The organism is Castellaniella sp. GW247-6E4 (assembly GCF_040276065.1).
Lineage (GTDB): Bacteria > Pseudomonadota > Gammaproteobacteria > Burkholderiales > Burkholderiaceae_B > Castellaniella.
This window is the reverse complement of the sequence record NZ_JBELOI010000002.1, coordinates 230,265-426,392: the sequence shown is the minus strand read 5'-3', so window position 1 is coordinate 426,392 and position 196,128 is coordinate 230,265. Positions and strand designations below refer to the sequence as shown.

The following is a 196,128-nucleotide window of genomic DNA, read 5'->3' as shown; positions in this document are numbered from 1 at the left end:
GCCGCCGAGAAAGCCGCTGCTGAAAAGGCAGCCGCTGACAAGGCTGCGGCCGAGAAGGCCGCCAAGGAAGCCGCCGCCGAGAAGGCCGCCGCCGAGAAGGCCGCCGCCGAGAAGGCCGCCGAGAAGGCCGCCGCCGAGAAGGCCGCCGCCGAGAAAGCCGCCGCCGAGAAAGCCGCTGCCGAGAAGGCCGCCGCCGAGAAAGCCGCCGCCGAGAAAGCCGCTGCTGAAAAGGCAGCCGCTGACAAGGCTGCGGCCGAGAAGGCCGCCAAGGAAGCCGCCGCGAAGAAGGCGGCTGCTGAAAAGGCGGCCGCTGACAAGGTCGCGAAGGAAAAGGCCGCCAAGGAGGCAGCCGCCAAACGCGAGGCCCTGCGCGAGGCGATGCGCGGTTCGGCGCTGGAGGCGGCCGGCATCCCCAGCGGCACCTCAGACCATAATCAGCGAGGCGGCGGCGGAGGCAGCGACGGCTATGCCGCCGCGGTGCGCCGCTGCATCCAGCCAGGGGTCATCTACAACGTGCCTCCGCGCGAAGGCTCAACCAACCCGACAGTGCTGTACCGCACCTATCTGGACGGCAAAGGTGCGGTCCTCAAGGTGGACCTCAAGCGCTCGTCAGGCAACCCGCGTTTTGACACCGCCGTACGCCAGGGCATCCTCGCATGCGCCTTTCCAAAACCTCCGAGCGGTAAGTATCCGTCGTATATTGACGTTGATTACCGCATGTACGACTAGGAGATCGCACACATGACCTCATCCCTCGCCTCGAGCCTCGTGGCGCGCCTCTGGCGGCGCACCGCGGTTGCGGGCCTGTCCTTCCTGTTCGTCGCGGCCTTGAACACGCCGGCGGCTCATGCGCAACTGCGCGTCGACATCTCGGGTGTCGGCGCCACACAGTATCCGATCGCAATCGCCGATTTCGCGGGACCGAGCGGCACACAGGTGCCCGAGATCATCAGGGCCGACCTGACGCGATCGGGCCAGTTTCGCCTGATCAGCGCCGCCGGCGCGACGCTCGACTTCCAAAGCACGGTGGCCTACGCCGACTGGCAGTCCCGAGGAGCCGATTACATCGCCTTCGGCTCGATCGCCCAGAACGGCGGCCAATATACAGTCAGCTATCGCCTGGTGGACAACGCCCGCAAAACGGAGCTCGACCAGGTGGCCTTCAGCGGCACCGAGGCGGAGTTGCGCCGGATTTCGCATCGGATCGCCGACCGGATCTACGAAAAAATCACCGGAGTGCGCGGCGTGTTTTCCACGCGCATCGCGTACGTGTTGCAAACCGGCAACGGCTATGAGTTACAAATTGCTGACGCCGACGGCCAGAATCCCCAGGTCATGCTGCGCTCCCGGCAGTCGATCATCTCGCCCGCCTGGTCGCCCGACGGCAGCCGCCTGGCCTACGTCAGCTTCGAATCCGGCAAGCCGGTCATCTACATCCAGACCTTGAGCACGGGCCAGCGCACACCGGCGGCCAACTACAAGGGCAACAACAGCGCACCCGCCTGGTCGCCTGACGGCAGCCGCCTGGCCATTGTCCTGTCGCGGGACGGCATTTCGCAGATCTACACCATCAATGCCGACGGCTCGGACCTGCGTCGCGTCATGCGTTCGCCACTGATCGACACCGAGCCGCGCTTTACCCCCGATGGCGGCTCGCTGGTGTTCACCAGCGATAGGGGTGGCAACCCCCAGATATATAAAGTCCCCGCCGCCGGCGGCGACGCCCAGCGCCTGACATTTTCGGGCAGTTACAATATCTCACCCCGCGTCTCTCCGGACGGCAGCCAACTAGTGTACGTTACACGAAGAAACGGTGCCTTCAGGATCGCGACCATGGCCTTGAATTCCGGAGCCGAACAGCTCCTCACCGCCGGCCCGGATGACCAGTCTCCCAGCTACGCCCCCAACGGCATGCAGGTACTGTACAGCTCGATCCAGAACGGCCAGAGCGTATTGGCCGTGACCTCGGTCGACGGACGCGTCAAGCAGAGGCTGTCCTCCCTGAATGGCAAGGTTCGTGAGCCGACATGGGGCCCGTTTACTGATTAGCCGATTTTCGTGTGACTCTTTTTGAAAGGAAATTAAATGAGCTCGCGCATCACCAGGACCCTGACAATAGCCGCTTTCGCCGCCTCTCTGGCGGCTTGCAGCTCCGTACCGCTGGACCAGTCCGGCGCCGGAGGCGCAGGCTCGGATTCTGCGTCCACGGGACAAATCATGGATCCGTTCAATCCGCAAAGTCCCCTAGCGCAACAACGCTCGGTCTACTTTGAGTTCGACAGCTATGCCATCCCCGAGCAGTACCGCAGCGTGGTCGAGATGCACTCCAACTACCTGACCAGCCACCAGAGCCAAAAGGTGCGCGTCGAAGGCAATGCTGACGCCCGCGGCGGCACCGAATACAATCTGGCTCTCGGCCAACGCCGTTCGGACGCCGTGGCACGCATGATGACCCTGCTGGGCGTCAACGCCAACCAGATCGAAGCCATCAGCTTCGGCAAAGAGCGCCCCAAGGCGCTGGGCAACACCGAAGCCGACTACGCCGAGAACCGCCGCGCTGACATCACCTACCAGCGCTGATTCCGGCCTTGCCGCAGCAACGCCGTGGCGGTTCCCGCCGCGGCGTTTCATTTGCCGCCGGGCCGCCCCAAGGTAAAATGAGGCCCCCTTGAGGGGCAACACGCCGAAGGCACAGCGCGTGGGCTTGATTCGCCGCCAGGGGGCAGCAAGGCAAAAGCGCGGCATGGAGGTCTTTTTGGATGGAACTCGATATGCAAGCATTCATATTCCGCATGGGCACCACCCTCACCGCCGGCCTGATCGCCGTGCTGGCACTGGCCGCGGCGCCCGCGCATGCATTTTCCGACGACGAGGCCCGGCGCGCCATCCTCGACCTTCGGACACAGATCAAGCAGATCAACGAACAAAACCAGCAGGCCAGGCTGCAGTTGGCGGACCAGATCGACATGCTGCGCCACGAGGTGGCGTCCATGCGTGGCCAGATCGAGCAATTGACGCGCCGTCCGCCCTCTGGGGACCAACCCGAGAATGCGCCACAGGACCGCCAGGCCGCCGACCCTCAAGAACAGGCCGCCTACCAGGCGGCGGCCGACCAGTATCGTAGCGGCAAATACAAAGAGGCCGCGGGCGCCTTTGCGTCCTTCACACAAGCCTACCCCGACAGCGATCTGGCGGGCGACGCACGCTTCTACCTCGGCAGCAGCCAGTACGCGACGCGCGACTTCAAGGGATCGGTCAAGACCATGCAGGATCTGGTCAAGGACAAGCCGCAGGATCCACGGTCGCCGGACGCGCTCCTGGTCGCGGCCGCCAGCCAGATCGAGCTCAACGACATGGCCGGCGCCAAGGCCAGCCTGCAGCGCATCATCAAGGACTATCCCCAGGCCTCAGCGGCCGAAACCGCGAAAAGCCGCCTGAAGCTGCTGTAATGGCTGGCGCCCCCGAGCTCCCGCAGGCCACGCTCGAGCGGTCCCACCCGATTGCCTACACCGAGGCGGGCGCGGGAGACATCGTCCTGCTGATCCACGGATCGCTGTGCGACTACCGCTACTGGCGCTGGCAGATTCCGCAACTGAGCGCATCGTATCGCGTGGTGGCGGCGAGCCTGCGCGGATGCTGGCCGCGGGCCGGAACGCATCCCGACCCCGGCTATCGAATCGCCACGCATGTCGAGGACATGATCGCCCTGACGGACGCACTGGGGGACGGCCGACCGGTGCACGTGCTGGGCCATTCTCGCGGGGCGCAGATCGCCCTGGAATTCGCGCTGCGGGCGCCGGAACGCTGCAAAACCCTGACGCTTGCCGACCCGGGCTTCCGGTTCACTCACGAGGCACCCGTGGAGCCCTTTTACCTGCCTGCGGTCGACCTGCTGGCGCAGGGGGAGACCGATGCGGCGGCGGAGCAATTCATCGACACGGTCAACGGCGCCGGGACCTGGCGCAAGATGGTGGGTTGGTTCAAGCAGATGGTGCGCGACAACGCGGCGACCCTGCGCTCTCAGGTCCTCGAGGCGAACCGACCGGAGCACCTCGAGGATATCGGCCGCATCGAGTGCCCCGTCCTGCTGCTGGGCGGCGCCGACAGCCCGGCCCGCTATGCCGCGCGGCAGGACCAGTTACAGGCCGTCCTGCCGCGCGCGCGGCGGGAGGTGATCCGCCTGGCCGCGCACGGCATGAATCTCGCCAATCCACGCGCCTTCAATCGCGCATGCCTGGCGTTCCTCGGGGACGGTGCCTGAACGCCGTCAGTGGCTCATGGCCTTGGCGGGTTTGACCTCGCAGGTCGCGCTGAAGCCCTCGCCGTTGCCGAGGGCAAAATCCACGCGCACGTGGTCACCGACCTTGAGGCCCTCTCTGGGCTGCTCGAGCATGATGTGATAACTGCCGGGCTCGAGGGCGAGGTTCTGGCCCGCCGGGATCGAGACCTCATGGACCATGGACATCTTGCTCAGGCCGTTTTCCTCAGTGGTCTGGTGCAACATGACCATGCCGTAGTCCGGCGAGGACACGCCCTTGAGGACCGTCGGCTGATCGCCGCCGTTGTGCACGAGCAGGAATCCGCCCGACGGGGCGGGTGGGGGCAGCTGCCGGATCCAGCAATCCCGCGCGCTGACCGTCGACGAGGCCGGCAGGCCCGCCGCGGAACTCATCGCGGCATGCCCACCGCCGTGGCCATGGGCCCAGGCCGCCGGCCCGGCCCAAAAAAGCGCCGATGCGGCCGCGGCGCCGAGGATACGTGAAAATAAGGGTTTCATCCGATACTCACCAAAAACATGTTTTTCCATGCTTGGCCAGGCATGGTAACTGGCCCCTGCGAAGGCGCGCGACGGCCTTCGCCCCACCGGGGGCGGCATCGCCCCCGGTCGCCAGTGTACTATCCCCGCGGCGCCCCTTGTTTCACGCGACGCGTACCGGCAAGGGCTCAGCTCTTGCCGAGCTTGCCGACCACGCCCTCGACGTAATAGTCCATGGCGTTCAGACCCTTGTCGTCCAAGGCGCCTTCGGCCAGGCGCACCTTGCCCTCGTTGTCCTTGATCGGCGCGGCGAACGGATTCAGCGTGCCGGCGGCGATGGCGTCCTGCTGCTGCTTCAGGAATGCCTTGACCTCGTCGCTGACGTCCGGGCCAAAGCCCTCGAGAGCCACCATGCCTTCCTTGAAGCCACCCCAGACTTGATTGGACTTCCAGGTGCCGTCCAGCACCGACTGGACCTCTTGGGTGAAGTACGGCCCCCAATGGTGGGTGACGGCGCCCAATTGCGCCTTGGGTCCGAACTTGGACATGTCGGAGTGATAGGCGATCGCGTGCTTGCCGCGCTCTTCGGCAGCCTGCACCGTCGCGGTGGAGTCGGTGTGATGGGTCACGATGTCGGCCCCCTGGTCGAGCAGCGCCAGCGCCGCATCGCGCTCCTTGCCCGGATCGAACCAGCTGTTGACCATGATGACGCGCACCTGGGCATCGGGCTGGACGCTGCGCAAGCCGCGCGTGAAGGCGTTGATGCCTTGCAACACCTCGGGGATGGGATAGGCGCCGACATAGCCCACGACCTTGGTCTGGGTGACTTTGCCGGCCAGCATGCCGGCCACGTAGCGCGCCTCATAGAAACGGGCATTGGTGGTGGCGACGTTCGACGCGGTCTTATAGCCGGTCGAGTGCACGAACTTGACGTCGGGGAACTGCTTGGCGACTTTGATCGTCGGGTTCATGTACCCGAAGGACGTCGTGAAAATGAGCTGATTGCCCTGCTGGGCAAGGTCGCGGATGACCCGTTCGGCGTCCGCCCCCTCGGGGACGTCCTCGACGTATTGTGTCTTGACCTTGTCGCCTAGCGCGGCCTGCATCTCGCGTCGGCCGATGTCCTGCTGCCAGGTCCAGCCAGCCTCGCCGATGGGGCTGACATAGACGAAGCCGACCTTCAGCGGTTCGGCGGTGGCGGGGGCGGCCAGTGCGACGGCCGAGGCCGCCGTGAGAGCGTAGAGCGTCTTGCGGAGCATGGTTCCCTTCATGATCGTTCCTTCAGGAATTGGGGTTGAAATTCTTGCCCAGGGAGGCGGGCATGTTGATGCGGATCCAGTTGATATTCCTTGAGATGAGCACCAGTACCAGGATGGTCGCGAGATACGGCAGCATGGACAGCAGTTGCGAGGCGATCGGCACGCCCAGCGCCTGCATGTGAAAGGTCAGAATGGTGATGCCGCCAAACAGATAGGCGCCCACCAGGACGCGGGCCGGGCGCCAGGTCGCGAACGGCGTGAGCGCCAGCGCGATCCAGCCGCGGCCCGCCACCATGCCCTCGACCCACATGGGCGTATAGACCAGCGACATGAATGCACCCGCCAGGCCGCAGCACGCGCCGCCGAACAGCAGCGCCGCCAGGCGGATGCGGCGCACTTTGTAGCCCAGGGCATGGGCCGACTCGGGCGACTCACCCACCGCCCGGAGCACCAGCCCCGCACGCGTGCGATAGAGGAAGTAGCCCAGCGCGGCGCACAGGACGAGTGCGCCATACACCATCGGGTGGTGCTGGAACACGGCCGGGCCAAGGAACGGAATGTGCTCGAGGCCGGGGATGCCCCAGTTCGAGGCCTGGATCGTCGCGCCGACATACGGCATGCCGATGTAGGCCGAGGCGCCCACGCCGAACAGCGACAGGGCCAGGCCGCAGGCCACCTGATTGGCGCCCAGCCACACCGTCAGCCAGGCGAACACGCCGGCCAGCAGGGCACCGGCCACGGCACCGGCCAGAAAGCCCGTCGCCGGGCTGCCGGAATGCACCGTCACCGCGAACCCCAGCGCCGCCGCAACCAGCATCATGCCTTCGGAACCGAGGTTGATCACCCCGGCCTTTTCATTGACCAGCAGGCCCAGGGCCGCCAACATCAGAGGGGTCCCCGCGTTCATCGACGCGGCGATCAGGGGGGCTAGCGCATCCATGGTTCTAGTGGGTCCTCCCGACAGGCCTCAACCTCCAGCGGAATTGTTTGTAGATCAGGACATCGCACGCCAGCAGCGCAAACAGCAAAATGCCTTGAAAGATGCCCGTGATGGCGCTGGGCATGCCCAGGCGGGTCTGCGACAGCTCGCCGCCGATGTAGAACAGCGCCATCACAAAGCTGGAAAACACCACGCCCAGCGGATGCAGGCGTCCGACAAAGGCGACGATGATGGCGGCAAAACCATAGCCCGGCGACACCGAGGGGGTGAGCTGGCCGATGGGCCCCATGATCTCGCAAGCACCCGCCACCCCGGCGAGCGCGCCCGAACACAGCAGGCAGGCCCACAAGGCGCGGCGCGAAGAAAAACCCGCATAGCGCGCCGCCAGCGGCGCCAGCCCGCCGACGGTCAGGCGGAACCCGGCGAACATGCGCGACAACAGGAGCCAGGCCAGCAACGCCGCCGCCAACGCCAGCAGCACGCCCAGATGCAGCCGCGTGCCCGGCCAGGCCGGCAGCAGGAAGCCATCGTCGAACAGCCGCGACTGCGGAAAGCCGAACCCGTCCGGATCGCGCAGGACACCATGCACCAGATAGCTGAGCAGCAGCTCCGCCACGTACACCAGCATCAGGGACACCAGGATCTCGTTGGCGTTGTAGCGATCGCGCAGCCAGGCCACGATGGCCGCCCAGAACGCACCGCCCACGGCCCCCGCCAGCAAGGCGAGCGCGATCATGAACGCACCGCCGCCCTCGCCCGAGCCATCGTCGAAATACAGGATGACGGCACCCGCGACGATCGACCCCAGCACCAACTGGCCCTCGGCGCCGATATTGAAGATATTTGCGCGAAAACACAGCGCCAGTCCCACCGACACCAGCAAGAGCGGCGCGACCTTGACCCCGATCTCGGACCAGCCCCGCAGGCTGCTGATCGGTTCGATGAAAAACACCGCCAGGCCCTCGATGGGGGATTTGCCGACGGCGGCGAACATAAGCACCCCACAGGCCGCGGTCAGGATCACGGCCAGGATGGGAGACAGCCAGGACATCAGGCGCGAGGGTTGCGCGCGCGGGACCAGTTCAAGCATGGGCCGCCTCCGTCGCCTGCGCCTCGGCCTCGGCGCCGGGCCACAACCCGCTCATCCATTGGCCGATCCGCTCGCGCTGGGCCTCGCCAATCGGCACCGAGGGCGACACGCGCCCCTTGGCGATGACGATCAGGCGGTCGGAAATCTCGAAGAGTTCGTCGAGCTCCTCGGAAATCAGCAGGATCGCACAGCCTGCATCGCGTAGGGCGAGGAGCTCGCCGCGGATTTGCGCGGCCGCGCCCACATCCACCCCCCAGGTGGGCTGCGCGACCAACAACAGGCGCGGCTGCCGCACCACCTCGCGCCCGACGATGTACTTTTGCAGATTGCCGCCCGAGAGGCTGCCGGCCAACGCCTGGGGGCCCGGCGCCTTGACGCGGAATCGTTCGATAATGCCGACGGCCAGCGCGCGCACGGCGCCCTCGCGCACGAAGCCGCGCCGCACCGTGGCCTCGCCCTGGTGCGACAAGAGGATATTGCGCGCCAGCGACAGCTCGGGGACGGCGCCGCGTCCAAGGCGTTCCTCGGGCACGAAAGCCAGCCCGCGTCCACGGCGCCAGGCCGCCGAGCGGTGGCCAACCGGCTCGTCATCGATGCGGATGCTGTCGGCCCTGCCGCGCGTGTCTTCCCCCGAGAGCGCCGCCATGAGTTCTTGCTGGCCGTTGCCCGATACGCCCGCGACCCCGAGGATCTCGCCGCTGCACAGATCGAACGAGATGTCCCGCAGGGGCGTGGCGAAGGGATGGGCGCGCGGCAGATCCAGGCGCTGTACCCGCAGCACCGGCGCGCCGGCCTCACGCGGCGTGCGCGCGATCGCGGGCAGTTCCGTTCCGATCATCAGGCGCGACAGGCCGGCCTCGGTCTCGAGGCGCGGATCGCATTCGCCGGTCACGCGCCCGGCCCGCATGACCGTACAGGTGTGGCAGAGGCTGCGAATCTCGTCGAGCTTGTGGCTGATGTACAGGATGCTGCAACCCTCCTTGGCCAGTTGCCGCAGAATATCGAACAGCCGATGCACAGCCTGCGGGGTCAGCACCGACGTCGGCTCGTCGAGAATCAGCAGGCGGGGCTCGCCCAACAGCGCACGCACGATCTCGACGCGCTGGCGCTCGCCCACCGACAGGGTATGCACGTGGCGCGTGGGCTCGAGCTCGATCCCGTATTGCTCGACCGTATCCGCGATGCGCTGCTCGAGCGCGTGGATGTCGGTATCGCCCGGCAGCCCCAGCGCGATGTTCTCGGCCACGGTCAGGGTGTCGAACAAGGAGAAATGCTGGAACACCATGCCCAGGCCAAGGGCCCGCGCCTGCGCGGGGCTGTCGATCTGCACCGGCTGCCCATCCCAGAGGACGGTGCCCGAATCCGGGCGCACCACGCCGTAGATGATCTTCATCAGCGTGGACTTGCCGGCCCCATTTTCGCCCAGCACAGCGTGTATCTCGCCCGGCTGCACGGCCAAGCTGACCTGGTCGTTGGCCCGCACGGTGGGATAGGACTTGCTGATATTGTTTAAGGCGAGGCGGGGCGGCATGGCGTCATCCTGGTCGAATCATCCGTAAAGCACCTAAGATGCAAAAAATTCTACCCAGTAAGCGCAGCGACACCTAAAGGGATAAACCCTAAAGGCTTCGAATAAGGGAAATCCGCGCAAGGCCCGCCGGAACCTCGGCCAACGCGCGCGCGTGCCCGGTTTTCCGCGGCCAGGCATCATGGCGTGGGAATGCGCAATATTACCGTAGCGTGATGTGCCGTGCCCGCCACGACGGACTCAGGCCTCGAAAGCCAGGCGGCCGGCGAACCAGAGAAACACGCCGCCGGTCGCCGCGCTCCCCAGCCGCGCCACACCTGGCCGGCGCCGGAAGGCGGCCGCCAGGCGTGCGCCGCCGAAGATCAGCAGCGACAGGTACAGGACACTCAGGCATTGCAGAATCGCCGCCAGGATCAGGAAGGACAGCGCCGGATGCGCGTAAGAGGGGTCGACGAACTGCATGAAGAACGACAGCAGGAACAGGATCGCCTTGGGATTGAGCAGGCTCAGCAGCAAGGCCTTGCGAAACCGGCTGCCCGGCCCGACGGTGACCGGCCGCGCCTGATCGGGCGCGGCCGGCTTCCAGGCCGAAGCCACCAGCCGCAAGCCCAGATAGCACAGGTACAGCGCACCCATGATCTTGAGCGCCACGAACAACATCGGCAGTACACGCAGCACCGAGGCCGCGCCGGCCGCCGCCAGCGCCATCAGGATCGAATCGCCGACAAAGATGCCGAGGGCCGCCTGGTAGCCGACGCGCACGCCCTGGCTCGCGCCCGTCGCCAGCACGAACAGCGAATTGGGGCCCGGCAGGACGATGATGAACACCGTGCCCGCCACGTAAGTCCACAGATCCAGGACGCCATACTCGGACAGCACGGCCGTCGCCTCCAGGTCAGAGCAGATCCTGCCGCAACTGCGCCGGGTCGCGAGGCGACAACAGGCCGGGTGCCACATCGAAGGCCGTCCGGGCGCCGCTGGCGCCCTGCTGGCGCATCCTGTGCGCGGCGCGTGCGTAGGCGACCAGCACGCTGGAGGTGAAGGCCGGGTTACTGTCGAGCCGCAGTGAAAACTCGATGAGCTGGCGAGTACCGTCGCCGGTCTCGGCGCTGCGGATCACGAACCCGCCGTGCGGCATGGCGGCATGGTCCCGCGCCAGCGCCTCGGCGGTGATGAAATGCACGGTCGTGTCATAGTCGGCGAAATAGTCGGGCATGGTGACGATCGCCTGGCGCACGGCCTGCGCATCGGCGCCTTCAGCCAGGACGACGTGGCATTCACGCGTATGCTTTTCGCGTGTGGCGAGCGTCGGCCGCTCGCCCGCGCGCACCCGCCGCATCGCCTCGGGCGACGGGATGGTGTATTGAACCGCGGCGCGCACACCCGGGACCCGGCGCAAGGCATCCGAATGCCCTTGGCTCAGGCCCTTGCCCCAGAAGGTGTAGGTCGACCCCTGCGGCAGGACGGACTCGCCGATGAGGCGATTGATGGAAAACAGGCCCGGATCCCAGCCAATGGAAATCATGGCGACCGTGCCGGCCGCGCGCGCGGCCTGGTCCATGGCCGCGAAATACTCCGGAATGTGCGCATGCGTGTCGAAACTGTCGACCGTGGTGAACATCGAGGCCAGCTGCGGGCCTTGCTCGGGCAGGTCCTGACGCGAACCACCGCACAGCAGCATCACGTCGATGCGATCGCGCCAATGCCCGGCCTGGTCCAGGGCCACCACCGGCACGCCGACATCCCCGCAGACCACGCTCGCGGGATCGCGGCGCGTGAACACCGCCTCGAGGCGCATGTCCTGCGTGAGCGCGAGCGCCTGCTCGGCGCCGCGCCCCAGATTGCCGTAGCCGACGATCCCCACCCTGATCTTGCCGCTCATCGCATCCCCTGATCGATTCGAACGATTTCCAGGCCGATATTGTAGCGGCTCGATCGCCGGGTCGCGGCAGGCTGGGGCACCCGCGCCCCTGCCTGCGCTCAGGCCACGGCCTTGACGTCCTGCCCCTCGTCGGCGACCGAACTGCGGATCAGGTGATCGAAGGCGCCCAGCGCCGCCTTGGCCCCGTCGCCGGCGGCAATGATGATCTGCTTGTACGGCACCGTGGTGGCATCGCCGGCGGCGAATACGCCGCGCACCGAGGTCTGGCCGCGTGCATCGATGACGATCTCGCCGTGCGGGGTCAGGTCCACCGTGCCCTTGAGCCATTCGGTATTGGGCACCAGGCCGATCTGCACGAAGACCCCGTCGAGCTCGACGCGATGCTCGGCGCCGGTGCCGCGGTCCTTGTACGTCAGGCCGACCACGCGCTTGCCGTCACCGTGAATCTCGGTGGTCTGCGCCGACAGCAGGACGGTGACGTTGGGCAGGCTGCGCAGCTTGCGCTGCAACACCTCGTCGGCCCGCAACGCATCGCCAAACTCGATCAGGGTCACATGGGCCACCAGCCCCGCCAGATCGATCGCCGCCTCGACGCCGGAATTCCCGCCGCCGATGACCGCCACGTGCTTGCCCTTGAACAGCGGGCCGTCGCAATGCGGGCAATAGGCCACGCCGCGATTGCGGTATTCGCGCTCGCCGGGGACGTTGATCTCGCGCCAGCGCGCGCCGGTCGACAACACGACAGTCTTGGCCTTGAGGGTCGCGCCGCTGGCCAGTTCGACCTGGACCGACTTGCCGGGCACCAGCCGGGTGGCACGCTGCAGGTTCATGATGTCGACCTCGTAGGCCTTGACGTGCTGTTCGAGCGCCACGCTGAACTTGGGGCCTTCGGTCTCGAGCACCGAGAGGTAGTTCTCGATCGCCATCGTATCGAGGACCTGTCCTCCGAAGCGCTCGGCCACCACGCCGGTGCGGATGCCCTTGCGGGCCGCGTACACGGCCGCGGCGGCACCCGCCGGGCCACCGCCGACCACCAGCACGTCGAACTCTTCGCGTGCATTCAGGGCTTCGACCCTGGCCGCGTCGTCGCCGACATCCAGCTTGGCCAATAGCTCCTCGACTCCGGCGCGCCCCTGGTGAAACAGCTCGCCGTTCAGAAAGACGGCCGGCACGGACAGGATTTCGCGAGACTGGACCTCGTCCTGGAAAAAGGCGCCATCGATCGCCACGTGACGAATGTTCGGGTTGATCACCGACATCGCATTCAGCGCCTGGACGACGTCCGGGCAATTCTGGCAGGACAGGGAAAAATACGTTTCGAAAGTATGGACGCCCTGCAGGGCGCGAATTTGGTCGACGACCGCGTCGTCGAGCTTGGGCGGATGGCCGCCGACTTGCAGCAGCGCCAGCACCAGCGATGTAAATTCATGGCCCAGGGGGATCCCGGCGAAGGACACCGCAACATCAGTCCCCGTGCGGGCAATCGCGAACGCCGGCGTGCGGCCCGCGCCCGCATCACTCTCGACCAGCGTGATTTTGTCGGACAGGCTGGCAATGTCTTCGAGAAAGGCACGCAATTCCTGCGACTTGGCGCCCTCATCCAGCGAGGCGCGCAGCTCGATGGGGTGCGTCACCCGCTCGAGATAGGTCCCTAATTGGCCTTTGAGGCTTGCATCCAGCATTGTCATCACCTTTTACTTGGACAAACATCCCCCGGACCGTGCCGCCCGGCACCGCCTGGTTCTTTGAATCGGGGGTGGGGTGCCCGCCGCTTGCGCGCGGCGGGCCGTCGGGCCGGGCGGCCCTTGGATCAGATCTTGCCGACCAAGTCCAGCGAGGGGGTCAGGGTCTTGGCGCCTTCCTCCCACTTGGCCGGGCAGACTTCACCGGGGTGCGAGGCGATGTACTGGGCGGCCTTGACCTTGCGCAGCAGCTCGGAAGCATCCCGGCCGATGCCGTTGTCGTGGATCTCCAGGACCTTGATGTCGCCTTCGGGATTGATCACGAAGGTGCCGCGCAGCGCCACGCCCTCTTCCTCGATCAGCACGTCGAAGTTGCGGGACAGCACATGAGTCGGATCGCCGATCATCGGGTAGCTGACCTTTTTGATGGCTTCGGAGGTGTCATGCCAGGCCTTGTGGGCGAAATGGGTGTCGGTCGACACGCTGTAGACCTCGACACCCATTTTTTGGAATTCGGCGTAATGATCAGCCAGATCCTCGAGCTCGGTGGGGCAGACGAAGGTGAAGTCGGCGGGATAGAACACGAACACGGACCACTTGCCCGCGACGGTCGCATCACTGACCTCGACGAACTTGCCATTGTGATAGGCAGTGGCCTTGAAGGGCTTGATTTTGGTATTGATCAGAGACATCGCTACTCCTTGTTCAGTGATTGGCCGATTTGGCAACAGGGCTAGTGTAGGCGTCCCTGATCAATAAGTAAAATTGATTGTTTTTATTGATGCAATTGTCTATAACTATCGAATACCCGGGACTGGCGACCCCTCAGCGGCCGGAATCGGTCATGTAGCGCAAGATCATATCCTCGACATGCGCGCGCCGCGCACGCAGTTCCTCGAGGCTGCCCCAGTCGCGGCCAAACAGAATCGTGAACGTATGGCGATTCGACACATTATGAAAGCTCAGCGAGCTGATCGACATGTGGATGTTCAGCAGGTCCAGGCCCCGTCGGAACACACCCGCCTCGACGCCGCGTTCGTAGATGCCGCGGATGGTTTCGATCGCCGGAGAGCTGAGGCTGCCGATGCGCTTCGAGCCCGCCAGGTGCCGCCCATTGAGAATGTTTTCGTTCATGACCAGCCGGATATAGTCCGGATGATCGTTATGGTAGTCGAAGCGAAACCGGACCAACGTCCGCATGGCGGCCTCCGGCGTCAGCCCGTCCAGGCGCAGGCGCGCCTCCTCGATCCGGGCCTGGCCATAGGCCGATTCCAGGACCGCCAGATACAGGCCTTCCTTGTTGCCGAAATGGTAATAGATCATCCGCTTGCTGGTCTGGGTCAGCGCCGCGATATTGTCCACATGCGCCCCGGCAAATCCCTTCCCCGCGAACTCATGCGTTGCCGCCGACAGGATGTCCGCCCTGGTCTGTTCGGCGCCGCGAGCCAGCGATGCCGGCGGCCTGCCCTTGGCCGGTTTTCTGCTTGCCACACGCCCCTCCTCGATCCGCACCGCGACAGGATACACGCTTCGGCCTTGAAATGTACTTGCGAGTACATTATTATTGTCTCACAATCGAACGAGCGCATTCCATGCCCGAGGAAACGCCGCCATGCCCCTGTACCCTGTGATCCACGCCAATGACCTGCTCGGCGAAACGCCTCTCTGGTGCGATCGGACGCAGTCACTGTGGTGGCTCGACATCCTGAGGCCCGCGCTGCATCGGCTGGACCCGCGCTCGGGGAACCACACCCGCACGCCTTTCGATGCCAAGCACTTGGGCTCCCTGGCCCTGTGCGAATCCGGCAAGGTCTTGCTGGCGATGGATCTGGGCCTGCACCTGTACGATCCCGAGACCGCCGCCCTCGAGGAAATCGCCCGGGTACCCGCGCAAAACCGCGGGACGCGGCTGAACGATGGGCGCTGCGACGCGCATGGCAGGTTCTGGGTCGGCACCATGGATCTCGAGTACACGCAGCCCGTCGGATCCCTGTACCGCCTCGATCCCGACAGGACGGTCACGCACATGGCATCCGGCATCCGGCTGATCAACTCGATCGCCGTCTCCAAGGACCAGCGCACACTGTACTGTTCGGATACCCGGAGCCACGTCCTCTGGGCTTTCGAGCTCGACGCGCCAACCGGCACGCTCGGCACGCGGCGGACAGTCGCCGAATACTCCGGCCGCGAAGGGCGGCCGGACGGCGCATGCATCGATGCCGAGGGGTGCTTGTGGGTCGCCATGTACGCGGGCGGCCGCATCCTGCGATACGACCCGGACGGCCGCCTGGAGCGCACCCTCCACCTGCCCGTCACCCATCCGACCTGCATCTGTTTCGGCGGCCACGACCTGCGCACGCTCTACATCACGTCCGCCCGCCACCCATTGAGCCCGACACAGCTGCGGCAAGAACCCTTGGCTGGCAGCCTGCTGGCCATCGACTTGGACATCCAGGGCTTGCCAGAGGCCCGCTACGCCGCCTGACACATCACACAAGGAGAGCACATCATGACATTCACCGCCAAGGCCGGCCGCAGGCTCGCCGGCTTCCTCGCAACGGCCGCACTCCTGGGCGGCGCCCCCGCCCAGGCCGAGCCGGTCAAAATCTATACCATCGTCGAGCTCACGGGCCCGGGCGCCGCCTCCGGCGAGCCTTTCAAGGACGGGGTCAAGCTGGCGGTCGACGAGATCAACGCCTCGGGCGGAATCCTGGGCGACCAGATTGAGGCGCCGGTCCTGGATTCGCAATCCAACCCCTTGATCGCCAAGGCGATGGCCACCAAGGCGGTCGACGACGGCGCGTACGCGATCATGGGGCCGATCTTCTCCGGCTCGGTGCTGGTGAGCATGGAGGTCGCGCGCGAGGCGCACGTTCCGAATTTCGTCGGGGGCGAGGCCTCCAGCATCACCGAGCGCGGCAATCCCTACGTTTTCCGCACCTCGTTTTCCCAGGCCAAGGCCATGCCCAAGGCCGCCCACTACATGGCGAGCATCGCGCCGGGTAAATCGGTGGGGATCGTCTATGTCAACAACGATTTCGGCAAGGGCGGCCTGGATGTCATCGCCCCGACACTCAAAAAACTGGGCATGCCGATCGCGGTGGAAGTTCCGACGAGCCAGGGCCAGCTCGATTTCTCCAGCCCCGTCCTGCAGCTCACGCGCAGCAAGGCCGATCTGCTGTTCGCCTACCTGAATGTCGAGGAATCCGCGCGCCTGCTGGGCGAGCTGAAAAAGCAAGGCTGGGATAAGCCCATCATCGGCGAGACCACCATCATGCAGCAAAGCGTGATCGACCTGGCGGGCGGGGCCGCCGAGGGCGCGCGCGGCCACGTCGGACTGACCATCGATGCCCCCAATCCCCTGGTGCGGGATTTTGCGCAACGCTTCGAAAAAACCTACGGCTACAAAAGCAGCCATGACGGCCTGAAGGGCTACACCGGCATGTACATCCTGAAGGCGGCCACCGAGCGCGTGGGCCGGATCGACCCGGAGGCACTGGCGGCGATGATGAAGGGCTTGAGCCTTTCGGCCAAGGATCATCCCGGCATCCTGATGGACGTGCACTACGACGACAAGGGTGACCTGGCGCGCGAAAGCTATGTGGTCGAGGTCCAGGACGGCCGGCAAGTCGTCATCGAAACCCTGCCTGCGGTGTTCAAGTAAGCCGCGCCAGGCCGCGCCCCCGCAGGATCGGCCCCATGGCACCGCCCCGCCCTTTCCGCGAGCGCCTCGCGCGCTGCCTGCTCGCAGCCCTGCTCATCGCCGGCGGCCCGCCGGCCGCGTGGGCCGCGCACATTCTGGTGGATGCGGGCCACGCGCCGGCGCAGCCGGGTGCGCGCGCGGCCAGCGGCCGGACCGAATACCTGTACAACCGGGAGCTGACCGCCGCGCTCGCCCGCGCGCTGGCGGCGCTGGGAGAACGCGTGACGCGGATGGAGGGCGGCGCGGCCGGCATTCCCCTGGCGCGGCGAGCGGCGGACGCGCCAGACACCGACCTCTTCGTATCCATCCACCATGATTCGATACAGGCGCGGTATATCGACGCGGGGCGGCAACACGAGTTCGCCGGCTATTCGATCTTCGTCTCCCCGCGCAACCCGCGGTACGCGGACAGCCTGCGCTGCGCCCGCTCGATCGGCGACGCGCTGCTGGCCGCCGGGGAACGCCCCTCCAACTACCACGCCGAGCCGGTGGCCGGCGAGAACCGCCCCTTTGTCGATCACCGCCGGGGCATCCACCGCTACGACGACCTGGTGGTGCTACGGACCGCGGCCATGCCGGCCGTGCTGATCGAGGCGGGCGTGATCGCCAATCCGGATGAGGCGGCACGCCTCGCCAGGCCCGATACCATCAGAGCGCTGGCGCAGGCGATCGCGGGCGGCGCCCATGCCTGCCTGCGCTCGTCCGCGAGTCCACGGTGAAACCCCGGCCCAGACAAGGGCCAGCGCTGGGATCGCTGGGTCCATCAACACCAGCGCGGCTGTCGCGAACGGCAGTCAGCGCCGCCGGCGATCATTTGTAACAACCCCTGTCCCCCTCTTGAATATCCCGTGATCGTCCTTATAATTAGCACTCGATGGAGATGAGTGCTAACAAGCGCCTTGCACCGCACGGCATCTCCCGCGTTTCCTTAATTCTTTCTAGGAGTTCCTCCATGGCACTGCGTCCTTTGCACGATCGCGTGATCGTCAAGCGTCTGGACAACGAGCGCACCACCGCCTCGGGTATCGTCATCCCTGATAGCGCGGCTGAAAAGCCCGATCAGGGCGAAGTCCTGGCCGTCGGCCCCGGCAAGCGCACCGAGGACGGCAAGGTCCTGCCCGTTGACCTGAAGGTCGGCGACAAGGTGCTGTTCGGCAAGTATGCCGGCCAGTCCGTCAAGGTCGATGGCGAGGAAGTCCTCGTCATCCGCGAGGACGAGATCTTCGCCGTCATCCAGTAAGCCTCGCGCACTGTACATCATTCAAGGAATTCAACATGGCTGCAAAGCAAGTTTTCTTCGGTGACGACGCCCGTTCGCGCATCGTCCGTGGCGTCAACATCCTCGCCAACGCCGTCAAGACCACCATGGGCCCCAAGGGCCGCAACGTCGTGCTGGACCGTTCGTTCGGCGCCCCCACCGTGACCAAGGACGGTGTGTCCGTCGCCAAGGAAATCGAACTGAAGGACAAGTTCGAGAACATCGGCGCACAACTGGTCAAGGAAGTCGCCTCCAAGACCTCCGACAATGCCGGTGACGGCACCACCACTGCCACCGTGCTGGCCCAATCCATCGTCGAGGAAGGCCTCAAGTACGTGGCCGCCGGCATCAGCCCGATGGACCTCAAGCGCGGCATCGACAAGGCCGTCGCGGTCGCCGTCGACGAACTGCACAAGCTCTCCAAGCCCTGCACCACCAGCAAGGCCATCGCCCAGGTCGGCTCGATCTCGGCCAACAGCGACGCCTCGGTGGGCGAGATCATCGCCAACGCGATGGACAAGGTCGGCAAGGAAGGCGTGATCACCGTCGAGGATGGCAAATCCCTGGAAAACGAGCTGGACGTCGTCGAAGGCATGCAATTCGACCGCGGCTACCTGTCGCCCTACTTCATCAACAACCCCGACAAGCAAGTCTCCGTCCTGGATGATCCGTACATCCTGATTTTCGACAAGAAGATCAGCAACATCCGCGACCTGCTGCCGGTGCTCGAGCAAGTCGCCAAGTCCAGCCGTCCGCTGCTGATCGTGGCCGAGGACGTCGAGGGCGAGGCCCTGGCCACCCTAGTCGTCAACAACATCCGCGGCATCCTCAAGACCACCGCCGTCAAGGCGCCGGGCTTCGGCGACCGCCGCAAGGCCATGCTCGAGGACATCGCCATCCTGACCGGTGGCACGGTGATCTCCGAGGAAACCGGCCTGTCGCTGGAAAAGGCCACCCTCGAATTGCTGGGCCAGGCCAAGCGCATCGAGGTTGCCAAGGAAAACACCACGATCATCGACGGCGCAGGCGATGGCAAGAACATCGAGGCTCGCGTCAAGCAGATCCGCACGCAAATCGAGGAAGCCACCTCGGACTACGACCGTGAAAAGCTGCAAGAGCGCGTCGCCAAGCTGGCCGGCGGTGTGGCGGTGATCCGTGTGGGCGCCGCGACCGAAATCGAAATGAAGGAAAAGAAGGCCCGCGTCGAGGACGCCCTGCACGCCACGCGCGCCGCGGTCGAGGAAGGCATCGTTCCGGGCGGCGGTGTGGCCCTGATCCGCGCCAAGGCCGCGGTGGCCAAGCTCAAGGGCGATAATGCCGACCAGGACGCCGGCATCAAGCTGGTCCTGCGCGCCATCGAATCGCCGCTGCGCACCATCGTCACCAACGCCGGTGATGAGGCCAGCGTGATCGTCAACGCGGTCGAGCAAGGCGAGGGCAACTACGGCTACAACGCCGCCACCGGCGAGTACGGCGACCTGGTCGAGCAAGGCGTGATCGACCCGACCAAGGTCACCCGCACGGCGCTGCAAAACGCTGCGTCCGTCGCCAGCCTGCTGCTGACGACCGAGGCCGCCGTGGCCGAACTGCCCGAGGACAAGCCGGCTCCGGCCATGCCCGACATGGGCGGCATGGGTGGCATGGGCGGCATGGGCGGCTTCTAAGCCCTCCCGCCGCGGCCGATGCCTTCGGACATCGGCCATCCCGGCAATGCCAAGAAAACCCCCCGTTGCGATTACCCGCAACGGGGGGTTTTTCGTTGCCAGCCGGAATGCATTGCCTAAGCGGCGCGAGCCCATGGCCCGCCCATTGTGGCTCAAGCGTTACGAGTGCTACGATTTCTGTATTTTTATTTCAAACCTCAATGGGAAAACTTCATGGCCACCGACGGTAGCCCGTATGCTCATGACCTCGACGCCCCGACCTCGCCCCAACGGCGCAGCGTGCTGCAGGCCGCGTTGGCGGGCTCGATGCTGGGGCCGCTCGCGGCCTGCGGAGATTCCGGCTCGGATTCCGGGCCAATCGATTATTCGGCCACCATCCGGGACGGCCGGGCCGCAATCATCCAGGCAATGGCCGACACGGACACCTCGTCGGTGTCGGTGGCTCTCGCCGACGGCTCGCGCCTCGTCTGGCAACAGGCCTTCGGCACGATCGACGACGCCAACGGACAGCCCGCCGGCATCAATACGCTGTACAACATCGGCTCTGTCAGCAAGGTGTTCGCCGCCTTGGCAGTGATGATCCTGGTGGACCGGCGCCTGGTGGACCTGGACGCGCCGGCGAGCACTTACGTCCATGATTTCCAGATGCTGTCTCCGGAATTCGCAAACGTGACGGTTCGCATGCTGCTGAGCCATACGTCCGGATTCCCCGGTGCAAATTACAACAACATATTCTCATTCCAGCCTTTGCCGGGCTACGCCCGCAAGACGCAAACCGTGCTGGCGGGCGAACACCTGAAGCACACACCGGGCGAGCTGGCGGTGTATTGCAACGATGGATTCACCATGGCCGAGCGCGTTGTCGAAGAGGTCAGCGGAAAGTCCTACGCGGTCTTTGTAACCCAGGAAATTCTGGGGCCGTTGGGCATGAGCCTCAGCCGCTACCCGCTGGCTCCTTATCCAGCCGGCAGTTTCGCCCACGCGCGATTCAAGGGTGCGGACCAAAGCCAGGAGTTCGTCAACGCGTACGGCACGGGCGGCCTGAGCAGCACGCCGACCGAAATGATGAACCTGGCCATGATGTTCCTACAGGGGGGCGAGTTCAATGGCCGGCGGATCCTCTCGCGCGAGGCGGTTGCGGAAATGGGCCGCGACCAGACGACCGGCACCATGCTGAATCCGACACCGCAGTGGAAATGGGGCCTGGGCTGGGATCAGACCGATCATCCGGGTCTGCGCGCAGTCGGCTTTACTTGCTGGGAGAAAAACGGCGGCACGACCTTTTTCGGCAGCGATCTTTTTGTGATGCCCGACACCGGGCTGGCCGTGATGATCACCGGTACGACCAGCGCGTACGGTGCGGGCAGGCTGGCCGAACGCATCCTGCTGCACGCCCTGGTCGACAAGCGGCTGTTGCCGCAACTTCCGCCGCCCCTGCCGGCCGCGCCGCCACCGGCCGTGACCGCCGACGATGCGGTGCTCGATGCCATCACTGGGTATTACGGCAGCTTCGAAGGCGTCAGCCGGGTGGACAAGAACGGCGACCGATCCATGACTCTCTTTCGCCACGAAGCCGGTGCGTGGACGACCGTAGCCGCCGGGCTGCGCCTGCGCGACGACGGCTGGTTTTCCACCGAGGGCTCGCCACGGTCCTTTCGCCTGGTCGACAGCGGCCCCTACCGCTATCTGATCATGCGTTTCACGAACATCGACGGACATTATCGGAACTCCATGCCGTACGGCCAGCAGATTACGGCCGCCCCCGCCCTCTCGGCGAGCTGGCAGGGCCGGTTGGGAAAAAGCTGGGTGCTGATCAACGAACATGAATCATCGACGATGCTCAATGTCGACTCGCCCCGCGTGACGCTGACCGAAATCGCCGAGTTGCCCGGATATGTGCAGATCGACGGCCGCCAGCCGCTGCTGCCAGACACCAATCTACGCACTCACCAGTTCCTGAAGATTCCGGTGAATTTTGGACGCGACTTGTATGAGCTGGTCGTGCGGATGCAAGGGGCCGAGGAATGGCTGGCTCTCGGGGGATATTTTTATCGACCGCTGGATTCCATCCCCCAACAGGCGGGGCCAGGCGGACTGGACGTCCCCATCGGCGCGGATGGCTACTCCGAATGCGTGAAACTGAGCGGCGCGAACACATTGGCGGTGACGGGCGCGCGCGCCTGGCGGCTATACGACGATGGGTGGAATGTGCTCGAGTTCAAAGAGGGGGACGGCAGCGCAAGCCTGCCGACCGGCACCGATGCCTTCGTCATGATCCACGGCGAGCCCGCGAGCCTGGCCCGGGCCACGCTGGCCTGAGCGCGATAGGGTGCGCCCGAGCCTATGGACGATCGGCCGGCATGGGCGCGCGGCTATTCGCCCCCTTCCATTACAATGCCGACGTCACCCCCTCCGGCGCAGCCATGAACCGATCCTCACCCTACAAGAGCACCGGCGGCTTGGTCCGCATCGTGCGCGCCTTCGGCTATTCGCTGCAGGGCCTGGGCGCGGCATGGCGGCACGAGGCGGCCTTCCGGCAAGAGGTCGCGCTGGCGGTGATCCTGATTCCGCTGGGTCTGTGGCTGGGCACATCCGCCCTCGAACGCCTGCTGCTGGCGGGCGTACTGGTCCTGGTGCTGGTGGTCGAGCTGCTCAATTCCGCGGTCGAGGCCCTGGCCGATGCGATCAGCACGGGCCACGATCCACTGCTGGGCCGCGCCAAGGATATCGGCAGCGCCGCGGTGCTGCTGACGCTGCTGCTGGCCGCCGCCACCTGGGCCGCCGTACTGCTGCCGCGCGTCTTGCCGGACTAGCGCCCGCGGGCGGCGGCCCGCGCGGCGGTATTCCATTGCATAATGCGCATGTCCGTGCGCCGCAGCCGCCATCGCGCGCTCACCGCCAGGCCGAGGCATTCGCCACGCACGCCGCCAACCATTCGATGCCAACTGCCCGATATGAACTTCATCGAAAAATTGAACCGCGCCTGGAAAACCCAGGATTCTCTGCTGATGGTGGGTCTGGATCCCGACTCCCAACGGCTCCCGGCCGGACTGGCCGAGCGACCAGACGGGGTATTCGAGTTCTGCCGAGCGATCGTCGACGCCACCGCGCCCTACGCCTGCGGCTTCAAGCCGCAAATCGCCTATTTCGCGGCGCTGGCGGCCGAGGATCAATTGCAGGCCATTTGCCGCTACATCCGCGAGCATCATCCGGCGCTGCCGATCGTGCTGGATGCCAAGCGCGGCGACATCGGCAGCACGGCGGCCCAGTACGCCCGCGAGGCCTACGAGCGCTATGGCGCCGACGCGGTAACGGTCAACCCGTACATGGGACGGGATTCCATACAACCCTACCTGGACTACGGCGACCGCGGCGTGATCATTCTATGCCGGACCTCGAATGTCGGCGGGGCCGACCTGCAGGACATGCGGCTGGCCAACGGCACGCCGCTGTACCTGCACTTGGCCGACCAGGTGGCCCGGGTCTGGAACACCACGGGCCAGTGCGCATTGGTGGTGGGGGCCACCTACCCGGAGGAAATCGGCCTGGTGCGCCAGCGGGTGGGGGACATGCCGCTGCTGATCCCGGGCATCGGCGCCCAGGGCGGCGACATCCGCACCACCGTCCGGGCCGGTCGCACGCCGGCGGGCCTGGGCATGATGGTCAATTCGTCACGCGCGATCCTGTATGCCAGCGATGGCGAGGACTGGGCCGAGGCGGCGGCCAAGGCCGCCCGCGCCACGCGCAGCGCCATCCGGCTGGCCTTGATGAAGGACCACTGACCAGCGCCGAGGCTCAGCGCCGCCGCGTTTCCTCGAGCACGGCGCGCAGAGCGAAGCCCACCGCAGCCCGGCGGACGGCCTCGCGATCGCCCTCGAACACGTGGGTGGCGGCGCGCGTCACGATGCCCTGCCCCGCCCGACGCGCGATGCCGAAGCACACCATCCCCACAGGCTTGCCTGGCGTGGCGCCGTCCGGCCCGGCGATCCCGGTGGTGGACAGCGCCAGGTGCGCGGCACGCGCGCAGGCCAACACCCCAGCCGCCATCTCCATGGCGGTTTCCTCACTGACCGCGCCGAAGCGCTCGAGCGTATCGGTGCCCACACGCAACTGCTCGACCTTGGCGGCATTGCTGTAGGTGACGAAGCCGCGATCGAACCAGGCGCTGGAGCCCGGCCGCGCGGTGAGCGCCGCGGCCAAAAGGCCGCCGGTGCAGGATTCCGCGCAGGCGCAGACCCAACCCGCGGCCCGCAACGCGGCGCCGACTTCGCCGGCGAGAATCTCGAGGTCCCGCTTGACCATCATCCGCCTCCCATGCGTACGATCACCGCCATCACCAGCAGGGTATAGACCGCCGCCAGCACATCATCCAGCATCACGCCGAAGCCGTTCTTGAGCCGCCGGTCGAAAGTCCGGATCGGCGGCGGCTTGAAGATGTCGAAAATCCGAAACAGAACGAAGCTGAGCGCCTGCATCCAGAGGCCGCCGGGCGTCAGCCACAGCACCAGCCAGAAGGCGACGATCTCGTCCCACACCATGCCACCGTGGTCGGGCTCCCCGAGGGCGAGGCCGCACCGCTGACAGGCCCAGCACCCCAGCACAAAAGACGCCACGAGAATCACGGCGACCCAGGGATCCGGCACGCGGGACAGCAACGCGGCCCACAATGCCCAGCCCACGAGCGTGCCCCAGGTCCCCGGCGCCGGGTGCAGCAGGCCCGAGCCCAGGCCGAAGGCAATGACGCGACTGGGGCGCGAAAACACCCAGGCCGCGGTCGGATGCTGCGGATTTTTCTTAGCCATGATCGTCAGGCGCCGTTCGCGCCCTCACCCACGAAATGGTCGTAGCCGCCCCGTCCGACGGACAGGACGGCGCCGTCGGCGTCCAGCACGCGCAAGGCGTCCCCGCGCGTCACCACGCCGATCCGCGACACCGGCACATCCAGCATGCGCGCGGTGGCCTGGATCTGTTCGCGCCGCTTGGGCGTAGCGGTGAAGCAGAGCTCGTAACAGTCACCACCCCCCAATATGATGTCGCGGCGTACGTTTTCGTCCAGGCCGTCGAGCATCGGAGCCGCCGGAATCCGGTCGAACATGAGGTCCGCGCCACAATGGCTGGCTCGCAGAATATGACCGAGGTCTTGCAAGAGCCCGTCGGAAATATCCAGGGCCGCGCGCCCCATCCCGGCCAGCCGCTGGCCGAATCGCAGGCGCGGCCAAGGCCGCTCGAGCGCCGGACGGGCGGCGGCAAGCCGCGCCGCGTCTGCGGGCAGACGCCCCTGCATCAAACGCAAGGCCAGCTCCGCGGCACCCAGCTCGCCCGTCACCCAGATATCGTCGCCGACCTTGGCCGCGTCCCTGCGTAAGGCGTGGTTGCGGCGGACCTCGCCCATCACCGTGACGCTGATCACCACGCCGGCCGGATTGCGGGTGGTGTCGCCCCCGATCAGAGGGCATTGCGCCTGGCGCGAAAGCGTCTGGAATCCCCCCGAAAATCCCCGCAGCCAATGATGATCGATGCGCGGGATCGAGAGAGCCAGCGTGCACGCCAGGGGACGCGCGCCCATGGCCGCCAGGTCGGACAGGTTGACAGCCAGGGCCTTGTATCCCAGGTCCGCCGGGTCGACGTCGGCAAAGAAATGCTGGCCCTCGACCAGCATATCGCTGCTGACGGCCATCTGGAAACCGTGCGAGACCGATAACAGGGCGCAGTCGTCGCCCACGCCCAGCATGCCGGCGGGTGCCGGCCAGGCGAAATACCGTGTAATCAGATCGAATTCGCTATCGGGTCGCACAGGACCACCCTGGCTGCGTCAGCGTCGCGCACCAGCCTGGACCTCGGCCGGGCGTGCCTCGGCGGCGAGCTTGTCGAGCACGCCGTTGACGAAGCGGAAACCATCGGTGCCGCCAAACGACTTGGCCAATTCGACCGCCTCGTTGATGGCCACGCGGTAGGGAACCTCGACGTGCTGGACCAGCTCGAAGCTGCCAATCAGCAGGATCGCGTGCTCGATCGGCGAGAGCTCGGCGATCGGGCGGTCGATGTAGGGCTTGAAGCGCTCGCGCAGCGACTCGGCCTGCGATACCGTCCCCTGAAGCAGGATCTGGTACCACTGGATGTCGGCCTCGGCGAAATCCTCGCCGTCGCGCACATGCGCGTCGATTTCGCCGAGCTCGTCCAGGCCATCGCCGCCTCGCAGCAGCCAGGCGTAGATGCCCTGCAGGGCGAACTCGCGCGCCATGCGGCGCGCGCTGCGCGCGTTGCTGCGCCCCGCGCGCGCGCCCTTGGGCTCAGTCATCGGCGTCCTCGTCGTCGCCATCCTCATCATCGTCGTCATCGTAGTCGTCGTCCTCATCGGACTCGGGCTCGAGGGCCGCGACGAGGTTGGCCATCTCGACGGCCGCACGCGCGCAGTCCCGGCCCTTGTCGGCGGCGCGCACCTGCGCCTGCTCGTCCGTATCGGTGGTCAGCACGCCGTTGGCCACCGGGATGCCGGTCTCGAGGGCCACCCGGCTGATCGCCGCGGCACTCTCGTTGCTGACGAGTTCGAAGTGATAGGTTTCGCCGCGAATCACCGCACCCAGGGCGATCAGCGCATCGAACTCGAAAGTCTCGGCCATTTGGGCCAGTGCCACGCCCATCTCGAGCGCGCCGGGCACCGTCACCACCATGACGTCGCGCTCGTCCACGCCCAACGCGGAGAGCTCGTTGAGGCAGGTTGCGAGCTCGGCCTCGCCGATTTCGGCGTTGAAGCGGGAGCGCACGATGCCGATGTGCAGGCCTTCCCCATTCATGTCAGGAGTCATCACGTAAGGATTCATAGTCCGCATCCATCATCAAGTATCGGCACGGGAGTCGCCGGGTTCACTATGGTAACCCGTAATGGTCAGCGCAAAACCCGCCATGCTGGGCATTTTGCGCGGCCTCGCCAGCAGGCGCGCGCGACCCACGCCCAGGTCGCGCAGGATTTGCGCGCCGATGCCGAAAGTGCGCAGGCCGCTGCGCCCGCCATCGGCCTGGCGGGCCGGGGATTGCTCGTCCAGACCCCGGTTCCAGGCGCCGAGCTGGCTGAACACCAGGCCCTCGATCCCCTCGCAGTTCATCAGCACCAGCACACCGCTGGGCGCGGCCTGGATCGCGCGCAACGCGGCCGGGATCGTCCAGCTATGACGCGTGGGCCCCTCGCACAGGAGGTCGAGCACGCTGGTGGGCTCATGGACGCGCACCAGGGCTTCTGTGTCCGAGTTCACCTGGCCGTGGACCAGGGCAAGGTGTGGCGCGTTGGAGGCCAGGTCCTTGTAGGCGACGATGCGGAACTGGCCCCAGGGCGTCTGCGCCTCGCGCTCGCTCAAGCGCTCGATCATGGACTCGTGCTCGCCGCGGTACTGGATCAGATCGGCGATCGTGCCGATCTTGAGCCCATGGCGGCGCGCGAAAACCTTGAGATCCGGCAGCCGCGCCATGGTGCCGTCGGGCTTGAGGATCTCGCAGATCACGGCGGCTGGGGTCAGGCCCGCCATGGCCGTCAGGTCGCAACCCGCCTCGGTGTGACCAGCGCGCACCAGAACCCCACCCTGCACCGCGCGCACGGGAAAGATATGACCTGGCTGCACCAGATCGGCCGGACGGGCATCGCGCGCAACCGCCGCCTGGATGGTCCGGGCCCGGTCGGCGGCGGAAATCCCGGTCTGCACCCCTTCGGCGGCCTCGATGGAGACCGTGAAATTGGTGCCGTATCGCGTCCCGTTCTGGTTCGCCATCAGCGGGAGCTGCAGCTGCCGGCAGCGGTCCTGGGTCAGGGTGAGGCACACCAGGCCGCGCGCGTGCGTGACCATGAAATTGACCGCGTCCGGCGTGACGAAATCCGCCGCCATGACGAGGTCGCCCTCGTTCTCGCGATCCTCCTCGTCGACCAGGATCACCATGCGTCCGGCGCGCAGCTCGGCGACGATCTCGGGGACCGGAGAAATTTCGAAGGATTGCGCCGCCTCGAAGTCGGCGTCGGTACTTACGCTCATAGTTGGCCTACAAAGTGAATCGAATCGTTTGGCATCCGCCCGGTGTCCGGCCCCTCAAGCCCGCCCGCCGAGCAGGGCATCCGCGAACTCGGCGGCGACGAAAGGCTGGAGATCGTGCATGCCCTCGCCCACGCCGATCCAGTAGACGGGGACCGGGCGCACGCCCTGACTGCCGGCCGCAACCGCCGCCAGGGTGCCGCCCTTGGCCGTGCCGTCGAGCTTGGTCACCACCAGCCCGGTGAGCTGCAAGGCGGCGTCGAAGGCGCGTATCTGGGATATGGCATTTTGGCCCGTGTTGCCGTCGACCACCAGCAAAACCTCATGCGGCGCGGCGGCATCGGCCTTGCCGATCACACGCTTGATCTTCTTGAGCTCCTCCATCAGGTGGAGCTGGGTGGGCAAACGCCCGGCGGTATCGATCAGGACCACGTCCGCCCCCCGGGCCCGGCCGGCGTTGACCGCATCGAAGGCGACCGCGGCCGGATCACCGCCTTCTTGGGCGATCACCGTCACATGGTTGCGCGCGCCCCAGGCCAGGAGCTGCTCGCGCGCCGCCGCCCGGAACGTATCGCCCGCCGCCAGCAGCACGCTGGCCCGGCGCGCCTGCAGGGCATGCGCGAGCTTGCCGATGGAGGTGGTCTTGCCGGCGCCGTTGACGCCGGCGATCATCACCACCATGGGTGCGGCTTCCCCCACCACAAAGGGTTTTTCCAGGACCTTCAAGTGCTCGGCCAGGATATCGCGCAGGGCGGCCTTGACCGCCGCGGGATCCTCGAGGCGCTCTTTGCGCACCCGCGCGCGCAGGGCGGTGAGGAGTTTTTCCGTGGCCTCGACCCCGGCATCGGCCATGATGAGCGCGGTCTCGAGTTCGTCGAACAGGGCCTCATCGACCTTGACGTTCACGAACAGGCCACCGAGGCTCTGGCCGGTGCGCGACAGGCCGCGCCGCAGGCGCGACAGCCATGAACCCCCGTCCGCCCCAGGCTCGTCCACCTCGAGCGGCGGCGCATCGGGCCGGTCCGACCAGGCATCCGGCGGCTGGACCGCCTCGACGGGCTCCACGTGGGGCTCGGCGGCCTTGGCGGCCTCAGCGGGGACGGCGGCGGGTGGCATCGCCTCCTGCTCCGCCTGCGCCGCGGCCAGGGCCTGCGCGAGGCGCGCCTCGTCGGGCGGTGCCTCGGGGGCGGCGATCACCTCTTCGAGCGCGTCCTCCGCGGGTTTTCTGCGTTTAAAAAAGCTGAACATACGATTTACACTAGCCGATCCAGCAATTGACCGAAGCACGGACCCGGCCTCCGGGCGCCGCATGAAAAAACACCAAGTTCGTATTGTAGGCGGTGAATACCGCCGCACGCCGATTCCGGTGATCGAGGCCGAACATCTGCGGCCCACGCCCGATCGCGTGCGCGAGACGCTCTTTAACTGGCTGTCCCATTTCTGGGACGGCGCCTTCGCCGACAAGCGCGTGCTGGACTTGTTCGCCGGCACGGGGGCGCTGGGCTTCGAAGCGGCCTCACGCGGCGTCGCGCACGCGCGGCTGGTCGAATGCTCGCCGGCGGCGCTGGCGGCCCTGCGCAAGCTCCAGATCCGCCTCGGGGCCACCGCTCGCGTGAGCATCCACGCGGGCGACGCACTGGCCTTCCTGAGGGCGCAATCCGGGCCGGAATACGATCTGCTGCTGCTCGATCCGCCGTTTCACCAGGGCTGGATCGAGCGCCTTTGGCCGCTGCTGGGCCGCGCGCTGCGGCCCGGCGGCCTGGCATACATCGAGACCGAGGGAACCCTGCGGGACTTCCCACCCGCGTTCAGTCTCCTGCGCGAGGCGCGTGCCGGCCAGGTGCACGTCCTCCTCCTCCAATTTGCTGCATTGCAAAAAACGATGAATAATCCCGAAACATGGCCTTCGCCCACCCCGGGCGGACCACCACCCAACGACAACGATACGGAGACCGCATGATCACCGCCGTCTATCCTGGAACCTTCGATCCCCTGACCCGAGGCCATGAGGATCTCGTACGGCGTGCGGCAAGCCTGTTCGACCGTGTGGTGGTCGGGGTGGCCCACAGCCAGAACAAGCGTCCGTTCTTCACCGTCGACGAGCGCGTCGAGATCGCCCGCGAGGTGCTGGGCCATTATCCGAACGTCGACGTGCGCAGCTTCGCCGGCCTGCTCAAGGATTTCGTCCGCGAGCAGGATGGCCGCGTGATCGTACGGGGATTGCGCGCCGTCTCGGACTTTGAGTATGAGTTCCAGATGGCGGGCATGAACCGCCACCTGCTGCCCGAGGTCGAGACCCTGTTCATGACGCCCTCGGACCAGTATCAGTTCATCTCGGGCACGATCGTGCGTGAAATCGCCATCCTCGGGGGCGACGTGAGCAAATTCGTCTTTCCGTCGGTCGAGCGCTGGCTGCACAGCAAGGCCAAAGCCGTGCGCGAAGGCCGCAACACGGCCGAAGAATAAGCGCGGCCCGCCTCGGCGGGCCACCGCCGGGGCCTCAAGGCCAGACGACCGGCTCCGCCTCAGGATGGACCTTGACCAGGCGCGCGGGCCTGCCCAGCAGTTCCGCGAGCCAAGCGGCCGCCAGGTCGCCCTCGTCGACCACGCGCACGGCCTGCGACCCTACGCGAGCCTCCCCCACGACGCTGTCATCGTCCTCGATGACATCCATCGGGATGTCCAGGCGCAGCATGCCCGGCGCGCGCAAGACCAGATAGCCGAAGCGGATGCCGAGCTCGATCCGGGCCAGGCCCTCGGCACGCGAGGCGTCCAGCCATTCGCGGTCTTCATCCACCACCAGCCAACGCCGGTCATAGGCGGGGGCACCGGGATGGTCCAGAGCCTGGCAGGCCGCGATGGGGGTGCTTAAGGGGTTTGTCGTCATGGGTGAACGGTCTCTTTTTCAAGTTCAGGAATCGTGGGCCGGGCCCCGGCTATTGGCCGAGCAGGCCCTTGAGGGCCTCGCCGATGCGTTTGACCGGATCGGGGCTCTTGGCCGGCGCAGGCGGGGCCGCCGGCCCCGCCTGCGCCCCCGAGGGCGTGGCCGAGGGAATAAGCCCACCCGGGAGCAGCTCCATCAAGCCCGATTTGACGGCATCCTTGATGGCCTGGTTGCGCACACCGGACCACTGCACTTCGTAGGCCGGGTGATCGAAAGGCCCCGAAATCCGCAGCGGCAAGGTGGCGCCCAGCAGGGGCCCGATGACCCCGGCCAGGGGTTTGGGCGCCCGGCTGGTGATCTGGACGTTGAGCACCAGATCCAGCCGTCGAGCCGGCAGATCGATGCCCGCCGGCCGCCCCTCGGAGACCCGGACCAGATCCGAGACCAGGGAAAGCTTCGAAAGCTTGCCCTGTCCCCGCAGGAAATCGACCCGACCGTCGAAGGCACTGAAGGTCGTACGGCGGTTCTCCTCGAACGGATTGGACATGGCCCCGGGCTGGCCCTTCAGGACATTGCCCAGGACCGCCGCGGCGTCCTCAAGGGATTGCGAGGCGCTGATGCCGTGCACGGCACCGTCCCGCACCTGCCAAGTGACCCGCCCCTCGAGCGCGCGCAGCACGGCGTCGACCGTATCCCCCTGGGCGCGCACATCGACGCGCACGCCAGCGGTGCCCGACAAGCGTCCCTGGCCGGTCAGCGCCCGCATGAAGGGCTCGACCGCCACCTTGTCGAGCGCAAGCTGTGCGGCCAGCGCCTGCGCGGAGGTAGCGCTGAAGCTGCCGCTCAGCGTGCCTTCGTAGAGGCTGGCCACCAGTTTGGAGACCTGGAGCGCATTCTTCTGGATGCCCACATCCGCCGACAGACCGCGCAGTTGGAGGTCGCGCACGCGCAGATCGTCGATCTTGATGGTCCCGGCGATGTCCTGGCCCTCGAGGAACGACAGATCGATCCGGGTCTCGGCCGCTGGGGTCGCCGCCGCCTGCGGTGCGGCCTCGGCGGCCTTGTCGTCCACGGCGGCGGCCCCACCACCGTCCTTGTCCTTGGGGGCCTTGGCCGCCGGACTCGGCGGCGGCTCGAGCCAGCGGTTCAGGTCGAGTTTGTCGGCGGTCAGCGAAAACCGCGTCTGCGGATCGGCCAGGCGCTGGGTCTGGGACTTGAATGCAAACTGCCCGCCCTCGATCACCGCATTGATGTCGGCGTCCAGGGTGTCCTTGATCTGATCCAGATGCACGCTGCCGATCATCGGAAACTCGAACTCCGGCCTCGGCGAGGCCGGATCCCGGATGCTCAGATCGCCTTTGATCGCCGACAGAGAGCCCTTGCGCAAGGACCGGTCCCAGGTCACAGGCGACGCGAGCTGGAGCCGCGTCAGACGATCGCCATGCGCGATCCCGCCATCCAGTGTCATCGCCCGCAGGCGCAGCTCGTTGGCGTTGCCCGCCAGGCCCTCGAGGCCGAACGCGAGCGCGAGTTTGTCCTCGCCCGAGACCTTGACCGTGCCCGTCACCGGTTCGCCCTGCGCGGACTCGGGGGAAATCGCCAGCGAGGGCGCATCGAACGCCACCTCCATGTCGCCATGTTCGCCCTTGCCGGAAGCGCGCAGCGCGAGCTTGTCGATCTGCAGCTCGTTATTGCGCTGATCGAGGCGGATCTGGGGCGCCGACAGGGTGGCCTTCAGGCCAGCGACCGGGTGGGCGCCCAACACGTCGCCCGATACCGTGAGCTCGAGATTGCCGGCCGAGAAAGTGCGCTCGGTCCCGTTGTAGGCGAGGTTGCCCTTGAGCGCCGCCACGGCCTTGTCCAGATTGCCGGCGCGCCCCGTGAATTGGACGTTGATCTTTTGCGCGCCGTAGCCCCGCTGCGCCGGATTCAGCCTGAGCAGCGCCTGCGCCTCGAAATGCGCATCGAGCTTGGGGTCCTGGCCGACGAGCGCGCCCTTGACCGAGACATCGAAGGGCTGGTCGTAGGTCACCCGACCGGTGGCCGCCTCAATGCCCGAGACTGTCGCAGACAGACCCTCGCGCTGATCCAGGTAATGGATCTGGCCGTCCTTGAGCTCGAGGCCGGCGATATCGATGTCGAGCTCGGTCCGCTGCACCTCGGAGGCCGCCAGGGCCACGGGCGCCGTGGCCGCCACGGCGGCCCCGGTGGTGCCGGCGGCCGGAGGCGCCCCGGCGGTCCCCGGCCCGGAGGCGACCAGATCGTCGAAATTGAACCGTCCGTCGGCATCGCGGGTCACCCAGGCCTTCAAGCCACTGACCGCCACATGATCGACCACAAGCCGGTTGGACAACAGCGGCCAGATCGCCACGGCGAAGCGCGCGCCGTCGATCGACACGAAGACATCCTCACCCTCGCGGTTGGACAACGACACGTCGCGCACCGACAGCCCGATGCGCGGAAACAGCGAAAGGCCGATATCCCCCTTGATCGTCAAAGTGCGATGGTAGTGCTCATAGACAAGATTCTGGATCTTGTCCTTGTACGCGTTCGGATTGAACGTCAACAGGAAAATGGCCAGGCCCACGGTCGCCGCGATGACCACGACGACCAGGCTGAATACGGTCCGTTTCAACCAGACGTTCATATGAATCCTGCATCACCCGTAAGCTGCGGCCCACCGTCCGGCGGGCAATACCCAGCATGCTAACCCATGGCGCCGCCGCATACGATGCCGACGGCTCCCCCATACACCCTGTTTCATTCCTGACCGTTATCAACAGGGACATCGGGGCCGTTGTATATAACCATAAGAAATAAAGACATTCGAGAAATTTCTCCCGGGAGCCAGACTTACCCGTTACGATTGAATGTTCGCCCCGACTGGCGGCGCCCTCAGGAAACACGACAGGACACCCGATGAGCCATAAATTCGACACCCTCGCGATTCACGCCGGCTACTCCCCGGACCCCACGACCAAGGCCGTGGCGGTGCCCATCTACCAGACCACCTCATACGCCTTCGACGATACGCAGCACGGCGCCGATCTGTTCGACCTCAAAGTCGCGGGCAATATCTACACCCGTATCATGAACCCGACGACCGACGTCCTCGAAAAGCGCGTGGCCGCGCTCGAGGGCGGCGTGGCCGCGTTGGCCGTCGCCTCGGGCATGACCGCCATCACCTACGCGATCCAGACCCTCGCCCAGGCCGGCGACAACATCGTCTCGACCAGCAAGCTCTATGGCGGCACCTATAACCTGTTCGCCCACACATTCCCGCGCCAAGGCCTCGAGGTCCGTTTTGCGCCGCACGACGATGTGGCCGCGATCGAGGCGCTGATCGACGACAAGACCAAGGCCGTATTCTGCGAATCCGTGGGCAATCCGGCCGGCAACATCGTCGATATCGAGGCCATCGCCCAGGCTGCCCACCGCCATGGCGTCCCCCTGATCGTGGACAACACCGTGGCCTCGCCCGCGCTGTGCCGCCCCATCGAATGGGGCGCCGACATCGTCGTGCACGCGCTCACCAAATACATGGGCGGGCACGGCAACAGCATCGCCGGCGCCATCGTCGATGGCGGCACCTTCCCCTGGGCCGAGCACAAAGACCGCTTCCCCATGCTCAACGAGCCCGATCCGTCCTACCACGGCGTGGTCTATACCGAGGCTTTCGGGCCGGCGGCCTTCATCGGACGCTGCCGCGTGGTCCCCTTGCGCAACACCGGGGGCGCACTGTCGCCCTTCAACGCATTCCTGATCCTGCAGGGCATCGAGACCCTGGGCCTGCGCATGGAGCGCCACAACAGCAACGCCCTGGCGGTCGCCCGTTTTCTCGCGTCGCACCCCGCCGTCGCCTGGGTGAATTACGCCGGCCTCGAAAACCACCCCGAGCATGCGCTGGCGAGCAAGTACATGGGCGGCCTGCCGGCCAGCATTCTGTCCTTCGGCATCGAAGGCGGCATCGAGGCGGGCGCCCGCTTCATCGACGCGCTGCAGCTCATCCTGCGACTGGTCAACATCGGCGACGCCAAGTCCCTGGCCTGCCACCCGGCCTCGACCACGCACCGCCAACTCAGCCCTGAGGAGCTCGCCCGGGCCGGCGTGGGCGAGGATATGATTCGTCTATCCATCGGCATCGAGCACATCGACGACATCCTGGCCGATCTGGGCCAGGCACTGGCGGCCAGCCGGCGCTGAACGCACGCGACCGACCATCTAAGGAGGAACCATCCAATGAACAGAGCAGCAGCGGGGCGGCCATGCAGATAGGGGTCCCACGCGAGACGAGCCCCGGTGAAACCCGAGTCGCCGCAACACCCGAGACGGTCAAGAAGCTCGTCAAATCCGGCCATGCGTTCTATATCGAGCGCGGCGCCGGCGAGGCCGCGCACTATCCGGACGCGGACTACGAGCAGGCCGGCGCGCAACTCGTCGACGCCGCCACGGCGCTCGGCAGCGAACTGGTCTTCAAGGTGCGCGCGCCCGACGCGGCCGAGCGCGCGCGCATGCAGCGCGGCGCCTTGCTCGTGGGCATGCTTGATCCCTTCGATCGCGACAACCTGGACGCCATGGCCGAGGCAGGCCTGACCGCCTTCGCCCTCGAGGCTGCGCCGCGCATCACCCGCGCCCAGAGTCTGGACGTGCTGTCTTCGCAGGCCAACCTGGCCGGCTACAAGGCGGTGCTGCTGGCCACGCAACACTACGGCCGGATCTTCCCCATGATGATGACGGCCGCCGGCACGCTCAAGGCTGCCCGCGTGGTGATCCTGGGCGCCGGCGTCGCGGGCCTGCAGGCCATCGCCACCGCTCGGCGCCTGGGCGCCGTGGTCGAGGCCTCCGACGTACGGCCGGCCGCGCGCGAGCAGATCGAATCCCTGGGTGGGAAATTCATAGACGTGCCCTACGAGACCGACGAGGAGCGTGAGATCGCCGAGGGCGTGGGCGGCTATGCGCGCCCCATGCCCGCGGCCTGGATGGCGCGCCAGGCCGCGCTAGTGGCGGAACGCTGCAAACAGGCCGACATCGTGATCGCCACCGCGCTGATCCCGGGGCGCCCCGCGCCCACGCTGATCCAGCCCGAGACTGTCGAGGCCATGAGGCCCGGCTCGGTCATCGTCGATCTGGCCGTCGAGCGCGGCGGCAACTGCCCGCTCTCGGTGCGCGACCAGGTCGTGCGCCACGGCGGTGTCACGCTGGTCGGCATCGCCAATTTGCCGGCCCTGCTGCCCACCGACGCCTCGGCGCTGTACGCCCGCAATATTCTCGACTTCATGAAGCTGGTTGCCGACGCCGAGGGGCGTCTCGCCCTGGCCGAGGACGACGAGATCATCAAAGCCTGCATGGTCTGCAAGGACGGCCAGGTTCTCAGGAGCGCCTAATGGAAGCCGTCAATCCGACACTCGTCAACATCATCATCTTCGTGCTGGCCGTCTACGTGGGCTTTCACGTCGTGTGGAACGTCACCCCCGCCCTGCACACCCCGCTGATGGCGGTCACCAATGCCATCTCGGCCATCGTCATCGTGGGCGCCATGCTCGCCACCGGCCTGACCGAGGGATCGCTCGCCCAGTCCATGGGCGTGTTCGCCGTCGCCCTGGCCGCCGTCAACGTGTTCGGCGGATTCCTGGTCACTCAACGCATGCTGGAAATGTTCAAGAAAAAGGAACGCAAGGGAGGCCAGCGATGATCTCGATGGACCTCGTCACCCTCCTCTACCTGATCGCCTCGGTCTGCTTCATCCAGGCGCTCAAGGGCCTGTCACATCCGACGACCTCGCGGCGCGGCAATCTGTTCGGCATGGTGGGCATGGCGATTGCCATCCTCACCACGGCGGCGCTGATCATCAGCCTGGCGCGCGACGGCACCGGCGCCCTGGGCCTGGGGCGTGTCGTCCTGGGCCTGCTGATCGGCGGCACCATCGGCACGGTGCTCGCGCGCAAGGTCGAAATGACCAAGATGCCCGAGCTCATCGCCTTCATGCATAGCATGATCGGCCTGGCGGCGGTCGCCATCGCCACCGCCGTGGTCGCCGAGCCGCACGCCTTCGGCATCGCGGCGGCGGGCGCCCCCATCCCCACGGGCAACCGGCTCGAGCTGTTCATCGGCACCTTCGTGGGCGCGATCACGTTCTCGGGCTCGGTCATCGCCTTCGGGAAACTGTCGGGCAAGTACAAGTTCCGACTGTTCCAGGGCGCGCCAGTGGTCTTCGCGGGCCAGCACATGCTCAACCTCGCGCTGGCCATCATCATGCTGGCCTGCGGCTTCTGGTTCATGGCCGACCAGTCCTGGCTGCCCTTCGTGCTGATGGCCGTCATTGCCTTCGTGCTGGGCGTGCTGATCATCATCCCGATCGGCGGCGCGGACATGCCGGTCGTGATCTCGATGCTCAACAGCTACTCGGGCTGGGCGGCGGCGGGCATCGGCTTTTCGCTCAACAACCCCATGCTGATCATCGCCGGCTCGCTGGTGGGCTCTTCGGGCGCCATTCTGTCCTACATCATGTGCAAGGCGATGAACCGCTCGTTCTTCAACGTGATCCTGGGCGGCTTCGGTGCCGAACCCTCCTCGGCGAGCGCCGCCGGCGACGGCGCCCAGCGCAGCGTCAAGTCCGGCAGTCCCGACGACGCGGCGTTCCTCATGAGCAACGCCGAGTCGGTCACCATCGTCCCGGGTTACGGCCTGGCGGTGGCGCGCGCCCAGCACGCGCTCAAGGAACTCGCGGCCAAGCTCTCGGACCAGGGTGTCACGGTCAAGTACGCCATCCATCCGGTCGCCGGCCGCATGCCCGGCCACATGAACGTGCTGTTGGCCGAAGCCGAGGTGCCCTACGACCAGGTCTTCGAGATGGAGGACATCAACAGCGAGTTCAGCCAGACCGATGTGGTGCTGGTGCTGGGCGCCAACGACGTGGTCAACCCGGCGGCCAAGAACGACCCGAACTCGCCGATTGCCGGCATGCCCATCCTCGAGGCCTACAAGGCGCGCACCATCATCGTCAACAAGCGTTCGATGGCGGCGGGCTACGCGGGCCTGGACAACGAGCTGTTTTACATGGACAAGACCATGATGGTCTTCGGCGACGCCAAGAAGGTCCTCGAGGACATGGTTAAAACCCTCGAATAGAACCCGCGCCCCGATTGACGCCCGATGCCACCCATGCATAGCCGTGACGACCCGTGTCTGATCTCGCAGCCGCTCGAGATTCAGTCGATACTCAACGCCCTGCGGCGCCAGCGCGCGCTCGTGCGCCTCGAGGCGCACGACCACGCGACCTCGGTGATCTCGACCATACTCGCGATCGACCCCGCATCGGGCGATCTGTACCTGGACAACGCCGCGGCGGCCGACGTCAACACCCGGCTGCTGGCGGCACCGTCCGTATCCTTTCAGGCCACCCTCGACCGCATCCTGATCACGTTTCAAGGCGCGCTGTCGCCAACGCAATGGGAAAACGACCCGGCCTTCCGGATGGCACGCCCAACGGGCCTGCGGCGCCTGCAGCGCCGTGAGTTCTTCCGCGTGGAGGTTCCGGCGAGGAACCCGGCCACCTTCACGGTCACCGAGCCGCCGATGGAGGGCGCGAACGCCGTCTTTCCCCTCTACGACATCAGCGGCGGCGGGCTGCGCCTGATCGACAAGGACCGCCTGCTGGGCGAGACCATCGGCAAGATCTACACGGGCCGTCTCGACATGCCGGACGCGCAGGCCATCGAGCTCGGCCTGCGCATCATGCGCAGCGCCGAGCTTACCCTGGAAAATGGCAAGGGCACGCACACCGTGGCTTGCAAATACTTCAACCTGGGCACTCACAAGCAGATCGCCATCCAGCAATACATCAGCCTGCTGGAGCGGGCCGTCATGGCACGCCGCTGGGCCCTGGAATGAAACCGCGGCCGCGGCGCCCGGACGCACCGGCGCAGCGCGGCAACACTGGCTTTTACAGGAGATTTTTCATGCCCAGCATGCACATCGAGCTCTTTGAGGGGCGCAGCCCCGAAAAAAAACGCGAACTGGTCCAGGCGCTGACTGAACAAACCTGCAAGGTCCTCGGTTGCCGGCCCGATGCGGTCCACATCATTTTGACCGAAGTGCGCAAGGACCACTGGGCCACGGGTGGCGTGCTCTGGTCCGATAAATCCTGAGCTACAAACCCAACCCGTCCCAGGACAGCTTGAGTCCGGTCAGAAACAGGAAGGCATACAACAAGCGAAAAAAGACCTTGGGGTCCATGCGGTCATGCAGCCAGGCGCCCAGCTTGACGCCCACCACGGCAAGCGGCGCCAACACCAGCGAGGTGCTCAGATTCTGCAGATCGAGCTCGCCCAGCAGGGCATAGGGCAGCAACTTGGCGTAGTTCACGACCGCGAAATAGATCGTCGCCGTGCCCACCAGCACGGCGCGGTCGAGCTGGCGGGGCAGCAGATAAATCATGATGGGCGGGCCACCCGCATGCGCCATGAAACTCGTGAACCCGGACAATCCGGACCACCAGGTCGCACTGGCCGTTGGCGGCAGGCGCACGAGCGGACGCACCCGTCCCTTGAGCCAGTGATTCAAGGTGAATGCCAGCGCCAGCACACCCACCATCAGCTTGAGCATGGCGTCGCTGACGAAATGAAAACTGAGCGAGCCGACGAGAATGCCGATCAGCGCCCCGGGCAGCAGGCGCAGCAGCAAGGCACGATCACAGCGATGGGCCCAGATGCGAAAGCCCGTCACATCCATGACGCAGAGGATAGGCAGCATGATGCCGGCCGCCTGCATGGGCGAGATCGCCAGTGCCATCAGCGGCACGGACAGCATGCCCAGCCCGCCCGCGAAACCGCCTTTTGAGATGCCCGCCAGCAGCACCGCCGGCACGGCCAGCACATAGAACAAAGGATCCAGGACGGGAAGCATCGGGCGGGCAGGCGAAGTCGATCAGACCGCTATCGTAGCCCGAGAACCCTTCGGACGCCCGCGCGCCGGGCGCCGCCCCGGGCCGCCCTATTGATTGACCAGGTACTCGACCTTCCGACGCAATTCGGGATCCCGCTGGACGGCGCGGCTGATCCCGTTGTATTCGTCCACGCCCATGCCACCGGCTTCGACCTGTGCCACCATTTTCCGGTCCGCCTCGATGCGCACCGCCTGGCGTTCCGGCTCGCTGCGGGCCTCCTGCAGGCGGGGCTGGTACTCGGCGGCCACCGCGCTGACTTTCTTGACCGCGCCCGCATAGCGCCGCAGTTGCTCCTCGCTCGGCTGCGCGATGACGTCCTGGGCCGCCCTGGCGCGCGCGCCGGCCCCGTCCTGGGCAACCGCGATCGGGCCGACCAAGCCCAATGCGATCACGGAACACGCCAGAAATGCTTTCATAGCCTGGTTCATACGACCTCCCGAGGCAAATTGAACAGTGCTTTCATCATGGCCCAAGCCCCCGCCTCGGCTCAAGTTTCGCTGTGTGTGATCCTGTATCGGCATGCCACGGCAGGCGGGCGGGACAAGGCTGCGGCCAGCCGCTACACTGCTATGGTCTCACCCGCACATGACCGTGGCGAGACACGACACCAGATGACATTTCCAGGCGAGGTATTGGGATGGACAAGGATTTCTGGCAGCAGCGTTGGCGCCAGGGCCAGACCGGCTTTCACCAAACGCGGGTCATGCCCCTGCTGCAAAAGCACTGGCCCGCCCTCTGCCTGCCCGCCGATAGCCGCGTGCTGGTCCCCTTGGCGGGGAAATCGCTGGACGTGGCCTGGCTGGCGGAGCAAGGCCATCGCGTACTGGCCATCGAGCTCTCGACCATCGCCGTCGAGCAATTCTTCACCGAACACGGACTGACGCCCTCGATCCATGACTCGATCCTCGGGCGCCACTATGTCGCGGGGCGCATCGAGTTCATCTGCGGCGACATCTTCGACCTGGACGCCGCGACACTGGCCGAGTGCACCGGCTGCTATGACCGAGCCGCACTCATCGCGCTGCCCGCCGACATGCGGCGACACTACGTGGCCCACGTCTACGGCGGCCTGCCCCCTGGGTGCCGCGGCCTGCTGCTGACACTGGACTACCCCCAGGCCCAGATGGACGGCCCGCCGTTCGCCGTCAGCGACGAGGAGGTCCAACGCCTATACACGCCGGGCTGGCGCATCGACAGGCTCGAAACCCGCGATATCCTCGAGCAGGAGCCCCGCTTCGCCGAACGCGGCATCGACCGGTTGAGCACCTCGGCCTACCGGCTGAGCGCCTGAACCCCGCCGCCGCTCGTCGCCGGCGGCGCGACATGGCCGGACGGCGCTCGAAAACCCCCATGTTTCATTTGTCAATATATGACGAATTGTATTTTGTATACAAAGAATACAGCCCTGCATGAGCTACCGGATGCATCACCCGGAAAAGCGCACGCTGAAAGGTCATACCTTGCTGTCATGGATGCGGGCCCCGACACGCGCCACTAGACACCAAAGCCGAAGCTTGCTATCTTTCTTGGTATACAAAATTCCTTTGAGGATCAAAGCTCCCATCGCTGCGATCGATGCAAGGAACATAAATGAACGACCCAAGGAGACTCAACATGCAGGGACGCAGGCCATCGTCATTCTTGCTCCGCCAAACCGCTGTGCTGGCCGCCAGCCTGGCCTTTGGCGGCACCTCGGCATTTGCCGCAACAGACTTGTCGAAGGTATGCCCTTCGCCCTTTGTCATCCAGATGGATTGGTATCCCCAGGCAGAGCACGGCCCGGAATACCAACTGCTGGGGGACGACTACAAGGTCGACGCCAAGAACAAGAAAGTACGGGGATCGCTCGTTTCGCAGGGCCAACCGACGGGGATAGAGGTCGAGGTGCGATCCGGCGGGCCCGCGATCGGCAATATGCCGGTGCCTTCCGTCATGTACACCGATGATTCAATCCATGCGGGCATGGTATCGACCGACATCGCCATCTCGTTATATTCCGCGACCCCCGTCAAGACCATCATGGCGGTCTGGGAAAAGAGCCCGATACTGTTCATGTGGGACCCCGCCACCTACCCCGATGTCCATACGATTGCCGACTTGGGCAAAAACAATATCATCGTGAACATATCGCCCTGGGCAAAGTACTCCAGTTGGCTGATCGCCAGCGGCCTGATGAGGAAAGACCTGGTCGATAAATCGTATGACGGCTCGCCCACCCAATTCATTGCCGCCGACGGAAAGTACGCGCAACAGGGCACCGCGACGAACGAGCCGTATTTATACGAGCACGAGTTCAAGGCGTGGAAGAAACCCATCCAATTCCAACTGCTGCACGACGCCGGCTACAAGCCGTATTTCGCGGCCGTATCCGTCAAGCCATCGGCGCTCGACGCCCTGTCGCCTTGCCTGAAGCAGCTCATCCCGGTCTGGCAACAGGCGATCGTGGACTACCTGGCCTCCCCCGACCGGGCAAACCACATCATTGTGGACACGGTCTCGCAGTTTCGCGATTTCTGGACCTACAGCGAACAGCGCGCCAAAGTTGCTCACGAAGCCATTCTGAAATATGGCCTCATGTCCAATGGCAGCAACAAGACGATCGGAGACATGGATCCCCCGAGAATCCAGGAGCTGATCGACAACATGCGATTAGGGGGGGAAAAGATTCCCGATGGCCTCGTCGCGGACAAGCTCCTGACCAACCAGTTCATCGACCCCGCCATAGGTCTGCCGCAATGAGCCCTGGGCTTCGTGGAGCCCCGCAAGCCGGCGGCTCCCACCCATGCATTGCGCGCATATGCCCTGTAAAGCCACAGTACGAAGGAATCTAGATGTCTCAGACTCGAGGCGGCGCCGAAAGCAGTCCAGCGCCGGGGATGTCATTTCGAAACGTCAGCATGACCTTCCCAGACGGGACGGAAGCCCTACAGGATGTGACCTTCGATGTGAACAAAGGAGAATTCGTCAGCGTCGTCGGCCCCTCGGGCTGCGGCAAGTCCACGCTGCTGCGCATCGCGTCGGGCCTGATGCAGAAGTCGTCCGGCGACGTACAGGTAAACCGCGAAAACATCGGATATGTTTTCCAGGACGCCACGCTGCTCGAATGGCGCACCACATTCCAGAATGTGACGCTGCTGTGCGAACTGCACGGGTATCCCAAGGCAAAGCAACAGGAGCTCGCCCGAAAGGCCATTGACCTCGTCGGCCTGAAAGGCTTCGAGCATCATTACCCGAAGGCGCTGTCGGGCGGCATGAAGATGCGTGTGTCGCTTGCACGCACGCTGACCATGCAGCCGTCCATCTTCCTGTTCGACGAACCGTTCGGCGCCGTGGACGAGATCACGCGCGAACACCTGAACGATGAAACCCAGCGGCTGTTCCAGAAAGAGCAGTTCGCCGGACTCTTCATCACGCACTCCATCTCGGAAGCCGTCTACATGAGCACCAAGGTCTATGTGATGTCCGCCCGCCCAGGACGCATCATCGCGGAATTCGACGTCCCGTATGCCTATCCACGCACCCAAGAGACTCGGTACGGGCCGGAATTTGGGCAGTTATGCGCAAAGATCTCTGAAAAGCTCAGGGCCGCCTGAACCACGGCCCGGAACAGACCTCGGAATCCGTCGCAGAACGGCCCGGGAATCGAAACATCGGAGACATCCAATGAGCACATTAAGCAACTTCAAGCGCAATATCCTGCCAGGGATCGTGTTCGGCGTATTCATCCTGGCGGTCTGGTATTTCATTTCTTATGTCATGCTGGAACCCAGCAAGCGATTCCTGCTCGTCCCGCCGCATGATGTGTGGACAGCCGGCTTTGCGGATCCAGAGGTCCTCATCGTGCTGCTCCAGAGCCTGTGGTCGAGTACGCGGGTGGCCGTGATCGGCCTGTTGATATCCACCGCCATCGGATTCTCGATCGCGATCGCCATGAGCCAGACGCCGTTGATAGAACGCGCACTGTTTCCCTACATGGTGGCCCTGCAGGCAATCCCCATTCTGGCGCTGGTTCCGCTGATCTCCTTCTGGGCGGGCTTCGGCCAAACCTCGCGGATCATCGTCTGCGTGCTGATTTCATTATTCCCCATCATCGTCAACACCTTGTTCGGCCTGCAAAGCGCCAAGGCCGGCGCCCATGACTTGTTTACGCTGCATAACGCCAACCGCTGGGTGCGCCTGCGCAAATTGATGTTTCCCGCGGCCTTGCCGGCAATCTTCGCCGGCCTGCGCATTTCGGCGGGCCTTTCGGTCGTCGGGGCCATCGTCGGGGATTTCTTCTTTGCCCGTGGCGAAGTGGGCATCGGACAGATGATCCGCCAGTATTCCAGCGAACTGGCAGGCGCCGAGCTGTTTGCCGCGATCATCCTGTCGTCGGCTCTCGGGGTCAGCGTGTTCCTGGTATTCGGCTGGATGTCCAAGCTCTTCGTCGGCAAATGGGCCGACACTCAGTAAATCAAGGAGGCCGAGTTGGCGGGAAACACGGGTTTCATTTTCGGCAATGCACTCGTCATCACGATTGATAGCGAACGACGCGTCATCGCGGACGGTGCGGTGGCCGTCATCGGCGACACCATCGTCGGCGTTGGAAAAACCGACCAGATCCGGACGGATTTCCCGGACCTTCCGGTGCATGATTACAGCCATCACATTATTTCGCCGGGACTGATCGATACGCACGTCCACCTGAGCCAGGCGATGTTTCGCGCGCTCGGCGAGCGCAACGCGTCCTCCGACAGCTTCCATGATTGGCTCTACCGGCTGGTCCTGCCGATGGAAGGGACGATGACCCCCGAGGACGGGGCGGCGTCCGCTTCGCTCTGCATCCTCGAGATGCTGAAATCCGGCACGACCAGCTTCCTGGAATCCATGACGTCGTCGAATCACGGCTTTGACGGCATCGCCCAAGTCTGCGTCGATTCCGGGATCCGTGCGGCGCTGGGCAAGGTCGTCATGGATGTGCCGCCGGCCTATCGCGACCGAGTGGGCTGGCCGCTGTCGGCGTGGTTCGAGCCCGACCAGGGCATTGCCGAAACCCTTGCCGCGCACAAGCAATGGAACGGCGCGGCAAATGGCCGCATCCAGGTCTGGTTCGGATGCCGCACTGCTGACGAATCGGCCAACCCCGAGCTCTATCGCCGCGTGGCGGCAGAGGCCCGGGATCGCGACATGCACCTCACCATCCATCACTCGGAACTGGAGAGCGACAACGAATACGCGCGCAGCCAGGGGTACCGCAGCCACATGGACTATGGCTACCAACTGGGCCTCCTTGGGCCCAGATCGGTCCTGACACACTGCACGGCGGCCGACAGCGAGGACATCGCCCTGCTGGCCAGCACCGGAACCTCCGTCGCCAACTGTCCCGCCAACAACGCGACGGTCGCCTGGGGGCCGACGCGCGTCGTCGAGATGCTCGAGGCCGGCGTCAACGTGGCGCTGGGCTGCGACGGCACGGCCAGCGACGCCAATATGGATCTTCTGCGAGACCTGCGCGTGCTCTGCCAGGTCGCCCGCACCCGTGGCAAGAGCCGCAACAGCCTGCGCGCCGAGACCGCCCTCGAGATGGCGACCATTCATGGCGCGCGCGCCTTGGGGATTGCCGACCAGGTCGGTTCGCTCGAAGTCGGCAAGAAAGCCGACCTGATCACCATCGACACCGACGTTCCTCACTTGTCCCCCATCTGGAATCCGGTGGCGTCCCTGGTCTTTGCGGCCCAGGGGTCCGATGTCCATACGGTCGTGATCGATGGCAAGATCGTTGTCAAAGCCCGCGAGATCCTCACCATGGACGAGGCCGCCATCATCGCCGATGTCAAGCGGCGCATGCCCGACATCCGGCAGCGGGCCGATGTGCCCGCGGCAACGCCGCGATGGCGGACACTGTGAGGCTCCGATGCGTCCCGTCTCGAGCTATCCAGACATCCCGTCCGCGCGGCGGATCCTCCTGAGGCGTGCGCGGGTCCCGTTGTGCCTGACCACGCCGGAAGCCTTCACGCGGATGCCGGACGGCCGCGACGAGGACGGCACGACCCTGCTCGACATTCGAGTGGAAGACGGCACGCTGACTGCGATCGGACCGTCCGGGCAAACCCACGCGTCCGTGGACGAGGGCGGCATCGCCCAGGTCGATCTGGCCGGACGCCAGGTCTGGCCCATGTTCCTCGACTGCCACGCCCATCTCGACAAGACCCAAATCATTCCGCGAGCGGGGAATGCGGATGGCAGCTTTGCCGGTGCGCGCGAGGGCTCCATGGCCGACCGGCAGCGTCACTGGACCCAGGCGGACATCGAGCGGCGCATGGAATTCGCCCTGCGTTGCGCGGTGCATCACGGGTCCTCCGCCATCCGGACCCACCTGGACTCACACGAGGGGCAAGCCGAGGCAACCTGGGAAGTCTTTCAGACCGTACGAGGGAAATGGCGCGAGCGTATCACCCTGCAAGCCGTTGCCCTGGCGGTGGCAGAGGTTTACGACACGCCCTTCGGCGACCGGCTGCTCGATCTCGTCGCCGCCGCGGGCGGCATTGTGGGCACCTTCCTGCGCCTGCCCGACCATGACACCGAGATGCCTGCCGGCATCGACCCGTTCCTCGACCGGCTATTCGACAAGGCCGCGCGCCGTGGGCTGGATGTCGACCTCCATGTCGACGAAACCGCCAATCCCGCCTCGCGCATGCTCGAGCATGTCGCGCGCGCCGTGCTGCGCACCGGATTCCCGGGGCGCGTCGTCTGCGGGCACTGCTGCAGCCTCGCCATGCAAGCCCCGTCCCAGGTACAGCGGACTCTAGAGCTGTGCGCGACCGCCGGGGTGGGCATCGTCACCCTGCCGACGGCCAACCTGTATCTGCAAGACCGCCGCCCCGGCATCACCCCGAGGTGGCGGGGCGTCACGCTGGTGCGCGAGATGCAGGCTGCGGGGCTGACCGTCGCCGTGGGCGGCGACAATGTGCGCGACCCTTTCTTCCCATACGGCGACAACGACATGCTGGACACCCTGCGCCAGGCCGTGCGCATCCTGCACCTTGACCACCCCATCGCCGACATGCCGAGCCTCGCCGGGCGCAATGCGGCGCAACTGATGGGCCTCGAGCAGGGGGTGCTGAGACCCGGTGCCGCCGCGCGGCTGGTGATTTTCAATGCCCGCTCGCTGAACGAAATGCTGTCCAGGCCGCAATCGGACCGCATCGTCCTGGATCGCGGCCACCTCGTGACGGAGCCGCTGCCCGCCTATGAGGAACTGGACGACATTCTGCAAGCCCCGTCTCCCGGAAACATGTCATGACGCCACTCAAAGTCCTGTTCACCACGGCGCGCGAAGCCAGGCACCAGAAGACCGCGCTGGATACCGCGCCGGCCGGGGCCCATGTCGAGATCTGCGTCCGCCCGACGCCCGGCGAACTGGCCAGGCGACTGCCCGACATCGACGTCCTGGTCACCGAACGGCTGGGTGCCGTCCACGCGGATGCCATCAACGGCGCCAAGCGGCTGAAGCTTATCCAGCGCCTGGGTCGCATGACCCAGGACATCGACCTGCCGGCCGCGCGGGCGGCGGGCATCCCCGTCTGCAACTGGCCCTTGCGCAATTGCGCGATGGTGGCCGAACACATGATGATGCAGATCCTGGCACTGGCCAAGCGGTTCAGGGACTGTGAGTCCACCTTGCTGCATCCCGGCGAGTACGACCTGCCGCCCCGCCGATGCGACGCCAACTACTTTGCCATCAACTGGACCGGACGGCGGGATATCAAACGCCTCGCGGACTGCACGGTGGGCATCATGGGGTTTGGCGAAGTCGGCTGCGAGCTCGCCGTGCGACTCAAGCCATTTGGCTGCAAAGTTCTATACCACAAGCGCAAGCCCTTGCCGCCAGAGGCCGAAGAGCTGTACGGCGTGGACTACGCGGATCATGCACGGATACGGGCCGACAGCGATTTCCTCTGCCTGCTGCTGCCGCACATGGCCGATAACGGGCCGCCCGTCGGGCACGATTTCCTGGCGGGCATGAAACCAGGGGCCTGTCTGATTTCCGCGGGCGCGAGCTCCACCCTGGACGAGCTCGCGGTCGCCGAGGCCTACCGCGCAGGCAGGCTCTCCGGCGTCGCAACAGACGGCTGGTCCTGGGAACCCACGCTGCCCGATAATCTCTTGCTGCGCTTGGCGGCAGGGGACGCGACGGCAAACCTCGCGCTCTCGCCGCACACGGCGGGCGGCTCGCTCACCGACGACGACATCTTGACGAATCGCCGGCTGGAATGGAGCAACGTCCGCAACCTCATGTCGGGGGAACGCCTACTGAACCGCATTGCCTAGCGACAGGCGGGGGCCCGGGGCGCCGCCGCGCACCAGGGCGCAAACTGCTAGGATGGCGATTTCCCCTTTCACGTGACGTTCCCATGGCATTGCTCATCACCGGCGGGGCCGGCTACATCGGCTCACACACTGTCGTCGAACTGCTGGAGGCGGGCCAAGAGGTCATCGTCCTGGACAACCTGGCCAACAGCTCGCGGGCATCCCTGCAGCGCGTGGCGCAAATCACCGGCCGCGAACCCCAACTGATCGAAGGCGACGTGCGCGACGCCCGCCTGCTGGACCGCCTCTTTGCCGAGCACCCGGTCGAGGCGGTCGTGCACTTCGCCGGCCTCAAGGCCGTGGGCGAGAGCGTGCGCCACCCTCTGGACTACTATGACAACAACGTCGGCGGCAGCCTCGCCCTGTGCCAGGCGATGGCGCGCGCGGGCGTCCGTCGCCTGGCGTTCAGCTCGTCGGCCACGGTGTACGGCGCGCCCGCGGACATGCCGATACCCGAGACCTGCCCGATCGGTATCCCGACCAATCCCTACGGACAGTCCAAGCGGATGGTCGAGGACATGCTGAACGATCTCGTGGCCTCCGATCCACGCTGGTCGATCGCCCTGCTGCGCTACTTCAACCCGGTCGGCGCCCATCCCAGCGGCCTGATCGGCGAGGACCCCGACGGCATCCCCAACAACCTGCTGCCCTACATCACCCAAGTGGCCGTCGGACGGCTCGAGCGCCTCGCGGTCTTCGGCGACGATTACCCGACCATCGATGGCACCGGGGTGCGCGACTATATCCATGTGGTCGACCTGGCCCGTGGCCACCTGGCCGCGCTGGGCTTCTTATCGACGCATCCGGGCATCCATGCCTGGAATCTGGGAACCGGAACGGGATACTCGGTGCTGCAGATCATCGAGGCCTTCGAACGCGCCTCGGGGCGCCCCGTGCCCTACACGATCGCGCCGCGCCGGCCTGGGGACGTGGCCCAGTGCTGGTCGGATCCCGCCAAAGCCATGCGTGAGCTCGGCTGGCGCGCCACCCTCGGGCTGGACCGGATGATGGAGGACGCCTGGCGCTGGCAGTCCGGCAACCCGGCGGGCTATGCTGAGGCGGACTGAGTCGCCCGACAACCCCAGGAGCCGCTATGAACCTGTTGCAAGGAAAGATCGCAATCGTCACCGGGGCCGGCAGCGGCTTTGGCGAAGGCATCGCCCGCGCCTTCGCGCGCGAAGGCGCGCACATCGTGCTGGCCGATGTGCGCCCGGATGGCATCCGGCGCATCGCCGACGAACTCGCAGAGCAGGCCCTGCCCCTGCTCTGCGATGTCAGCCGGGCCGACCAGGTCGAGCGCATGATCGAGGATACGGTCCATTCCTTCGGTACGCCCGACATCCTCGTCAATAACGCGGGGATCACCCACCGCAACCAGCCCATGCTGGAGGTGGACGAGGAAACGTTCGACCGGATCTACGCCGTGAACGTGAAGTCGATCTACCTGACCGCGCGCGCCCTCGTGCCCCGCCTGCGCACACGTGGCGCCGGAGGCTGCATCATCAACATCAGCTCAACAGCCGGGATCCGCCCGCGGCCCGGCCTGACCTGGTACAACGGCACCAAGGGCGCCGTCAATACCCTGACCCGGTCGATGGCCCTGGAGCTGGGCCCCGACCGGATCCGGGTCAATGCCATCCTGCCCGTGCTGGGCGCCACCGGGCTGACCGCGGCCTTCATGGGTATGCCGGACACCCCCGAGAACCGCGAGCGCTTCCTCGAGACGATCCCCCTGGGCCGCATGTCCACCCCCGAGGACATCGCCGGCGCGGCGATCTACCTGGCCTCGGACGCCGCCTCGATGGTGACCGGCATCGAGTTGCCGGTCGACGGCGGGCGCACCGCCTGAGGCCAGCCGTCACAGGCGGCGCCCGCTCAAGAGGCGCTCTCAGAAATATTCGCCCTTGAAACATAAAGAAAAACGGCGGGGCGCCGTTGACCCGTGGAGGCAACAGTTCGACCTACTCTCCATGAGGACGACATGAGGAACATCAAGATCGGCACCCGGCTCGCGCTGGGCTTCGGATTCATCATCATTTTGCTTGTCGCGATGTCCGGCATCGGCTTGTGGCGCATGTTGGACGGCAACACCGCCAACATGAACCTGGAGGGGCGTCAAAAGGCCAATGCGCTGATCCTGCAATGGGCTCGTCAGGTCGAGGTCAACGCCAACCAGGCCCTGGCCGCCGCCAACCTGACCAACCCCGATGTACTGGCCGTCTTCAAAACCGGCCTGGTGTCCTCCGACGAGCAAGGCGCCATGATCCGCGACGCGCTCGCGCCCATGCTCCGCCAACCCGAGGCGGTCGCTCTTTACCAGCAAGTCCTCAAGACCCAGGAACTCTACGTCGGGGGCCGGACCGAGGCCTTTCAGGACCTCGACCACGGGGAATACGCCAAGGCGGACACCTTCTTCAACAAAGAGATGCCCCGGCTCACCCAGCAATACATCGCCGAGATCGACAAGCTCAGCACTGTCCAAAATAGGGTCGTCCACGAGTTGTTCGTCGGTTCACGGGACGCCAATCAGCTTGGCATGACGACTCTGGGGGTGGCGACGCTGCTGGCGCTGCTGCTGGGGCCGCTGTTTGCCTGGCGCGTCACCCGCTCGATCACCCACCCCCTGCGCCACGCCGTATCGGTGGCCGAGGCCGTGGCCCGGCGCGACCTGGGCCAGCACGTCCAGCCCCAGGGCAAGGACGAGGTCGCCAGCCTCGAGCGCGCCCTGGGCAGCATGGTGCGCGGCCTCAACGACACCGTCGGCGAGGTGCGCGGCGGGGCCAACTCCATCGCCTCGGCCGCCGCCCAGATCACCTCCGGCAACCTGGACCTGTCCTCGCGCACCGAGCAGCAGGCCAGCTCCCTGGCCCAGACCGCCGCCACCATGGAGGAGCTCACCGCCACCGTGCGCCAGAACGCCGACAACGCCCAGCAGGCCAACACCCTGGCCAGCTCCGCCTCGCACATCGCCACCGAGGGCGGCGCGGTCGTCGCCCAGGTCGTGCAGACCATGGCCCAGATCAACACCACCTCCCAGCAGGTCGCCGACATCATCGGGGTGATCGACAGCATTGCCTTTCAGACCAACATCCTGGCGCTGAACGCGGCCGTCGAGGCGGCGCGCGCCGGCGAGCAGGGCCGCGGCTTTGCGGTGGTCGCCTCCGAGGTGCGCGCGCTGGCCCAGCGCAGCGCCTCGGCGGCCAAAGAGATCAAGGCGCTGATCGACGCCTCGGTCTCGGCCACCGCCGCGGGCAACGAGCAGGCGGCCCGAGCCGGCAAGACCATGGAGGAGGTGGTCACCGGCATCAACCGCGTCACCGACATCATGGGCGAGATCAGCGCGGCCAACCGCGAGCAGACCACCGGCATCGAGGAGGTCAATGCCGCGATCACGCAGATGGACGATGTCACGCGCCAGAACGCCAGCCTGGTCGAGCAGTCGGCGGCGGCGGCCGCCAGCCTGCAGGCGCAGGCCGATGCGCTGGCGCGGCTGGTGGCGACCTTTCGCCTGAGCGGGCAGGGCGAGGCGCCGGGCGCGGCGCCTGCGCAGGCGCACGCTCCCGAGCAGGCCGCGCCCGCGCGCCTGCCGTCGCCACCCGAAAAAGTCGTCAGCCCCCCGCCCAGGCGCCCCGCATCGAGCGGTGCGACCGCCAAGCCGCAGCAGGCGCCCGCCGCGCTGCGCGCACCGGCACCGGCCGCTGAGGAATGGACGGAATTCTGATTACAATCAAACCTTGATCGGACTTCGGCCCGCATCCTGCGGGCCGTTTCTTTTCGCCTCTTCCCCGGAGACCGCCGTGGCCATTCGACACCTTGCAATCGCCCTCGCCCTGCTGAGCGCCCTGGGTATCCAGCCGGCGCTCGCCCAAGTCAAGATCGGGGTGGTCGCCTCGGCCACCGGGCCCACGGCCCTGGTCGGCATCCCCCAAAAGAACACCGTGCCGCTGCTGCCAACCCAGGCGGGAGGCCTGGACATCCAATACATCGCCTTGGACGACGCCAGCGATCCGACGCAAACCGTCACGGCCTTCAAGAAACTCATCAACGAGGACAAGGTCGACGCCCTGATCGGGCCGACCGGCTCGCCCAACTCGATGAGCGTGCTGCAATTCGCCGCCGAGTCCGGCACACCGATGCTCGCGCCCGTGGGCGCGGCCTCCATCGTCCTGCCCATGACCGACCAAAAGAAATGGGCGTTCAAAACCACGCAGAACACCGACATCATCGCCACGGCCCTGGTCGGCGACATGGTCCGGCGCGGCATCAAGACCGTCGGCTTCATCGGCTTTGGCGACGCCTACGGCGACGACTGGCACCGGGTCTTCAGCGCGCTCGCCGCCCAGCATCACCTAGACCTGATCGCCTCCGAACGCTACCAGCGCTCGGATAGCTCGGTCACCGGCCAGGCCCTGAAATTGCTGGCCGCCCGACCCGACGCGATCCTGATCGCGGGCACCGGTGCGGCGGCCGCGCTGCCGCAGACCACGCTCAAACAACAGGGCTACCAGGGCGTGTTCTACCAGACCCACGGCGCCGCGCTGCCAGCCTTCCTGAAACTGGGCGGCCAGGCCGCCGAGGGCACCATCCTCGCCGCCAGCCTGATGCTGGTGCTGCCCGAGGTCCCCGACAGCAACCCGTCCAAGGCCATCGCCCAGGACTATATCCAGCGCTATCAGGACCTGTATGGCGAGCGCCCCGCGACCTTCGGCGCCAATGTGTATGATGCGGGCCTGCTGCTGCAGCACGCTCTTCCGATCGCCGCCCAGTCCGCTAAGCCGGGAACGCCAGAGTTCCGCGCCGCCCTGCGCGACGCGCTGGAGCAGACCCACGAGCTGGTGGCCACGCAGGGCGTCTACAACATGAGCCCCGAGGACCATAGCGGGTTCGACGAGCGCGGCCGCGAACTGATCACAGTCAAGAACGGGGCCTGGACACTGCTCAAATAAGCGAGTGCGCGGACGGGACGCCGCCTGGATGCGAGGCGGCGCCCGGCCTCAACTTCCCAGGGCGTCGAGCTTCTTTTTGAGGGCGTCGAGCGGCAAGGCGCCGTTGACCCGCGTGCCGTCGGCAAAGAACAGCGCGGGTGTGCCCTGGACATTGAGCTTGCGGCCCAAGGCCAGGGTTTCCTGGATGGGTGTGTCGCACTGCGCGGTGGCCGGCACCTTGCCATCGAGCATCCAGTCCTTCCAGGCGCGCGCCGGATCCGAGGCACACCAGATATCGCGCGACTTGGTCGTCGAGTCCGGCGCCAGAATCGGGAACAGAAAGGTATAAACCGTCACGTCATCCACGTCGCGCAGGGTGCGGTGCAGTTGCTTGCAGTAGCCGCAGTTCGGATCCTCGAACACCGCCACCTGGCGCGAGCCGTTCCCTTTGACCTGCTTGATCGCCTTGTCCAGTGGCAGGCTGTCGAAGGCCACCTGCTGCAACACCTCGACGCGCTCGGCCGTCAGATCCTTGCGCGCCCGAGCATCGATCAGCGAGCCCTGCAGCACGTAATCGGCGTTGGCATCCGTATACAACAGATCCATCCCGACCTGGACCTCATAGATCCCGGCGAGCGGCGAGGCGCGCACCAGGGTCACCTGGATGCCCGGGAAGCGGGCCTCGAAATGCTGGCGGATCGCCTGCGCCTTGGCCGGCTCGAGCGCCGCGGTCGACAAGACCTTGTCCCCGGCACCCTGGGACGCCTCCTGGGTGGTGCGGGTGCCGATCACCTGATCGGCCGATTGCGCCCAGACGGGAAGGCTGCCGGCCAGCAGGGTCGCGGACAGCAAGACAGAAAAACGCATGATGAACCTCGAACGAAAAGCGGTGGAATGTCGGCGGATCAGCGGCCAGCGGCCGCACGGATCAACTGGCGCTTGATGAAAGGGACGCGATCGACCAGGCGCATACCCTCGTTGCGCACCCAGACGACCGGGGCGCACTCGGTGCCGAACAGGCGGTGCAGGCCATCGGTCACCAGGCCCATCGCCAGGACCGGCTCGGCGCGCGCGCGCCGGTAACGGGCAAGCACCCGCGCCTCGCCCACCGAGCGGAAGGCCTCGCGCGCGCGCAGCACCTCGATCAGGGCCCGCACATCGCCCAGGCCGAGGTTCAAGCCCTGCCCGGCCAAGGGATGCACACGATGGGCGGCATCGCCCACCAGGGCGACGCCGGGCGCCACCATCCCCGTGCGCTCGAGGCTCAGCGAGAACCCCAAAGGCCGGCCGCGCAGACGCACCCGGCCCAGACGTGCCCCGGTGATGGCCAGCACCTGGCCGGCAAGAAAGGACTGACCAGCCTGGGGATCCAGCGCCAGGAATTCGCGTGCGCGGCCCTCGGGCAGCGACCAGACCATGGACACCTGGGCGCCGTCGGACGTATCGGGCATGGGCAGCAGGGCCAGCACGCTGTCGCCGGTGAACCATTGCAACGCCTTGCCCTGATGCGGGATTTCGGCATCGAGGTGGGCCACCACCCCCATATCGCCGTACGGCGTATAGCGGTGGTGGATGCCGGCGGCCGCGCGCACCGGCGAACGGGCGCCATCGGCGCCCACCAGGAGATCGGCCTGCATGACCCGGCCGGCGCGCGTGCGCAGGCGAACCCCGGCGGGCAGTGCCTCCAGGCCCTCGAATGCATCCTCGAACCAGGGCACGCCCATGGCGTGCACGACTTGCTGCAAGGCATGCTCGATCTCGCCGGACTCGGCAATCCAGGCCAGCGTGTCGCGGGCATCCTGCCACGCCGACAAATCCAGGGCGCCGTCGCCATCGCCATAGACCTCCATGGCTTCGACCGGCGTGATCCGCCGCGCATCCATCAAGCGCCAAGCCCCCAGGCGCTCGAGCAGCGCCTGGCTGGCGGGCGACAAGGCGTAGACCCGGGGATGATAGGTGTCGGGATCCTGACGGGTCGGCTCGTGGCGCGGGCCGAGCAGGCTGACCGAGTGCCCGTCACGCGCAAGCCCCAGGGCGCAGGCGAGCCCCGCGATCCCGGTTCCGCAGACGATGATGGATTCCTTTTTCATGATCGGCCTATATTAACCCGGCCGGCCGCGCGGCTGCGGGCCGGATACGCGTGGTCACAGGCCCGGCCCCGCCTCCGGTCAGCGCGCGCTCGGCGCGCCGGCCTGCGCCGGCCATAGAACCCACATCTGGCCGGATTGCTTCATGCGGCCGGCCTGCTGGCCGGCTTCGTCGCCAAAGCCCCAGTAGAAGTCCGCACGGGCCGCACCGCGAATCGCCGCCCCCGTGTCCTGCGCAAATACCAGGCGACGCAAGGGCCCCGCGCCGCCCGGCAACTCGGTGGCCAGATAGACCGGTGCGCCCAGCGGCACGAAATCGGCATCGACCGCGATCGCCCGCCCGGCCAGCAGGGGGATGCCGTAGGCCCCCTTGGGACCCAGTTCGGCATCGACGACCGGCTCTTCCTTGAAGAACACCATGGCCGGATTCACGTTGAGCATCTGCTGGATGCGGTCCGGGTGCTCGCGCGCCCAGCGCTTGATGTTCTGCATGGATGTCTGCGCCAGCGGCATCTCGCCCTGGCGCGCAAGCCACTGCCCGATCGAGGCATAGGGCCGGCCATTGTGGTCGGCATAGGCCAGACGGATCACCGTGCCATCGGGCAGGGCGGCGCGCCCGGATCCCTGGATCTGCAGGAAAAAGGCTTCGACCGGGTCATCGGCCCAGACGATCGCCGGCGGCTGGCGCGAGGGGTCGGCGGCGATTTGCGCGCGCGTATCGTAAGGCACCACGCGGCGCCCGGCCAGCTTGCCGCGGATCCGCTTGCCGGCGAGTTCGGGATAGACGGCCCCCAGATCGATGGTCAGCAGATCATCGGGCGGCGCATACAGTGGCCACCGATAGGCGCCCCCTGGCTGGCGCGACGCCCGGATCAGAGGCTCGTAATAGCCGGTGACCGTGCCGCTGGCCGCGTGCCCCGCCCCGTCCAGCAGGCGCCAGGGCCGCAGGTGCGCCCGCAGGAAGGCACGCACAGCCTCGCCGCCCGATTCCGGCGCAAGGCCCGCGCGGGATGCCGCGCCACACACTGGCTGCCAGACGCGCGGCGTGGCGCGGGCGGGCTGGGACAGCGATCCTGCGACCGGCCGCATCAAGCCCTTGCAATTGTTGATGAAGCCCTTCCAGACGTGCCGCAGATCATCCTCGCTCCAACCCGGCAGGCCCGACCAGTCGGCCGCCGCGAACCGTCCCCGCAAGGACCGCGCGGCGGTGTCCGGCAAGGCCGACAGCGGCGGGACCACCAGGGGCCGCAGCGCAATGTCCTCGGCGGGCGCGACGGGCCCGGGAGCCGCCGGCTCCTCGAGGGGAACTGAGGAGCACGCGGCCAGCACGGCCAGGACGCCAAGGGCGGGCAGGATTTTCTTCATCGGGGAACGACTGCTCTAAAATGACCGCGAAACACGACACAAGCCCCCATCATGACATATCAGGACGCCATTTAACCATGACCGAACTGCCCCCCGCCCGCCTCTCGCCCAGCCTGCTCTCGGCGGACTTCGCCCGCCTGGGCGAGGAGGTCCGTGCGGTCGTCGCCGCAGGCGCCGACTGGATCCACCTGGACGTGATGGACAATCACTACGTGCCCAACCTGACCGTGGGCCCCATGGTCTGCGCCGCCCTGCGCCCCCACACCACGGTGCCGCTGGACGTGCACCTGATGGTCGAGCCCGTCGACGACCTGGTTCCGGCCTTTGCCAAGGCGGGTGCCGACATCATCAGCTTCCACCCCGAGGCCTCGCGTCACGTCGACCGCACCCTGTCCCTGATCCGCGAGCAGGGCTGCAAGGCCGGCCTGGTCTTCAACCCCGCCACGCCGCTGGCCTGGATGGACCACGTGATGGACAAGCTCGACCTGGTGCTGTTGATGTCGGTGAACCCGGGATTCGGGGGCCAGGCGTTCATTCCCCGGACCCTGGCCAAGCTCTCCGAGGCGCGCCAGCGCATCGACCGGTGGCGCGAGGACGGCGGCCAGCCGATCGCGCTCGAGGTGGACGGGGGCGTCAAGGTCGACAACATCGCCGCCATCCGGGCGGCCGGCGCCGACGCCTTCGTGGCGGGCTCGGCGATCTTCGGACAGCCGGACTACGCCCAGGTGATTCAAGCCCTGAGGGCTGGCATCGCCCAGGGCGATGCCATCAGGCGGGCCCAATAATCCGCCGCTGCGGCGCCGTTGGCGGGTCCCGGCGGCGCGTGCCGCCGCAGCATGGCGCAACAAATGCTACGATGGCGTTTGCAGACTCAACCCCCATGCTGCGGCATGGCCCGGCCCGCCCGCCGGGAATTCTTCGGCTCCGACCCTCATCATGCAATTCACCGCAATTCTGTTCGATCTGGACGGCACCATCCTGAACACCATTCCCGACCTGGCCGATTCTGCCAATGCGATGCGCCAGGACATGGGCTTGCCGCCCATTGACGAGGGCATCCTCGCCACCTACGTGGGCCAGGGCTTCGAACACTTGGTGATGCGCGCGCTGTCCCACGAAGGCCAGCCCGCGGACGTCCAGACCGTCATGCGGGGCATGGCGCGCTACCGCGACCACTACCGCGCCTTCAGCGGCCGGCGCACCCAGCTCTACCCCGACGCGTTGCAGGGCCTGCGGGACTTCCGCGACAGCGGCGCCAAGCTCGCCGTGGTCACCAACAAGCTCACCGAATTCACCGGCCCCCTGCTGCAACAACACGGCATCGCGGAATTTTTCGAGGTCGTGGTCTGCGGCGATACCTGCGAACGCCGCAAGCCCGACCCCATGCCCTTGTGGCATGCCTGCGAGCTCCTCGGCGTCAAGCCCGGCGAGACTTTGTTCATCGGGGATTCGATCACCGATGCCGAGGCCGCCAACGCCGCCGGCATTCGCATCCTGGCCCTGCCCTACGGCTACAACGAAGGCCGCCCCGTGCAGGCCCTGCCGGTGGATGCTATAGTGGACTCCCTCGTTTCGGCCGCCCAATGGGCTGCCAACGCAACACCGCTTGCAGAAAACGCATGAACACGATCCGCTATTACCCAATCACCACCGGCGCCACCTGGCGCTGGTGGCGTCCGTATTCCGGGTAATGCGATCACCCGGCGCGCGCCTGCAACATCGCGCCGCCCATCCAAGACAGCCCGGATCCGAACATCGGCCGGGCTTTTTTTATTCCTGTCCCGGCCTGTACCCAAACCTCACAGAGACCCCCATGACAGAAATCGAATTCAACGCGCTCGCCGCGCAGGGCTACAACCGGATACCGCTGATCGCGGAAACCTACGCGGACCTGGACACTCCTCTGGCCATCTACCTCAAGCTCGCGCACGCGGGCCCCGAGGGCGGACGCAATAGCTGCCTGCTGGAATCCGTGGTGGGCGGCGAGCGCTTCGGCCGCTATTCCTTCATCGGCCTGCCGGCCAAGACCGTGCTGCGCGCGACCGGCACCACCACCGAAATCGTCACGCAAGGCAAGGTGGTCGAGACCCACGAGGGCGATCCGCTGGCGTTCATTGAATCGTTTCAGGCGCGCTTCCGTGTCGCCCTGCGTCCCGGCATGCCGCGCTTTGCCGGCGGTCTGGCGGGCTATTTCGGCTACGAGGCCGTGCGCCACATCGAGCCGCGCCTGGGCCCCTGCGTCAAGCCCGGCCCGGCCGGCCAGGAGGGCCTCGCACCCGACATCATGCTGATGCAGGTCGATGAACTGGCCATCGTCGACAACCTGGCTGGGCGCACCTACCTGATCGTCTATGCCGATCCCCGGCAGGCCGAGGCCTATGCGCTCGCCAAGCGCCGCCTCAAGACCCTGCGGGAAAAGCTGCGCACGCCCGTGGTCATCCCCTACGCCTACGCCAGCATGCAGACCACGGCGCAGCGCGACTTCAAAAAAGACGACTACCTGGCCGCGGTGCGCAAGGCCAAGGATTACATCGCCGCGGGCGACCTGATGCAGGTGCAGGTCGGGCAAGTCATCGCCAAACCCTTCCGCGACGCGCCGCTGTCCCTATACCGCGCCCTGCGCTCGCTCAACCCCTCGCCCTACATGTACTACTGGAACTTCGACAAGTTCCACGTCGTGGGCGCCTCGCCCGAGATCCTCGTGCGCCAGGAAAAAGACGTCGAGCATGGCCGCGCACGCGAACTGGTCACGATCCGCCCCCTGGCCGGCACCCGCAAGCGCGGCGCCACCGCCGAGGAGGATCTGCGCCTCGAGCAGGAACTGCTTGCCGACCCCAAGGAACGCGCCGAGCATGTCATGCTGATCGATCTGGCGCGCAACGACATCGGGCGCGTCTCCAAGGTCGGCAGCGTCGAGGTTACCGACACCATGACGATCGAGCGCTACTCGCACGTCATGCATCTGGTCTCGAACGTGTGCGGCGAGCTCAACGACGGCATGAGCAATATGGACGTGCTGCGCGCGACCTTCCCTGCCGGCACCCTGACCGGCGCCCCCAAGGTGCGCGCGATGGAATTGATCGACGAGCTCGAGCCCGTGCGCCGGGGCATCTACGGCGGTGCGGCGGGCTACCTCAGCTACGGCGGCGAGATGGACCTGGCGATTGCGATCCGCACCGGCGTGATCCAGGACGGCATGCTCTACGTCCAGGCGGCGGCGGGCATCGTCGCGGACTCCGATCCCGAAAAGGAATGGCAGGAAACCGAGGCCAAGGCCCGCGCCTTGCTGCGCGCGGCCGAGCAGGTGCAATTCGGCCTGGACGAGCCAATCTGACCTGGTGTCCTGTTCAGCTCATTCAGGCCCTTAACGGCGGCGCCAGGACAGGCCGCTAGGCGTCGGCGCGCGCCAGCAATTCGGGCGTGATGTCCGCGATCGTGCGCGCGCCGGTCAGCGTCATGGCGACGCGCATCTCCTTTTCGATCAGGTCGAGCAGGTTCGCCACGCCAGCCTCGCCGGCGGCGGCCAGCGCATAGGCGTAGGCCCGCCCCAGCAACACCGCGTCGGCCCCCAGCGCGAGCATGCGCACCACATCCAGCCCATTGCGTACGCCCGAATCGGCGAGGATGCCCAAGCGCCCCTTCACGGCCTCGGCGATCGCGGGCAGCGCGCGCGCCGTGGACAACACGCCATCGAGCTGGCGGCCACCATGGTTCGACACCACGATGCCGTCGGCGCCGAATTGCACCGCATCGCGGGCATCCTCGGGATCGAGGATGCCCTTGATCACCATCGGCCCGGTCCAGAACTCCCGGATCCACTCCAGGTCCTTCCAGGATATCGACGGATCGAAATTCGCGCCCAGCCAGCCGATGTAGTCCTCGAGCCCTGTCGCCTTGCCCCGGTACGTGGACACATTGCCCAAATCGTGGGGGCGTCCGAACACGCCAACATCCCAGGACCAGCGCGGGTGCGCGATCGCCTGCAGATAGCGGCGCAGGGCCGCATGCGGCCCGCTCATGCCCGAGTGCGCATCACGGTAGCGCGCGCCCGGCACCGGCATGTCGACCGTGAACACGAGGGTCGTCACCCCGGCCGCCCGCGCGCGCTCAAGCACGCTCTTCATGAAGCCGCGATCCTTTAGCACATAGAGCTGGAACCACATCGGCCGGCCGATTGCCGGCACGACCTCCTCGATCGGGCACACCGATACCGTGGACAGGGTAAAGGGAATGCCTTTGCGATCGGCCGCCCGCGCCGCCTGGACTTCGCCTCGGCGGGCGCACATGCCCGCCAGGCCGATCGGGCCCAGCGCCACGGGCAGGGACAGCGACTCGCCGAACAGGCGCGTGCCCAGGTCGAGCCGGGACATGTCGCGCAGCACCCGCTGGCGCAGGGCAATGCCGGCAAGGTCGTCGACATTGCGCCGCAAGGTATGCTCGGCATACGCGCCGCCATCGATGTAATGAAACAGGAATGGCGGCAGGCGGCGCTGGGCGGCGGCGCGATAATCAGTCGAAGCGGAGATGATCATGGTCGGTTCGGTAAGCGTGACAAACGAAAGAATCGGCGGCGACGCACCTCGTTCTCGTCAAGCGCTGTAGTGTATGAATTCGAGATGCCGCCAGAGCACCTCCCGGGCACCCTCGGCACCGCTGCCCAATAGCGATAATACCAGTAACATCGAGTCCGACGATCGGGACGCATCGTTCCCCCTCCTCGACAGAACGAGGCCCGCACAGTAAAATACCGGCATGATTTCTCACGCGACCATACACGCATCGACTTGGTGGCGCCTCCTCTAGGAGGCGGCATCTCCGTGCGTGATTCATCGCAACCTTGCCGCCGTTCTGGCAGGCAAAGGTCCCTACGAATCTGTCTCCGGTGCGGCGGCTCCTGACCCAAGGAAGACCATGACCGTATCACTCTCCCCCCCTACCCTCGGGCTTGCGCAGCCCGCCTCGGCATGCGTGCCTGTTTCCCGACACTGACCAGGACGACCCGATCATGAAGCTGCTGATGCTCGACAACTACGACTCCTTCACCTACAACCTGGTGCAGTACTTCGGCGAGTTGGGCGCGCAGGTCGAAACCGCGCGCAACGACCAGATCACCCTCGACGAGATCGAGGCCATGGATCCCGATCGCATCTGCGTCTCGCCCGGCCCTTGCACGCCCCAAGAAGCCGGCATCTCGGTCGATCTGATCCGCCGCTTCGCGGGCCGCAAACCGATCCTGGGTGTCTGCCTGGGCCACCAGGCGATCGGCGTTGCCTTCGGGGGCACGATCGTACGGGCCCGCGAGATCATGCACGGCAAGGTGTCCCCCGTGACGCACAGGGGGACGGACGTCTTTGCCGGACTGCCCTCGCCCTGCACGGTCACGCGCTATCATTCCCTGGCGATCGAGCGCGCGACGCTGCCCGACTGCCTGACGATCACCGCCGAGACCGCCGACGGCGAGATCATGGGTGTGGCCCACAAGACCCAGCCCGTGTATGGCGTGCAGTTCCACCCCGAGTCCATCCTCAGCGAACACGGCCACGCCATGCTGCGCAATTTCATGGAGCTCTGAGCCCCCTCCCCAACAAAAACAAGGACCACCTCATGCCTGTCATCACCCCGACCGAAGCCCTGGTGCGCTGCATCGAACACCGGGAAATCTTCCATGACGAAATGCTGGACCTCATGCGCATGCTGATGCGCGGCGAGCTCTCGCCGCAGATCGCCAGCGCCCTGCTCATGGGCCTGCGCGTCAAGAAGGAAACCGTGGGCGAAATCACGGCCGCCGCGCAGGTCATGCGCGAATTCGCGCTGACCGTGCAGGCCCCGAATCCCGAGGACCTGCTGGACATGTGCGGCACCGGCGGGGACGGCTCGCGCACCTTCAATATCTCGACCGCGTCCATGTTCGTGGCGGCCGCCGGCGGCGCCCGGATCGCCAAGCACGGCGGGCGCAGCGCCTCATCCTCGTCGGGCAGCGCCGATGTCCTCGAGGCGCTGGGGGTGCGCATCACGGCAACCCCCGAGCAGGTGGCCGACTCCATCGAGGCGACCGGCATCGGCTTCATGTTCGCGCCGGCCCACCACGGCGCGATGAAAAACGTCGCGCCCGTGCGCAAAGAGCTCGGCGTACGCACGATTTTCAACATCCTCGGTCCGCTGACCAATCCCGCGGGCGCCGGCAACCAGCTCATGGGCGTATTCCACGCCGATCTCGTCGGCATCCAGGTGCGGGTGCTGCAACGCCTGGGGTCGCGCCACGTGCTGATCGTCCACGGCAAGGACGGCATGGACGAGGCCTCGCTGGGGGCGGCCACGCTGGTCGGCGAACTCAAGGACGGCGAGGTGCGCGAGTACGAAATCCACCCCGAGGACTTCGGCATGTCCATGGTTTCGAACCGCAGCCTGAAAGTCGATAATCGCGAGGAATCCGCACGCATCGTGCGCGAGGCCCTGGACAACACCCCCGGCGCGGCCCGTGATATCGTGGGCCTGAACGCCGGCCTGGCCCTGTACGCCGGCAACCGCGCACCCTCGATCCCGGAGGGCATCCGGCAGGCCTTCGAGCTGATCGCCAGCGGCGCCGCCCGCGACAAGCTCGAACAATTCCGCCGCTATACCGAACGATTCGCATCATGACCGATATCCTCGCCCGCATCCTCGAAACCAAAAAGACCGAAGTCGCCACCGCACGGCAGATGCGCAGTGAATCCGAGCTGATGCGCGAAGCCAAGAGCCGCAAGGATCTGCGCGGCTTTGCGCGCGCCATCGAGGACAAGATCGCGCAAGGCAAGCCGGCCGTCATCGCCGAGATCAAAAAGGCCTCCCCTTCCAAGGGGGTCATCCGCGAAGACTTCCGGCCTGCCGATATCGCAGCCACCTATGCCGCGCACGGCGCGGCATGCCTGTCCGTCCTCACGGACGTGCAGTACTTTCAGGGCGGCTACGATTACCTGCGCCAGGCGCGCGCGGCCTGCACCCTGCCCGTGCTGCGCAAGGATTTCCTGATTGATCCCTATCAGATCATCCACGCGCGGGCCCTGGGGGCCGATTGCGTCCTGCTCATTGTGGCGGCCCTCGAAGCCACCCAGCTGCGCGAGCTCGAGGCGGTGGCCATCGAGCTCGGCATGGACGTGCTGGTCGAGATCCACGACCGCGCCGAGCTCGAGCTCGCCCTCACCCTGCGCACGCCGCTGCTGGGGATCAACAATCGCAATCTGCGCAGCTTCGAGACCTCGCTGGACACGACCCTGGCCATGCTGGCCGACATCCCCGAGGGCAGGCGAGTCATCACCGAAAGCGGCATTCTCGCGCCGGCCGACGCCGCCCTGATGCGCGAGCGCGGCGTCCAGGCCTTCCTGGTGGGCGAGGCGTTCATGCGCGCCGAGGATCCGGGCGTCGCGCTGCGCGAGCTGTTCTTCGCCGAATGAGCGATGCCACCCACCCGCCCGCGCAGGCGCCGCAGGCCGCCTGCGCCCTATGCGTGGCCGAGCCACCCGGCGCGCTGTGGCGGGACGACGTCCTGTCCGTGATCCGGGTGGACGACACGCCGCTGCCGGGCTTCATCCGGATCGTCTGGCGCGCGCACATCGCCGAGATGACCGATCTGGACGCCGCCTCGCGGTCGCGCCTGATGTGCGCCGTCTGGCTGGTCGAGGACGCGCTGCGCGGGTGCCTGCACCCCGACAAGATCAATCTCGCCAGCCTGGGTAACCAGGTCCCGCACTTGCACTGGCACATCATTCCGCGCTGGCGGGCGGATCCTTACTTTCCCGGGACACCGTGGTCCACGCCGTTGACCGATCCGGCCCAGTTGGCGGCCTGGGAGGTTCGTCGGGCCGGAATACAAGCCCGCCTGCCCGCATTCCACCAAGCGCTGATCGCCAGCCTGAAGGCCGGGTCCGCATAGCGCTGCCCCCGCCGGCGCGCACCGCTACATCATCGAGTGCTACACTGGCTGGCCTAAAATAATTGACGACAAATCATCCGCAAATGCCAGGTCCCACCGTATGAAACTGTACTATTCGCCCACATCGCCCTATACCCGCAAATGCCTGATCGTCGCACATGAGGTTGGCTTGGCCGATCGCTTGCAAATCATTCAGGTATCAACGGCCCCCACCACGCCGAGCCAAGAGCTGCTGCGCCACAACCCGTTGTGCAAGCTACCCACTCTTTTGCTTGACGATGCTTCGGCGCTGTACGACAGCCGGGTGATCTGCGAATACCTGGACGACCTCGGCTCAGGCGGTTTGCTACCGAAGCAGGGTGCGGCACGCTGGCAAGTCCTTGCACGGCAGGCCCTGGCCGAGGGGATCCTGGATGCGGCCTTATCCGCCCGCTACGAGGCGGTGCTGCGGCCCGCGGAATTTCGATGGGAGGCCTGGAGTGAGGGCCAACTTGCCAAGATCCACAGCACCCTTGCACAGTTCGAGCACCAGGCGGACTCTTTAGCGCAGCGAGTGGATCTTGGCACGATCGGTCTGGCGTGTGCGCTGGCCTACCTGGATCTGCGGTTTCCAGAGCTGGACTGGCACACCGTGAATCCACGGCTTGGGTCCTGGTTCAACGCGTTTGAACAAAGGCCATCAATGCGGAAAACCCAGTTCCAGGCATAAGCCCGCCGCCGCTCTCGACAATCCACATTGTCAACGACCGGCATCGCATACGGTTACCGTAAACCGCCCTCCCGCTGGGCTAGGGTGCGCCGATGATCGGCGCACCCTCAAAAACGATCATGGCGCCCAAGGGCGCCATGATCGTTTCACTGGACGGACAGCCCGATCAGTGGGAAGACCGCTTATGGCTGAGCTTGCGGGCGGCCGCGGCTTGGGCCGCCAGCATGGCGAGCTCGGCCTCGACGACGGCGATGTCGGCCTTGTCCTTGGTGTTGCGCAGTGCCTCCTCGGCGCGCTGGCGCGCCGCGACGGCCTTGGCCTCGTCCAGATCAGCCGCGCGGATGGCGGTGTCGGACAGAACGGTCACCGAGCCTGGCTGCACCTCGAGGATGCCGCCGGCGACAAAAATGTTTTCCTCGCCGCCACCAGCCAGCTTGATCTTCAGCGTGCCCGGACGGATGCGCGAGATCAGGGGAGTATGGCCCGGCAGGATGCCCAGGTCACCCGACTCACCCGGCAGGGCGACGAACGTCGCCTCGCCGGAGAAGATCGATTCCTCCGCACTGACCACATCAACGTGGAGAGTAGCCATTTGCAATCCTTATTGGAGGGTCTTGGCTTTCTCGAATGCCTCGTCGATCGAGCCAACCATGTAGAACGCCTGCTCGGGGAGCGCGTCGCACTCGCCTTCGACGATCATCTTGAAGCCGCGCAGCGTCTCGGACAGCGGCACGTACTTGCCCGGCGAGCCGGTGAAGACCTCGGCCACGTGGAAGGGCTGGGACAGGAAGCGCTGGATCTTGCGCGCGCGGGCCACGGCCTGCTTGTCCTCGGGCGACAATTCGTCCATGCCCAGAATCGCGATAATGTCGCGCAGTTCCTTGTAACGCTGCAAGGTCTGCTGGACGGCGCGAGCGATGCTGTAGTGCTCCTCGCCGACAACCTGCGGGTCGAGCTGGCGGCTGGTCGAATCCAGCGGGTCCACGGCCGGATAGATCCCCAGCGCGGCGATGTCCCGCGACAACACCACGGTCGAGTCCAGGTGCAGGAAGGTCGTGGCGGGAGACGGGTCGGTCAAGTCGTCCGCAGGCACGTACACGGCCTGGATCGAGGTGATGGAACCAGTCTTGGTCGAAGTGATGCGCTCTTGGAGCTTGCCCATTTCCTCGGCCAGCGTCGGCTGGTAGCCCACTGCGGACGGCATGCGGCCCAGCAGCGCGGACACCTCGGTGCCGGCCAGAGTGTAGCGATAGATGTTGTCGACGAAAAACAGCACATCGCGGCCCTCGTCGCGGAATTTCTCAGCCATCGTCAGGCCGGAGAGCGCCACGCGCAGGCGGTTGCCGGGGGGTTCGTTCATCTGGCCGAACACCATGGACACCTTGGACTCGGGCAGGTTGTCGAGCTTGATGACGCCGGCATCCGACATTTCGTGGTAGAAGTCGTTGCCTTCGCGGGTGCGCTCGCCCACGCCGGCGAACACGGACAGGCCGCTGTGCGCCTTGGCGATGTTGTTGATCAGTTCCAGCATGTTGACGGTCTTGCCCACGCCGGCACCGCCGAACAGGCCAACCTTGCCGCCCTTGGCGAACGGACACACGAGGTCGATCACCTTGATGCCGGTTTCGAGCAGCTCGACCGAGGGCGAGAGCTCGTCGAACTTGGGGGCGTCCTGGTGGATGGCGCGCTTTTCGTCCGAGGCGATCGGGCCACGCTCGTCGATGGGGCGGCCCAGCACGTCCATGATGCGGCCCAGGGTGCCGGTGCCGACGGGCACCGAGATCGGGGCGCCGGTCGAGGAGACCTCCATCCCGCGGCGCAGGCCGTCGCTCGAGCCCATGGCGATGGTGCGCACGACACCGTCGCCAAGCTGCTGCTGGACCTCGAACGTCAGGCCTTTTTCCGCATAGTCGGAAGACTCGTCGGTCAGGGTGAGTGCGTCGTACACCTTGGGAATGTTGTCGCGGGGGAACTGAATATCCACCACTGCGCCGATGCACTGAACGATGGTACCGTTGCTCATGTCTAGTCCTTGCTAAATATCCTTGGGTTGCCCGGGTGCCTGAAGATCAGACAGCAGCGGCGCCGCCCACGATTTCCGAAATTTCCTTGGTGATGGCCGCCTGGCGGGTCTTGTTGTAGACCAACTGGAGGTCGCCGATGACTTTCTTGGCGTTGTCCGAAGCCGCCTTCATGGCCACCATCCGTGCAGACTGCTCGGAGGCCATGTTCTCGGCTACCGCCTGATAGATCAGGCCCTCGACGTAGCGCAGCAGCAGATCGTCGATGACGGTCTTGGAATCGGGCTCGTAGAGATAATCCCAGCCGTACTTGGTCTCGAGGCGCTCCTCGCCCTCGGAGTCGGACTGGAAGGGATCCTCGAGGCCGGTCGGCAAGGGCAGCAGGCGGATGAAGCTGGGCTCCTGCCGCATCGTATTGACGAACCGGGTGTTCGCCAGGTACACCGCATCGAGCTTGCCAGCGATGAAATCGTCGATCTGGACCTTGATGGCGCCAATGAGGCGCTCGAGGTTGGGCGCATCGCCCAACTGCACCTCGGAGGACACCACGTTGGCCCTGATGCGATTGAGCAGGCCGGCACCCTTGCTGCCCAGCGCGGTCGCCTGCACACGCACGCCCTGTTGCTCGAATTCCTTGATCCGCGCCAGCACCAGGCGCGAGATGTTGGTATTCAGGCCGCCGCACAAGCCCTTGTCGGTGGTCACCAGCACGATGCCCACGGCGTTGAGCTTGGCGCGCTCGACCATGTAGGGGTGGGTGTAATCAGGGTTCGCCTGCATGAGGTGGGAAGCGATCGCCCGCACCTTGCGCGCATAGGGACGCCCGGCCCGCATCCGTTCCTGCGCCTTGCGCATCTTGGATGCGGCGACCATCTCCATTGCCTTGGTGATCTTGCTCGTGTTTTGCACGCTCTTGATCTTGGTTCGAATTTCCTTGATTCCGGCCATTACACTTTCCTGTCTGGGCAGACCGGGGCGGGCGCGAGCCCGGGCCCCTCGGACCGCTACTTAAAACGTGCCGTGCTTCTTGAATTCCTGAATCGCGGCGCCCAGCGCGGCGTCGTCGTCCTTGGAGAGTTCCTTGACGTCCTCGATGCGCTGGATCAGGGCTTCGTGCTTGGATTTCAGGTAGTCCTTCAGGGCCTTCTCGAAGGACAGGACCTGACCGACATCGAGGTCGTCGAGGTGGCCGTTATTGACGGAATACAGCGCGACGGCCAGCTCCCAGACCTGCTGCGGCTGGTACTGGGGCTGCTTGAGCAGTTCGACCACGCGCTTGCCGCGTTCGAGCTGGCGGCGGGTGGCATCGTCCAGGTCGGAGGCAAACTGCGCAAAGGCCGCCAACTCGCGATACTGAGCCAAGTCGGTACGAATCCCACCGGAGAGCTTCTTGACCACCTTGGTCTGGGCCGAGCCGCCCACCCGCGACACCGAGATCCCGGCGTTGATGGCGGGGCGGATACCGGCGTTGAACAGGTCGCTCTCGAGGAAGATCTGACCGTCGGTGATGGAAATCACATTGGTCGGCACGAACGCGGACACGTCGCCGGCCTGCGTCTCGATGATGGGCAGGGCGGTCAGCGACCCAGTCTTGCCCTTGACGGCTCCGTTGGTGAACTTTTCCACGTATTCCGCGTTGACACGGGCGGCACGCTCGAGCAGACGCGAGTGCAGGTAGAACACATCGCCGGGATAGGCTTCGCGTCCGGGCGGGCGGCGCAGCAGCAGCGAGACTTGGCGATAGGCCCAGGCCTGCTTGGTCAGATCGTCGTACACGATCAGCGCGTCCTCGCCACGATCGCGGAAGTACTCGCCCATGGTGCAGCCCGAATAGGCGGCCAGGTACTGCATGGCGGCCGACTCGGAGGCGGCGGCGGCCACCACGATGGTGTATTCCAGCGCGCCGTGTTCCTCGAGCTTGCGCACGACGTTGTTGATCGTGGAGGCCTTCTGCCCGATGGCGACGTACACGCAGGTGACGCCCTTGCCCTTTTGGTTGATGATGGTGTCGACGGCCACGGCGGTCTTGCCGGTCTGGCGGTCGCCGATGATCAGCTCGCGCTGGCCGCGGCCGATCGGCACCATGGAGTCGATGGCCTTCTGGCCGGTCTGCAGCGGCTGCGACACGGACTGGCGCGCGATCACGCCCGGCGCGACCTTCTCGATGACGTCGGTGGCCTTGGCGTTGATCGGGCCCTTGCCGTCGATCGGGTTGCCCAGCGCATCGACCACGCGGCCGCGCAGCTCGGGGCCGACCGGCACGGCCAGGATGCGGCCGGTGGTCTTCACCGAATCGCCTTCGGACACGCCGATGTAGTCACCCAGGATCACCGCGCCGACCGAGTCGCGCTCGAGGTTGAGGGCCAGGCCGTAGACGTTGTTGGGGAACTCGAGCATTTCGCCCTGCATCACGTCCGACAGTCCGTGGATGCGGGTGATGCCGTCGGTCACGGATACCACCGTGCCTTGCGTGCGGATGTCGGTCGAGGCGCCCAGGCCTTCAATGCGGGACTTCAGCAGTTCGCTGATCTCGGACGGATTAAGTTGCATGGTAAGACTCCTGGAATCCTGTTATGTGGCCCGCCATCATGCGGCCAGCGAATCGCGCAGGCTGGCCAGACGGGCCTGCACGGAAGTGTCGAGCACGTGGTCGCCCACCGCGACACGCACGCCGCCGATCAGGTCCGGATCGACCGTGACCTCGGACTTGAGCTTGAGGCCGAATTTCTTTTCCAGCCCGGCGACCAGCGAGGCAAGCTGCGCCTCATCCAGCGGAAAAGCACTGGCGATGCGGGCAAGCGCCGTGCCCTCGTGCTGATTGCGCAACAGCTCGAACTGCTCGGTGATCTGCGGCAGAATCTCGACGCGACCGTTCTGGACCACCAGGGCGACGAGATTCGCCGCCTGCTCCGGCAGCGCCTGCGGCACCAGGCCGGTCAGCAGTTCGATGCGCTGGGCATCCTCGAGGCGGGGATCGCCCAGGGCCTCGCGCACATCGTCCATGCCCGACACCTGGGCCAGCAGCGACATCACCCCGGACCAGAATTCCAGCCCGCGCGCATCGTCGCGCACCGACAGGAACAAGGCCTCGGCGTAGGGCCGCGCGATTGTAGAGTATTCAGCCATGACTCGCCCTGGTTCAGAGTTGCGCCTTGAGCTGGTCGAGCAGCTCGGCATGTGCCTTTGCGTCGACTTCGCGGCGGAGAATCTGCTCGGCGCCCTTGACGGCCAGTACGGCCACCTCGCCCCGCAAGGCCTCGCGCACGCGCTGGGCTTCCTGGAGGGCATCCTGCCGGGCCTGCGCCACGATACGCGCCTTTTCGGCCTCGCCTTCGCGACGGGCCTGATCGATCAAGGCCGCGGCCTGCTTTTCGGCCTCAGCCAGACGTGCGTGGTTTTCCGTCTTGGAGGCGGCCTCCATCAGGCTGACGCGCGCCTGAGCCTGCGCCAGATCGGCCTTGCCCTTTTCGGCGGCGGCCAGACCATCGGCGATTTTCTGGCGACGATCATCCATTGCCTTCGTCAGGGGCGGCCACACGAACTTCATCGTGAACCAGCCCAGAACGAAAAACACGATCATCTGGAAGAAGAGAGTCGCGTTTAAATTCACGGTCGTATCCCTTAGTTACCCTGTGTGCCCCACGGCGATTCCGCAGGGCACCAAACCAAGCCGTCCGCCAGGCGCAAGCGCCGTCCGGACGACAGCCTGGCCCGCGAGTCGCGGGCCATCGCCGAACGTCAGCCCACGAAGGGGTTGGCGAACGCGAACAGCATGGCCAAGCCAACACCGATCAGGAAGGCGGCGTCGATCAGACCAACCAGCAGGAACATCTTGGTCTGCAGGGTGTTCATCAGCTCGGGCTGGCGCGCGGAGGCTTCGAGGTATTTGCCACCCATCATGCCGATGCCGATGCAGGCGCCGATGGCGCCCAGACCGATGATCAGACCGCAAGCAAGAGCAACGAATGCAACGTTGGTCATAACAACTCCTTGGTAAGTAAACGTTGTGTATTAATCAAAAACTCAAGAATCAAGAACCAGAGTGCAGGGCGAGCCCCGCGAGCCCGCCCGGGCGGGCCCGGGCGAATTTTCCTAGTGGCCTTCGTGGGCCTGGCCCACGTAGACCAGCGTCAACATCATGAAGATGAACGCCTGCAGCAGCACGATCAGGATGTGGAAGATCGCCCATGCCGAACCGGCCAGCACGTGCCCGAACGCGAGACTGAGGCTGGAAGCATTCAGACCGGTCCAGGCGCCACCCAGCAGGGCGATCAGCATGAACAGCAGCTCGCCTGCATACATATTGCCGAACAACCGCATGCCCAGCGACACGCACTTCGCGGCATATTCGATCAGGTTCAACAGAAAATTGAAGGGGGCCAGCACCAGGGCCGCGACACCATGCGCATGGAAGGGCGCGGTGAAGAGCTCCTTGACGAAACCGCCCGGGCGCTTGATCTTGATTCCGTAGTACAGCATCAACACGAGAACGCCCAGGGACATGCCCATCGGGATATTGAGGTCGGCGGTCGGCAGGATGCGATGGTAATACAGCGGGTCGCCGTGATGGGCGCCCAGGCCGGTGTGCTTGAAGACCCAGGCCATGAAATCGACGGGGATGAGGTCGAGCGCATTCATCAGGGTGATCCAGAGGAACACCGTCAGCGCCAGCGGCGCCGCGAACTTGCGCGTGGTCTCGTTGGGAATGATGCCCTTGGATTCCTCTTGGACCATGCCGGCAAGCATCTCGACCGACATCTGGAAACGGCCCGGCACATCAGTGGTGGCGCGGCGCGCGGCGCGCCAGAGGAAATAGACGACGATCGCGCCCGTCAGGATGGCCCAGAACAGGGAGTCGTAGTTGACGACGTCGAAATTCGCGATGACGGCTTGTTTTTCGCCGATGTTGTTCAGGTGCACCAGGTGGTGCTGAATGTACTCGGACTGAGGCGTCGAAACTGCGTCGGTCATCTGCATGCCCTTCAAACGAAATCCAATGTCATGGCATGCGGCGTATCGCCAGCAACACCACGTACCCCTTCATGACGCCCAGCAGGCCCAGCAGGAACGCCGGCCACACCAGCCGATCCCCCGCGTGCCACGCCACCAGGACCACCACGCCCGCCGCCACCAGCAGCTTGAGTGCCTCGCCCCAGAAAAAGGCGAGCGATCCCGGGCGCCCGGACCCGAAATACCCGAGCAGCAGCCGCAAGGCGAACAGCGCGTTGGGTACAAAATAGGCCGCCGCCCCTGCGAAGGCGGAAGCCCCTGCGTCAAACCCTGCAATGCCCCAGGCCACCAGAACCGCGAGCATCCCCGTGAATGCCTGCGCGCCCAATGCCCGGAACAATCCGACCCGTGCCCGCCTGGCGATGATCGCGCGCTCCTGGTCGGTGAGAACCAGGGCTCCGGGCGTATCCGGCCCTTGGCCGTCCCGCCCCGATGTGCTGTATGCGTCCATCCTCAGGCCGTATCGAGCGCCCAGCCCTTGAAACAAAAAGGACTGTGCGCCGCACAATGGTCAAACTATTGAATTATAGCTGTGCTTTAAGGCTACGTTCAAACGCGCCCTCGAAAAGCGAGCCATTTTAACTCAGTTCGATCAGCCGTGCTTGAAGTTCGGCTTGCGCTTTTCCACGAAGGCACGCATGCCTTCCTTCTGGTCTTCGGAGGCGAACAGCGCATGAAAATTGCGGCGCTCGAACAACAGCGATTCGTCCAGCGAGGCCTCGAACGCGCGGTTGACGCATTCCTTGGCCATCATCACCGAGGGCAGGGACATGGCGGCGATCACCGTGGCCGCCTCGATGGCCTCGTCGAGCAGGCGCTCGGGCGCCACGACCCGCGACACCAGGCCGGCGCGCTCGGCCTCGGCCGCATCCATCATGCGCGCCGTCAGCACCAGGTCCATCGCCTTGGCCTTGCCGACCGCGCGCGGCAGGCGCTGGGTCCCGCCATAGCCGGGAATCACGCCGAGCTTGATCTCGGGCTGGCCAAAGCGCGCGTTGTCCGCCGCGATGATGAAATCGCACAGCATGGCGAGCTCGCAGCCGCCGCCCAGCGCATAGCCCGCCACCGCCGCGATGATGGGCTTGCGGATGTGGCGCAGCGCATCCCAGTTGCCGCCAAGATAGTTGGCCTTGTAGACGTCCATATACGACCACTCGGCCATGGCGCCGATGTCGGCGCCCGCGGCGAAAGCCTTTTCGCTGCCGGTCAGCACCATGGCGCCGATGCCATCGTCGGCCTCGAAGGCGGCCACCGCGGCGGCGAGCTCGTCGATCACCGCGTTGTTCAGCGCGTTCAGGACCTGGGGACGATTCAAGGTGAGGATGCCCACCCTGCCCCGGACTTCAACCTTCACCAGCGACTCGCTCATAGTGCCTCCAAATGTAAACTATCGGAATGGAAAATAATCTGATCCGCTACCGCGTACGCTTGGCCGACCCCGCAGGGCACCGATACGCCATCCGCCTGACGATACCGCAAGCCGACTCCAAAGGGCAGACCCTGAGCCTGCCAGCCTGGATACCCGGCAGCTACCTGATCCGTGATTTTGCCCGACAGATCGAAACCCTGCATGCCCGCGACCCGGAGGGTGCCGTCGAGGTGCGCAAGATCGACAGTCACACCTGGCAATGCGCGCCCTGCGCAGGCCCCCTCGAGATTGAGTACCTCGTCTACGCCTGGGACCTGTCGGTGCGCGGCGCCCACTTCGACGAGTCCCATGCCTTCTTCAATGGCTGCAGCCTGTTTCTGGCCGTCCACGGCCAGCAGGACCAGCCCTGCCTGCTCGAGCTCGCACCGCCCACCCACGCGCGCGGCTGGCGCGTCCACACCAGCCTGCCGCCGGCGCACGGCCATCCGGGCTGCGCACGACTGCGCGGCTTCGGCCTGTATCGGGCGGCCGACTACGACACGCTGCTCGACCACCCCGTCGAAATCGGCACGCCACAGTGCGTGAGCTTCGAGGTCCACGGGGCGGTCCACGACCTGGTCTTCACCGGGGTGGCCCCCAATCTGGACCTCGCACGCATCGTCGAGGATGTGCGGCGCATCTGCGCGGCCCAGATCGAGTTCTTCGAACCCCTCGCCCGTCGCGCGCCCTTTCTCGACAGCGCCGAGCGCTACGTTTTCCTGGTCATGGCGACAGGCGACGGCTATGGCGGGCTCGAGCACCGCGCCTCGACCGCGCTGCTCACCCGTCGTGCCGATCTGCCGTCCCTGGGCGGGCCCGCGGCACCGACCGAGGGCTACCAGTCCTTCCTCGGTCTGGTCAGCCACGAGTACTTCCATACCTGGCACGTCAAGCGCATCAAGCCCGCGGCCTTCGCGCCCTACGACCTCTCCCGCCCCAACCATACCCGGCTGCTCTGGGTCTTCGAGGGCTTCACCTCGTACTACGACGACCTGATGCTGCTGCGCGCGGGCGTGATCACGGAACCGGACTATCTGCGCCTGGTGGGCAAGACCGCAAGCGCGGTACGGCGCGGCGGCGGACGCCTGAAACAGTCCGTGGCCGAAAGCTCGTTCGACGCCTGGACGCGCTACTACAAGCAGGACGAGAACTCGCCCAACGCCCTGGTCAGTTACTACACCAAGGGCGCCCTCGTGGCCCTGGGGCTGGACCTTGAGATCCGCCACCAGACCCATGGCGCGCGATCGCTGGACGACGTCATGCGCCTGCTGTGGGAGCGCTATGGCCGGGATTTCTATCGGGACCGGCCCCAGGGCCTCGGCGAGGATGCACTGCCGGCGCTGATCCTCGAGGCCACTGGCGCCGATACGGCCGCGTTCATCGCGCGCCATGCCGAGGGCCTCGAGGACGTGCCGCTGGCCGAGCTGCTGGCCAGTCACGGCATCACGCTGCGCTGGGAGACAGAGCACCCCTCCCGCCCCACGCTCGAGGCGCGCTGGCGCCCGGCCGAGGGTGGCCTGCAGCTGACCACGGTATTCGAGGGCGGCCCGGCACATCGCGGCGGCCTGTCGGCGGGCGACGTTCTGGTGGCCCTGGACGGGCTGAGGATTGCCGACGTGGCCGGCCTCGAACGCCTGCTGGATGCCCGCCGCCCCGGCGAGACCGTGACCGCGCACGTGTTTCGCCGCGACGAGCTGCGCCAGTACCGCCTGCGCCTGGGCCGGCCGCCGGCCCTCAAGTGCGTCCTGAGCCGCAAGGCCTGAGCCGCCATGGCGAACGCCCCGCACACCCGGCGCATCCTGCTCGAGGGCCTGAGGGTCCAGGCACGCATCGGCATGCTCGACCACGAGCGGCTCGCGCCGCAAACCATCCTGTTCCACGCCGAATTCGACACCGATGCCCGCCGCCCGGTGAACGATCACGACATCGGCTCTGTGCTGGACTACCGCGGCTTGCGCGAGGCCTTGATCGACGAGGCCACCCGGGGGCACATCGATTTGCTGGAATCCCTGGTGGATCGCTGCCTGGAGCGCATCCTGCGCCAGTTCCCCGGCGTGCTGCGCGCTAAAATCCGCATCAGCAAACCCGATGCCTTCCCGGATTGCGACGCCGTCGCCATCGAGCAGGACCGAGCCCGCCCGGCCACTTTGCCCCGATAGCCCCATATGTCCACCGCCCCCCACGCCGCCGCGCACGAGCACGCCGAAAGGCCCGCCCGGCGCCAGAGCGTCAGTGAAAACAAACTCGAAAAACGCCTGCTGCGCGAAACCGGTCAGGCCATTGCCGACTACGCCATGATCGAGGACGGCGACAAGGTGATGGTGTGCCTGTCGGGCGGCAAGGATTCCTATGGCCTGCTCGACATCCTCATGCGGCTGCGCAGCCGCGCCCCCATCGATTTCGAGATCGTGGCCGTCAACCTGGACCAGAAACAGCCCGGATTCCCAGAACACGTGCTGCCGGACTATCTTGGCCGCGCCGGCGTACCGTTCCACATCGAGACCCGTGACACCTATTCGGTGGTCAAGCGCCTGGTGCCCGAGGGCAAGACCACCTGCTCGCTGTGCTCGCGCCTGCGACGCGGCATCCTGTATCGCGTCGCGCGCGAACTCGGTGCCAGCAAAATCGCGCTGGGCCACCACCGCAACGACATCCTGGCGACGTTTTTCCTCAACCTGTTCTACGGCGGGCGCATGAAGGCCATGCCGCCCAAGCTGGTCTCGGACAACGGCGAACACGTGGTCATCCGCCCGCTGGCCTACGTGCGCGAGCGCGATCTGATCGCCTATGCACGGCTGCGCGAGTTCCCCATCATCCCGTGCAATCTGTGCGGCTCGCAAGAAAACCTCAAGCGTAAAGAGATCAACCGCATGCTCGAGGAATGGGACCGCTCGTTTCCCAACCGGACCTGGAACGTGTTCCGGTCCCTGTCGCACGTCGTGCCCTCGCACCTGATGGATCCGGGGCTCTTTGATTTTGCGGGCCTGCGGGCCACCGGCCAGGCCGACCCCGAGGGCGACAAAGCCTTCGATGCCGAGGATTTTCCCCTACCAGCCTTCGCCGAGGACGAGGAGGCCGTGGACAGCCTGCTGGAATCACGCATCGCCCGCCCACGCGTGCGGCCCGCCGCGGGCTAGCGCTTCAGTCGGCCGACGCGGCGGGAGAGGCCAGGCGCTAAGGCCAGGCGCGCAGGAACGCCAGCAGCACGTGCGCGGCGTTGTCGGCAGCAAGGCCCATGAACGCATGCATTTCGTTCTCGCCCGGGCCGCCGCCCGCCAGGTCGCTCAAGGAGCGAAAGGCGAGAAAGGGCACGCCGTTGCTGTAGGCCACCATCGCGCAGGCGGCGCTCTCCATGTCCAGCACTTTGGCATGGAAGGTCCGGAACACGTACTGGCGGAAATCGGCGTTGTCCATGAACGCGGCGCCCGACACCCCGCTGCCGCCAACCTGCAGGCGCGGCCTGCGGCTCAGGCACTGGTCCTGAGCGTCGCACGTCCGCAGGGGCACCGCCCCGATGCGGCGCGCCACCTCGAGCATCCGGGGGTCGGCCTCGAACCAGAATTTTTCCTGGAACTCTGTCTGGCCCGGCCGCCGGACGCGCACGGCACGAGGCTGCATCATGCCATAGGGGGCGAACTCGAAACCACCCTTGGACTGCGGCGCGCGGAACTGGCCGGGCGCAAGCTCGCGCATCATCACCAACTCGAGGTACTGGCCCCAGCGCTCGGGCACGCTCACGTCGCCGATGCGCAGGTCGGGATCGACCCCTCCCGCGATGCCGCTGAACATCAGATGACTCACGTTGAAGCGATCGAAGACGAGCTGCGTGTTCATCGCCGCATTCACCATGCTGATCCCGCTCAGCAGCAGCACCACGGGCTTGCCTTCCAGACTTCCGGTGGTGAAGCGCACGCCGTTGGCCTCGTACTCGCGCGGACCCGCAAGACGCCCGGAGAGCAGGGCCAGCTCGGGAGCGAAGGCCGACATCACCGCGATGCGCGGCGTCTCGTCGAAGCGCTCGGCCGCTCGGGGGGCGGTGGCGAACACCAGCGGCAGCAACAGACATGCAAAATACGCCAGACGCGCCATGAAAGAGCTCATCGCTTGGTTTCCTTTATTGCGGGGAGGCCGGCTCATCCCCCTTGACGCCCTCGAGCCTCTCGACCTCGAGGTCGGCATGTACCGGCTCGATCGCGGGCAGGCTCCGGTTGGCCTTGGCGGACAGCTCGCTGAAGCGCGCCACCTTGCCGTAGAGGCCCTGCTGGCCGGCGACCGCCACCACCGTCTGGTTGTACTGGTTGCTGACCGTGCCCAGGGTGTTGCCGAGCCTCTGCAGCCGCTCGGCGACGAGTGCGACCTGGTTGTACAGCCCGCCGGCCTGGTCGCTGAGCACGCGCGCCTGCTCGTTGCTGCGGGCGATCATCCACAGGTTGGCGACCGTGCGCAGGATGGGCATGAGGGTGGTGTGCGAAACCATGATGACGTTGCGCTGGTAGCCATAGTCGAACAGTTCGCGGTTGTGCTTCATGGCCTCGATGTAGGCGGGCTCGATCGGCATGAACATGAGGACGAAGCTCGGGCTGCGCATGCCGATGAGGTTGCTGTAGTCCTTGCGGCTGAGATCGTCGATGTGATGGCGCACCGCGCGCACGTGGTCATCGAGGGCGGCGATCCGCTCGGCCTCGGTTTCGGCGCCGATGGCGCGGTCGTAGTCCACCAGCGAGACCTTGCTGTCGATGACCATGTGCTTTTGATCGGGCAGCTTGATGACGAAATCGGGTTGCCGGCGGTTGCCTTCCTCGTCGCGGAAGCTCGCCTGCGTCTCGTAGTGCGCGCCGGCCTCCAGCCCGGCGAGCTGCAAGGCGCGCTCGAGCTGGATCTCGCCCCAGTTGCCGGTGGTCTTTTTCTCGCCCTTCAGGGCGCTCGTCAGATTGCTGGCCTCGGCGCTCATCTTGAGGCCGATGTCCAGTACGCGGCGAATCTCGGCGCCCAGTTGGGTGTGGCCGCGCTGCGAGGCGTCGTGTACCTCGTTGACGCGCTTCTGGAAACCCTCGATCTGCTCGCGGAAAGGCCGCAGCAGGCTGTCGAGCGATGCCTGGCTGGTGTGCGCGAACGCCTTGCCTTTTTCCTCGAGAATCTGGTTGGCGAGGTTCTGGAACTCGGTGCGCATGACGGCCTTGGACTGCTCGAAGGACTGCCGCAACTCATCGAAGGCGGCCAACTTTTCCCGATGCACGGCACGCAACTGGGTCAGCTCGTGGTCCAGGTCGCGCACGGCCTCGCGCTGTGCGGCCAGCTCGCCATCGCGCGCGGCCAGCAAGGCGATGGACTCCGCCAGGCGCGCGTCCAGGCCCGAGCGCTCGGCCTCGAGGCGGACACAATCGCGATCGAGCGCGGCACGCTCTTGGTCGAGCCGCAAAACCTGCGCGTCCTGCTGCGCCAGGCGCGCCCGCGCGGCATCGCGCTCGAAGGCGCGCGCCGCCAGAGGCAGGCGCATGAGCAGCCAGCCCACGACCCCGCCCAGCAGCACGGCCAGCAGCAGGCCCGGCAGGCCCGCGGCCATCATCGACTCGAATACGCTCACCGTAGACCCTCGAAAATCAGTTCGGCGCGATTCGGGCGCGCCCTATGCGCATGATAGTCCGGGCCACGGCCACGCGGCGAGCGCCCGCGGGGCTGGCCGCCGCCGTATCATGTCCCGCGCGAACCGCACGTCGCGTGGCTGGGCAGGCCGTCGATGCCGGTCTCGACGAAATGCGGGACGCTCGACAGCATGTAGGTGCGCAGCCCCTCGATCAGGCGCAGGGCCTCGTCGGGCAGCCGGCGGTTCTGATGCGACACGACGCCGACCATGTAGGGGATCTGAACGTCGATCGGCCGCACCGCCACACCGTCCAGGCGTGCGCCCTGAGCCGTGAACGGATCGATCAAGGCCACACCCAGGCCGGCACGGACCATCGAGACCACGGCAAACTGGCTGCTGGCCTCGATGTGGCGCCGCGGATAGCCTTCGGTGGCGCGCACCAGGGCATTGGTCAGGTGATATCGCATGCGGTAGCGGCCCAGGAGCGTGATGACATCCGTATTGCCCAGGCTCTCGAGGCGAATCACGCTCTGCTCGGCCAGGGGATGGTTCATGGGCAGGGCCAGCATGCACGGCGCCTGCCCGCACCAGTGCGTCCGGCACTGCTCATAGTCGATTGGCAGGTTGCTCAGGCCGATATCCGCGCGCCCCTCGATCAGGGCAGAGCCCACGGACTCGTGGAGGACCTCTTCGATAAGAAGCTTTTGCTGAAAGACCGGGTGCGCGCCGTCCACCCGCGCGAGGACGTCGGGCAGGATCCCGTGGGCCAGGTCAGCGGTGACCAGGATGCGCAAGGGGCGGGTCTGGCCCGCCGCGATGTCCTGGGCCCTGGCCTCCAACTGCTGGAGGTCGGCGAGGACGCTGCGGACTTCTTGGTAGAAATCCTCGCCCTGCGGAGTCAGCGTAATGGTCGGCCGGGTCCGGGTGAAGAGTATGAAGCCCAGTTCATGCTCGAGATCGCTGATCTGCCGGCTGACCACCGGTTGTGAGCGTCCGAGCAGGCGGCCGGCAGCTGTCACGCTGCCTGAGGTGACGATGGCCATCAAGGCTTCGAGCTGGCGTATTTCCATGATATTTGAGATTTTTTGTTGCCAGCGCATCGGCTGTGCGGCCCCCGCGAGCCGCCCACCTTCGAGTACGCCAATCTACTTCATATGTAAAATGCTACTACACTTGCCGGACCCCAAAGCAATGATCAAGCGAGGGAAAGGTCCCCTCCCTGACTTCTTTGGCGTATTGCCCGGCCGCCTCCCGGATAAGCGCGCCGGCATCGGCGAACCGGCGGGCGAATTTCGGGATGCGCTCGCCGCTCAAGCCCAGAATGTCCTCGGTGACCAGAATCTGCCCATCACAATGGGGCGACGCCCCGATACCGATGGTCGGGATGTCGACGCATGCCGTGATCTCGCGCGCCAGCGGCTCGCCGATCCCCTCGAGCACCACGCCGAAGGCGCCCGCCTGGGCATGAGCCTGGGCATCCTCGACAATGCGGCGCGCCGCCGCCTCGTTCATCCCTTGTGCCTTGAAGCCGCCCATCGTATTGACATATTGTGGCATAAGACCGACGTGAGCAAGGACGGGAATACCGCGCTCGACCAGAAAATGCGTGGTCTCGGCCATGGCCCGCCCGCCCTCGAGCTTGACGCCCGACACGCCGCTGGCCGCCAGCATCTCGGCCGCGCTGGCGAAGGCCTGCTGCGGCGATTGCTGATAGCTGCCAAAGGGCATATCGACGATGATGCAGGCGTGATGCGTGGCGCGCACGACGGCGGCGGCGTGCGCGGCCATGGTCTGGGCGGTGATCGACAGGGTGTCGGGCAGGCCATAGCCGACCATCGCGGTCGAATCGCCCACCAGAATCATGTCCAGCGCCTCGTCCAGCAGGCGGGCGATCGGCGCGATGTAGGCGGTCAGGGCGGCGATCTTGGATTCGCCCTTGCAAGCCATCAACTGGGGCACCGTGACGCGTTGCCCCTGACTATGTACACTCATATCCTCTCCTGAAAATCCGTTTCATCCACTTCCGGCAAGCGATGCCGCCGCAGCCCAGGGCTGCCCCCACGACGGAGGACCCCATGTCCACTAATCAACCTTATGTTTCGTTCCACGACGGGCGCCGCGCGCCCCAGCTCGGGTTCGGGACCTGGCAAATTCCCGAGGCGGACGCCGCCGCCGCCATCCACACGGCCCTCGAGGCCGGCTACCGGTCGATCGACACCGCTTATATCTACTATAACGAGACCGGCGTGGGCCAGGGTATCGCCCGCTCCGGCATCGCCCGGGACGAGCTTTTCATCGCGACCAAGGTCTGGAACAATCGCCACGGGCACGATAGCACCAAGGCCGCCCTGCGGGAAAGCCTTGATCGCCTTCAGCTCGATTATGTGGATCTGTATCTGATCCACTGGCCGGTTCCCATGGAAGGCCGCTATATCGATGCCTGGGAAGCCATGATCCAATTGCGCGACGAAGGGCTGGCAAAATCCATCGGCGTCTGCAATTTCCAGGTGCCGCAGCTGCAAAAGCTGCTCGACAAGACCGGCGCCTTGCCCGTGCTCAATCAGATCGAGGTGCACCCGTACTTTCAGCAGGCCGAGCTGCGCGCCTACCAGGCGGACCACGACATCATCACCGAGGCCTGGAGCCCCCTGGGTCAGGGGCGGGTACTCGAGAATCCGGCACTGGTCGCAATCGCCCACAAGCACCAGGCGAGCACGGCGCAGGTGATCCTGCGCTGGCATCTTCAATCGGACCGCATGGCGATTCCAAAGTCGGTCACCCCCGCGCGCATCCAGGAAAACTTCAATCTGTTCAACCTGCACCTGGACGACGAGGACATGGCGCGGATCGCCGCGCTGGACGACCCAGAGGGCCGCATCGGCCCGGATCCGGACCAGTTCCACCTCATGAAGGGTTGATCGCCGCGCGCCCGCCGGGCGGCTCGGCATCGCGGCGGGCACGGCGGCCCAGCCACACGGCCGCGGCCGGGGCGAACACGAACAAGCCATAGACCCCCCAGGCTGCACTCCGGGCGCCCTCGAATCCGCCCGGATCCGTGAATCCGGCGGCATTGGCTGCCATCCCCGCCACGCTCGCGCCCAAAGCCATGGCATACAACTGCAAGGTGGTGATGGCCGCCGAGGCGATATTGCGCTGGCCCTCGGGCGCGGCCCGGAACACCCCGGTCAGCAAATGCGGCCAGCACAGCCCCACTCCCAGTCCGACGCCCAGCAACAGAACGCTCAATGCGCCGATCCATGCGCCCGGCGCGGGCATCAGGAGGCACAGCCCGGCCAGCGCGAGGGTCGACAGCAGGGGGCCCAGGGTCAGCAGGCGGCCGACGGCCGCCGGTCCGCGCCCGGAACTGATCAGCGTGCCCAGCGTCCAGCCGGCCGACATCACGGCCGACAGATAGCCCGCCATCAGCGGCGAGGTCCCGTGAATGACCTGTAGAAAATAGGGGACGAAAACCTCGGTCGTGACGCCGATGCTCAAGAGTCCGATCATGGCGTAACGCTGCCCCAGGGGGTTGGTCAGGGACCAGGCGCCCTCGGGCAGGAAACGCTGGGCAGCGCGCCGGTCCACGCGCGCAAGCACCATCACCAGCGCCAGGCCGGCCAGCACGCCCGCCACCTGCCAGCCCCAGAAGTCCGACAGACTGGCGGCCGAGACCGCCAGCACCGAACCCACCAGCAGGCCCATGCGCCCCAGGGGCACGCCGGGCCTTGCGCCGGGGTCGCGCCCCATCGGCCCGAGCTGGGTTGCCAGCAGCAGGCCCAGCACCGCGCACACCGGCAGCACCGACCAGAATGCCCAGCGCCATAGGCCCGCCTGGGCGAAAATCCCGCCGATGGCCGGCCCCGCCAGAGTCGCCACCCCCCACATGCCCGAGATCAGCGCCATGGCGCGGGACCACAGGCCCTCGCGGAACACCAGGGGCACCGTGGCATAGCTCAAGCTCAGCAGCATCCCGCCGCCCAGGCCCTGCCAGGTCCGGCCAAACAGCAGCCACCCCATCGTCGGCGCGAGCGCGCAGGCAATGGTTCCCAGAGCGAACATGCACAAGGCATACAGGAATACCCGGCGCAGGCCATAGCGGTGGATGCCCATCGGCGCCGCCGAGGACCCGAGGATCGAGGCGGCCACGAACAGTGTGGTATTCCAGGCGTAATACGCCAGTCCACCGATATCCTGGACCACGGAAGGAAGGATGGTGGCGGCGATGAAGACATTGATGGCATGCACCGCGACACCGCCCGCCAAAGCGAGCGAACGCAAGCCGTTTCGGCCCCAGAGCAGGTCCAGCCAGGAAGCGGAGGAAGAGTCGGATGTCATTGAATAGAAATGCGGGCCGCAGCCCGCATTGTAAACAGCTCGGGGAGCCGGTCAGTCGAGCAAGTCGCGCAAGACATACTGCATGATGCCGCCATGCCGATAATAGGTCGCCTCGCTGGGGGTGTCGATGCGCACCAACGCGTCGAATTCGACCGCGCCAGCCCGCACGCGCACCGTGCTCGGCGTCTCGCCCTCGTTCAGGGTGGTCACGCCGGTGATCTCGAAGGTTTCCTCGCCGGTGAGCCCGAGGCTGGCCGCGTTCTCGCCCTCGGGAAACTGCAGGGGCAGCACCCCCATGCCGATCAGGTTCGAGCGGTGGATCCGTTCGTAGGATTCGGCGATCACGGCGCCGACCCCCAGCAGCGCGGTGCCCTTGGCCGCCCAATCGCGCGAGGAGCCCGAGCCGTATTCCTTGCCGGCCAGGATCACCAGGGGTATGCCCGCCTGGATGTAACTGCGTGAGGCATCGAAGATCGTCGCCACGGGACTGGCCGGCTGGGTGAAATCGCGCGTCCAGCCGCCCTCGGTGCCCGGGGCGATCTGGTTGCGCAAGCGCACGTTGGCAAACGTCCCGCGGATCATGACCTCGTGATTGCCCCGGCGCGAGCCGTAGGAGTTGAAGTCCTTGGGCTCGACCCCTTGCGACTGCAAATACCGGGCGGCGGGCGAATCCTTGGCGATCGATCCGGCCGGACTGATGTGGTCGGTGGTGACCGAATCGCCCAGCAAGGCCAGCACGCGGGCGCCCCGGATGTCGGCGACCGGATCGGGATCGCGGCGCATCCCCTCGAAGTACGGCGGATGGCGCACATAGGTCGAGTCGGGTTCCCAGTTGAAAATTCCACCCTCGGGCGTGGTCAGCGAGCGCCAACGCTCGTCGCCCGAGAAGACGTCGGCGTAGCCGCGCGTGTACATGTCCGCGGCGATCGAGGACTGGACCACCGCCTGGACCTCGGCGGTCGTGGGCCAGATGTCGCGCAGCGTGACCTCGCGGCCCTGCGGGTCGCGGCCCAACGGCGCCTGGAACAGGTCGATGTCCATGGTGCCCGCCAGCGCATAGGCAACGACCAGCGGGGGCGACATCAGATAGTTCATCTTGACCTCGCTATGGATGCGGCCCTCGAAGTTGCGGTTGCCCGACAGCACGGAAACCACCGCCAGGTCATTGGCCCGCACCGCGGCGCTGACCTCGGGGATCAGCGGCCCGGAGTTGCCGATACAGGTCGTGCAGCCGTAGCCCACGAGGTTGAAGCCCAGGGCCTCGAGATAGGGCGTGAGTCCGGCCTTGTCGTAATAGTCGGTGACCACGCGGGAGCCGGGCGCTAGGCTGGTCTTGACCCAGGGCTTGCGGTTCAGGCCACGCTCGACCGCCTTTTTCGCCAGCAGGCCGGCGGCCACCATGACGGTCGGGTTGGAGGTGTTGGTGCACGAGGTGATGGCGGCGATCACCACCGTGCCGTGGTCGATCCGGTGCGGGGCGCCGTTCAGCGTGACATCCGCCGGATTGGAGGTCGGCGCCCCGGGCAGGGCGGCGAGGGCCTGCCGGAAGGCAGGCTGCGCATTCGATAGAGATACACGGTCCTGCGGGCGCTTGGGGCCGGCGATCGAGGGCACCACGGTGCCTAGGTCGAGCTCGAGCGTCTCGGAGTAGGCCGGCTCGTGGGCCGGATCGTGCCATAGGCCTTGCGCCTTGGCATAGGCTTCGACCAGCGCCACTTGCTCGGCGGAGCGCCCGGTGAAGCGCATGTAGCTCAGGGTCTCGTCGTCGATCGGAAAAATCGAGATCGTCGAACCGTACTCGGGGCTCATGTTGCCGATCGTCGCCCGGTTGGCGAGCGGCACCGCGGCCACGCCGGGGCCGTAGAACTCGACGAACTTGCCCACCACGCCGTGCTTGCGCAGCATCTCGGTGATGGTCAGCACCAGGTCGGTGGCGGTCGCGCCCTCGGACAGGCTGCCGCTGAGCTTGAAGCCGACCACCCGCGGGATCAGCATCGAGATCGGCTGGCCCAGCATCGCCGCCTCAGCCTCGATACCGCCCACGCCCCAGGCCACCACACCGAGCCCATTCACCATGGGCGTATGCGAATCGGTGCCCACACAGGTGTCGGGATAGGCCTCGGTCACCCCGTCGGCTTCGCGCGTGAACACGCCGCGCGCCAGATGCTCGAGATTGACCTGGTGAACGATGCCGGTATCCGGCGGCACGACCTGGAAATTGTCGAACGCGGTCTGGCCCCAACGCAGGAACTTGTAGCGCTCGGCATTGCGGCGGAATTCGATCTCGGCGTTGCGGCGGAACGAATCGTTGGCGCCGAACTCATCGACAATGACCGAGTGGTCGATCACCAGCTCGACGGGGGCGAGCGGATTGATGCGTTCCGGCTTACCGCCCAGCGCCCGCATGGCGTCGCGCATCGCCGCCAGGTCCACCACGGCCGGCACGCCGGTGAAGTCCTGCAGAATCACCCGGGCCGGGGTGAAGGCGATCTCGCGGCTGGGTTGCGCGGCGGGGTCCCAGGAGGCCAGCGCGCGGATGTCGTCCGCAGTCACATCGCCGCCGTCCTCGGTGCGCAGCAGGTTCTCGAGCAGGATCTTGAGACCGTAGGGCAGGCGGGATACCTTCAGGCCGCTCGCCTCGAGGGCGTCGAGCCGGTAGATGCGATAGGCCTTGCCGGCCACATCCAGCGTGCCTTGCGCGTCGAAACTGTTAGGATGATTCATCGCATGTCCTCCAGAAAAGATTCGTGCCCCGAGCGAAAACCGGTTCCGGTCCCATCTTACACGCATCCGTCCTTCCCCCTCCATCACCCCCCCGCACGATCGGGAAATGGCACCGCGCACAACCCGCCGGGAGGCAGGGTTAAGCCGCCTGCCGCCGGGATCCGCCGCTACACTGGCGGCATTCGATTCCGACCGGAGCTGCTCTCATGGCCCACCCCGCATTCTTCGACGATGCGCCGAAAATCACGCTGTACGACCCGCTGGCGGATCTGCTGGGCGCCTCGGACGACGGCACCCTCGAGTACGGCTACGCGGATGCCGTCCGGCTGGCCGGGCACTCCTGTCCGACGGTCGCCGGCGCCTACCTGATGGCCGTCAAGGCCCTGGCCGCACTGTATCCCGACAGCCTGCCCCGACGCGGCGAGGTCCTGGTCGAATTCGCGGACGACGCGCGCAACGGGGTGACCGGCGTCATCGCGAACGTCGTCGGCCTGCTGACCGGCGCCACCACGGACACGGGATTCAAGGGTCTGGCCGGCCAGTACGACCGCCGCGATCTGATGCGCTTCGAGGCCGACATCCCCGGTGAAATCGCCTTCACCCGCCGCGACACGGGCGCCTGCGTCGTGGCGAGCTACAGCGCCCGCGAGGTGCCGCCCGCCCCCATGACCATGCCCCTGCTGCAGCGCATCCTCGCCGGCCAGGCCAGCGACGCGCAGCGTCGCGATTTCGCGCAGGCCTGGCAGGATCGCGTGCGGCGCATTCTGGAATCGGCCGACATGCCCGGCCTGGTCACACTGCAGGCCCGATAGGGCGCGGCTGGGAAGCCTTCAGGTGCCGTCCGAGGCCTCGGGCCGGATGTCGTCAGCGCGCCGAAAGGCGTGATGCTGGCGCTTGTCACGGTACATGTCGAGATCGGCGGCATGCAGCGCCTGGCCCAGGCCCTCATGATGGTAGGTGGTCGCCACGCCGACCGATACGCTGAGGTTGGTGCCGCCATAGAACTGGTTGTTGAGCTCGATGAGCCGATGGAGGTTCGACAGCACGATGCGCGCGCCCTCCTCGTCCGTGCCCGGCAGCAGGACCATGAACTCGTCGCCGCCGATCCGTGCCGCCGAGGCGGGACGGTCGATGACCTTGTTCAGGACCTCGCCCATGCGTCGCAGCAAGGCATCGCCGGCGGCATGGCCCTCCAGGTCGTTGGTGGCCTTGAGATTGTTCAGATCCAATGAAATGAACGACACCGGCTTGATCCGCTTGCGCTCGAGGCGGTTGAGCTCGTCCACGTAGAACGAGCGGTTCTTGAGCTGAGTCAGCACATCATGCTTGCCCAGGTACTCGAGGTAGCTCTCGGCCTTCTTGCGGGCGGTGATGTCGGTCAGGGCCACCAGCACCATGCTCCAGTCATCCTCATAACCCTCGAACACCGAGAATTGCATGTGGATGTACAGGACGTCCCCGGCCAGCGTCCGGTTCTGCACCTCGCGCTGCTGGAACAACCGCCCGTCCCACAGGTCGACGAGCTGCTCGGCGAATGAGGCCAGCATTTCCTCCCCGAACACGTCGCCCAGGCGCCCCAGCAGTTCGGTGCGGCTGTTCGCCTTAAACATCCGCAAGGTGTGGCCATTGACGTCCAGCACGCGGATTTCGGACAGGCAGCGCTCCACGAACTCGGGATGTACGTCGATGAAGGTGCGGAAATCGACGATGCCCTGCTCGCGCACCTCATCGATCAGAATCTTGATGCGACTGAAATCCTCGACCCACAGCGAGACGGGCGCCTGCCCGAAGAGCTCGCGCGCCAGCCGTTCGTTGGCGAGCGCCGCGCGGCGGGACTCCTGCAACTCGGTCACATCCTCGACGGCCACCAGCACCTGATCCCAGCGCCGCTGCCGGTCCGGCAACACGACCCCTCGGAGCGAGATATCGATGCGGCGCCCATCGAGCGTGTAGTTCACGCTGCTGCTCTGGAAGGTGCCCTTGCCGTTCCAGAGATCCAGCATTTCGGAGGCGAACCCGTCGAGCATGTCGTCGCGCATCACCTCGCCCAGGCGTGCCATCAGGGCCTCGCCCGAGCTGGCAGCATATAGGTCCAGGGTCTGGCGGTTGACGCGCACGATGCGCATGGCTCGGGAGCATTGCAGCAGGCGCTCGCGGTCTTCGGCGAGCCAGGCCTGGAAGTTCACCACGCCCTGGGCGCGCCAGTTCTCGAAGAGTTCATGCAAAGCGCTGTAGTCCTCGAGCCACAAGGACATTGGCATGACCTCGAAGAAATCATCCAGCCTGAATCCCTGCATTTCGGGGGACGACTCTGTGGATGCGTCGCCTGACTTCATGAGAACCTCTACACTTCCTGATCGTAAACCCTCGCGCCAGGGGATCATTGACCTTGCATTGCCGGCGGCCCGGACGGCCGCCGAAGAACCCGCAAATTCAGCCTCTTACGCGTCGAGGCATATACAGTATGCTGATTCGCGGGGTTCCAGCAAGCGGTTTTGCACCGAGAGCGCCCAAAGGACGCGCGGCGCGTCCGCCGCGCCACCGCCGCCTCAGGCCTCGATTCCGAGGGCGCGCGCATGAAAACGCAGATGATCCTCGATCCACGACGCGATGAAGTAATAGCCATGGTCATAGCCTTCGTGACGCCGCAGCGTCAGGGGCTGACCGGCATCCCGGCAGGCCTGCTCGAAAACCTCGGGCAGCAGTTGACCATCGCGCAGGAACCCGTCAGCCAGGCCCTGGTCGATCAGGATGCCGTCGGGAAACGGCGGCTGCGCCATCCCCTGCATCAGCCGCGAGGCATCATAGCCGGCCCAGGCTTGCTCGTCGGGCCCCAGGTAGGCCGTGAACGCCTTGCGGCCCCAGGGACAGCGGCTGGGCGCGGCAATCGGCGCAAAGGCCGAGACACTGCGGAAACGCCCGGGGTGGCGCAAGGCCAGCACCAGGGCGCCATGGCCACCCATCGAATGGCCAAAAATCCCCAGCCGCGCGCCATCGGCACCCAACTCGCCCACCGCCAAATCGGCGAGCTCGCGCGCGACGTAGCTTTCCATCCGGTAGGCGCGCGCCCAATCGCCCTCGGTGGCGTCCAGGTAGAACCCGGCGCCGGTACCCAGGTCCCAATCCGCCTCCTCGCCCGGCACACCCGCACCGCGCGGACTCGTGTCGGGGGCGATCAGCATCAGGCCCAGTTGCGCGGCCAGGCGCTGCGCGCCCGCCTTGATGGGAAAGGTCTCTTCGGTGCAGGTCAGGCCAGCCAGATAGAACAGTGCGGGCGCGGGACCGTCCGCGGCGACCCGCGGCGGGACGAATACGGAAAACCGCATCGGCAGGCCGATGGCGGCGGAATCGTGACGATAGAAGCGCTGCTCGCCACCAAAGGCGCGATGCGCACCGGTCAACTCAAGCGTGGACGATCCTCGGGCATCTCGGCTCATGGGGCACCTCCTAATATAGAACGACGGAGCGGATCGACTCGCCGCGTTTCATGAGATCGAATCCCTCGTTGATCCGCTCCAGCGGCAGGGTATGGGTGATCAGGTCATCGATGTTGATGCGGCCCTCCATGTACCAGTCCACGATCCGGGGCACGTCGGTGCGCCCGCGCGCGCCACCGAAGGCCGTGCCCTTCCAGACACGGCCGGTGACGAGCTGGAACGGCCGCGTCGAGATTTCGGCGCCCGCCTCGGCCACGCCGATGATGATGGATTGGCCCCAGCCGCGATGGCAGCATTCCAAGGCCTGGCGCATCACCTGGGTGTTGCCGATGCATTCAAAGGAATAATCGGCGCCGCCGTCGGTCAGGGCCACGACCGCTTCGACGACGTTGTCCACCTCGGCGGGGTTGATGAAATCGGTCATGCCGAACTGGCGCGCCATCGCCTCACGCGCCGGGTTCAGGTCCACGCCGATGATCTTGCCGGCACCCACCATCCGGGCGCCCTGGATGACATTCAGCCCAATCCCGCCCAAGCCGAACACCACCACATTGGCGCCCGCCTCGACCTTGGCGGTGAACAGCACGGCGCCCAGGCCCGTGGTCACGCCGCAGCCGATATAGCAGATCTTGTCGAACGGCGCGTCCTCGCGCACCTTGGCCAGGGCGATCTCGGGCACGACGATGTGGTTGGCAAAGGTGGAGGTCCCCATGTAGTGATGGATGGGTTGTCCGCCGATGCTGAAACGCGAGGTGCCGTCCGGCATCTGGCCCTTGCCCTGAGTGGCGCGTATGGCCGTGCACAAATTGGTCTTGTGCGACAGGCAGGACTTGCACTGGCGGCATTCCGGCGTATAGAGCGGGATCACGTGGTCGCCCGGCTTGAGCGAGGTCACACCCGGCCCCGTCTCGAGGACCACGCCCGCCCCTTCGTGCCCCAGGATGGCCGGGAACAGGCCTTCGGGATCGGCGCCGGACAAGGTGTAGTAGTCGGTATGGCAGATTCCCGTGGCCTTGACTTCGACCAGGACCTCAAAGGCCTTGGGGCCTTGCAGGTCGACATCCTCGATGGTGAGGGGTTCACCCGCCTTCCAGGCGATGGCTGCTTTGGTTTTCATGGATGGCTCCTTGTTGATGGCGACACTGGACCGCCTGAATCATGGCGCGAGGCCGCCGTGGCGGCCCACCGTAGCAATTTCGGCCCGGATGCGCCAGCGACCACGGGGCGATGCTATGCTGAATTCTATCCGAGCCGTCCCAGGAGCCTGCCGTGACCGACCCCGCCCCTCTCCAACGCATCGAAGCGCGCACCGCCGAGATCGGCGGCGCCCTGGCGGTCAACCGCCTGCTGCCCTCGCGCCACTGCCGCACGATCGGCGCCTGGTGCTTCCTGGACCATGCCGGCCCAGCGACCTTCGCTCCCGGCGGCGGCATGCGCGTCGGTCCGCACCCGCACATCGGCCTGCAAACGTTCACCTGGATGATCAAAGGCGAGGTCCTGCACCGCGATAGCCTCGGCAACGTCCAGACGATCCGGCCCGGCCAGATCAATCTGATGACGGCGGGACGCGGCATTGCGCATACCGAGGAATCCCTGTCAGGAGAAACGACTCTGCACGCGGCCCAACTGTGGATCGCCCTGCCCCAGACCCACTGGGACTGCCCTCCCGCCTTCGATCATTATCCGGACTTGCCGCGCTGGTCGGCGGCTGGCTGCGACCTCACGCTGCTCGCCGGCACCTGGGAGGGGCACCGCGCGCCGACCCGCCTGTATTCGCCGCTGGTGGGTCTGGACCTGCGCAGCGACTCGGGCGCCACCCTCACGCCCGCGCTGGATCCGGGCTTCGAGTACGGGCTCATGGTACTCGAGGGCGCGGCAACGATCGATGGCCAGACCTTCGCCGCCAATGAGTTGGCCGTCCTCGGTCGCGGCCGCGACCGGTGCGCCCTGACGCTGGCGCCCACCGCCCGCGCCATCCTGGTGGGGGGCAAGCCGCTGGGGTACGAGATTCACATGTGGTGGAATTTCGTCGCCCCCGAGCGCGCCCTGATCGCCCAGGCCCAGCGCGACTGGGAAACCGGCGATACGCGGTTCAGCGAGGTGCCTGGCTTCGACGGCCCGCGGCTGACGGCGCCGGCTCTGCCGCCGGGCTACTGAGCGCGACGATGTGCACGAGGTCATCCGCCCGCATGGCGGACAGCGCCTGGGCACTCATGCGGAAAACCTCTGTGCAGTCAATTGCCTGAAAAGACGGAAAGATCGGCGCGTACAAAGCCATGGCCGGCCGCCTCGCACAGGGCCTGCAGATCAGCCGCCAGGCGCTCCGCCGCCTGGTGGCGCGCCCAGAAGACGGGGCCGCCCAGCGCCCGGGGGAAACCGTAGCCTTCCGTCAGCACCACATCGACGTCGCTTGGCCTGAGGGCCACGCCCTCGGCAAGCAGCAAGCCCGCTTCGTTGACCATGGCAAGCAAGGCCCTGCGCTGGATGGTCTCGGGGGCGAGCGCGCGGCGCGTCATCCCACGCTGGGTGCTGGAGCGCTCGATCAGGCCACGGACCACATCGTCCGTCGTCGGCGCTGCCCGACCGTCGACATAGGCGTAATAGCCGGCACCCGTCTTGCGGCCCAAGCGGCCGAGCTCACACAAATGGTCCAGTATCGAGACATAGCGTTCGCGCGGATCGCGTGTGGCGGCCTGCGCGCGGCGCATGCGCCAGGCGATATCCAGGCCGGACATATCCGCCACGGCGAACGGCCCCATGGCGAAGCCCAATGCCGTCAAGGCCCGGTCCACGTCTTCGGGCCAGGCGCCGTCCTCGAGCATGAACTCGCATTCCCGGCGATAGGCGTTATAGATCCGGTTGCCGATAAAGCCAAAGGCGTTGCCGGCCAGCACTGCCGTCTTGCCGAGCCTGGCGCCCAGCGCCATGCCGGTGGCGAGCGCGACGGGCGAGGTTTGCGCCGCCCGCACCACTTCGAGCAGCCGCATGACATGCGCAGGGCTGAAAAAATGCAGACCAAGGACATTCCGGGGACGCCGCGTCGCAGCGGCAATATCATCAATATTCAGATAGGACGTATTGGTCGCCAATAATGCGTCCGGGCCGGCCGACGCATCGATCCGGCGAAAGACCTCCTGCTTGACCGCAAGATCTTCGTAGACCGCCTCGATGACCAGATCCACATCGGCGAGGCTCGCCCAGTCAGTGGTGACGACCCACGCGGACTGGCGGGTCGCGGCGAGCTCGCCGCTCATCTTGCCCGCCGACACACGGCGCTCGTAGTGCTGGACGATGCGCTGCCGACCCTGCTCGACCACGCCGTCGTCCCGGTCGAGCAGGACGACGGCCATGCCGGCCTCCAGCAGGGCGATGACGATCCCAGTGCCCATGGTCCCGGCGCCGATGACCGCGACGCGGCGGACCTCACGCGGGCTGGCCCGCCACTCGTCGGGCAGAAGGCCTGCCTGGCGCCGCGCGGCAAGCAGATAATCGAGCGCTTGCGCCTCGACAATGGGATGAACGGGAGTCTCCATACGTATCGTCCGTGCGTGCAAAAGAGGGCAGGCGATCAAACCGGGCGCACCGGGCGCTGTTCGATGGCGGGCTGCCGAATCCGCGTCGTGCCCTCGTCGCAGCGCAGGAGGCGCAGGTCCCTTTGCGTTCTCGGTTCATCGACAAATCGATTGTGAAGCATTCGATCCTATTAGACAATTCAAAATAATATGAACATTCTGTCAAGGATTCTTGATGGCTGGACCTCTGAATGCGCAGTCGCTGATCCTGCTCGTGGACATCATCGATGCGGGCAACCTCAGCAAGGCCGCACGCACGCTCAAGATGAGCCGCGCCAACATCAGCTACCACCTCACACAGCTCGAGCAATCTCTGGGGCAGCAGTTGCTGCGGCGCACGACGCGTCGCGTCGAACCCACTGAACTCGGCCTGAAACTCTACCAGCACGGGCGCATCATCCGCGATGAATTACTCGCCGCGCGCGAGTCGGTCGATTCGCTGGGGCGGGGCCTGCACGGCTCAGTGCGCCTAAGCCTGCCGACCGGCTTCGGGCACTTGATCATGTCCGACTGGATGATCGAATTCAAACGCGCCTATCCGGACATCGCCCTGGACGTGGTATTTGAAAACCGCATCGATGACCTGCTGCGCGAAGAGATCGACATCGCCGTCCGCGTCATGTCGGAACCGCCCCAGCACATGGTGGCCCACGAGCTCTGCGAAGTGCGCCATGTCATCTGCGCCTCCGCGCAATACGCCCTTCTACACGGCGTGCCGGAGCGCCTGGAGGATCTGCCGAATATCCCTCTGATCACGTCCACCGTCCACGGGCGGGCACTGCGCCTGGCCGCCTATCAGGGGCAAACCAGGCGGGAGATCATGCTGAATCCCACGCTGGCCTCCGAGAATTTCCAGTTCCTGCGGGAAGCCATCCTCGCCGGCCTGGGCGTGGGGCTGGTGCCGGACTATCTGGTGGCCTCGGCCGTCGCTGATCGACACATCGTGCTGGCCCTGGACGATTGGCGCCTGAGCGTATTCGGCACACGCATGTTCCTGCTGCGCATGCCTGGCCGCTACCAGACACTGGCCGCCCGCACCCTGATCGACTTCGTGATCCAACGCACGCGCACCTGGGCGGCCGCCTGACACTTCGGCGCCGATTCCGCGGCCACGGCCCCCGGCGCTCGCCCGTTGCTCACTTGGCGGGATGCCCCCTGCAGATCAGGTAGTCCCGATAGCGCAGATATTCCTGGCGGGAGCATACCCGCACATTGCGGATCAGCCATTCGTCACACTCATCCAGATCATGCGGCGAGCTCGGCGTCTCCCGACGCCCGTAATAATCCGCTACAAAGGCCTGATCGCCGTCCATGTTGTTTTTCATGCAAATGGGTTCACTTTATTACAGAATTACATACATTATTCCATTCACCCCCCTCTTGTACTATTCAAGAATTGCAAAAACCCATGAACCGGCCGCACAAAAGAGACATCGGCATCCTCGAATCATTAAATATTGTTATCAAATGGTATTACTTGGGAGCGCCCTGATAAATTCGATTACGACCGATCCACCCTGACTCGATCCAAGACATGTATCCGGCATTCCGTCGTTGGCCTCGTCACGGGCAGCACACGGCCTTGGCCGCCCTGGCCATGGCTGCCGCTTTCCTGCTGGCGGCGCTCGGCCTCACAACCCGCCCCGCCGATAGCCTGGCCGTCCTGTGGCCCGCCAATGCCGTGCTGGCCGGCTTGCTGCTGCGTTACCCAGCCCTGAGCGCCCCGCAAGGCTGGGCCGGAATCCTGTTCGGCCTGACACTCGCCAACCTCGCCTGGAATGAGCCCCTGGCCCTGGCCCTGGCGCACAGCCTGATCGATCTGTCGGGCCTCCTCGTCGCCTGGCGCATCCTGGCACCTTTTGGCGCACCGGAAAGCCTGCGCAGCCCGCGGGCCGTCGCGCGCCTCCTGCTGGTGGGGGTCGTCGCGGCCGCCACGCACGCAGCCGTCTCCCTCACCCTCCAACCCCCCGGCGCCCAGTGGGTTCTGAGCGCCGCCAACTGGTTTCTTGGACAACTGCTGAGCTATAGCGCATTTCTGCCACCGATCCTGCTGCTCCCCAGGCGCCGCACGGCCGATGCCCGCCACAAGCCGCAACGCCCCGGCCGAGCGGCGCGACAGCGCATCGCCGCCAAGTGGCTGCCGATCGCCGTGCTGGCCGCAAGCTTCGTGCTGTGCGCCCTGATCGGCGGCCCCGGGGCTGTGATCTTCCCCGCCCCCGCCCTGTTGTATTGTGCGCTCGTCTACCGTCAAAGCACCACCGCGTGGCTGGCGGCGGCCGCAGCCGCCATCACCACCCTGGGCATCGCCTACGGCTGGATACTTGTCAGCACCCAAACCCCGCTCTCGGGCAGCCAACCCTGGGACTTCGCCTCCTTGAGGCTCGGCGTCCTGCTGATGGTCGGCGCGCCATTGCTGGTCTCCGGCATCCTGGCCGCCCGTAGCGACACCATCGAGGCCCTGCGCCAGGCCCTGGACCACGATGCGCTCACGCGGACGCTGTCGCGGCAGGCGTTCCTGCGCGACACGCAGGAACATCTGCAAAGCCACCCTCCGACCCCGAAGGGCAGCGGCCTGCTGATGCTGGACATCGACGACTTCAAACGCGTGAACGACACTCATGGGCATCCGGCGGGCGATCGGGTCCTGCGCGAGTTCGCGCGCATCATCCGCGAGGCCATCCGGCCGCACGATCTCTGCGGCCGGATGGGGGGCGAGGAGTTCAGCCTGCTGCTGCCGGACGCCACGCTGCCGGACATCCTCGAAATCGCCGAACGGCTACGCGTCCGCGTGGGGGCGGCCGAAATTCCGCACGCGGACGGCGACCTTCCGTTGCGCATAACCGTCAGCATCGGCAGCATCCATACCTCCCAGGCACCTTATGCCACCTTGACGGGGCTTTTGGCGTATGCTGACCAGGCCATGTATCGGGCAAAGCGCATGGGAGGGAATCGAGCGCACAACCACGACGCCGGGATCGAACCGTCGGCGCAAGCCTCTCCTACTCCCCCACCGTCACCCTCGACCCACCAAGAGGCACCATGAACAGCCCCGCCACGCCCCATGCCGATTCCATCGCCGTTCTCGAAGACGATGCTATCCAGGCGGAATGGGTACGGCAGATTCTGTCGGAAGCGGGTTTCACCTGCCAGCTCTTCAGCGAGGGGAACACGCTGCTCGCGGCGCTGCGCAACCGCGCATCCTTCGATCTGCTCCTGCTGGATTGGGAGCTCCCGGGCATCGACGGCATCGAGGTGCTGCAATGGATTCGCGCAAACCGCGGCCAATCCATTCCCGTCATTTTCGTCACCAATCGCACACACGAAGAAGACATCGTCAAAGGCCTGAACGCCGGCGCCGACGACTACATCGGCAAACCCCCGCGTCCGGCGGAGCTGCTGGCGCGCATCGGCTCCCTGTTGCGGCGCAACGGGCAGGCGACGCCTCTCGAATCGGATTTCATGCTGGGCGACTTCACGGTCGAGGTGGCCACCCGGCAGATCCGCCTGCGGGGCGCTGCCATTTCCCTGACGCCCAAGGAATTCGACCTGGCGGCATTGTTCCTGCGTAACCCATGGCGCCTGTTTTCCCGCGACGACCTCAGCGCCCTGGTCTGGAACCGCGAAGTGCCCAGCACCTCGCGTACACTGGACACCCACCTGTCGAACATCCGCAAGAAGCTCCAGCTCGGGCCGGCCTGCGGCGCGCTGCTGAGCGCCTCCTACGCCTTGGGCTACCGGCTCGAACTCCTGTCCACTCCTCAATCCGACCCATGACCTCTACCGAGCATCCCTCCAGTCTCCTTCGACTCCTGCCCCGGCGCGGTCTGTGGCTGGGCCTGCTGTGCGCGGGCCTGGCCCTGCCCCCGCTGGCAACGAGCCAGCCGCTGGGCGCGCGCGGCGAGGACTTCCTCTACCAAATAGAGGCCGGCGACACGCTCGAGCAGCTCGCGCACCGCTATACGCTGCAGCCGTCCAACTGGACCGTCCTGCAGCGCCTGAATCAGGTCGACGATACTCACGCCCTGCGGATCGGCTCGGTGCTGCGCATCCCGTTTGCGCTCATCCCCGAGCGGCCCGCGGACACCAGCATCATCCACGTCAAGGGCACGGTCACGCTGGATGATCGACCGCTGCGCCCGGGCGAGGCGCTGGCCGACGGCCAGATCCTGCGCAGCGGCGGCAGCGGCACGGCCACCATCCAGCTCGAGGACCGCAGCCTGCTGACGCTGGCGCCGGGTACCGAGCTGCGAATCGGGCACCTCCGGGCCTTCCAGGGTGCCGGACTCACCGACACCATTCTCGAGATTCGCCAAGGATCGATCGAAACCATCGTGGCACCCGGAAATACCGGCGTCGGACGGTTCGAGGTCCGCACGCCAGCGACCGTTACGGGCGTACGGGGCACGCGCTTGCGCGTCCATGCGGACACCGATGGCTCACGCCACGAAATCCTGCACGGGCGCGCCGCGGTGAGCAGCGACGCGGGACAGGCCGAACAACGCATCGACGCCAACCAGGGCATGGTCTACGACACATCCGGCACATTCCGCGGCATCCGCCCCCTGCTGTCGGCGCCCCAACTGCCGGCCGCGCAGGACGTGGGCACCGATGGGACACTGGACTTTCCCGCGCTCCCCGGGGCGGTCGCGTACCGCGTCCGCGTCTCCCAGGATGCCGAGGGTGCCCTGCTGGCGCACAGCCAGCGCTTCGCCGCGCCCCCGGTCCGGCTGCCGGCCCTCGGCGGCCTGTACCATGTGTTCGTACGCGGCATCGACGATCTCGGGATCGAGGGTCGGGACGCCACCGTCGCCCTGCGCCTTCAAGGCGGCCTGACCAGCGCGGACGGCCTGCCGGTGCTGACCACCGACGGGACGCCCGTCACGCTGCAATCCTTCTGACCCGGCGAGCGTGGCGGGCACCCGTTACCCCAGCGGTCTCAGGCGCCGCCTGCGGGCCGAGTGGCTGAGCCTCACCCTCGCGCTGTCCCTGCTGGCGATTCTCCTGTCCCTCTGGAGCGACGCCCCCGGCATCCGCGAGATCAACCGCCTGAGCTACGACCTGGGGATGCAGGCGGTCGCGCACCCGGCCGCGAGCCGCGACATCGCCATCATCGCCATCGACGATGCCAGCATCGAAACCCTGGGATACTGGCCCTGGCGACGCTCGATCCACGCGGCCCTGCTCGAGCACCTGGGACAGGCGCGGGCCGTCGGGCTGGACCTCATCCTGTCCGAGCCGCACCCTACCCGGCCGGGCGGCGATGCGATCCTCGCGCAGGCCATCGCCCGGCATGGACGCGTCGTCCTGCCCATAGTCCTGGATCCCACCGGAGAGCACCGGATCGCCCCGCTGCCCGAACTGGTCCGGGCCGCGGCGGCCGTTGGCCGCATCGACGCGCAACCCGACCCGGACGGCACCCTGCGCTGGATCGAATTGCGCCGCACGCCCGCGCAAGGCGGCCCGCCGATGCCTCATTTCGCACTGGAGCTCGCCCGCATTGGCGGCAACCACGCCGCCACGCGGCGGGCCGAGGCCATCGCGCCGGATGCCGCCTCATACATCCAGTTCGCGGATCCCGACCACGGCTACGCCCTCTATCCGTACGCCGCCGTGCTGAGCGGCCAGATCTCCGATGAGGTCTTCCGGGACCGCATCGTGCTCATCGGCGCCTGGGCCTCCGGGCTGGGCGACCGCCTGCCCACCGCCATCGGCGGCGGCCTGATGGCCGGGGTCGAGATCCTCGCCAACAGCCTGCAAAACCTGCAAGGCGGCTCGTGGATCCGCCTGGCGCCGCCACTGGTCCTGGCACTGGCGGCGCTGCTCCCGGTCCTGCCGGTCTGTCTGGGCCTGCGCGTCCTGTCCCCTCGATGGAGTCTGGCCAGCGCACTGGCGGCGCTGGCGGTCTTTCTCGCCCTCGACGCCCTACTGATGCAATGGGCACGATACTGGTTGCCGCCGGCGGGCCCGGTGATCGCGCTCCTGCTCGCCTACCCATTGTGGAGCTGGCGTTGCCAGGAGGCCTCGCTTGGACACATCGACACCGAGCTGGAGCGCTTGCGGATCCCTCTGCATGACGAACCACAGTCCAGCGGCCAATCCGGTCCCGACACGCTGCCCGAGCGGGCCGTCCGCCTGCACCGGGCGATCTCGCGCCTGGAGCAGGCCGCCAAGGCGCAGGAGGAAACCCTGGGTTTCATCTCGCACGACATGCGATCTCCCCAGAGCAGCATCCTGGCGACCATCGAGCTGCGCCGCCAGGCGCCGCTGAAATGGTCCGAGACCGACGCCCTGGCGCATATCGAGCAGCAGGCCCACGCCACGCTGAGGCTGGTGGATCAGTTCGTTCAACTGGCGCGCGCCGAATCGGCCGTCCTGAACATCCGCCCCTGCATTCTGCAGGATCTGATCCAGGATTGCTGCGATCGCCGCTGGCCCCGGGCCGCACAGCGCGGCATCGACCTGCGCTTCGACGGCGGCGAGCGCGAGGCGGTCCTGGCGATCGACATGGACCTGATGGCTCGCGCCCTCGGCAATCTCCTCGACAATGCCATCCTGTATAGCTCGAGCGGCGGCGCCATCGACTGCGGCCTGACCTTCGATGAGCGGTTCTGGCACATCCACGTCCAGGACACCGGGCCGGGAATCGCCCCGGACCAGATCGAGCACCTGTTCACACCTTTCTGGCGTGCGTCCGCGGGGGCGGACAAACCCGCCGGCAGCGGCCTGGGGCTGGCCTTCGCCCAGACAGTCGCGGCGCGGCACGGTGGGTACATCCGCTGCCAGAGCCAGCCCGGCGCAGGCTCCCGGTTCACGATCAGCCTGCCGGGGCAGCCCGCCCACCCGGCAAGCCCGGCTATGCATTCTTGACCAGACTGCTCAGCTTGTCCCGGTCGCGCAGCAAGAGGCCCGCGAGCAGCATCATCAGGACGGACACCAGCAGCAGCAAAGACGCGATGGCCGTGATCTCGGGATTGATGCTGTCCCTGATGCCGGAGAATATCTGCACGGGTATGGTTTCCTTGCCCGGGCTGATCAGGAACAAGGTGATGACGATCTCGTCGAATGAAACGGCAAAGGCGAAGAGCGCCCCGGCCAGGACCCCGGGCATGATGACCGGAATGAGGATGGAGACGAACGCCTTGACCGGACTCGCCCCCAGGCTCAGCGCGGCGCGGATCAGGTTGTGATCGAATCCCTGCAGGGTTGCGGTGACGGTGATCACGACAAATGGCAGCCCGACCAGAGCCTGCGCGATGATGATGCTGGCATACGTGCCCGCGATCCCGAGATAGGCGTCGAGAAAGAAGATGCCCACCCCCGTAATGACGATCGGCACCAGCATGGGCAGCAAGAGCAGTCCCAGGACGAGATTGCTCGTCCTGGACCGGTACTTCGCCAGGCCGGCGCCAGCCAGCGTACCCAGGCAGGTGGCCAAGAGGGTGGCACAAACCGATATGAACAGGCTATTCAGGCCGGCCTGCAGCCATCGCTCACTGGTGAATATGCTGGCATACCACTTGAGGGAAAAGCTGGTGGGCGGAAACGAAAAGAACTTGTCAGGACTGAACGACAGCGGCACGATGATGAGCAGGGGCAGCAGCAGGAACATCAAGATGATGGCGCACAGCACCCTAAAGACAAGAATCCAAACGTCGTTTTGCGCAATTTTCATTCCAGGCCCCTACGCTACGGCTTCCAGTACCTTCAAGTCCGTCTTGTCCCAGTACACGACGATCGATTGCCCGATGACGAACCTGGACGATTCGCCGATCGAGAGCTTGACGATAAAGATCTGTCCATTGCTCAAGGACACGCTCATCCGATATTGTTCCCCAAGGAACATCAGGTCGGCGACAACCCCCTCGAGGCACCCGAACCCGATTGGATGGGTGCTGGGCAAGTCATCCAGGGAAGCACATGCCTTGGCGTTCTCGGGCCTCACCGAGGCGACGATGCGCATGCCCTTTTCCAGGGCCGCGCCGTCCGCGGCCAGCGCCTCGGCCCCGGTGCCGGCATCCAGCGCCACCCGCAAGGCACCGCCATCGCCGACACCTTCGATCATGCCCGGCAGCAGATTGCTCTCGCCGACAAAGGTCGCTACATAGGCGTCCCGCGGATTTCCATAGATTGCGTCGGGCGTGTCGATCTGGCTGATCTCGCCGTTTCGGTACACCGCGATCCGGTCGGACATCGTGAGCGCTTCGTTCTGATCGTGCGTGACATACACGATCGTCACCTTCAGTTCCCGATGGATGCGCCGGATCTCAATCTGCAGGGTCTCACGCAGCTTGCGATCCAGAGCCCCGAGGGGCTCGTCCATCAGGACGATCGAGGGCTCGAACACCAGGGCGCGGCTCAAGGCGACCCTCTGCTGCTGGCCGCCCGAGAGCTGATTGGGCTTGCGATTGGCGAAATCGGCCAATTGCACGAGTTCGAGCGCGCCCCGCACCTTTTCGCGTATCTCGTGCTTGGGCATCTTGCGACACAGCAGCGGATACGCGATGTTTTCCGCCACCGTCATATGCGGAAACAGCGCATACTGCTGGAATACGACCCCGATTCCCCGGCGATGGGGCGGTAAGGTGTCGATGCGTTTGCCCGACAACCAGATGGAACCGTCACTGGGCGTCTCGAACCCGGCCAGCATCATCAGCGTCGTCGTTTTCCCGGACCCAGAGGGCCCCAACAGGGTCAGAAACTCGCCCTTGCGGATGTCCAGGTCCAGGTTGCGAACGGCCAGCCCGTCCCCGTCATAGGTTTTCGAGACGTTCTTGAATTGGACCAGGATATCTTTTTCCATCTCCACCGCACCTTCCCCGGGCGGGTTCGCACTACCGTCCATGACTGCCCTTTCAATAGTTTTGCCGCTCGGTGTGCGCGCGGGCTACCCCAGCGCGGCGGCGGGCCCGTTTCGGGCCGGCCCCCGCGCCACGATCACCATGGGGCGACCCGCTCACGTATCCGAACATCACGGCCTGCGCCGAGCGCTCAATGTCAATGCGACACCCAATCCTGGAACATGGCGTTCAGTTCGTCCCCATTGCGCAGCCAGAACTCCGCATCCGAGGCCACCGCGTACTGCAGGTGCTCCTTGGTGGTCGGCATCTGATCGCGCAAGGTCTCCGGGATCAGGGGATACGCCTTTTCATTGGCCACGCCGTAGGTGATATGCCGCATGAATTCGGCCTGCCGCTGCGGATCGAGCGCGAATTTCAGATACTGCTTGGCGGCTTCCTTGTTCGGGCTGTTCTTCAGAATGGTCCAACTATCCCATTGCAGGTAGTATCCCGCCTGCCAGACGAGTTTCAGGTTGTTGCCGGCCGCGTTGGCGTCCGCCGCCCGCCCGTTCCAGGTGCTGCCGATCGAGCACTCGCCCGAGAGCAGATTCTGGATCTGCTGCGTGCCCGACTCCCACCAGACGACATCGCGCTTGATCTCGCCCAGCTTGCGGAAGGCCCGCTTCACGCCCTCCTCGGTGCCCAGCAGCTTGTAGATTTCGTCCCGGCTCGCGCCATCGGCCAGCAAGGCCGCAATCAGCGTTTCCGGATGCTTGCGCAGGCACCGTTTGCCAGGGAATTTCCCCGTATCCCAGAAACCTTCCCAGGACGTGGGCCCTTCCTTGACGACATTGGCGTTATACGTCAGCACGGTCCCCGCGAATTCGGACGCAATGCCGCACTCCGAAATCGTATTGGGCAGCAAATCGTCCACCGGCAGACCGGTGAGATCGATTTTCTCGAACAAGCCCTCGCTGCAGCCGATGGTCATATTGCCCAGGTCCGTCTGCGCCACATCCCAGACGACATGGCCGCTCGCGACTTGCGAGCGCACCTTGCCGATGGATCCGTCGGACAGGCTTTCATTCACCTTGATGCCGGTCTGGGCCTCGAAGGGCTCCCAGTAGGCGGCACGGTAGGCGGCCGCATCGGCCCCGCCATACGATGAAACATTGAGTTCGGCGGCCTGGACTTGTATCGAAAGCCCGGCAACCATCAGCGCCACTGTGGACAACGCTGCTTTTGTACCAATCATGATGTCATCCTCACTTATAAATCGTTGATATCCGGTTCAATGCCAGGTCAATCTCATCGCCACTTGCTTCAGTCCTCCTTTGGGTGTGCTCGCTGGGAACGAGGGGGGTTGTCATCTGGCCTTGTTCACTCCCACGAACTTGTTGACCAGCGCGAATGCCACCAGGGTGAAGGCCAGCAGCCATACCCCCAGGGATGCGGCCATCCCCCAGTTGGCGTTTTGATCCGTGAAGTACGCGATGTAATAACTCACCATCTGGTCGTGGGGCCCGCCCAGAAACATCGGCGTGATGTAGAACCCGAGAGCCAGCACCCCGACCAGGACGATGCCCGCGCCCACGCCCGGCATGGTCTGTGGCAGGTACACCGTATAGAACGCGTACAGCGGCTTCGCCCCCAGCGACAGCGCCGCGCGCGCATAGATGGGCGAGATTCCACGCATGACCGAATAGATCGACAACACCATGAACGGCAGGAGGATCTGCACCATTCCGACATACAAGGCGCCACGGGTGTACAGCATCGAAATGGGTTCGGTAATGAGGCCGATCCAGGCCAGGATGGCATTGGCGATCCCGTCCTTTGCAAATATGACGATCCAGGCGAGCGTGCGCACCAGGAGGGAAGTCCAGAACGGCGTGAGCACCAGGCCCAGCAATACCAGCCGCAGCACCTTGCCCCGCGCGCTCGCCAGCAGATAGGCCAGCGGGTATCCGAGCACGAGGCACACGGCGGTCACGATCGCAGATATCCAGAATGTCCTCAGCAGCGTGGTCGAATAGACCGTGCCGCCCGCGTCGCTGACGTCACCATACTTGGGGCCGGTCATCCCGATGGTGCTGCGCAAAAAGAATGAGGTCAGGCTGGAGGATTCCCGATGGATCAGCCGCCAGACCTCCGGCTCGCCCCACTTGGCGTCGATGCCTGTCAGGGCCTCTTTGTAGGATTGCGGATTCTCGACGGGCAATCTGCGCGCGGTCTTGTTGATCAGGGCCATCAAGCCCGGCTGCTGGTAATTCAGCCGCCTCGAAAGGACGAACAGGTCCTGGCTCCCCTTGGCCTGCCGGAGGTCCTCGAACAGCGCCGTATAGACCTCCTCGCCGGGCGTGCCCTGGCCGGACCAACCCTGGATGGCCGCCGTTGCGTGGGGCAGCGTGTCCGGCACCACGCTGTTGTCCACGCTCTTGAACAAAAAGAAGGCGATCGCGGAAATAAAAGTGACGCATACGAACGCGACAGCCGGCAGCACGAGGAGGGCGGCACCGGCGGCCTTTCTCCTCTTGTCCCTTTCATGCTCTTTTTTAAGTCTCCGCCAATCGCCGTTCGTGTTCATCATGCCGAGAACCTGCTGCTGTTTTCCTACCCGTCGCCGGTCGGATATCACGAGCCTCGCGGCCCTAGCTCCTTCGAATAGCCGCGCATCCCGGCCTCGAGGCGAGTCAACAGAACCTCGACCTCTTGCTCCGTGATCGTCAGCGGAGGGGAAATGATGATTGCGTTGTTGTACGGCGCCACGCCGGCCGGGTAGACGATGAGCTTCTCGGCGAAGCAATGATCGACGAATTTCCGGTTGGCCTGGACTTCCGCGGCTGGCGGCGTGTGTTTTTCCGGATCGGCTAGAAGCTCGAAGCCCCACAGCAGGCCACGCCCCCTGACGTCGGCCATCCAGGGGTAGGCCTGCGACAGGCGCTCGAGACCCGCCTTCAGTTGCTCGCCCCTGGCGCGTACGTTCTCCAGTATCCGCGTGCTGCGCATATAGCGCACGACAGCCAGGCAAACTGCGGAACTCAAGGGATTGCCGCTGAACGTATGCCCCTGGGGTTGCACGTCGCGGAAGCTCTCGGACACCCGATGGTGGTAGAGCACGGCCCCCATCGGCGTAAAGCCGGAACTCATGCCCTTCGCCGTCACGATCATGTCCGGGACCACTCCGTCGTGTTCGCACCCGAACCACGTGCCCGTCCTGCCCAGGCCCGTGATGACCTCGTCGGCGATCAGCAGGACCTCGTATTTGTCGCAAAGCGCCCGCAAGCCGGACAGATAGCCATCGGGAGGCGTCAAGGCGCCGCCCGCGGCGCCCACGACGGGCTCGACGATGATGCCGGCGATGATATCCGCCTTTTCAGCGAGCACGCGCTCCCAGTTGTCGAGGACCTCACGCAGATATTCGGCCTGCGACTGTTGCTTGGCGCGGAATGAATACGGCGTCACACCGAGGGCGAACTCGTGCAGCAGGCTGCTGTAGTCCTTGCGGCGGCTGGCGTGACCGGACATGGACAGCGACCCCATGGTCATGCCGTGATAGCTGATGCTTTGCCCCAGCACATTGACCTTGGCGGGCCGGCCCTTGAATTCCCAATAATGGATGGCCGAGCGCAGAGCCAGCTCGGTGCCCTCCGAGCCGCTGTTGACCAGGAAGGCCCAATCGAAGCCCTCGGGCGCCAAATCGACCAGCGCCTCGATCAGACCCTCTTTGGCGCGGCTGTCGAACTGCGTCCGGTAGGCGAAGCAGATCTTTTCCGCCTGCTCGCGCATGACGTCCAGGATCTCTGGAACCCCGTGCCCCAGGGACACCGCCATGGGCCCGGCGGAACCATCCAGGTAATCATTGCCGGCCTCGTCATAGATGAAAACCCCTTTGGCCCGGTCCGCGTACGGCAGTTTCGGCGTCACCGCCCTATTCACGCGGGAATGGGGGCTGGCATCGGACAATCTTGTATTCATGGCACTCGCGCCTCTTTCACGAAAAGTCATTCACGAAAAACAACTAAAAACCCACCTGCTCGGCACCCTTGAGCTGTAGCATCGAGCGGGCCTCAGCGGGCGTCGCCACCTCCAGGTTGAGGGCCTCGAGCACCGTACGGATGCGGCTCACCTGCTGGGCGTTGGACGCGGCCAGGGTCCCCGGCCCGATCCAGAGCGAATCCTCGAGGCCCACGCGCACGTTGGCCCCCATCGCCGCCCCGATGGCGGCGAGCGAGATCTGATGGCGCCCGGCGCCCAGGATCGACCATTGGTAATCGGTACCGAACAGCCGGTCCGCCGTCCGGCGCATATGCATCAGGTCCTCGGGATCGGGCCCGATGCCGCCGAGGATGCCGAACACCGACTGGATGAACGGCGGCCGCTGGACGAGACCGCGATCCATGAAATGCGCCAGGTTGTAGAGATGGCTGATGTCATAGCATTCGAACTCGAAACGGGTGCCGTTCTCGGCTCCCATGCGCAGGATCGCCTCGATATCCTTGTAGGTGTTCTTGAACACGAGGTCTCGGCTGTTTTCGAGATGCTGGCGCTCCCAGTCATGCTGAAAGGTCTTGAACCGATCCAGCATCGGAAACAGGCCGAAATTCATCGACCCCATGTTCAGCGAGGCGAGCTCGGGCTTGAAATGCATGGCCGGACGCATGCGCTCCTCGACGCTCATGTGCGGACTGCCGCCGGTCGTGAGGTTGATGACGGCGTCGGTCGCTGCCTTGATCTTTTGCAGAAACGGCAGAAAGAGCGCGGGCTCCTGCGACGGCCGGCCATCCTTGGGATCGCGCGCATGCAAGTGCAGGACGGCGGCGCCGGCTTGCGCCGCACCGATGGCCGCCTCGGCGATTTCATCCGCGCTCACCGGCAAATGAGGCGACATGCTGGGGGTATGGATGGCACCCGTGACGGCGCAGGTGATAATGGCCTTTCTCTTGCTCGCCATGTCTTTCCTTGCTCATACAAAAAGCGGTTGACGTACAGTACCGAATACAGACATCATCTTAAGCATTTGTGATCACAGATCACACATGGTGATTACCCTAATGAAAAAAGAGACGAACACCATGCCCATTCCGCTCAAACCGGCACCGCGGCCAGAGACCCTGGGGGCGAACGTCCTTGGCCAGATCAAGGAGTTGCTGCTGACAGGGCAGTCGCAGCCGGGCGAGTCCCTGTCCCTACGCTCCTTGGCCGAGGCGATGGGCGTCAGCATGATGCCCGTGCGCGAAGCGGTCTACCAGCTCGTAGCCGATCAGGCGCTCGAAGTCACGCCCAACCGCTCCGTGTGCGTGCCGGTCATGACGGCAAAGCAGTTCGAAGAAATCACGAAAATCCGCCTACACGTCGAGGGCTACGCGGTGGAGCAGGCCGCCCAGCACGTCACGCCGGCGCTGCTATGCGACTTGCGCGAGCTCAACGACGCCCTGTCGATGCGCATGGGGGAAGGCGGTGACAGCTTGGCCCAGGCCATCCTGCTGAACAAGTCCCTGCATTTTCAAGTCTACGAGGCCGCGGGCATGCCCATGCTGCTCAAGATCATCGAGATCCTGTGGCTGCGCATCGGCCCGGTCCTGAACTACGACCTGAGGGTGGGGTCCGAGCGGACGCGCGACCGCATCGCCGTCAATCACCACGCACATATGATCGACGCCCTCGAGGCCGGGGACGCAGTCGGCGCGCGCGACGCCCTGTGGCAGGACATCCAGAGCGCCTACCGGCATATCATGGCCAAGCAATACGCGCGGACAGACGTCTGACGGACTACTCCACCGTCACGCTCTTTGCCAGGTTGCGCGGCTTGTCGACGTCGGTGCCGCGGGCACAGGCCGTGTGGTAGGCCAGCAACTGCAGCGGCACGGTGTGCAGGATCGGCGACAGCCTGCCGTAATGCTCGGGCATGCGGATGACGTGGATGCCCTCGGCGCTGGCGATCAGGGAATCCGCGTCGGCGAACACATAGAGCTCGCCGCCGCGTGCGCGGACTTCCTGCATATTGGATTTCAGCTTTTCCAGCAGTTCGTCGTGCGGCGCGATCGTGATGACCGGCATGGCATCGGTCACCAGTGCCAGCGGACCGTGCTTGAGCTCGCCGGCCGGGTAGGCCTCGGCATGGATATAGCTGATTTCCTTGAGCTTCAGCGCGCCTTCGAGCGCGATGGGATAGTGCATCCCGCGCCCGAGGAACAAGGCGTTCTCTTTGCTGGCAAAGCGGTCGGCCCATGCCATGATCTGGGGCTCGAGGGCGAGTACGGCGGAAATGGCCGCGGGCAGGTGCCGCAACGCCTTGATGGCCTGCGCCTCGGCGGCGGGATCCAGGCCGCCGCGCACCTGCGCGAGGGCAAGCGTCAGCAGGTACAGGGCCGTCAACTGCGTGGTGAAGGCCTTGGTAGAGGCCACGCCGATCTCGACGCCCGCCCGGGTGATGAAGGCCAGCCGGCATTCTCGAACCATGGCGCTGGTCGCCACATTGCAAATGGTCAGCGTGTGCGTCATGCCCAGGCTGCGGGCGTGCTTCAGCGCCGCCAGGGTATCGGCGGTCTCGCCCGACTGCGAGATGGTCACGACCAGGGTGCGCGGGTCCGGCACGCTGGTGCGATAGCGGTACTCGCTGGCGATCTCGACATTGACCGGGACGCCCGCCATAGACTCGATCCAATAGCGCGCCGTCAGGCCGGCGTAGTAGCTGGTCCCGCACGCAAGGATCAGGACGCGGTCGATGGTCTGAAAGACCCTGTGGGCGCCATCGCCGAACAGCTCGGGCATGATCGAATCGATGTCCTGCAGCGTATCGCCAACGGCCCGTGGCTGTTCGAAGATTTCTTTTTGCATGAAGTGCCGGTAGGGGCCGAGCTCGGCCTCGCCGGTGTGCACGTGGACCGTGTGGACGGCGCGCTCGACCGAGCGGCCCTCGCCATCCGCGACCCAGACCCGCGCGAGCTGCAGATCGACGACATCGCCGTCCTCGAGATACATGATCTGGTCAGTAGTGCCCGCCAGGGCCAAGGCGTCCGAGGCCAGGTAATTGCCAGCGGCGCCGCGCCCCACCACCAAGGGCGATCCCTGCCGCGCGCCCACCACGCGATGCGGCTCCTCGGCGCAGAACACGGCAATGGCGTAGGCGCCCTCCAGCCGACGCGCGGCCTGCTGCACGGCGGCGAACAGGTCCCCGTCGTAGAGGTGATCGACCAAGTGGGCGATCACCTCGGTGTCGGTCTGGCTCTCGAACCTGTAGCCGGCCGCCTGCAGCTCGGCGCGCAGGGTATCGTGGTTCTCGATGATACCGTTATGCACCAGCGCGATGCGCGCGGCGCCTTGCGGGGGGCCCGAGAAATGCGGGTGGGCGTTATGCGTGAGGGGCGCGCCATGCGTGGCCCAGCGCGTATGCGCGATACCGGTCAGGCCCTGCAAGTCGTCCCGGGCCGCCTCGGCGATGAGCTCGGCCACGCGTTGCGTGCTGCGCACGCGCCGCAGGCCCGTGCCGGTATGCACCGCCACCCCGCAGGAGTCATAACCACGATATTCGAGACGCCGCAGGCCCTCGAGCAGGACGGGAACGATATTGTCTTGCGCCACAGCGCCCACAATGCCGCACATGAAAGCACCTCTGTTCGACTGGAATGATGAGTGCTATTTTGAGCCAGTCAAGATGAAATTTGATTTCTAGTTGCACTGATTAATGAAATTATGAGTTATACATTACTAGGAAAGAAATAATATTTCTTATAAAATTAATTATTGGAATAATTATCCGATTAAATTCCACCTTGCTAAAACTGTTTCACTCTAGAGATCTCAGCCATGCTGCCGCCTCCCGCATTGGAATTCGACGAACTGGACCTGCGCATCCTCGAGCAGTTGCAGCGGGACTGCAGCCTTAGCAACCAGGCCCTCGCCCAGCGCGTCCATGCCTCGCCCCCCACGTGCCTGCGCCGCGTGCGCCGACTGATCGAGGGCGGCGTCATCGAGCGCCAAGTGGCCATCCTGAACCCCGCCTCGGTAGGCGCGGGCCTGACCGCCATCATCGAAATCACTCTGGACACTCAGGCGGTCGAGCATCTGGATGATTTCGAAGCCCACCTCATCGCCGACCCGGCGATCGCCCAATGCTACCGTGTCAGCAGCGGGCCCGATTTCATCCTCGTGGCGCAGCTCGCCGACATGGCGGCCTACCAGGCGCTCGCCCGGCGCGCCTTCACGAGCGATGCCCGAGTGCGCAATGTGCGCAGCTTCTTTGCCACAGCGCGCGGTAAATTTGACACTCGTTGCGCCATTTCCTGAGACCAAGGGTTATCCCTGGGTTATACTGCCCCCGCTGCAAGACTCTTGTGGCGGCATCCGGGCGCCGTGATCGGCCCCACCCGCAGCCCCTCGGCACCTCAGATTCACGCCGATTCCATGCCGCCCATCATCGCTTCCTGACCCCCTGGCCTTTGTGTCGCGCCCGCGCCCTTCGCGCGTTGCGCTATGAGTAGGTTGATCCGGTCGGCACGATGCTCCATCAACCTGCTCGAGGCGACCACTCCATATCCCTCGCGCGTGTTTGCCATGCCCTGCATGGCACGAGGATTCGTATGTCTTTTGAAACCCTGGGCCTCGGCCCCGCCCTGCTTTCCGCCTTGCGGGCGGAAGGCTTCGACACCCCGACGTCCGTGCAGGCGGCCGCCATACCGCAAGCCCTCGCCGGCCGCGATCTGATGGTGTCCTCACAAACCGGCAGCGGCAAGACCGCCGCCTTCATGCTGCCGGCCCTCGAACGCCTGTCACACCGCCCCGCTCAGGGCGGCCGCGGCGTGCAGGTCCTGGTCCTGACGCCGACGCGCGAGTTGGCGATGCAGGTGGCCGACGCCTCTGCAAGCTATGGCCGCCACATCGAGGGCCTGCGCGTGGCGACCGTAGTGGGCGGCATGCCCTATGGCGCGCAGATCAAGGCGCTGGGCCGCCGGGTGGATGTGCTGGTCGCAACCCCCGGCCGACTGATCGACCACCTCCAGGCCAAGCGAGTGAATCTGTCGACCGTCCATACCCTGATTCTGGACGAGGCCGACCGGATGCTGGACATGGGCTTCATCGAGGACATCGAGGCCATCGTCGCGCGCATCGGCGCCGAGCGCCAGACCCTGCTGTTCTCGGCCACCCTGGACGGCACCGTGGCCAAGCTCGCCGCCGGCATGATGCGCAACCCCCAGCGCATCGAGATCTCGCACGCGCACCAACGACACGCCAACATCACCCAGCACCTGCTGTACGCCGACGACAAGGCGCACAAGCTGCGCCTGCTGGACCACCTGCTGCGCGATACCGAGCTGGATCAGGCCATTGTCTTCACCTCGACCAAGCGCGGCGCCGACGATCTGGCCGATCACCTGAGCGAGAATGGCTTTGCCGCGGCCGCCTTGCACGGCGACATGAACCAGCGCCAGCGCACGCGCACATTGGGCATGCTGCAAAAGGGCCGGGTGCAGGTGCTGGTGGCCACCGACGTCGCCGCGCGCGGCATCGACGTGCAGACCATCAGCCACGCCTTCAACTACGACCTGCCCATGCAGGCCGAGGACTACGTCCACCGCATCGGCCGCACGGGGCGCGCGGGCCGCGACGGCCAGGCCATCACCCTCGCCGTCCATGCCGAGCGCCACAAGGTGCGCCGCATCGAGCATTTCATCGGCCAGTCCATCCCCACGGAAACCATCCCGGGCCTGGAGCCCACCCGCGCCGTGCGCCCGACCTACCGCGACAAGCCCCGGAACGCCCGCCCGCAAGGCGGCAAGCCCTGGCATAAGAATGCCGGACACGCGGCCGATGGCACCCCTCGCGCGCGCAAGCCCTGGCACAAGGACGCGGCGGCATCCTCCGAACCTGGCCACGCTCGCAAGCCGTGGCAACAGGACAAGCCCGCGGGCGCCCGCGCGGAACATGCCCGGCCCGAGCGCCCGGCTTTCGCGGGACGCAAGGACGAGGCCGCCGGCAAGGTGGGCGCCAAGTCCGCCTTCAAGCGCGCAGCGCGCCGCAATGACGCCAAACCCTCGCAGCGTCCGCGCTTTGCCTGAGCCGAGCACTACCGGCCGCGCACCGATGCCGGCCCGGCCCGATCGAGCATGGGGCGCTGGCGCGGCATGAACGGGGCCTGATATCCTGTCGCCCATCATGGTCCCGCCTTCCATATATTTCCCCGCCGGCCTGCCGGCCCCCGACGAGGACGCGCGCGCCCATGGCCTGCGCGTCCAGGCCATGCTGCGCGCACGAATCCAGGCGGCCGAGGGTTGGCTGCCGTTCGAGGACTGGATGCATGCCGCCCTCTACACGCCGGGCCTGGGATACTACAGCGCGGGCAGCGCCAAGCTCGGCGGGCCTGGGGACTTCACCACGGCACCGGAAACCGGCCCGCTGTTCGGTCAAGTGCTGGCCCGCCAGGTGGCGCAGATCCTGAGGGCCGCCGACAGCGCCATGGTCCTGGAGTTTGGCGCAGGCTCCGGCGCCCTGGCGGCATCCCTCATTCCCGCCCTGAGCGATCTGGGCCTGGCGGTCGACTACTGCATCCTCGAACTCTCGGCCGACCTGCGGGCGCGCCAGGCCGAGAGGCTCGCGCCCTGGGGCGGCGCCGTTCGGTGGTTGGACGCCCTGCCCGGAAATTTCAGCGGCTGCGTCATCGCCAACGAGGTCCTGGACGCCATGCCGGCCGCCCTGCTGTGCTGGAACGCCGAGGGCGCCGTCGAGGTCCTGGGCGTGGGCCTGGACGAACGGCCCGCCGCGCCCAGCCCGTTTCGCTGGGAGGCACGCCCGGCCCCGGCTGATCTGGCCGACCGCCTCGCCGAACGCATGCCGCCGCTACCGGGCTATCGCACCGAGATCAACCGGCAGGCCGAGGCCTGGATCCAGCACATGGGCCAGTGGCTGGATCGCGGCGCGGCGCTGCTCATCGATTATGGATTCCCGCAGGGCGAGTTCTACCACCCACAACGCGCCCAGGGGACCTTGATGTGCCATTTCCGCCATCATGCGCATGACCAGGCGCTGATTCTTGCGGGCCTGCAGGACATCACCACCCACGTGGATTTCACCGCCATGGCCGACGCGGCGCTGGCGGGTGGACTGGATGTGCTGGGCTATACGTCCCAGGCTCGCTTCCTGATGAACGCGGGCCTGGCCGGTTTAATCCCGGCGCCGGACGGGGATCCGGCGACACGCGCACGGACGCTGGCCACGGTCAACACCCTGGCGTCCGAGGCCGAGATGGGCGAATTGTTCAAGGTCCTCGCCATTGGCCGTGGCCTGGACGGTCCGCTGCTGGGTTTTGCGCGCGGGGATCGACGCGGCCGGCTCTAGCGTCCTGTACGGTTTATCCATACAGGGCACGAGCCCTCAGCGCGGTGGCTCGAACGACGGGGATCTGGCCGCAGGCAGGATGACCAAGGGATCCCCTTGCGCGTTCACGCCTGGCTCACCCGGTGAAACCAGGGGCCGAAGCTGTGGACCGCTCAGCTTGCGCGTCGGGCCCGCCCCTCCCGCATTGGCTGTCACGCGGATCGACACCACCCGACGCCGGTCGCCCAGCGTGATAGAGACATGCAGATAATGAATGCCGTCAGTGACGGCCTCGACCATCGGCGCATCGGTGGCTAGGCCCCGCAGGTCGCTGCGCAGTTGCACCGTCGGCGACGACCGCAGCAACAGGCCATTTTCGGTTCGGTATTCGACGGTCATCACGCTGTCTGGCTTGCCGGCAAACCGCAAGTCGAGCCGCGTCTGGACGCCGGTAGACAGTTGTCCGTCATTGGTGAGTTGCACCGACACCGCCGCGCCGGGCTTGGGGGTGATGGCATGCGTGCGATCAGCACCCTGAGCGATGCCCGCCCATGCGACTAAGGTGATTGCGGCCATCAGGTGCTGGATTTTCATGGCGAACCCTTCAATGATTCACGGTAATGGTTCGGCAGGCTTTCAGCGGATCGCCCTTCACCGACACAGTATAGGTCCCCGACTTCAGGGCGACGGGAACCAGGCCCCCCTCCTCGACAGCTGCAACCCTCTGGCCACCGGAATACAGAATCGCCTCGCTCTTATCACCTGGATCATCCGGCGCCAGGGATAGAGTGTAATTGCCATCCACCGGAATATTCAGGCGCAGGAACTGGTAATTGCCCAGCTTGGCCTCATCGGTGGAACCGAAGTCATCGGTCCCGCACACGTTCGTGCCCACGCCCACCGTCAGATCCTGGTAAACCGGCAGGATGATCGTCTCATACCCCGCTGGCAAACCGGGAGGAGGAGGGTAGAGTTGACCGGAGCCCCAGATATTCAGGCCAGGCCCATTGAGGGTATTGATACCGTCCAACCACACGTCGATCTGGCCCTGGGCCGCGACGACGCTGTCACGCAGATAGGTGGCAAACGAGAACAGGCTGGTGAACGCCAGGGTGTTCTTTTGCGGCCCGACCATCACTTCATAGATCGGCCCGAAGCCGATCGACGGTAATTTATACATCTGGTAGAGCACATGCTGCACCGAGGCCTCGTTGAACCAACCGCGTGGCTCAGTGCCGGGAATCGCGTTCAGATCCATCACGACGCCGGCGATACTTTGCTGAATGCCCATGGTATCGGCATAGATCGGATCGTCGCGCACCATGCCCGCCAGCGCATTGCCCCAGGCCTCGCCGAACGCCAGGCGCATGTCCAGCCGCTCCCCGCCGCCATGTTCCCCTCCGAGGCTGTCGGCCCGCGAAAATTTCGATTCGAAATAGTGCCCCCATTCGTGCACGATGACGCCCGTATCGTATTCATCGGTGTCGTCATTTTCCTTTCCAAGGATGTAGAGTCCCGCTTGGGGGCCCTCGACATCCCAGTGGCTGGTGCTGATCTCGCCGATGGCCTTGTCACCATTGGACGGCAAATTGTGAATGCTCCAGTAGGTATTCATAGGTGCAAAGACCGCAGTATCGTCAACGGCTAGGACCTTTTGCGTAGCGGAGAAGATCTGGTCGAGGATGGCGAACGGCGCAGCCGCCCGCACCTCCCCGTATCCGGCGCCGGTCCACCCGGAGGCCGCATGCAGATTGCGCGACAGATGGGTCGCGCCGAGCTCGAAAGCGTCGCCCTGCACCGCATAGATCGATGCGGCATCGCCGGCATAGCCCGGCGAGGTGTTGTCGCGTATCGAAAAATCCCAACTGGCGCCATCGCCGGGCGCCCGGAACAGGCGGGCGATGGCGCGCACGCGCACACGAGTGTTCTTGGGTACGCTCAGAGTATAGCCGCCATCGGCATCGGTGCTGCCCGAGGCCAGTTCGCGGCCATCGTCGGCGATGGCGGCAACCTGCACCCCGCGCGCGGGCAGGGCGGCGGTGCCGGCATAGTCGAGATAGGCACCCGGACCAGCGAGGGTCGCGGCCACTGGCACGAAATCGTAGGTGACCCGACCGCTGAGCCGTACATTCGGGCCGGGAACCGTATCGCCCCCGCCCGAGCCGCCGGAGCCGTCGCAACCGGCCAGCACCATCGACAGGGCAAGGGCCATGAGCATCATCACACGCAATCCAGGCATCGGGCATCTCCAATCGGCCGCATGGCCCAAGGGATCTTTGACAGTCATCGTCTCTATGGGAATGGCGCTCAGAACCGGTAGCTGGCCTGAAGGCGCAGCCCGTGCGCCTGCGTCCCGCCGCCGATCGTACCCAGGTAGCCGAGCTCCAGACGCGCCGTGCGCGTGCGCGCCAGGCTGGCCTTGACCTCCACCTGCAGCGCGTCGCGCGCCTGCGGCACACCCGAGAGCTCGTAGTCCGCTCCACCGACATATGCCAACCGCGCGCGCGGCGACAGATCCCCGTACGCATGTTGCCAGGCCAGGCCGGCCATCAATTGCAGCTCGCCCGAGGTGGTCTCGATCCGCCAATACCCGCGTGCGCCCAACGCCGACCGAGTGAAGGCGTCCTGCCCCGAGCGCCCCGACAGCGGCGAAGCGCCGTCCTCGGCAAAACCCTCGGCCCCCTGCCACACCTGCGAAACACCGACATAGGGCTCGACCAGGGCGGAGCCAACGGGCAAGGCATACCCGCCCTCGGCAAACATCTGTGTCGCCCATGCGCCGTAGCGCGCCGTCTGCCGGCCCAGGCCCCCCGCATCGATGTCGCGGCGCGTGTCCACGGTGAACCAGGAATACCCCGCGCCGCCGCGCAAGCGCCAGGGTCCGCTGCCCGCCGCGCCGTACGCCAGCACGTGATAGCCATCAAGCGTCGCCTCATTGTCCAGCTCGGCGCGCACCCGCGAGCGCGTGTAGCCCACCGCCAGTCCCGCGCTCAGCCCCTGCGTCCACTCGAGGTCCCGGCCGATCATGAAACCGGAACCGAAACGGCTCGCATCCTGCGACACGCCAGCCCCGTCATACCGGCCCCATGCCGTCATCGCATGGCCCCACAAGCCGGATCCCGCCGCCGGCCCGGCCTGGCTTTGCATCGCCAGGCGCCCCATCACCCCGGCGCGCACCATTCCCGCATCGGCCTGCAGCATCGAGCGCGCCGTCGCGTGCAGTTCGCCCGAAAACTGATCGTACAGCCCCGGCGCCTGCGTCGGATCCCGCAGGCCGATCAGGGCCTCGTAGGGCGTCGCCCCTGCGCCCAGCCCCTCGATCGCCTGTGCCGCGCTGCGCTGATTCCCGGTGTTGCCCAGGGCGGCGAAGGTCGTCGCGCTGCGGTCGACGGCCAGACGAAAGCCCGTGCCGGTGGGCACCAGCCGCAGGTCCGCAAACAGATAATCGTCGCGCACCCCGGCAAACCCCGGACCACCAATCACGCCGGCCACCGTCATGAACGCGTATTCGCGGCCCAGCACTCCGCCCGAGAGCCCCAGCAACTCGACCTCGCCGCCCCGCAGGTCGGCATTGCCCACTACGTCGAGCCGGTCCGAGTTGCCCGCGGCATCGACCTCGATTTCGAGCACCGAGCCCGGGTGCTGCGTGTAGTCGCCCACGACCGTCAGCGTATCGATCGAATTTCCTGGCGCCAGGCGGCCGTAGACCTCGGTCGAACCCACTCGGCCGCGCCCGCCCAATGTCCCCCCGGCCTCGACCGTGAACGACGACGCCGAGGTGTCCCCATTGACCGCCAGACGCCCGCCCTCGATCACCGTCGCGCCGGTGTAGGTATTGCGGCCGCTGAGGATCAGCGTGCCCGCACCCGCCTTGACCAGTCCGCCGTCGCCCTCGATGTCGTTGCTGAACTGCGAATCGAACCCCTTGGTGTCGGCCCGGAACACCTTGGCAAAGCCGTCGGCACCGAACTCGCCCGGCCCTCCGACCGCCGCGCCCAGATCCAGCAGTCCGCGCCCATAGACCGTCTCGTCGGCGTAAATCCCGCCGTCGTTGGTCGTCGTCAGGATCACCTCGATGATCTGGCGCGCACTCATATAGGGGAAGGCCTGCCGCAGTACGGCCGCCGCGCCCGCCACCACCGGCGAGGCCATCGACGTGCCGTCCATCTTGACGTAGTATCCGTGGCGCGGGTCGGGGTTGGTGGAATAAATCGGCGCATCGGGGCCGCCGCCGTCACCGCCCGGCGCGGCCAGGCACCACATCGCCGCCTGGCCGCAGCGGTTGCTATAGCTGGCGATCCCGCCGCCCGGCCCCACCGCCACCACCGACAGCATAGACCCGCCCAGGTCCGAGAAATCCAGACTCCTGACCCGGTCATCCGTAAAGTCCACGATCACGTACGTGGCCGGATCGTAGAGGTCCGGCGTCGCCGCCATGTCCCAGAAGCGGAACATCGGGTCGACGCCCACGGGCGGCGTCAAAAAGAAATCCGGCGTGATCAAGTGGTACATGCCGTAGCCAGACACGTGGGACGCCTGGCTCGAATAGTTCTCGTAATCGTTGCCGGCGGCAAACACCATGACGATGTCGGCCGCCGCCGCGCGCCTCAGCATATCCGCCTGGGCCTGCAGGTCTTTGATCGGGACGTTCTGGTATTTCAGCAAGTCCGAGCCCGGATCGCTCGGAAACTTGGGGTTGGGGATGGCCGGGCCGCCGGGATCAGCGGGGTTGGGCATCGACATCGGCGGCATGCCGCTGGGGCCATAGCTGCCGTTGAGGACTTGCGCGCCCGCCCGGATCGCGTAATCGAAGGCGGGCCCATCGCGATCGAAATCCGTGCGCACGCCCAGCAGGCTCGCCTCGTAGGCGACGCCGTGCATCTGCACGCCGTCGCGGGCCGCCCCGATGATGCCCGCCACATGGGTGCCGTGGCCCTCGATCCAGTGGGGGGGCTCGTCATCCAGCTCGGTATCCGCGTAATCCCAGGGCTGCTGGTCGGGGCGGAAGTTCCAGCCCCCGGCGACGCGGCCCATGAATTCGGGATGCTGCGCATACAGCCCCGAGTCCAGCACCGCCACCAGCACCCCCTTGCCGGTATAGCCGCGCGCATAGGCGTACTGCGCGCGGATCAGATCGAGGGCACCGCTGCGCCGGAACTCAGTATCTACGAAACTCTCGGGATCGACAATCAGGTCGCCGGGCGCGGCCGCCGCTGGGACGCAGACCCCCAGGGACAGCAGCAGCAAGGCCAGGGGACGCAGCAGGCGCATCGGCCTTTCGGCCACCGCAGCTTGAGATCGTCGAATTGTCATGGGGCGTTGGTTAAACCGGCGTCCACGTGGCAAGCGAGCCTCCAAGATGAAAATAGATGTATCTTTTGTACTCGCTTTGTACTTAAACAATCCCCTGGGGTCAATAGGCGCATTGAATGCCAATCCAATCCGCCGCGGGAGCCTTGCGCAGCCGCCAGGCCGAGCCCGCGTGTCAGCCGCTGGATCGCATCTTGATGTCGACTGACGTCAGCTCGAGCAAAACCTCGTTGAATCTATCCGGCCGGTCATACTGCAACCAATGCGCAGCATCCGGCACGATATCGGCGGCGCCTCTGCCAAGCACCTCATCAATGGCAAGCACCCTCCCCGGCAGATCATTGCTATGAAAAGGGTCCCGCTCTCCGATCAGGACCTTGACCCCCTGCGTGACTCGTCCAAGCAGCTGCAAAGTTTGCGACTGCTGCGAAATGCCTCGGGTCACATACCGTGTGCGTGCAACGCTATCACTGACAAGGTCGATCAAGGCCGTATCGATCAATTCCCAATGGCAGAGCATCAATTCGCGCAGATTGGCGGCGATCCCCTCCCGCCGGCCATGCGCACGCGTGATCGCCGACACCCGGGCCGGTATGGCCAATGCGTCCGCGGAACGCGCGCCGACACCCGGCGGATTCACCAAAACGAGGGAACCCACCAAGTCTGGACGCTCAAGGGCCAGTGTCGTGGCCACCAGGGATCCGAAGGAAAACCCCACGACCGTAACGTCATTGATCTCGATCTTATCCAATAGCTCCGCGATAACCTCGGCATGCTCCGCGGGCTCCAAGCACCTGCCGGGATCATATGAATGGCCAAAACCCGGCATATCGACGGCAAGGACATGCCGATGCGCGCAGAGAGGCTCGAGATTGGCTACCCAATGAGTCCAGCCCCCATATCCGCCATGCAGCAGCAGGATTCGGCCCTGGGATCGAGGGCCACCCTCAACATAATGAAGGCCCCCCCCACTCAACTCGACATCTCTGTGGTTAATATTCATCACAATACACAACCGTAAGCGCGGATGCTCACCGCAATATGACCTTGCTGGGTAGATACGTGGCAATTTCTGGATAGACGGTCAGCAAAACGATGCTAATAAGCATGACGAAGAAAAACGGGAGCGACGCCTTGGCAATAGAGAACGGATCCATCTTGGTAAGATCCTGCACCACGAACAGGTTGAACCCGACGGGCGGCGTGATCATCGAAATCTCTATGGCGATAATCAGAAAAACCCCGAACCAAACCATGTCGAAGCCGTACGCGCGCACTGCGGGTATCAATACCGCCGTTGTCAGGAGAACGATCGAAATGCCATCGAGAAAACAACCGAGGATAATCAGTAAAGCCGCAAGCCCGAGCAAAAACAGGTAAGGCGACAGCTGCATCGCAGTCAAGGCTTCAGCCACTGCGCGCGGAATGCCCGCGAAACCCATCGCGACCGAGAGCATTGCGGCGGCGGCCATAATGAACGCAATCATGCATGAGGTCATTGTCGCACCGACCAGACTCTGCTTGAACGAGTCCCAGGTCAGTACGCGATAGAATGCCGAAAGGATCAAGGCCCCGAACACCCCTATTCCCGCCGCCTCGGTGGGCGTGGCAAGACCCGCATAGATCGAACCAATCACGAAACCGATCAAAAGGACGACCGGAATCATCCGCCTGCTGGCTTTGAGCATCTCTGTGAATGTCTGGGTCCGCCGCTCGGCTTTTGGAATGGCGCCTGGCCGGATCAAACTATAGGCGCCGATATAGCCCGAGAACATCGCCATCAACAATAATCCCGGCAATACGCCAGCGATGAATAGCTGCGCCACGGATACATCGGCCGCCCCGCCATAAACGATCATGATGATCGATGGTGGAATCAAGATGCCTAGCGAGCCCGAGGCCGCCAGCGATCCGACGGCGATGCTTCTCGGATAATTCCTGCCTGAGAGCTCGGGCAAGGCAATCTTGCCGACGGTCGCGCACGTGGCGGTTGACGAGCCGGATACCGCGGCAAAAACCCCGCAGCCCAATACATTGACGTGCAAGAGCCTGCCTGGCAAGCGCTCGACCCACGGGGCGAGTCCGTGGAACAAATCATCCGACAAATGTGTCCGGTAAAGGATCTCTCCCATCCAGATAAACAATGGCAGCGCCGTCAACGTCCAATGAGCACTCGTTCCCCACGTTGCGGTAGCCATGATCGACCCAATGGTTGACCAGTCGCTATAAAAAAGCAGCGTGACCACGGTAATTGCAATAAGCGAAAACGCAACCCAAAGCCCGCTGAATAAAAGACCAAATAGCATCACTATCAGCATGCATGCAATCAGCGTTTCATTCATAATCTCCTCCTTACTTATGCACGCCGTTTATTGTGGAATATCTTCTTTATTCATATATACGGGGGGCTTCCCACGAAAGACATCCACCCAAACATCCATAATAGCTATGGCTAGGCATATGACCCCGCAGGAAACCAGCGATTGGGGAATCCATAGAGGAATTGGAATGATCCCGGATGACGCCTCGCCATACTCGTAAGACACGATGGTCATATTGACCAGATAGAAAGCGAACATGACCGCGAGCAGCACGGCCACGGAGAGCACGAAGCGCTCAAACATCATGCGGCGTTTATCACCAAGATTAATCAGCAACATCGTTACTCGCACATGGCCGCCCTCGCGAAATGTATAGGCCAGTCCCAAAAACGAGGAAACCGCCATGCAAAACCCCGTGATTTCGGGTATGGAAGGGATATGCACACCGATCAGGCGGCTCCCGACCTGCAACATCACCGCCACCGCCATCAATCCCAACGCCGTCATCGATACCGCAAAACAACCTGTGTAGAATCGATCCAAAATCCGCCTGCATAGGGTCGCCTCGATCTGTTCGGGTTGCCGCCCCGCGCTGAGTCCGACATGCGCTTGCGCCTGTTCGCTTGGGTTCATTGAGTCCTCTCCATGCCAAATCCACGATGGTGATGCCAAAATCCGCTGCGGCTTACAGCCGCATGTAGACCGCTTTTTTCTCTAAAAAGGCATCGATCCCCTCGGGGCCGCCTTCACGCCCCCAGCCAGACTCTTTATAGCCGCCGAACGGCAGGGATTTATCCGAGCCGCCATAGAAATTCACCCAGACATTACCCGCACGCACCAAGCGGGCAACACGATGAGCCGTGCTGACGCTGTTTGTGAAAACACCCGCCCCAAGCCCGTAGGGCGTGTCATTGGCCAGGGAAGCCACCTCATCGATGCTCGCAAAAGGCATGGCGGCCAGCACCGGCCCGAAAATCTCTTCGCGCACAAGACGCGCATCCTTGCCGGGGCTGGCGAAAACCGTCGGCTCTACAAAGTACCCCGCACGGTCCGGACTGCGTCCGCCAACCAGGAGTTCCACGCCCTCTTCCAGGCCACTTGCAATGTATTGCATCACCGTGCGCCGCTGCCTCTCCGAGATCAGGGGCCCGAGTTCGGTGCCCGGCTCGAATCCGCCGCCAAGTCGCATGTTGCGCGCCACGTCCGCTATGCCCGCCACCACACGATCGAAAACAGCCTGTTGGACATACAGGCGTGACCCTGCATAACAGATTTGCCCGCTATTACTGAAAATCGCGGCGGCCGCACGCGGTATGGCCTGATCCAGGTCGGCGTCGTCGAATACAAACACCGGGGACTTGCCGCCCAACTCCAGGCTGAGCCGCTTGAGATTTCCAGCCGCCGCACGAACCAGATCCTTGCCGACTTCCGTGGAGCCGGTGAACGAAATCTTGTCCACGTCGGGGTGGTTCACCAAGGCGGCACCCGCGGCACTGCCCAAGCCCGTGACGATATTCAGAACGCCCGGAGGTACGCCTGCCTCCAGCGCCAGCTCACCGATCCGCAGGGCCGTCAGCGGCGTCTGCTCCGCAGGCTTGAGGATCGCGCTGCAGCCCGCAGCCAGCGCGGGAGCAATCTTGTTGCACGCGGCGGCAAAAGGGGAATTCCAAGGCACGATCAGCCCCACCACGCCAACCGGCTCCACCAAGGAATATGCATGAAACTGCGCACGCAGGCCCGAGATATCGCTGGTGCGCCCATGAATTTTGGTGCACATGCCCGCGTAATATCGGAACCCGTCTATCGCGCGCTCGATGGCTCGCTTGGCCAGCGAAATGGGCATGCCGTTATCGAGCACTTCCAGTTCGCTCAGTTCGTCAATGTGCCGTTCAAACAAATCCGACAGCGTCCACAAGGTCCGTTCACGCTGCACCGCGGAGCGCCTGGCCCATACCCCTTCGTCAAAGGCCCGGCGCGCCGCTCGCACCGCCAGGTCCACGTCCTGCGCCTCGCCCGCGGGAACCGTTGTGAAGCTCCGACCCGCTGCCGGGTCCTCCACCTCAAGCACCGCGCCCGACCGAGCCTCCACCCAATGCCCATCGATCAGCATGCGTAGCGGCTTTCGCGCAAATGGCGGCAAGGGTCTTTCCGCAGTATTTTTCATTCCGATACTCCTGATTTGATCAGACCGAGCACAGCCGATAGGTCATCATGTTCGTTGAACCTCTGCAATGAGGCGAACAGCGGCTCGGACCGCTGCCCGATCGCGGGCGAGGCCAAGGAGACGAACTTCTCGCGCAATTCCTCCCAGCTCATCGGATGCTCCGGATTGCCGCGCGCCATCGGCGTATTCACACTGTGCGTCGCCCCGCCCTCGGTCACGAGCGTCAGCGTTCCGGACGTCACGGCCATATCGGCGAGCGGGACGAGTTCGGCCTTGTTCATCAGACCACGCAGTCTCGGGTCGGCAATCGTCTCATCCGAGAAATCCGTCTGCGAAACCGCGCGGCCGGTCAGGGCAAGCGCGGCGCAGAACGCCAAACTGAACTTGCCCTCAAACGGCGTTGCGGGTTCCGGCTTGCCGGCCAACTGTATTGCCAGGGGATTGACACAAATAAGGACTTTTTGAATCTCCGACTCATCGCAGACGCCACGAAGCTGGCGAGCCGCGTCGATAATCGGATGCGTGAGCAGGCAAGACGCGTAAGGTTTGTAGGTATTGCGCGTGATCTCCCACCCTTCGGCGAAGTCGAGCTCGTGCACCTGGACCGCGGCATCCTGGACCAGGGCTCGATCGAGTCCGCCTCCCGGCTCGAGCACATCCATGCCGGCGTGAAAACCTCCACGCGCCATCTGGGCGGCGAGCACACCGTTCATGCCCGCTTTGCCGGCATGGAACGGCTTGGCTGGAGAGCCGAAAGACCCTGTCAGGCCTGCCACTTGCGTGGCGGCCAAGCCCATCGCTCGCCGCACCCCCAGATCGTCGAGTTGATAGAGCACGCTCGCGGCGGCCGCCGCGCCGAGACACCCAAAGACCCCCGTTGAATGCAGATGCCGCGCATTGATCGCAATCCCGAGACCGGCGCTTCCAAGGCGCCCCCCAACCTCGAAGCCCGTTGCGAACGCACATAAAATCTCATGCGGCGACGCGCCGCACTCGCCGCCGACGGCAAGCGCCGCTGCGAAGATCGGCCCGCTCAGATGCGCAATCGAACCGACATGGGTGTCATCGAAATCCAGGCAATGCGCCATCGTCCCGTTGACCAAGGCCGCGGCGGCTGCCGTGGCGGTACCACCGAGCAGGATCTGCGCACGGCCCTGAGTACCCCAGCCCTGTATCACGCGCCGCAGTACGTCCACCGGCTCCTGCCCATGCGCGCCGAGCGCCACGCCAAACCAGTCCGTCACGCAAAACAAGGCGGCGTCGAGGACCTCGGGCGGCAGGACCCTCCCGCGGCTTGAACGTACGAAATCCACCACCGCGTCGGTATTCGGGGTCGCCCTCATCAAGAGTATCCTCCATTGTGACTATCGTCCCGCCGCGCCACGCGGCGAGCCTGCGTCTCGGCCAGTTCAGCCAAAACCACGGCACCGTGCTCACCCAGATCAGGGGCCGGCCGACGGCCCTGGGCAAGCAAGCCGCTGCGCGCCAGCGGATTGCCCAGCACCGGGATGCGGCCCTCCGTGGGATGATCTACCCACTCGACAAGGTGTCGCGCCCGGACCTGCGGCCCATGAATCGCTTCGTCGGGCGTGTAAACCGGCAAAATCGGCATATCACGCGCGACCATCCATGCAATCAGCTCATCTCGCGGCCGGGATAGGCACAAGTCCGAGATCGCCTTGAAATACAGGGTTGCCCGCTCACCGTGTTCTGTGTGGCGATCCCGTGGCGTCTCCTCTTCATGAATCAAGTCCTCCCGACCAATGAGCGCGCAGAACTTGCGCCAGACCGCAGTTTCAAGCAAGGACACGGCGACAGCCTTGCCATCCTGCGTCAGGTACGTGCTGTAGCGGGGATTGCCGCCCCAAAGCGCCATTTCGGGCGTGCTATCGTTGCCCGCGGCGCGCGCTAATGCACCACCGTTGACGATATTGCTCATTGAAAAAAGGCTATCGAACATCGAAATGTCGAGATATCCCCCCTCGCCCGTGGCGGCGCGCCGATGCAAGGCGGCAAGAATACCGATGGCGGCATAGCTGGATGCCGCATAGTCTGCCGATTGATGCCCCGGAATCGCCGGCGCCCCAGGCCCAGGGGTGCCGGCGGCCATGATTCCCGTCGTGGACTGGATCACCAGGTCATGTCCGGGGATGGCGGCCCACGGCCCGGAATGGCCAAACCCTGTAATCGAGCAATAAATAATGTCGGGCTTGATCTCCCGGGCGCGCTCGTAGTCAATCCCGAGCCGTGCGGGCACGCCGTCGCGGAATGACTCAATCACGACATCAGCGCTTTCGATCAGGCGCTGCGCGATCGCCTGGTCGGCTTCCCGCTTTAAATCCAATGCAATGCTGCGTTTATTCAAATTGACGGTATTGAAATACACACTGCCATGCACGAAATTAGGCGCATTATGGCGCCCGAGGTCGCCGACCTCGGGTTGCTCGACCTTGATGACATCCGCACCAAGATCCGCCAGCATCTGGCCGCACCACGGCCCCGGCAGCATCCGGCTGAAATCAATCACCCGAATGCCCGCCAGAGCGCCCCCCTCACGCACATCCGGCGCCTGTTGTTCGATGACACCCATGTCCCGCGCCCTACTCGAGTTTCTGCATGATCGCGGCACCGTCCGGTCCCGACTTCTTGACCCATTCGTCGATCATCGGCCTGCTGGCGTCCTTGATTTCGCGCATCAACTCCGGGCTTGGCTCGGTAATCGCCACGCCCTTCGAGGCCAGCGTTTTAACAGCGGCCTCTCCAGCCTGCTTGCTCGCCGCCCATCCCCGTTCCTCGGCGAGCGCAGCCGCTTTCCTGACTGCTTCCTGGGTCTTGGGATCGAGGCGGTCAAAGGCCTTTTGGTTGACGATGACAAAGTTCTTGTTGTGCCAGGCCTGCAGGTTCAGATAGTGCTGGATGAACTCCCACGAGTGCGTATCGACACCGGTCGTGGGCGACGTGATCATGGCCTGTATCATGCCGGTCGAGAACGCCTGGGGCACTTCCACCGCCTCGACAGTCGTCGGAATGGCACCAAGCCGCTCGGCCAGACGCGCCGTGGCTGCGTTATACGCACGCATCTTCACACCCTCCAGATCCGAGAGCTGCGTCACAGGGGTTTTCGTGTAGAGGGCGGTGCCCGGCCATGCAACCGCATAAAGCAGCGTCGTCCCAGTCCGGTTAAAACGTTCTTCGAGGAACGGCTTCTGCGCCTGATACAAGGTCATGACCTCGTCATAGCCAACTGCTAGAAACGGAATGGAGTCCGCCTCGAACATCGGATCTTCATTGCCGTAGGCGGACAGCAGTATCTCGCCAATCTGTATCTGGCCCGTACTCACGGCGCGCTTGATCTCGGGCTGTCGGTACAGCGACATCGCGCTATGCACGACGATCTCGAGCTCGCCGCCTGAAAGGCGCTTGACGTCCTCCGCAAAGGCTTTGACGTTCACGGTCTGGAAATTATTGTCCGCAAAGCCAGTGGCCATATTCCATTTGGTCGCCGCCTGGGCATGGCCACTCGCAAGGGCGAACCCCAAAGAAGTGGCGATCAAAGCAAGTTTGTATTTCATAATAGTCTCCTGGTTGTCATGTCTGAGTTTTGATCAACGGCCTGTAAAATTGGCCTCTCGTTTCTCCAAAAATGCGGAAACCCCTTCCCGCTTATCCGCAGTGGAATAAATAGATGTCACAAGCGAATATTCAAAATCGATCCCACTGTACAAATCCATCTGCGTGCCGCGGTACACCGCGCGCTTGGCGAAAGCCAGGCTGATGGGCCCGCGCTTCTCGTAGACCCGCACCATCCGTTTGGCTTCGTCCAGGGCCGCACCTTTTTCGACCAACCGGGTAATCAAACCAATACGATAGGCATGCTCGGCATCGATCGCTTCCGCGGAAAAAAGAATATCCAGAGCATCCGCATTCCCGACCAGGCGGGGTAGCCGCTGTGTGCCCCCGAATCCAGCAACCGTGCCGATCCTCGAGCTGGTGATGGCATAGCTCGAGCCTTTCCCACCCACGCGTATGTCGCACGCCATGGCCAGCTCGATGCCCCCGGTAATGCAAAACCCCTCGATTGCCGCGATGATCGGCTTCGAGGACGCCTCCATGAGCGCACACAAGCGATTGGCACGGCCAAAAAACGCATCACCGTCCGCGACGGACTCTACACCGAGAGCCTCGTTCAAATCCGCCCCCGCCGAAAAAAACTCAGGGCCGCCCGTCAAGATAATGCCGCGCACCGCGGGATCCTCATCCGCCCGCCGCACCGCATCGCTGATCTCGTCTATGGTCTGCATGGACAGCGCGTTGCGTTTTCGCGGACGGTGCACGGTAATGATGAAGGCGGGCCCATCGTGCGTTATTTGAAGATTCTCGTAGCTCATGGTCTTCCTCGTTCCTGGAAAAATCGTGGATGCATGCTTGTGTTTCGGCGCACCCAATGATCCGAAAATGATGTCATTGTGCTGCCCCAGCTCGGGCCCAGGCCGTAACACCGCGGGAGGTGTTCCGAGCAGCCGCAGCGGCACCGCCAGCGCGGGCCACGTTCCCCGATGATCATTCACGGTGAAATACAATCTCCGGGCTTCGGTATGCGCACATGCCAATACTTGGGCGGGAGTGCGCGCCGGGATGCGGATAGGCTCCTGAGCATCCGCTGTCGATCCGGTGCGCCCGTTCCAGGCCATCTGCGTCGACCAGGCAACGATGTCTTGCATCGAAAGGTCGATGTGCTGACCCATGCCCCTGCGTTGCCTGTACTCGAGCGCCGCGAGTATCGCCGCCACAGCGCTTGCCGCCCCCATCACATCCGCATAGGAAATTCCGGTTTTCAACGGCATGCCCTGGCTCACCGCCAGGGACATCAAGCCCGACATCCCTTGGACAACGGTATCGAAGGCCGCACGGCGCTCATACAGTGAATCGGCCCCGAAACCCGAAATCGCACAATAGATCAAGCGGGGGTTGATGGCCGAGATCGCGTCATAGGACAAGCCGTACTTGAGCAAGCTTCCCGGCTTGAGGTTCTCAATCAACACATCGGCGGCGGTAAGCAGGCTTCGCACCCGCGCCAAGTCACTGTCCTTGCTCAGGTCAAGGACGACGCAGCGCTTATCGGAGTTGCTGATCGTGTAGAACACGCTCTGACCCTGCTGGATGGGATTCCATCCACGAGCGGCCTCCCCGCCCGGAGGCTCGACCTTGATCACATCGGCGCCAAAAGCGCCCAAGCAGCGCGCGCCCACTGGAGCCGTCGTATAGTGGCCAATCTCCACGACCACAAGATCCGCCAAGGGCTGGGCATTCGCACGGACGCCAGACTTTCGACACGGCCCTCGGCCGACGTGCGCCAACGCGGCAATGCACGAGCGGTCCGCATCCGGCGCCGGAACGTGGATCAAGTGTTTTCCAGGGGATCTGCTCATCCGAAAGGGTGAGCCCGGGCCATACTCCTCACCATCATGAGCCCCCGTGAGGCGCTGAACCATCCCCCGATAGATCAGATTGTCTTCGTTCGGGAACCGCTCGACCTGGACGATCGGTCCGGCGGGAATGCTCGCGCGGCCCAGCACTTCCACACAATGGGCCACTGTTTGCCCGCCCACCCATTCCTGCACGATCCCGTCGACGTGGACCACATGAACCACACGATTCGCCGAGTCAATGAAGCGTGGATCCTGCTCCAGCTCGGGCCTGCCCATGAGTTCGCACAAACGTCCCCATTGCCCATTGCTGCCCGTGCAGATCAGCACCCAGCCATCACGCGCGCAATAGACATTCCACGGCGCCGACAGCGGATGCAGGTTGCCGAGGCGGGAGGGCTCCTGAGGCACGCCATCGGCTGGAGGACCGAGCAGGCGAGAGAAGAATGACGACATCGCGGCAAAACCGCAGTCGTACAGTGCCATGTCGATAGATTGACCGTGGCCGGACGTGCGCCTGCCGTGCAGCGCCAACAACACCGCACCGGCCGCCTGTACCGCGGTCAGATACTCAAGAATCGGCGTGGAGTGGGAGACCGGTGGCCCATCCGCCAAGCCGGTCGTATACAGAATGCCCGTCATCGCCTGCACCTCGGCGTCCGACCCGCCTCTGCCGGACAGCGGGCCCTCATGACCGAATGCCGTAATATCGCACACGACAGCCTTATCGTCCACGCTGGACAGCAGCCCCGTCAATGTGCCGAGATCACGGTCGCTCGAGTGCACGACCACGTCCGCCCGCGCCAACAGCGACTCAAGCAGCCCCCGGTCCTCAGCATCATCCAAAGCGGGAACGAGGCTCATCTTCCCGGCAAGGAACTGGGCGCGATTCCGCCATTTATCAACACCTCCATGGGGCGCCGACGGCTCGACCACGACCACGGTCGCGCCGAGCTGTGCCAACAGGCTGCCGCATGCGCCGGCGGCGACCCGCTGCCCAAGCTCAACGACAATCATGCCCTCGAGCGCGGATGGCGTCGGTAGCGCGGATGACTGCTGCGCGTCCAGACCGGTTTGGGAGCGATCGCTGACAGCAGGCATCATTGGCCACGGAAGTTGGGCTTGCGCTTCTCACGGAATGCCCGGCCCGCTTCCTTGGCTTCGTCCGTCCCGTAATAGAGCGCCACCGCATTCATTCCCATCGCGCCGATGCCGCGTATGCTTTCGCTGTCGGCATTGAACGATGCCTTGGCGATCGCAAGGGCGGTTGGGCTCAAAGAGAGTATTTCCTGACACCAGCGGTCAACCTCCGCATCCAACTCGGCATCGGGCACCACCTTGTTGACCAAGCCCAAGGCCGCCGCCTCATGGGCCGAGTACCGGCGGCACAAGAACCAGACCTCCCGGGCCTTTTTCTCGCCGATGACGCGGGATAGATAAGCCGTTCCCCAGCCTGTATCCACCGAACCGACACGAGGCCCGACCTGGCCGAACTTTGCGCTTTCCGCCGCAATCGTCAGATCGCAGATCGTGGCCAATACATTGCCGCCGCCGATCGCATATCCTCGCACCTTGGCAATCACCGGCTTGGGCGCATCGCGCAGCGCGGCATGCAACTGTTCGATGGGCACACCCATGATCCCACGCCCTTTGCGTTCCGATTTTTTGTCCGAGGTATCCCCACCAACGCAAAATGCGCGTTCACCGGCCCCAGTCAACACAATCACGCCGATATCCCGGTTCCAACTCGCGCGCTGGATAGCGTCGGTGATCTCTTCGTACATACCGACTCTTATCGCGTTCAGCACATCAGGCCGGTTCATCGTCACAATGGCGACGCCGCCCCTCTCTTCGTACAGCACATCCCGATATTGCGTTTCCATGGCAAGCCCGATCCTTATTTATTTTGTCTGACAACACCGCGCGCTACGGACGGAAGGCAGCGACGTCGGTCAGCTCCCGGCCCTCAATCAATGAAAGAATCTGCCGCGTACCATCCGGCACGGTGAACATGCGCGCATCGCGATATAAGGTCTCAAGACCCATTTCACGGGTCAGGCCGATGGCACCGTGCACCTCCATCGACAAGGACACGGCTCGCTGACAGGTCGATACCGCGTAACGCTTAGCCATGGCGGAGATATGATTGGCCCGATCACCTTTGTCGATACAGTCCAGCGCGTAATAACACAGGAGCCTGCTCGTGACCACGGCCGTGGAAATATCCGCGAGCATCTCCTGAATCAATTGAAAACCACCGATGGCGCGGCCGAATTGGCTGCGGTCCTTGGCATACAGCAAGGCGGCATCCAATGCCTTTTGGGCAAGGTGAACGCAAAACAATCCAAAAATCGGCCTGTTGGCCAGCCATGTCAGCGTCAGGGCCTTGGCCGCATCGCCCGCCTCTCCCATGACGTTGTCCTTCGGCACCCTGCAGTTTTCGAACAACACCTCACTGAGGTGTCCCTGCCTCAAGCCGACCGCCTCGATCTCTCGTGTCGTGAACGGGGATTCTTGCCGGTCAACCACCACGCGCATCAGCCGGCTCAAGCCTTTGTCATCCTGACCCGCCGTGCACGTGACATTGATCAGATCGCAGACGCTGGCATTGGTGATCCATATTTTTCGGCCGTCTATGACATAGTCTCCACCGTCCGCCACCGCGCGCGTCTTGATGCTGCGAGGGTCGGAGCCGACCCCTGGTTCGCTGACGCCGGTGCAGGCGATCTTTTGACCGGAAATAATGTCGGGCAGCACCCGCTCGCGCTGCTCGGCCGAGCTGGAATAATACAAACGCGCCCCGGTCCCCTCATGCGCAATGACGGAAAGCCCAATGACGGGCGGCAACTGCTCGTACATGAGTCCCATCGTCAGCGCCGACATGCCGGCGCCCCCGGCATCCTCCGGTATGCGCGCCGCGGTCAGGCCCACCGATGCGCATGTCGCAAAAATCTGTTGCAGGGCGGATTTCGGCAGCGGCGTGTCCGGGTCATGGGCCGCCAGAACGGGAGCGATGTCTCGCTCTACCATTCTGGCCGCCGATTCCTGCACCATACGCTGTTCAAAATCGAGCTGAAAATCCATTGGGATATCCTCAAAGCGGTTATTGAATCCGTCGCCGATGAGCTCATGCATCAACTTGTTGAGCAATACTAGGCGTGTTAGATTTCAAGGTCCAATACCGTTCTTGGAAAGAGCGATCTGAAAAGCAGAACACAGTCTGGCGCCTGACTCGCTCTTTTATCCGCCCATGCATCACGCGATAGAACTTCGACATCTACGGCATTTCGTTGCGCTGGCCGAAGAGCTTCATTTCGGACGCGCGGCGAAACGCTGCAACATTTCACAACCCCCTTTCAGCGTCTCGATCCAACAACTGGAACAAGCGCTGGGCTTCCCTCTGGTCGAACGGTCGTCACCCGTCAGCATCACCGCCGCAGGCGAAGCGTTCTACCACGAAGCCGAAAAAGTACTGGCCCAGACCACGCATGCCGCCGAGATCGCCACTCGGGTCAACAACGGCATGCAGGGCATGCTGAAAGTGGGTTTCATGGCGTCGATGCTGCCGCGCGGCCTCACCGGCGCCGTACAGCTCTTCGAGGCCGAGTACCCGCAGGTCGATTTACAGCTGGTGGAGCTGTCCACCGCCGAGCAAATCATCGCGTTGCAGCGCAAACAGATCCAATACGGCTTCGTCCACACCGGGGCCTTGCCGGACATGATGCGTTCACAGCCATTGCTGCGTGAGAAGTTCGTTCTCTGCCTGCCCGAGAACCATCCACAGGCCGACGCCGGGAAGGCGGTGCTTGCGGATTTCCACGCCGAGCCGTTCATCCTGTTCGCCCGCGAGTTTTCCCCAACCTATTACGACCAGGTGATCTCGTTGTGCGTGGAGGCTGGATTTCATCCCAATATCCGACACGAGGCACGACACTGGCTCACCGTCATGCTCTGTGTGGCCAAAGGCCTGGGCGTCACCTTGATCCCTTTCGGGCTCACCAAGACAAGATTGCAGGGTCTGCACTTCGTCGATGTCGGCGACAGCCCGATCCATTCACTGGTTCGAGGGGCCTGGATGGAAAACAACGAAAACGATCCCATCCTGCATCTTTGGCGGGCCGTCACCGCTCGCGTGTGGCTGGACGCACCGGCAGAACCGGAGCCTGCGGACTGTTGAGCAGCGGCCGGGGCGATTCTGACCAGACTTTCACATCCGCCGCGCCGACCCCTCGGCGCTAACGGGCCACCCGCAACCCGAGTCCCTCCATCAGGCGGCGGGTCACGGCGTCCGGACTCCCGCCGGTGAACACAGCGACACTGGCCTCGCGGGTCATGGACTGTCGCGCCACGCGTGGCAGGAGGCTGCGCGCGCGGCGGGCGATGGCCTCGGCCGGATCCAGCCAGTCCACCGGCCAGGGCGCCAGCCGCCGGAATACATTCGCCAGGAAGGGGTAATGCGTGCAGGCGAGCACGACGATATCGGTGCGACGGCCGTTTTTTTCGACGAAGCAAGGCGCCATTTCAGCACGCACCGCGGCCTCGTCGAGCGTGCCGCCGCGCACATAGCACTCCGCCATGCGCGCCAGATTCGCCGAACCCACGAGTTGGACCTCGCAGCGTGAGGCAAAGGACTGAATGAGGCCCCGCGTGTAGGCGCGGCGCACCGTGCCCGGCGTCGCCAGCACGGAAATCAAGCCGGAGCGCGTGCGCTCGGCGGCCGGCTTGATCGCCGGCACGGTGCCGACGAACCTCATCCGGGGATACGCGGCGCGCAGGTCGGCGCCGGCCAGCGTGAACGCCGTATTGCAGGCAATCACGCACAGCGCCGGATCGTGATCGCGCAGCAGTTCGCCGAATAGGCGGATGAGGCGTGCCTTCAACGCGCCCTCCTCCCAGCCGCCATAGGGAAAGCCGGAATCATCGGCGATGTAGAGAAAGCGCCGCTCGGGCATCAACACGCGGGCTTCGCGCAGCACGGTGAGGCCGCCGATCCCCGAATCGAAGACCAGCACGGGTTTCGTCGAATCCATCGATGGCATGTGGGGAGCGCCTTACCCTCGCGCCACGCGATTCAACGCCCTGCCGGCAGGCATGCGCCTCATGATTGCGGCGACCCGGCCTCGAGCGCCTCGAGCGCCCGTATCCGCGCGCTGTGCAGGCCCTCGCGAATGCGGGCCGCGTCGCCGCCGGCCGCGCGCGCGATCGCGCCCGCATCGATGGCACGCGCGGCCTCGATGCGCCGCGCCCAGGCGTCCGGATCGACATCCCCGCGCACGCAGGATGCCGCGTCGAGCAGCGCCCGACAACGAGCCGGCCGGCGCCACGCATCGCAGGACTCCAGCAGCGCCAGCCAGGCACCGGCACCGGAGGACACATCCTCCAGGCGCTCCAGGACAATGGGCAGCAGGCGTGCCAGGTCGCGGCAGGCGGCGGGCGCGCGCAGCACCTGCTGCAAGCTGGCCGCCGAGGACCGGCACAGCAAGGCGTAACGCTGGGGCAGGTCCAATCCGCGGCCTGCGGCTTGGCGCAGGCCCGCGCGCACATCCGCATCCCATCCCAGGCCCGGCGCGATGCGCGGCAGCGCGCCGCATTCAGCCAGCACGTCGATCATGCGATCGGGATGCGCACAGACCAGACCCTTGGCGAACTCCTGCCAAACGCGCTCGGGCACCAGCGCATCGACCTCGCCGCTGTCCACCAACGCACGGCACAGGGCCAAGGTCTCGGGGGCGATCGAGAAATCATGGAAGCGCGCCGCAAAGCGCGCCAGCCGCAGCAGTCGCACCGGATCCTCGACGAACGCGGGGCCCGTGTGGCGCAACACCCGCGCCCGCAGATCGGCCACGCCGCCCAGAGGATCGATCAACGCACCGTCGGGCGCGCGTGCAATCGCATTGACCGTCAGGTCGCGGCGACGCAGGTCCTCATTCAGCGTGACCTCGCGTCCCGCATGGAACACGAAACCCTTGTAGCCGCGCCCGGACTTGCGTTCGGTACGCGCGAGCGCGTATTCCTCATGGGTCCGCGGATGCAGAAACACTGGAAAATCACCACCAACGGGGGTGAAGCCGCGCGCCGCCATGAGCTCGGGAGTGGCGCCGACCACCACCCAGTCGCGGTCTCCAGCCGGCAGGCCCAGCAGGGCGTCGCGCACCGCGCCACCCACGACATAGACCTCGAGCCCCTCGACGACGGCATCCTGGCGCTGCGCGCCGCCCCCCGGGGGGGATTCGCGCTTGGGACGGCCCGGCGCGCTCATGGCAAAGCGCTGCGGGTGCCAGGCACGGGGGCGACTGTGCCCAGGCGCTGCTTGAGCGACTGGGGCTGCCCCGAGAACAAGGTGCCGTAGTAGACCGCGTTGGACATGACGTTCTTGACATACAGGCGGGTTTCGGTAAAGGGGATGGTTTCCGCGAAAATCGCCCCCTCGACCGGCGCCTGCAGGCGCGCGCGCCAACGTTTAGGCCGCCCTGGACCGGCGTTGTAGCCTGCCGTGGCCAGTAATTCAGAGCCATCGAGGTCGCGCAGCACCATGTTCAGATACTGGGTCCCGAGAACGGTATTGGTGTCGAAATCGTTGACCTCGCTGAGCTTGAAATCCTTCATGCCGATCTTGCGGGCGACCCAGCGCGCGGTCGCCGGCATGAGCTGCATCAACCCCGAGGCGCCAACCCGCGAGCGCGCGTCGGTGATGAAGCGTGATTCCTGGCGGATCAGGCCATAGACCCAGGCTGGATCCAGATCGATCAGACGCGCCTTGGCCGCCACCTGGCCCTCGAACGGAGCAATGAAGCGTTGACTGAAATCGACCTCGTCGCGTGTGCGCAACGAGGTGTTCACCACGCGGTCGTAGATGTGTTCCTGACGGGCGAGCTCGGCGGCCGCGCGCAACTGACGGTCGTCCATGCCACGCAAGGCGAAGTTCCATTCCGGCACCGCCTCGCGGCGCCACCCCAGGTCGAACAGCGCGATCGCCCGCTCGAGGCCCTGGTCCGCCCGCGCGTCCTGAACCAGGGCAGCCTCCACCGGAGCCGGCTGAGTGGGCATATAGGGCGCACGGCCCAGTTCCTCGTTGGCCAACTGGCCGTAGAAGCTGAGATCCGTGGCGATGGACTCGTAATACTGCCGCGCGGCCTTTTGGTTGCCCTGAGCCGCCAGCGCCCGCCCGTACCAATAGCGCCAGACGGGCTCGTCGGCCTGGCGCGCGGACATCTTGCGGATCGCCGTGGCAACCCGCCCCCAGTCGATCTTCGCCTCGCGCAGCTCGGCCCGGACCTCCCAGGCATGGTTGTAGTCCGTCATCGGGACGAAACCGGACTTCCGGTACCAGCGCGCCGCATCCGGGTCGACATTGAGGGCGGCCACCAGCCCGAACTGTCCCCAAACCCACTCCAGATCGGCCTTGGGCAACAAGCCTGCCCAGCGGCCCTCGACGTCGCGCGCGGCCGCCATCCGATCATCCTCGCGTGCGAGCCGCGAAAGGGCGATGGCCGTCAGCTCGGCGTGAATCCGATTGCGCGGCCGGGTCTGCTGCTCGAGCCACTTGCGGGGATTCTTCATCAGAGCGGCATACTGGACCATGGCCGGCGTATCGAAGACGATCGCCGCCACCCGACGCGCATGAGCATCCTTGCCGGTCTCGAGCGTATCGCGCAGCAGGCCGGCGAGCTGATTGCGGCTGAGGACATGATCCTCGGCCACCTGATCGAGCATATCCCAACAATCGGAATTGGGCTGGTAGACCTCCAGGACCTCTGCGGCACGCGCCTTGCGCCCGCTCATGTGGGCGGCCAGCAATTGCGCGCAGGCGACGCGCGAGCTGTTATCCACCACCGGACCGATGCGCTGGGCCCGGCCATAATCGCCCGCACGCACGGCCGCCAGAATCCAGTCGCCCTTGATCCGATCGGCCAGATAGGCATCGGTATTGTCGGCGAGGAACTGTTGGACCTCGGCCTCGGGCACCGGCAAGGTGCGATCCGAGAGCCGCTGGCGCAAGGACCAGTAGCGCGGATAGATGCCCAGCACCGGATCGGCCGCCGCCGCCGCGGCCAGGCGATCGACCTCGGTCCAGCGTTTTTTTTGCATGGCCTCGTAGGCGTCCACCACCGCCTGGCGCGCGGCTTCGGGGACGACGGGCGGCACATAGGGCGCCGCCTTGCGCACCGGCGCGGGGGTGGACGGCACGGCCCGACTGGCCTGCGGGGCCGACGCCTGAATGGGCGCAGCCTCGGGCGCGGCGGGCGCCTTGGCCCCGGCACAGCCCGCCAGGCCCAGCGCAATCGCCACCCCCACAGCCGCGCCGCGCCCGCGACCCGCCCCACGAACGGTACATTCCCCGTTTTTCTGATACTTTAGAAGGCTTGACAACATATCGCCTGCAACTCCGCTGCCCACCACACCATGAACGACAACGCACAGAATAACGCAGTCCCCCTGCGGACGCGACTCAAGCAGCGCCGCGCGCAACAGGCGCCCGGGGATCGAGACCGGGGCGCCCTGCTCATCCGCGGACGCCTGTACACCTGGCTGGCGACGACACGCACCCGCCTGCGCGAGGCCGGCCGCCCCGAACCCCGCCGCATCGCGGCGTTCTGGTCGATGGCAAACGAGCCCGGGCTGCAAGCCTTGCTGCGCCAATGGAGCGAGGACGGCGACCTGACGGTCCTGCTGCCGGCCGTCATCGCGCCCGAACAGCCCCTGGAATTCCGCCGCTGGACGCCCGACACCCCGATGCGGCCCGGCGCCTACGGCATCCTCGAGCCCCAGGGCGGGGCCGTGCCCGATCCCGACATCGTCCTGGTCCCCACCCTGGGCTTTACCCGGCAGGGCGACCGCCTGGGCTACGGCGGCGGATACTACGACCGCACCCTGGGCGCCCTCAAGGCGGCCGGACATCCGTTCACGGCCCTGGGCATCGCCTGGGCCTGCGGAGACCTCAGCGGCGAGGACTACCAGCCCGCCGCCCATGACGTGCGCCTGGACGGCATTCTCACCGACAAGGGCTGGGCGGTTCCGGCGCCCCCCCTGGGCTGATCCCCGCCCGAGCGCGTCCGCCAGGCGGACGCGCTGCGAGACCCAGGCGGCTCAGGCGTGGCCCGCCGGCGTCAGATTGGCGCAGATGGCCAGCACTGCGTCGGCATTGTTCAGGGTATAGAAATGCGCACCCGGCGCGCCCTGCTCGAGCAGGCGCGCCACCATGGCGGACACGACCTCGACGCCGAACGCTCGGATCGAGGCCTTGTCGTCGCCGAAATCCGCCAGGCGCAGGCGTAGCCAGCGCGGGAGCTCGGCACCGCACATATTCGAGAAGCGGGCAAGCTGCGTGTAGTTCGTGATCGGCATGATGCCCGGCACGATGGGAATGTCGATGCCTCTCGCACGCACGCGATCGACAAAATCGAAGTATGCGTCCGGATTGAAAAAATACTGGGTGATCGCACCATCGGCACCTTCGGAGACCTTGGCGACGAAGTGATCCAGATCCTCGCGCGCACCCAGCGACTGCGGGTGCATCTCGGGGTAGGCGGCCACCTCGATATGGAAGGCGTCGCCATACTCTGCGCGCACGAAGCGCACGAGATCGCTGGCATGGTGCAGGTCGCCGATATCGCCCCCCATGCCCGAGGGCATGTCGCCACGCAGCGCCACCAGCCGGCGCAAGCCACGCGCCCGATAGTCATCGAGGATCGTGCGCAATTGCTCGCGCGTCGAGCCGATGCACGACAGGTGCGGCGCCACGTCGGCCCCCAGGTTCTGCATCAATTGCACCGTATCGACGGTGCCATCGCGGGTGGAGCCGCCCGCGCCAAAGGTCACGCTGACATAGGCGGGCCGCAAGGCCATCAGGCGCTTGGCCGAGCGCACGAGCCGCTCTTGTGCGGCAATATCGCGCGGCGGAAAATACTCGAGACTAAACATCGATGAGGCGCTCATGCCAGCAACAAGCTCGCCAGGGCGCCCGAGACGATGCTATACACCAGCGCGCCCAGCATCGCCCACCAGAACCCGTCGACCTGGAAACCCTTGAGGACCGACCCGGCGAACCAGAACACGAGGGCGTTGAGGACCAGCAGGAACAGGCCCAAGGTCACCAGGGTGATGGGCAACGTGAGCAGGATCAGGACCGGCTTGACCAACGTGTTGAGCAGGCCGAGGACCAGTGCGGCGATCAGCGCCGAGCCAAAGGACGCGACGGTGATCCCCGGGAGGATGTAGGCCACGATCAGCAGGGCCACGGCGTTCAGTATCCAAACGAGCAATAGAGTCATGATGAGCTCCGGTGGAAGGCCAACGGCGCGCGCACCGCGCGCCGGGATCAGTAGCGATAATGCCCGGGCTTGTACGGGCCGTCCACCGCGACATTGATGTAGTCGGCCTGTTTCTGCGTCAAGGTGGTGAGCTGCACACCGAGCTTCTTGAGGTGCAGACGGGCGACCTTTTCATCCAGGTGCTTGGGCAGCACATAGACCTGGCCTTGCTGGTACTGCTCACCCCGCGTATAGAGCTCGATCTGGGCGATGGTCTGGTTGGTGAACGAGGCCGACATCACGAAGGAGGGGTGCCCGGTGGCGCAGCCCAGGTTCACCAGCCGGCCTTTGGCCAGCAGAATGATGCGCTTGCCATCGGGGAAAATGATGTGGTCGACCTGGGGCTTGATCTCCTCCCACTGCAGGTCCTCGATCGAGGCGACGTCGATCTCGCTGTCAAAGTGGCCAATGTTGCAGACAATCGCCTGATCCTTCATGCGGTACAGGTGGTCGCGGGCGATGACGTGATAGTTGCCGGTGGCGGTGACAAAGATGTCGACCTGCTCGACCACCTCGTCGAGGTCGACCACCCGATACCCCTCCATCGAGGCCTGCAGGGCGCAGATCGGATCGACCTCGGTCACCCACACCTGGGCGCGCAGAGCCGCCAGCGCCTGGGCGCACCCCTTGCCCACGTCGCCGAAACCGCAGACCACGGCGATCTTGCCGGCCACCATCACATCGGTGGCGCGCTTGATGCCGTCGACCAAGGATTCGCGGCAGCCGTAGAGGTTGTCGAACTTGGACTTGGTGACCGAGTCGTTGACATTGATGGCGGCAACCTTGAGCTCGCCGCGCTGCGACATCTGATAGAGTCGGTGCACGCCGGTGGTGGTTTCCTCGGTGACGCCTTTGATCAAGGCCAGCCGCGTCGAATACCACTTCGGGTCGCGGGCGAGCTGCGCCTGGATGGCGGCGTACAGCACGCGCTCTTCCTCGTTTTCTGCACTCGCGATGACGGACGGATCAGACTCGGCGCGCGCGCCCAGGTGCAGCAGCAAGGTGGCGTCACCGCCATCATCCAGGATCATGTTGGCCTGCTCGCCCGGCCAGTCGAAAATGCGATGCGTGTACTGCCAATAGTCCTCGAGGGACTCGCCCTTGACGGCGAATACCGGCGTGCCGCCCGCGGCAATGGCGGCGGCGGCATGGTCCTGGGTGGAAAAGATATTGCACGAGGCCCAGCGCACCTCGGCGCCGAGTGCTTCGAGGGTCTCGATCAGCACGGCCGTCTGAATGGTCATGTGCAGGCTGCCGGCAATGCGCGCGCCCTTCAGGGGCTGTGCGACGGCGAATTCCTCACGCGTGGCCATCAGGCCGGGCATTTCGGTTTCGGCGATGGCGATTTCACGGCGGCCCCAGTCGGCCAGGGCGATGTCGGCGATAACGTAGTCGTGTGCAGTGCTCATGATGGTCCTGTAGAGCCTGCGCCGGCGGAGGGCTATGCGGCGGCATGCCCATCCTGCCCGCGCAGGGCAGCGATGGGCGCCGTTCGAAAGCGAAATCCCGAGCCTGGCGGCGCGCACGGGATCCATCGGACCCCGTCGCCGCGCCGGTGCAGCGCCCCTCGGGCAAGGGGGGATTATAGCGTGGGCACGGCGGTGTGGTTCAAGGCATCGCGGGCAGCGATGACGCCGGCAGGAAAGCATCGGAGAAGCAGACGTTCTCGTCGAGCCCCTGCGCGATGAAGGCCGGCACCGCCGCCTCGACCATCCTGACCGAGCCGCACAGATACACCTCGTAGCCGCGCAGATCGGCGAAGTCGGCCAGCATCGCCTCGTGCACCAGACCGGTGCGACCGGTCCAGCCATCGCCCGCGGCAGGCTCCGAGATCACCGGCACCACGGTGAAATTGTCATGCTCGCGCTGCCATTGTTCGCAGCGCTCGAGCATGTACAGGTCCTCGCGCCGGCGCACGCCCCAGTACAGGCGCATAGAGCGCCGCACGCCGCGCGCGAAGGCGTCCTCGACGATGCTCTTCACGGGTGCAAAGCCCGTCGCGCCGGCGACGAACAGGATGGGCTGCGGGCTCTCGCGCAGCGTGAACTGCCCCAGCGGACCCTCGAAGCGCACTGTGTCGCCAACCCGCATGCCCTGAAACACGCGGGTCGTGAAGCGGCCTCCCGGGATGAGGCGGACGTGCAGCTCGATCAGCGCGTCCCCGCGGGGCGGATTCGCGAACGAGAAGGCCCGCCGCTGGCCGTCCTCGAGCAGGATATTGATGTACTGACCCGCCTGGAAATCAAGCACCGCACCCTCGGACGGCCGCAGGGCCACAAGCATCACGTCATCGGACAGCAACTCGAGACGAACCACGGTGGCGCTGTATTCTCGCACCGCGACGGCGGCACCCCCGACGAACCCCTCGACCTCGACGACCATGTCGCCGCGCGGCACGGCGCAACACATCAGGGCCATGCCGCGTGCCTTTTGGGCATCCGTCAGTGCGCCGGGACTGTAGGGGCGATGATCATAGGCGCCCCGCTGGACGGTGCACAGGCACAGGCCGCAGGCGCCGTTGCGGCATTCGAACGGCAAGGCCAGGCCCTCGCGCAAACCGGCGTCGAGGATGGTTTCCCCCTCGCGCGCCTGGAACTGCGCGCTCGTGCCGGATGCGCCGTGGACCACGAGCCCGGCCATCGGCCGCTCGCCGCGCTGGAACCGCGGTGGCCACCAGGGCAACAGCGCCAGCAGCACGGAGGCACCCAGCACCAGCGCCCATACCCAGGCCATCGGCCACTGCGTCATCAGCGGGAAGATCCCCATGTAGAACCAGTCGAGCTCGATCCGGGAGACGGCCCTGGACAAGTCGCTGACCCCGCCCTGGCTGTACGCCGGCACCACCAGCGAGAGCGCCAGCAGGGTCGCGAGCAGGCCGGCGACGATGGGGCGCGGCGGCGTCGTGCGCGCCTTGGGTACGCGCTGGGCGTGGATCGACATGACCAGCAGCACCACCAGCGGCAGGCCCACGTGCATGAAGGACAGCAGCGAAAAGAAGCGGTTGCCGACATGCTCGTTGTAGAGGAAATTGCGCATCAGCGCGCCATCGAAGATCGGCAGCCAGTCGAGCCACTCGAATGTGGTCACGGTGACGTATTGCGCCAAACGGTCCCACGGCAGCATGTAGCCATTGATGCCCGTGGCGTAGACCATCCAGATCAGCATCACCCCCGTCAGCCACGAGAACCAGCGAAACCCGCGGAAGCGGTCGAAGGCAAAGTAGCGCAGCATGTGCAGCGCCATGGTGAGCACCATCGCATCCGAGGCATAGCGGTGCAGGCTGCGCATGATGCCGCCCAGCCACCACTGCGTGGTGCTCAGCCGGATCACGGAATCATAGGCGTCGACGATCCCAGTCTCGAAGAATATATAGAGGTACAGGCCGCTGCCCCCCACCACCCAGAACAGAAAGAAGGTGATCGCACCCAAGTGATAAAAGGGATTGATGCGGTCGCCGAAGGCGGCGTTGAACATCGCCTCGACGCGCAGAAAGAACCATTGCAACAGGCGTTGAAATTTCTTGATCATTGGATTCCCTTCAAACGCCCCACCGGCTGGCGGATGGCGCGGATCGCCACCACCACGAACAACAGCCCCCCGACGATGGCGATGAGCCCGCCCAGGCCCATCATGCCCATGCCGATCACCTCGCCCATGCTGCGCAACACCTGCTCGGCGCCCGCCACCTTGCGCTGCACGCCATAGCCACCGGACCAGACCAGCCCGACGATGTGTATGAGCTGTCCGACGCCATAGAGCCAGGGCTGCCAGGTGGCCATGCCGCCCCGCGGCGCCTCGTAGCCCAGCACGGGCAGGATGCGATAGACCATCCCCATGAGCGCCAGCGTCACGCCGACGATGCAGCCGTGGTAGTGAGCCGGGATGCGCACGTTGCTGCCATCGATGAAAACGCCGATCACCCCGCCCGCGGCGAATACCAGCACCGACGCCAGGAGCGCCGCGCGCAGCGGGCGCAGCGCGGGCTCGGCCAGCCGCAGCGCCACCACCCCCCAGACCACCGCCAGGCCCACCGGCAGGATGGCCGGCCCACCCCCGAGGCGCATGGCCCAGGTGAGCAGGCGGCGATGCTCCACAGAGGCGATCTCATGGGCCAGATAGGCATACGGGGTCACGAAGACGCCCGCCAGAGCGAGGGAGAACAGCAGAATCACGACGCGCGGCGTCAGCATGGAGCGGGCTCCGCAGGCGCTGGCCAGCCATAGCCACGACACCAGCATCAGCAAGGTCCAGGTGAACTGCAGGGCGTGCCCGCCGCCCCAGAACAGGATCTCGTAGTACGCCTTGCCATGCAGGGCGGTGGGCAGCACCGCCCAGGACCAGACAAAACTCAGCACGCCGACCGCCGCGGCGATGGCGGCGGCGCCCAGGCCGAAATTCAGCGCGCCCCGCCCGTCGTAGCGCAGGCCCAGGCGCGGCGCGGCAAGCAGGCTGCGCAGCACCAGCAACGCCGCGCCGCCACCGAACATCACCAGCCCTGCAAGAAACAAGGGCGACTCCAACACCGGAATGTAGTTGGCCATGATGGCCTCACCGGGATCGAGGAAGGGCGCCAGCGCCATGGCGAGCGTCCCGCCCGCCGTCACCCACAAGCCCGGCCAGGCCATCCATCGCGCGCGCGAGGTGCCGTACAGGCTCCAGAGCAGGCCGGCCATCGCCACGAACCAGACCAGGACCGACAGATCCACGTGCAGGACGAGCGAAACCCGGAAGAAATCGGCGGACGGCAGCCACTCGTTGATGAAGGGCGTGCGCGATGCCACCAGCAGTATCGAAAAAATGCCCGATCCGATCAGCGCGGCGAGCCCGAGCCCGAGCCAGCCGCGCCCCAGCGCAAGACGCGCGTCCCGGGCGATGTCCAATTGATAATCCGCCCCCAGGCGCGCCGACGGCGGCGGGGAGGGGACCATGCCGCCCCGCAGGCCCGGCACATGCGAAGGATTTGCGCTCATTGCAGGACGATGCCTCCTTTGTCCGCATTAAAATCGATCACCATGACCTGCGCGGGGGCGAGCGTGATCGTGTCCTCGCGCTGGTGCGTGTAGCCCTGGACCGACTGGCTGTCCTTGAAGCGCACGGCAATCCGATGCTCGCCCGCCGGGACGTCCAGGCGTCGGTACAGCGTGGAGGCACCGTCGCGCGACAGGCCCGATGGCACCGAGACGTGGCTGAGCACCGGCTGGCCGTCAAGATCCACCTCGATGCTCACCGGCGAACGCTCGCGCTCGCATTTGGTGGCCTTGCGCATATTGGGCGCGAGCTTGGCCAGTTCCTCGGCGGTATACGGACGGCAATCCGCGAGCCGCGCCCCATTGTGCATAAAGCTGACCTTGATCTGCGCCATGCCGGGCGGCAAGGGGTGATAAACGGGCCAGCGCGAAAACACGCCGATCGCGACGGCGAAGCAGCCATACAGCAGGGCCTGGCCCGCCCAGTCGAATACGCGCCTCATCAGGGGCTCTCTCCTTGGGAACGGGAACGCCGGCCGCCGGCTGCATGCCTCGCGATGCGGGGGTCGGGATCGCGTCCCGCAACCCTATCGGAGAACAGGCTTCAAGCGGTGCTGCGTCCCCTCTTTTTGTGCAAACCTCGCCGGCTCGCGCGCCACTCGTTGACGAAGAAGATCATCATCAGAACGAAAAAGGTCGCGCCTCCGGCGATCTGGATCGGCAAGGTGTAATCGACCCGGTAGGCGCCGGTCCTGGGGTCGACCACCGTGCACATGATGCGGATGCGGTCCACCAGGTTATCGAACATGGAGTTCGATGGGCTCAGGGGCATCCCGGCGAGCAGCATCTTGAGCGGCTCGCCCAGCGCGCCCGCGGCCACGTCCTCGCCATAGATCTGGTGCACGATGCGCCCCTCGGCGTCGAGGACCGAGACCTGGAGCACGTGGTCGAACCCCGCTGGCGTCTCGGCATAGGCGAAGCCGAAATCCGCCGTCAGTTCGGGGACGATGGCCCCCGGCGGGCTCAGGAAATCCCAATTGGGTGCCGTGATCCCGTATTGTGTGGCGAAGGCCTTGAGCGCCTGCGGAGAATCCGCGGGCTGATTGAAACCAATGCTGACGATGTTGAACTGACTGGCGCCCAGGCTCTTTTGCAGATCCATGACGGCCTCTTGCAACGAGCGGGTGGTGGCGGGGCAGATCTGGAAGCAGCCGGTATAGATGAAGCTGACCAGCAGGGGTTTGCCCCGGAAGGAGGACAGCGGGGTCGGGCGGCCCTGGCGATCCCGCAGAATGTGTTCGCCGATCTGCCGGCCGACCGCCGCCCGGCTGAGATGCAGGGCGCGCCCCGCATCCAGACCCACCACCGTATCGGCATGACCCGGGGCCGGCGCCATCAGCAAGGCCAACCCCAGACCGCATACCGCGGCCCCGCCCCGCAGGCGGGAGAAAATCGACAGACCGAACGCCACCATCATTCCTCAGTGCCCCGGCCTCCTCAACTCAGGCCCCAGAGCTGGCTGAGGTACTTCCAGTTGATGAAGTAGTACAGCACGAAGGCCAGGAGGAAAACCATGGCCAGCACGAAGGTGCCGGGCGCCACGAACCCAGCCGACCCGTAGGTCTGGACGGCGGCCGTGGGCGCGGCGCGCTGGACCGGTGTGAAGTGAGGGCTCACCACGCCGGTGTCGAGCTTCCTGCCCCAGAGCAGCGAGCCGAGCACGAGGTACACGAAGAGCGCGCCGCCGATGATGGCCACCACGCCCCCGATCCCCACCAATCCCATCATGAGGTAGGCGGCGCCCGGCCACTCGTACGCCAGGGCGTGGCCGCTGAAGGCCATGTCCCAGTGACGGCGGGACACGCCCAGCGTGCCGGCGCCCATCATCACCAGGCAGAAGAAATACATCGAGAATCCAAAGAAGTAGGGCTGGATGCGCGCGAGGTTCGGCGAAATGATCTCGCGCCGGAACAGCACGGGGATCAGGAAGTAAGTCAGGCCCATGAAGGTCAGGGTGGATCCGACGACGACTGTGGCGTGAAAGTGGCCGGGCACGTAGATGGTGTTGTGGATCAGCAGGTTGAGCTGCTCGGTGCCCATCATCACGCCGGAGATGCCTCCCAGGAAGCCGAAGCCGACCAGCGAGATGAACACGCTGGAGAACACGGGATCGGCCCAGGGGGCCTTGCGCAGCCACTCGAACAGCCCCTTGTTGAAGCCCCTGGCGCGCTGCGCGACCTCCATCGCACCCGGAATGGACAGGGCGTGGATCATCGAGGCCAGCACGGCGAAATACATGAAGTAGCTGGTGTTGACGATCTTCCATTCGGTGCTCACGCCCGGATCGGCCAGGATGTGGTGGGCGCTGGCGAGTTGCAGGAACAGGATGTAGAGCAGGAAGGCCCCGCGACTGACGCGCTCGGACATGGGCTTGGCGCCAAAGGCGATCGCCGCCACGGCATACCAGATCGAGATATGGGTCGCGACGTTGATCTGCTGGGACGAGTGGCCCAGCGCCCACCAGATCACGCGATATACCAGCGGATCGACGTTCTGGAGCAGCCCGATGGACATGAAGAAGGTCGGGATCAGGATGATCGCGCCCGACAGCAGGGTGAAGACCGCGATGATCCCCGCCGTGATGGCGCCGAAGGTCACGAGCGGAACCGAGCCCTCGTAGGTCTTTTCGCGCTTGGCGACGGCCAGCGTGCCGAAGAACACGCCGCAGGCGATCAGCGCGCCGACGGCGAACACGATCAGACCCAGATAAAACGACCAGTGCGCCATCATCGGCACATAAGAGGTCATCATGACGCTGGAATCGCCACGGAAGACCGCGATGTTGTTGACCACTGCGCCCACGAGCATGAGCAGATAGCCGACCCAGGCGATCCGGGGGGTGGCGATGCGGCAACGCAACAAGGAGGACGCCGCGAAATACAGGACCGCGACCTCGAAAAAGATCATCCAGTAGATCAGCATGTCCAGGCCATGCGCCGTGAGCACCATGTAGAAGGTGTCGGCGGGCAGCCAGTGCACGGCGGGCCAGCGGGTGAGCACGACGCCGATGGCCAGCAGCCCGCCGACGAGCAGCGCGACGATGGCCGTGACGGCGTTGATCTTGATGAGCTTTTCAGCCTGGTCCTCGAACTGCAGCCCCGAGCGCGGGCACGTACGATAAGTGGTGTTGACGGCCATTTCGGTCCTCGCTTTACTTGACGTACAGGCGGCTCACCATCTCGTGGTGGCCGATGCCGCAATACTCGTTGCACACAATGGAAAAGACGCCGGACTCATTGGGCGTGATCTTGATCACGTGCTCGTAGCCCGGCACCACCTGGATGTTGATGTTGGTGGGCTGCAGCGAGAAGCCGTGGTTGTAGTCCATGGCGGTCAGGTGCAGCTTGTAGGTCTTGCCCTTTTCCAGCTCGAGGATGGGCCAGAAGCTCCAGAGACGGGCGATCAGATAGATGTCGGATCCCTCGGGCGGCGCCACCACGGGGATTTTCTGGTCGGTCTCGGTGCGCACCGTCCATTTGTCCACGAAAGCCTGCGTCTGGGCCATGAACAGCGCGGGATTGGTCTTGTAGGTCTCGGTGGCGAGGTTCTGTTTGCCGTAGACGTGCCAGAACACCATCATGAAGAACATGATCATGCACCAGGCAAAGGAAATGATGATCCAGGTGGCTTCGAGGCGGTCGAGGGGGTGCTTCCACCATAGCCGCTCTGAGGGGGGCAGTATCGCGCTCATGTCGGCTTCCTTATTTGGCCGCGGGAATGGTCAGAATGTCGATGAAGCCCCAGAGGTTGTAGACCACCATGGGGATCATCACGCCCAAAAAAAGCAGCAGAAAAGGACTGTCCAGCAGTTGCTGGATAAGCGGAACCTTCTCGTCCTCGTCGTCATGGTGGTCCATGCTCGTCTCCTCACTCGAAATGTCCCGGGTGTTCTTGTCGGATACGGTATGGACACCCGGCGAATACCTGTTTCAGGGTTGATGAGATTGTCCGGGGCCGACGAGGCCAACGCCATGATGTAAATCAATTCTGGATTTTCGACCCCAGGTTTCGTGCGGCAAGCGGGCGGGCCGCCGCCAAAAGATGTCAAAATGACACGACGCCCGTCCGCAGACTGGGGCCACAACCCCACACGAGGAACCGCCAGGATGCGCATTCCCGCTTCCCTTCCGCACCCCGCATCGGCCCATAGAGCCCGCCGGCTCACTTGGCTGCGCCGCATCGCATGGCTCTGCGCGGCCCTGATACTGCTGATCATCGGCCTGAGCGCCCATATGCGGCTGACCCGGGCGACCCCGCCCTGCGAGCCCTGGCCTCAATGCCAGGGCCAGGCGGCGCGTGCGCCCGACGCGGACCGGGACGCCGGGCCGCAGGCCGCCGCCGCGCCGGCCGCACGCACGGCGCACCGGACGGCGGCCTCGGCGGTCCTGTTGCTGGTGCTGGCCATGCTGATCATCGCCCTGGGGCCGCGTCCCGCGCTGTGGGCCGAAGGCCGCATCGCGCTGGGCCTGCTGGGCCTGGCGCTGTCCCTGGCGGCACTCGGATTCTGGGCGGGCGCGTCCGCGCGGCCGGCGGTGATGCTGGGCAACCTGCTCGGGGGATTTGCGATGTTCGCCCTCGGAACGCGGCTGGCCTCTACGACGATGCGACCGCCCGCGAGGGATGGCCGCCGCGCGCCGTCGGCACCCTGGATCCGGCTGGCGATCCTGCTGGTGCTGGCCCAAGCGGCCCTGGGAGGGTTGGCGAGCGCGGACGCGGGTGGCGCCGCGGTAGCCGTGGCACATCGGGCCGCGGGGCTGGCGCTGGCGGCGCTGCTGCTGACCTTGTCGTGGCGGGCCTGGCGCCGAGGCGCACGCGCCGTCGCCGCGGGGCTGGCGGGTCTGTCGATCGCGCTGGCGGTCTTGGGCCTCGTCCTGGTGACGCTGGATGCACCGCTGGCGCTGGCCTTGATGCACAATCTCTGCGCGGCGCTGCTGCTGGCCCTGCTGGCGAGCGTCCCGGGCGGCTATTTTTCCTCGCCGGGCCGCGGCGCTTGACGCCCCGCGGCCGGTCGCCTGCGGGGAAAGCCCTGGCTGCGGATGCGGTCCCAAACCTCGCGCTTTTCGGCCTCTTCCAGGAAGACCCAATTGGCGACCTCGAAGACCGTGCGTCCACAGCCCCGGCAGACGTCGTCGTACAGGGTGGAACACAGGGCGACGCAAGGGGAATCGGTGGGGCTGAGCGAGCGGGAGTCCGCCTGCGCGGCGGTGCTCGGGTCAGCGGCGGGCGAGTCGGCGTGGCCGGAAACGGTCAGGGCCTCGTGACGCAGGCCGCGCGGCGGATCGGCGCCCTGCGTCGAGGATGGGGCCCGGGGTCCGTCGCGCTCGTCCACGCCCGGCCTCAGGCGGCGGCCTTGAGCACCTGGACCTTGTCGGTGGCTTCCCAGCTGAATTCCGGTTCGCTGCGACCGAAATGGCCGTAGGCGGCAGACTTGGAATAGATGGGACGCAACAGGTCCAGCATATTGATGATGCCCTTGGGCCGCAGGTCGAAATGCTCGCGCACCAGGCGCGCGATCTGCTCGTCGGGAATGACGCCGGTGCCCTCGGTATAGACCGTGATGTTGATGGGTTCGGCCACGCCGATGGCGTAGCTGACCTGCACCTGGCACTGGCGCGCCAGGCCCGCAGCGACGACGTTCTTGGCCACGTAGCGGGCGGCGTAGGCGGCCGAGCGGTCGACCTTGGAGGGATCCTTGCCCGAGAATGCGCCGCCGCCATGGGGGCAGGCGCCGCCATAGGTGTCGACGATGATCTTGCGGCCGGTCAGGCCGCAATCGCCTTGCGGGCCGCCGATGACGAACTTGCCCGTGGGGTTGATCATGTAGCGCGTGCGGTCGGTCAGCAGGCCTTCGGGGAAGACCGGCCGGATGATGTGCTCGATCACTGCGTCGCGGATGTCGGCCTGCGAAATGTCGGGGTGATGCTGGGTGGACACCACGACGGTATCGACCTCGGCGGGCCGGCCTTCGAGATAGCGGAAGGTCACCTGGGACTTGGCGTCGGGACGCAGCCAAGGCAGGCGGCCGTCCTTGCGCAGCTCGCTCTGGCGCTGCATGATCCGGTGCGCGTACCAGATGGGTGCGGGCATCAGGTCGGGGGTCTCGTCGCAGGCGTAGCCGAACATCAGGCCCTGATCGCCGGCGCCCTGATTGAGGATCTCTTCGGGCGTGCGGTCCACGCCCTGGGCGATGTCCGGCGACTGCTTGTCATAGGCGACCAGCACCGCGCAGCCCTTGTAGTCGATGCCGTAGTCCGTGTTGTCGTAGCCGATGCGCCGGATGGTGTCGCGGGCGATCTGGATGTAATCGATGTTGGCCGTAGTCGTGATCTCGCCGGCGAGGACCACCAGCCCGGTGTTGCAGAGTGTTTCCGCGGCCACGCGCGAATTGGGGTCCTGCGCGAGCAGCGCGTCGAGGATGGCGTCGGAAATCTGGTCGGCGACCTTGTCGGGATGGCCTTCGGAGACCGATTCGGAAGTGAAGAGAAAATCGTTGTTTGCCACAGCGATGCGTCCTTAGAATGTGCCGGCGCATGCGCCGGAACGAGGTTGAACGAAACGCGTTGCACCTCATACCAAGGAGTCGGGGCGCGACGCTTTAGCGGTTTTTCGACGACCCCGCAGGGGCCGGTATCGCTCCGCAAGTTGTCGGTTAACTCAGCGATGGATCGGATTTTAAGCGAAAATAGGCCCTCGCCGCAGAATTCTTCTCGTTCGTCAGGGGTATCGGGGTCCGCCCGCCTCGTAAGGAGTCGCTCCGCACATGCTGTCGTTCTTCGCCAGACTGCTGGCCGCGCTGCCTCTGGGGCTGCTGCGGCTCGTCGGCCGCGCGCTGGGCCTGCTCGTCTATGCGTTTCCCGGCCGCTATCGCCGGCGCTTGCAAAGCAACGCCCGGCAAGCAGGCTATGACGATCCCGCGTTCATGCGCCGCGCGGCGGCCGAATCCGGCGCCATGATCCTCGAAATCCCAAAGGTCTGGTGGCGCACCCGCGAATGCCTGGCGATCACCCGCAGCGACGAAGAAGGCATCGTGCGCGCGGCGCTGGCGGAGGGCCGCGGCATCATCTATCTGACTCCACACCTGGGTTGCTTCGAAATCACCGCGCGCCACCTGACGCAATACGGCCCTCTGACGGTGATGTACCGTCCGTCGCGCAGTCCGCTGCTGGACCCGATCGTGGAGTCGGCCCGCGACATGCCCAAGCTGCGGGCCGTACCCGCGAACCGCCACGGCGTGCGCGAGTTCGTGCGTGCGCTCAAGCGCGGCGAGGCGATCGGCATGCTGCCCGACCAGGTGCCGCGCGAGGGCGACGGCGTCTGGCTGCCCGTCTTCGGCCGCCATGCCCTGACCATGACACTGGCCGCGCGTCTGGCGCTACAGGCCGGCGTGGCGGTGATCCTCACCGCCGGCGAGCGCCTGCCCGGCGGGCGCGGGTGGAACATCCATTACCTGCGGCTGCCGGAACCCCTGGCCGACACGCCGGAGGCGGTCGCCGCCTCGATCAACCACGCGATGGAAACCCTGATCCGCCGATTCCCCGAGCAGTACCTGTGGAGCTACAACCGCTACAAGCAACCCGAGGATGCGCCCCCGCTCCCCGAGGGGGCCGCATGAGCCTCGGCAAGAAATCCCTGCTGCGGGTGGTGCTGGGTTACTTCGGCCACTGCTCCACGGCCGCGCGGCTGCGCTGGGGACGGGTCCTGGGCCGGATCACGCCATGGCTGCTGCGCTCGCGCACGCACATCGTGCGCACCAACCTGCGCCTCTGCTTTCCCGACATGGATGCCGCCGCGCGCGAGGCACTGCTGCGGCGCCACTTCCGCCTGCTGGCCCAGTCATTCGTCGACCGGGGCTTGTGCTGGTTCGGCACGCCCGAACGCATCCTGGACACCATCGAACTGCAGGGCGAGGCGCACCTGAGCACATTGCTCGACCAAGGCCGGCCCATCCTGATGTTCGCGCCCCACTTCATCGCACTGGACGCCGCCGCGACCCGCCTGACCCTGTTCCTGAAGGAATCGGCCACGCTGTACACGCAGCAGAGCGACCACGACGTCGACGAGATCGTGCGCCAGGGCCGGGGGCGCTTCCACCAGGTGCATCTGGTCAACCGCCACGACGGCGTGCGCGGGCTGATCCGGCATCTGCGCAAGGGGATCCCGGTCTATTACCTGCCCGATATGGATTTCGGCCGCCAAGGCAGTGCGTTCGTCCCCTTCTTCGGCATCCCGGCGGCCACCTTGCTGTCGGCCGCGCAGATCGCCCAGGCCTGGGATGCCGCGGTGGTGCCGGTCATCAGCCGGCTGGATGCGGCCACGGGGCGCTACCGGGTCGAGGTCGGCGCACCGCTGGAGGCGTTCCCCGGGGACGACGATCCGGCGGCGGCCACCGCGCGCCTGAATCGCCTGATCGAGGAGGAGGTCCGCAAGGATCCTGCCCAATATTATTGGGTCCACCGGCGCTTCAAGACCCGCCCCGAAGGCGAGCCGGGGTTCTACTGAACCACATCCCCGGCGGGTCGGGCGGACGGCCGGGATCGCCCGCAACGCCCGGCACCGGCCGCAACACTGGTTCGCCGGCACGCTTTGCAGGATAATTCCGGGATGATCTGGAACTTCACCAAGATGCAAGGCACGGGCAACGATTTCATCATGCTCGATGGCGTGCGCCAGCCCATCCACATGACGCCCGAGCGCGCCCGGGCGCTGGCCGACCGCCACTTCGGCATCGGCGCCGACCAGATCCTGCTCGTCGAAGAACCCCTGCACCCCGAGGCCGACTTTCGCTACCGGATCTTCAACGCCGATGGCGGCGAGGTCGAGCACTGCGGCAACGGCGCACGCTGTTTCGCGCGCTTCGTCCACGAACAGGGCCTCTCGCACCGCAACCCCTTGCGCGCCGAAATCAGCACTGGGCTGATCGTGCTCGAAGAAACCGGGGACGGCGAGGTGACGGTCGACATGGGGCAGACCCGCTTCGAGCCCGCCGACCTGCATTTCGATGCCCGCGGCCTCGAGACCCGGGCCTGCGCGGACGACACGCTCTATCGCCTCGATCCGCCCGGCCACGAAGGTCTGATGTGGTCGCTGGTGGCGATCTCGAACCCGCACGCCGTGCTCCAGGTCGAGGACGTGGACCACTACCCGGTGGGCGCCATCGGGCCGGCCATCGAATCGCACCCGCGCTTTGCGCAGCACGTGAATGTCGGCTTCATGCAGATCGTCGGGCGGCGCCACATCCGCCTGCGCGTCCACGAGCGCGGCGCGGGTGAAACCCTGGCCTGCGGCACGGGCGCCTGCGCGGCGGCGGTGGCGGGCCTGCGCCGCGGGCTGCTTGCAAACCCCGTGCGGGTCGACACGCGCGGCGGCACGCTACATATCGATTGGGAAGGCGGCCGCTTGCGCATGCGCGGGCCAGCCATCACTGTCTTCAACGGCCAGGTCGACATCGACGCCCTGACCGCAACCACCAGGGGATCCACCAGGACATGACTCAAGACGCGCTGACCGCCCAGGCTATCGCCGAATATCTCAGCACCCGCCCAGATTTCTTTGAACAGCACGCCGAACTGTTCGCCAACCTGAACGTGCCGCACCCGCATCAGGCGCGCGCCATCTCGCTGGGCGAGCGCCAGATCCTCACCCTGCGCGGCCGCGCCAAGGAACAGGAACGCCGCCTCGCGCAATTGCTGTACAACGCGGGCGGCAACGAGCACATCAACCGCTCGATCACGCAATGGTGCGCCCGCATGCTGGCCGAGCCCGACGCCACCCTGCTCCCGGCGCACATCATCCGCAGCCTGGGCGATCTGTTCGATCTGCCCGCTCTCGCCCTGCGCGTCTGGGATCTGCCCGCCTTGGCCGAGAGCGAATTCGCCCAAGACGTCACCCCGGGGATCCGCGACTATGCGGACACGCTCGAGCACCCGTACTGCGGACCGCTCGCCGGACAGGACGCCGCCGCCTGGCTGGGTTCGCCGCCCGCCTCGCTGGCGATCATGGCGCTGCGCCCGCTTGCGGGCCAGGCGCCGATCGGCCTGCTGGTGCTGGGATCCGGCGATCCCGTACGCTTTACCGATGACATGGGCACCGCGTTTCTCGACATCATCGCCTTGCTGGCGGGCGCAGCGCTCGGGCGGCTGGCGGCCCCTGCGCCCGACGCGGCCTGAGACACCAGACCATGGCCGACGACGACGCGCGCGCGATTGAGGCCTGGCTGGCCGAGCTGGGCGAACAGCGGCGCTATGCCACGCACACCATCGCCGGCTACCGCCGCGACGTGGCGGCGCTGCAACGCTGCCACCCGGGCCTGGCGCTCGACGCATTCACGGAATCGCACATCCGCCAGGCGCTCGCGCGCCTGCATGCCCAGGGTCTCAAGCCCCGCAGCCTGGCGCGCGCGCTGGCGGCATGGCGCGGCTACTTCGAGTGGCGCGCGCCCGCCGCCGGACTCGAGCGCAACCCGGCCCACGGTGTGCGCGCGCCCAAGATTCCACGCTCACTGCCCAAGGCCCTGTCAGTGGACCATGCCCAGGCGCTGCTCGACCGCAGCGGCTTGCCGCCCGCCGAATCCCCGATCGAGCGGCGCGATCTGGCGATGTTCGAGGTCTTGTATTCCAGCGGCCTGCGGCTGGCCGAGCTGGTGGGCCTGGACCACGTCCCGGTCCGCGAGGACGGCTACGCGTCGCACAGCTGGATCCAGCTCGACGAAAGCGAGGCGGTGGTGCGCGGCAAAGGGGGCAAGACGCGCATCGTTCCCCTCGGCGGGCGGGCCATCGAGGCGTTGCGCGCCTGGCTGTCAGTGCGCGCGGAACTGCTGCCCGCCCAGCCCGACGCGACCACCCGCGCCGCGTTGTTCCTGGGTGCGCGCGGCGCGCGCATCAGCCCCCGGGTGGTGCAACTGCAACTCGACCGGCTCGCGCGGCGCGTCGGCCTGCCGCTGCACGTACATCCGCACAGCCTGCGTCATAGCTTTGCCAGCCACCTGTTGCAATCCGCGCAAGACCTGCGCGCAGTCCAGGAACTGCTGGGCCACGCGAACATCTCGACCACGCAAATCTACACCCGGCTGGACTTCCAGCATCTGGCCGCCAGCTACGACCAGGCGCACCCCAGGGCGCATCGCAAGCCCGGCGACTAGCGCCGCGCCCCATCGGCGCGTGACCTCATGCCCGCGCCTCCGACACGCGCCGGATGATGCTGCCTTCGCGCTGGCGGCCCGGCTCGGGAATCGCAACGCCCAGGCCCGGCGCCGTGCCCGCGCAGGCGAACCCGTCATCGATGCACGCCGTGCCCGGCAGGTACAGACCCCGCAGATGGTCGTGGAAACCATGGAATTCGGCGCTGACGACGTTCGGGCGCGCGGCTGCGAAATGCAGTGTGGCCGCCTGGGCGATGGACGTCGAAAAGCACTGGGGCGTCGAGGGGATCGCGCGATCCGCCGCCCAGCCGTCCAGGCGCAGGCCGCCCGTGAAACCGCCGCACAGCGTCAGGCAGAACTGCAGGAGGGAGGCGGCGCCCGCGTCCAGCAGCCGCAGGAACTCGTCGTGCCTGTACTCGGCCTCGGATACGATGACCGGAAGGCCGCTGCCGTTGAGACGGCGCAGTCCCTCGACATCCTCGGGCGGCAAGGGCGATTGCATGGCCGATACGTCAAACGGCCGCAGCGCCCGCCAAAAGTCGAGTGCACCCTGCACAGAGAGCTGATTGACCGCATCGACCCAAAGCCCGGCCTGCGCGCCAAGGCCCTCGCGCACGGCCGCGACACGCAACAAGTCCAACTCGCGGGGAATACCGGCGATCTTCATTTTCATCGCCCCGAACCCCTGTTCCCGATATCCACGGGCCTCATCGCGCAAGCCGTCCAGCCCATAGTCGTCCCTGTAGAGCCCGCCACTCGCGTACACCGGTGCCTGCGCGTGGCAGCCGCCCAAGGCGCGCCACAGCGGCTCGCCCCGCCCACGGGCGAAGGCGTCCCACAGGGCCATGTCCGCGGCGCTCCAGGCGGCCGCGCCGGCCCAGTCCGCCTGCGCGCGCCCATCCAGGACGCCCTGCTCCCAGACCTCCGATGGATGATCGAGGACGCGACCCGCCAGATGCGCGGCGACCGCGTCCAAGGCCTTCAACACCGTGGCGGCATCGGTATAGCGGGACCAGGCCTCGCCGATGCCCCGAACGCCGTCCTCGAGCTCGAGGACCAGCAGCGGCGCATGCCGGCGCGTCCACCGAAACGCGGGATTCCAGGCGTGGCCGTCAAGCCGGCGCTCGAAAAGCCATACCGAGGCGCGTCTGATCTTCACGGTTCGATCAACGCCCCGCCGCCAGGGCGCTCATCGCGACCCGCGCCGCGGCCAGGTCCCACGCGGCGGTCCCGACGCTCTTGAAGACCGCCGGGCGGGCCGGGTCGCGCGGCTGGCGCAAGGCCGTCGCAAGCGAGCGCACATGATTCCAATCGACCCCCGCGCGCAGCAGGTCGCCGGCCTCATGCCGCGCCCCGGCCGGATCGTCGGCATAGACATCACTGCCAAGCAAGGTCGTACCGCCCAGCTCGGCCATCTCGGGCTTGAAGGCGCCCACGCCAATCACCAGCCGGCCGGCGCGGGCCGGCTCATCGTAGACCGGCATGGTGCTGGTGGTCAGGGTGATGACGACATCGACCGCCTCCGGAGTCTCGCGCCCGCAGGGCGACACCAGATCCGATCCGGTAGCCGTGCAGAAGGCCTCGCTGGCGGTCGCATCCTGCCCGCGCACCCGGATGCGGCAGTGCGGATAGACCGCCCGCAAGGCCTTCAGGTGGTGGCGCGCCTGTATCCCGGTGCCGATCAGAAGCACGTCCTCCGGTGCCCGGCCCCGCAGCACGCGGATCGCCAGCAGCGAGACGGCGGCCGTTCTGCGGCCGGTCACCTCGGGACCGTCGAGCAGGCACAAGGGTCGGCCGGTGATCGAATCGCACACGGTAACGATCCCGTGGATGGTGGGCAGGCCCAGCCTGGCGTTCGCCGGCTGCACGTTCACCAGCTTGTGAATGCCGATGTCGTGCGCGGCGGCCGGCATGCTCAACATGACGCCGCCATCGCCAAGCGGCACCACCAGGCGTTCCGGGCTGACGATGCGCCCGGCGTCATAGTCGAGCGCCACGCGGGCGAGTTCGTCGACCAGGCCGTGGAAATCGAGCAGCGAGGCGGTGCGCGCCGGATCGCAGACCGTGGGCGCGGCGAGGACGGCATCCGCGGCGAAGGGAGAGGAAATCAGCATGGACGTCTCGCAGAGAATGGCACCGCTCAGTGGCGCCGTATGTCGGAAAGAAAAGCCTGCGCCCGGGGGTGTGCCGGGCAATCGAAGAACTGCTCCGGCGGCGCCTTTTCCAGGAGCGTCCCCCGATCCATGAACCAGACCACGTCCGACACATCGCGCGCGAACTTCATTTCATGGGTGACGCAGACCATGGTCATGCCCTCGGCGGCGAGCGCCCGCATGACCGACAGGACCTCGCCCACCATCTCTGGATCCAGCGCGCTGGTCGGCTCGTCGAACAACATCACCGGCGGATTCATGGCCAGGGCGCGAGCGATCGCCACGCGCTGCTGCTGGCCGCCGGACAACTGATTTGGGTAGGCGCCGGCTTTCTGCTCCAGTCCAACCTTGGCCAGGAGATCCAGGGCCAGGCGATGCGCCCGCTCGCGAGGCATGTGGTTCACCCAGACGGGGCCACAGCTCACGTTCTCGAGCACCGACAGATGCGGAAACAGATTGAACTGCTGGAATACGAAGCCGATGCGGCTGCGGATGCGATTGATATCGACCCCGCGCCCCTGCACATCCTCGCCGTTGACGCGGATTGATCCCGCGCTGATCCCCTCGAGTCCGTTCATCGCGCGGATCAAGGTCGATTTGCCCGAGCCAGAGGGCCCGCAGAGCACCACGACCTGGCCCGCTTTCACCTCGGCGCTCACATCGACCAGCGCATGGTACTCGCCATACCACTTCTCGACGCCTTCGAGGACGATCATGGCGGCGGAACCGGAGGGGGCCCGGGAAGCGGAGGGGTCGGTCATGTTCATCGTGCGGAAGCATTCAGCAAGGGATCGGCGGGGGCGACGGCCGGAGTCCTGGCGTTCCGGCGCGCGAGCCGGGCCTCCAGCATCCGGACGGCCTGGGTCAAGGCGAAGCAGATGACGAAATAGATCAGAGACAGGGCGAAGAACACGCTGAACGGCTGCGTGAGCACACTGTTGTTGACCTGGTTGGCGGCATACGTGACCTCCTGCACCCCGATCACGTAGCCCAGCGAGGTGTCCTTGATCGTCGTCACGAACTGGCCGACCATGCTGGGCAGCATGTTCGTCAGCGCCTGAGGCAGAATGATCTTGCGCATGCGCAGCCAATACCCCATGCCGAGGGCGGAGGCGGCCTCGGCCTGCCCGCGCGGAAGGGCCTCGATGCCGGCGCGGACAATCTCGGCCAGGTAGACCGACTCGAAGACCACGAGCGTCACCGCCATCGTCGTAAAGCCGGCCACCGGCCGCCCCAGGACCATCGGGACGATGAAATAGGCGCCAAAGATCAGCATGACTAGCGGGATGCTGCGCACCAGGTAGCGCGCAGCCGTCGCGGGGACTCGGATCCATCCGTGGGGACTGAGCTGCGCCAACGCCAGCAGGACGCTCAGCGGAAACGCCACGCCCACGCCAATCACCGAGAGCAGCAGGGTCGCGGCCACCCCGCCCAGCGGGCCATGCGGATAGGCGCCGACAAGAAACAGCAGCCAGTAGTCGGCCAGAATATCGATCACGGCTCAGCGCCCCTTGATCCGGAAGCGATGGCCAAGCCAGCCGCCCATGGCGAGCAGAGCGAGCGCCACCACGACATAGAGCACCGTGCTGATGCCATAGGACTCGAAGATCCTGAAGCTCTTGCTCGCGACGTCCTTCGTCACGTAGGTCAGTTCCATCACGCCGAGCACCATGGCCAGGCTCGTCGTCTTGACCAGCATCACCGCTCCGCTCACCAGCGGCGGAACCGCCACGCGCAGCGCCTGGGGCAGGACCACCCGCCGCATGGCGCCGAAATAGCTCAGACCGATCGCCCGGGCGGCTTCCAGTTGTCCGCCGGGTATGCTGCGCAAGCCGCTGCGGATATCCTCGGAGATATAGGCGCCATAGTAGAGGCCAATGGCCAGCGTCGAGAAATAGAACTCCCCGTTGTGGGCATTGGCCCAATCCTGCACCGCTTGCGGCAGGATGCTGCTCACGCCGAAGTACCACAGGAAAATATGGACCAGCGGCGGCACGTTGCGCTGGTATTCCACGAACACGATGACGAGGAGCGCCAGGACCTTGACCCGCGCCATGCGCAGCAAGGACAACAGCAAGCCGATGGCGAACGCCAGCACCCAGCTCGCGGCGGCCAGGGCCAGGGTCATGGCGAGCCCTTTCAGAAAGAGCGGGCCGTACTCGTTCAGGAGCGTCATGGCGTGCGGCGGGCGGTCAGCGATCCGGCCTCAACCCTTGATGGGCTCGATCTTGAAAGAGCGCTTCATGTCGTACATGGTCCCCGCGCCCAGCCATTTGTCGAAAATCTTCTGGGCTTCGCCCGAGGACTCCATATCGGCCAGCGCATCGTTGACGGCACCCAGCAGACCGCTTTCGCCCTTGCGGATGCCCAGGCCCCAGACCTCACGGCCGACGGGCGGCTCCAGCACCTCGTACTGCGCCGCCTTGGGCCCAAGCTTGCTCACCAGCCGCCGCGCGACGATCTCCGACACGCTGAAGGCGTCCACCTTGCCCTGGGCCAATGCGGTGAAGGCGGTCGGCGTATCCTCGTAGCCGACGAGCTCGGCGCCCGGAACGGAGGCCTTGACGAATCCTTCGGTGATCCCACCCTTGGTGAAACTCACCCGCTTGCCGGCCAGATCGCCAGTGGACTTGAAACCCTGGTCGACCTTCACGGTCAATTTATGCTGGCTGATGTAGTAGCCGCTCGAATAGTCCACCTGTTCAGCACGCTGGGCCGAATAGCCCAAGCCCGCAGCCAGCACGTCCATGCGGCCTTGCTGTAGTTCCGGAATGCGCGCCTCGATCGCGACCGGCTTGACCTCCGCCTTCACCCCGAGCCGCTGGGCGATGGCATGGCAGAAATCGACGTCGTAGCCGACCAGCTCGCGCTTGGCCAGATCCGAATATCCGAATGGCTCGAACGCTCCGAGGACGCCGCAGACCAGGGTGCCGCGCGCCTTGACATCGGCCAGTTGATCGGCCTGGGCACCGATGGGCCCCAGACACACCACCGCGCCCATGAACAGGATTCCATAGTGCTTGCTCATCGATTTGCTCCGTGACGCCAAAGCGTCTATTGGTTATAAAAAGAACCACGTTGTGCGGCCGCCAGGCGTGCCTCAGCGCTTTTACCCCCAGATTGCGGTTTTATAATTGACCTGTCTGGCCGGGGTTTACGTATTATCGGTTAAAATTTAAACCAGAAAAACCAGGGGTAAACCCGTGTTTTTGCGTTATTTGGTTGTCAGATTGACCAAATTTGACCTGACCAGGTGAAAGCGGTTGCGCACAAGGCAGCCCGCATGGTTAGACTAGGCACATCGCAAGCGCCCAGGGGGACGCGGTCATGAAACAAGACCAAGACACCAGGTCATCCGGATTCCGGCCCAAGCAAATCTACGAACAGGTCGCGGACCAGATTCGCGCCGGCATCGCCGACGGGACCTATCGGCCGGGCTCGCGACTCCCCGCCGAGAGGAGCCTCGCCCAGCGCCTGAAGGTCAGCCGGCCCGCCGTGCGCGAGGCGATCGGTGCCCTGCAGAACGAGGGCATGGTGGTGACGCGCCAAGGCTCGGGCACCTACGTCACCGAACAGGACGAGCCGCCACCGGCCGCCTCGGCCGCCGAGCCGGCCGAGGCGGACTTCAGCCCCAATGGGGCGCTGGAGGTCCGGCTGCTCATCGAGCCCGCGATCGCGCGCCTGGCCGCGCGGCGGCGCAAACGCAACCTGCTCGCCGAGACCTACCTGAGCAAGATGGCCGCCGTCAAAGACATCACGGACCCGCAACAGCAGGCCTTGTGGAGCGAGTGCGACCGCCTGTTCCACCGCCAGTTGGCGGTCATGGCCGAGGATGCGCTGATCCTCAAGATCGCCGAGGAAATCGCCCGGACCATGCAGCAGCCGCTCTGGAACCGATTGCGCGACGATGGCATCTACGATCCCGAGCGTATCCAGCTATACGTCGCCGAACACCGCCTGATCTACGAGGCGATCGTGTCGGGCGACGAGGGCTCCGCCGCCTTCTATGTCGAAGGCCACCTCAAGCGGGTCCAGAAGGACATCGCCACGCGCGAGTAAGGCGCGGGACCCTCAGCCCCGCAACCCCTCGAGGATGTGCTGCGCATTCCAGCGAAACATCCCCAGGTACGTCCCGGCCGGGGTGCCGGGAGCATCCAGCGTATCGGAATACAGAGTGCCGCCGATCCGTGCGCCGGTCTCCTGGACGATGCGCTGCATCAAGGTCGGATTCACCGCCTTCTCGAGGAACACGGCGTGAATGCCACGGGCGCGAATGCGGTCGACAAGCCGGGCGATGGTCCCCGCGGCCGGCTCGGCCTCGCTCGACAGGCCCAACACCGAAATCAGTTCGATGCCATAGGCCCGGCCCAGATAGCCGAAGGCATCGTGCGAGGACATCATGACGCGGTGCGCCGGCGGGATGGCCGCCAGGCTGGCCCGCCAGGCGCGGTCCTCTTCCCGCAGGCGGGCGGCATAGGCCTGCGCGCGCAGGCGGTACTCGTCCGCATGCGCCGGGTCCGCGGCAGCCAGGCCGCGCGCGATGTTGCGCACATAGATTACGCCATTGGACAAGTCCTGCCAGGCGTGCGGGTCGATGTCGCCCACATGATCGACGCCCTCGTGCCCTCCATGGCCTGCGCCGCCGCGACCCCCGGCACCATGGCCCCCGTGCTCGCCCGCCTCCCGCGCCTGTTCTTCCCCGTTCAGGATGCGCGGGCGCACGCCCTCCGAGGCCACGACGTCCAGACCCTTGAAGCCCGAGGCCTCGAGCAGGCGCGGCAGCCAGCCCTCGAATCCCAGTCCGTTGCGCACCAGCAGCCGCGCCTGTCCCAGCGCGCGCGCGTCGCGCGGCGCGGGCTCAAAGGCATGGGCGTCCCCGTTGGGGCCGACGATGGTCTGCAGGGCGATGCGATCCCCGCCCACCTCGCGGACCATGTCCGCGAGAATCGAGAACGTGGCGACCACCCGGATCGGCTCGGGCGCGCCCTGCGCATGGGCGCCCGGCAGGCCGGCGCCGAACGCCAGCAGCGCGGCAACCAGCCAGGCACGCAGGGCTCTCCCTCGTTCGCCGGATGCACGCGGCGGACTGGCAGGCCGAATCGACGGGCACTGCCCGGAAACCGCCTCTGGGCGAACAGCGAGATACGGCATGATGTCAGGACTCCATGGATTCGAGCAGGCGGGCACGGCGCAGGCGCGACTGCCGCATGAGTTGCAGCACCCCGCCATGCGGGCCGCAGATCACCGAGGCGAAATACACCGCGCCAGCGGCCAGGATGATGGCCGGAGAGGCGGGCGCGTCGTAGTAATAGGACACCAGCAGGCCGGCATAGGACGACAGCGCGCCCAAGACAGCGGCAAGCATCATTTGCCCGCCCACCGGCCGAGCCCAGAAACGCGCCGCCGTGGCGGGCAGCATCATGATCCCCACCACCATCAGCGTGCCCAGCACCTGGAAGCCCGCCACCAGATTCAACACCAGCAAGAGCAGAAAGGCCATGTGGGCCCAGGCCCCCGCACCGCCCTCGGCCCGCAGGAACAGCGGATCCAGACACTCCACGACCAGCACCCGAAAGAGCCCGGCCAGCGCCAGCAGGGTCAGGCTGCTGACCGCCGTCACCAGCAGGAGCGCGGCGTCGTTCAAGCCCAGCACGGTGCCGAACAGCACATGGATCAAATCCATGTTGGTGCCGCGCAGCGAGACCAGCAGGACGCCCAGGCCGAGGGAGACCAGGTAAAAAGCGGCGAAGCTCGCGTCCTCGCGCAAAGGCGTGAGCCGCGATACCAGGCCGGCCAGCAAGGCGACCACCACGCCGGTGACCAGCCCGCCCAGCGTCATCGCCGACAGGGACAGCCCGGCGGTCAGGAAGCCGACGGCGACCCCCGGCAAAATGGCATGCGCCATCGCATCGCCCACCAGGCTCAGGCGGCGCAACACCAGAAACACACCCAGCGGCCCCGCCGCGAAAGACAGTGCCCAGGCGCCCGCGAGGGCGCGGCGCATGAATCCGTAATCGATGAACGGCTGCGTCAGCAGCTCCAGCCAATGACTCATTGCAGCCCCCCTGCGCACAAGTGCCGCGCCAAGTGCAGATTGGCCGGATTGAGGACCTGCTCGGTCGCGCCCCACTCCACCACCTGCCCGGCCAGCAACAGGGCTTGCGGGAAATAAGCGCGCACGATGTCCAGATCGTGCAATACGGCGATCACGGTGCGCCCCTCGGCGTGCCAGGCATGCAGCAGGTCCAGCAAGTCCTCGGTGGTCGCCCGGTCCACTGCGGAAAACGGCTCGTCGAGCAGGATCACCCGGGCGTCGCGCAGCATCAACCGCGCAAACAGGGCCCGCTGGAGCTGGCCGCCCGACAGAGTGTCCACGGGCCTGCGGCTGAAACCCGCAAGGCCCACCACCCGCAAGGCCTCTTCGACCGCGTCCAGGCCGGGCCCGTCCACGCCGCGCCAGGCGCCCATGCGATGCCAGGCGCCCAGCGCCACCAGGTCGAAAGTGCTGATGGGAAAGCTGAGGTCGAGTTCGGCCGACTGCGGCAGGCAGGCCAGGCGCCGCGCGACACCCGCCTCGAGGTGGATCTGTCCGCGCAGCGGATTCAGGCGGCCGGCGATCCCCTTGATCAGCGTCGATTTGCCTGCCCCGTTGGGGCCCACGACAGCAGTGAGCGAGCCCTGCTCAAAGGCGCCGCTGGCGTCGCGCACCGCGACGCGGTCACGCCAGCCCAGCCACACCCGCTGGAGCTCGATTGCCGGCTGGCCTACCACCATTGCATCGCCCATCCGGTCAGCATCCACAGAAAGACGACGGCGAGCGAGGCGCGCAGCATGCGCCGGCCCGCGGAGAGCAACAGGGCCGAGCCGCGATAACGGCGCGGCCTGGTGAATAGGGACAATCTGGGCATGATGGGGTGCGTGAGACGCCGAGTCGGCACGGGGAACTTGTTATGTTATAACATAACTATCATGATATCGAATACACCCCATGATCCTCCCCGCGGCCGCGGGCACACGCACCAAGGCGATCAGGCGATCGGACAGCGCCTGCGCATCGCCGAGGACCTGTGCCGGCGCCGAGGCACACGCCTGACGCCGATCCGTCGGCTGATTCTGGAAACCCTGCTGCGCCGCCCGACCAGCCTCAAAGCCTACGATTTGCTGGAGGCGATCCGCGACGCGCAACCCGGCGCGGCGCCTCCGACGGTTTATCGCGCGCTGGACTTCCTCACCGAGCAGGGCCTGATCCACCGCCTTGACGCGATCAACGCCTGGACCGCCTGCAGCGACGCGGGAGGCGAACCCCACGACCTGCTGGTCGTATGCACGCGCTGCGGCGCCGTGGCAGAGTTGAGCGACCCCGGCCTGAGCGCCCAACTGGCCGCCTGCGTGGCCCGCAGCGGATACGCGCTGGCCGGCCACGAAACCGAGCTGCGCGCCCTGTGCGCGGATTGTCAGGCCGCCGAACGGGCGTAAGGCCGCAACAGCGCCCGACACCGCCCGCCGTCAGCGCACGGGGATTCCCGTTTGCCCTAAACCCCGGGCTGTGATGTAATCGCATGTTGATTTGATTGCGCGAGGCCTTACCAGCGGCTATTTGGCGTACCCTGGCAAAGCTTTGGATGAGTGTCTTGCGCGGTCTGCGAGGCACCTATGAAAGCTGCGACTGAATTGGACAACATGATCCCTGTGACCGTGCTCACGGGATTTCTTGGCGCGGGCAAGACCACGCTGCTGCGCCGCATCCTGACCGAATACCACGGCCAGCGGATCGCGGTCATCGAGAACGAATTCGGTCCCGAAAACATCGACAACGACTTGCTCGTGCAAGACAGCGACGAGCAGATCGTCGAACTGAGCAACGGCTGTGTCTGCTGTACCGTCCGTGGCGACCTGATCCGCACCCTCAACGACCTGGCGGCCCGGCGCAAGGCCGGCGGCCTGGCCTTCGACCGGGTCATCATCGAAACCACCGGCATGGCCAACCCCGGCCCCGTGTGCCAGACGTTTTTCATGGACGACGACGTGGCCGACGCCTATCGGCTCGATGCGGTCATCACCGTCGTGGACGCCAAGCACGGCATGGCCTCTCTCGACCGCCAAGAGGAAGCCCAGCGCCAGGTCGGCTTTGCCGACCGCCTCCTGATCTCGAAAAAGGATCTGGTCAACGACGCCGACTACCAGGCGCTGCGCGCGCGGCTGGTGCGCATCAATCCCCGGGCCCCGATCACACCGGTGCATTTCGGCGAAACCGATCTCGAGGCCCTGCTCGAAGTCAGCGGCTTCAACCTCGATACGATCCTCGACATCGATCCCGAGTTTCTCGAAACCGCCGAACACGACCACCACGATCACGATCACGGCCATCATGGCCACGATCACGACGAGGACGACCACGCCTGCGGGCCGGAATGCAGCCACGATCACCACCACGCGCGCCACGACGACGAGATCGGCGCCTTTGTGTTCCGCTCGAACAAGGCCTTCGACCCCGAACGCCTGGAGGAATTCCTGGGCGGCATCGTGCAGGTCTACGGCCCCGATCTGCTGCGCTACAAGGGCATCCTCTACCTCAAGGGGATCAACCGCCGCATGCTGTTTCAGGGTGTGCACATGATGATGGGCGCCGAGCCCGGCAAGCCCTGGCTTGCCAGTGAAAAACCGAATACCCGCATGGTCTTCATCGGCCGTAAACTTCCCCAGGACATCTTCACCCAGGGGCTCGAACAATGCCTGGCTTGATCCTGCAATGCATGCCACACTGGCAAGGTGGCAGCGGGTGAACGCCTCCCGGCAAGATAATCAGAGTAGAGGAAACACCATGGCTAGCAAATCCAGCACGAAATCCCAAGTCCGCCTGCTGACGGAAAAGGAACTGTTGGCGATGCCGGAAAAGGACTACATGAACGATGCACAGCTCGCGTTCTTCCGCGATCGCCTGCACCGCCTCGAACACGAAATCCTCACGAATGCCGGCGCCACCACGGAAAACCTGCGCGAAACGCAATATGTGCCCGACCCCGCCGACCGTGCCACCATCGAGGAGGAACACGCCCTCGAACTGCGCACGCGCGACCGCGAACGAAAGCTCCTGAAAAAGGTCCAGCAGTCCATTGCGCGCATCGATGCCGGCGAATACGGCTGGTGCGAGGAAACCGGCGAACCGATCGGCGTCGCGCGCCTGCTGGCCCGGCCCACGGCGACGCTCTCGCTCGAGGCGCAGGAACGCCGCGAGATGCGCCAGAAGCTCTACGGCGACTGAGGGCGCACCCCCCACGCCCCCCCGCGCCCGGCCCGGTCCCCGGAGGGCGGGGTGCCTTGAATCCGGCTGTCGTGCCCCCATATGAACGGTTCACAGCAAGGATTCCCATGGAACAATTTCACGCCACCACCATCGTCTGCGTTCGGCGCGGCCAAGAGGTCGCCTTGGGCGGGGATGGGCAGGTCACGCTCGGCAACATCGTCATCAAGGGCACGGCGCGCAAGATCCGCCGCCTCTACCACGACCAGGTCCTGGCGGGTTTCGCCGGAGCCACGGCCGATGCCTTCACTCTGCAGGAGCGCTTCGAGGCCAAGCTCGAAAAACATCAAGGCAATCTGATGCGCGCCGCGGTCGAACTGACACGCGACTGGCGCACCGATCGCATCCTGCGCCGCCTCGAGGCCATGCTGATCGTGGCCGACCGCGAGCACACCCTGATCTTGTCGGGCAACGGCGACGTCCTCGAGCCCGAGCACGGCCTGGCGGCCATCGGCTCTGGCGGCGCCTATGCACAATCCGCCGCGCGCGCCCTGCTCGAGAACACCGCGCTCACGCCCGCCGAGGTTGTCAAGAAATCCCTCGAGATCGCGGGCGATCTATGCATCTACACCAACCAGAACCACATCATCGAAACACTTTAAGGCTCGACCAGATCACATCATGTCCGCCACCACCATGACCCCAAAAGAAATCGTCTCGGAACTGGACAAGCACATCGTGGGCCAGGAGCGCGCCAAGCGCTCGGTCGCCGTGGCGCTGCGCAACCGCTGGCGCCGCCAGCAGGTGCCCGAGCCGCTGCGCCACGAGATCGTGCCCAAGAACATCCTGATGATCGGCCCCACCGGCGTGGGCAAGACCGAAATCGCCCGCCGCCTCGCGCGCCTGGCCCATGCGCCGTTCATCAAGATCGAGGCCACCAAGTTCACCGAGGTCGGCTATGTCGGCCGCGACGTCGACACCATCGTGCGCGACCTGATCGAGGTCGCCGTCAAGCAGACCCGCGAGGCCGAGATGCGGCGCGTGCGCACACAGGCCGAGGACGCCGCCGAGGATCGCATCCTCGATGCCCTGCTGCCACCGCCACGCAACGCCCGCGGCGAACCCGAGCGCGACGAGAACAATACCCGCCAGATCTTCCGCAAGCGTCTGCGCGAGGGCCGCCTCGACGAGACCGAGATCGAGGTCGAGATCGCACAGGCCGTGCCCCAGATGGAAATCATGGCCCCGCCGGGCATGGAAGAAATGACCGAGCAGTTGCGCGGCATGTTCGCCGGCCTCTCGCAGGGCAAGACCAAGACCCGCAAGCTCACGGTCAAGGAGGCCTTCCGCCTGATCACCGAGGAAGAGGCTGGCCGCCGCATCAACGAAGAGGAACTGCGCGGCCAGGCGGTCACCCTGGCCGAACAGCACGGCATCGTGTTCCTCGACGAGATCGACAAGATCGCCGCACGCCAGGAGCAGGGCGGGGCGGACGTCTCGCGCCAGGGCGTGCAACGCGATCTGCTGCCGCTGGTCGAGGGCACGACGGTCAACACCAAATACGGCATGGTGCGCACCGACCACATCCTGTTCATCGCCTCGGGCGCCTTTCACCTGTCCCGCCCCTCGGATCTGATCCCCGAACTGCAGGGCCGCTTTCCCATCCGGGTGGAGCTCGACTCGCTCTCGGCCGAGGATTTCGTGCGCATCCTGGACGCGACCGATGCCTCTCTGACCAAGCAGTACCATGCCCTGCTGGCCACCGAGGACATCGAACTGGACTTCACCGAAGCCGGCATCCGGCGCCTGGCCGAAATCGCCTTCGAGGTCAACGAGCGCACCGAGAACATCGGCGCACGCCGCCTGTACACGGTGATGGAGAAACTGCTCGAGGACCTGTCCTTCGAGGCGGCCAACCCCGGCGCCCAAAAAGTCGTGATCGATGCGGCCTACGTCAACGACAAGCTCGAGGCCACAGCCGGCAGCCAGGACCTGGCGCGCTACGTGCTCTAACCCGCCGCCCCGGCGCGGCGGTCACTTGGACAGCTTGGTGATCACGTATTTGCCATCGCGGCGCATGGCGGTGAACTTGACCGTGTCGCCCACCTGAACCCCCGCGAGCAGCGCGGGATCGACCCGGTAGACCAGCGTCATCGCCGGCAGGTCCAGATCGCCGATGGCGCCGTGCTTGATGGCGATCTTGCCCTCGGCGGCATCGACGCGCCGCACCTCGCCGCTGGCCTGGGCCTCCTGGGCGTGAACGGGCGCGGCGTACGCGGCAATAGCGGCCAGGGCCACGGCGCCCGCTCGTGCGAACATCATTCCAGGCATACACTAGACTCCTTTCTTCGGGCCGCGGGCTCATCAACAGGCCCCGGCACACCAAGCATAACGCCAAAAGGAAACACCTTGCCCGATCCCGGCAACGCCTGGCCGCGCCGCGCCGGCCAAGGCTGAACCCTTACCCAAGCAGGATCCCGCCATGCCAACTCGCGTTTCCATCGTCGCCACCCGCACCGGGGACGACGGCACCACAGGACTGGGCGACAAGACCCGTGTCCCCAAGGATGCCCCGCGCATTGCGGCGCTGGGCGACGTGGACGAATTGAACAGCGTGATCGGCCTCTGGCGCACAGAAGCCCTGCCGATCGACGTGGACGCCCTACTGAGCCGCATCCAGCACGACCTGTTCGACCTGGGTGGCGAGCTCTGCATCCCGGACTGGACGGTCTTGAAACAAACCCATGTGCTGCGCCTGGACGAGGCCCTGGCGCACTACAACGCCGAGCTTGGCCCGCTGAAGGAATTCATCCTGCCCGGCGGCACGCGGGCCGCCGCGCTGGCGCACCAGGCCCGCACCGTCGCCCGCCGCGCGGAACGCGCGGTCGTCACGCTGGCGCGCGTGGAAACCGTCCATCCGCCGGTGCGCCAGTACCTGAACCGACTGTCCGATCTGTGCTTTGTCCTGGCGCGCTTCCTGAACCGCGCCGCCGGCGTGACCGATGTGCTGTGGGAGCGGCGCCCGGACGACGGGGCGCAGTAGGCGCGGCATCAGAGGCCACCGCGGCCGCCTCAGCGCGAATCGTCTGAATGGACCTGCAACGCCTCCAGGAAACGCGAAACCATGTTGTAGGCGGCGATGGTGGCCGTTAATTCGACCAGTTCCCGGTCCTGAAAATACCGCCGCACCGCCTCGAATACGCCATCGGGCACCTGCACGGACCGCGTCATCGCATCCGCGTAGGCCAGCACGGCCCGTTCGCGCGCATCGAACCGGTCCGCCGGGATCTCGGCCCCGGCCAAGGCATCCAGCTGATCCCGGCGCAGCCCCTCGCGCAGGGCGATGGGCGCGTGCTGGTCGGCCTCGTAGGGCGCGCGGTTCAGGTGCGCAATGCGCATGATGACCAGTTCGCGGATCGCACCGTCCAGGGCGCAGCGCTGGCGGATGGCGGTCAGATAGTTCAGCCAGCCTTCGGCCGCCGCGGGGCTGTGCAGCAGCATCTGGTACAAGTGCAGCACGCTGCCGCGTTCGGCGATGATGCGCTGAGCGAGCACGGCCGCCTCGCTCTGGTTCAGGTCGGCATAGCCGATTCGGGCCATGAGAGTCTCCATGAAGGCTCCCGGCGCGCGGGCCGGGGGCGGGGGATGAAAAGAGCGGCTGCCCCGGGCTCAAGCGGGCAGCACGTCGTGCACGGTGCGCGCGAGGCGCTGGACGATCTCGTCGATGTCGGCGGCCGTGCTGATGAAGGGCGGCGCGAGCAGCACGTGGTCGCCCTGCACGCCGTCGATGGTTCCGCCCATCGGGTAGATCAGCAGCCCATGCTCCATGGCTTGACGCTTGAGCAGGGCATGGGTCCTACGCGCCGGGTCGAGCGCCGATTTCTCGGCTTTGTCCCGCACGAACTCAATTCCGGTGAATAGCCCACGGCCCCGCACGTCCCCCACGTTGGGGTGTGCGCCCAGAGCCGTGCGCAGCCGGGCGCGGAGCTGCTCGCCCCGGGCCCGCACATTGGCCAGCAGGTCATCGCGCTCGATCACGCGCTGCACGGCGAGGGCACCCGCGCAGGCCGCGGCATGCCCCATATACGTATGGCCGTGCTGGAAAAACCCGCTGCCCCCGACGATGACGTCATAGATCCGGCGGCTCGCCAACATGGCGCCGATGGGCTGGTAGCCCGCGCCCAGCCCCTTGGCGACGACCAGGATGTCCGGCGCCACCCCGTCCTCGGCACAGGCGAACAAATGACCGCTGCGACCCATGCCCGCCATCACCTCGTCGAGGATGAGCAGCACCCCGTGTCGATCGCAGACTTCGCGGATGCGCTGCAGATACGTGCGCACCGGCGGCAGGACGCCCGCCGTCGCTCCTACCACGGTCTCGGCCACGAAGGCCGCGACCTGGGGCGCACCGATCTCGAGGATCTTGTCCTCGAGCTCCTGTGCCAGCCGCGCGGCATACTGCTCCTCGGATTCGTCGGGGCGCTGGTCGCGGTAGGCGTAGCAGGGCGAGACATGGTGGGCCGGAACCAGCAGAGGCAGGAAGGGCCTGCGCCGCCAGGCGTTGCCGCCGATGGCCAGCGCCCCCAGCGTATTGCCGTGATAGCTCTGGCGACGCGCGATGAACTGGCTGCGGGAGTCCTCGCCGCGCTCGACGAAATACTGGCGCGCCAGCTTCAGGGCGGCCTCCACGGCCTCCGATCCGCCGGATACGAAATACACGTGGTCGAGATCGCCCGGCGCGCGCTCGACCAGAAAATCCGCCAACTCCTCGCAAGCCCGCGTGGTGAAAAACGAGGAGTGGGCGTACGCCAGCTCGTCGAGCTGCGCCTTGATGGCCGCAGTCACATCGGGGTGACCGTGGCCCAGGCAGGACACGGCCGCCCCGCCCGAGGCGTCGAGGTACTGCCTGCCGTCCTCGTCGAACAGGGAAACCCCCTGTCCGCGCACGGCACGTTTCAGCGTATGCTGAGGATTGCGATGAAAAACATGGGTCATGGCGGGCGTCCCGGGCGCCCCCGACAATCGTCGCAGTGCGCCTTCGATTCAACAAGTGTTTCTTGTATGATAATGCTTGGAACACACAAATCAATCCCTTCCGGGGTCTTTTCCCACCTGATTGTCATGCAAGCACCACAGTCCTTGGACGCCCTGGTCCAGCACATCCAATCCCGCTACAAGGACATGAGCCCGCAATTCCAGATTGGCGCGCGCTACCTGATCGACCACCCGACCCAAGTGTCGATCCTGTCGATGCGCAAGATCGCCACGCTGGCCGGCGTTCAGCCGGCGACCCTCGTGCGGCTTGCGCAACATCTCGGCTACGACGGCTGGGAGCCCCTGAAATCGGTTTTCAACCGGCAGCTGCGCATGCTGCCCGGGGGCTATGCCGACCGCGCGCAAGCCCTGGTCGCCGACAGCCAGGAGGCCGAATCCGCCGACTGGGTGCGTAGCACCCAGGCCCAATCCGCCAACCTGCTGGCCCTGGGCGCGGCCAATGCCCAGGCGATGCCCGACGCGATCGAGCGGCTGCACCGGGCGCGGCGGCTGCACATCGCCGGATTCCGTTCCTCGCACCCGGCCGCTTTCAGCCTGAAGTACCTCTGCAGCCTGTTCCGGCCCGACGTCTATTTGCTGGACAATGCCGCCGGCACGCTGGACCAGGACCTGCGCCACCTCGGCTCCGAGGACACCCTCGTCATCATCAGCTTTGCGCCGTATTCCCGCGAGGTGCGTCAGATCACCGAGGCCGCGCGGCGCCAGGGCTGCCCCATCATCGCGCTATGCGACAGCCGACTCGCACCTGTGGCGATCGAGGCCGCATGCGTGCTGACCTTCACCACGCACAGCGGCTCGTTCTTTCCATCCACCGTGGCGGCGCAAGGACTGGTCGAGGTGCTGGCCCAACAGTTGCTCGTGCGCGCCGGCGCACGCGCCGTGCAGGGGCTGGCGCGCGCCGAGGCCCAGCTGCACGAGAGCGGCGCCTACCTCTAACGGACGCGGCCGGCGGCGCAGAGACGCTTTTCTTTCCACAACGGGAGGACCACCATGCTCGCGTGGCTACAGAGCGCAGGATCCCACCACGACATCGGCCTGGCGTTGGGGCGCTGGGGCGCCGAAGCCTGCCGCACACATCTGCTCGGCTCGCCTGCATGGGCCGAGATTCAGCAATGGCGCGGCAGCCCTCAGGCAGCCGCCATGCGGGCGAATGTCGATTTGTTCTTTCCCTGGATCAGGGACGAACTCGAGGGCCTCGCCGAGGGGCTGGGGCTATCATTCGACGAGGTTTTTCTGTGGAACTGCCGCGGCGATCTCTGGGCCCTCGCACCCGATGGCTGCACCACGGTGCTGGCCCCCGGGCGGCTCGCGCACAACGAGGACGGGCACCCCGGCTTTGCCGGCCGCTGCGGCCTGGCCGAGCTGCGTCCCTCGGGGGCCCCGGCCTTCGTCTCGTTCGTCTATCCGGGATCCATACCGGGCCATGCGTTTGCCGTCAGCGACACGGGTCTGGCCATGACCGTCAACAACATCCGCGCACGCCGCTCGACGACGGGCGTGCCGCGCATGGTGCTCACGCGCGCGATCCTGGCCGTGCGCGACCCGGACCAAGCCGTGGCGCTGCTGCGCGCCTATCCGCGCGCGGGCGCCTTTCACCTGGGCATCGGCATGGCGGGTGCCGGCGCCACGCACAGCGTCGAGTTCTCGGCGGCGGACGTCTCGTCCGAACAGGTGGGCCAGAGGCGGCTCCACGCCAACCACGCCATCCACGCCGCGCAGGCAACCCTGCCTCAGATCATCACCGCCTCGTCGCGCCATCGGCAGGAGCGAGGCGAATGGTTGCTCGCCCGGGGCGCCGGGGCCCTGGACATCCTGGCCGACCAAGGCGATGCGGCCGAGCCGATCTACCGGGACTCGGTCGAGGATACCGACGACGAGAACACCATGGCCACCATCGACATCGACCTGAGCGGCCCGCTCGCATCATGGACGGTGTACGGCCCGCCGGGGCGGGCCCAATACCGCGGCGAGGGAATCCGCCGCGTGTGATCAGCGGACCCGGCTGACCATGTACTCGACGGCGGCGCGCAGGGCGTCGTCGTCCGCCTTGGTGCCGCCGCGCGCGGGCATCCCGCCCTTGCCGTTGATCGCCACGCTCATCATCTCGTCCATGCCGCGGGCGATGATGGGATCCCAGGCCTTTTTGTTGCCGAGCTTGGGGGCATTGGCCGCCCCGGTGCTGTGGCACGCGACACAAGAGGATTTGTAGAGCTTCTCGCCCGATGGGTTGAGCTTGCCGCTGTCGGCGGCCATCGAGGCAAACGGCAGGATGGCCAGCGCGAGGGCGGCGATACCGAGGGTCTTGAACATACGAGTCTCCGTTAGGGGGGCATGGCGGTGCCATGCCCGATTTATGAGTGACGTCTTACTTGGCCGGGATCGGGGCGGGCGCGGCGACCTGCTTCATCAGATCGTCGTTCCACTTGCCGTCCACCTTGACGTGCCCGGCGGCGCCCAGTTCGAAAGCCTCGATCAAGTTGTGGTTGACGTAGGCGTAGATCCCCGGCTGCTTGAAGGTATAGAACGCCGCACCCGCCGAACCACCCCGAATGAACCAGGTTTCGAGATCCTTTTCGGGCGCGTTGGCGAACTTGCCGGTCTCCCAGACCCAGTCGCCGTGGCCGCCGATCAGGTGCGGACGCGTGTCGCGGTTGGCCGACGCGTGGATGAACAGCACGCTCTCGCCGACATTGGCCGTCATCGCGCCGTCGCCGGTCAGGGAACCGACCTTGCCGTTGAACACCACGTGCGTCGGGACCAGGCCACGCATCACCTCGACGGTGTCGCCATAGCTGTCCAGAGCGGTGTCGTAGGTCTTGTACTCGCCGTTCTCGTCCTTGGGGATGTACAGGTCGAACTCGCTGATCGTGTAGACCTTGTCATAGCGCAGCGGATTGCCCTGGGCGTCCTTGAGGCCGTCGCGCGGCAGCACCATGAGCGTACCGCTCATGCCGGAGACCACGTGCCAGGGGACCATGCCCTCGGGCGCGCAATGGTAGATGAAGGTGCCCGGCCGATCCGCCTTGAAGCGCAGCACGACCTGCTCGCCCGGCTTGATGACGGTCAGGCCGCCGCCGCCCAGGGCGCCCGTGGCCGCGTGGAAGTCGATGTTGTGCTCGAGCGCGTTGGTGGCTGGGTTGACCAGCGTCAGCTCGACGTAGTCGCCCTCGTGGACGACCATGGTCGGGCCGGGCATGGAGCCGTTGAAGGTCATCGCCTGCAGGGTCGTCCCGTTTTCCTCATCGATGACGACCTTTTTTTCCTCGATCACCATCCGGAACTGGATGACCTTTGGGGCCGCCTTGGTGGCCTGCTCGTGCGCATGCACGAGGGGCGGGGCCACGAGCTCGACCTTGACATGCTCGAGCTTGTCCACCGGGTCGGCAAGGGCGCTGCCGCCCGCAAGGACTGAGGCGAGGGCCGTAGCGGCGACGCACAGACGAAAAACCTTCATATTGAGCTCCCTGACGTGTTGTGTCTTGTTCGACAACTTCATCTTGTCACGCTCAGGGTTAACACTAGTTGCACTAGATCAAACGTTTTCTGGAACTGCCCCACGGAAATGCGCGCACTTGATCTAGCGCAAAGGATTCAGCCCTCGCGCACCAGCCGAAAGCCGAGGTTGCTGGGCGGCAGGCCGATGGAGCACGCGCCGTTGCGCGGATCGCGGATGAAATCCGGCATGGCGGCGACGTGCGCGCCGGCCAGGATGCGTACGCCGCAGTTCTCGCGCACGGACAGCGGCAAGGTCCCCACCGCATGGCTGGAGAAGCATGTGTTGGTCCATTCCCACACATTGCCGCCGACATCGGCCAGGCCCAGGGCATTGAGGCCGAAGTGACCGAAGGGCTGGGCCGGCTTGACGCGGCCACGGCCGCGGCTGGCCTCGCGCTCGTACTCGGCAAGCCAGCGCACGGCGGGATTGTCGGGATCGGAAGGCAGCGGCCCCTCCATGCGGTAGCGCTCGGCGGCGGCGCGCACCCATTCCGCATAATCGGGCAGGCGCCAGGTCCGGCCCGTGCGCGCGGACAGCCAGGCCGCGTAGGCGGTGGCGTCGGCCCAGCTCACCCCCACGGCGGGCAGGTCGGGGGCCGCGAGGTTCCGAAAGCCTTTGTCCAGGCGCTTGCACGCGCCGGCCCGCACGCATTGCGCGTATTCCGCCTGGCTGACCTGGCGGCTCATGATGGCCCGTCCAGGCTCGGTCACCGCGTCAACGAGGGGCGGATTGACCGGCATGCCGCGATCAAGGAACTCGCCGGGTGCCTGCAAGGTGAACGCACCGGCCGGTATCGGGATCATGCGCAGCTCGGCCAGGCCGGCGGGCGCCTGGGTCGCAGGCGCCGTGACCATCGGCGCACCGGGGACCACCTCCGATCCCGCAATGGCCGCCGTCACACATGCCATCCCGGACATCGCCACGGCTGCCAGGCCGGCCGCCTGACGGTTTGCGAGCAAGCGTCGCACGTGTTTCAAGGTCTTCATAGAGCGATCCATCGTCATATCGCTCTATTGGACGCGCTTTGGCGCGCAGCCGCCTTGTGCTAGCGCAAACGCCGGGTCGACCGCGCTAGCGTCCCCGCCATCGCGGCGGCCGCTTTTCGATAAAGGCGTCGATGCCCTCGCCCACGTCCTCGGCCATCATATTGCCGGCCATGACCTCGGCGGCATATTCGTAGGCCTGCGCCAGATCCATGCCGAGCTGGCGCTGCACCATGGACTTGCCGACGCGCACGGCCAGCGGGCTCTTGGATTTAATCGCCTCGACCAGGCCGCCAACAGCGGCATCCAACTGGGCCTCGGGCACGACGTGATTCACCAGCCCGTAGGCCCGGGCTTGATCGGCGCTGACGAAATGGCCCGTCACCAGCATCTCGAAGGCGTTCTTCAGGGCGATGTTCCGCGTCAGGGCGACGGCCGGCGTCGAGCAGAACAAGCCAACATTGATACCGGATACCGCAAAGCGGGCGGCGTCCGAGGCGACGGCCAGGTCGCAGCTCGCCACGAGCTGGCAGCCCGCCGCCGTGGCGGTGCCATGGACGCGCGCGATGACCGGCACCGGGCAGTGCACGATGGCCTGCATCAGGCGCCCGCATCGACGGAACAGCGACAGATAGTAATCCCGGTCGCCGGCATGCCCCCGCATCTGCTTGAGATCATGGCCCGCGCAAAATGCGCGGCCGCGCGCCGCGATCACCACCGCCCGCAGGTCCTCGTCCTGCGCGCAGCCCTCGAATGCCGCCAGCAGGTCCGCCAGGACTTCGTCGGACAGCGCATTGAATTGCTCGGGCCGATTCAATGTGAGGGTCAGCACCCCCGCGGCGTGGTCCACCAATACGGGATCGCGCCTGTCGTCCCGCGCCGTCTCCCCCTCGATCGCTCGATCCATGCTTTGCGCCTCCATGTGCGCCGGCGGGCAGGCCTCGCCACCCCGCGTCCAGCGCCGTATCGTCCCGGACCTCGATGAGGCCCGGCTTCGATGATACTAAACCTCGGCGGCCGTGCGCTCCCAAGCCCTCACAAAGCCCTCGACCAGGCACGCACCGACCTCGGACGGGTCGGCTGCGACCCCGCAGGCGGCCATATCCACCGTGCGCAAACCCTCGAAGCCGCAGGGATTGATCCCGAGAAAGGGGCTCAGATCCATCGCCACATTCAGGGCCACGCCATGATAGGCGCAGCCGTTGCGGACTTTAATGCCCAGGGCTGCGATTTTGGCCAGTGCGGGTCCCGAGGGCTCGAGCAGGGCGCGTGGCGGGACATAGATACCAGGCGCTCCCGCCTTGCGGCAGGCGTCGGATACGCCATAGCGCGCCAGCACGCCCAGCACCACGTCCTCGAGCAGCGCCACGAATTCCTTGACGAACACATGCCGCCGGCGCAGGTCCACGAGAGTGTACAGAACGATCTGGCCCGGGCCGTGGTAGGTCACCTGGCCGCCGCGATTGCAATGCACGATCGGGATGCCGCCGGCGTTGAGGATGTGCTCGGGCCGGCCGGCTTGGCCCAGGGTGTAGACCGGCGCGTGTTCGACCAGCCATAGCTCGTCCGGTGTCGCGGGCCCGCGCGACTCGGTGAAATCCTGCATCGCCCGCCACACGGGCTCGTAATCGGCAGGGCGGGGCAGGGATTTGATCAGCATGGCGGGCCCCGTCAGAGCACCACGGACACCATCTCGTGCCCGTGCAACGCCCGGTAGAGCGCATCGAGCTGCTCGCGCGACTCGACCCGCACGGTCAGCGTCAGGCCGACATAATTGCCTCTGCTGCTGGGTCGGATCTCGATGGTGGCGGCATCGAAGGCCGGATCGAAACCCAGGACCACCTCGGCCATGACGCGCGCGAAGTCCTCATGGGCGCGCCCCATGACCTTGATGGGAAAATCGCAGGGATAGACGATCAGGGATTCCTCGGGGGGCACCGGCTTCATAGGGTGGCGATCGCCTCATCGTAAGCCTCGCGCAATGCGCGGTACACGGGCCCGGGCCTGCCAGTGCCGACGGGGCGCCCGTCGTGCCACAGAACGGGCAAGACCTCTTTGGTGGCCGAGGTCAGCATGAGCTCGTCCGCCCCTGCCACCTCATCGCGAGAAATCGCCCGCGACTCGAAGGGGATCCCGCGCGCACGGGCCAGCTCTTCGAGCAAGCCGTAACGCACGCCCTCGAGGATATTGTGATCGCGCACGGGCGCGAGCAGCTCGCCCTGGCGGACCACCCAGACATTGGCCGCGGACGCCTCGCTGAGCAGGCCGTCGCGAAACTGGATCACGTCGTCCACGCCCGCCTCGACGGCGGCCTGCCTGGCCAGCACATTGCCCAGCAGCGAGACGGACTTGATGTCGCAACGGTGCCAGCGGAGGTCCTCGAGGCTGATCGTACGCAGCCCCGTCTCGCGGACCTCGCCGACGCGGGTGAACGGCGTCACCATGCAAAAGACCGTCGGCCGCGCTCCCTGAGGAAACGGATGGTCGCGCTTGGCGACGCCGCGCGTCACCTGCAGATAGAGCATGACATCGCGGCCACGCCCCTCGCGCGCCAGCATATCGAGGATCAGGTGTTCCCAGTCCGCCCGCCTCCAGCCGGTATCCAGCCCGATCGCCCCCAAGCTGCGCAGCAGGCGGGCCAGGTGGGCCTCCATGCGAAAGGGCTTGCCCAGGTAGGCCGGGACGACCTCATAGATGCCGTCGCCAAAGATGAACCCCCGGTCGAGCACGGATATCTGGGCGTCCCCCAGGCGGACGTGCTCGCCGTTCAAATACACGATGCTGTCGTTGTCGACATCCGGAATCATTGCTTGCGCCTCACGCGAGATGGAAATCACTGGAAAAGCAGGCGCACCTTGTCGACCAGCCGTCCGAAAAAGCCCGCTTCGGCGACCGCGGCCTCGACCTGCAAAGGCACGGTCTTGAGCGTCTTGTCGCCCAGGGATACCTGCAGCGTGCCCATCGCGTCGCCCTTGGCCAGCGGCGCAAGCAGGGGTTGTGTGTAATGAGCGACCGACTGGAGGGCGTCGGCGCGGCCGCGCGGCACGGTCACCCACAGGGCGCCGTCCACCCCCAAGCCCACCGCATCGGCCTCGCCCTCCCAGACCCGGGCCTGGACGGCGGCCTGGCCCGGAGCCAGCAAGCGCACGGTATCGAAGTTCTTGAAGCTCCAGTTCAGCAGCTTGAGGCTGTTCTCGGTGCGCGCGGCGTCGCTGGTCGAGCCGACCAGCACCGCCACCACCCGGCGGCCGTCGCGCAGCGCGGTCGACACCAGGCAATAACCGGCAGACTGGGTATGGCCGGTCTTGAGGCCGTCGACGGTGTCGTCAGCCCACAGCAGCCGGTTGCGGTTGCTCTGCTTGATCTTGTTGTACGTGAACTCGCGCTGGCTGTAATAGTGCATATATTGCGGAAAGCGGCTGACCAGCTCGCGCGCCAGGTTCGCCAGGTCTTCGACGGTCGTCATGTGGTCCGGGTCGGGCAGCCCGGTGGAATTGGTGAAATGGGTGTGCTTCAACCCCATGCGCGCAGCCTGCTCGTTCATCATGGCCGCAAAGGCCGACTCGCTGCCGGCGACCGCCTCGGCAAGGGCCACGGTCGCATCGTTGCCCGACTGCACGATCAGCCCCTGGAGCAGCTCGTCGACGCTCACCTCGGTATTGGGGCTGATGAACATCCGCGACCCTTCGGTTTTCCAGGCTTTTTCGGACACGTGGACCTTCTGGTCAAGGGCCAGGCGACCGCCTTCCAGGGCCTCGAAGACCACATAGGCCGACATCAACTTGGTGAGCGAGGCCGGCTCGACCGGCTCGTCGGGGTTCTGGGCGGCGATCACCTGGCCGCTATTGGCATCGAGCGTCATCCAGGCTTTGGCGCCCAGCACAGGCGCCGGAATGTTCGAGAGCTCGCTGACCATGGCCACCGCCTGAGCCGCTGGCGCGGAAGTCTGCGCACCCGCCCGGGCGGATACCAAGGCCAGTGTGAACAGGGCACACGCGAGCGCGAAACGTGCGAATGGAAAGCGTGCCGCCGGCAGGTGTGAGAACGTGATCATAGGCATAGACGGGTATCTTGGAGTCGAGTGGTGGGACACCGGCCATTATAGGCAGGGGCATTCCGGGGCCCGCAGCGGGTTCGCCCGCCAAATCGAGACAAAAAGCAAGCAACTGCAACCGGGTCCGCGCACGGCGGCCCCAAAGGCGGGGTGGGAATCACGGACGCCCCTCGGCCAGGCCATCCAGGCTGGATTCCACGATGCGCCTCAGAATCAAGAGTTTGCCGTGAAAGAAATGGCCGGCATCGGGCACCACGGTCACCGGCAGTTGTCGGGCCCGGGCGAAATCCATCGCCTCGGCCAGCGGCACGACCTCGTCATGCTCGCCATGCACCAGCAGCGTATCGTCGGGCACCGCTACCGGCCGGAAGCGAAAGCGCTCGACCGCACAGCCGATCAGGATCAAGCGGCTGGGCAGCGACATGCCGCGATCAGCGAGCTCGGCATACAATTGGGCCGCAACGGCCGTCCCGAAGGAAAACCCGGCCAGCACCCAGGGCCCCTCGGCGGCCTGCGGGTGGGCCTTGATGAACTGCTCGACCAGCATGCGCATGTCGGTGGTTTCGCCCTCGGCGCGATCGAAGGCGCCCGCCGAGGCACCCACGCCGCGGAAATCGGGCCGCACCACCATCAGCCCGTGCTGCACGCAGGCGCGGGCCACGGTGGTGACGATCTTGTTGTCGCGCGCACCGCCATGCAGGGGATGGGGATGCAGGACCAGGGCCCAGCCCGAGGGCGTGCCCCCCGGCAGGTCCAGGACACCGTCCACGGCACCGACGGCGCCTTGAAATGTCGCATTCTGAGTACGCAACAACATTTTGACGAGATTCCTCCACGCCGACCGGCATACGATACGCAGACCGTCCCATTCTATATGACAGGCGACCGGATGGACCACGAAGAAACCGAATTCCTGCCCGCCCCCGAGGCCTTGGCCAAGGCGCTGAGGGGGCTGCTGCCCGGCGCCTGGCGCATTGACTGGGCTGAGCGCACAGGGTCCACCAACGCCGATCTGCTGGCGTGCGCGCGTCGCGCCCAGGGCGTGCCCGCGCGCCCTTGGCTGCTGGGCAGCCACGTGCAGGAGCAGGGACGCGGGCGCGCCGGACGCACTTGGCAAAACCGGCGGGACGCCAACTTGATGTTCTCCTGCGCCTTCGACGTCTTCCTGCAGGCCCGGCAACTGCCCACGCTGGCCCCCCTGCTGGGCACCGCCTCCTGCGAGGCCTTGCGCAGCCTGCTCGGCCCGGGCGCCCACCGGCGCCTGACGATGAAATGGCCCAATGACCTGCTCTGGGACCAGGGCAAGCTCGCCGGCATCCTGATCGAGACCACGCGGGCGGGCACGGCCACGACGCCCGACCATTTCATCGTCATCATCGGGCTCGGCCTGAACCTGCGCGACGCCCGCGCCCTGAGTCAATCGCTGGACCGCCAGGTCTCGGACTGGACGGGCATTGTCGCGGCCGATGCCTCGGCGGCCCGCGCCGATGCCGCCACGCTGGTGGCGCGCCTGGCGCGCGCATGGTACGAGGATTTGAACCGCGCGACCGCGCGCGGCTTCGACGACCTGGCGGCTCGCTACGCCAAGGTGGATGCCCTCGAGGGACGACGCCTGGACGTATTGGACGACGGGCGCCTGCTGCACACCGGTATTGCCTGCGGCATCGACGGGCAAGGGCGGCTGCTGCTGCGCGACGCCCACGGCGAAACCGCCATATCGATCGGCGAAATCTCGGTCAGGGCGCGGCCGTGAGCCCGGAGCGCCCCACGGCCCTGCTGATCGACGCGGGCAACACGCGCGCCAAATTCGGCTGGTTCGACCTCATCGACGGCGCCCGCGAAAGCCGGACCGAGGCCCTGGACTACGACCAGATCGATGGCCTGGGGTCGCGCCTCGAGGCGCTGGGTGTGCGGCCACGGCGCGTCCTGGCCACCAATGTCGCGGGGCCGGTGATCGGCCACAAACTGGAGGCCGTCTGCCAGCAACAGCTCGGCTTGCCGGTGCAGTGGCTGGACGGCAACCACGGGCGCGACCTGCTGCACAACCGCTACCGCACTGGCCAACTGGGCGCGGACCGCTGGATGGGGCTGATCGGCCTGTTGCACCGCGTCCACGAATGGCCCGACTGGACGCGGGGGGTCCCCATGCTGCTGGCGACTTTCGGCACCGCCACCACCCTGGACACCATTGCCTTGAGGGACGGCGAGAACGGCTCGCCCCAGGCGCACTTCCTGGGCGGACTGATCCTGCCCGGCCCCGTGCTGATGGCGCGCTCGCTGGCCGACCACACCGCCCACCTGCCCTTTGCCGAAGGCACGCCCACCGATTATCCCGTCGATACCCACAACGCGATCAGCAGCGGCATTGCCGCCGCGCAGGCGGGTGCCTTGCTGCGCCAGTGGCGTAACGGCCTGCGATCCGCCACTGCGCAGGCGGCCCTGGTCTTTGTGAGCGGCGGCGGCTGGCCGCTGGTGCGGCCCGAAGTCGAACACGGGCTGGCCCGCGCCCAGGCCGACCTGGGCCTGCCGCTGCGGGCCGCTCGCCACCTGGATAATCCCGTGCTCGATGGCCTGGCCCGCCTGGCCCTCGAGCACGGGATGCCGCGGCGCGACGGCTGATATACTGGGCACGCTTTCGAACAAGACACCCGTCCCATGCCTCTGCTCCTGACGCTCGCCATCCTGGTCAATGTCGCACTGTTCGCCTTTGGCCAGGGATTCTTTGGCACCCCGCCGGTCGAGCAGGGCCGCGATCCGCGTCCGCTCTCGCAGCGCAACCAGACCGCCATCACGCTCGACCCGCCCCTCGCGACACACTCCGAACAGCCATGAAACCCATCCGCAAAGCCGTCTTTCCCGTCGCTGGCCTGGGAACCCGCTTCCTGCCCGCCACCAAGGCGATGCCCAAGGAAATGCTGCCCATCGTCGATAAGCCGCTGATCCAATATGCCGTCGAAGAGGCCCTGGCGGCGGGCATCACCGAACTGATCTTCATCACCGGCCGCAACAAGCGGGCCATCGAGGACCATTTCGACCGCGCCCCCGAACTCGAAGCCGAACTCGAAGCCAAGGGCAAGCAGCCCTTGCTCGACATCGTGCGCAACGTCATTCCGGCACACGTAAACTGCATCTACACCCGCCAGGCCGCGCCGCTGGGTCTGGGGCACGCCGTGCTGTGCGCCGCACCCATCATCGGCGACGAACCCTTTGCGGTGCTGCTGGCCGACGATCTGCTGGATGCGCCGGTCTCGGTGACCCGCCAGCTCGTGGACGCCGCCCACCGCCATGACGGCAGCATCCTGGCGATCCAGACCATCGTGCCCGAGGACAGCCGCAAGTACGGCATCATCGCGGGCACGCCCATGGACGAGCGCAACACCCGCGTCGAACGAATCGTGGAAAAGCCCGCGCCCGAGGACGCGCCCTCCAACCAGGCCGTCGTGGGGCGATACATCTTCGAGCCCGAGATCTTCGACCACCTGCGCCGCACCCACGCCGGCGTGGGCAGCGAGATCCAGCTCACGGACGCGATCGCCGCCATGCTCGGTTCGCGGCCTGTATACGGCCACGCCTATGTGGGCGAGCGCTACGATTGCGGCAACAAGGAAGGGTTCTTCAAGGCGACCACGGCCCTGGGCCGTAAGTATCACGGACTGGTGCCGGACTGACCGACGCAGGCGGCCCCGAAGGGCGCCTCCCCGGCAAGGCGCCGGCCGGATTCAGGACGCCAAGAGATCCTCGAGGCCGTTGACCACCCGATCCACCGCACCGGCGTGCTGGCGCACCCAGTGGCTGCCGGCCTCGCCCATGCGTGCGAGACAGCGCGGATCCTCGACCCATTGCAAGGCGCGCTGCACGGCCAGATCGGCGCCATCCACGCGCTCGACCGCGCCGGCCTCCAGGGCGTCGGCGACGGCCTGCTCAAAGTTGGCGGTATGCGGCCCGACCAGCACGGGCCGCCCCAGTGCGCAGGCCTCGATGAAATTCTGGCCCCCCAGGGGCTCGAAGCTGCCAGCGACGATGGCGACCTGGCAGGCGGCGTAATACCAGGGCATTTCCCCCAGGGTGTCGCCCAGGACCACCGATACGTCCTGGCACGCCCGCACGGCTGATGTCCCGCCATCGCCCAACTCGACCAGCGTGGACCGGCGCACAAACGACAATCCGGCCTGCCGCAAGCGTTCCGCCGCCTCGTCGAAACGCTGCGGGTGGCGCGGAATCAGATAAAACAACACCTGGTCGCCCGGCTCGACGCCCTGATGGCGTGCGCGTTCGATCTGGTGGCGCATGGCCTGAATGAACAACGCATCCTCGCCTTCGCGCGTGCTGGCGATGGCCACCGTCCGGCGGCCCAGGCGCTCGGCAAAGGCCCGGCCGCGGGCGACACGCTCGCCGTCCAGGTGGAGATCGAACTTGAAATTGCCCGAGACACTGACCGCGAGCGCGCCGGCCCGCTCCAGGCGCCGGGCGTCGTGCAGGGACTGCGCATACACGGCCTGGAACCGGCCATAGGCCTCGCGCATGATACGCCCCAAGCGCAGGCTCTGGCGTAAGGAACGGTCCGACATGCGGGCGCTTGCCAGAATCATCGGAACGCCGGCGCGGTTGGCGGCATGGATCATGTTCGGCCAGACCTCACGCTCGATCAGCACCCCGGCGCGCGGCCGATGGCGGGTGATGAAGCGCCTCGTCGCGCCGGGAAAATCGTAAGGCAGCCAGTCCTGGACCAAGCGGTCCTCGGCAATGTCCGCCGCAAAGGCGCGGGCGCCCTCGGCCCGACCCGTGGCGGTCAAGTGGGTGAGCAGGACGCGATGCCCCCGATCCAGGACGGCGCGCACGAAGGGCTGCGCCGCACGCGTCTCGCCCAGGCTCACCGCGTGGATCCAGATCGCGTCGAGCGCCGGCGCCGGCTCGGCATACCGTCCGAAGCGCGCCGCGCCGCAGACCTCCCATCGTCCGCCCGCCCTGCGCGCACGCAGGGCCATCCACCCCAACAGGGCGGGCGACAACGTACGCAGCAGCAAGGTATATAGAAACCGGTTCAAGCGTCCAACCGTCGAAAGGCCGTTCGCTTCATTTTATGGGGTTTTCCCGATGTACGCGCCCCATTGTCGCGCCACCGCCCATCAGGCCAGGGCCTGATCGATCGCATCGAGCACCTGGCGCGCCGTGGGGGACTGGCCCCGCTCGCCCAGGCTGGCCGTATAGGCGGCGCCCTCGAGAGGCGTGCGCACCGGCGTCGAGGCCTTGTAGATACCGATGGTCGGGCGGCCCAGGCCCGCGCACAGGTGCGTCAGGCCGCTGTCCAGGCCCACCATCAGGCGCGCGCGGGCGAGCTGCCCCGCCACCTCGCGCAGGCTCATGCGCGGCAGCACGACGGCGCCCTCGCGCCCCTGGATCAGGGCCTGCGCGCGCGCGCGCTCGGCCTCGTTGCCCGCCAGCAGCCGCAACGCCAGGCCGCGCCCCTGCAAGTCGTCGAACACCCGCTGCCAATCGTCCCGCGGCCAGAGCTTGTCGTCGCGGCTGGCCGAGGGCATGATCACGGCCGCCTCGTCGATCGGCACCCCGTCGGTGAGCGCCGTCAAGCCGAAATCGGGTGCGCCGTCGAGCGCATACCCGAACGCGGCCGCGGCCAGGGTGCGCTGCCGCAGGACCGCGGGCTGCCAGAACCCGACCCGGTGGCGCACATCGTAGAACAGCGAGGCGAGCGGCTCGCGCGCGGATTTCCAGTCCAGGCCATGGCGCACCCCGTGCGCCTGGCGCACCAGCCAGACCGACTTCATCAAAGCCTGCATGTCGAGGATCACGTCATAGCGGCGCCCCCCCAGGTTGGCGCGCAGGGCGGCGCGCTCACGGCGCGTGCGGGCATCCCACCAGTGCTTGCGCCAGCGGCGATGCGCCACGGGGATCACCTCGGCCACGGCCGGGTGCCACGCTGGAATCTCGGCGAAGCTTTCTTCGGCGATCCAGTCGATGCGCGCGTCTGGAATATGCCGCGCGATGTCCGACATGGCGGGGAGCATGTGCACAAGGTCCCCCAGGGAGGATGTGCGGACGATGAGGACGCGCGTGGTCATGGCGGGATTATAGGCGGGCGGAAACGGCCCGCGGGCGGGCCGACGGCCTCCCGTGCTACGATCGAACGAGACAGATTCCGGGCCGCCCGCACACGGCCCGTCAAAGGGAGGCGCAATGCCCTGCTATGCCCTGGGGGACCTGACCCCGCAACTCGATCCCACGGCCTACGCCGCCCCCGGATCCACCCTGATCGGCGCGGCCACGCTGGACGCCCACAGCAGCATCTGGCCCGGCGCGGTGATCCGCGCCGACAACGAGCCGATCCGGATCGGCGAGGGCTCGAACATCCAGGAAAACGCCGTACTGCACGTCGACGCGGACTGCCCCCTGAACGTGGGGCGCAACGTCACCGTCGGCCACCAGGCCATGCTGCACGGCTGCACCATCGAGGATGGCTGTCTGATCGGGATCCAGGCGATCGTCCTGAACCGCGCCGTGATCGGCCGCCATAGTCTGGTGGGCGCGGGCGCGCTGGTCACCGAGGGCAAGGTCTTCCCCGAGCGCTCGCTCATCATCGGATCGCCGGCCAAGGCCGTGCGCACGCTCAGCGACGAAGAGGTTGCCGGCCTCGAACACAGCGCCCAGTCCTACCGCGAGCGCGCCGCCCTGTTTCGCCAGGCCCTGCGCGAGATTCACGACTGAGTCCCGGCGCGCGGTCACAGCGCACGATACACCGCCAGGTAGCCCGCCACCATCGCGGACACCGAATAGTCGCGCGCGGCATGCTCGCGTGCGCGCCGGGCCATCGCGACGGCCCGCGCGGGATCGTCCAGGATCCGGGCGATCTGCCGGGCCATCCCCTCGGCATCCCCCGGCTCGCATAACAGGCCACGGCCCTGGGCCAGGGTCTCGAGGTGGCCGCCAACGGCCGTCGCCACCACCGGCACGCCCGACAGGCACGCATCCAGAACGCTGGTGCCCAGGGCCTCGAAGCGCGAGCTGGACACGTAGACCCGCGCCAGGGCCAGAAAATCCTCGATCCGCGGCTGGAATCCGACCAGGCGATAGGCGTCCTCGAGGCCCAGCGCCCGGATACGCTCGCGTGCCTCCTCGCCCGCCGCCCCGTCCGCCCCGCAATGCAGGCAGACCAGGTCCGGCCGCTCGGCCACCAGGATCGCCACCGCCTCGATCAGGGTACGCGGATCTTTCTCGGGACTGAGCGCCGCGGCCGTCAGCAACACCGTGCGGCCCTGCAGCGCAAAACGCGCGCGCAGGGCCTCGACGGCCGGCGGATCCGCCGGCCGCGCCTCGACGGCGCTGGGAATCACCCGGACCTCGAGCCCCAGCGCGCGCGGTGCGTGCGCCGCCGCCTCGCTGATCGCCACGAATGCATCGGCCCGCGACCATTTCCAGCGGGTGCGGCCCGGATGGCGCGTCGGCCCAAAGGCCGTGCGCCGCGTAAAGACCATCGGCCGACGCAGGCACGGACGCAACAGCGCGAGCAGACTCATGGCCTGGGCCGTCTGGGCATGCAGGACGTCGCAGCGCCGGGCGCGGCGCAGCAGGCAGACCGCCATGCCGACGATGTGCGCCGCCTCATGGACGACGAAGCCCTCGTCGCGTGCGCGGCGCGCCAGCGGCCCGCCGGCCCGGGCCAGAAGCTCGGCCTCGTGACCGGCCGCGCGCAGGCCGCGCAGAGTCAGCAAGGTCTGGCGTTCCCCGCCACGCCACCCGCGTTCCAGATTGAGCTGCAGGATGCGCATGCGCGGCGCTAAGACTTGCGCACCGGGCGTTTCCAGCCCTCGATGGTCTTTTGTTCGGGCCGCGACAAGGTCAGGGCCTGCGCCGGCGCGTCGCGCGTCAAGGTCGTGCCCGCGCCGAGGGTGGCGCCACGGCCCACGCGTACCGGCGCCACGAGCTGGGTGTCCGAGCCGATGAAGGCATCATCGTCGATCACGGTCTGGAACTTGTTGACGCCATCGTAGTTGCAGGTGATCGTCCCCGCCCCGATGTTGACACGCTCGCCGATCGCGGCATCGCCCAGATAGGCCAGATGGTTGGCCTTGGAGCCGCGCCCCAGGCGGGTTTTCTTGAGCTCGACGAAATTACCCACATGCGCCTGCGGACCGATGTCGGCGCCGGGGCGCAGCCGCGCGTAGGGCCCGATGCGCGCCTCCTCGGCGACCCGCGCGCCTTCGACGTGGGTGTAGGCCTCAAGCCGCGAGCCCGCACCGATGGCCGCGTCCCGGATCACGCAGTACGGGCCGATGCTCACCCCATCGGCCAGGTCCACCTCGCCCTCGAACACGCAGCCGACGTCGATGAACACGTCGCGCCCGCAGCGCAGCCGCCCGCGCAGATCGAAGCGCGCGGGATCGGCCAGCGTCGCACCCTGTTCGAGCAGGCGGCGGGCCTGCTCGGCCTGCCAGACACGCTCGAGCTGGGCCTGCTGGATGCGGCTGTTGACCCCGAGGGTTTCCCAGGGCGCGCCAGGCTGCGCGTGGCCGACCGCGACGCCGTCGGCGACCGCCAGCCCGACGACGTCGGTCAAGTAGTACTCGCCCTGGGCATTGTGGTTGTCGATGCGCCCCAGCCAGTCGCGCAGCGCCGCGGTGGGCGCGGCCAGAATCCCGGTGTTGACCTCGGCGATGGCGCGCTCGGCCGCGCTCGCGTCCTTGTGTTCGACGATGCGCACGATGTGCCCGTCGGCGTCCCGTACGATGCGGCCATAGCCCTCCGGATCCGCCGGGGTCTCGGTCAGCAGCGCCAGGCCGGCGCCACGCGCCGCCAGCAGCGCGGCCAGCGTGTCCGACTGGACCAGGGGCACGTCGCCGTACAGCACCAGGCAGGCGTCATCCGGATCCCCCTCGAGCAGCAGGGGCAGCGCCTGCATGACCGCGTGGCCCGTCCCTTGCTGGGGCTGTTGCAAGGCGAAATGCAGGCCCTCGGCCGCATACGCCTCGCGCACACGATCGGCACCATGCCCGACCACTACCACGATCCGACTGGGATCGAGGGCGCGCGCCTGCTCGAGCACATGGCTGAGCATGGGACGCCCAGCGATCGGATGCAGCACCTTGGGCAGGTCGGATTGCATGCGCTTGCCCAGGCCGGCGGCCAGGATGATGATGTTGAGCATAGGATGACGGGTCGCTGGTGGCTGAATTGGAATAACGGGTCAGGTGCGCGGCTTGGCGCGGCTCGCGCGCGCGCCGGACTTGGAGGTGTTCGGCCTCTTGGCCGCGGCCTTGCGCGCGGCGGGCTTGGCGGCGGGCGCGGCGTCGGCCGCACCCTGCAGGGAGGCCGCCGTCGCATCGGCCAGCGTCTGGAATTGCTGCTGCAGCAGATTCCACCAGTCGCCAGCCGCCTGGGCGTAGGCCTGGGTGGTGGCGGCCGCGTCCCCCGAGGCCTCGTCGGCGTCCGGCGGCGCGGCGCGTTGCGGGGGCTCGGCATCGGGAGTATCCGGCGCGGCCGGGGCCTGAGCGGCGGCGGTGGCACGGGCGAACGCATCCGGCATGCCCCGGTCGGCAAAGGACCGCAGAGTCGAGAGCGTGGCCCGCTGAATCTCGAGGCCCTGAATGGTGTTGCCCAGGATCGAGGCGTTCAATTGCAGCCAATTCTGGACACTGCGCAGTTCCCCGATGCGCCGATCGAGGTCCTCGACCGACATCAGCGGCAGCCCCGGGGACTCGAACCCGCCGCCCGCCATGCCCTGCCAGGCCTGGCGCATCATCTCGAGACCCGCGAACAAGGGATTGCGCGCCGCCTCGCCATCCTGCCCGAAACCCGGCAGCACAAAGGGATTGCTGGATTCTTTCGACATGATGTTCTCCTCTGCCGGCCCCGTGCCGGAGCCCCCATTTTAGGGCCTGTCAGCGCTGCATGGGGGTACTCGCCATGGCCGGGACCGCGCCGGCGGCGCGCGCGCGCAGGCTGTCGAGGATGGCGAGCTCGGCCTCGAGCGTGAACGCGCCGTGGCTGATCATGTCCCAGACCTCGGCCACGGGCACGCAACGGATCTCGCAGACCTCGCCATCCATATTGGCCGGCGCCACGGCGGCGTCGAGCACGCAATCGCACAGCAACAGATTTTCGACCTGGTAGCCCTCGGGCAGACGGCGATGCATGCGCAGGACCACGCGCAGCGGCCCGTGAGCCGCGATCTCGACGGCCCGCAGGCCGGCCTCCTCGTGGCTTTCGCGCAGCAGCGCGGTTTCCTGGTCCTCGCCCGCCGCGACCAGGCCGCCGGCAAGCGTGTCCCACAGGCCTGGGTCGGTGGGTTTGTCGAGGGCGCGGCGCGCGATCCACAGCCTCCCGTCCGGGCTCCATGCATTCAGATGCACGGCCTGGGTCAGCAGGCCCAGCGGCCGCACGGCGGCGCGCTCGATGCGCGCAAGCGCGCGGCCCTCGCCGACCACATCCAGCAATTCACCGCGCCACGCACGCAGGCAGCGCGCATCGCGCAGGGCCTCGGCGATTCCGAGCAGCACCGCATTGAGATTCAAGCCGCGGGTCGCGGCGGCCGTGATGTGCGCCGCCTCATCCTCGACGTGCACGCCCGGCAGGCCGGCGATGACCTCGGTGGCGCGCGGCGTGATCCAGCCGGCCACACGCGCCGCGACCGTCAGGGGCCGCGATCCGGGCAATGGCAATTGCTGCGCGCGGCGCAACTGCCGAGCGAAGCGCGCGGCGAGCTCGGCCTGCGCGGGGACTGTGGGCGATGAGGTCATCGGGCAATTGTAGTGGAAGCCTCGAAGATACTGGTGGAAACCCGAAGCCTAAACTAAAACCATGCGCACCCGCATGGGCAATCCCACACAAGCGACAGGCCTTCGTTATAATTCCCGCATTCCGTACCAGGGAATTTTCGCAGGTGGCAGCTACCGCGCCTCATTTTATCGCCTGCGATCCAATCATTGTGTCCGCATCTGTCCGATTGGGATCAACCTTTTGATCGAGGTCAATCAACACGCGGAAACACACGAAAACAACTAGAGGGTCAGCATGAAGAAGGTGAGAGGGTTGCTTGGCACGTCAGCGCTGTTTTGGGCAGCCATGGCCGGTGCCCAGGTCAAAGACATGCCAGGCGGGCCGGCGGTCAATCAACTGAACTTGCATACGGGTGTGACGCCAATCGCGAGGGAAATCTACTCCCTGCACTGGATGATCATGATCATCTGTATCGTGATTTTCATCGGCGTGTTCGGTGTGATGCTGTATTCCATCGTCATGCACCGCAAGTCGCGAGGCTATGTCGCCTCCAAGTTCGACGAGCACCTCGGCCTCGAGCTCACCTGGACCATCATTCCCTTTCTCATCATCATCGGCATGGCGATCCCCGCGACGCGTACCGTGGTTGCGATGAAGGACACCAGCAGCGCCGACCTGACGGTCAAGGTCACGGGCTATCAGTGGAAGTGGGGCTACGAATACGTCGACGGCCCCGCCTCGGGCGTCCATTTCCTGTCCACGCTGGCCACGCCCGCCGAGCAGATCCACGGCGGGGCGGCGCGCACTGACACCTACCTGATGGAAGTCGACCAGCCCCTGGTCGTGCCGGTCGACAAAAAGGTCCGCATCGTGCTGACGGCCGCGGACGTGATCCACTCGTGGATGGTGCCCGACTTTGGCGTCAAGCAGGACGCCGTGCCCGGATTCCTGCGCGACACCTGGTTCCGCGCCGAAAAGATCGGCACCTACCGGGGTCAGTGCGCCGAGCTTTGCGGCAAGGACCACGCCTTCATGCCCATCGTGGTGCAGGTCGTGTCCGACGAGGACTACGCCAAGTGGTCCGAGGAGCAAAAGACCAAGATGGCGGCCGCCACCGAGGACCCGAACAAGGTCTGGACCAAGGACGACCTGGTTGCCCAGGGCAAGGATGTCTTCTCGTCGACCTGTGTGGCCTGCCACCAGGCCAACGGCCAGGGCATCCCGGGCACCTTCCCCGCGCTGAACGGCGACACCAAGTTCGTCCTGGCACCCATGAAGGATCAGATCCTGACCGTGCTCAACGGCCATCCCGGCACCGCCATGGCCGCGTTCCGCGACCAGTTGAGCGATACCCAGATCGCCGCGGTCATCACCTATACGCGTAACGCCTGGGACAATGCCGGAAAGGGGCCCGACCCGGTCGTGCAACCTTCTGACGTCAAGGCGCTGCGCTAGGCGCGCGCCTACACCACCGATCACAGTATCCTCGCGGCGCCCCGAACGGCGCCCCGCACAAGCAGGAAGGAGTTCACCATGAGCAGTGTCACTGCCGATCACATTCCGCCACACGCCGGCGACGAGGGCCACGGACACACCGTGCCGCAGGGTTGGCGCCGCTGGGTCTTTGCGACCAATCACAAAGACATCGGCACGATGTACCTGATCTTTTCGTTCACCATGCTGCTCGAGGGCGGCACGCTCGCGCTGCTGCTGCGCACCGAGCTGTTCGAACCAGGGATCCAGTTCTTCCAGCCCGAGCTGTTCAACCAGTTCACCACCATGCACGGCCTGATCATGATCTTCGGGGCCATCATGCCGGCGTTCGTAGGCTTCGCCAACTGGATGATCCCGCTGCAGATCGGCGCCTCGGACATGGCCTTTGCGCGCATGAACAACTTCAGCTTTTGGCTGCTGCCCGTAGGCGGCATCCTGCTGACGGCCTCGTTCTTCGTGCCCGGCGGCGCCAACGCCTCGGGCTGGACCATGTACGCGCCGCTATCGCTGCAGATGGGGCCGGGCATGGACTTTGCGATCTTCGCGGTGCACATCCTGGGCGCCTCCTCGATCATGGGCGCGATCAACATCATCGTGACCATCCTCAACATGCGCGCACCGGGCATGACCCTCATGAAGATGCCGCTGTTCTGCTGGTCCTGGCTGGTCACCGCCTACCTGCTGCTGGCCGTGATGCCGGTGCTGGCCGCCGCCGTCACCATGCTGCTGACCGACCGTCACTTCGGCACGCACTTCTTCAATGCCGCCGCAGGCGGCGACCCGGTCCTGTACCAGCACGTGTTCTGGTTCTTCGGCCACCCCGAGGTCTACATCATGATTCTGCCGGCCTTCGGGATGGTGTCGCAGATCGTGCCGACTTTCGCCCGCAAGCGCCTGTTCGGCTACGCCTCGATGGTCTACGCCATCTGCGCCATCGCCATCCTGTCCTTCCTGGTCTGGGCGCACCACATGTTCACGACCGGCATGCCGGTGACCGCGCAGTTGTTCTTCATGTACGCCACGATGCTGATTTCGATTCCCACCGGGGTCAAGGTGTTCAACTGGACGGCCACCATGTGGCGCGGCTCGCTGACCTTCGAGACTCCGATGCTGTTCGCCATCGGCTTCATCTTCGTGTTCACGATCGGCGGCTTCACCGGCCTGGTGGTGGCCATTGCCCCCATCGACATCCAGGTGCAGGACACCTACTACGTGGTGGCGCACTTCCACTACGTGCTGGTGGCCGGTTCCTTATTCGCGCTGTTCGGCGCCACCTACTACTGGCTGCCGAAATGGTGCGGCACCATGTACGACGAGCGCCTGGGCAAGTGGCACTTCTGGATGACGATGATCTCGTTCAACGTGACGTTCTTCCCGATGCACTTCCTGGGCCTGGCCGGCATGCCGCGCCGCTACGCCGACTATGCGGCGCAGTTCACCGACTTCCACCAGATCGCCACCATTGGTGCCTTCTGGTTCGGCCTGTCGCAGTTGTTGTTCCTGTACGTGGTGCTCAAGGCCTACGCGGGCCGCGGCGAACGCGTGCCGGCCAACCCCTGGGAGGGCGCCGAGGGCCTGGAATGGAGCGTGCCGTCGCCCGCCCCGTACCACACCTTTGAAACGCCCCCCGTCCTGGACGGCAAGGCCTGACCTTCGATCGCCGCATGCACGCAACCATGACGCCAGAGCAACGCAGACGCAACCGCCGCACCGGCCTGATCCTCGCCGTGTTCGCGGTGGCGATCCTGGTCTGGACCTTCGTGCGCGGCGACGTCTTCGGAGGCCTGCAATGAACGCGCCCCAGCCTCCGCAGGAAGACCGGTCGACCTTCTTGCGCACCGTGCGCACCGTGGCCTGGGGGTTCCTGGGCCTGCGCAAGCGCTCGGGACACGACAACGACATGGCCCAGGTGCGGCCCGCGCACGTGATCGTCGCGGGCCTGCTGGGCGGACTGGTCTTCGTGCTGCTGCTGGTGCTGGCCGTCAGCTTGGTGGCGCCCTAGCCGCAACCCCGAAAAAAGCAACCCATACAGGAATTCTCAGGAGAACAAGATGAGTGCAGGACAAATGGCCCATGGCGGCAAGGCACCCTACTACTACGTGCCCCACGACTCGGTCCATCCCATCCGCGCCAGCATCAGCATGCTGGCCACCCTGGTGGGCGCAGCCCTCTGGGTGAACAGCTACGCCGTCGGCCCCTGGCTGTGCTTCGCCGGCATCCTGTGCCTGTTCATCGTGCTGTACGGCTGGTTCGGCGATGCGATCCGCGAATCCGAGAACGGCATCAACAGCCAGCGCGTCGACGTCTCGTACCGCTGGAGCATGACCTGGTTTATTTTTTCCGAGGTCATGTTCTTTTCGGCGTTCTTCGGCTCGCTGTGGTACACCCGCGAGGTCACCACGCCCTGGCTCAGCAACCTCGATCACCAGACCCTGCTGTGGCCGAGCTTCGCGGGCACCTGGCCGAACCTGGGCCCCGCCGGCACGATTGCCCCCTTTGAGACCGTCGGCCCGTTCTGGCTGCCGACCATCAATACCGCCCTGCTGCTCAGTTCTGGCGTCACCCTGACCATCGCCCACCACGCGCTGCGCGCAGCGCATCGCAACAAGGCGATCTTCTGGCTGGCCCTGACCGTGATCCTGGGCTTCACCTTCGTGGGCTGCCAGGCCTACGAATACCACCACGCCTACACCGAGCTCAACCTGCGCTTCACCTCGGGCGCATACGGGGCGCTGTTCTACATGCTGACGGGTTTCCACGGCTTCCACGTGATCCTGGGCGCCACCATGCTGACCGTCATCCTGCTGCGCATGGTGCGAGGTCACTTCACGGCCGACCACCACTTCGGCTTCGAGGGAGCCGCCTGGTACTGGCACTTCGTCGACGTGGTGTGGCTGGGCCTGTACCTGTTCGTCTACTGGTTCTGAGGCAGACGCCCACCAGCCCACTCAAAGGCCGGTCCCCCGGCCTTTTTTGCCGCTGCGCCGCCGCAAAGCCAAATACGCCGCCTCACGACCCGGACACGGCGGTCAGGCCCGTGCTGTGGATCCAACCCAGGCCATGGCCCACCAGCACGAACAGAAACAACAGGACAGACAGCCCGATGCGCCAGGTCAGCGCCCAGGCCATGCGGTCGCTGCGGCTATGATCCTGCATCAGGTACACCAGGGCGGAGGCCAGGCTGGCCACCACGCCCAGGAACAGCAAGACGATCACGATCTTCATGTACCCTCCAGACCGGGTCCCCGGCACCGCGCGGATCGGCCACGCCGCGCCGTCGGACCCAAACAGGAATTATCGCAAAACATGAAACCATCCAGGCGCTTTCCCATTCGACAGGTCACGGCCCTGGCGCTGCTGGCGGCGCTGGCCGTCGTCTGTCTGATGGCGGGCCAATGGCAACTGCGCCGCGGCGCCGAACGCGAGGCCCTGAACGCCGCGATGCAAGCAGGCCGCGCAACCACGCCGATTGTGCTCAGTGCCGATATGCAGGACGGCCCGGACTGGCATTCGGCCCGCGTCCGGGGCTCTTGGCTGCACTCCTTTACTGTACTCCTCGATAATCGCAACCTCAAAGGCCAACCCGGCCTCTGGGTGGCGACCCCGCTGCGCCTGCGGGACGATCCAGGCCGCGCGGTACTGGTCCTGCGCGGCTGGATACCCCGCCCCCTGCCCTCGGATCCGCTGCCCGACCTCGCGCCCCCCCGGGGCGAGGTCGAGGTCCACGGCACCCTGCTGCACCGGGTGCCACGCCTCTTCGATCTGGGCTCGCTCACCGGCCGCGCCGAAGCCCCGCCAACCTTCCCGGCGACGGGTGGCGGCCCACCGCGCGTGCAGAATCTGGCATTATCCGATCTGGCCGGCGCGACGGGCCTGGCATTGCTGCCCGTCGTCCTGGAGCAAGCACCGGTGGAAGGCTCCACCCTGCGCCAGGAATGGCCGGGCCCCTCCCTGGACGCCGACCAGAATTACGGCTACGCCCTGCAATGGTTCAGCTTCGCCGCCATCGCCCTGGTCGCCGCTCTGGTGTTGGCCTGGCGCACCTGGGTCCGGCCACGCCGGCCCCACTCCGATCACGAGGACCACACCACATCATGAC

General features: G+C 66.0%; 194 protein-coding genes and 1 riboswitch (1 of these 195 cut by a window edge). Of the genes, 84 read left to right on the top strand and 110 right to left on the bottom strand.

The window, feature by feature from the left end; genetic code table 11:
• From tolA to ABS761_RS05110, 5 genes are all read left to right on the top strand, one after another.
• A partial coding sequence (tolA, locus tag ABS761_RS05130) for a cell envelope integrity protein TolA (RefSeq protein ID WP_350407028.1) occupies window positions 1-729 on the top strand: 729 nt, incomplete at its 5' end.
• Between the two features lie 12 nt (window positions 730-741).
• The gene (tolB, locus tag ABS761_RS05125; protein WP_350407027.1) at window positions 742-2,049 is read left to right on the top strand and encodes a Tol-Pal system beta propeller repeat protein TolB; all 1,308 of its coding nucleotides are present in this window, start codon (window positions 742-744) and stop codon (window positions 2,047-2,049) included.
• Window positions 2,050-2,085: 36 nt separating this feature from the next.
• Window positions 2,086-2,580: a peptidoglycan-associated lipoprotein Pal gene (gene pal / locus ABS761_RS05120; protein WP_350407025.1), complete on the top strand. Its 495-nt coding sequence runs from the start codon at window positions 2,086-2,088 to the stop codon at window positions 2,578-2,580.
• 191 nt (window positions 2,581-2,771) lie between these two features.
• Complete coding sequence (gene ybgF, locus ABS761_RS05115; RefSeq protein ID WP_350407024.1) at window positions 2,772-3,449, top strand: tol-pal system protein YbgF; 678 nt, start codon at window positions 2,772-2,774, stop codon at window positions 3,447-3,449.
• Complete coding sequence (locus tag ABS761_RS05110; protein WP_350407023.1) at window positions 3,449-4,261, top strand: alpha/beta fold hydrolase; 813 nt, start codon at window positions 3,449-3,451, stop codon at window positions 4,259-4,261. The genes ybgF and ABS761_RS05110 overlap by 1 nt, the downstream gene beginning before the upstream one ends.
• A 6-nt stretch (window positions 4,262-4,267) precedes the next feature.
• Here the strand turns inward: ABS761_RS05110 and ABS761_RS05105 are convergent, their stop codons facing one another.
• From ABS761_RS05105 to ABS761_RS05060, 10 genes are all read right to left on the bottom strand, one after another.
• On the bottom strand, window positions 4,268-4,777 hold the full coding sequence (locus tag ABS761_RS05105) for a copper chaperone PCu(A)C (RefSeq protein ID WP_350407022.1): 510 nt from the start codon (window positions 4,775-4,777) through the stop codon (window positions 4,268-4,270).
• Between the two features lie 167 nt (window positions 4,778-4,944).
• Entirely contained in the window at window positions 4,945-6,027 is a 1,083-nt protein-coding gene (locus ABS761_RS05100; protein WP_350407021.1) for a BMP family ABC transporter substrate-binding protein, read from the bottom strand.
• A 10-nt stretch (window positions 6,028-6,037) separates the two neighbouring features.
• Window positions 6,038-6,955, bottom strand: a complete 918-nt coding sequence (locus ABS761_RS05095) for an ABC transporter permease (protein ID WP_350407020.1) — start codon at window positions 6,953-6,955, stop codon at window positions 6,038-6,040.
• Window positions 6,956-6,959: 4 nt separating this feature from the next.
• Window positions 6,960-8,045, bottom strand: coding sequence for an ABC transporter permease (locus ABS761_RS05090; protein WP_350407019.1), 1,086 nt, complete (start codon window positions 8,043-8,045; stop codon window positions 6,960-6,962).
• The gene (locus ABS761_RS05085) at window positions 8,038-9,576 is read right to left on the bottom strand and encodes an ABC transporter ATP-binding protein (protein ID WP_350407018.1); all 1,539 of its coding nucleotides are present in this window, start codon (window positions 9,574-9,576) and stop codon (window positions 8,038-8,040) included. Before ABS761_RS05085 ends, ABS761_RS05090 begins: the two co-directional genes overlap by 8 nt.
• A gap of 237 nt (window positions 9,577-9,813) precedes the next feature.
• On the bottom strand, window positions 9,814-10,452 hold the full coding sequence (leuE, locus tag ABS761_RS05080; protein WP_350407017.1) for a leucine efflux protein LeuE: 639 nt from the start codon (window positions 10,450-10,452) through the stop codon (window positions 9,814-9,816).
• A 16-nt stretch (window positions 10,453-10,468) separates the two neighbouring features.
• A complete protein-coding gene (locus ABS761_RS05075) occupies window positions 10,469-11,455 on the bottom strand; it encodes a diaminopimelate dehydrogenase (protein ID WP_350407016.1) in 987 nt (328 codons plus the stop codon).
• 98 nt (window positions 11,456-11,553) lie between these two features.
• Window positions 11,554-13,137 (bottom strand): alkyl hydroperoxide reductase subunit F, encoded by a 1,584-nt coding sequence (gene ahpF, locus ABS761_RS05070; RefSeq protein ID WP_350407015.1) that lies wholly within the window; start codon window positions 13,135-13,137, stop codon window positions 11,554-11,556.
• A 128-nt stretch (window positions 13,138-13,265) separates the two neighbouring features.
• Entirely contained in the window at window positions 13,266-13,829 is a 564-nt protein-coding gene (ahpC, locus tag ABS761_RS05065; protein ID WP_350407014.1) for an alkyl hydroperoxide reductase subunit C, read from the bottom strand.
• Between the two features lie 133 nt (window positions 13,830-13,962).
• A complete protein-coding gene (locus ABS761_RS05060) occupies window positions 13,963-14,628 on the bottom strand; it encodes a TetR family transcriptional regulator (protein WP_350407013.1) in 666 nt (221 codons plus the stop codon).
• A 121-nt stretch (window positions 14,629-14,749) separates the two neighbouring features.
• Between ABS761_RS05060 and ABS761_RS05055 the strand changes: the two genes are divergently transcribed.
• The 8 genes from ABS761_RS05055 to pyrF all read left to right on the top strand — a co-directional run bounded on the left by ABS761_RS05055 (window position 14,750) and on the right by pyrF (window position 23,544).
• Window positions 14,750-15,622, top strand: a complete 873-nt coding sequence (locus ABS761_RS05055; RefSeq protein ID WP_350407012.1) for an SMP-30/gluconolactonase/LRE family protein — start codon at window positions 14,750-14,752, stop codon at window positions 15,620-15,622.
• A 24-nt stretch (window positions 15,623-15,646) separates the two neighbouring features.
• A complete protein-coding gene (locus ABS761_RS05050; protein ID WP_350407010.1) occupies window positions 15,647-16,801 on the top strand; it encodes an ABC transporter substrate-binding protein in 1,155 nt (384 codons plus the stop codon).
• Window positions 16,802-16,836: 35 nt separating this feature from the next.
• Complete coding sequence (locus tag ABS761_RS05045) at window positions 16,837-17,559, top strand: N-acetylmuramoyl-L-alanine amidase family protein (protein ID WP_350407009.1); 723 nt, start codon at window positions 16,837-16,839, stop codon at window positions 17,557-17,559.
• 233 nt (window positions 17,560-17,792) lie between these two features.
• Window positions 17,793-18,080, top strand: coding sequence for a co-chaperone GroES (locus ABS761_RS05040; RefSeq protein ID WP_350407007.1), 288 nt, complete (start codon window positions 17,793-17,795; stop codon window positions 18,078-18,080).
• A gap of 35 nt (window positions 18,081-18,115) precedes the next feature.
• On the top strand, window positions 18,116-19,762 hold the full coding sequence (gene groL / locus ABS761_RS05035; RefSeq protein ID WP_350407006.1) for a chaperonin GroEL: 1,647 nt from the start codon (window positions 18,116-18,118) through the stop codon (window positions 19,760-19,762).
• A 213-nt stretch (window positions 19,763-19,975) separates the two neighbouring features.
• Complete coding sequence (locus ABS761_RS05030) at window positions 19,976-22,081, top strand: serine hydrolase domain-containing protein (RefSeq protein WP_350407005.1); 2,106 nt, start codon at window positions 19,976-19,978, stop codon at window positions 22,079-22,081.
• A gap of 104 nt (window positions 22,082-22,185) precedes the next feature.
• Window positions 22,186-22,575, top strand: coding sequence for a diacylglycerol kinase (locus ABS761_RS05025; RefSeq protein ID WP_350407004.1), 390 nt, complete (start codon window positions 22,186-22,188; stop codon window positions 22,573-22,575).
• Between the two features lie 141 nt (window positions 22,576-22,716).
• Window positions 22,717-23,544: an orotidine-5'-phosphate decarboxylase gene (gene pyrF, locus ABS761_RS05020; RefSeq protein WP_350407003.1), complete on the top strand. Its 828-nt coding sequence runs from the start codon at window positions 22,717-22,719 to the stop codon at window positions 23,542-23,544.
• Window positions 23,545-23,557: 13 nt separating this feature from the next.
• Here the strand turns inward: pyrF and ABS761_RS05015 are convergent, their stop codons facing one another.
• Genes ABS761_RS05015 through ftsY form a run of 7 tightly spaced genes read right to left on the bottom strand, consistent with a single transcriptional unit; the run spans window position 23,558 to window position 29,025 of the window.
• Window positions 23,558-24,067 (bottom strand): CinA family protein, encoded by a 510-nt coding sequence (locus ABS761_RS05015; protein WP_502881382.1) that lies wholly within the window; start codon window positions 24,065-24,067, stop codon window positions 23,558-23,560.
• Window positions 24,064-24,564: a phosphatidylglycerophosphatase A family protein gene (locus tag ABS761_RS05010; RefSeq protein WP_350407002.1), complete on the bottom strand. Its 501-nt coding sequence runs from the start codon at window positions 24,562-24,564 to the stop codon at window positions 24,064-24,066. Before ABS761_RS05010 ends, ABS761_RS05015 begins: the two co-directional genes overlap by 4 nt.
• A 5-nt stretch (window positions 24,565-24,569) precedes the next feature.
• Window positions 24,570-25,556, bottom strand: coding sequence for a thiamine-phosphate kinase (gene thiL, locus ABS761_RS05005; RefSeq protein WP_350407001.1), 987 nt, complete (start codon window positions 25,554-25,556; stop codon window positions 24,570-24,572).
• A gap of 18 nt (window positions 25,557-25,574) precedes the next feature.
• Window positions 25,575-26,060 carry a transcription antitermination factor NusB gene (gene nusB, locus ABS761_RS05000; RefSeq protein WP_350407000.1) on the bottom strand — a complete coding sequence of 162 codons (486 nt, stop codon included), beginning with the start codon at window positions 26,058-26,060 and terminating at the stop codon, window positions 25,575-25,577.
• A complete protein-coding gene (gene ribH, locus ABS761_RS04995) occupies window positions 26,053-26,583 on the bottom strand; it encodes a 6,7-dimethyl-8-ribityllumazine synthase (protein ID WP_350406999.1) in 531 nt (176 codons plus the stop codon). The genes nusB and ribH overlap by 8 nt, the downstream gene beginning before the upstream one ends.
• A 15-nt stretch (window positions 26,584-26,598) precedes the next feature.
• Complete coding sequence (ribBA, locus tag ABS761_RS04990) at window positions 26,599-27,780, bottom strand: bifunctional 3,4-dihydroxy-2-butanone-4-phosphate synthase/GTP cyclohydrolase II (protein WP_350406998.1); 1,182 nt, start codon at window positions 27,778-27,780, stop codon at window positions 26,599-26,601.
• Window positions 27,781-27,834: 54 nt separating this feature from the next.
• A complete protein-coding gene (gene ftsY / locus ABS761_RS04985) occupies window positions 27,835-29,025 on the bottom strand; it encodes a signal recognition particle-docking protein FtsY (protein WP_350406997.1) in 1,191 nt (396 codons plus the stop codon).
• A gap of 61 nt (window positions 29,026-29,086) precedes the next feature.
• Between ftsY and ABS761_RS04980 the strand changes: the two genes are divergently transcribed.
• A complete protein-coding gene (locus tag ABS761_RS04980) occupies window positions 29,087-29,737 on the top strand; it encodes an RsmD family RNA methyltransferase (protein WP_350406996.1) in 651 nt (216 codons plus the stop codon).
• Entirely contained in the window at window positions 29,734-30,243 is a 510-nt protein-coding gene (gene coaD / locus ABS761_RS04975) for a pantetheine-phosphate adenylyltransferase (protein ID WP_350406995.1), read from the top strand. The genes ABS761_RS04980 and coaD overlap by 4 nt, the downstream gene beginning before the upstream one ends.
• A gap of 34 nt (window positions 30,244-30,277) precedes the next feature.
• Here the strand turns inward: coaD and ABS761_RS04970 are convergent, their stop codons facing one another.
• On the bottom strand, window positions 30,278-30,664 hold the full coding sequence (locus tag ABS761_RS04970) for an MOSC N-terminal beta barrel domain-containing protein (RefSeq protein WP_350406994.1): 387 nt from the start codon (window positions 30,662-30,664) through the stop codon (window positions 30,278-30,280).
• Window positions 30,665-30,713: 49 nt separating this feature from the next.
• A complete protein-coding gene (locus ABS761_RS04965; protein ID WP_350406993.1) occupies window positions 30,714-33,308 on the bottom strand; it encodes an AsmA family protein in 2,595 nt (864 codons plus the stop codon).
• A gap of 272 nt (window positions 33,309-33,580) precedes the next feature.
• On the opposite strand from ABS761_RS04965, the gene ABS761_RS04960 reads away from it, so the two are divergent.
• From ABS761_RS04960 to ABS761_RS04935, 6 genes are all read left to right on the top strand, one after another.
• Window positions 33,581-34,864, top strand: a complete 1,284-nt coding sequence (locus tag ABS761_RS04960; RefSeq protein WP_350406991.1) for a bifunctional O-acetylhomoserine aminocarboxypropyltransferase/cysteine synthase — start codon at window positions 33,581-33,583, stop codon at window positions 34,862-34,864.
• Window positions 34,865-34,926: 62 nt separating this feature from the next.
• The gene (locus ABS761_RS04955; RefSeq protein WP_350406990.1) at window positions 34,927-36,045 is read left to right on the top strand and encodes a Re/Si-specific NAD(P)(+) transhydrogenase subunit alpha; all 1,119 of its coding nucleotides are present in this window, start codon (window positions 34,927-34,929) and stop codon (window positions 36,043-36,045) included.
• Window positions 36,045-36,353, top strand: coding sequence for an NAD(P) transhydrogenase subunit alpha part 2 (locus tag ABS761_RS04950; RefSeq protein ID WP_269499821.1), 309 nt, complete (start codon window positions 36,045-36,047; stop codon window positions 36,351-36,353). Before ABS761_RS04955 ends, ABS761_RS04950 begins: the two co-directional genes overlap by 1 nt.
• Window positions 36,350-37,789, top strand: coding sequence for an NAD(P)(+) transhydrogenase (Re/Si-specific) subunit beta (locus tag ABS761_RS04945; protein WP_350406989.1), 1,440 nt, complete (start codon window positions 36,350-36,352; stop codon window positions 37,787-37,789). Before ABS761_RS04950 ends, ABS761_RS04945 begins: the two co-directional genes overlap by 4 nt.
• A gap of 33 nt (window positions 37,790-37,822) precedes the next feature.
• A complete protein-coding gene (locus ABS761_RS04940; protein WP_350406987.1) occupies window positions 37,823-38,551 on the top strand; it encodes a flagellar brake protein in 729 nt (242 codons plus the stop codon).
• Window positions 38,548-38,808, top strand: a complete 261-nt coding sequence (locus ABS761_RS04935) for a 4-oxalocrotonate tautomerase (protein WP_350406986.1) — start codon at window positions 38,548-38,550, stop codon at window positions 38,806-38,808. The genes ABS761_RS04940 and ABS761_RS04935 overlap by 4 nt, the downstream gene beginning before the upstream one ends.
• A gap of 1 nt (window position 38,809) precedes the next feature.
• Here ABS761_RS04935 and ABS761_RS04930 read toward each other — a convergent pair whose 3' ends face one another.
• Window positions 38,810-39,565: a sulfite exporter TauE/SafE family protein gene (locus tag ABS761_RS04930; RefSeq protein WP_350406985.1), complete on the bottom strand. Its 756-nt coding sequence runs from the start codon at window positions 39,563-39,565 to the stop codon at window positions 38,810-38,812.
• A gap of 87 nt (window positions 39,566-39,652) precedes the next feature.
• The gene (locus ABS761_RS04925) at window positions 39,653-40,021 is read right to left on the bottom strand and encodes a DUF4168 domain-containing protein (RefSeq protein WP_350406984.1); all 369 of its coding nucleotides are present in this window, start codon (window positions 40,019-40,021) and stop codon (window positions 39,653-39,655) included.
• 221 nt (window positions 40,022-40,242) lie between these two features.
• Here ABS761_RS04925 and ABS761_RS04920 point away from each other — a divergent pair, with 221 nt between their 5' ends.
• The 11 genes from ABS761_RS04920 to ABS761_RS04870 all read left to right on the top strand — a co-directional run bounded on the left by ABS761_RS04920 (window position 40,243) and on the right by ABS761_RS04870 (window position 52,900).
• Window positions 40,243-40,896: a thiopurine S-methyltransferase gene (locus ABS761_RS04920; RefSeq protein ID WP_350406983.1), complete on the top strand. Its 654-nt coding sequence runs from the start codon at window positions 40,243-40,245 to the stop codon at window positions 40,894-40,896.
• A gap of 350 nt (window positions 40,897-41,246) precedes the next feature.
• Window positions 41,247-42,344 carry a substrate-binding domain-containing protein gene (locus tag ABS761_RS04915; RefSeq protein WP_350406981.1) on the top strand — a complete coding sequence of 366 codons (1,098 nt, stop codon included), beginning with the start codon at window positions 41,247-41,249 and terminating at the stop codon, window positions 42,342-42,344.
• A 158-nt stretch (window positions 42,345-42,502) separates the two neighbouring features.
• The gene (locus ABS761_RS04910) at window positions 42,503-43,198 is read left to right on the top strand and encodes an ABC transporter ATP-binding protein (RefSeq protein WP_350406980.1); all 696 of its coding nucleotides are present in this window, start codon (window positions 42,503-42,505) and stop codon (window positions 43,196-43,198) included.
• A 70-nt stretch (window positions 43,199-43,268) separates the two neighbouring features.
• Window positions 43,269-44,057: an ABC transporter permease gene (locus ABS761_RS04905; RefSeq protein ID WP_350406979.1), complete on the top strand. Its 789-nt coding sequence runs from the start codon at window positions 43,269-43,271 to the stop codon at window positions 44,055-44,057.
• 15 nt (window positions 44,058-44,072) lie between these two features.
• A complete protein-coding gene (locus ABS761_RS04900; protein WP_350406978.1) occupies window positions 44,073-45,491 on the top strand; it encodes an amidohydrolase family protein in 1,419 nt (472 codons plus the stop codon).
• Window positions 45,492-45,498: 7 nt separating this feature from the next.
• A complete protein-coding gene (locus ABS761_RS04895; RefSeq protein ID WP_350406977.1) occupies window positions 45,499-46,887 on the top strand; it encodes a cytosine deaminase in 1,389 nt (462 codons plus the stop codon).
• A complete protein-coding gene (locus ABS761_RS04890; RefSeq protein WP_350406976.1) occupies window positions 46,884-47,915 on the top strand; it encodes an NAD(P)-dependent oxidoreductase in 1,032 nt (343 codons plus the stop codon). Before ABS761_RS04895 ends, ABS761_RS04890 begins: the two co-directional genes overlap by 4 nt.
• Before the next feature lie 83 nt (window positions 47,916-47,998).
• The gene (gene galE, locus ABS761_RS04885) at window positions 47,999-49,021 is read left to right on the top strand and encodes a UDP-glucose 4-epimerase GalE (RefSeq protein WP_350406975.1); all 1,023 of its coding nucleotides are present in this window, start codon (window positions 47,999-48,001) and stop codon (window positions 49,019-49,021) included.
• Between the two features lie 26 nt (window positions 49,022-49,047).
• The gene (locus tag ABS761_RS04880) at window positions 49,048-49,803 is read left to right on the top strand and encodes a glucose 1-dehydrogenase (protein WP_350406974.1); all 756 of its coding nucleotides are present in this window, start codon (window positions 49,048-49,050) and stop codon (window positions 49,801-49,803) included.
• 132 nt (window positions 49,804-49,935) lie between these two features.
• A complete protein-coding gene (locus ABS761_RS04875; RefSeq protein ID WP_350406973.1) occupies window positions 49,936-51,675 on the top strand; it encodes a methyl-accepting chemotaxis protein in 1,740 nt (579 codons plus the stop codon).
• Window positions 51,676-51,751: 76 nt separating this feature from the next.
• A complete protein-coding gene (locus tag ABS761_RS04870; RefSeq protein ID WP_350406972.1) occupies window positions 51,752-52,900 on the top strand; it encodes an ABC transporter substrate-binding protein in 1,149 nt (382 codons plus the stop codon).
• 48 nt (window positions 52,901-52,948) lie between these two features.
• Here the strand turns inward: ABS761_RS04870 and ABS761_RS04865 are convergent, their stop codons facing one another.
• From ABS761_RS04865 to mltA, 3 genes are all read right to left on the bottom strand, one after another.
• Entirely contained in the window at window positions 52,949-53,746 is a 798-nt protein-coding gene (locus ABS761_RS04865) for a DsbC family protein (protein ID WP_350406971.1), read from the bottom strand.
• Between the two features lie 38 nt (window positions 53,747-53,784).
• On the bottom strand, window positions 53,785-54,969 hold the full coding sequence (locus tag ABS761_RS04860) for an FAD-dependent monooxygenase (RefSeq protein WP_350406970.1): 1,185 nt from the start codon (window positions 54,967-54,969) through the stop codon (window positions 53,785-53,787).
• Window positions 54,970-55,047: 78 nt separating this feature from the next.
• Complete coding sequence (gene mltA, locus ABS761_RS04855; protein WP_350406968.1) at window positions 55,048-56,331, bottom strand: murein transglycosylase A; 1,284 nt, start codon at window positions 56,329-56,331, stop codon at window positions 55,048-55,050.
• A gap of 77 nt (window positions 56,332-56,408) precedes the next feature.
• On the opposite strand from mltA, the gene rpe reads away from it, so the two are divergent.
• The 3 genes from rpe (at window position 56,409) to trpE (ending at window position 59,665) form a co-directional block, all read left to right on the top strand.
• Entirely contained in the window at window positions 56,409-57,116 is a 708-nt protein-coding gene (gene rpe, locus ABS761_RS04850; RefSeq protein WP_350406967.1) for a ribulose-phosphate 3-epimerase, read from the top strand.
• Window positions 57,117-57,267: 151 nt separating this feature from the next.
• Window positions 57,268-57,954 carry a phosphoglycolate phosphatase gene (locus ABS761_RS04845; RefSeq protein WP_350406966.1) on the top strand — a complete coding sequence of 229 codons (687 nt, stop codon included), beginning with the start codon at window positions 57,268-57,270 and terminating at the stop codon, window positions 57,952-57,954.
• A 190-nt stretch (window positions 57,955-58,144) separates the two neighbouring features.
• Window positions 58,145-59,665, top strand: coding sequence for an anthranilate synthase component I (gene trpE, locus ABS761_RS04840; protein ID WP_350406965.1), 1,521 nt, complete (start codon window positions 58,145-58,147; stop codon window positions 59,663-59,665).
• Window positions 59,666-59,720: 55 nt separating this feature from the next.
• Here the strand turns inward: trpE and lldD are convergent, their stop codons facing one another.
• Window positions 59,721-60,863: an FMN-dependent L-lactate dehydrogenase LldD gene (gene lldD / locus ABS761_RS04835; protein ID WP_350406964.1), complete on the bottom strand. Its 1,143-nt coding sequence runs from the start codon at window positions 60,861-60,863 to the stop codon at window positions 59,721-59,723.
• Between the two features lie 473 nt (window positions 60,864-61,336).
• On the opposite strand from lldD, the gene ABS761_RS04830 reads away from it, so the two are divergent.
• The 5 genes from ABS761_RS04830 to ABS761_RS04810 all read left to right on the top strand — a co-directional run bounded on the left by ABS761_RS04830 (window position 61,337) and on the right by ABS761_RS04810 (window position 64,949).
• Window positions 61,337-61,903, top strand: a complete 567-nt coding sequence (locus ABS761_RS04830) for an anthranilate synthase component II (protein ID WP_350406963.1) — start codon at window positions 61,337-61,339, stop codon at window positions 61,901-61,903.
• Between the two features lie 32 nt (window positions 61,904-61,935).
• Complete coding sequence (trpD, locus tag ABS761_RS04825; RefSeq protein WP_350406962.1) at window positions 61,936-62,970, top strand: anthranilate phosphoribosyltransferase; 1,035 nt, start codon at window positions 61,936-61,938, stop codon at window positions 62,968-62,970.
• The gene (gene trpC / locus ABS761_RS04820) at window positions 62,967-63,761 is read left to right on the top strand and encodes an indole-3-glycerol phosphate synthase TrpC (RefSeq protein ID WP_350406961.1); all 795 of its coding nucleotides are present in this window, start codon (window positions 62,967-62,969) and stop codon (window positions 63,759-63,761) included. The genes trpD and trpC overlap by 4 nt, the downstream gene beginning before the upstream one ends.
• On the top strand, window positions 63,758-64,240 hold the full coding sequence (locus ABS761_RS04815) for an HIT family protein (protein WP_350406960.1): 483 nt from the start codon (window positions 63,758-63,760) through the stop codon (window positions 64,238-64,240). Before trpC ends, ABS761_RS04815 begins: the two co-directional genes overlap by 4 nt.
• A 100-nt stretch (window positions 64,241-64,340) precedes the next feature.
• Window positions 64,341-64,949, top strand: coding sequence for a glutathione S-transferase (locus tag ABS761_RS04810; protein WP_350406959.1), 609 nt, complete (start codon window positions 64,341-64,343; stop codon window positions 64,947-64,949).
• A gap of 166 nt (window positions 64,950-65,115) precedes the next feature.
• On the opposite strand, the gene ABS761_RS04805 is transcribed toward ABS761_RS04810, so the two are convergent.
• From ABS761_RS04805 to ABS761_RS04760, 10 genes are all read right to left on the bottom strand, one after another.
• Window positions 65,116-65,541, bottom strand: coding sequence for a F0F1 ATP synthase subunit epsilon (locus ABS761_RS04805; RefSeq protein WP_350406958.1), 426 nt, complete (start codon window positions 65,539-65,541; stop codon window positions 65,116-65,118).
• Between the two features lie 9 nt (window positions 65,542-65,550).
• Complete coding sequence (gene atpD / locus ABS761_RS04800) at window positions 65,551-66,972, bottom strand: F0F1 ATP synthase subunit beta (protein ID WP_350406957.1); 1,422 nt, start codon at window positions 66,970-66,972, stop codon at window positions 65,551-65,553.
• 46 nt (window positions 66,973-67,018) lie between these two features.
• The gene (gene atpG, locus ABS761_RS04795) at window positions 67,019-67,918 is read right to left on the bottom strand and encodes a F0F1 ATP synthase subunit gamma (RefSeq protein WP_350406956.1); all 900 of its coding nucleotides are present in this window, start codon (window positions 67,916-67,918) and stop codon (window positions 67,019-67,021) included.
• A 60-nt stretch (window positions 67,919-67,978) separates the two neighbouring features.
• On the bottom strand, window positions 67,979-69,520 hold the full coding sequence (atpA, locus tag ABS761_RS04790) for a F0F1 ATP synthase subunit alpha (protein ID WP_350406955.1): 1,542 nt from the start codon (window positions 69,518-69,520) through the stop codon (window positions 67,979-67,981).
• Between the two features lie 36 nt (window positions 69,521-69,556).
• Entirely contained in the window at window positions 69,557-70,096 is a 540-nt protein-coding gene (locus ABS761_RS04785) for a F0F1 ATP synthase subunit delta (protein ID WP_350406954.1), read from the bottom strand.
• Window positions 70,097-70,109: 13 nt separating this feature from the next.
• Complete coding sequence (locus ABS761_RS04780) at window positions 70,110-70,580, bottom strand: F0F1 ATP synthase subunit B (RefSeq protein ID WP_350406953.1); 471 nt, start codon at window positions 70,578-70,580, stop codon at window positions 70,110-70,112.
• A 128-nt stretch (window positions 70,581-70,708) separates the two neighbouring features.
• Window positions 70,709-70,951, bottom strand: coding sequence for a F0F1 ATP synthase subunit C (atpE, locus tag ABS761_RS04775; RefSeq protein ID WP_043684944.1), 243 nt, complete (start codon window positions 70,949-70,951; stop codon window positions 70,709-70,711).
• 111 nt (window positions 70,952-71,062) lie between these two features.
• Window positions 71,063-71,941, bottom strand: a complete 879-nt coding sequence (gene atpB / locus ABS761_RS04770) for a F0F1 ATP synthase subunit A (RefSeq protein WP_350406952.1) — start codon at window positions 71,939-71,941, stop codon at window positions 71,063-71,065.
• Between the two features lie 28 nt (window positions 71,942-71,969).
• Entirely contained in the window at window positions 71,970-72,431 is a 462-nt protein-coding gene (locus ABS761_RS04765) for an ATP synthase subunit I (RefSeq protein WP_350406951.1), read from the bottom strand.
• 141 nt (window positions 72,432-72,572) lie between these two features.
• Complete coding sequence (locus ABS761_RS04760) at window positions 72,573-73,349, bottom strand: enoyl-CoA hydratase (RefSeq protein ID WP_350406950.1); 777 nt, start codon at window positions 73,347-73,349, stop codon at window positions 72,573-72,575.
• Window positions 73,350-73,369: 20 nt separating this feature from the next.
• Between ABS761_RS04760 and ABS761_RS04755 the strand changes: the two genes are divergently transcribed.
• The 3 genes from ABS761_RS04755 to ttcA are packed head-to-tail and all read left to right on the top strand — an operon-like array spanning window position 73,370 to window position 76,525.
• A complete protein-coding gene (locus tag ABS761_RS04755) occupies window positions 73,370-75,151 on the top strand; it encodes a M61 family metallopeptidase (protein WP_502881386.1) in 1,782 nt (593 codons plus the stop codon).
• A gap of 6 nt (window positions 75,152-75,157) precedes the next feature.
• Window positions 75,158-75,547, top strand: coding sequence for a dihydroneopterin aldolase (locus tag ABS761_RS04750; RefSeq protein ID WP_350406948.1), 390 nt, complete (start codon window positions 75,158-75,160; stop codon window positions 75,545-75,547).
• A 6-nt stretch (window positions 75,548-75,553) separates the two neighbouring features.
• Entirely contained in the window at window positions 75,554-76,525 is a 972-nt protein-coding gene (gene ttcA / locus ABS761_RS04745; RefSeq protein ID WP_350406947.1) for a tRNA 2-thiocytidine(32) synthetase TtcA, read from the top strand.
• A gap of 37 nt (window positions 76,526-76,562) precedes the next feature.
• On the opposite strand, the gene ABS761_RS04740 is transcribed toward ttcA, so the two are convergent.
• The 4 genes from ABS761_RS04740 to panB form a co-directional block, all read right to left on the bottom strand.
• Complete coding sequence (locus ABS761_RS04740; protein ID WP_350406946.1) at window positions 76,563-77,489, bottom strand: 5'-methylthioadenosine/S-adenosylhomocysteine nucleosidase; 927 nt, start codon at window positions 77,487-77,489, stop codon at window positions 76,563-76,565.
• A gap of 13 nt (window positions 77,490-77,502) precedes the next feature.
• Entirely contained in the window at window positions 77,503-78,972 is a 1,470-nt protein-coding gene (locus tag ABS761_RS04735) for a DNA recombination protein RmuC (RefSeq protein ID WP_350406945.1), read from the bottom strand.
• Window positions 78,973-79,079: 107 nt separating this feature from the next.
• Window positions 79,080-80,042, bottom strand: coding sequence for a LysR family transcriptional regulator (locus tag ABS761_RS04730; protein WP_350406943.1), 963 nt, complete (start codon window positions 80,040-80,042; stop codon window positions 79,080-79,082).
• Window positions 80,043-80,139: 97 nt separating this feature from the next.
• Window positions 80,140-80,964: a 3-methyl-2-oxobutanoate hydroxymethyltransferase gene (gene panB / locus ABS761_RS04725; protein WP_350406942.1), complete on the bottom strand. Its 825-nt coding sequence runs from the start codon at window positions 80,962-80,964 to the stop codon at window positions 80,140-80,142.
• Window positions 80,965-81,047: 83 nt separating this feature from the next.
• Between panB and ABS761_RS04720 the strand changes: the two genes are divergently transcribed.
• Window positions 81,048-81,890, top strand: a complete 843-nt coding sequence (locus tag ABS761_RS04720; protein WP_350406941.1) for an aldo/keto reductase — start codon at window positions 81,048-81,050, stop codon at window positions 81,888-81,890.
• Here the strand turns inward: ABS761_RS04720 and ABS761_RS04715 are convergent.
• The gene (locus ABS761_RS04715; RefSeq protein ID WP_350406940.1) at window positions 81,877-83,307 is read right to left on the bottom strand and encodes an MFS transporter; all 1,431 of its coding nucleotides are present in this window, start codon (window positions 83,305-83,307) and stop codon (window positions 81,877-81,879) included. The two genes, ABS761_RS04720 and ABS761_RS04715, sit on opposite strands and share 14 nt — an antisense overlap.
• A 51-nt stretch (window positions 83,308-83,358) precedes the next feature.
• The gene (acnA, locus tag ABS761_RS04710; protein ID WP_350406939.1) at window positions 83,359-86,031 is read right to left on the bottom strand and encodes an aconitate hydratase AcnA; all 2,673 of its coding nucleotides are present in this window, start codon (window positions 86,029-86,031) and stop codon (window positions 83,359-83,361) included.
• A gap of 206 nt (window positions 86,032-86,237) precedes the next feature.
• On the opposite strand from acnA, the gene ABS761_RS04705 reads away from it, so the two are divergent.
• Complete coding sequence (locus ABS761_RS04705; RefSeq protein ID WP_350406938.1) at window positions 86,238-86,843, top strand: hypothetical protein; 606 nt, start codon at window positions 86,238-86,240, stop codon at window positions 86,841-86,843.
• An 18-nt stretch (window positions 86,844-86,861) separates the two neighbouring features.
• Here ABS761_RS04705 and ABS761_RS04700 read toward each other — a convergent pair whose 3' ends face one another.
• The 3 genes from ABS761_RS04700 to ABS761_RS04690 form a co-directional block, all read right to left on the bottom strand.
• On the bottom strand, window positions 86,862-88,367 hold the full coding sequence (locus ABS761_RS04700; RefSeq protein WP_350406937.1) for a sensor domain-containing diguanylate cyclase: 1,506 nt from the start codon (window positions 88,365-88,367) through the stop codon (window positions 86,862-86,864).
• A 213-nt stretch (window positions 88,368-88,580) separates the two neighbouring features.
• Window positions 88,581-89,468 carry an S-formylglutathione hydrolase gene (gene fghA / locus ABS761_RS04695; RefSeq protein ID WP_350406936.1) on the bottom strand — a complete coding sequence of 296 codons (888 nt, stop codon included), beginning with the start codon at window positions 89,466-89,468 and terminating at the stop codon, window positions 88,581-88,583.
• A gap of 10 nt (window positions 89,469-89,478) precedes the next feature.
• Complete coding sequence (locus ABS761_RS04690) at window positions 89,479-90,585, bottom strand: S-(hydroxymethyl)glutathione dehydrogenase/class III alcohol dehydrogenase (RefSeq protein ID WP_350406935.1); 1,107 nt, start codon at window positions 90,583-90,585, stop codon at window positions 89,479-89,481.
• 152 nt (window positions 90,586-90,737) lie between these two features.
• Between ABS761_RS04690 and ABS761_RS04685 the strand changes: the two genes are divergently transcribed.
• Complete coding sequence (locus ABS761_RS04685) at window positions 90,738-91,625, top strand: pirin family protein (RefSeq protein WP_350406934.1); 888 nt, start codon at window positions 90,738-90,740, stop codon at window positions 91,623-91,625.
• A 77-nt stretch (window positions 91,626-91,702) separates the two neighbouring features.
• Here the strand turns inward: ABS761_RS04685 and ABS761_RS04680 are convergent, their stop codons facing one another.
• Complete coding sequence (locus ABS761_RS04680) at window positions 91,703-93,001, bottom strand: 3-hydroxyacyl-CoA dehydrogenase (RefSeq protein WP_350406933.1); 1,299 nt, start codon at window positions 92,999-93,001, stop codon at window positions 91,703-91,705.
• A 226-nt stretch (window positions 93,002-93,227) separates the two neighbouring features.
• Between ABS761_RS04680 and ABS761_RS04675 the strand changes: the two genes are divergently transcribed.
• Entirely contained in the window at window positions 93,228-94,127 is a 900-nt protein-coding gene (locus ABS761_RS04675) for a LysR family transcriptional regulator (RefSeq protein WP_350407058.1), read from the top strand.
• A 49-nt stretch (window positions 94,128-94,176) separates the two neighbouring features.
• Here ABS761_RS04675 and ABS761_RS04670 read toward each other — a convergent pair whose 3' ends face one another.
• Window positions 94,177-94,353, bottom strand: coding sequence for a hypothetical protein (locus ABS761_RS04670; protein WP_350406932.1), 177 nt, complete (start codon window positions 94,351-94,353; stop codon window positions 94,177-94,179).
• Window positions 94,354-94,574: 221 nt separating this feature from the next.
• On the opposite strand from ABS761_RS04670, the gene ABS761_RS04665 reads away from it, so the two are divergent.
• The 4 genes from ABS761_RS04665 to ABS761_RS04650 are packed head-to-tail and all read left to right on the top strand — an operon-like array spanning window position 94,575 to window position 99,907.
• A complete protein-coding gene (locus ABS761_RS04665) occupies window positions 94,575-96,083 on the top strand; it encodes a GGDEF domain-containing protein (protein WP_350406931.1) in 1,509 nt (502 codons plus the stop codon).
• On the top strand, window positions 96,080-96,814 hold the full coding sequence (locus ABS761_RS04660; protein WP_350406930.1) for a response regulator transcription factor: 735 nt from the start codon (window positions 96,080-96,082) through the stop codon (window positions 96,812-96,814). The genes ABS761_RS04665 and ABS761_RS04660 overlap by 4 nt, the downstream gene beginning before the upstream one ends.
• Entirely contained in the window at window positions 96,811-97,938 is a 1,128-nt protein-coding gene (locus ABS761_RS04655) for a FecR family protein (RefSeq protein WP_350406928.1), read from the top strand. The genes ABS761_RS04660 and ABS761_RS04655 overlap by 4 nt, the downstream gene beginning before the upstream one ends.
• 10 nt (window positions 97,939-97,948) lie before the next feature.
• Complete coding sequence (locus ABS761_RS04650) at window positions 97,949-99,907, top strand: CHASE2 domain-containing protein (RefSeq protein WP_350406927.1); 1,959 nt, start codon at window positions 97,949-97,951, stop codon at window positions 99,905-99,907.
• Here the strand turns inward: ABS761_RS04650 and ABS761_RS04645 are convergent.
• The 6 genes from ABS761_RS04645 to kce all read right to left on the bottom strand — a co-directional run bounded on the left by ABS761_RS04645 (window position 99,894) and on the right by kce (window position 106,771).
• Window positions 99,894-100,712: an ABC transporter permease gene (locus ABS761_RS04645; protein WP_350406926.1), complete on the bottom strand. Its 819-nt coding sequence runs from the start codon at window positions 100,710-100,712 to the stop codon at window positions 99,894-99,896. The two genes, ABS761_RS04650 and ABS761_RS04645, sit on opposite strands and share 14 nt — an antisense overlap.
• Before the next feature lie 9 nt (window positions 100,713-100,721).
• The gene (locus tag ABS761_RS04640; protein WP_350406925.1) at window positions 100,722-101,840 is read right to left on the bottom strand and encodes an ABC transporter ATP-binding protein; all 1,119 of its coding nucleotides are present in this window, start codon (window positions 101,838-101,840) and stop codon (window positions 100,722-100,724) included.
• Window positions 101,841-102,034: 194 nt separating this feature from the next.
• Window positions 102,035-103,072 carry an ABC transporter substrate-binding protein gene (locus ABS761_RS04635; RefSeq protein WP_350406924.1) on the bottom strand — a complete coding sequence of 346 codons (1,038 nt, stop codon included), beginning with the start codon at window positions 103,070-103,072 and terminating at the stop codon, window positions 102,035-102,037.
• 111 nt (window positions 103,073-103,183) lie between these two features.
• Window positions 103,184-104,407: an ABC transporter permease gene (locus tag ABS761_RS04630; RefSeq protein WP_350406923.1), complete on the bottom strand. Its 1,224-nt coding sequence runs from the start codon at window positions 104,405-104,407 to the stop codon at window positions 103,184-103,186.
• Between the two features lie 44 nt (window positions 104,408-104,451).
• On the bottom strand, window positions 104,452-105,795 hold the full coding sequence (locus tag ABS761_RS04625) for an aminotransferase family protein (RefSeq protein WP_350406922.1): 1,344 nt from the start codon (window positions 105,793-105,795) through the stop codon (window positions 104,452-104,454).
• Between the two features lie 43 nt (window positions 105,796-105,838).
• Window positions 105,839-106,771, bottom strand: a complete 933-nt coding sequence (kce, locus tag ABS761_RS04620; RefSeq protein WP_350406921.1) for a 3,5-dioxohexanoate:acetyl-CoA acetone transferase — start codon at window positions 106,769-106,771, stop codon at window positions 105,839-105,841.
• Window positions 106,772-106,871: 100 nt separating this feature from the next.
• Between kce and ABS761_RS04615 the strand changes: the two genes are divergently transcribed.
• The gene (locus ABS761_RS04615) at window positions 106,872-107,585 is read left to right on the top strand and encodes a GntR family transcriptional regulator (protein ID WP_350406920.1); all 714 of its coding nucleotides are present in this window, start codon (window positions 106,872-106,874) and stop codon (window positions 107,583-107,585) included.
• Window positions 107,586-107,589: 4 nt separating this feature from the next.
• Here the strand turns inward: ABS761_RS04615 and glmS are convergent, their stop codons facing one another.
• Entirely contained in the window at window positions 107,590-109,422 is a 1,833-nt protein-coding gene (gene glmS, locus ABS761_RS04610) for a glutamine--fructose-6-phosphate transaminase (isomerizing) (RefSeq protein ID WP_350406919.1), read from the bottom strand.
• A 204-nt stretch (window positions 109,423-109,626) separates the two neighbouring features.
• Between glmS and ABS761_RS04605 the strand changes: the two genes are divergently transcribed.
• The 3 genes from ABS761_RS04605 (at window position 109,627) to ABS761_RS04595 (ending at window position 113,151) form a co-directional block, all read left to right on the top strand.
• The gene (locus ABS761_RS04605; RefSeq protein ID WP_350406918.1) at window positions 109,627-110,106 is read left to right on the top strand and encodes an Lrp/AsnC family transcriptional regulator; all 480 of its coding nucleotides are present in this window, start codon (window positions 109,627-109,629) and stop codon (window positions 110,104-110,106) included.
• Window positions 110,107-110,399: 293 nt separating this feature from the next.
• Complete coding sequence (locus tag ABS761_RS04600) at window positions 110,400-111,875, top strand: DEAD/DEAH box helicase (protein WP_350406917.1); 1,476 nt, start codon at window positions 110,400-110,402, stop codon at window positions 111,873-111,875.
• A gap of 97 nt (window positions 111,876-111,972) precedes the next feature.
• Complete coding sequence (locus ABS761_RS04595; protein WP_350406915.1) at window positions 111,973-113,151, top strand: class I SAM-dependent methyltransferase; 1,179 nt, start codon at window positions 111,973-111,975, stop codon at window positions 113,149-113,151.
• A 36-nt stretch (window positions 113,152-113,187) separates the two neighbouring features.
• Here ABS761_RS04595 and ABS761_RS04590 read toward each other — a convergent pair whose 3' ends face one another.
• The 13 genes from ABS761_RS04590 to ABS761_RS04530 all read right to left on the bottom strand — a co-directional run bounded on the left by ABS761_RS04590 (window position 113,188) and on the right by ABS761_RS04530 (window position 131,486).
• Window positions 113,188-113,724 carry a hypothetical protein gene (locus tag ABS761_RS04590; RefSeq protein ID WP_350406914.1) on the bottom strand — a complete coding sequence of 179 codons (537 nt, stop codon included), beginning with the start codon at window positions 113,722-113,724 and terminating at the stop codon, window positions 113,188-113,190.
• Between the two features lie 10 nt (window positions 113,725-113,734).
• Complete coding sequence (locus ABS761_RS04585; protein WP_350406913.1) at window positions 113,735-115,369, bottom strand: hypothetical protein; 1,635 nt, start codon at window positions 115,367-115,369, stop codon at window positions 113,735-113,737.
• Between the two features lie 68 nt (window positions 115,370-115,437).
• Window positions 115,438-118,401 (bottom strand): S8 family serine peptidase, encoded by a 2,964-nt coding sequence (locus ABS761_RS04580; RefSeq protein ID WP_350406912.1) that lies wholly within the window; start codon window positions 118,399-118,401, stop codon window positions 115,438-115,440.
• A gap of 214 nt (window positions 118,402-118,615) precedes the next feature.
• Window positions 118,616-119,443, bottom strand: coding sequence for an alpha/beta fold hydrolase (locus ABS761_RS04575; RefSeq protein WP_350406911.1), 828 nt, complete (start codon window positions 119,441-119,443; stop codon window positions 118,616-118,618).
• A gap of 28 nt (window positions 119,444-119,471) precedes the next feature.
• On the bottom strand, window positions 119,472-120,782 hold the full coding sequence (locus ABS761_RS04570) for a TRAP transporter large permease (RefSeq protein ID WP_350406910.1): 1,311 nt from the start codon (window positions 120,780-120,782) through the stop codon (window positions 119,472-119,474).
• 27 nt (window positions 120,783-120,809) lie between these two features.
• Complete coding sequence (locus ABS761_RS04565; protein WP_350406909.1) at window positions 120,810-121,394, bottom strand: TRAP transporter small permease; 585 nt, start codon at window positions 121,392-121,394, stop codon at window positions 120,810-120,812.
• A gap of 52 nt (window positions 121,395-121,446) precedes the next feature.
• A complete protein-coding gene (locus ABS761_RS04560) occupies window positions 121,447-122,925 on the bottom strand; it encodes an aldehyde dehydrogenase family protein (RefSeq protein WP_350406908.1) in 1,479 nt (492 codons plus the stop codon).
• Entirely contained in the window at window positions 122,922-124,268 is a 1,347-nt protein-coding gene (locus tag ABS761_RS04555; protein WP_350406907.1) for an MmgE/PrpD family protein, read from the bottom strand. The genes ABS761_RS04560 and ABS761_RS04555 overlap by 4 nt, the downstream gene beginning before the upstream one ends.
• Complete coding sequence (locus ABS761_RS04550) at window positions 124,268-125,515, bottom strand: CaiB/BaiF CoA transferase family protein (RefSeq protein WP_350406906.1); 1,248 nt, start codon at window positions 125,513-125,515, stop codon at window positions 124,268-124,270. The genes ABS761_RS04555 and ABS761_RS04550 overlap by 1 nt, the downstream gene beginning before the upstream one ends.
• A 10-nt stretch (window positions 125,516-125,525) precedes the next feature.
• Window positions 125,526-126,497: a TRAP transporter substrate-binding protein gene (locus ABS761_RS04545; RefSeq protein ID WP_350406904.1), complete on the bottom strand. Its 972-nt coding sequence runs from the start codon at window positions 126,495-126,497 to the stop codon at window positions 125,526-125,528.
• A 33-nt stretch (window positions 126,498-126,530) separates the two neighbouring features.
• A complete protein-coding gene (locus tag ABS761_RS04540) occupies window positions 126,531-129,368 on the bottom strand; it encodes a CoA transferase (protein WP_350406903.1) in 2,838 nt (945 codons plus the stop codon).
• An 83-nt stretch (window positions 129,369-129,451) separates the two neighbouring features.
• The gene (locus tag ABS761_RS04535; protein WP_350406902.1) at window positions 129,452-130,234 is read right to left on the bottom strand and encodes an enoyl-CoA hydratase-related protein; all 783 of its coding nucleotides are present in this window, start codon (window positions 130,232-130,234) and stop codon (window positions 129,452-129,454) included.
• A 43-nt stretch (window positions 130,235-130,277) separates the two neighbouring features.
• Complete coding sequence (locus ABS761_RS04530; protein ID WP_350406901.1) at window positions 130,278-131,486, bottom strand: acyl-CoA dehydrogenase family protein; 1,209 nt, start codon at window positions 131,484-131,486, stop codon at window positions 130,278-130,280.
• A gap of 115 nt (window positions 131,487-131,601) precedes the next feature.
• Here ABS761_RS04530 and ABS761_RS04525 point away from each other — a divergent pair, with 115 nt between their 5' ends.
• Window positions 131,602-132,528, top strand: a complete 927-nt coding sequence (locus ABS761_RS04525; RefSeq protein WP_350406899.1) for a LysR family transcriptional regulator — start codon at window positions 131,602-131,604, stop codon at window positions 132,526-132,528.
• 58 nt (window positions 132,529-132,586) lie between these two features.
• Here ABS761_RS04525 and murI read toward each other — a convergent pair whose 3' ends face one another.
• Genes murI through ABS761_RS04510 form a run of 3 tightly spaced genes read right to left on the bottom strand, consistent with a single transcriptional unit; the run spans window position 132,587 to window position 136,724 of the window.
• On the bottom strand, window positions 132,587-133,390 hold the full coding sequence (gene murI, locus ABS761_RS04520) for a glutamate racemase (RefSeq protein ID WP_350406898.1): 804 nt from the start codon (window positions 133,388-133,390) through the stop codon (window positions 132,587-132,589).
• 59 nt (window positions 133,391-133,449) lie between these two features.
• Window positions 133,450-134,610 carry a tRNA nucleotidyltransferase/poly(A) polymerase-related protein gene (locus tag ABS761_RS04515; RefSeq protein ID WP_350406897.1) on the bottom strand — a complete coding sequence of 387 codons (1,161 nt, stop codon included), beginning with the start codon at window positions 134,608-134,610 and terminating at the stop codon, window positions 133,450-133,452.
• Window positions 134,607-136,724 (bottom strand): lytic transglycosylase domain-containing protein, encoded by a 2,118-nt coding sequence (locus tag ABS761_RS04510; RefSeq protein ID WP_502881378.1) that lies wholly within the window; start codon window positions 136,722-136,724, stop codon window positions 134,607-134,609. Before ABS761_RS04510 ends, ABS761_RS04515 begins: the two co-directional genes overlap by 4 nt.
• 30 nt (window positions 136,725-136,754) lie before the next feature.
• Between ABS761_RS04510 and ABS761_RS04505 the strand changes: the two genes are divergently transcribed.
• Window positions 136,755-137,387, top strand: a complete 633-nt coding sequence (locus tag ABS761_RS04505; protein WP_350406895.1) for a 5-formyltetrahydrofolate cyclo-ligase — start codon at window positions 136,755-136,757, stop codon at window positions 137,385-137,387.
• A 51-nt stretch (window positions 137,388-137,438) separates the two neighbouring features.
• Here the strand turns inward: ABS761_RS04505 and metF are convergent, their stop codons facing one another.
• The 10 genes from metF to ABS761_RS04455 form a co-directional block, all read right to left on the bottom strand.
• Window positions 137,439-138,272 carry a methylenetetrahydrofolate reductase [NAD(P)H] gene (metF, locus tag ABS761_RS04500; RefSeq protein ID WP_350406894.1) on the bottom strand — a complete coding sequence of 278 codons (834 nt, stop codon included), beginning with the start codon at window positions 138,270-138,272 and terminating at the stop codon, window positions 137,439-137,441.
• Between the two features lie 11 nt (window positions 138,273-138,283).
• Window positions 138,284-138,622 (bottom strand): phage holin family protein, encoded by a 339-nt coding sequence (locus ABS761_RS04495; protein WP_350406893.1) that lies wholly within the window; start codon window positions 138,620-138,622, stop codon window positions 138,284-138,286.
• 47 nt (window positions 138,623-138,669) lie between these two features.
• A complete protein-coding gene (gene ahcY / locus ABS761_RS04490; RefSeq protein WP_350406892.1) occupies window positions 138,670-140,070 on the bottom strand; it encodes an adenosylhomocysteinase in 1,401 nt (466 codons plus the stop codon).
• Window positions 140,071-140,137: 67 nt separating this feature from the next.
• Window positions 140,138-140,236: riboswitch (S-adenosyl-L-homocysteine riboswitch) on the bottom strand.
• A 33-nt stretch (window positions 140,237-140,269) separates the two neighbouring features.
• The gene (locus tag ABS761_RS04485) at window positions 140,270-142,189 is read right to left on the bottom strand and encodes a cytochrome b N-terminal domain-containing protein (RefSeq protein ID WP_350406891.1); all 1,920 of its coding nucleotides are present in this window, start codon (window positions 142,187-142,189) and stop codon (window positions 140,270-140,272) included.
• Complete coding sequence (locus tag ABS761_RS04480) at window positions 142,186-143,631, bottom strand: cbb3-type cytochrome c oxidase subunit I (protein WP_350406890.1); 1,446 nt, start codon at window positions 143,629-143,631, stop codon at window positions 142,186-142,188. The genes ABS761_RS04485 and ABS761_RS04480 overlap by 4 nt, the downstream gene beginning before the upstream one ends.
• On the bottom strand, window positions 143,628-144,131 hold the full coding sequence (locus ABS761_RS04475; protein WP_350406889.1) for a peptidase associated/transthyretin-like domain-containing protein: 504 nt from the start codon (window positions 144,129-144,131) through the stop codon (window positions 143,628-143,630). Before ABS761_RS04475 ends, ABS761_RS04480 begins: the two co-directional genes overlap by 4 nt.
• 101 nt (window positions 144,132-144,232) lie before the next feature.
• On the bottom strand, window positions 144,233-145,105 hold the full coding sequence (locus tag ABS761_RS04470; protein WP_350406888.1) for an SCO family protein: 873 nt from the start codon (window positions 145,103-145,105) through the stop codon (window positions 144,233-144,235).
• Between the two features lie 20 nt (window positions 145,106-145,125).
• A complete protein-coding gene (locus ABS761_RS04465) occupies window positions 145,126-146,826 on the bottom strand; it encodes a cbb3-type cytochrome c oxidase subunit I (protein ID WP_350406887.1) in 1,701 nt (566 codons plus the stop codon).
• 13 nt (window positions 146,827-146,839) lie between these two features.
• A complete protein-coding gene (locus tag ABS761_RS04460; RefSeq protein ID WP_350406886.1) occupies window positions 146,840-147,379 on the bottom strand; it encodes a cupredoxin domain-containing protein in 540 nt (179 codons plus the stop codon).
• Window positions 147,380-147,389: 10 nt separating this feature from the next.
• Window positions 147,390-147,545: a hypothetical protein gene (locus ABS761_RS04455; protein ID WP_350406885.1), complete on the bottom strand. Its 156-nt coding sequence runs from the start codon at window positions 147,543-147,545 to the stop codon at window positions 147,390-147,392.
• Between the two features lie 249 nt (window positions 147,546-147,794).
• Here ABS761_RS04455 and ABS761_RS04450 point away from each other — a divergent pair, with 249 nt between their 5' ends.
• On the top strand, window positions 147,795-148,682 hold the full coding sequence (locus tag ABS761_RS04450; protein ID WP_350406884.1) for a COX15/CtaA family protein: 888 nt from the start codon (window positions 147,795-147,797) through the stop codon (window positions 148,680-148,682).
• Here ABS761_RS04450 and ABS761_RS04445 read toward each other — a convergent pair.
• Together ABS761_RS04445 and metK are read right to left on the bottom strand one after the other, a co-directional pair.
• Entirely contained in the window at window positions 148,652-148,939 is a 288-nt protein-coding gene (locus ABS761_RS04445) for a DUF1289 domain-containing protein (RefSeq protein WP_350407057.1), read from the bottom strand. The genes ABS761_RS04450 and ABS761_RS04445 overlap by 31 nt on opposite strands.
• A gap of 86 nt (window positions 148,940-149,025) precedes the next feature.
• Window positions 149,026-150,189 (bottom strand): methionine adenosyltransferase, encoded by a 1,164-nt coding sequence (gene metK, locus ABS761_RS04440; protein WP_350406883.1) that lies wholly within the window; start codon window positions 150,187-150,189, stop codon window positions 149,026-149,028.
• Between the two features lie 259 nt (window positions 150,190-150,448).
• Between metK and ABS761_RS04435 the strand changes: the two genes are divergently transcribed.
• From ABS761_RS04435 to ABS761_RS04415, 5 genes are all read left to right on the top strand, one after another.
• Window positions 150,449-151,300, top strand: coding sequence for a lysophospholipid acyltransferase family protein (locus ABS761_RS04435; protein ID WP_350406882.1), 852 nt, complete (start codon window positions 150,449-150,451; stop codon window positions 151,298-151,300).
• The gene (locus tag ABS761_RS04430; protein WP_350406881.1) at window positions 151,297-152,187 is read left to right on the top strand and encodes a lysophospholipid acyltransferase family protein; all 891 of its coding nucleotides are present in this window, start codon (window positions 151,297-151,299) and stop codon (window positions 152,185-152,187) included. Before ABS761_RS04435 ends, ABS761_RS04430 begins: the two co-directional genes overlap by 4 nt.
• Before the next feature lie 84 nt (window positions 152,188-152,271).
• Window positions 152,272-153,177: a diaminopimelate epimerase gene (gene dapF, locus ABS761_RS04425; protein ID WP_350406880.1), complete on the top strand. Its 906-nt coding sequence runs from the start codon at window positions 152,272-152,274 to the stop codon at window positions 153,175-153,177.
• The gene (locus ABS761_RS04420) at window positions 153,174-153,854 is read left to right on the top strand and encodes a DUF484 family protein (protein WP_350406879.1); all 681 of its coding nucleotides are present in this window, start codon (window positions 153,174-153,176) and stop codon (window positions 153,852-153,854) included. The genes dapF and ABS761_RS04420 overlap by 4 nt, the downstream gene beginning before the upstream one ends.
• 11 nt (window positions 153,855-153,865) lie before the next feature.
• Window positions 153,866-154,825 (top strand): tyrosine recombinase XerC, encoded by a 960-nt coding sequence (locus ABS761_RS04415; protein ID WP_350406878.1) that lies wholly within the window; start codon window positions 153,866-153,868, stop codon window positions 154,823-154,825.
• A 25-nt stretch (window positions 154,826-154,850) separates the two neighbouring features.
• On the opposite strand, the gene ABS761_RS04410 is transcribed toward ABS761_RS04415, so the two are convergent.
• From ABS761_RS04410 to ABS761_RS04385, 6 genes are read right to left on the bottom strand one after another with little or no spacing between them, the layout of a single operon-like run.
• Window positions 154,851-155,984 (bottom strand): mandelate racemase/muconate lactonizing enzyme family protein, encoded by a 1,134-nt coding sequence (locus tag ABS761_RS04410; RefSeq protein WP_350406877.1) that lies wholly within the window; start codon window positions 155,982-155,984, stop codon window positions 154,851-154,853.
• A gap of 7 nt (window positions 155,985-155,991) precedes the next feature.
• Window positions 155,992-156,939, bottom strand: a complete 948-nt coding sequence (gene lhpI, locus ABS761_RS04405; RefSeq protein WP_350406876.1) for a bifunctional Delta(1)-pyrroline-2-carboxylate/Delta(1)-piperideine-2-carboxylate reductase — start codon at window positions 156,937-156,939, stop codon at window positions 155,992-155,994.
• A gap of 26 nt (window positions 156,940-156,965) precedes the next feature.
• The gene (locus ABS761_RS04400) at window positions 156,966-157,694 is read right to left on the bottom strand and encodes an amino acid ABC transporter ATP-binding protein (RefSeq protein ID WP_350407056.1); all 729 of its coding nucleotides are present in this window, start codon (window positions 157,692-157,694) and stop codon (window positions 156,966-156,968) included.
• Between the two features lie 47 nt (window positions 157,695-157,741).
• The gene (locus tag ABS761_RS04395; RefSeq protein WP_350406875.1) at window positions 157,742-158,476 is read right to left on the bottom strand and encodes an amino acid ABC transporter permease; all 735 of its coding nucleotides are present in this window, start codon (window positions 158,474-158,476) and stop codon (window positions 157,742-157,744) included.
• A 3-nt stretch (window positions 158,477-158,479) separates the two neighbouring features.
• Complete coding sequence (locus tag ABS761_RS04390; RefSeq protein ID WP_350406874.1) at window positions 158,480-159,154, bottom strand: amino acid ABC transporter permease; 675 nt, start codon at window positions 159,152-159,154, stop codon at window positions 158,480-158,482.
• A 30-nt stretch (window positions 159,155-159,184) separates the two neighbouring features.
• Window positions 159,185-160,006, bottom strand: coding sequence for an ABC transporter substrate-binding protein (locus ABS761_RS04385; RefSeq protein ID WP_350406873.1), 822 nt, complete (start codon window positions 160,004-160,006; stop codon window positions 159,185-159,187).
• Between the two features lie 299 nt (window positions 160,007-160,305).
• Between ABS761_RS04385 and ABS761_RS04380 the strand changes: the two genes are divergently transcribed.
• Entirely contained in the window at window positions 160,306-161,037 is a 732-nt protein-coding gene (locus ABS761_RS04380) for a FadR/GntR family transcriptional regulator (RefSeq protein ID WP_350406872.1), read from the top strand.
• A 12-nt stretch (window positions 161,038-161,049) separates the two neighbouring features.
• On the opposite strand, the gene ABS761_RS04375 is transcribed toward ABS761_RS04380, so the two are convergent.
• The 4 genes from ABS761_RS04375 to ABS761_RS04360 are packed head-to-tail and all read right to left on the bottom strand — an operon-like array spanning window position 161,050 to window position 163,886.
• The gene (locus tag ABS761_RS04375; protein WP_350406871.1) at window positions 161,050-162,129 is read right to left on the bottom strand and encodes a metal ABC transporter solute-binding protein, Zn/Mn family; all 1,080 of its coding nucleotides are present in this window, start codon (window positions 162,127-162,129) and stop codon (window positions 161,050-161,052) included.
• Window positions 162,130-162,133: 4 nt separating this feature from the next.
• Entirely contained in the window at window positions 162,134-163,033 is a 900-nt protein-coding gene (locus tag ABS761_RS04370) for a metal ABC transporter permease (protein ID WP_350406870.1), read from the bottom strand.
• Window positions 163,030-163,752 (bottom strand): metal ABC transporter ATP-binding protein, encoded by a 723-nt coding sequence (locus tag ABS761_RS04365; RefSeq protein WP_350406869.1) that lies wholly within the window; start codon window positions 163,750-163,752, stop codon window positions 163,030-163,032. The genes ABS761_RS04370 and ABS761_RS04365 overlap by 4 nt, the downstream gene beginning before the upstream one ends.
• The gene (locus ABS761_RS04360; protein WP_350406868.1) at window positions 163,743-163,886 is read right to left on the bottom strand and encodes a hypothetical protein; all 144 of its coding nucleotides are present in this window, start codon (window positions 163,884-163,886) and stop codon (window positions 163,743-163,745) included. The genes ABS761_RS04365 and ABS761_RS04360 overlap by 10 nt, the downstream gene beginning before the upstream one ends.
• Before the next feature lie 61 nt (window positions 163,887-163,947).
• On the opposite strand from ABS761_RS04360, the gene ABS761_RS04355 reads away from it, so the two are divergent.
• From ABS761_RS04355 to hslU, 5 genes are all read left to right on the top strand, one after another.
• Window positions 163,948-164,454 (top strand): Fur family transcriptional regulator, encoded by a 507-nt coding sequence (locus tag ABS761_RS04355; protein ID WP_350406866.1) that lies wholly within the window; start codon window positions 163,948-163,950, stop codon window positions 164,452-164,454.
• A 177-nt stretch (window positions 164,455-164,631) separates the two neighbouring features.
• A complete protein-coding gene (locus tag ABS761_RS04350; RefSeq protein ID WP_350406864.1) occupies window positions 164,632-165,720 on the top strand; it encodes a CobW family GTP-binding protein in 1,089 nt (362 codons plus the stop codon).
• A gap of 79 nt (window positions 165,721-165,799) precedes the next feature.
• Window positions 165,800-166,240: an RNA polymerase-binding protein DksA gene (dksA, locus tag ABS761_RS04345; protein ID WP_350406863.1), complete on the top strand. Its 441-nt coding sequence runs from the start codon at window positions 165,800-165,802 to the stop codon at window positions 166,238-166,240.
• Window positions 166,241-166,347: 107 nt separating this feature from the next.
• The gene (gene hslV, locus ABS761_RS04340) at window positions 166,348-166,881 is read left to right on the top strand and encodes an ATP-dependent protease subunit HslV (RefSeq protein ID WP_350406862.1); all 534 of its coding nucleotides are present in this window, start codon (window positions 166,348-166,350) and stop codon (window positions 166,879-166,881) included.
• 19 nt (window positions 166,882-166,900) lie between these two features.
• Entirely contained in the window at window positions 166,901-168,232 is a 1,332-nt protein-coding gene (gene hslU / locus ABS761_RS04335; protein WP_350406861.1) for an ATP-dependent protease ATPase subunit HslU, read from the top strand.
• A gap of 21 nt (window positions 168,233-168,253) precedes the next feature.
• On the opposite strand, the gene ABS761_RS04330 is transcribed toward hslU, so the two are convergent.
• Window positions 168,254-168,550, bottom strand: a complete 297-nt coding sequence (locus ABS761_RS04330; protein WP_502881377.1) for a copper-binding protein — start codon at window positions 168,548-168,550, stop codon at window positions 168,254-168,256.
• A gap of 151 nt (window positions 168,551-168,701) precedes the next feature.
• Here ABS761_RS04330 and ABS761_RS04325 point away from each other — a divergent pair, with 151 nt between their 5' ends.
• Entirely contained in the window at window positions 168,702-169,262 is a 561-nt protein-coding gene (locus ABS761_RS04325; protein ID WP_350406859.1) for a cob(I)yrinic acid a,c-diamide adenosyltransferase, read from the top strand.
• A 29-nt stretch (window positions 169,263-169,291) separates the two neighbouring features.
• Here the strand turns inward: ABS761_RS04325 and ABS761_RS04320 are convergent, their stop codons facing one another.
• A complete protein-coding gene (locus ABS761_RS04320) occupies window positions 169,292-169,819 on the bottom strand; it encodes a carboxymuconolactone decarboxylase family protein (RefSeq protein WP_350406857.1) in 528 nt (175 codons plus the stop codon).
• 69 nt (window positions 169,820-169,888) lie between these two features.
• Window positions 169,889-171,214 (bottom strand): aspartate aminotransferase family protein, encoded by a 1,326-nt coding sequence (locus ABS761_RS04315; protein ID WP_350406856.1) that lies wholly within the window; start codon window positions 171,212-171,214, stop codon window positions 169,889-169,891.
• A gap of 126 nt (window positions 171,215-171,340) precedes the next feature.
• On the opposite strand from ABS761_RS04315, the gene ABS761_RS04310 reads away from it, so the two are divergent.
• On the top strand, window positions 171,341-172,210 hold the full coding sequence (locus tag ABS761_RS04310) for a MurR/RpiR family transcriptional regulator (RefSeq protein WP_350406855.1): 870 nt from the start codon (window positions 171,341-171,343) through the stop codon (window positions 172,208-172,210).
• Between the two features lie 54 nt (window positions 172,211-172,264).
• Window positions 172,265-173,263 carry a C45 family autoproteolytic acyltransferase/hydrolase gene (locus ABS761_RS04305; RefSeq protein ID WP_350406854.1) on the top strand — a complete coding sequence of 333 codons (999 nt, stop codon included), beginning with the start codon at window positions 172,265-172,267 and terminating at the stop codon, window positions 173,261-173,263.
• On the opposite strand, the gene ABS761_RS04300 is transcribed toward ABS761_RS04305, so the two are convergent.
• From ABS761_RS04300 to ABS761_RS04260, 9 genes are all read right to left on the bottom strand, one after another.
• The gene (locus ABS761_RS04300; RefSeq protein ID WP_350406853.1) at window positions 173,264-173,584 is read right to left on the bottom strand and encodes a c-type cytochrome; all 321 of its coding nucleotides are present in this window, start codon (window positions 173,582-173,584) and stop codon (window positions 173,264-173,266) included.
• Window positions 173,585-173,639: 55 nt separating this feature from the next.
• Window positions 173,640-174,728 carry a copper-containing nitrite reductase gene (gene nirK / locus ABS761_RS04295; RefSeq protein WP_350406852.1) on the bottom strand — a complete coding sequence of 363 codons (1,089 nt, stop codon included), beginning with the start codon at window positions 174,726-174,728 and terminating at the stop codon, window positions 173,640-173,642.
• A gap of 137 nt (window positions 174,729-174,865) precedes the next feature.
• Complete coding sequence (locus tag ABS761_RS04290) at window positions 174,866-175,756, bottom strand: formylglycine-generating enzyme family protein (RefSeq protein ID WP_350406851.1); 891 nt, start codon at window positions 175,754-175,756, stop codon at window positions 174,866-174,868.
• Between the two features lie 85 nt (window positions 175,757-175,841).
• The gene (locus tag ABS761_RS04285) at window positions 175,842-176,660 is read right to left on the bottom strand and encodes an enoyl-CoA hydratase (RefSeq protein WP_350406850.1); all 819 of its coding nucleotides are present in this window, start codon (window positions 176,658-176,660) and stop codon (window positions 175,842-175,844) included.
• Between the two features lie 96 nt (window positions 176,661-176,756).
• Window positions 176,757-177,410: a lipoyl(octanoyl) transferase LipB gene (gene lipB / locus ABS761_RS04280; RefSeq protein ID WP_350407054.1), complete on the bottom strand. Its 654-nt coding sequence runs from the start codon at window positions 177,408-177,410 to the stop codon at window positions 176,757-176,759.
• Window positions 177,411-177,424: 14 nt separating this feature from the next.
• Window positions 177,425-177,700, bottom strand: a complete 276-nt coding sequence (locus tag ABS761_RS04275; RefSeq protein WP_350406849.1) for a DUF493 family protein — start codon at window positions 177,698-177,700, stop codon at window positions 177,425-177,427.
• On the bottom strand, window positions 177,697-178,560 hold the full coding sequence (locus tag ABS761_RS04270) for a D-amino acid aminotransferase (protein ID WP_350406847.1): 864 nt from the start codon (window positions 178,558-178,560) through the stop codon (window positions 177,697-177,699). The genes ABS761_RS04275 and ABS761_RS04270 overlap by 4 nt, the downstream gene beginning before the upstream one ends.
• A gap of 26 nt (window positions 178,561-178,586) precedes the next feature.
• A complete protein-coding gene (locus tag ABS761_RS04265; protein WP_502881385.1) occupies window positions 178,587-179,807 on the bottom strand; it encodes a D-alanyl-D-alanine carboxypeptidase family protein in 1,221 nt (406 codons plus the stop codon).
• 157 nt (window positions 179,808-179,964) lie between these two features.
• Window positions 179,965-180,624, bottom strand: a complete 660-nt coding sequence (locus ABS761_RS04260) for an alpha/beta hydrolase (RefSeq protein ID WP_350406845.1) — start codon at window positions 180,622-180,624, stop codon at window positions 179,965-179,967.
• 72 nt (window positions 180,625-180,696) lie between these two features.
• Between ABS761_RS04260 and ABS761_RS04255 the strand changes: the two genes are divergently transcribed.
• From ABS761_RS04255 to galU, 4 genes are read left to right on the top strand one after another with little or no spacing between them, the layout of a single operon-like run.
• Window positions 180,697-181,560 (top strand): biotin--[acetyl-CoA-carboxylase] ligase, encoded by an 864-nt coding sequence (locus ABS761_RS04255; protein ID WP_350406844.1) that lies wholly within the window; start codon window positions 180,697-180,699, stop codon window positions 181,558-181,560.
• On the top strand, window positions 181,557-182,426 hold the full coding sequence (locus ABS761_RS04250) for a type III pantothenate kinase (protein ID WP_350406843.1): 870 nt from the start codon (window positions 181,557-181,559) through the stop codon (window positions 182,424-182,426). Before ABS761_RS04255 ends, ABS761_RS04250 begins: the two co-directional genes overlap by 4 nt.
• A gap of 36 nt (window positions 182,427-182,462) precedes the next feature.
• Window positions 182,463-182,639: a hypothetical protein gene (locus tag ABS761_RS04245; RefSeq protein ID WP_350406842.1), complete on the top strand. Its 177-nt coding sequence runs from the start codon at window positions 182,463-182,465 to the stop codon at window positions 182,637-182,639.
• Entirely contained in the window at window positions 182,636-183,475 is an 840-nt protein-coding gene (gene galU, locus ABS761_RS04240; RefSeq protein ID WP_350406841.1) for a UTP--glucose-1-phosphate uridylyltransferase GalU, read from the top strand. Before ABS761_RS04245 ends, galU begins: the two co-directional genes overlap by 4 nt.
• Window positions 183,476-183,526: 51 nt before the next feature.
• Here galU and ABS761_RS04235 read toward each other — a convergent pair whose 3' ends face one another.
• On the bottom strand, window positions 183,527-184,852 hold the full coding sequence (locus ABS761_RS04235) for a 3-deoxy-D-manno-octulosonic acid transferase (RefSeq protein WP_350406840.1): 1,326 nt from the start codon (window positions 184,850-184,852) through the stop codon (window positions 183,527-183,529).
• A gap of 81 nt (window positions 184,853-184,933) precedes the next feature.
• The gene (gene waaC, locus ABS761_RS04230) at window positions 184,934-185,884 is read right to left on the bottom strand and encodes a lipopolysaccharide heptosyltransferase I (RefSeq protein ID WP_350406839.1); all 951 of its coding nucleotides are present in this window, start codon (window positions 185,882-185,884) and stop codon (window positions 184,934-184,936) included.
• 115 nt (window positions 185,885-185,999) lie between these two features.
• Here waaC and ABS761_RS04225 point away from each other — a divergent pair, with 115 nt between their 5' ends.
• Window positions 186,000-186,527, top strand: a complete 528-nt coding sequence (locus ABS761_RS04225) for a gamma carbonic anhydrase family protein (protein WP_350406838.1) — start codon at window positions 186,000-186,002, stop codon at window positions 186,525-186,527.
• A 14-nt stretch (window positions 186,528-186,541) separates the two neighbouring features.
• Here the strand turns inward: ABS761_RS04225 and ABS761_RS04220 are convergent, their stop codons facing one another.
• Genes ABS761_RS04220 through ABS761_RS04205 form a run of 4 tightly spaced genes read right to left on the bottom strand, consistent with a single transcriptional unit; the run spans window position 186,542 to window position 190,555 of the window.
• Window positions 186,542-187,588 carry a glycosyltransferase family 4 protein gene (locus ABS761_RS04220; protein ID WP_350406837.1) on the bottom strand — a complete coding sequence of 349 codons (1,047 nt, stop codon included), beginning with the start codon at window positions 187,586-187,588 and terminating at the stop codon, window positions 186,542-186,544.
• A gap of 8 nt (window positions 187,589-187,596) precedes the next feature.
• Window positions 187,597-188,964 (bottom strand): bifunctional UDP-N-acetylglucosamine diphosphorylase/glucosamine-1-phosphate N-acetyltransferase GlmU, encoded by a 1,368-nt coding sequence (gene glmU / locus ABS761_RS04215; protein ID WP_350406836.1) that lies wholly within the window; start codon window positions 188,962-188,964, stop codon window positions 187,597-187,599.
• Between the two features lie 39 nt (window positions 188,965-189,003).
• A complete protein-coding gene (locus ABS761_RS04210; protein WP_350406835.1) occupies window positions 189,004-189,648 on the bottom strand; it encodes a PhaM family polyhydroxyalkanoate granule multifunctional regulatory protein in 645 nt (214 codons plus the stop codon).
• Window positions 189,649-189,697: 49 nt separating this feature from the next.
• Window positions 189,698-190,555, bottom strand: coding sequence for an NUDIX hydrolase (locus ABS761_RS04205; protein WP_350406833.1), 858 nt, complete (start codon window positions 190,553-190,555; stop codon window positions 189,698-189,700).
• 274 nt (window positions 190,556-190,829) lie between these two features.
• Between ABS761_RS04205 and coxB the strand changes: the two genes are divergently transcribed.
• From coxB to ABS761_RS04180, 5 genes are all read left to right on the top strand, one after another.
• On the top strand, window positions 190,830-191,990 hold the full coding sequence (gene coxB / locus ABS761_RS04200; protein ID WP_350406832.1) for a cytochrome c oxidase subunit II: 1,161 nt from the start codon (window positions 190,830-190,832) through the stop codon (window positions 191,988-191,990).
• Between the two features lie 78 nt (window positions 191,991-192,068).
• Window positions 192,069-193,679, top strand: a complete 1,611-nt coding sequence (gene ctaD, locus ABS761_RS04195) for a cytochrome c oxidase subunit I (protein ID WP_350406831.1) — start codon at window positions 192,069-192,071, stop codon at window positions 193,677-193,679.
• A gap of 26 nt (window positions 193,680-193,705) precedes the next feature.
• Entirely contained in the window at window positions 193,706-193,822 is a 117-nt protein-coding gene (locus ABS761_RS04190; protein ID WP_350407053.1) for a cytochrome oxidase small assembly protein, read from the top strand.
• The gene (locus ABS761_RS04185; RefSeq protein ID WP_350406830.1) at window positions 193,819-194,031 is read left to right on the top strand and encodes a DUF2970 domain-containing protein; all 213 of its coding nucleotides are present in this window, start codon (window positions 193,819-193,821) and stop codon (window positions 194,029-194,031) included. Before ABS761_RS04190 ends, ABS761_RS04185 begins: the two co-directional genes overlap by 4 nt.
• A gap of 49 nt (window positions 194,032-194,080) precedes the next feature.
• Entirely contained in the window at window positions 194,081-194,956 is an 876-nt protein-coding gene (locus ABS761_RS04180; protein WP_350406829.1) for a cytochrome c oxidase subunit 3, read from the top strand.
• An 82-nt stretch (window positions 194,957-195,038) separates the two neighbouring features.
• Here ABS761_RS04180 and ABS761_RS04175 read toward each other — a convergent pair whose 3' ends face one another.
• Entirely contained in the window at window positions 195,039-195,254 is a 216-nt protein-coding gene (locus tag ABS761_RS04175) for a twin transmembrane helix small protein (RefSeq protein ID WP_350406828.1), read from the bottom strand.
• Window positions 195,255-195,335: 81 nt separating this feature from the next.
• On the opposite strand from ABS761_RS04175, the gene ABS761_RS04170 reads away from it, so the two are divergent.
• Both ABS761_RS04170 and ABS761_RS04165 read left to right on the top strand, forming a co-directional pair.
• Window positions 195,336-196,127: an SURF1 family protein gene (locus ABS761_RS04170; protein WP_350406827.1), complete on the top strand. Its 792-nt coding sequence runs from the start codon at window positions 195,336-195,338 to the stop codon at window positions 196,125-196,127.
• Window positions 196,124-196,128: the beginning of an SCO family protein gene (locus tag ABS761_RS04165; protein ID WP_350406826.1), read on the top strand. 613 nt of this gene lie beyond the right edge of the window; 5 of the gene's 618 nt are visible here — the first part of the coding sequence; it begins with the start codon at window positions 196,124-196,126; its stop codon lies beyond the right edge, outside the window. The genes ABS761_RS04170 and ABS761_RS04165 overlap by 4 nt, the downstream gene beginning before the upstream one ends.

What these genes read in the sequence shown, in the direction of transcription:
- tolB (WP_350407027.1), top strand. Translation starts at nt 742, where the DNA reads ATGACCTCATCCCTCGCCTCGAGCCTCGTGGCGCGCCTCTGGCGGCGC.
- pal (WP_350407025.1), top strand. Translation starts at nt 2,086, where the DNA reads ATGAGCTCGCGCATCACCAGGACCCTGACAATAGCCGCTTTCGCCGCC.
- ybgF (WP_350407024.1), top strand. Translation starts at nt 2,772, where the DNA reads ATGCAAGCATTCATATTCCGCATGGGCACCACCCTCACCGCCGGCCTG.
- ABS761_RS05110 (WP_350407023.1), top strand. Translation starts at nt 3,449, where the DNA reads ATGGCTGGCGCCCCCGAGCTCCCGCAGGCCACGCTCGAGCGGTCCCAC.
- ABS761_RS05105 (WP_350407022.1), bottom strand. Translation starts at nt 4,777, where the DNA reads ATGAAACCCTTATTTTCACGTATCCTCGGCGCCGCGGCCGCATCGGCG.
- ABS761_RS05100 (WP_350407021.1), bottom strand. Translation starts at nt 6,027, where the DNA reads ATGAAGGGAACCATGCTCCGCAAGACGCTCTACGCTCTCACGGCGGCC.
- ABS761_RS05095 (WP_350407020.1), bottom strand. Translation starts at nt 6,955, where the DNA reads ATGGATGCGCTAGCCCCCCTGATCGCCGCGTCGATGAACGCGGGGACC.
- ABS761_RS05090 (WP_350407019.1), bottom strand. Translation starts at nt 8,045, where the DNA reads ATGCTTGAACTGGTCCCGCGCGCGCAACCCTCGCGCCTGATGTCCTGG.
- ABS761_RS05085 (WP_350407018.1), bottom strand. Translation starts at nt 9,576, where the DNA reads ATGCCGCCCCGCCTCGCCTTAAACAATATCAGCAAGTCCTATCCCACC.
- ABS761_RS05075 (WP_350407016.1), bottom strand. Translation starts at nt 11,455, where the DNA reads ATGAGCGGCAAGATCAGGGTGGGGATCGTCGGCTACGGCAATCTGGGG.
- ahpF (WP_350407015.1), bottom strand. Translation starts at nt 13,137, where the DNA reads ATGCTGGATGCAAGCCTCAAAGGCCAATTAGGGACCTATCTCGAGCGG.
- ahpC (WP_350407014.1), bottom strand. Translation starts at nt 13,829, where the DNA reads ATGTCTCTGATCAATACCAAAATCAAGCCCTTCAAGGCCACTGCCTAT.
- ABS761_RS05055 (WP_350407012.1), top strand. Translation starts at nt 14,750, where the DNA reads ATGCCCCTGTACCCTGTGATCCACGCCAATGACCTGCTCGGCGAAACG.
- ABS761_RS05050 (WP_350407010.1), top strand. Translation starts at nt 15,647, where the DNA reads ATGACATTCACCGCCAAGGCCGGCCGCAGGCTCGCCGGCTTCCTCGCA.
- ABS761_RS05045 (WP_350407009.1), top strand. Translation starts at nt 16,837, where the DNA reads ATGGCACCGCCCCGCCCTTTCCGCGAGCGCCTCGCGCGCTGCCTGCTC.
- ABS761_RS05040 (WP_350407007.1), top strand. Translation starts at nt 17,793, where the DNA reads ATGGCACTGCGTCCTTTGCACGATCGCGTGATCGTCAAGCGTCTGGAC.
- groL (WP_350407006.1), top strand. Translation starts at nt 18,116, where the DNA reads ATGGCTGCAAAGCAAGTTTTCTTCGGTGACGACGCCCGTTCGCGCATC.
- ABS761_RS05030 (WP_350407005.1), top strand. Translation starts at nt 19,976, where the DNA reads ATGGCCACCGACGGTAGCCCGTATGCTCATGACCTCGACGCCCCGACC.
- ABS761_RS05025 (WP_350407004.1), top strand. Translation starts at nt 22,186, where the DNA reads ATGAACCGATCCTCACCCTACAAGAGCACCGGCGGCTTGGTCCGCATC.
- pyrF (WP_350407003.1), top strand. Translation starts at nt 22,717, where the DNA reads ATGAACTTCATCGAAAAATTGAACCGCGCCTGGAAAACCCAGGATTCT.
- ABS761_RS05015 (WP_502881382.1), bottom strand. Translation starts at nt 24,067, where the DNA reads ATGATGGTCAAGCGGGACCTCGAGATTCTCGCCGGCGAAGTCGGCGCC.
- ABS761_RS05010 (WP_350407002.1), bottom strand. Translation starts at nt 24,564, where the DNA reads ATGGCTAAGAAAAATCCGCAGCATCCGACCGCGGCCTGGGTGTTTTCG.
- nusB (WP_350407000.1), bottom strand. Translation starts at nt 26,060, where the DNA reads ATGACTGAGCCCAAGGGCGCGCGCGCGGGGCGCAGCAACGCGCGCAGC.
- ribH (WP_350406999.1), bottom strand. Translation starts at nt 26,583, where the DNA reads ATGAATCCTTACGTGATGACTCCTGACATGAATGGGGAAGGCCTGCAC.
- ribBA (WP_350406998.1), bottom strand. Translation starts at nt 27,780, where the DNA reads ATGAGCGTAAGTACCGACGCCGACTTCGAGGCGGCGCAATCCTTCGAA.
- ftsY (WP_350406997.1), bottom strand. Translation starts at nt 29,025, where the DNA reads ATGTTCAGCTTTTTTAAACGCAGAAAACCCGCGGAGGACGCGCTCGAA.
- ABS761_RS04980 (WP_350406996.1), top strand. Translation starts at nt 29,087, where the DNA reads ATGAAAAAACACCAAGTTCGTATTGTAGGCGGTGAATACCGCCGCACG.
- coaD (WP_350406995.1), top strand. Translation starts at nt 29,734, where the DNA reads ATGATCACCGCCGTCTATCCTGGAACCTTCGATCCCCTGACCCGAGGC.
- ABS761_RS04970 (WP_350406994.1), bottom strand. Translation starts at nt 30,664, where the DNA reads ATGACGACAAACCCCTTAAGCACCCCCATCGCGGCCTGCCAGGCTCTG.
- ABS761_RS04965 (WP_350406993.1), bottom strand. Translation starts at nt 33,308, where the DNA reads ATGAACGTCTGGTTGAAACGGACCGTATTCAGCCTGGTCGTCGTGGTC.
- ABS761_RS04960 (WP_350406991.1), top strand. Translation starts at nt 33,581, where the DNA reads ATGAGCCATAAATTCGACACCCTCGCGATTCACGCCGGCTACTCCCCG.
- ABS761_RS04955 (WP_350406990.1), top strand. Translation starts at nt 34,927, where the DNA reads ATGCAGATAGGGGTCCCACGCGAGACGAGCCCCGGTGAAACCCGAGTC.
- ABS761_RS04950 (WP_269499821.1), top strand. Translation starts at nt 36,045, where the DNA reads ATGGAAGCCGTCAATCCGACACTCGTCAACATCATCATCTTCGTGCTG.
- ABS761_RS04945 (WP_350406989.1), top strand. Translation starts at nt 36,350, where the DNA reads ATGATCTCGATGGACCTCGTCACCCTCCTCTACCTGATCGCCTCGGTC.
- ABS761_RS04940 (WP_350406987.1), top strand. Translation starts at nt 37,823, where the DNA reads ATGCATAGCCGTGACGACCCGTGTCTGATCTCGCAGCCGCTCGAGATT.
- ABS761_RS04935 (WP_350406986.1), top strand. Translation starts at nt 38,548, where the DNA reads ATGAAACCGCGGCCGCGGCGCCCGGACGCACCGGCGCAGCGCGGCAAC.
- ABS761_RS04930 (WP_350406985.1), bottom strand. Translation starts at nt 39,565, where the DNA reads ATGCTTCCCGTCCTGGATCCTTTGTTCTATGTGCTGGCCGTGCCGGCG.
- ABS761_RS04925 (WP_350406984.1), bottom strand. Translation starts at nt 40,021, where the DNA reads ATGAAAGCATTTCTGGCGTGTTCCGTGATCGCATTGGGCTTGGTCGGC.
- ABS761_RS04920 (WP_350406983.1), top strand. Translation starts at nt 40,243, where the DNA reads ATGGACAAGGATTTCTGGCAGCAGCGTTGGCGCCAGGGCCAGACCGGC.
- ABS761_RS04910 (WP_350406980.1), top strand. Translation starts at nt 42,503, where the DNA reads ATGACCTTCCCAGACGGGACGGAAGCCCTACAGGATGTGACCTTCGAT.
- ABS761_RS04905 (WP_350406979.1), top strand. Translation starts at nt 43,269, where the DNA reads ATGAGCACATTAAGCAACTTCAAGCGCAATATCCTGCCAGGGATCGTG.
- ABS761_RS04895 (WP_350406977.1), top strand. Translation starts at nt 45,499, where the DNA reads ATGCGTCCCGTCTCGAGCTATCCAGACATCCCGTCCGCGCGGCGGATC.
- ABS761_RS04890 (WP_350406976.1), top strand. Translation starts at nt 46,884, where the DNA reads ATGACGCCACTCAAAGTCCTGTTCACCACGGCGCGCGAAGCCAGGCAC.
- galE (WP_350406975.1), top strand. Translation starts at nt 47,999, where the DNA reads ATGGCATTGCTCATCACCGGCGGGGCCGGCTACATCGGCTCACACACT.
- ABS761_RS04880 (WP_350406974.1), top strand. Translation starts at nt 49,048, where the DNA reads ATGAACCTGTTGCAAGGAAAGATCGCAATCGTCACCGGGGCCGGCAGC.
- ABS761_RS04875 (WP_350406973.1), top strand. Translation starts at nt 49,936, where the DNA reads ATGAGGAACATCAAGATCGGCACCCGGCTCGCGCTGGGCTTCGGATTC.
- ABS761_RS04865 (WP_350406971.1), bottom strand. Translation starts at nt 53,746, where the DNA reads ATGCGTTTTTCTGTCTTGCTGTCCGCGACCCTGCTGGCCGGCAGCCTT.
- ABS761_RS04860 (WP_350406970.1), bottom strand. Translation starts at nt 54,969, where the DNA reads ATGAAAAAGGAATCCATCATCGTCTGCGGAACCGGGATCGCGGGGCTC.
- mltA (WP_350406968.1), bottom strand. Translation starts at nt 56,331, where the DNA reads ATGAAGAAAATCCTGCCCGCCCTTGGCGTCCTGGCCGTGCTGGCCGCG.
- rpe (WP_350406967.1), top strand. Translation starts at nt 56,409, where the DNA reads ATGACCGAACTGCCCCCCGCCCGCCTCTCGCCCAGCCTGCTCTCGGCG.
- ABS761_RS04845 (WP_350406966.1), top strand. Translation starts at nt 57,268, where the DNA reads ATGCAATTCACCGCAATTCTGTTCGATCTGGACGGCACCATCCTGAAC.
- trpE (WP_350406965.1), top strand. Translation starts at nt 58,145, where the DNA reads ATGACAGAAATCGAATTCAACGCGCTCGCCGCGCAGGGCTACAACCGG.
- lldD (WP_350406964.1), bottom strand. Translation starts at nt 60,863, where the DNA reads ATGATCATCTCCGCTTCGACTGATTATCGCGCCGCCGCCCAGCGCCGC.
- ABS761_RS04830 (WP_350406963.1), top strand. Translation starts at nt 61,337, where the DNA reads ATGAAGCTGCTGATGCTCGACAACTACGACTCCTTCACCTACAACCTG.
- trpD (WP_350406962.1), top strand. Translation starts at nt 61,936, where the DNA reads ATGCCTGTCATCACCCCGACCGAAGCCCTGGTGCGCTGCATCGAACAC.
- trpC (WP_350406961.1), top strand. Translation starts at nt 62,967, where the DNA reads ATGACCGATATCCTCGCCCGCATCCTCGAAACCAAAAAGACCGAAGTC.
- ABS761_RS04815 (WP_350406960.1), top strand. Translation starts at nt 63,758, where the DNA reads ATGAGCGATGCCACCCACCCGCCCGCGCAGGCGCCGCAGGCCGCCTGC.
- ABS761_RS04810 (WP_350406959.1), top strand. Translation starts at nt 64,341, where the DNA reads ATGAAACTGTACTATTCGCCCACATCGCCCTATACCCGCAAATGCCTG.
- ABS761_RS04805 (WP_350406958.1), bottom strand. Translation starts at nt 65,541, where the DNA reads ATGGCTACTCTCCACGTTGATGTGGTCAGTGCGGAGGAATCGATCTTC.
- atpD (WP_350406957.1), bottom strand. Translation starts at nt 66,972, where the DNA reads ATGAGCAACGGTACCATCGTTCAGTGCATCGGCGCAGTGGTGGATATT.
- atpG (WP_350406956.1), bottom strand. Translation starts at nt 67,918, where the DNA reads ATGGCCGGAATCAAGGAAATTCGAACCAAGATCAAGAGCGTGCAAAAC.
- atpA (WP_350406955.1), bottom strand. Translation starts at nt 69,520, where the DNA reads ATGCAACTTAATCCGTCCGAGATCAGCGAACTGCTGAAGTCCCGCATT.
- ABS761_RS04785 (WP_350406954.1), bottom strand. Translation starts at nt 70,096, where the DNA reads ATGGCTGAATACTCTACAATCGCGCGGCCCTACGCCGAGGCCTTGTTC.
- atpE (WP_043684944.1), bottom strand. Translation starts at nt 70,951, where the DNA reads ATGACCAACGTTGCATTCGTTGCTCTTGCTTGCGGTCTGATCATCGGT.
- atpB (WP_350406952.1), bottom strand. Translation starts at nt 71,941, where the DNA reads ATGACCGACGCAGTTTCGACGCCTCAGTCCGAGTACATTCAGCACCAC.
- ABS761_RS04765 (WP_350406951.1), bottom strand. Translation starts at nt 72,431, where the DNA reads ATGGACGCATACAGCACATCGGGGCGGGACGGCCAAGGGCCGGATACG.
- ABS761_RS04760 (WP_350406950.1), bottom strand. Translation starts at nt 73,349, where the DNA reads ATGAGCGAGTCGCTGGTGAAGGTTGAAGTCCGGGGCAGGGTGGGCATC.
- ABS761_RS04750 (WP_350406948.1), top strand. Translation starts at nt 75,158, where the DNA reads ATGGCGAACGCCCCGCACACCCGGCGCATCCTGCTCGAGGGCCTGAGG.
- ttcA (WP_350406947.1), top strand. Translation starts at nt 75,554, where the DNA reads ATGTCCACCGCCCCCCACGCCGCCGCGCACGAGCACGCCGAAAGGCCC.
- ABS761_RS04740 (WP_350406946.1), bottom strand. Translation starts at nt 77,489, where the DNA reads ATGAGCTCTTTCATGGCGCGTCTGGCGTATTTTGCATGTCTGTTGCTG.
- ABS761_RS04730 (WP_350406943.1), bottom strand. Translation starts at nt 80,042, where the DNA reads ATGGAAATACGCCAGCTCGAAGCCTTGATGGCCATCGTCACCTCAGGC.
- panB (WP_350406942.1), bottom strand. Translation starts at nt 80,964, where the DNA reads ATGAGTGTACATAGTCAGGGGCAACGCGTCACGGTGCCCCAGTTGATG.
- ABS761_RS04720 (WP_350406941.1), top strand. Translation starts at nt 81,048, where the DNA reads ATGTCCACTAATCAACCTTATGTTTCGTTCCACGACGGGCGCCGCGCG.
- ABS761_RS04715 (WP_350406940.1), bottom strand. Translation starts at nt 83,307, where the DNA reads ATGACATCCGACTCTTCCTCCGCTTCCTGGCTGGACCTGCTCTGGGGC.
- acnA (WP_350406939.1), bottom strand. Translation starts at nt 86,031, where the DNA reads ATGAATCATCCTAACAGTTTCGACGCGCAAGGCACGCTGGATGTGGCC.
- ABS761_RS04705 (WP_350406938.1), top strand. Translation starts at nt 86,238, where the DNA reads ATGGCCCACCCCGCATTCTTCGACGATGCGCCGAAAATCACGCTGTAC.
- ABS761_RS04700 (WP_350406937.1), bottom strand. Translation starts at nt 88,367, where the DNA reads ATGAAGTCAGGCGACGCATCCACAGAGTCGTCCCCCGAAATGCAGGGA.
- fghA (WP_350406936.1), bottom strand. Translation starts at nt 89,468, where the DNA reads ATGAGCCGAGATGCCCGAGGATCGTCCACGCTTGAGTTGACCGGTGCG.
- ABS761_RS04690 (WP_350406935.1), bottom strand. Translation starts at nt 90,585, where the DNA reads ATGAAAACCAAAGCAGCCATCGCCTGGAAGGCGGGTGAACCCCTCACC.
- ABS761_RS04680 (WP_350406933.1), bottom strand. Translation starts at nt 93,001, where the DNA reads ATGGAGACTCCCGTTCATCCCATTGTCGAGGCGCAAGCGCTCGATTAT.
- ABS761_RS04670 (WP_350406932.1), bottom strand. Translation starts at nt 94,353, where the DNA reads ATGGACGGCGATCAGGCCTTTGTAGCGGATTATTACGGGCGTCGGGAG.
- ABS761_RS04665 (WP_350406931.1), top strand. Translation starts at nt 94,575, where the DNA reads ATGTATCCGGCATTCCGTCGTTGGCCTCGTCACGGGCAGCACACGGCC.
- ABS761_RS04660 (WP_350406930.1), top strand. Translation starts at nt 96,080, where the DNA reads ATGAACAGCCCCGCCACGCCCCATGCCGATTCCATCGCCGTTCTCGAA.
- ABS761_RS04655 (WP_350406928.1), top strand. Translation starts at nt 96,811, where the DNA reads ATGACCTCTACCGAGCATCCCTCCAGTCTCCTTCGACTCCTGCCCCGG.
- ABS761_RS04645 (WP_350406926.1), bottom strand. Translation starts at nt 100,712, where the DNA reads ATGAAAATTGCGCAAAACGACGTTTGGATTCTTGTCTTTAGGGTGCTG.
- ABS761_RS04640 (WP_350406925.1), bottom strand. Translation starts at nt 101,840, where the DNA reads ATGGAAAAAGATATCCTGGTCCAATTCAAGAACGTCTCGAAAACCTAT.
- ABS761_RS04635 (WP_350406924.1), bottom strand. Translation starts at nt 103,072, where the DNA reads ATGATTGGTACAAAAGCAGCGTTGTCCACAGTGGCGCTGATGGTTGCC.
- ABS761_RS04630 (WP_350406923.1), bottom strand. Translation starts at nt 104,407, where the DNA reads ATGATGAACACGAACGGCGATTGGCGGAGACTTAAAAAAGAGCATGAA.
- ABS761_RS04625 (WP_350406922.1), bottom strand. Translation starts at nt 105,795, where the DNA reads ATGAATACAAGATTGTCCGATGCCAGCCCCCATTCCCGCGTGAATAGG.
- kce (WP_350406921.1), bottom strand. Translation starts at nt 106,771, where the DNA reads ATGGCGAGCAAGAGAAAGGCCATTATCACCTGCGCCGTCACGGGTGCC.
- ABS761_RS04615 (WP_350406920.1), top strand. Translation starts at nt 106,872, where the DNA reads ATGAAAAAAGAGACGAACACCATGCCCATTCCGCTCAAACCGGCACCG.
- glmS (WP_350406919.1), bottom strand. Translation starts at nt 109,422, where the DNA reads ATGTGCGGCATTGTGGGCGCTGTGGCGCAAGACAATATCGTTCCCGTC.
- ABS761_RS04605 (WP_350406918.1), top strand. Translation starts at nt 109,627, where the DNA reads ATGCTGCCGCCTCCCGCATTGGAATTCGACGAACTGGACCTGCGCATC.
- ABS761_RS04600 (WP_350406917.1), top strand. Translation starts at nt 110,400, where the DNA reads ATGTCTTTTGAAACCCTGGGCCTCGGCCCCGCCCTGCTTTCCGCCTTG.
- ABS761_RS04595 (WP_350406915.1), top strand. Translation starts at nt 111,973, where the DNA reads ATGGTCCCGCCTTCCATATATTTCCCCGCCGGCCTGCCGGCCCCCGAC.
- ABS761_RS04590 (WP_350406914.1), bottom strand. Translation starts at nt 113,724, where the DNA reads ATGAAAATCCAGCACCTGATGGCCGCAATCACCTTAGTCGCATGGGCG.
- ABS761_RS04585 (WP_350406913.1), bottom strand. Translation starts at nt 115,369, where the DNA reads ATGCCTGGATTGCGTGTGATGATGCTCATGGCCCTTGCCCTGTCGATG.
- ABS761_RS04580 (WP_350406912.1), bottom strand. Translation starts at nt 118,401, where the DNA reads ATGCGCCTGCTGCGTCCCCTGGCCTTGCTGCTGCTGTCCCTGGGGGTC.
- ABS761_RS04575 (WP_350406911.1), bottom strand. Translation starts at nt 119,443, where the DNA reads ATGAATATTAACCACAGAGATGTCGAGTTGAGTGGGGGGGGCCTTCAT.
- ABS761_RS04570 (WP_350406910.1), bottom strand. Translation starts at nt 120,782, where the DNA reads ATGAATGAAACGCTGATTGCATGCATGCTGATAGTGATGCTATTTGGT.
- ABS761_RS04565 (WP_350406909.1), bottom strand. Translation starts at nt 121,394, where the DNA reads ATGAACCCAAGCGAACAGGCGCAAGCGCATGTCGGACTCAGCGCGGGG.
- ABS761_RS04560 (WP_350406908.1), bottom strand. Translation starts at nt 122,925, where the DNA reads ATGAAAAATACTGCGGAAAGACCCTTGCCGCCATTTGCGCGAAAGCCG.
- ABS761_RS04555 (WP_350406907.1), bottom strand. Translation starts at nt 124,268, where the DNA reads ATGAGGGCGACCCCGAATACCGACGCGGTGGTGGATTTCGTACGTTCA.
- ABS761_RS04550 (WP_350406906.1), bottom strand. Translation starts at nt 125,515, where the DNA reads ATGGGTGTCATCGAACAACAGGCGCCGGATGTGCGTGAGGGGGGCGCT.
- ABS761_RS04545 (WP_350406904.1), bottom strand. Translation starts at nt 126,497, where the DNA reads ATGAAATACAAACTTGCTTTGATCGCCACTTCTTTGGGGTTCGCCCTT.
- ABS761_RS04540 (WP_350406903.1), bottom strand. Translation starts at nt 129,368, where the DNA reads ATGATTGTCGTTGAGCTTGGGCAGCGGGTCGCCGCCGGCGCATGCGGC.
- ABS761_RS04535 (WP_350406902.1), bottom strand. Translation starts at nt 130,234, where the DNA reads ATGGAAACGCAATATCGGGATGTGCTGTACGAAGAGAGGGGCGGCGTC.
- ABS761_RS04530 (WP_350406901.1), bottom strand. Translation starts at nt 131,486, where the DNA reads ATGCATGAGCTCATCGGCGACGGATTCAATAACCGCTTTGAGGATATC.
- ABS761_RS04525 (WP_350406899.1), top strand. Translation starts at nt 131,602, where the DNA reads ATGCATCACGCGATAGAACTTCGACATCTACGGCATTTCGTTGCGCTG.
- murI (WP_350406898.1), bottom strand. Translation starts at nt 133,390, where the DNA reads ATGCCATCGATGGATTCGACGAAACCCGTGCTGGTCTTCGATTCGGGG.
- ABS761_RS04515 (WP_350406897.1), bottom strand. Translation starts at nt 134,610, where the DNA reads ATGAGCGCGCCGGGCCGTCCCAAGCGCGAATCCCCCCCGGGGGGCGGC.
- ABS761_RS04510 (WP_502881378.1), bottom strand. Translation starts at nt 136,724, where the DNA reads ATGTTGTCAAGCCTTCTAAAGTATCAGAAAAACGGGGAATGTACCGTT.
- ABS761_RS04505 (WP_350406895.1), top strand. Translation starts at nt 136,755, where the DNA reads ATGAACGACAACGCACAGAATAACGCAGTCCCCCTGCGGACGCGACTC.
- metF (WP_350406894.1), bottom strand. Translation starts at nt 138,272, where the DNA reads ATGTTTAGTCTCGAGTATTTTCCGCCGCGCGATATTGCCGCACAAGAG.
- ABS761_RS04495 (WP_350406893.1), bottom strand. Translation starts at nt 138,622, where the DNA reads ATGACTCTATTGCTCGTTTGGATACTGAACGCCGTGGCCCTGCTGATC.
- ahcY (WP_350406892.1), bottom strand. Translation starts at nt 140,070, where the DNA reads ATGAGCACTGCACACGACTACGTTATCGCCGACATCGCCCTGGCCGAC.
- ABS761_RS04485 (WP_350406891.1), bottom strand. Translation starts at nt 142,189, where the DNA reads ATGATCAAGAAATTTCAACGCCTGTTGCAATGGTTCTTTCTGCGCGTC.
- ABS761_RS04480 (WP_350406890.1), bottom strand. Translation starts at nt 143,631, where the DNA reads ATGAGCGCAAATCCTTCGCATGTGCCGGGCCTGCGGGGCGGCATGGTC.
- ABS761_RS04475 (WP_350406889.1), bottom strand. Translation starts at nt 144,131, where the DNA reads ATGAGGCGCGTATTCGACTGGGCGGGCCAGGCCCTGCTGTATGGCTGC.
- ABS761_RS04470 (WP_350406888.1), bottom strand. Translation starts at nt 145,105, where the DNA reads ATGATGGTGGCGTTCGGTCTGTCGATTTTCTCCCGCCTGCGGGGCGGG.
- ABS761_RS04465 (WP_350406887.1), bottom strand. Translation starts at nt 146,826, where the DNA reads ATGGCCGTCAACACCACTTATCGTACGTGCCCGCGCTCGGGGCTGCAG.
- ABS761_RS04460 (WP_350406886.1), bottom strand. Translation starts at nt 147,379, where the DNA reads ATGAGCGCGATACTGCCCCCCTCAGAGCGGCTATGGTGGAAGCACCCC.
- ABS761_RS04455 (WP_350406885.1), bottom strand. Translation starts at nt 147,545, where the DNA reads ATGGACCACCATGACGACGAGGACGAGAAGGTTCCGCTTATCCAGCAA.
- ABS761_RS04450 (WP_350406884.1), top strand. Translation starts at nt 147,795, where the DNA reads ATGCGCATTCCCGCTTCCCTTCCGCACCCCGCATCGGCCCATAGAGCC.
- ABS761_RS04435 (WP_350406882.1), top strand. Translation starts at nt 150,449, where the DNA reads ATGCTGTCGTTCTTCGCCAGACTGCTGGCCGCGCTGCCTCTGGGGCTG.
- ABS761_RS04430 (WP_350406881.1), top strand. Translation starts at nt 151,297, where the DNA reads ATGAGCCTCGGCAAGAAATCCCTGCTGCGGGTGGTGCTGGGTTACTTC.
- ABS761_RS04420 (WP_350406879.1), top strand. Translation starts at nt 153,174, where the DNA reads ATGACTCAAGACGCGCTGACCGCCCAGGCTATCGCCGAATATCTCAGC.
- ABS761_RS04415 (WP_350406878.1), top strand. Translation starts at nt 153,866, where the DNA reads ATGGCCGACGACGACGCGCGCGCGATTGAGGCCTGGCTGGCCGAGCTG.
- lhpI (WP_350406876.1), bottom strand. Translation starts at nt 156,939, where the DNA reads ATGCTGATTTCCTCTCCCTTCGCCGCGGATGCCGTCCTCGCCGCGCCC.
- ABS761_RS04400 (WP_350407056.1), bottom strand. Translation starts at nt 157,694, where the DNA reads ATGATCGTCCTCGAAGGCGTCGAGAAGTGGTATGGCGAGTACCATGCG.
- ABS761_RS04390 (WP_350406874.1), bottom strand. Translation starts at nt 159,154, where the DNA reads ATGACGCTCCTGAACGAGTACGGCCCGCTCTTTCTGAAAGGGCTCGCC.
- ABS761_RS04385 (WP_350406873.1), bottom strand. Translation starts at nt 160,006, where the DNA reads ATGAGCAAGCACTATGGAATCCTGTTCATGGGCGCGGTGGTGTGTCTG.
- ABS761_RS04380 (WP_350406872.1), top strand. Translation starts at nt 160,306, where the DNA reads ATGAAACAAGACCAAGACACCAGGTCATCCGGATTCCGGCCCAAGCAA.
- ABS761_RS04375 (WP_350406871.1), bottom strand. Translation starts at nt 162,129, where the DNA reads ATGCCGTATCTCGCTGTTCGCCCAGAGGCGGTTTCCGGGCAGTGCCCG.
- ABS761_RS04370 (WP_350406870.1), bottom strand. Translation starts at nt 163,033, where the DNA reads ATGAGTCATTGGCTGGAGCTGCTGACGCAGCCGTTCATCGATTACGGA.
- ABS761_RS04365 (WP_350406869.1), bottom strand. Translation starts at nt 163,752, where the DNA reads ATGGTGGTAGGCCAGCCGGCAATCGAGCTCCAGCGGGTGTGGCTGGGC.
- ABS761_RS04360 (WP_350406868.1), bottom strand. Translation starts at nt 163,886, where the DNA reads ATGCCCAGATTGTCCCTATTCACCAGGCCGCGCCGTTATCGCGGCTCG.
- ABS761_RS04355 (WP_350406866.1), top strand. Translation starts at nt 163,948, where the DNA reads ATGATATCGAATACACCCCATGATCCTCCCCGCGGCCGCGGGCACACG.
- ABS761_RS04350 (WP_350406864.1), top strand. Translation starts at nt 164,632, where the DNA reads ATGAAAGCTGCGACTGAATTGGACAACATGATCCCTGTGACCGTGCTC.
- dksA (WP_350406863.1), top strand. Translation starts at nt 165,800, where the DNA reads ATGGCTAGCAAATCCAGCACGAAATCCCAAGTCCGCCTGCTGACGGAA.
- hslV (WP_350406862.1), top strand. Translation starts at nt 166,348, where the DNA reads ATGGAACAATTTCACGCCACCACCATCGTCTGCGTTCGGCGCGGCCAA.
- hslU (WP_350406861.1), top strand. Translation starts at nt 166,901, where the DNA reads ATGTCCGCCACCACCATGACCCCAAAAGAAATCGTCTCGGAACTGGAC.
- ABS761_RS04330 (WP_502881377.1), bottom strand. Translation starts at nt 168,550, where the DNA reads ATGCCTGGAATGATGTTCGCACGAGCGGGCGCCGTGGCCCTGGCCGCT.
- ABS761_RS04325 (WP_350406859.1), top strand. Translation starts at nt 168,702, where the DNA reads ATGCCAACTCGCGTTTCCATCGTCGCCACCCGCACCGGGGACGACGGC.
- ABS761_RS04320 (WP_350406857.1), bottom strand. Translation starts at nt 169,819, where the DNA reads ATGGCCCGAATCGGCTATGCCGACCTGAACCAGAGCGAGGCGGCCGTG.
- ABS761_RS04315 (WP_350406856.1), bottom strand. Translation starts at nt 171,214, where the DNA reads ATGACCCATGTTTTTCATCGCAATCCTCAGCATACGCTGAAACGTGCC.
- ABS761_RS04310 (WP_350406855.1), top strand. Translation starts at nt 171,341, where the DNA reads ATGCAAGCACCACAGTCCTTGGACGCCCTGGTCCAGCACATCCAATCC.
- ABS761_RS04305 (WP_350406854.1), top strand. Translation starts at nt 172,265, where the DNA reads ATGCTCGCGTGGCTACAGAGCGCAGGATCCCACCACGACATCGGCCTG.
- ABS761_RS04300 (WP_350406853.1), bottom strand. Translation starts at nt 173,584, where the DNA reads ATGTTCAAGACCCTCGGTATCGCCGCCCTCGCGCTGGCCATCCTGCCG.
- nirK (WP_350406852.1), bottom strand. Translation starts at nt 174,728, where the DNA reads ATGAAGGTTTTTCGTCTGTGCGTCGCCGCTACGGCCCTCGCCTCAGTC.
- ABS761_RS04290 (WP_350406851.1), bottom strand. Translation starts at nt 175,756, where the DNA reads ATGAAGACCTTGAAACACGTGCGACGCTTGCTCGCAAACCGTCAGGCG.
- ABS761_RS04285 (WP_350406850.1), bottom strand. Translation starts at nt 176,660, where the DNA reads ATGGATCGAGCGATCGAGGGGGAGACGGCGCGGGACGACAGGCGCGAT.
- ABS761_RS04275 (WP_350406849.1), bottom strand. Translation starts at nt 177,700, where the DNA reads ATGAAGCCGGTGCCCCCCGAGGAATCCCTGATCGTCTATCCCTGCGAT.
- ABS761_RS04270 (WP_350406847.1), bottom strand. Translation starts at nt 178,560, where the DNA reads ATGATTCCGGATGTCGACAACGACAGCATCGTGTATTTGAACGGCGAG.
- ABS761_RS04265 (WP_502881385.1), bottom strand. Translation starts at nt 179,807, where the DNA reads ATGATCACGTTCTCACACCTGCCGGCGGCACGCTTTCCATTCGCACGT.
- ABS761_RS04260 (WP_350406845.1), bottom strand. Translation starts at nt 180,624, where the DNA reads ATGTTGTTGCGTACTCAGAATGCGACATTTCAAGGCGCCGTCGGTGCC.
- ABS761_RS04255 (WP_350406844.1), top strand. Translation starts at nt 180,697, where the DNA reads ATGGACCACGAAGAAACCGAATTCCTGCCCGCCCCCGAGGCCTTGGCC.
- ABS761_RS04245 (WP_350406842.1), top strand. Translation starts at nt 182,463, where the DNA reads ATGCCTCTGCTCCTGACGCTCGCCATCCTGGTCAATGTCGCACTGTTC.
- galU (WP_350406841.1), top strand. Translation starts at nt 182,636, where the DNA reads ATGAAACCCATCCGCAAAGCCGTCTTTCCCGTCGCTGGCCTGGGAACC.
- waaC (WP_350406839.1), bottom strand. Translation starts at nt 185,884, where the DNA reads ATGACCACGCGCGTCCTCATCGTCCGCACATCCTCCCTGGGGGACCTT.
- ABS761_RS04225 (WP_350406838.1), top strand. Translation starts at nt 186,000, where the DNA reads ATGCCCTGCTATGCCCTGGGGGACCTGACCCCGCAACTCGATCCCACG.
- ABS761_RS04220 (WP_350406837.1), bottom strand. Translation starts at nt 187,588, where the DNA reads ATGCGCATCCTGCAGCTCAATCTGGAACGCGGGTGGCGTGGCGGGGAA.
- glmU (WP_350406836.1), bottom strand. Translation starts at nt 188,964, where the DNA reads ATGCTCAACATCATCATCCTGGCCGCCGGCCTGGGCAAGCGCATGCAA.
- ABS761_RS04210 (WP_350406835.1), bottom strand. Translation starts at nt 189,648, where the DNA reads ATGTCGAAAGAATCCAGCAATCCCTTTGTGCTGCCGGGTTTCGGGCAG.
- ABS761_RS04205 (WP_350406833.1), bottom strand. Translation starts at nt 190,555, where the DNA reads ATGACCTCATCGCCCACAGTCCCCGCGCAGGCCGAGCTCGCCGCGCGC.
- coxB (WP_350406832.1), top strand. Translation starts at nt 190,830, where the DNA reads ATGAAGAAGGTGAGAGGGTTGCTTGGCACGTCAGCGCTGTTTTGGGCA.
- ctaD (WP_350406831.1), top strand. Translation starts at nt 192,069, where the DNA reads ATGAGCAGTGTCACTGCCGATCACATTCCGCCACACGCCGGCGACGAG.
- ABS761_RS04190 (WP_350407053.1), top strand. Translation starts at nt 193,706, where the DNA reads ATGACGCCAGAGCAACGCAGACGCAACCGCCGCACCGGCCTGATCCTC.
- ABS761_RS04185 (WP_350406830.1), top strand. Translation starts at nt 193,819, where the DNA reads ATGAACGCGCCCCAGCCTCCGCAGGAAGACCGGTCGACCTTCTTGCGC.
- ABS761_RS04180 (WP_350406829.1), top strand. Translation starts at nt 194,081, where the DNA reads ATGAGTGCAGGACAAATGGCCCATGGCGGCAAGGCACCCTACTACTAC.
- ABS761_RS04175 (WP_350406828.1), bottom strand. Translation starts at nt 195,254, where the DNA reads ATGAAGATCGTGATCGTCTTGCTGTTCCTGGGCGTGGTGGCCAGCCTG.
- ABS761_RS04170 (WP_350406827.1), top strand. Translation starts at nt 195,336, where the DNA reads ATGAAACCATCCAGGCGCTTTCCCATTCGACAGGTCACGGCCCTGGCG.